Below are 229,757 nucleotides of genomic sequence, written 5' to 3' on the forward strand. Positions count from 1 at the left end.
GCAGCAGAGAAACGAGATTATGTAGCAGTTTGTTTATCGCGTCAACTACTTTTTTGCGATTCGTTTTAAATTTTTTCATCTCGCTTAACTGCCGCTTTGACTACTTCCAATTTAAAACGCCCTACAACCTGCTTCACACCTCTTTGCTTCGCCGACCTCCGTCGCTCTGTTTTTCAACTTCGCTTCGTGTGTCGCGTCAGCAGGGGGCGAACTATAGCAACGCCCTCCACACCACGCAAGCACTTTTTGAAAAATAATTGAAAATAATTTAGCAGGCAGGTCCTGGAACACGGGGCTACCCCTGCTCACAGTGCTTGGTGGTGATTGCCCGGCCTACGGTCCGCCTGTATTAGATGCGTGGCGCGGCGACATTAACGCCGCCTTCCCACGCCTGCGTGCCGTTCCACCTTACGACGCCGCCGGTATCGGTCGACGACGCGCTCAAGGCAACCGTCGAGGCCTATCGACGAACTTGAGCCTCATTCACGAGGGGGGCCAACAACGCCAGGCTACGCGCGGTCGCCCCCTGGTGACGTCGAGCAAAGGCGACAGCGGCGTCCGCCACTCGGGTCATGCGCTCCTCATCGGTCACCAGGGCCGTCCACTGACGCAACAAGGTGGCCGCATTCTCAATGCGCAAGGCCGCGCCGGCGTCGATGGCGTCCTCGGTGATGCGCTGGAAATTGAAGGTATGCACACCAATGAGGACCGGCCTGCCCAGTGACAGCGCCTCGATCAGGTTCTGTCCACCCAGCGGGAGGAGACTGCCGCCGATGAAGGCCACATCACACAAGGCGTAATAGGCGAACATTTCACCCATCGAGTCTCCCAGCACGACATCAACCTGACTCCAATCGTTGTGCTGCTCCAGCTCGGCGCGCCGACGCAGCCGCAAGCCATGCGCCAGAATCATTCCGGCCACCTCATCAAAGCGCTGCGGATGGCGCGGAACGATCACCGTCAGCCAGTCGGTCTGCCCCAGCTTGGCGAGCGCATCCAGAATCAAGGCTTCCTCGCCCTCACGGGTACTGGCGCACAGCAATACCTTGCGCCCGCCGAGCGCCCGCTTCCATGCCAACCCGCGCTCGACCATCTCGACCGGAGGCTGGACATCAAACTTGAGGCTACCGGTCACTTCCACATGGCCTGCACCAAAGGCACGCAAACGTTCGGCATCGGCGGCTGACTGGGCGGCGACCCTGTCGATGGCCTCGGCCGCCGGACGCAGCAACGCGGCAAAGCGCAATCCTCGCCGCAGCGAACGCTCCGACAGGCGGGCATTGGCCAGCATCACCGGCACGTGATGGCGGCGACACTGTTCGATCAGATTGGGCCAGACCTCGGTTTCCATCAGCACGCACACGACCGGACGGAAGTGGCGCAGGAAACGCGCGCACATCCACCCCGTGTCGTAGGGCAGGAAACTCTGCACCACGCGCGCCCCGTGCTTGCCATAGAGCTGAGCCCCCGTGGCGCGGCCGGTGGCCGTCATGCAGGTCAACAGAATGGAGTGTTGCGGATAGCGCTGCAGCAGGGCATCGATGAGCGGTTCGGCGGCACGGGTCTCCCCGACCGAGACAGCGTGTACCCAGATGAACCGAGCCTGCGGATCAGACAGGCGCGCATCGTGCGAATAAAAACCCAGGCGTTGCGCCACATGCGCCCGGTAACCGGGCTCCTTGCGGCCGCGCCGCCACAGGCGCAGCAGCACCAGAGGCAGCACCAGCCACCAGACGAGGGAATACAGCACCCGCATCTCAGACCAGAGGATGGCCGACCAGGCGCGTCAGGATGGCCAGCGGACTGGATTGCGGGTCGTATTGCTGTTCCGGTGCCAGGTGCAGGGTCTGCTCCATCATGTACTGGCCCGACATCACCGCGTGCGAGGCCTGGTCCGAGAAACAGATCCAGACTGAGCCCGCGGCAAAGGGCATGGTGACCTGCTGGGCGTCCTGCTGGTACTGCATGTCGCTCTTCATGCCGTCATGCAGTTGCAGCATGAGGTGATCGTATTGGCTACGCAAGGACTTGGTCACGTGCAGCGCCTTGAGCACACTGGCCTGCCAGCGCACATAAGGCTTGGCGCGTGGCAGAAAGCGCCGGGCCACCGTCTCGAAGGGCTCGCCCACGCGCCAGACGCGCGGCACGCCATCGGGGTTCACATTGGTGAAGACGCGCAGGATACGTTCACCGTAATTGGGACGCGAGGGAAAGGCGTCCACGTGCATGCGGCGGTCATCGGCACGCCAGGACTGGGCGCGTGTCTCCACCTGCATCGGACGATAGCTGGTCGGTGCAATGCGCAAGGCATCACGGTACTTGGGCAGCAGCGTGTGCACCAGCGACAGCGCCTGCTCGCGGAAGCGCCCGATCATCGCCGCCAGCGCCAGCTGCTGCTCGGCTCCACCGGCAGCCCCCTTGATGTGCCCCCGCGCGTCAAGGCTGATGTTGCGCGACTTGGGGGCGCGCACGGCCGGATCCAGCAGCTTGCGCTCGGATTCCATGAGCTGGAAAGCCAGCTGCGGGAAATACAGCACCTTCCCGGCTTCCAGTGCAGTGATCCAGTCCTCATTGGGATGCTCGACCTGCCATTCGGTCAGGCCAATCTCGATAATTTGCGATTCCATGGCGCGTATTATGCCCGCAAGCGCCCTGCCCGTGTGGCCGACAGCTTGGCCCTGGCACGTCTGGAAGGCAGGCCAGATGCGGCTTGTCACGCAAAATTGATGCTTTGCGCGGAGCGTTTGATCTGTTTCAACACATGCCCAAGTGACTCCCAAGGGGCGATAAAACTCAGGACAACAGCTCCAGCGCGGTGCGCAACACGTCTTCTTCACGTGGAGACGCCCCCAGATCACCCAGGTTGACGATAGCCGGGGACCAGTTGCCCTCGGTCTTCCAGCGCGGCGAGTCACAGTAGAGCTCGACTGTGGGCTTGCCGTAGGCGGCAGCGATATGAGTCAGTCCGGTATCGAGGCCGATCACCAGGCGCGCCTGCTGCACCAGGGCCACGGCTTGCATCATTGGCAGTGCAGGCAGCACGATCGCGCCGGGGATACCGGCGGCCAGCTGGCGGGCGGCCTCCTGCTCCCGGGCATTGCCCCAGGGCAGCAGAACCGGCAAGCCGCGCCCGGCCAGCGCCTGACCCAGCGCGATCCAACGGTCCTGCGGCCATTGCTTGGCGGCACGGGCGGTACCATGCAGGAACACGACATATGGCTGCTCCGGCATCCAGGCCCATCGCGACGGGTCCGGCGGCTGCAGGGCAAAGTCGGGCAGCCCCTCCAGCCGATAGCCCAGCGCGCCCGCCGCCACCAGCCTGGCACGCGTGACGGCATGGGTACGCAGGCCGACCGGGATGCTCTGGTCGTGGAAGATTCGGGAGAGAGCTTCATATCCAGAACCTTCGGTCGCATTGGCCAGGCCGATCCGACGGCCCTGCGGGGCCAGGCGGGCCATACGCATCACCACGCTGGTCTTGAGCAGGCCCTGGGTATCGAAGACGACGTCATAGCGCTCGGTCTGCAGTTGCCGACGGAAGGCCCCGATCTCGGCGCGAGTCGCTGTCGAGAAGAGGGTCTTGCGCCAGCGACGCAGGGCGATGGGGATGATCTGGTGCACATGGCGGTTGAGGCCGACCAGGCTGGTGTAGCCTTCTTCGACGACCCAATCGATCTGGGCACCGGGGAAATGACGATGGATGTCCGCCACCATCGGCATGTTGTGGACGACATCTCCCAGCGAGGAGACACGGACGATAAGAATTTTCAAGGCTGACCCACGTTGGCGTGACTTTAATGGTGGGCCAGCATCTTACCTCATCGGCTGGTCAGAACGGCAGTGTCACATCGGGACGGGCGGCCAGGATGACCTTGCGGAATTCTCCCTGGATACGCTCCAGAGCCTCCGGCGTCTCGGCCTCGAAGCGCAGCACCACCACCGGCGTGGTGTTGGATGAACGGGCCAGACCAAAGCCGTCCGGGTATTCCACGCGCAGACCGTCGATGGTGATGATGTCCTGGGCGCCATCGAACCTGGCATCGCTTTGCAGCTTGCCGATGAGGGCAAAGTTCTCGCCTTCCTGCAGCTTCAGTTGCAGTTCCGGGGTGCTGACCGATTGCGGCAGGGCATTGAGCACGGCCGAGGGGTCGCTCTGGCGGGCCATCAGTTCCAGCATGCGCACGCCGGCATAGAGGCCGTCGTCGAAGCCGAACCAGCGATCCTTGAAGAAGATATGGCCGCTCATCTCGCCGCCCAGCGGGGCCCCGGTTTCACGCAGCTTGGCCTTGACCAGGGAGTGGCCGGTCTTCCACATCAGCGGCTGGCCGCCGCGCGCGGTGATCCAGGGGGCCAGGTGGCGGGTGCACTTGACGTCGTAGAGGATTTCCTTGCCCGGGTTGCGGGTCAGCACGTCTTCAGCGAAGAGCATCAGCTGGCGGTCCGGATAGATGATCTGGCCGTCCTTGGTCACCAGGCCCAGGCGATCGCCGTCGCCATCGAAGGCCAGGCCGAGTTCGTTGTCGGATTCCTGCAGGCAGCGGATCAGATCCTGCAGGTTTTCCGGATGGGCCGGATCGGGGTGGTGGTTGGGGAAGTTGCCATCGACTTCGCAGAACAGTTCGGTGACATCACACCCCAGGGCGCGGTAGATTTCGCCGGCGAAGGCACCGGCCACGCCGTTGCCGCAGTCGACGGCGATCTTCAGCGGACGGGCCAGCTTCACATCCGAAATCATGCGGGCAATGTAGGTCGCCTTGATGTCGTGCGTGCTGTAGCTGCCGGCGCCCTGCGGGAATTCGCCCTTGACGATGGCGTGATACAGGGCCTGGATGGTCTCGCCGTGGATGGCCTCACCAGCCAGCACCATCTTGAAACCGTTGTAGTCCGGCGGATTGTGGCTGCCGGTAACCATGATGCCCGACTGCGTATCCAGCACGTGGGTACCGAAATAGACCATGGGGGTCGCGACCATGCCCAGATCGATCACGTCCACGCCGACTGCCTGCAGACCCTTGGCCAGCGCGGCCGAGAGCGAGGGGCCGGAGAGACGACCGTCACGACCGATCACGACTTTCTTCTGGCCCCGGGCCAGGGCGGCTGCACCGAAGGCCTGGCCGATCTGGAAGGCGACCTGGTCGTCCAGGGTTTTGTCGATGATGCCGCGGATGTCGTAGGCTTTGAAGATGGTGTTGGAAAGAAGGGTCATTGATGAGATCAATACGTCAGGAGTACATGAAGGAAGATGAAAACAAGTCAGGCAGGAAGGCTGGCGCTGCTCTCGCTCGATTGCAACTCGGCGTTGTTGATCCAATCCACGATCTCCCCAGCCGGCTCATATCCCGTCACCAGTGTTGCCAACAGACTGCGGATCGCATCGACATCATTGGTTTCCAGCAACGTCATGAGTTGCGCGAGATGGACCTTCAACTCCGGCCATCGCAGGTGCTCCTCGTGCGCGCGCAAGATACGGGGATGCGCGGTGCGTTTGGCATTCTCTCCGATGAGAAGTTCTTCGTAAAGCTTTTCCCCCGGCCTCAGGCCGGTCACCTGAATTTCGATATCACCCTGCGGATAGTGCTCGTCACGGACCGTCAACCCGGACAGTTGCACCATCCGGTAGGCCAGATCGATGATCTTGATCGGCTCGCCCATTTCCAGCAAGAAGACATCGCCGCCTTCGGCCATGGCGGCGGCCTGGATGACCAGTTGCGCCGCCTCGGGAATAGTCATGAAGTACCGCGTGACCTCACGGTCTGTCAGCGTGATCGGGCCGCCTGCGCTGATCTGCTGCCTGAACAGAGGTACCACCGACCCTGAGGAGTCCAGCACGTTGCCGAAACGCACCATGGAAAAGCGCGTCTGAACCTGGCAAGTTTCCTCCTGGCTGTCCTCCAGGCTGAGGCATACGGCAGGGTTGCTGGCCAACGCCTGCAGGATCATCTCGGCCACACGCTTGGTCGCACCCATGATATTGGTCGGACGCACCGCCTTGTCCGTGCTCACCAGCACGAAGTCCTGCACACCCCATACGATGGCTGCACGCGCCACATTGTAGGTACCCAGAACGTTGTTGCGAATACCCTCGGCGGGATTATGCTCCACCAGCGGCACGTGCTTGTAGGCGGCGGCATGATAGATGGTGCGTGGTCGCCAGGTACGGCAGATCTGTTCGATGCGATCGTAGTCCTTGATGCTGCCAAGCAAGGGAATCAACTGGATGTCAGCCCCGAGATTCACGACCTCCTTGTGCAGTTCCTGATGAATGCTGTACAGACTGAATTCGTTGTGATCCAGCAGCAGCAGATGACTGGGCTGAGCCGCGATGATCTGGCGGCAAAGTTCGCTTCCGATGCTACCCCCGGCACCAGTGACAAGGACAACCTTCTCGCTGATGTTTCGGCTGATGAGGGCCAGATTGGGCGCGACCGGCTCACGACCCAGCAGATCGATGATATCGAGTTCATGGATATCCGCTACCTTGATACGCCCCTTGGCAAGATCGGAAAGATCGGGCAATGAGCTCACATGCACGTGGAATTTGCGCAACTGCTCGATGATCTCGTTACGCCGCGCACGTGACGCCGACGGCACGGCAAGCAGCACATCCGTCACCGCGAACAAGCCAATGACGCGCTCAACCTCGGAGGCCGGGTAGACCTTGAGACTGTTGATCAGCTTTCCGGCCATTTCCGGCTGATCATCCAGGAAACCGATGACCTGGAACTGCCGACGTCGATGCAGCACGTCTGCAATCTGCGCGCCGGCGGAACCGGCGCCGTAGATGAGCATGCGCGAGGGCCGCTGCCCATTGAACTCACCATCAGCCTGACTGAGCCACAAGCGGGCGAAGGCGCGGGTCCCGCCCACCATCGAAAACATCAGCAAAGGTTGCAGGATGCCTACCGACCGCGGCACCCCAGGCAACCCCATCCAAACCAGGAACGTGAAATAGGCTGCACCGTAGACGGCCACTGCCTTGGCAATGGAGACCATGGCCGCGATCCCGGTGTAGCGGAATACCGCGCGATACAACCCGAAGCGCAAGAAGATAGGCAACGAGAACAATGGCGCAACCTGATAGGCGTGCCATTGATAACCTTCAGGAAAATGCAAAGTATCCAGACGCAGTGAAAAAGCGATCCAGGTCGAAAGGATACAAATGAAAATATCTACCGCGATGGCGATACCTTGCTTGGTAGTACGAGGCAGATGAATGATTTTTTGTCGCATGAGCCGGCTTAGTGAGATACGCCACTGCGGCTGATTACCTTGCGCGCAGTCTCCCAAATGATGTAAAGATCGAAGCTGAAGCTCTGTCTGGACAGATACTCCACGTCGTACTGGACCTTCACATCAATTGGCAACTCGTCCCGCCCATTGATCTGGGCCCAGCCCGTCAGCCCCGGAGTGAGCTCGGAAACGCCCGCGGCGGTGCGCATCCGGATCAGATCATCCTGATTGAACAAGGCAGGGCGCGGCCCGACAAAGCTCATTTCTCCCCGCAGAATGCACCATAGTTGCGGCAGCTCATCCAGGCTGGTCTTGCGCAGAAAGCCACCAATCGGAGTGAGGTGAGATGCCGGATCCGCGAGCAGGTGGGTCGCCACCGCCGGCGTATTGACGCGCATCGTGCGGAATTTGGGCATGCGAAAAATCTTGTTGTTGCGACCCACGCGATCAGACCAATAAATGGCGGGACCGGGGGATGTCATGATGACCAACAGATAGACAACAATGCAAGGAACAAGGAGCAGAACAGCAGCAACAACAGCAGCAACAACATCAAAAGATCGCTTCATGATTCCGTTCTCGTTAAAAACTTATTGTCGTGTAGCCGTGGCGGATATGCAAAAAGGAACAGGAAGCAAGATGTCCAACATATATCCAATATTGCATCGAAGCAAGCGATCGCTCATTGGGAAGACCCGTATGATACAATATAATGTTTAGCCAGCCTTCCCGGCAAATGAGTATTTGTGTGATGACTCAACGCGACTCCGTCGCACTTGTGCGCCGCGGAAATTATAAGCCGAGAGGTCGTACGGCGCGAATCGTGGCGGCCGGCGCCGTCATCAGGACGCTGGCACTCATGCGAGCCGGCATTTGCGAAAAATTACAGCAGACCGGGCGGCGCGATATGTATTTCCAGCGTATCGCAGCCGAGAATGTCGGGGGTAGATAATCTGCAAGAAAAGGCAAAGTGGCTGAAGGCATCAGATGAGCCCAACAGCCAGCATCGAACTCTAGTGCAACTGAATTGATCCGGGTCTGGACGCGAACGATTTGACTGCGTCCTCTTCCATCCAACGTTATGAGCACTTCTGCTATGACAGCCAGCAAAAAGATTTACGTAGCCGGGCACCGGGGCATGGTCGGCTCCGCCATCATTCGCCAGCTGCTTGCCGCCGGGCAAGCCAACATCGTCGTCCGCACCCATGCGGAACTGGACCTGACCAACCAGCAGGCCGTCAAGGATTTCTTCGATCAGCAACGTCCCGACGAGGTCTACCTCGCTGCGGCCAAGGTGGGCGGCATCTACGCCAACAATACATTTCCGGCTGAGTTCATTCACCAGAATCTCATGATCCAGGCCAATGTCATCGATTCAGCCTTCCGTGCCGGGGTCAAGAAGCTGCTGTTCCTCGGATCCAGCTGCATCTACCCCAAACTGGCGGCGCAGCCGATCAAGGAAGAAGCGTTGCTGACCGGCCAGCTGGAGCCAACCAACGAGCCCTATGCCATCGCCAAGATTGCCGGCATCAAGCTCTGCGAAAGCTACAACCGCCAGTACGGTGCCTCGCATCAGATCGACTACCGCAGCGTCATGCCGACCAACCTTTATGGCGAGGGGGACAATTATCATCCGGAGAATTCGCACGTGATCCCGGCCCTGATCCGTCGCTTCCATGAGGCCAAGCTGAACGACAGTCCGGAGGTGGTAGTGTGGGGCAGCGGGACACCGATGCGCGAATTCCTCTATGTTGATGACATGGCCGCGGCCTGCGTGCACGTCATGCAGCTGTCGGCGGAGCAATACCAGCGTCACACCAGCCCCATGCTCAGCCATATCAATGTGGGCTATGGAAGCGATGTCAGCATTCGTGAACTGGCAACACTGGTCGCGCAGACCGTGGGTTACACCGGCGAACTGAGGTTCGATGCCAGCAAGCCTGATGGCACGCCTCGCAAGCTGATGGACAGTTCCCGCCTCAGTTCACTGGGCTGGAACGCCAAGATCGATCTGCGGCAAGGACTCAACATTACCTATCGTGAATTTCTGAAAGTCTATTCGGCATGACAACCTCTTCCCAATCGATGCGCAAAGTTGCCCTGATCACGGGCGTCACAGGTCAGGATGGCTCGTACCTTGCAGAGTTCTTGCTTGAAAAGGGCTACATCGTCCATGGCATCAAGCGTCGCGCAAGTCTGTTCAACACGCAGCGCATCGATCACATTTATCAGGATCCGCATATTGAAAACAGCAATTTCAAATTGCACTATGGAGACCTGAGCGACACCAGCAATCTGATTCGCATCATCCAGGAAACGCAACCGGACGAGATCTACAATCTGGGAGCGCAAAGTCACGTGGCGGTCAGCTTCGAAAGCCCGGAATATACCGCCGATGTCGATGCCATTGGCACCTTGCGCATACTGGAGGCCATCCGCATCCTGGGTCTCGAGAAAAAAACCCGCTTTTATCAGGCCAGCACAAGTGAGCTCTATGGTCTGGTGCAGGAAACGCCACAACGCGAGACCACGCCATTCTATCCGCGCAGTCCCTATGCCGTGGCCAAGATGTACGCCTACTGGATCACGGTCAACTATCGCGAAGCCTATGGAATCTATGCCTGCAACGGCATTCTGTTCAACCACGAGAGCCCTCGTCGCGGCGAAACCTTCGTCACCCGCAAGATAACCCGTGGCTTGGCCAACATCAGCCAGGGTCTGGAAGAATGCCTGTACATGGGCAACATCGATGCTCTGCGCGACTGGGGCCATGCACGTGACTATGTGCGCATGCAGTGGCTCATGCTGCAGCAGGAGCAGCCGGAAGACTTCGTCATTGCGACCGGTGTGCAGATCAGTGTACGCGCGTTTATCGAGAAGACCGCCGCCGCGCTGGGCATGCAGCTGACCTGGAAAGGCCAGGGTGTCGATGAAGTCGGCTACTGGAATGATAGAGCGATTGTACGGATCGACCCGCGTTATTTCCGCCCGACGGAAGTCGAGACCCTGCTGGGAGACCCCACCAAGGCCAAGGAAAAGCTCGGATGGACGCCTGAAATCACCGTCGACCAGATGGTCGAGGAAATGGTGGCTTACGACCTCTCGCAAGCCAAACAACACGCGCTGCTCAAGCAGCACGGCTTCGAAATAACTGTCAGCACGGAATGAGATGAAAGCAGTCATCTTGGCCGGCGGGCTCGGCACGCGCATCTCGGAAGAGACCGATATCAAACCCAAGCCAATGGTAGAGGTAGGCGGCATGCCGATTCTTTGGCACATCATGAAGATCTATTCCCACTTCGGCGTGAATGACTTCATCATCTGCTGCGGCTACCGGGGTTACGTGATCAAGGAGTATTTCGCCAATTACTTCCTGCATATGTCGGATGTGACGCTGGATTTAAGCCAGAACAGCATGGAAGTGCTGCACCGCTATGCCGAGCCCTGGCGCATTACCTTGCTCAACACCGGCATCGACACGATGACCGGTGGACGCCTCAAACGCGCTGCGCCCTACCTGCAGGACGAGGAAGCCTTCTTCTTTACCTATGGCGATGGTGTGGGCAACGTCGACATAGCGCAGTTGCTGGCTTTCCATCGTGCACAGAATACGCTGGCGACACTGACAGCGACCTACCCCCCGGGACGCTTCGGCGCACTGGATCTTGCCGAAAACAAGGTCCGCAGTTTCAAGGAAAAGCCCAAGGGGGATGGCGGCATGATCAATGGCGGCTTCTTCGTGCTCTCGCCAAAGGTAATTGACCTGATCGAGGGAGACAGTACTGTCTGGGAAGCCGAACCGCTGGAAGCCCTGTCCACACAGGGCGAGCTGTCCGCATTCCGTCATGAGGGCTTTTGGCAGCCCATGGACACCCTGCGGGACAAAAATTTCCTTGAGAGCTTGTGGCGCAGTGGCAATGCCCCCTGGAAGGTATGGTCATGAACCGCCAATTCTGGGCCGGCCGCAGGGTGTTCCTGACCGGCCATACGGGCTTCAAGGGAAGCTGGCTGAGCCTGATGTTGCAGGAAGCAGAGGCCGAAGTGACCGGCTTTGCATTGCCGCCTCCGACCCAGCCCAGCTTGTTTGAAGAGGCGTCGGTCGCCACTGGCATGCGTTCGATCATCGGTGACATACGGGATCTGGCAAGCCTGCAGGACGCCATGCAGCAGTCGCGTCCGGAAATCGTGCTGCATTTGGCTGCGCAGCCCCTGGTCGGCTATTCGTACAGCAATCCCGTAGAAACCTACGCAACCAATGTCATGGGTACGGTGCATGTGCTGGAAGCAGTGCGGCAGTCAGGCGGCGTGCGTGCCGTGGTGAATGTCACCACTGACAAATGCTACGAGAACCGCGAGTGGTCCTGGCCCTATCGGGAAAATGAACGTTTGGGCGGTCATGACCCGTACAGCAACAGCAAGGCGTGCTCGGAGCTTGTCAGCGCCTGCTTCCGCGATTCGTTCTTCAGCACGGAAACGTTCGACCGTCACGGCGTTGCCGTCGCCACGGCACGCGCCGGCAATGTCATCGGTGGCGGCGACTGGGCCGACAACCGGCTGATCCCGGATATCGTGGCTGCCTTCACGCGTGGCGAAGCTGCGGGCATCCGGTCACCGTCGTCGGTGCGCCCCTGGCAGCATGTCCTGGAGCCCATCACGGGCTATCTCCGCTTGGCCGAACTGCTGCATGAGCAAGGCCCTCGCTTCGCCCAGCCCTGGAACTTCGGCCCTCGCGCAGAAGATGCGCGTCCCGTATCGTGGATTGCGGAAAAAATGACGGCGCTCTGGGGCGAAGGTGCCAGCTGGGTCAATACAGCCTCCCTGCAACACCATGAGGCTGGACAACTTCGTCTGGACAGTACCAACGCCATGCAGGCATTGAATTGGCAACCCCGACTGCGACTGGAAGACGCCTTGAAACTCACCGTAGAGTGGGCTAGACAACGTATGCAGGGCGCCGATGTCCGTGCGCTCACCTTGGACCAGATCCGCCATTACGGATCGCTTACCCACGCAGATTAAGTCATGCAACAAGCCAAAACTCTACTGATCCGCCAGCAGATCGCTGCTCTGGTCGACGAATACGCAGCCCTGGCGCTGGCACCCAAGTCATTTGAACCCGGGGTAACGGCGATTCCTCCATCCGGCAAGCTGATCGACGGCGCCGAGCTCAAGATGATGGTCGAGGCATCTCTGGATGGATGGCTGACGACCGGCCGCTTCAACGACCAGTTTGAAGCGGCGTTGGCGAAGTTCATCGGTGTCGACTACCTCATTACCGTCAATTCAGGCTCGTCGGCCAATCTGGTCGCTTTCTCGACGCTGACCTCTCCCAAACTTGGCGCCCGCGCCATCACACAGGGCGACGAGGTTATCGGCGTGGCTGCCGGCTTCCCCACCACGGTCAACCCGATCCTGCAATTTGGTGCGGTCCCGGTGTTCGTCGATGTGGAACTGGGAACATACAACATCGATGCCTCGAAGATCGAGGCCGCCATCACACCGCGTACCAAGGCCATCATGCTGGCGCATACGCTGGGTAATCCCTACAACCTGTCGGTGATCACTGCGTTGTGCAAGAAATACAAGCTGTGGCTGATCGAGGATTGCTGCGATGCGCTCGGGTCGACCTATGACGGCAAGATGGTGGGGACCTTTGGCGATATAGGTACGCTCAGTTTCTATCCCGCGCACCACATCACGATGGGTGAAGGCGGTGCCGTCTTTACCAACAATCCCGAGCTCAAGCAGATCGCCGAAAGTTTCCGTGACTGGGGACGGGATTGCTACTGCCCCCCGGGCAAGGACAATACCTGCGGCAAGCGCTTCTGCTGGAAAATGGGTCGTCTGCCCGAAGGCTACGACCACAAGTACACCTACAGTCATCTGGGGTACAACCTCAAGATCACCGATATGCAGGCTGCCTGCGGTCTTGCACAGTTGGCCAAGGCGCCTCTCTTCATCGAAAAGCGCAAGGCAAACTTCGCCCATCTGAAACAGCGCCTGCAAAGCTGCGCCGAGTTCCTGATTCTTCCGGAGGCGACCGAGAACAGTCAGCCCTCGTGGTTCGGATTTCCGATCACCTTGCGCGAAAATGCGCCGGTAAGCCGCGTGGACCTGCTGACCTACCTGGACCAGCAAAAAGTAGGAACCCGATTGCTGTTTGCCGGCAACCTGACACGCCAGCCCTACATGGAGGGCCGCCAGTATCGTGTCAGCGGCGAACTCACCAATACCGACATCGTGATGAACAATACCTTCTGGATCGGCGTTCAACCTGCGCTGGACCAGGCGATGCTGGACTATGCGGCGGACAGGATCGAGCAGTTCCTGGGCGTCAATTTCTGAAATATGGAAACAACCGTGAGCCCGAGTACCGCCACCTTCAACGCCTCTCAATTGAGGCGCACCGTGCTGGAGATGGCCTACGCGGGCTCTACCGTGCATATTGCCTGCGCGTTCTCGATCATTGAACTGCTGGCTGTGCTGTACCGTTCGCACCTGCGCTATCCCGATAACGATCCGGAGCACGCGGCACGTGACTTCCTGATTCTCAGCAAGGGACATGGTGTCATGGCGCAATACGCCTGCATGCTGGAAAGGCAGTGGCTGTCGCGTCATGATATCGAAAACTATTTCTCCGACGGATCGCTTCTCAAGGGATTGTCCGACTCACGCGTACCGGGCCTCGAGGTAACTTCCGGATCCTTGGGTCATGGCTTCTCCGTCGGCGTCGGACTTGCTCTGGCCGCCAAGCTGGACCAAACCGGTCAACGTACCTTTGTCTTGCTGGGTGACGGCGAACTCAACGAAGGCACGATCTGGGAAGCGGCCATGTTTGCGGCACATCACCAGCTCAAGGACTTGACCGTGCTCATCGACGCCAACGGTTTCCAGGCCATGGGCAAGACCGAGGAAGTCATTGACCTCGGATCGATCGAAAGCAAATTCATCAGCTTCGGGTTCGAAACCATGTCGGTCGACGGACACGACGAAGCACAGATCCACGCCCGCCTGGAAGCACTGAGGAACAGCACTTCCAGAGCGCCCAAGGCCCTGGTGGCCCGCACGGTCAAGGGGCGCGGCGTAAGCTTCATGGAACATGACAATCGCTGGCATTACACACGCCTGGATGCGGAAAGCTATGCCCGGGCGATCCAGCAGTTATCCGAAGGAAAAGCATGAGAGCTGCGTTCAGCGAAGCCCTGCTTGCATTGGCCAAGGCCGATCCCCGCGTACTTCTGCTGACGGGAGATCACGGGTATGCCCTGTTTGACAGCTTCCGTCGCGAATGTCCCGACCAGTACATCAACGCCGGGATCGCGGAGCAAAACATGGTGGGCATGGCAGCGGGGCTTGCCAAAGCAGGATTTCGTCCTTTTGTCTATGGCTTGAGCGCCTTCGTCCCGGTACGCGTACTGGAACAGATCAAGATCGATGTGGCGCACGACAAGCTCCCGGTCGTCTTCCTCGGGGATGGCGCTGGCTTCGTGTACAGCCATCTTGGCACGAGTCACCAGTCCACCGAGGACATCGCCTGCACCCGCGCCATTCCCAACCTGGCCATTTACTCCCCTGCCGACCGCTTCGAAATGAAGCTTTGCATGCAGATGGCCTATGCTGCGAGCGGGCCTGTCTATCTGCGCATGGGCAAGAGCGACCGCGGCGACGTCCACGACGCTCCCTTGTCAGACACCCACGCGGGCCGATGGCTTCCGCTCAAACAGGGCCACGCCGCAGCACCCGTGCTTGTAGCCACTGGATCCATGGTGGTCACGGCCCTGCGGCTGACACAGGAGGCCTTTCCGCAGTTTTCTGTCTGGAGCGCCCCTTGCCTCAAGCCGGCTCCAGCAGAGCAGATTGCCGCCCTGTGCAGGAACAGTACCTGTGTCGTCACGCTGGAAGAGCATTCGGTCATCGGAGGACTGGGGTCACTGGTCAGTGAAATCGCCTGTACCATGGCGCCGACCCGCGTAGTGCGCATAGGCGTGGAGGATCGTTTTTCCGAACACTGCGGCACGCACGCCTACCTGCTCAAGGAACACGGCATTGACGACGATTCCGTGCGCCATCGCCTTGAAGCATTGCTTCAAGGAGCCTGATCATGCGCATCGCTTTTCTAGGCGCATCCAGCCAGATTGCGCGCGATCTGGCGCCCTTGTTTGCAGCAACGTCCGGCGTGCAACTGGAGCGTTTCCTGCGCGACCTCGATACCGATGAAGCCTGGCGGCAGAAAACCGGACCGCATACGGTACCTGCTGCCCGCAGTCTCAGCGAATGGACGCAACGCCCCGCGTTCGATGTAGTCCTCAATTTCATCGGTGCCGGCAGTCCGGCACGCGCCGCAGCGTTGGGGGCAAACATCCTGGATCTGACGACACGATACGATGACATGGTGCTGGCCTACCTGCATCAGCATCCCGGTTGTCGCTACGTGTTTCTGAGCAGCGGCGCGGCCTATGGCTCCGACTTCGAACTTCCGGCTCGACACACCACCGTCGCCAGCTTCCCGATCAACGCACTGGACCAGCGCCATTGGTACGGACTGGCCAAGTTCCAGACCGAATGCCGACACCGTGCCAGACCGGACCTGGGCATCTGCGACATCAGGGTGTTCAGTTACGTCAGTCCCAGCCTGGACATGAACAGCCGCTTCCTGCTGGCTGACATCGTCCGTGCGCTGGCTCAGGGGCATCTCCTGGAAACCTCAAGCCAGGATATCTATCGAGATTACATCAGCCCTGCAGATCTCTTTGCGCTGATTTGCAGTGTGCTCCAGCATCCCGCCTGCAATATCGCCGTCGATGCCTACAGCCTCGCCCCCGTGGGCAAGATGCAGTTACTGGATCATCTGAGCAAGCGTTTCCAACTGCGCTATCGCTTGGTCGACCAGCCTGCGGGCATCAATGCAACGGGCATCAAACCCCATTATTTTTCAGAAAACCGGAAAGCCGCCGAGTTCGGATATCTGCCCCGGCTCGATTCGCTCTCAGCAGTCACCAACACTGTTGATCAACTCCTTTCCCAGACCTGATGTACAGATGAATACTCCTCATACCGACAACCGCTGGACTACCGTCATCGATGCCAACGCGAATCGTTCCATATCGCGCATGCGCGAGCTTTGGAAGGCGCGTGATCTGATCTATCTCTTCGTACGCCGCGATTTCGTAACGTTCTACAAGCAGACCATACTGGGTCCGCTGTGGTTCTTCATCCAGCCGCTGATGACGACCCTGGTCTTCACGGTGATTTTCGGACGCATTGCCAATATTCCGACCGATGGGATCCCGCCATTCCTGTTCTACATGTCAGGCATCATCCTGTGGACCTATCTGTCCTCCTGCATCGAAAAGACCTCGACGATCTTCGTGGAGCAACAGGCCGTCTTCTCCAAGGTCTACTTTCCGCGGCTGTCCGTTCCGGTGTCCATTGTCATCAGCAAGGTGTTTTCCTTCGGCATCCAGTTCGTCACCTTTCTCGGATTCCTCGCCTATTACGCCGCCACAGGCGCTACCATCCATTTCCATTGGTGGGCGATTCTGGCCGTACCATTGCTGCTGGCCTACGTGGCGACACTGGCGATCTCGATCGGTCTGACGGTATCGGCCCTGACCACCAAATACCGTGACCTGGCCTTCATGGTCACTTTCGGTGTACAGCTTTGGATGTATGCGACTCCGATTGTGTATCCGATGTCGCAGGCCCCTGAGCGACTCAAATGGGCGCTGGCATTGAACCCCATGTCGGCGCCGATTGAAATCTTCCGCTTCGCATTCCTCGGCAACGGCCAGATCTTCATTCCGGCCATCGTGGCCGGCCTGGTCATTACCAGCCTGCTTGCCGTCACCGGTGCCAAGCTGTTCAGCAATGCAGAAAAGACGTTCGTCGACACGATCTAAACCAAGGCAATACGTATGACCGACAAATCACAGATCGCTATCGAGATTGATCGCATTTCCAAGGAATATCGCTTGGGCACCATTGGTCACGGCACGCTGTACCGCGACTTGCAAAGCTGGTGGGCAAAGCTTCGTGGCCGACCAGATCCGAATGCCCTGGTCTTTGAAGAAGCCGCTTCAGGAAAACGGAATCTGAATCAACGATTCAAGGCACTCGACGAAATTTCGCTCACCATCAACAAAGGCGACATCATCGGTGTGATCGGTCGCAATGGCGCGGGAAAATCCACGCTGCTCAAGCTGCTCTCCCGCATCAGTGCGCCAAGCAGCGGCGAGATCCGCATCAATGGGCGAATTGCCAGTTTGCTGGAGGTCGGCACCGGTTTCCACGCCGAATTGACAGGCAGAGAAAATGTCTACCTGAATGGGACCATCCTCGGGATGACCAAGGAAGAAATCGACGGAAAATTTGACGAAATCGTCGCCTTTTCCGAGCTTGAGAAGTTCATTGATACACCAGTGAAGCGCTACTCTTCCGGCATGACGGTTCGGCTCGCCTTTTCGATCGCCGCCCATCTTGAACCGGAGATCCTGATCGTCGATGAAGTCCTGGCCGTAGGCGACACATCCTTCCGCAAGAAGTGCATCGGCAAGATGCAGGGCATCTCCCGCGACCATTCCCGGACCATTCTCTTCGTCAGCCATGATATGGGCGCCATCCGCAATCTCTGTACACGCGGCGTGGTCCTGGAGAAGGGACGTGTGATCTATGACGGGGACGTTGAGACAGCGGTCAAGACCTACAGCGATATCAACAAGGATGATGAACGCAAGGACGGCATCTTCGAATTTGACAATGGCAACAGCAAGTATCCGGTGCGCATTGCCAAAGCGATGCTCTACAACGGCAAAGGCGAGGTCACCTCGCGTATCGAATCCATGGATCGCATCGTACTGAGCGTCGATCTGGAGGGAGAGCCGCCGCAGGGAGGATTCAATCTGGAGTGGCGCCTCTTTTCCTATCGTGGCGAAGCCCTTGCCTATGGCTCCAGCTATGCGTTGGATGCCAAGGTCTATGCAGTCGACGACCGTCAGATTCACTGCCGGATAGACAGCTTGCCACTGGCCGCAGGCGAATATCACATGACCCTGATGTTGCGGGTGTGGGGACAGGAGGCATGGGATTACATCGAGCGTGCGGTGATCTTCGAAGTGCTCCCGCAACCTCATGCAGAAACGGGATTTGAATATGTACTGGAAAGCGCGGGCCCCTTCCGCATCTCGCAGCATTGGTATTGACGCAATCTGAAAGACGCCCTCTCGTGAAAAAATCATCCGATCAGCGCATCCATATCTCCATGATCATGTATGGTGGGCTCTCCTATGGTGGAGCTCATCGACAGACCATCCGCCTGGCATGCGCGCTGGATCCCGAACGCTTCGCGATCAATTATTTCTGGTGCAAACCCAATCCAGATCTGCATTCCGACTTTGTCTGGCCGGAGCTCGATTACAGCAATATCGAACTCATGCGCAGCCACGGGATCAATGTGATCGAATTCCAGACGCAGACACGAGATATCTCTCACCGATATCAGCCATGGATCAATACGACCTTTTTTGATGAGTACAACAAAGTAAAAACGGATCTGGTTTTCGCCAGCCGAGGTGGGTATCCGGAATATCCTTTTATCCTCTTGCGCGAACCGGTCATCGAATGGAACATCTTCGGATGTGCCGACCGGTCACCCAATCTCATCTATTCTGCGGCAATCAGCCACTGGGCTCATGACACCTGGAAGAAGGCATCTCTTCCCGTCGAGGCCGACATCATCTATCCCGCCGTACCCGCTCCGGCAGAGGTCAGCGACCTGCGCAAGGAGCTCGGCATTGATCCCCGGACAGTGGTGCTCGGGTTTCATCAGAGACAGGACGACCATATTTACGGCGAGCATGCCTTGCGTGCCTTCGCGAAAGCATTGCCGCATCTCGACAAGCCGACTTGCTTCATGATCGTCGGTGGCTCCCCGAAGTACCGCAAACTCGCCGAAGAGCTCGGGGTCGAGGTGGTTTTTCTTCCTATCGCGAAGAATTATGAAGCTGTCTCCAGCTTCCTCCATACCCTCGATATTTTTGCTCACTCTGGCGGTGCCGGCGAGGCGCATGGCACGGTCATCCAGGAAGCAATGATGCACGCCTTGCCTTCAATCACCATGCTGATCGAAGGCAAGGCGGATGGTCAAGTAGGTACCATGGCCGGTTCCGGCATCGTCACTCGCACGGTTGATGAATATGCCGGCGCCATCACCGAACTGGTCAACAACGAGACGCGACGCAAAGATCTTGGCGACAAAGCGCGGCAAATCGCTCATGAAAGGTATGCCGTCGCCCCTGTCGCGGCTCACTTTGAAAAGGTATTTATAGAAAAGGCTGCGGCTTATCGGCAGCGTCGCTTTTCGCGATTCAACAAGGTTGCCATCGACTACTTCATTGAAAGCACGCCTCTGCTCAAGCGCATCGTTGCGCGCTTCCCAGTCCTGAGGCGCTTTCTCTGATCGTCCAGCGCCATGTCAGCAAGCCGTCGCCCCGCCAATATTATCGACACCATGCGCTTGATTGGAGCGTACTGTGTGGTGTGGTATCACAATCCGTTTTATTGGAATCTGCATGAGCACATCCAATGGGTAGACGGCCTCAAGCTAGTCTTCCTCGGATGGTCCATGCCATTTTTTTACGGCATATCCGCCAGGTTCGCCTTTACAGGTAAAGACTTCAGCCGCCGATGGGAGCGAATAGTCCGCCTCGGAATCCTCGTGATTTTCTACACCTTGTTGTATGAGTTTTTTCACCGTCGCAACCCCGGCTCGCTGGCAATCCGATGCCTTGAAAATTCCGGTACGGAATGCTCCGCCAGCTTGATCTTTGACACTCTACGCAATGTAGGCAATACGCCAGGATACTACCTGTCAGACCTGATCGTGATTTACCTGCTGGCCATAGTGGTAACTGTTCGCCCATGGCTCATGATCGCCCTCGCATCCTTTGCATCGCTTTCGTTGTTCATGGGCTGGATCAGACTGGGCGGTCTCTTCCTTAACCCGCTGGGCCTGTTCGGGGTCTGCGCTGCACTAGGTTACCTGGTTCTGATACGCCCCTGTCTCGCCCAATACCGCAGCATCAACCTCAAGACGCTGTCGAGCTGCTCGGTGATCATGGGATTCATTCTGGTGTGGGGCTGTGCCAACCTTTTACTCGCACAAAACCAGTTCTGGAATGGGACCGGCAACATACTCCTCTTCCTGTCACTGTTGATGCTCTTCATGGGGTTGAGTGATCAGATCCAGCCAGAAGGGCGTTACATCGCCATGGTTTCAGAATGGGGCCGCAAATATGCTTTCGGTATTTTCATTTTCCACCAGCTCTGTTTTGACCTCCTTGCTCCCGGAATCGCGCGGATCATGTCGGCACTGACGCATAGCCAGGACATGCTGCCTCTGTTCGTGGTGACGGGACTGGTCGTTTCCTTGGCTGCCACTGTCATCACTGTCATCATCCGAAAAGCAGCTCCTGCATTGTTGACGCCATGATGTTCCATTCCATTGACCGCAACCGGATGAGCAAACGTAGGGGTAAGCTCCGTCAAGGAATGATCGCTATGGACCCGGCATGAAGGTAATATTCTCCCTATTGCGCGAATTACCTTGCCAAGTGGCAACAAGCAGTCTTCCTGACGGGCGAGCACCCTCAATATTTGCTTGCAAATGCCGCATAACATTACATTGAAAAGCACATGCGACACTTCTTACACTCGAACTTCAAGCGCCTCAAGAAGACCCTGACGGACCAGTATTATCGAGATGTTCTGGACATTCACGGGCAATATGGCGAAGACATCATTCTCGACCGGCTGATGGGAAATCCGGGTCACGGTTTCTACATTGACATCGGCGCCAATGATCCCAACAAGTTCAGCAACACCTTGCGCTTCTATCGTCGCGGCTGGACGGGTATCAATGTGGAACCCAACCCGGTCAAGTTTCGCGACATTTCTGCCTGCCGCCCGCGTGATATCAATCTCAATGTCGGCGTCGGCCCTGAACCGGCCGTCTTGCCGTTTTACGTGATCGATCCGGATACGCTCTCGACATTTGACCGGAAGGTGGCTGACATCGCCGTCAAGGATGGCTTCAAGTTGGCCCAGACAATCGACGTCGAAGTCATCAGGATGGCTGACATGATTGAAGCCCACGCCAAAGATCGTCCCATCGACTTCATGTCGGTGGACGTCGAAGGCTTTGAAATGCAGGTACTTTCCAGCAATGACTGGCAACGGTACCGTCCGCGCTTCGTCATGCTGGAAGTCAATCGCGCAGAGGCTGAAATAGAAACGTTCATGTCGGGAATTGGATATCTCGACGTTTTCAGCAATGGCACCAACAAGATCTATGCCGCGCGCAAAAACGGCGCATGATGAAACTCGCAGTCTGCAACGACATTGCTGAATTCGGTGGCAATCGCCTGGCCGACAAGCGATGGGCCGCACGCTTTCCAGGTGCGGGATGGGTGAGCGCGCTGTGTGATTTGGCCGCAAAACGCGGCTGGGAAGTCGCCTCGGGCGATGTCGCGCTGTCACATGTGCAATGTGGCTACTGGCGTGCCGACGATGTCATGGTGATACAAGAACTGGACTCCGCCTGGGGCACCCGGCTGCGGGCAGCAGGCGCGCGCCCGCTCTTGCTGACCTGTATGGAGTCGCCGCTTTATGCAAGCCTGTTCTTCGACCATTGGCGTACTCTGGCCGCCCCATTTCCGCATCACATGGTGCCGGATCCTGAAGCTAGGGGAAGTCACTCAGCAGGCTCCAGCACAGGCTGGCCGTTGCGCTTCCCCTGCTACTGGCAGCACCAGCGCATCCACGCCGATGACTGGCAAGCCCGAAAAGACGAAGTGATCCTGGTCGCCGCCAATAAATACTGGAGTCATGAAGACAAGGCCGTCATTCCGCCGTGGACAAGGCCACGCAGCTTCCTGCAATGGTACCGGCAGACACGTGCCATCAAACGCTCGCCCTCCCGTGAGTATGCGCTGCGCCAGCAATTGCACGACATCCGTCTCGAAGCCATCGTAGCGCTCACGCGCGCCGACCGGCTGGCCCTGTATGGCTCTGGCTGGGATCGCCTGTCGGTTCTGCCCCAACAATGGCAGACCAGGCTGGCGGGATTGAAGCTGCCTTATTGGGGGAAGATCGATGACAAGCTCGGCGCGCAATCCGCCTACCGCTTCGCACTCTGTTTCGAGAACATCGCCTCGCCCGGTTATGTCACCGAAAAGATCATCGAGGCCATGGTGGCACGCACGATTCCGATCTATCTGGGGGCGCCTGATATCAGCCATGTCATTCCATCGGCTGCTTTCATCGATGCACGCAAGCTGCAATCGATGGCGCAACTCCCGGACATGCTCAAGAGCCTCTCCAGCAAGGATGCCCAGCCCATGATCGAGGCAGGCCAACGCTTCCTCGACAGCGAGGAGGGACGATTACACAGTTACGAAGGATTCGCCCAGTGGGTGGAAGGTCTGGCAGTGGAGCACGCTCATGGCATTTGAGGCCAGCGACATCGATATTTTCGTCCTGACCTACAACCGGTCTTCGATGCTGCCGGCGACCTTGCGCAGCCTTCTGGCGCAAACTGCCCGGGGGGCGAGCATCACGGTGCTGGATAATGCCAGTGTGGACGATACCCGGGAAACGGTCCAGGCATTCGCTGCGGAGGGCGTAGCCTATGTGTGCGCCAGCAGCAATCTTGGTTGGGCCGGCAATCTTGCGCGGGCCCAGCAGCACGCTCGCCGGCACTGGACCCTGGTGTTCCATGACGACGATCTCCTGCACCCCGACTATCTACGCCATGCACTGGATGCCATCAACACGCAGCCCGGAGCAGGCATGGTCCTGAGCGCTATGAGCTTCGAGACCGCACCCGACGAAACCGAGTGGCCCGCTGCTGCGCCGCGCGGCGTGCTTTGCCGCAACGCCAGCGAACTGGCCGCACTTTGCTACGCGGGCGCCCCCCTTCACTTTGGATCGGCCCTCTACCGCACCGACATCTTCAAGACAATGCAGTGGGAGGGCAACCGCTTCGGCAAGATTGCCGACCGCCCCTTCCTGCTGTCTGCATGCGGCTCATCGTCGTGCCACGTGTTCCTCAGTCCGCTGGTCCGTTATCGAATACATGACCAGCAAGACAGCACAAGTTCCGATAGCGGTCCCTTTGCGCCTGAGCTGGCAGCCCTGCACAACTGCTACAGGTCTTATCTGGGCGAAAGCCCGTTGGAGGCTACCGGTCGCTGTTTCCTGAGGCACAACTATCGGGCGATCGCCGATGAATTCAAGCGCCTGGGACAGACTGATCGCGCCCGCTTTCCCACCTTGGCGGCGTACCAGGAGTTCCTGCGGGAGCAGGGTGCCTGCTCACGTTTCTCGCTGATCTCCGGCAAGCTGATCAGTCGGTGGCAATGCCTGGGGCAAGGCCTGTCCAGCTTGTTCCATGATCTTGCCCGCTGGTCCCGCCGCTGGAGAAAGCGATGATGACCCGGTCACGACAATCCCGCTCGCCTCTGAGCATATTGACGGAGCCGACGCCGTTCTTCAACGCACGCGGCTATGCCAGCAACTTCAACCGCGCCCTTCCGCGGCGACTGCGCAAATGGATCGCCGGCATGCGAGGGCGTAGCATTGGCGGGCATGTGGCCGTTACTCGCAGCCTGCTGCATGGCCTGACCGAGCTGGGCTGGCAGCACAATTACAACCCGCTGATGCAGCACTGCATCGCCGAGCATTGTCTGGTCCTTGCCAATGAAGAGGCATTGCGGCAGGCTATCCTGCTCAAGCGGGACGGCAAGATCAAGCGCCTGGTGGCCGGCCCCAACATAGTCGTCTTGCCAAGCGAAATGGATGCTCTGATGGCCAGCCCGGAGATCGATCTTTGTCTGGTGCCATCGGAATGGGTCAAGCAGGTCTATCTCGCCGAGACACCCGCGCTGGAAGGACGCATCGCTGTCTGGGCGGCCGGCGTCGATGTCACACAGTGGTGCGCCCCCCCGCCTGGCCCTGCCATGCCAGCACCTGTCGTATTGCTTTACGTCAAGAGCGGCATGACCGAGGATGAACTGACTTGCTTGCACGATCTCCTGGTCAGCCATGGCGCCACCGTCATACGCGTAGATTATGGTCAGTACGATGCGAGCCAGTTCCGTCAACACCTGGCGCGAGCAAGCTTGTGCATCTTTGTCAGCGCTTCCGAATCACAGGGTATTGCACTCCAGGAGGCCTGGTCCTGCGATCGCCCGACCTGGGTGTTCGATCCCGGCTACTGGTCCGCGCCCAACGGGCGGCGCTACCCCGCGTCATCAGCTCCTTACCTGAGTGCTGATTGCGGCCATGCGTTCAGCGCGCTCGACGCACTGGCAATACTCCTCAAACGCTGGGAAAATGGCGAATTACACTACGCTCCTCGCCACTGGGTCTCACAACACATGACAGACAAGACCAGTGCCGAGCGGCTGACAAGTCTCCTATTTGACTGACAAGGTCGACCATGAAATTACATTTGGGCTGTGGCCAGAACTATCTCGATGGCTATGTCAATATCGACTTCCCGCCGTCGGAACATACCGTCCAGGAAAAATCCATCGCGGACCGGCTGGCCGACATCACCAGTCTGCGCTTCCCGGCCAATTCGATTGAGGAAGTACGACTGCATCATGTGTTCGAACATTTCCGGCGTCCACAAATCACCGGCATGGTGGCTTGCTGGAACAGCTGGCTGAAACTGGGCGGCATCGTCCATGTCGAGGTACCCGACCTTGGCCGCATGGCGCGCGTCTTTGCCAACCCGTTTGCCAGCCTCAGTGCACGGGCGGTGGCCGAGCGGCACCTGTTCGGATCACACGAGGCAGGATGGGCTGCCCACTATGAAGGCTATGACGAGTCACTGTTGCGCCACATGTACAGTGCTCTTGGCCTGGAGGTGATTCAGGTCAAACGCCAACACTGGCGCGGCACCGACAATCTGCATGTACTTGGCAGGAAAGTCCGCCACCTGAACCCGGGTGAAGACGTCACGAGTGCTGGCCGCCGCTTCCTGTCGTCCTTCCTGGTCGACGACACGCCGGGGGAACTGCGCATGCTCGATATCTGGCTGGAAGGTTTTCATCAGCAGGTCCGCAACGGATGGGCGACGGATTGAAGAAGATCGAGTCCGGTCTGGTCAGTGTGATCATTCCGACCTGGAATCGCGCACAGGAGCTGCCAGAGGCGATTCGTTCCGCACTTGCGCAAAGCCACGGACAACTGGAAGTACTGGTCTGCGATGATGGCTCCTCGGACAGCTCGCAGGAAGTAGTGGCGGCGATGGGCGATACGCGTGTGCGCTGGATTGCCGGCCCGCGTGCCGGGCTCCCCGCCGCCCCGCGCAATCGCGGCCTCGACCATGCTCGAGGCGAATGGATCGCGTTCATGGATAGCGACGACTGCTGGCTGCCAGACAAACTCACCATGCAGCTGCAGCGTCTGCAGCGTTCCGGCGGGACCCTGCTTGCCTCGTGCGGCAATGCCCTGCGGCGATCCAGACAAGCCGACCAACTGCAAGACGGACTGCTGCTGGAAGGACGTACCGCCGATACCGTGCTGACGTTGGAACAATTGGTGCAGGATAATCAGGTGATTACCAGCACGGTCCTGCTGCATCATTCCCTGCTGGAGAGAATCGGTAAATTTCCTGTACAGACCGGCTTGAAGGTCGGAGAGGACTATGCCTACTGGCTCAGAGTAGCCAGCCTGACGCCGCTGGCATTTCATGGCACGGCACTGGCCAGCTACACCGACGATCCCGCAACCAGTGTGCGAGCTCACTCGCGCAATGAGATCCTGGTCAAATTGCGCATCTACCGCGACTACTTCGGCTGGCTGGCCGGATACGCGCCGCGGCGCCTGATCCGGGTGCTCCCGCTGTGCGTATTGCTGGCCATCCGGAATGCCACCATGCGCCAGTGGTGGCGCATGCGCGCAAGACTGGGGACTCTCAAACGCACTCTGCTGCGCAACAACGGGCAGGACACATGAAGCAAACCAAAACAGATATCAGCGTGAGCCACCCGCCTATCGTCAGCGTCATCATGCCGGTCTATAACGGCGAGCGCTATCTGCAACCAGCTATCCGAAGCATACTGGAACAAACCATGGGCGACTTCGAACTCATCGTCATCGATGACGCCTCCAGCGACGGTACCGCGAGCCTCCTGGCGCAATGTGATGACCCGCGCTTGCGCGTCATCCGGCATGACAGCAATCGCGGTATCGTCGATGCGCTCAATCATGGTCTCAGCCATGCCCGTGGACAATACATCGCGCGCATGGATGCGGACGATATCAGTCGTCCTGAGCGACTGGAAAAGCAGCTGGCTTTCCTGCAAGAGCATCCCGACGTCGGTCTGGTCGGAAGCTGGATCCTCGGTTTTGGTGAAGTGCGGCGCAAGTACGTTCATCGTTACCCGGTCACGCACGATGCCATCCGCGCACTGATGCTGTTCGAAAATGCTTTCGCTCATTCGACCGTCATGTTCAGCCATGCCGTGCTGAAGGAACACGGCCTTCGCTATTCGGAGCATTTCAAATACGTGGAAGACTGGGCATTGTGGTGGCAGATCGCCGGCGTTTCGCGCGTGGCCAACCTGCCCGAGGTCCTTCTGGACTACCGTATCAACAAGGCCGGCACCAGCTACACAGGCACCAGCATCCAGACGCGCTCACGCATAGATTTCGTCGAGGCCCGCCTGCAAGAAGCCGGCCTTCCCTTTCGTCAGGAACTGGCGGAAATGGCACCCTCTTCGCTGCATGAGCTAAAGATGCTCTCGGAAGCATTCGCGGCATTGTTGGCTGCTCATGCACGGCACCCGTACATGAACGACCAAGCCCTGCGGGAATGTGTGGAACAGTTATGGTTCCGTAGCTGCTACCGTGCCCGCCGTCGCGGCGTGGCGGTGGGAAGGCTGTATATATCGAACCCGCATGCAGGTTTGTCATGGACTGTACGGGCATGGCGATTTGCAGCTATTGTCGTCCGCTCCTATGGACGTCAGGCTTGGGACCTGATTAAAAAAATGAAAATGCCCAGAAGGGGAATCTGACAGTGAAAATCCTATTGTGCTGTGAGTTTTTCTATCCCAGTGTCGGGGGAGCGCAGGAAGTCGTACGGCAACTCGCTGGCCGACTGGCCCGGTGGGGACATGATGTGACCGTCGCCACCTCCTTTCTTGCCAACCGCACCTCCGACGTTCACGAGGGCGTCAAGATTCGCTCGTTCAATATCAGCGGCAACTGGGCCAACGGTCTGGCGGGCGACGTACAGTCCTACCGCCAGTTCATGCTGGAGGGAGAGTTCGATCTCATCTTCATCTACGCCGCACAGCAGTGGACGCTCGACGCCATCCTCGACGAACTGCCCCGGGTCAAGGCACGCAAGGTGCTGGTGCCTTGTGGCTACTCCGGCCTGCACGATCCTGGCTATGCCAGATACTTCGCACGCCTGCCCGCGTTGCTGCGCTGTTTCGACGCGTTGGTCTATCACGCCTATGACTACCGCGATCACCACTTTGCACAGCAGCACCAACTGGACAACTCCATTTTCATTCCCAACGCGGCCGACGATACCGAGTTTTCCGCTTCACCCGGCGCTGACGCCCGCCGGTCGCTGGGCCTGGCGCCCGACGAACTGGTCTTGCTGACGGTCGGTTCGCTCAATGGGGCCAAAGGCCATCTGGAAGTTGCCGAGGCTTTCTCCAGGGCGGTCCTGCCGCGCAAGGCAACGCTCATTCTCAACGGGAACGAGATGCCCCCCACTGGGGACAACATGATTTCAAACGTTCGCAAGCTGGTGAGTCAGCTGAAAAGCCGCGGGGTGCTGCACACCGCTCGCTTTGTCGCGGGACGCCTGCTGCATGCCATCGGTCTGCGCCCAGGCTACTTTGACCGGCTGGACCGGGTGATCAAGGAAGTCAATGGAAAACCTGCTGCGGGAAAGCGCATCATCAGAACCAACCTTCCGCGCAAGGAATTGATCGAGACCTTCCTCGCGTCGGACCTCTTTGTCTTCGCCTCGATCATCGAATACTCGCCCCTGGTGCTGTTCGAAGCCTGTGCGGCAGGTTTGCCGTTCCTGACCGTCCCGGTTGGCAACGCGCGTGAAATCGTCGAGTGGACCCAGGCGGGAGAACTCTGTCCGGCAACCGTCGATGCGCAGGGTTTTACCCGGGCTGACACCGCTGAACTGGCCCAGTGCATCGCACGACTGGCAGCTGACCCGGATCGGCTGGCCGTATTGGCTGCCAACGGCAAGAAGGCCTGGCTTGAACGCTACAACTGGGAAACCATTTCCAGGGAATACGAAGCATTGTTTGCCAGACTGACCGGTCTTCACTCCTCCACAGATTCAACCCATGAAAAATAACGTTTCCGTCGCCCTTCACGGCGGTCTGGGCAATCAGCTCTTCCAATTTGCCACCGGTCTGTCAGTGGCTCGCCAGCACCGTCTCCCGCTGACACTGGACCTTACCTGGTTCGACATGGCGCCGCATCTGCCCAACACGACCATACGGAAATACGCGCTGGAGCCGTTTGGTGTGGACTTCCCGACCTACCGCACCCCAACGCCGGAGGGCTCACCTGCACGCTTTCTGCTCTATCGCGTCATGCGCAAGCTCAAGCGCCATCTGGGCATCAGTGCACCAGGCGTGACCACCTTGAACGAAAAGAGCTTTCGCTTCGACCCCGGTGTTCTGAGTGCAACTCCGCCGCTCTACCTCTTTGGCTATTGGCAATCGCCCTTGTATTTCGATCGCATCCGACCGGAGCTCACGGCAATGCTGGGCAAGCCACGCCAGATGAATGAAGCGACTTCCCTGCTCCATGAACAGATCCGCAACGCCGATGCGATCTGCCTGCACGTGCGTCGCGGCGACTACGTCACCAACCAGCAGGCCGCTTCCACGCATGGCCTTTGCGACATGAGCTACTATCAAACCGGCCTGGCGCATGTCAGGCAGGGGCTTGCAGCGCCACATGCCTTCCTGTTTTCGGACGATCCCCAATGGGTTCGCGCCAATCTGAAACTGGATATCCCCATGACGGTAGTAGACGTCAACGGCCCGGACGATGCGCATCAGGATCTCTGGCTGATGGCCGCCTGCAAGCGCTTCGTCATCGCCAACAGTTCGTTGAGCTGGTGGGGAGCATGGTTATCGGATGCGCAGTCAAAAATCGTCGTGGCCCCTCGCAAATGGTTTGCCGATGACAAATTGGACACCACCGATCTGATCCCGCAAGACTGGCTGCGCGTGTAAATGGAATCGTCATGCACCGCAAGGATATGAACTCAAGCAAGCTGCCGCCCCCGCCTCGTCGGCTCTGCATCGTCTGTGCTACGCCGCTGATGATCCACTTCTTTCTCAAAGAACACATCCGTCTCTTGAGCGAGTTTGCAGAAATCACCATCGTTACCAACCTGCAGAACGATCCGCAAACCCCACCGTTGGACCTGCCAGCCCGAGTGATCTCCATTGGACTGCAGCGCCGCATCGTGTTGCGCAAGGACTTGAGCAGTCTGATGGCACTCTTCGCCCTGCTGCGCAGGGAGAAATTCGACCTCATCTGGGGCGCCGGTCCCAAGGCTGGTCTGTTGGCGATGTGTGCGGGATGGGCAGCTGGAATTCCCAAGCGACTGTTCATCTTTCAGGGTGAGGTATGGGCCAACAAAAGGGGATTGGGGCGATTCATCCTCAAATCAATGGACAGGATCATCGTACGGCTGGCCACTCACCTGCTGACCGTTGGCCATTCAGAGCGCGAGTTCCTCTGCCAACAAGGCGTTCTGCCGGAGGGGCAGGCTGCGCCTCTGGGGCGAGGTTCCATCGCCGGCGTGGACACCCGCAAATTCCATCCTGATCCTGCGTCTCGACATCAGATGCGCCACAACTGGGGCATACCTGAGGACGCCGTTGTCGTTCTTTTTCTCGGACGCCTGAATCCGGACAAGGGCATCGAAGATCTTGCACATGCGTTCCGGGCTGCAAGGAAGACCTGCCCGAGCTTGTGGCTGCTGATGGTCGGACCGGACGAAAACGGCATGACTGAACGCATCATCGACATTTTGGATGATGTGCACGAAAGACGGCATACGTTGATCGGGTTCACCGAACAACCCGCTGCCTGCTTCAATGCTGCGGATATCTTCTGTCTGCCCAGCTACCGCGAAGGTTTCCCGGTATCCCTGCTGGAAGCCGCTGCATCGGGCCTGCCAAGTATCGGCAGCGATATTTACGGAATCCGTGGTGCCCTGATCAATCAGGTCACCGGCCTGCTCTTTACGGCCGCTAACCGCGATCGCCTTGCCGAAGCTCTCGTGTGCCTCGGCAAGGATGAATCAGCCCGGGCCGAGATGGGCGCCAATGCCCGCCAGTACGTGTTGAAACATTTTGAGCAGAATGAGGTGCTGTGGCGCTACCGCAGCTTCTTCCATCAGTTGCTCATCGGCTCCTGAGCCGGTCGAGATCGGACGCGTTCAAGCAGTGCATGCCATGCCGCAAGCTGGTGTTCCCCGGCAGGGGCCAGACGATTGCGGGCGGCGCGCATCCCGCCGAACATGAACAGGAAGTCGGCCACCATCTTGGCCGGTTGGCGCAAGCTGACGATGAGGGCATCGCGATATCGCCTTTGGCGGCAAGCTTCGATCAGAAACACTTTCCAGAAACGCATGCGCCGCGACAGCAGCTTGCGGAAAGAGATTCGGTCGTCGCGATAGGCCAGGAGCACCTCAGCAATTCCGCGAAAGCAACTTTGAGCGTACGCGCGATAAAGCAGGTGCTGGTCCTCTGCACCGTCGGCCTGGCTGACATAGCGAAACTTCCTGAACCAGGAAGTCTTTCCCATCCATGAGGGGTGCGGAAAATGAAAACCGTTCCAAGGCCGGGCACAGATGAGCTCATGTTGACTGGCCACTTCGATGACGCCCGTGATATCGAGCTCGGAAGTGAAGGTCATCACCGACGAGGCCACCAGGTCGACCTGTGCATCGGCCTGCAGCGCACTTACCTGGACTTGCAGACGTTGCGGAAAGCTCATATCGTCGGCGTCCATCCGGCAGAAGAACTCGCCACCTGCGAGATCAAGCGCCTGATTGAGCCGATGGGAAATGCCGCGGTTCTGGCCGTCACTGATCCAGCGGATGCGCGTATCAGTGAAGCTGGTCACGATACGCGCGCTGTCATCGGTCGAACCATCATCCATGACCAGCAATTCCCAGTTCTGATAGGTCTGCCCGAGAATGGAGGAGATTGCCTCGGCGATCGTTCGCTGCGCGTTGTAGACGGGTAAGCCAATCGTCACTAAAGGCAGTAAGGGGGATACGGTCATTCCGATTGCCTGAGCAGTCCTAGTGTAGTTATGGCGAAAGTATAATTCTAAATCACCCATGCAATATTGCCCGAGGATTTCGATGCCCCCCTCATCTCACACGATTGTCGTAGGCGATCTTCAAGGATGCCTGTTGCCCTATCTCCAGCTTCAATCGCAGACCGATTCCCCGGACACGCATACGATCTTCGCCGGCGACCTCATCAACCGCGGCCCCCAATCCCTGCAAACCCTGCGCACCGTGATGCAGATGGGCGAGCGCGCCCGGGCTGTTCTGGGCAATCACGACCTGCACCTGCTGGCCGTGGCCTGCGGCATCCGACCCGCACATCGCGACGATACCCTGGATGACATCCTCAATGCCCCCGACCGCCAAGAGCTCATCGACTGGCTGCGCCACCGGCCCCTGGCCATCCACCAACAGGGCCACCTGATCGTCCACGCCGGCGTGCTGCCGCAATGGGATCTGCACCAGGCCCTGGCCCTGGCCAACGAAGTGGAAACCATGCTGCGCAGCGACCAGTGGATGGTCTTCCTGCGTCACATGTACGGCAACCAGCCCGAGCGCTGGTCCGATGAGCTCGTCGGCCACGACCGCCTGCGCTGCATCATCAATGCCTTCACCCGCCTGCGCTTCTGCCAGGCGGACGGGACCATGGATTTTTCGGTGAAGGAAGGTGCGGCAGCAGCGCCGGACGGCTTGATGCCCTGGTTCGAGGTGCCGGGACGACGTACCGAGGACGTGACCGTGGTCTTCGGGCACTGGTCCACGTTGGGACTACTGATGCGCCCCAACCTGATCGCTCTCGATACAGGCTGCGTCTGGGGCGGACAACTCAGTGCGGTGCGACTTGAGGATCGGGCGCTGTTCCAGGTGCCGTGCCCGCAGGCACGCCGACCGGGCTGAGCGACTCCAGAGAATAGCCCAAACCCGTGGCAATGACTTCGCGTGCCGTGCGCGCAAGGTCGCGCCGATGCGCACCCTCGGTGCTGATGAGCGGCAATTGCTTCAGTTCGGCCCTCATGCCGCGCGCCTTGAGGATGGTGACGATGCTCTCGGCAATGGACATCTCGCCGATGAAGTCAGCCGCACCATGCAGCTTGCCCCCGGCATCCACATAACGCAGCGCGTACGGCTGCACCGGTGCTCTCGCATCGATGGCAGCCTCGAACAGGTTCGCGTGGAAGGGCAAGAGCGTCCCTTGTGCTGCCGTCGTGCCTTCAGGAAAGAAGGCCACGTGTTCATCCTTTTCGATACTCTCGACCAGACCTTTGAAAATGCGCCGCACATCGCTGGCCTTGCCGCGCGAGATGAAGATGGTCCCGGTCTTGGCGCACAGCCAGCCGATGAGCGGCCAGCCGCGAATTTCCGACTTGGCCACGAAGCGACAAGGCTGCAGCGAATTGACCACGAAGATATCGAGCCAGCTCACGTGATTGGATACCAGCAGCGAACGCGGGATAGGCAACGGGCTGTCGATACGCACCTCGATACCGCAGATGCGCAACAGCTTGCGTGACCAGCGCCGGATATGCGCCTCCCGGCCCTTCTCGGAAGTGAACGGGAACAGGAAGGCGCACACCGCCATGCCCTTGAAGAGATGTGCGATCAGGCGCAGCAGACGAAAAACGAACATGGCGTAGTCGGATCGTGATCAGGTCGAGGTCGACGAAAAAACCGCTTAATCGAAAATCAAGAACGCACTTGCCCGAAGACAAGCATCGATCAAGTGAAAATCAAACGTCACAATATCAACGCTCGAAGGCAATGTGCCCCGACACGATGGTCGCCTTGACCACGCCAGGCAACTCGTAGCCCAGGAACGGAGTGTGCTTGCCCTGGCTGGCCAGGGCCGAACCCTGTACCTTCCACAGGATGTTCGGATCGAACAGGCAGAGGTCGGCCACGCTGCCCACGGCCAGATTGCCGGCCTTCAGGCCCGCCACCTTGGCGGCGCGGTGGGTGACCTTGGAGATGGCCTTGGACAGCACTTCCTTGCCCTCGCCTTCTGTCTCCAACGCCCACTTCAGCGACAGCGACAGCAGCAGCTCCAGGCCAGTGGCGCCCGGCGAGGCTTCGCCGAAGGGCAGCAGCTTCTCGTCGTCATCGACCGGGGTGTGGTCGGAGCAGACGGCATCGATGGTGCCATCCAGCAAGGCGGTACGAATCGCTTCACGGTCGCGCTGCGAGCGCAGTGGCGGCGTCATGCGAGCGTTGGAATCGAAGAAGCCGATGTCGAGGTCGCACAGATGGATATGGTGTACGCCCACGTCGCAGGTCACCGGCAGTCCTTCGCTCTTGGCCTGGCGCACCAGCTCCAGCCCCGCCGCCGAGGACATGCGGCAGAGGTGGACACGGGCGCCGGTGGCGCGCATCAGTTCAAAGAGGGTGTAGAGCGCAATCGTTTCCGACATCACCGGCACCCCCGACAAGCCCAGGCGCGAGGCGGCCGGACCGCTGTGGGCGATACCCGAGCGCCCCAGGTGCGGGTCCTGCGGACGCAGCCAGACGGTGTAGTTGAAGGTCTTGGCATACTGCAGCGCCGAGAGCAGCACCGTGGTATCGGTGATGGGCTCTTCGGCTTGCGAGAAGCCGATGCAGCCGGCGTCGGTCAGCTCGGCCATTTCGGTCAGCGCCTTTCCTTTCAGGCCGGCGGTGAGCGCGCCCAGCGGATAGACGTGGGCCTGGTTCAGCGAACGGGCGCGGTGCTTGAGCATTTCCACCAGGCCGGGTTCGTCCAGCACCGGATCGGTATCGGGCGGACAGACCAGGCTGGTCACGCCGCCCTGGATGGCGGCCTGCATCTCGGACTCCAGCGTGGCCTTGTACTCGTAGCCGGGCTCGCGCAGGCGCGCCGACAGGTCCACCAGGCCGGGGGCCACGATCAGGCCGGTGGCGTCGATGGTCTTGTTGGCCACGAAGTCGGCCGGGGCCTGGCCCACACCGACGATCTTGCCGGCGGCCACATACACATCCTGCTGGGCATCGATGCCGTTGGCCGGGTCGATCAGGCGGCCGTTCTTGATATGCAGTTTCATCAGTTCTTGTCTTCTTAACGGATCGTTCAAAACGTCGCGGGGATAGTCGTCGTCAGCCTGGGATTCAATTGCCGGCCACGATGCTCATGACCGCCATGCGCACGGCGATGCCGAAGGTCACCTGCGGCAGGATCACGGCCTGGGCACCATCGGCCACGGCTGAATCGATTTCCACACCACGGTTCATCGGGCCAGGGTGCATGACGATGGCATCCGGCTTGGCCAGGGCCAGACGTTCCGGTGTCAGGCCATAGCTCTTGAAGAACTCCTGCGCCGAGGGCAGCAAGGCCCCGCTCATGCGCTCGTTCTGCAGGCGCAGCATGATGATCACGTCCACATCCTTCAGGCCCTCTTCCATGTTGTGGAAAACGCGCACGCCCATCTGCTCCAGGCCGCTGGGCAGCAAGGTGCGCGGGCCGATGGCGCGCACTTCCGGCACACCCAGGGTGGTCAGCGCGTGGATATCCGAACGGGCCACGCGGCTGTGAAGGATATCGCCCACGATGGCCACACGCAGGTTGGTGAAGTCCTTCTTGTAGTGACGGATGGTGTACATGTCCAGCAGACCCTGAGTCGGGTGCGCGTGGCGGCCATCACCGGCGTTGACCACGTGGACGTGCGACTGCTTCGTATCGATCAGGTGCTTGGCGATCAGGAAGGGCGCGCCCGATTGCGCATGACGCACCACGAACATGTCGGCGTGCATGGCCGCCAGGTTGTCGATGGTGTCCAGGAGCGACTCGCCCTTGCTGGTGCTGGAAGCCTGGATGTTGAGATTGATCACGTCCGCCGACAGACGCTTGGAGGCGATCTCGAAGGTGGTGCGGGTGCGCGTGGAATTCTCGAAGAACAGGTTGAAGACGCTCTTGCCGCGCATCAACGGCACCTTCTTGACTTCGCGGTCACCGATGCTGACGAAGGACGATGCGGTATCGAGGATGTGCGTCAGGATCGAGCGCGGCAGACCCTCGATGGTCAGCAGGTGTTGCAGTTCGCCGTTTTTGTTGAGTTGGGGATTAAGCATGGACCACCGTGAGTGAGAAGCGGCCGTCGTCGGCGCGTTGCAGTTGCAGGTTTTCTTGTTTGGTGAGTTCAACCGAGGTCGCCACGAAATCGGCGGCAATGGGCAGCTCGCGACCACCGCGGTCTACCAGCGCCGCCAGCAGCACGCGCGCCGGGCGACCATAGTCGAACAGTTCGTTGATGGCCGCACGCGTGGTCCGACCGGTATAGAGCACGTCGTCGACCAGCAGGATGGTAGCCCCCTCGACATCGAAGGGAATCTGGCTGGGCTTCACATCGGCGCGCAAGCCCTTCTCGGAAAAGTCGTCGCGATAGAAGGACACATCGACGAAGCCCAGGCGTTCGCCCAGGCCCAGTTCAGCCGCCAGGCGTTCGGCCAGCCAGGCGCCGCCCGAGTGGATGCCCACCAGCGCAACCTCGGTTGCGCCCTGCAGGCCGGCTTGGATCTGCTGCACCAGGGTCTGGTACAGCGCTTCTGCATCAAGCTGGGAAGGTGTTGTGCTCATGAATGTGCGTCGTCAAAGTATTGCTGCAAAATGATGGCGGCAGCCTGGTCATCGATCTGCTCGCCGCGCTGGTGCTGGATCACTGCCGAACTGTAGCGTTCATCCACCAGCGTGACTTCAAGTCCGTAGCGGCCGTGCAACTGGTTGGCAAAGCGGCGGCAGCGCACGCTCATCTCATGCTCGGCGCCGTCCGGATGCAGGGGCAGGCCAACCACGCAGCGCGCCGGTTGCCACTCCGCGATCAGGCGCGCAATGGCCGCGAACTTGCCGTCGTTGGTCGCTTCGCTGATCACCGCCAGCGGCTGCGCCTGCTTCAGGCCCGTATTACCCACGGCCACGCCGATACGCTTCAAGCCGAAGTCGAAGGCCAGGATGGTGTCCAAGCGTTCCTGCTCCTCAGGCCCGTCCGGCATCGCCAGACAGCATCACCGGGTCGATGCCCAGCAGCGCCAGTGCCGCCGTGAAGCGTTCCTCCACAGGCAACTCGAAGATGATGGACGGGTCGGCCTTGACAGTGAGCCAGCCATTGCGACCGATCTCGCCTTCCAGCTGGCCGGGGCTCCATCCCGAGCAACCCAGCGTCACCAGCACGCGCTGCGGGCCGTCCCCATGGGCGACTGCTTCGAGCACGTCCTTGGAGGTGGTCAGCGCCACTTCATCGGTGACCTGCAAGGTCGAGGAATATTTCTCCGAGGTCGAATGCAGCACGAAACCGCGCTCCACCTGCACCGGACCGCCGAACATGACCGGGCGGCGATACAGCTCGGGCATGGCATCGGGGGTGTCGGGCCGGATTTCCAGCTTGAGGTTGATGCGGTCGAACAGCACGTCCATGGTCATGTCGGTGGGCTTGTTGATGACCACGCCCAGCGCGCCGTTATGGTTGTGTTCGCACAGATAGACCACGGTGCCGCCGAAGATCGGGTCCAGCATGGACGGCATGGCGATCAGGAAATGGTCGGTCAGGTCCAGCTCCAGAGGCGGACGAGCCTCCTCGGAGGCAGCGTCCTCCCCCTCCGCCTGCTTGCCGTCATCGGCGGAGGCGGCATCGCGGGAGCTGGAGTCGGAATGGAACGGGTCGAAGGCGCCAAAGGAATCCACGGATTCGTCGAAATCCTCGGCTGAGAAACTGAAGGGAGAATTGCGTCTCTTGATCATCCCGGCATTTTAGCAGTTTTGGCCGGGATCCCATGCGGCTCATGGGCAAGCGCCCGTAAAGGCGGCCGCAAGCAGCCGCCTTACACGGCCCTTAGTTGCTACAAAGCATCTTTCTGACGGCCTGCCGTGCTTGCGCTGCCAACTCGGTCAGATCCACGCCGGCAATGAGGTCATCGCTCACCACGGCGCGACCACCGACCCACATTGCCTTCAGGAAAGGTCGCCCACCCGAGACCACCGGCCCGATGGCCGGATCATGCAGGCCGAAATAGCGCGGATCATCCAGCCGGTACAGGGCGATGTCAGCCTGCTGACCGACCTGCAGCCCCTGCAGTCCGTCCAGCCCCAACACGCGCGCACCGCCGGTGCTCCCCCAGCGCACCACATCTTCCACCGTCGCCTCGTCGGCACCTCCTTCGAAATGGCCGCCGCGCACGGCCGGTATCGCCTCCTGTCCACGCCGCGCGCGCTGCATCAGCCAGGCGGCATGGGTTTCCGAGATCATGTCCGCAGCCTCGTTGGAGGCAGCACCATCCACGCCGATCGATACCGGCACGCCCGCCGCCTCCAGCGCGCGGATCGGGGCAATGCCACTGCCCAGCCGACCGTTGCTTTGCGGGCAATGCGCGATGCCCGTTCCGGTACTTCCCAGCAAGGCAATTTCCTCGGGATCGAGCTTGACCAGGTGCGCAAACCATACGTCCGGCCCCAGCCAGCCAATGCGTTCGCAGAATTCCACGGGACGGCAGCCGTGCATGGCTTGTGCGCTGTCCTGGTAGCCGACCGTCTCCGAGAGATGGCTGTGCAGGCGCAAACCCATTGCGCGGGCCGCCTTGGCGATCTCGCCCATTTCCTCGGGCGCCGCCGAATAGAGCGGCGTGGTCGGCGCCATCACCACGCGCCGCATTGATGCGGGCGCGGGATCATGGAAGCGCCGCGCCAGGCGCTGCATATCGGTGAGGAAAGCATCGAGGCTCTCCGGTCGCAGGGCACTGGGCAACTCCGCTTCCAGCTGCCGCGTGCGGGTCGCCGTCCCCCGACACAGCACGAAACGCAGGCCCAGTCGCTCGGCCTCCTCGAAGAGAATCTCCGAGGTATCGAAGGGCATGCCGGGGTAGTACAGGTAATTGTGATCGGCAATCGTGCCGCAACCCGAGCGCATCAATTCCACCATGCCGATGCGCGCGGCCAGCCGGAACAGCTCGGCATCGAACCTGGCCCGATAGCGATAGGGCGTGGCCGCCAGCCAGGGCGTGAGCGTGGCATTGATGCCCAGCGGATCCCCCTTCAACAGCGACTGGAACAAATGATGGTGGGTATTGATCCAGGCCGGATAGGCCACGCAATCGCTGGCATCGATCACGCTGTCACCCGGCAGCGCATCGAGCCGGCCGATGGCGGCAATGACGCCGTCGCTCACGCGGATGTCCGGACCGGCGTGGCGCGCAGCCTCACCGGGCAGGCCGGTCATGATGGCCTGCAGGTTCCTGATCAGGAAAGTGTTCATGAGGATTCGGCTCCTTGAGTTGGGATCATCATGCCATCTCGCTCTCATGCCAGCCAGCCAGCATGGCGCGGGAAAGCGCGCTCATGAGCCAGAACAGCAGGATGCCGGTCAGCGTGATCAGCAGCAAGGCGGCGAAGAGGCGCGGAATGTTGAGCTGGAAGCCCGCCTGCAGGATCTGATAGGCCAGCCCCGAACCAGTGCCGCCCGTGCCGGCCACGAACTCTGCCACCACGGCCCCGATCAGCGCCAGCCCGCTGGAAATGCGCAGGCCGCCGAAGAAGTAAGGCAGGGCGCTGGGAATGCGCAGACGCCGCAAGGTCTGCCAGCGCGTGGCCTTGTTCAGCCGGAACAGGTTGAGCAGGCCCGGATTGACGCTGCGCAGTCCCAGCGTAGTGTTGGAGATGATGGGAAAGAGCGCCATGATGGTAGCGCACACCGTCAGCGCTGCCGTGGTGTCCTTGACCCAGATGATGATCAGCGGCGCAATGGCGACGATGGGCGTGACCTGCAGGATGATCGCATAGGGGAACAGACTCACCTCGATGAAGCGGCTCTGCACGAACACGAAGGCAATCGCCACGCCCAGGATCACCGCCAGCACGAAGGCCAGGAAGGTAATCTTCAACGTCACCAGCAGCGAATCCATCAGCATGCTCCAATCGGCCACCAGTGTCTTGGCGATCAGCACCGGCGTGGGCACCAGGTAAGGCGGCACCTCCAGCAGCGTGCACACGATCTGCCAGGTCAGCAGCAGCGCGATACCGATGGACAGGGGCGCGGCCACGCGCCAGAAACCGGGACGATTGATCAGCGGATCAGTGTTGGGCTTCATGGCCGCCTCCCTGCTGGTTGGCCAGCGTCAGGTAATCCGAAAGCGTTTTGCAATACTGCATGAAGGGCGCCGAAATGCGAAAAGCTTCATCACGCGGACCAGGCGCATCGATGGCCACATCGGCAATCACCCGACCGGGGCGGGCCGCCATCACGATCACGCGCGAGGACAGGAACACTGCTTCATAGATGCTGTGGGTGACGAAGACCACGGTGAGATCCTGCCGGCTCCAGATATCACGCAGGTCGGCGTCGAGCTTGTTGCGGGTGAATTCATCGAGCGCACCGAAGGGCTCATCCATGAGCAGCAGGTTGGGCGATGTCGCCAGCGCACGGGCGATCGAGGCACGCATCTGCATGCCGCCCGAGAGTTCGCGCGGCAGCACCTTGTGGAATTTTTCCAGACCGACCAGCTTGAGCGCCTCGGCCACGCGCGCATCGGCCTGCGCGCGCGGCACCTGGCGCAAGTCCAGCGGCAGACGTGCATTCTGCTCCACCGTGGCCCAGGGCATCAGCGTGGCCTCCTGAAACACCATGGCCAGGGTACGCTCAGGAGTGCCGACCGTGGCCAGGTTGCCGCCCCACCAGCGGAGATGGCCGTGGGAGGGCTCTTCCAGCCCGGCAAACATCTTCAGCAAGGTGCTCTTGCCGCAGCCCGACGGGCCCAGCAGCGAGACGAACTCACCGCGCCCGATATCGAGCCTGACCTCATCGAGCGCACGGGTGCCATTGCGATAGGTCTTCTCGACCCGCTGCGCCGACAGCACCGGCGGTGCACCAGCAACTGCGGCCGCACTCTCCTGCTCCCATGCCGCGGCCTGCGACATGGCGTGTTCATCTCTGTCCATGGGATCTCCTGACGGGTTCATGCAGCGGGGTGGATGCGGAACACTTCGGATTCGCCGTGCTCTTCCAGCAATTGCAGCAACATGCGGCGCATGATGAGACCCGGACGGTCCGAGGCCATATGGAATTCCTGACGGCGACGCACGTCGATGCAGGCGTCGGGATCGGTGGCCTCCAGAATCTCCCGGTCCTCCACCAGGATGGGCGCATCCCAGGCGATCAGCTCGGCTTCGGAACACTCCTCTTCGGTATCGTTGCGATACAGCCATTGCGACAGCATGATGGCGCCGTCATCGATGGGCGTGGCGCAGTTGTAGATGATGTGGTGCCGGCCGCTCTCCGGATAAGTGCAGCCGAAGCGGCGCACGAAGGGCAGATACCAGCGGTTGAACATGTGGCGTACCGTGGTGTCGGCGCTGCTGCCGGTCACGCGATGGCTGGCCGGGACGTTCTTGATGGGCACACGGGTTTCGGCTTCGAAGCCGTAGTCTGTTTCATTGATCTCGTACTTCTCGGGCTTGGGCTGGTCGTACAGGCCGAAGGTGGCGCGGTGCACGTAGCTGAAGTGAGAATTGTCGAAGGAGTTTTCCATCATGCGCAACGGGCTGGTTTCCCAGCGCTCGTAGAACTGGAAGATGCGGCGGTAGCCCGGAGCGCCATCCTCGGGGAAATCGGGAATGTCGCGCAGCGGTTCTTCCAGTGCCACCCACACGTAGCCGTAACGTTCCTTGCAGAAATACGATTTCACGCACGCGCCCGAGGGCACGCTGCCATCCACGCTCTGCGGCACGCGCACGCAGGCGCCTTCCCCATTGAAGGTCCAACCGTGATAACCGCAGACGATGTTGCCGTTCTCCACGAAGCCTTTCGACAGCTTCGCCGTACGATGGCAACAGCGATCCTGCAGGGCGGCGGGCGTACGGTCCTCCTTGAGCCACACCACCAGCTTCTCGCCCAGCAGGGTGAAGGGCTGTGGACCGTCCTTCAATTGCGAGACGGGCATGAGCGCGTACCAGAACTTGCGCAAGACTTTTTGTTGGGTCACCAGCATGATGCTGCTCCTTCTGCTTGGACTGCGGACATCATGGTCCGCAGTGGTCCGGCCGGCGTGCCAACACGGTCGCCTTCGCCGGAAAATCTGTTCAGGCCACCACCGCTCCGAAGGTCTGCCGCACCTTCATTTCCAGGTACTCGCCGATGGTGCAGGGCGCATGGCGCGCCGGTCGTTCGGCGCTGCAACAGCTCGGCAGGCAGGCCACCACGGCGGCCTGGTCGCCATCCTGGAAGAACGGCAGGGAATAACGCGGCGCACTGCCGGCATTGAGAACGCGATGCGGATTGCTGTGATACAGGTCATTGCTCCACCGCTGCAGCAGGTCACCGATATTGACCACGAAGCTGCCATCGATGGGTGGCGCGCTCACCCACTGACCATCGGCATTGCAGATCTCCAGTCCGCCGATGGCATCCTGCGCGAGGATGGTGACCAGGCCCCAGTCGGTATGTGCGCCGGCGCCGATCTGGTTGTGCTGCGCCCCGGCCGGTTGCGGCGGATAGTGCAGCATGCGCTGGGTGGCAATGGGTGTCTGCAAGACCGGCTCGAAGAAATCCTCCGGCATCTCCAGTGACAGTGCGATCACGCCCAGCAGGCGATGGGACAGCGCGCGTACCGCTTCGTAATATCGCCGCGCATGCGCTTGGAAACCCGGCAAGTCGTGCGGCCACAGGTTATGGCCGTAGCGCAGCAAGCCGCGTTGCACGTAAGGATGATCGGGCGCGATGTCGAAGCCGAACTGGAAGCCTTCCTTCAGATCGACAGGAGAACCTTCATCCAGCGCCTGCGCCCCCATGCGCTCATAGCCATAGCCGGAGGGAGAGTGACGCATGTCGATGGCCGATTTGCTGGCCAGGGGCAGCGCAAAGAAACGCCTTGCCCAGTCGAACTGTCCCTCAATGAGCGCCTGCGGCACGCCGTGGTTGACGAGGTAGAAGAAACCGACATCACGCGAGATCTTGTGGATCTCCCAGGCCAGCGCCTCGCGGCGGGCCAGCTCGGGAGAAAACGCGTCAGCAAAATCGATCACCGGAATGTGGCGCGCGGTCATCGGTGGTGTATAGGGAATCATGGCGTCCTCACGCGAAGAAGGATGGCTGCCCCGGCCTGCGCAACATGGCAGCCATCCGGACCATCAGCAAGCTCAGGGCATGACCTTCATGTCCTTGACGAACTGGGTGGTGTAGGCCTTGTGATAATCGGTCCCGGCCTTGAGCAGGCCCGTGGCCACCATGACGTCATAGGTCTGCTTCCAGCGCTCGTCGGTCATCACGCCGATACCCATCTTGGCCGCATCGCCACCGGTGACCACCTTCAGTTCCTTCAGTTTGCCGACGGCATAGGCCAGCTGTTCGTCGCTCATGTTCTTGTTGTCCGCCTTGATGAGCGCATTGGCCGGTGCCGGGTCTTCCAGGTAGCTCTTCCAGCCCTCGGCAGTGGCCTTGACGAAGCGCTGCACCAGGTCGGGCTTGGTCGCCACCGTCTTCTGCAAGGTCACGATGGTGGTGCCATACGGTGGATAACCTGCGCTGGCAAAGAGGAAGAACTTGCTCTTCACGCCCGCCTTGTCGGCCTGGAACAGTTCGGATGACGGATAGGCCTGCTGCGCGATGTTGGGGTCGGCAAAGAAAGGCTGCAGGTTGAAGGTATAGGCCCTGGACTGGGCATCGGTATAGCCGTACTTGGCCTTGAGCCACGGCCACCAGCTCGACTGGCCGGAGCCGGCGACCAGAATGGTCTTGTTCTTCAGGTCCCCCAGGCTGGTGACATCCTCATGCGTCATCATGCCCTGCAGGTCGGACTGGAAGGAGGTGCCCACGGTCACCAGCGGCAGGCCCTGCTCGATCCCCTTCATCACGGTGAAGTCGTAGCCCATGCTGAAGTCCGCCTGCCCGGCCACCAGGATCTGCATGTTGTTGACCTGCGGGCCACCCATCTTGATGGTCACATCCATGCCATATTTTTTATAGATACCCTTGGCCACCGCCTGGTAGAAGCCGCCGTGCTCGGCCTGCGCGTACCAGTTCGACAGTAGCGTGACCTTGTCCTCGGCATGCGCCAAGCCCGGCATCGACAGGGCTGCTGCGCCCAGTCCCAGCCACACAGCGGCCACGTGCCGCAGGAATGTTCGCTTTTGCATCGTTTGCTTCTTCATCGCCTTCCTCTCCAGGTGGGTTGAACTTGCCTTGATCACTCGCCAATCACAGATCCAGTACCAGCCGCCGACCGACGCAACGCGACACGCACGGTAGGATGCGACGGCCACCGGCGCGCTCGGCGGCCGAGAGCACACTGTCGCGGTGCAGGGGCTGGCCTTCCAGTACGGTGCTCTCGCAGCTGCCGCAGAAACCCTCGCCACAGGACGTACCGATCACCACGCCCAGTCGCGCTGCCGCTGCCACGATGCTCTGACCGGGCGCGACCTCGCAGCGCAGGCCGGAGCGGTGCAGTACCAGCTCGAAAGCACGGTCGGCGACCTCGCTGAGCGGAGCTGCCTCTGCCTCTACATCTGCATTTGCGGACGGCTTCACGGGTGCGGCGAACAGTTCGAAGTGAATGTCCTGCTCGTGCCAGCCTGCCAGTCGGGCGTGGCGGCGTGCAGCCTCGATGAAGGGTGAAGGTCCGCACACGTAGAGCGGGGACGAAGGCGGCACGGCTGCCATGGATGCGGCCAAGGCGCGCTCGGTCTCGGCCCCGTCCAGGCCCAGGTGCAGCGACATGCCTTGCGAACAGGCCGCCAGTTCATGAAAGAAAGCGGCGTGTGCGAGGCTGCGTGCAAAGTAATGCAGACGATGCCGCCTGCCTTGCACGGCCAGCTCGGCGGCCATCGCATGCAGTGGCGTGATGCCGATGCCGGCGGCCAGCAGCAGCGGCGCGCGCGTATCGGCGATGAGGGGGAAGGCATTCACGGGAGGCGATGCACTGATCGTCGTGCCCTCCTGCACCTGCGCATGCAGGAAGGCGGAACCCCCGCGCGAAGCAGCCTCGCGCTTGACGGCAATCACGTAGCAGTCGCGCTGTTGCGCAGTATTGCAGAGCGAATAGGCGCGCACCAGTCCATCCCGCAGATGCAGGCGCACATGCGCGCCCGGCGTCCAGGGTGGCAGCGCCGCGCCCTCCAGCGACACCAGTTCAAACAGACGGATATCCTCGGCAGCCTGACGCACTGCCCTCACCCGCAACATCAAAGTGGTGGTGGCGCTGCCATCGAAACGATCGCGCACGGCATTCATCGCGCACCTCGACTGCGGGTACCACGAGAAAGGCTAATCGAAAAGCGAAGCAGCTGGGATGCCGCGCGAAGCGGCGAGGGAAAAAGAAAGGGCGCGCGGGCAATGTGCATGGTCTCGTGTCCTGTCGAAACAGAGGGACCATCGGAGCGTTCCGATGGCGTCACGAGCAATGCCCCGCAAGAAGGTAAGTGGATTCGTTACCGACTGCTAGCCGCTTCTACTCACTGCCTTATTTAGCAAACGGCGTGCCAAGGCCGGATATGCCGCAAACCCATGTGATTTTTCCGTGCATCAATGAAAAAGGGACGGAAAATACCGTCCCCTCACCTGCAAGCTGCACATCTTGGTGCGCCCTGCCTTGATCTGCATCAGAGGCGCACCAAGAAGAAGCCCGTCCGGTTTATGGCATCGGCATCAGGCCACGCCATGCTGCTTGAAGAAGGCCACCACCTTGCTCCACGCATCCTTGGCATCGGCTTCCACATAGCTGGGGCGGTAATCGGCGTTGAAGGCATGGCCGGAATTCATGTAGACGTGGAATTCCGACTTGTTGCCGGCCTTCTGCAGGGCTTCCTTCATCTGCTCCACGGTGGAGACCGGAATACCCTGGTCCTTGCCACCGTACAGGCCGATGACCGGCGTCTTGAGGGTGGCCGCGATATCGATGGGCTGCTGCGGGAACAGAGCGGTCCTGTCGCCCACCAGGCGACCGTACCAGGCGGCGCCGGCCTTGACCTTGGGATTGTGGGCGCTGTAGAGCCAGACGATGCGGCCACCCCAGCAGAAGCCGTTGATGCCCAGGCGCTTGAGGTCGCCGCCGTTTTCGCCGGCCCATTTGACGTAGGCATCGATATCCCCCATGACCTGGGCATCGGGCACCTTGGAAATGATTTCCTTCTGCAGTTCGGCAATGGAGGTATAGGCCATGGGATTACCCTGGCGCACGAAGAAATCCGGTGCGATGGCCAGATAACCCAGCTTGGCGAAACGGCGCGCGATATCGGCGATGTGCTCATGCACGCCGAAGATCTCGGAGACCACGATGATGACCGGCAGACCGGTCTTGCCCTCGGGCTGGGCACGATAGGCCGGCACGCGCTGGCCGTTGACCTCGATGGAGACCTCGCCGGCGGTGAGGCCCTGGGTATCGGTCTTGATCATGGTCTGCGCGCACACCGGCAGCACGGCGGCGGCAAAGCCGGTGCCCAGGGCGGTCTTGAGGAAAGTGCGGCGGTCAGCGTTGCCGCTCAGGGTACTCTGGCCCAGCAGGCTGTCGACATCATTGCGAAAGTCGTTCATCGGGTTCTCCATCTTGGTGGCACATGGCCTCGTTGTGGTGGAAGTGATGCGGGGCGAGAAGGCGCGCATGAAAAAGCGGCCCTTGCAGACCGCTTCCCTGGAACAGGACACCTGACGGGCCGGCACGCCGTGCGCGCCCGCTCAACCCTAGCCGGAGTCTAACCGCAATCGGCGCTACGCGTTGATGATGCCTCAGCCTTGCACGGCCAGCGCCGGGTTGCCGGGCGGCAGCTCGGGGGCAGCGGGAGTCACGTCGATGACGTGCTCGGTTGCAGCAGCCCGGGCGCGCGCGGAGGAAGCCACCTGCGCCTGCGCCGCATCGATGCGGAACACGCTCACCAGCTGCTGCAATCCGGCCGCCTGTTCCTGCAGCGAGCGGGCCGCCGCTGCAGCCTGCTCGACCAGGGCGGCATTCTGCTGCGTCATGTCGTCGATCTGGATGATGGCTTCGTTGACCTGCTCGATACCGCTGCTCTGCTCGCGGTTGGCGTGGGTGATCTCGGTCATCACGTCGGTCACGCGGCGAATGCTGGTGACGATCTCGGTCATGGTGCTGCCGGCCTGTTCGACCAGCTTGCTGCCATTTTCCACCTTGCCCACCGAATCGCCGATGAGCACCTTGATTTCCTTGGCCGCCGAGGCTGAGCGCTGCGCCAGCGAACGCACTTCGGACGCCACCACCGCAAAACCGCGTCCCTGCTCGCCTGCGCGCGCCGCTTCAACCGCGGCGTTGAGTGCGAGGATGTTGGTCTGGAAGGCGATGCCGTCGATCACGCTGACGATGTCGGCCACCTTCTGCGAAGACGCATTGATCGACTGCATGGTCTCCACCACCTGCGAGACGATGCTGCCGCCCTGCACCGCGACATCGGAAGCGGCCAGCGCCAGATCGTTGGCCTGGTGCGCGTTCTCGGCATTCTGCTTGACGGTGGAATTGAGCTGCTCCATCGAAGAGGCAGTCTCTTCCAGCGCCCCGGCCTGCTGCTCGGTACGGCCCGACAGGTCGAGGTTGCCGCGCGCGATTTCGGTGGAGGCGGTGGTGATGGTTTCCGAACCGCGCCGCACCTCGGCCACGATGGCTGCGAGCTTGTCGCGCATGACCCGCATGGCCACCAGCAGGCTGTCGTTGTCGCCGGCGCGGGTATCGATCACCACGGCCAGGTCGCCTTCGGCAATCTGTCCGGCGATCTGCACGGCGTAGTCCGGTTCGCCGCCCAGCTTGCGCAGGATCTGGCGCGTGATCCACAGCGCTGCCAGGATCGCGCTCACCACGCCAACGGCGCTGATGATCAGCATCAGCAAGCGCGCACGGGCATAGGCGGCGGCACTGCTGTCGGCGGCTTCGCGGTTGAGCTTGTCTTCCAGCGCGGCCAGGGCCTTGAGTTCAACCTGCCAGGATTTCTGCACCGGCAGGTATTGCTCCTTCAGGAATTGCGCCAGCTCATAGGCTTCGCGGCGCTTGCCGAACTCGACCGCCTCGTTGATGAGCTTTTCGGCCTTGGTGGCCTGCGCCTGGATCTTGGGCAGGGCCGCCTTTTCTTCTTCGCTGGTATCGGCCGAGTCGGCGAAGAACTGTTGCAGCTTCTGCGCGGCCATCCTGTACTTGAGCGTCTGGGCTTCGATGTATTGCGCCTCGATGTCCACGTCCTCAGGCGCGGCCGGCAGCATGAGGTTGCGCAGCGAGATGGAGCGCTCACCGACGGTTTCCAGCATGTCCTTGACCAGCGCGCTCTCGGGATTCTTGACCTCCACCACGTGGTTGAAGCGTCCCTGCACCTGGTGCATGTTGAAGATGCCAAAGCCGGTCACCAGCACCAGCAGCATGACTACCAACGCAAACCCGAGCCCCAGGCGCGTACCCACTTTCATTGCAGACTTCATGACGTCTCCTCCCATGTGTTCATCGGAGGCCGGACGGAAAGACGGAGATGACGAAAGCCACGAGCCGCATGCGGTCATGCTCAGGTGTGAATGTGTTTGTCCCCTGCCTGCCTGCCTCAGCCTCGGTTGCCCGGACCCGGTCCGGTTCCACCCAGCGCGTCATCCCGTCTTCGTCGGTCTGCGGTTGTGACGCGATCCTGCTTGTCTTGTGATTCAGGTGTCGACTTGGCCGGCGTTGCTGACGCCTGCTGACGTGTTCGACCGGTCGCGGCCCGGTCACGACGTCAGCTTGCCGTTCTGTCAATCTTGCTTTTTTGCCTAATCGTTCAGGTCCCCGCACTGTCGCGCGGGGGAAAACCGCTTGATCATGACACGGATGTGAAGATTAATGCGCTTCGTCCCAATTCTTACCGATTCCGACCTCGGCAAGCAAGGGAACTTTCAACTCCGCAACATTTTTCATCAATTCGGGCAGCTTTTCACGCACCCTGTCCAGCTCCTGTTGCGGCACTTCCAGCACCAGTTCATCGTGCACCTGCATGATCATGCGGCTGTGCATGCCGGTCGATTCCAGCCAGTCCTGCACGGCGACCATGGCCAGTTTGATGAGGTCGGCGGCAGTGCCCTGCATGGGGGCGTTGATCGCCGCGCGCTCGGCGCCCTGGCGGCGCGGACCGTTGGGGGAGTTGATCTCGGGCAGCCACAGACGACGCCCGAAGACGGTTTCCACGTAGCCGCGCGCCTTGGCCTGCAGGCGTGTTTCATCCATATAGCGCTTCACTCCCGAGAAGCGCATGAAGTACTTGTCGATGTACATCTGCGCCGCCGAACGTTCGATGCCCAGGTTGCCGGCCAGGCCAAAGGCGCTCATGCCGTAGATCAGGCCGAAGTTGATGACCTTGGCATAGCGGCGCTGCTCGGACTCGACCTGCTCGGGAGCGATGCCGAAGATTTCGGCGGCGGTGGCCTTGTGGATGTCTTCGTTGTTGGCGAAGGCCTTCAGCATGTTCTCGTCTTCCGAGATATGCGCCATGATGCGCAGCTCGATCTGCGAATAGTCGGCCGAGACGATCACGCTGCCTTCGGGCGCAACGAAGGCTTCGCGAATGCGACGACCTTCCGCGGTACGGATCGGGATGTTCTGCAGGTTGGGCTCGTTGGAGGACAGACGGCCGGTCACCGCCACGGCCTGCGCGTAATTGGTATGCACGCGACCGGTGGCCGGATTGATCATCTTGGGCAGCTTGTCGGTATAGGTGGACTTGAGCTTGGCCAGGCCGCGATAGTCCAGCAGCACCTTGGGCAGCGGATAATCCTCGGCCAGTTTCTGCAATACTTCTTCATCGGTGGATGGCGCGCCGGAGGCGGTCTTCTTGACCACCGGCAGTTCCAGCTTGCCGAACAGGATCTCGCCCAGTTGCTTGGGCGAATTCAGATTGAAGGGCTGACCGGCCAGATCGTAGGCCTGCTGTTCGATTTCCAGCATCCGCTTGCCAAGATCGTGCGATTGCTGGCCCAGACGGTCGCTGTCGATCAGCACGCCATTGCGCTCGATCTTCTGCAGTACCACCGAGGTCGGGACTTCGATCTTCTCGTAGATGAAGCGCAGCTTCTCATCATGCTCGATCTGCGGCCACATGGCCTGGTGCAGCGCCAGCGTGACCTCGGCATCTTCGGCGGCATATTCGGTGGCGCGCTCGATGGCCACTTCATTGAAGCCTATCTGGGAAGCGCCCTTGCCACATACCTCGGCATAGGTGATGGTCTTGCGCTCCAGGTGACGCGCGGCCAGGCTGTCCATGTCGTGCGGACGATGCGATTCGAAGACGTAGGATTCCAGCAGCGTATCGTGCTTGATGCCTGCAAGACGGATGCCGTAGTTGGCGAAGATGTGACTGTCGTATTTCAGATGCTGGCCGAGCTTGGGCTTGGTGGCGTCTTCCAGCCAGGGCTTGAGTTTTTGCAGCACGTGCTCGCGCGACAATTGCGCTGGCGCATCCTGGTAGTTGTGCGCTACCGGAATATAGGCGGCACGGCCCGCCTCGCAGCACAGCGAAATGCCGACCAGCTCGGCCTGCATCGCTTCCAGCGACGTGGTTTCGGTATCGACGGCGGTGAGTTCAGCGGCATTGATGCGTGCGATCCACTGGTCGAGCTGGGCATCGGTGAGCACGGTTTCATACTCGACCTTGGACGCGGCGGCGAACAGGCCACCTTGCGCGGGAGCCTCCAGCCCAGCAGCGGCCGATGCTCCCGCCATGGGAGCCTTCGATGCACCCGCCTCACCGCCATCGCCGAGCTCGCGCAGCCAGGTGCGGAAGTTGTAGCGCGTGAAAATGTCCTTGAGTACGTCCTTGTCCTGCGGCTGCATGGTCAGCGATTCGAGGATGGACTGCATGTGTTGCGACAGATCGCAATCGGTCTTGACCGTCACCAGCACGCGGCCTTGCGGCAGCCAGTCCAAGGCCTTGCGCAGATTTTCTCCCACCACGCCGGTGATCTTGTCGGCATTGGCCATGACGCCATCGAGCGAGCCATAGGCGGTGAGCCACTTCACGGCGGTCTTGGGGCCGCACTTTTCGACGCCGGGCACGTTGTCGACGGTGTCTCCGATGAGGCTCAGATAATCGACGATGCGCTCGGGCGGCACGCCGAATTTGGCGGTCACGCCGGCAATGTCGAGAACTTCATTGCTCATCGTGTTGACCAAGGTCACGTGTTCGTTGACCAGCTGGGCCATGTCCTTGTCGCCGGTGGAGACGATGGTATCGAGGCCGGCGGCGGTGGCTTGTACGGAGAGCGTACCGATGACGTCATCGGCCTCGATGCCCTCGACCATCAGGATCGGCCAGCCCAGGGCGCGCACGGCGGCGTGGATCGGTTCGATCTGCAATGCCAGGTCTTCCGGCATGGATTTGCGGGTGGCCTTGTAGTCGGGATAGAGATCATCACGGAAAGTCTTGCCCTTGGCATCGAACACACAGGCCACGTAACTTGCGGGATAATCGTTGCGCAGTCGGCGCAGCATATTGATGATGCCGTAGAGCGCACCGGTGGGCGCGCCTTCCGCGTTACGCATATCGGGCAGGGCATGGAATGCACGATAGAGGTAACTGGAACCATCAACTAACAACAAGGTTTTTTGCATATGGAACAGAGAGGAAAAAATGTCCCGCGTCTGCGGGAGGTGGGGGACATCGAACGCGCGACGGCCAAGAAGGCGCGCGAGTCGTGGCATGTACTCACGATTATGGCAGAATTCATCGAATCGACCGAACGTCTCTCCGAGCTGCGTCCTGCCGTTTCCATCTTCGGTTCTGCCCGGATCAAGCCCGACAATCCCCATTATCAACTGTGTGTGGAGATCGCCCGTCTGATCTCCGACGCCGGCTATGCCGTCATCTCCGGTGGCGGCCCCGGCATCATGGAGGCGGCCAACAAGGGCGCCTACGAAGGTGCCTCGCCCTCGGTGGGCCTGAACATCGAACTGCCGCACGAACAGCACGGCAATGCGTGGCAGGATATCTCACTGTCCTTCCGTCACTTCTTCGCGCGCAAGGTGGCGTTCGTCAAGTATGCCGATGCCTATGTGGTCTTGCCGGGCGGCTTCGGCACGCTCGATGAACTAACCGAAGCGCTGACCCTCATGCAGACCGGCAAGTCGCGCATGATGCCGGTGATCCTGGTGGGTAGCGAATTCTGGGCCGGTCTGGTGGACTGGATCAAGACCCGCCTGGTGGACGATGGCATGATCTCGCCCAAGGATGTCAACCTGCTGCAGGTGATCGACGAGCCTGCGGAAGTGCTGGCAGCGATCCAGAAATTCCACGCCGAGAAGGACAAGCCGGCGGAAACCCAGCAGGAAGCAGAGCGGCAGAGCGGGATGTATCTGTAAGCGGCTGCGGTTGTAGTCTTCCTCCATGCGGGCGGGACGTGAGAGCGTTTCGCCCGCTTGTTTTTTGAGCGTTTGCAGGAAGAAAGCAACAACCAGGGCCTGTTCTCGTCACTCTTTAAATGATCGCATCCGATATTTCGATGTCGACGACCCTGACTATGAGAAGACGCTCTTCATGCCTCCACCTTGGGGTGATCGCCTCAGCACGTCAATACCTCTGTTTACCTTTGTTGCGGTAAGCATTACCGCTGGCATGCAATACGACTTCTTTCAACTTCTTTCCAATCTGGGCGGGTGCAATCGTCAACATCGAAATGTCACTACACCGCTCGTCTGTAGCTGCGCCACCTCGCTGTCGGCACTCATCCTGAGATTGCCGGCGTCTTTGCACCACACTTCGCTCAATGCGCCCTGATTACTCGGAAACTCAATGGCAGCGGGCGGAAAAATGCCTGACATTTCACATCCCCCCTCATACGCCAATACCACCCCCGCCTAAACGTCACCTCCCACAAGCCGCTCACCCCCCATGAGTGCAAAAAGCTTCACTTCCCTCACCAACGTACGATTTGAAACGACCGCGTGAGAATTCATGATGCAAGGCAACTACGTGAAGATTCATTTCATTTTCCCCTTGTTCCATCATGCCGGTCGCCCGCGTCTACCTCACCCAGCTGCTCTTGAGTACGCTCTACGCCGGGCTGTTCCTGAGCCTGGCGCCGATCGCCGCGGGTGTGGCCATGCTGTTGCTGCCCCCGGCGACCCTGCAGGAATGGGGACTCCACCCCGGACGGGCCGCCCTACAGCAGCATCGGGAGGCGCTCTACTGGCTGACGGCCGGGCTCATGAGCATCACCCTGGCGGCCTTCTACTACGGTATGGGCCGCGTCATCGTGCTGGCCAAGCCGCGCTGGCGTCCGGCCTACCAGACCACCACCCTGCTCTACATGCTGTTGATGAGCTATGGCGTGGCCATCGCGCTGGTCACCACTACCCGCCCGCACTACCGGCAATGCGAGATGTACACCCAGAAGCTCAATGGCGGCCTGCGCGAGTACCGGGGCGAACAGTTTCGCATCGAATTGTGCGGCAGCGGCAGCGATGCCGACCGGCGCGACCACATCCGCCTGCGCATCTTCGATGAAAAGGGCGAATGGCGCGCAGTACGTTACTTCACCGTGCGATGGGGCGGCCCCTACCCCTTGCTGCTGGACTATGCACGCGACCACTTCGCCTACTTCGATGCCAGCGAAGGCGAAGATGAAGATTTCGTCAAGGTCGTCCCCATGCCGCCCACCCTGGCAGACTGGCTCAGTACCCGCATCCCGCTGCTGGACTAGCGTCGGCGGCAGGGTACTGTGCAAACCAGCGCACGTGCTCGCATCAGAACGTTGTCCAATTAACCATTCCTGTGAAGAAACGCGAGGGCCAGACCTTGATGGTTTGCTACAATGAAGAAAACGACACCCCCTTTTTCTTCACACGATCATGAAACCATCCCAACTCCGGTTCAAAGAGTCCTTGGCAGCGCTGCTGCTGTGCGCATCGGCTGGCCTGGCCGCGCCGCTGGCCCTGGCGCAAACCCCGCCCGCCGGCCTGGCTGCCCAGCCCGCTCCGCCGCCGCCCGAACTGGAGAAGCTGGAAGAAGGCGAACCGCCAGCCGTGACCATCCGCAAGCCCGGCGAAGACAGCCGCAATCAGGGCAACAGCATCAAGGAACGCCGTGACCACGGCCAGACCAAGGAAATCGAGGTCAAGTCCGGCCCCAGCACCTATTACATCCGCCCCAATCCGCAACTGGGCGGCTCCACCCCCGGCGATGCACAAAGCCCGCCACCCAGCTCGGCCCAGTGGAAGGTCGGCGAGTTCGACTGGGGCGTGAAAAAGCCCCAGCAAGGCGAAACCGACGACACCACCAAGAAGTGATCCCGTGATCGCGCCCTTGCCCCTGCGGTGAAGGGCGCATGCACTACCACGTTAGCCGGCCGCACTGCGCGGCCGGTCCAGGAACAGGAAGGTCGGCGTATCTGCCGCCTGCCTCGCGCAGCTGCCGGACCTGTCGGCAATGCGCCTCAGCCAGTACCCTCTTTTCATTTTCGTCATGGCAGTCTTTACACCGGTCAGTCTGGAACAACTCTCGGACTGGATTGAACAATTCCCGCTCGGCCGCGCCACCTCGATCAAGGGCATCTCCTCGGGCATCGAAAACAGCAATTTCTTCATCGGCACGGAGCGCGGTGAATACGTACTCACCCTGTTCGAGAAGCTGCACATCGAACAGCTGCCCTTCTACCTGGAACTGATGCGTCACCTGGCACAACGCGGCATTCCAGTACCCGCGCCGGTGCCCAACGACAAGGGCGCCATCGTCAGTCTGCTCAACGACAAGCCGGCGGCCATCGTCAGCAAGCTCGAAGGCCAGTCCCAGCTGGACCCGCAACCGGTGCACTGCGCCGCTCTGGGCGACATGCTGGCGCGCATGCACCTGGCAGCCAAGGATTTCAAGATCCTGCAGCCCAACCTGCGCGGCCTGGCCTGGTGGCTGGAGACCACCCCGGCCGTACTGCCCTTCCTGCCCACCGAACTGGGCCAGTTGCTCGCCAGCGAAGTGCAGTACCAGAAGGACTTCGCCGCCACCGCCGACTACCGCGCCCTGCCGCGCGGTCCGGTGCATGCCGACCTGTTCCGCAACAATGCGATGTTCGTGGGCGAGCAGCTCTCGGGCATCTTCGATTTCTATTTCGCCGGCTGCGATACCTGGCTCTTCGACCTGGCCGTGACCGTCAACGACTGGTGCGTGGAGCTGGACACGGGCGTACTTGACACCACCCGCAGCGATGCCATGCTGGCCGCCTATCGCGCCGTGCGTCCGTTCTCGGAGGCCGAGCGCATTGCCTGGCAGCCCATGCTGCGTGCCGCCGCCCTGCGCTTCTGGCTGTCGCGCCTGTACGATTTCTACCTGCCGCGCGAAGCCGAAATGCTCACGCCGCATGATCCCACGCACTTCGAACGCATCCTGCGCCTGCGCATCCAGGATGCGCCACCATCGCTGTAAGCACTGGAACCATGGAAAAGATCCCCGCACACACCGGCTGGTCCTGGGTCAAACAGGGCTTCGCCTTGTTCAGAAAACAACCGGCCGAGATCTCGACGCTGTTCTTCGCCTACATGTTCCTGATGCTGGCCCTGGGCATCATCCCGGTGCTCGGCCAGATGCTGCCGCTGATCCTCATCCCGCTGTTCTCGATGTCCTTCATGCAGGCCTGCGCCCAGATCGAGCGCGGTGAACGGGTCTTCCCCAACCTGCTGCTGGTGGGCTTTCGCAGCCCGGCGCGCAATACGCTGTTGAAACTCGGCCTGCTCTACCTGTTGGTGGCCACGCTGGTGGTGGCAGCCTCGGCACTGGCCGATGGCGGCACCTTCTGGAAAGCCATGATGGGTGGCGGGCTGTCGACCAAGGAACTGGAAAGCGCCGCCGGCAGCATGCGCATGGCCATGCTGGTGGCCGCCGCCCTCTATGTACCGGCCGCCATGGCCTTCTGGTACGCGGCGCCCCTGATCATGTGGCAGCAGATGCCGCTGGGCAAAGCCCTGTTCTATAGCTTCTTCACGGTACGCCGTGCCGGTGGCGCTTTCCTGCTCTACGGCCTGGCCTGGATCGTGATCGCCATCGTGGTCCCCACCGTCATCAGCATGGTCATCACGCTGCTGACCGGCAGCATCACGGTGGTGTTCTTCATTTTGCTGCCGATCTCGATAATATTGACGGTCATCATGTACTGCTCGTTCTATCCGACCTACACTAGCGTCTTCGGAAAGCCCCGCAGAGGGTCCGACAGCCCGCAATCCGGAGACAATCCTACCGCCTGACGCCTCATTCCCGTCAGACGGGACCTGCGCCAGGCTGTCGCTGCCTGGCGCGCCCGGCTCGAAGCGTTCGCAAGGGAAAGGCGAACGCTGCCTGCTCGACCGCCCCCCCGCCAGTTGGACTTTCCATCACCACACAGCTTCTTACACGGGGGTACCAGATGCGCATGAACATGCCGGTCACAGGACAGGAGCGCCTGCTCATCGATGGCCGGGCCATCGTTTCCAAGACCGATCTCCAGGGCAACATCACCTACGTCAATCCCTACTTCATCGAAATCAGCGGTTTCGAGGAAGAGGAATTGCTGGGCGCGCCGCAAAACCTGATCCGTCATCCCGACATGCCGTCCGAAGCCTTCGCCGACATGTGGGCCACGATCAAAGGTGGTACGCCCTGGACCGGGCTGGTCAAGAACCGCAGCAAGAACGGTGACCATTACTGGGTCCGTGCCAACGTCACGCCCATCCGCGAGAACGGCCAGGTGGTCGGCTACATGTCGGTGCGGACCAAGCCTGAACGCGCAGCCGTGGAGGGAGCCGAGCAACTTTACGCCCGCATCCGGCGCGGTCAGGCCAAGGGGATCGCCCTGCATCGCGGCGAGGTGGTGCGCACGGGACTGGCGGGATGGCTGGGAAAGCTCGGCCGCATGCAGTTGAATACGCGCCTCAATCTTTCCATGGGCGTGATGCTGGCCATCCAGATCGCGGTCGTGGTGGCCGGCATGATGACGCTGCACCAGTGGTGGATCAGCGCGCTGGCGGCGGCCGCGGCACTGCTGTCGGTGGTGCAGTGGATCGCCCTGCGCGCCGCGCTCATCAAGCCTTTGCAGCAGGCGCTGGACATTACGCATGCCATCACCGGTGGCGATCTCTCGGTGCGCATCGAGAGTGCCCGCCATGATGAGCTGGGGCGCCTGCTGGCCTCGCTGCGCCAGATGAATGTAAATCTGACCGCCATCATCGGCGACGTGCGCTCCAACGTCGAGACCATCAACCTGGCCACGCGCGAAATCGCTACCGGCAACATGGACCTGTCGCGCCGGACCGAACAGCAGGCGGCCAACCTCGAAGAAACCGCGTCGAGCATGCACCAGCTGGCCGGGACAGTGCGCCAGAATGCCGATCACGCGGGCCAGGCCAACGAGCTGGCCGGCACCGCATCGGCCATTGCCATGCGCGGTGGCGATGCCGTGGCCAGCACCGGCACGACGATGAACGAGATCAGCGAATCCTCCAACAAGATCGTCGACATCATTGGCCTCATCGACAGCATCGCCTTCCAGACCAACATTCTGGCGCTCAACGCCGCCGTGGAAGCAGCGCGTGCCGGCGAGCAGGGCCGCGGCTTTGCCGTGGTGGCCTCGGAAGTGCGCATGCTGGCGCAGCGCTCGGCGGCAGCGGCCAAGGAGATCAAGCAGTTGATCGACGACTCGGTAGCCAAGGTGGAAGTAGGCAACCGCCAGGTCGAGCAGGCCAGCAGCACCATGCGCGACATCGTGGCGTCGGTGCAGCGGGTCTCGGGCATCATGAGCGAGATCAACGAAGCGACCCAGCAGCAGAGCGCGGGCATCAACCAGGTGCACGAAGCCATCACGCAGATGGATGCCAGCACCCAGCAGAATGCCTCGCTGGTGGAAGAAGCGGCGGCCGCCGCCACCAGCCTGGAAGAGCAGACCATGCGTCTGCTTCAGGCGATTTCGGTGTTCAAGTTCCAGCGCAAGTAGGCGCTGCGCTCAAGCGCCCTCTCCCTGCAAGGGTGCAAACGGCGCATAAATGGCCCGATAGCGTTGCAAGCGCACCTGCAGGGCCGCATGCCTTGCCGCATCCGGCTGGTACAGCGCCTGCCGGGCCGGTTTGCGGCAGACCTCGGCTTCGTCACCCCCATCGGCCAGCCAGGCCAGCCGTGCCGCACCCAGCGCACCACCGGCTTCACTACCCACGTGCGTGACGATGCGGACCTCCAGCGCATCGGCGAGCAATTGTGCCCAATAGACGCTACGCGCTCCACCCCCTACCAGCGACAATTCGGCCACATCCGTGCCCGCTGCACGCAGTGCATCCAACCCATCCACCATGCCGAAGGCCACGCCCTCGAGTACCGCATAACCGAGGGCGGCACGCTGGTGTTCCGGGGTCAGCCCGTGGAAGACGCCGGTCGCATAGGGATCATTGTGGGGGGTGCGCTCGCCCGAGAGATACGGCAGGAACAATGGGGCATTGTTGCGCGCTTCTTTATCGAGTTGCTCGATCTCGGCCAGCAGGCTTTTCTCGTCCACCGAACACAGACGGCAGAACCAGCGCAGGCAACTGGCCGCCGAAAGCATCACGCTCATCTGGTGCCAGCGCTGCGGCAGCGTATGACAGAAGGCGTGAATCGCGCGTCCTGGATTCGGGCGGAAGCGGTCATTGACCACGAACAGCACGCCCGAGGTGCCCAGCGAGAGGAAGCCATCACCGGGCCTGACTGCACCGATCCCGACCGCACTGGCCGCACCATCGCCAGCACCACCAGCAACGATGACGTCCGCATCCAGCCCCCACGCCTGCGCCACTTCCGGCAACAACGTACCGGACACCGCACTGCCATCGACCAGCATGGGCATCTGGTCGCGCCGCATGCCCGAGGCGGCCAGCAATTCATCGGACCAGTTGCGTCCTTCCACATCCAGCCACAGCGTGCCCGCCGCATCCGACGGATCGGAGACCTTGCCACCGGTCATCATCAAACGCAGCCAATCCTTGGGCAGCAGCACGGTAGCGATGCGCGCAAACAGCTGCGGCTCATGCCGCGCCACCCATAGCAGCTTGGGCGCGGTGAAGCCCGGCATGGCCAGGTTACCGGCGATGCCATGCAGGCGCGGCGCGCGGCGTTCCAGCTCGGCGCATTCGGGAGCACTGCGCGAATCGCTCCAGAGGATGGCCGGACGCAGCACGGCATCCTGCGCATCCAGCAACACCGCTCCGTGCATCTGCCCCGACAGGCCAATGGCGCGGATGCTGCCAAAACGCTCACTGCCGAGCTGCTCGCGCAGCTTGTCCACGGTGGCACAGGTGGCCTGCCACCAATCGGCAGGGTTCTGCTCGGACCAGCGCGGATGCGGGCGCGAGACGCTCAGCGTACTTCCGGCCAATGCCAGCAGCGCGCCCGCGTCGTCAATCACCACCGCCTTGACCTCGGACGTACCCAGGTCGATCCCAAGATACATGGTGCTCCTCGTTATTCGTTATCCGTCACGGAACGGCAATTCTATGCTGCCTCGCCCACAAAGGGCAGCCTCAGCGCGCCTGCGTCAGCCACTGCTGCACGCGCTCATGGGCCGTACGTACCAGCGCCACCAGCCGCGCATCACCGGCCAGTTCGCCCCACAGCACGGCATCCTGACAGAAGGCCAGCACGACATCCTCGGCCTCCAGCATGCGGCGCGCAGCGGCTGCATCGAAGATGCCGTCCTGGTATTCGTAAGGCAGCTGGCCAGCCGCCCAGCGCTGCAGGAAGGCCAGGAACAGGGCTGGCAGCATGGCGGTGGCCTGCGGATGACGGCCCGCATCGAGGCTCTCCTGCAAGGTCGGACGGATGAAGCCGGGGATCTTGGAATAGCCATCGGCGGCCACGCGCTGGTTGGTGTCCTGGATGGCCGGGTTGGAGAAGCGCGCCAGCGTCGTATCGCGGTACGCCGCCAGGTCGATGGGGCTGGGCGTGAGACAGGGGATCACGTCCTGCGTTACGTAGTCATGCGCCATCTGGCCGATATCGTCGCGCAGCGTGCCCTCGTGGATGTATTGCAGCCCAACCAGCGTACCGGCCCAGGCAATGCAGCTATGGCTGGCATTGAGGATGCGGATCTTGGCTTCCTCATAGGGCAGCACCGACTGCACCATCTCCACGCCCGCCGCCTCCAGGCGTGGACGACCGGCCTTGAAGTCGTCTTCGATCACCCATTGGATGAAGGACTCGCCCATCAGGGCGCAGGGATCGTCGACACCTGTCTTTTCCTTCACACGGGCCGCAACCGCCGGTGTTGGGCGGGGTGTGATGCGGTCCACCATGGCGTTCGGGCTGCTGGTGTTGGCCTCCATCCAGGCCACCAGTGCGGTCTCGCCGCGCAGCCTCAGGAACTGGCGCAGACCATCACGAAAACGCTCGCCGTTGTGGCGCAGGTTGTCGCAGTTCAGGAGCGTCAGGGCCGCTTGCGGATGCACCTGGCTGCGCGCACGCAGGATCGCGGCAATCGTGCCGTAGATGGTGCGGGGCGTACCGCTGCCATCGAGGGCGCAACGCAGATCATCGGCCAGGTCGGGGTTGCCGGTGTCGAGCTGGTAGTGGTGGTCGAGGTAGTAGCCGCCTTCGGTCACGGTAAAGGAGATGATGCGAGTACGTTCTTCGACACCAGCGGCGATCAGTTGCTTGAGCTGCGCATCCCACGGCAGGATGCGGCCGATGGCGGCGATGCGCTGGTAGCTGCGCTCACCCTGGGGCGTGACGGTTTCCAGCGTGTACTGGCCCTGCTGGCGCGCCAGCGCCTCCAGCAGCGGGCTCATGTCGGCGCGGATATTGGCCAGCGCCAGTTGCCAGCGACGGTCGGCACCACTCTCGCGCAAGGCATTGAGGTAGACCGCCTGATGGGCGCGATGGAAGGAGCCGGCGCCGATGTGCAGCCAGGTGAGGCTGTCGGCGGCGTCCTGGTCGGGAGAGGTGGCGGTACGGGTCATGCCTGGTCCTTGTCGATGAAGTGAATGTACGGAGAGGTCAATGCTGGCGCTGCGCCGCCCCGCTCGATGCCAGGCGCGGCAAGGCCTGACCGTCGGCACCGAACAGGTGACAGCGCGCCGGATCAGCGGCCAGGTGCAAGAGGCTGCCATGCGGCGGATCGAGACTGTCGGGAACCCGCAGGATCAACGCATCTTCGCTGCCCTCATAGGCCGCATAGAGGTAAGAGAAATCGCCCAGCAGCTCCAGCGCCGTGCAGCGTGCCTGCAGCGCGGCCTGGCCTTCGGCGATGTTGAGATGTTCCGGACGCACGCCCAGCGTGACCTTCTGGCCCGCCTGCAGCGTGCTGCCGTCGACGGCTGCCCATTGCAGGCCGCCACCGGGCAACTGCACCTGTACACCCTCGGCCTGGATGGCGGCCACGCTGCCATCGATGAAGTTCATCTTGGGCGAACCGATGAAACCGGCCACGAAGCGATTGGCCGGATGGTGATAGAGCTGCTGGGGCGAGCCTACCTGTTCGATGCGGCCCTCGGAGAGCACCACGATCTTGTCGGCCAGGGTCATGGCTTCGATCTGGTCGTGGGTGACGTAGATCATGGTGGTCTTGAGTTCATCATGCAGCTTGGCGAATTCCAGGCGCATCTTCACGCGCAGGGCTGCATCCAGGTTCGACAGCGGTTCATCGAACAGGAACACGCTTGGCTGGCGCGTGATGGCACGACCGATGGCCACGCGCTGGCGTTGGCCGCCGGAGAGCGCACGGGGCTTGCGGTCCAGCAGGTGATCGATGTGCAGGATCTTCGCCGCATGCTGGACGGCGGCATCGATCTCGGCCTTGGACTTGCCGGCGATCTTGAGGCCGAAAGCCATATTGTCGTACAGGCTCATGTGCGGATACAGCGCATAGGACTGGAACACCATGGCCACGCCGCGCTTGGAGGCGGGTACGTCGTTCATGCGGCGGGTGCCGATGTCGAGGTCGCCATCGCTGATCTCTTCGAGTCCTGCGATCATGCGCAGCAAGGTCGACTTGCCGCAGCCCGAGGGACCGACGAAGACGACGAATTCGCCATCCTCGATATCCAGATTGATGTCGCGCATGACTTCGTTGTCGTCGTAGCGCTTGGCCAGATTTCTGATGCTCACGGCTGCCATGGGATTCTCCTCGTTCTCTTGTAGGGGGGACTGCGCGCTGCTTGTTGCTTGTTCAGCGCAGCCAGATCAATTCACTCACCAGTTGCGGAAACTGTTTCATGTCCTCGAAGACCTGATGCGCACCGGCCTCCTTCAGTTTGCGCGCCATCGCCTTGCGGTCATGCGCCACACCGGTGAAGCCCAGTACGTGCATGCCGGCGGCCACCGCCGCTCGCACGCCAGTGACGCTGTCATCGACCGCCACGCAACGCGCCGGTTCGACGCCGAATCCGGCGGCAGCGGCGAGATACACATCCGGCGCAGGCTTGGGATGGGCCACATCGTGACCGCTGTAGATTCGTCCGGCAAACTGCGGATACAAACCGCAGCGACGCAGGCCCGCCTCGATGCGTGGTGCGTCGCTGTTGCTGGCCACCGCGCGCGGCAGGCGGATCGCCTGCAAGGCCTCGACCACGCCCGGCACCGGCTGCGCTTCTTCGCCGCAGGCCAGCGCCACGCTCTGATGGATGCGCTCGGTGCGGATCGCATCCAGACCCAGCTCGAATTCCATATCGACTTCGCCCAGCAGGATGTCGGTGTACATGCCCAGACGATGAGCAATGGCGCTATGCAGGGCGGCACTGCGCTGTGCCTCGTGCTGCGCGTCGTCAGCCCCGCTGCAGGCCGGCAGCAGCGGCAGCAATTCACGATGCAGCACGCGCAGCGCGATGCTCTCGCTGTCGAGCAATACGCCGTCGCAGTCACAGATTAGATGGGTGATCGCCTGACGGACCATCATCATTTCACCGCGCCGAAGGTCAGGCCGCGTACCAACTGCTTCTGTGCCAGCCAGCCCAGCGCCATGATGGGAGCAATGGCCAGCAGCGACGCCGCCGACAGCTTGGCCCAGAACAATCCTTCCGGATTGGAATAGGAGGCAATGAAGACCGTCAACGGCGCCGCATCGATGCTGGTCAGGTTGAGGCTCCAGAAGGCTTCATTCCACGACAGGATGACCAGCAGCAGGGCCGTGGAGGCCAGCCCCGGCATGGCCGTCGGCAGGAGCAGGTAAATCATTTCCTGCCAGGCGTTGGCACCATCGATGCGGGCTGCCTCGAGAATTTCCTTGGGCACGTCATTGAAGTAGGTGAAGGCCATCCACACCGCGATGGGCAGGTTGATGAGCGTGTAGATGATGGTCAGGCCGGTCACCGTATCGAGCAGGCCGGTATTCTTGGCCAGCAGGTAGATCGGGATCAGCACCCCCACCGCCGGCATCATCTTGGTGGAGAGCATCCACAGCAGCAGCTTCTGCGTGCGACCGGTCGGGAAAAAGGCCATCGAGTAAGCAGCCGGTACCGCCAGCAGCAGCGACAGCAGGGTCGAGCCCAGCGAGACGATCAGCGAATTCTGCACATAGCCCAGGTAGTGGCTGCGACTGAAGACTTCGCGGAAGGTGTCCAGCGTTGGCAGGAAGATCAGCGAGGGTGTATAGGCCTGAGATTCGGTCTTGAAGGCCGTCACCGCCACCCAGAAGATGGGGAAGAACAGCACGATGGCGCAGGTCCAGCCCAGCAGCGTTACCCACAGGGGGCTTTTCTTTGGATCGCTCATTTTTCGTTGACTCCCTTGAGGTTCCTGGCCAGCATGCGCACCAGGAAGAACGAGACGATATTGGCCAGTACCACCGCGAAGATGCCGCCGGCCGAGGCGATACCGATATCGAACTGCTGCAGGCCGATCGAATAGACCAGGAAGGTCAGGTTGGTGGTGGCCGTACCGGGGCCGCCTGCGGTGGTGGTGAAGATTTCAGCGAAGATCGACAGCAGGAAGATGGTCTCGATCATGATCACCACGGTGATGGCGCGCTTCAAGTGCGGCAGCACGATGTAGAAGAAGATGCGCACCGGTCCCGCGCCATCCAGTTGGGCGGCTTCCTTCTGGTCGGTATCGAGCGACTGCAAGGCCGTCAGCAGGATCAGGAAGGCAAACGGAATCCACTGCCAGGCCACGATGATGATGACCGACAGCATGGGAAATTCGGCCAGCCAGTCGATGGGTTCCAGCCCCAGATGGCGCATCACGTAAGCCAGGATGCCGTAGACCGGGTGCATGATCATGTTCTTCCAGATCAGCGCGGCCACCGTGGGCATCACGAAGAAGGGGCCGATGACCAGCAGGCGCGCAATGCCGCGTCCGCGGAAAGGCTGGTCGAACAGCACCGCCAGCAAGGTGCCGCCGATCACGCTGATGGCCAGCACCGAACCGATCAGCAGGGCGGTATTGCCAATGGAGGGCCAGAAGGCCGGGTCCTGCAACAGGAAGACGTAATTCTCCAGGCCGACGAAACCGGTCTGGTCAGGTGCCAGGAGGTTGTAGCGATTGACCGAGAAATAGATGGTCATCGCCAGGGGCACGATCATCCAGGCCAGCAGGATCAGCACCGAGGGCATCTGCATCAGGCGGATGGGATTGAAGCGCTCCTTGCGCGGCGGACTGGTCTGCTGCCTGCGGGCAGCAGGCTGGGAAGAACTCTGCATCATCGGTGAGGTGGACGACACCTGGGTGGAGTGGATCGTGGACATGACGGCCTCGGCATTTCAATCCGGCTGCCCGCTCGCAAGCAGCGGGCAGCCGGGGGGAACGGCGCGGTGCCGGTCGGCATAGAGGCATGCCGCTCACACCGCGCGCGGGGCATGCAGCACGCTGCATGCCATCGGAAGGACCTGCGCGACGCCTTACTTGAGGTAGCGCCCCTGGCGCATCATCCGCACGGCCTGAGCCTGGGCTGCATCCAGTGCGGCGTCGGCACTGGTCTTGCCGGCCAGCGCACCGGCAATGGCCTGGCCGGTGACGGTTCCGATCGACTGGAACTCGGGGATGGTGGCGAACTGTACACCGGTATAGGGCACCGGCTTCAAGGTCGGCTTGTTGGCATCCGCCGTCTGGATCGCATCGAGCACGAAGTCGGAGAAGGGCGAGACCTTCTTGTACTCGGCCGAGGCATAGGTCGAGTTGCGCGTACCCGGCGGTACCAGGGCCCAACCGGAATCCTTGGCCACCAGGTTGATGTATTCCCTGGAGGTGGCCCATGCGGCAAACTTCCTGGCCGCGTCCTGCGATTTGGAGGACTTCGGTACGGCCAGCGACCAGATCCATAACCAGTGCGAACCCTTGTCGGTCACCTGCATCGGCGCCGGCGCAAAGGCGGTCTTGTCGGAGACCTTGGAATCCTTGCCGTGATAGAGCATGCCGGCGGCCACCGTGGCATCGACCCACATGCCGCACTTGCCGCTGGAGAACAGCACCAGGTTTTCATTGAAACCATTGGAGCTGGCGCCCGGCGGACCGTACTTGCGCATCAGGTCGACATAGAAATTGACCGACTTCTTCCACTCCGGCGAAGACAGCTGCGGCTGCCACTTCTCATCGAACCAGCGACCACCCCAGGCATTGGCCATGGTGGTGATGATGGCCATGTTCTCACCCCAGCCGGCGCGGCCGCGCAGGCAGATGCCATAGACCCCCTTGGCCGGATCATGCAGTTGCGCGGCCAGCTTGGCGATCTCGTCCCAGGTCGGACGCTGCGGCATGGTCAGCTTCTTTTGCTCGAACAGATCCTTGCGGTAATAGGTCATCGAGCTTTCGGCGTAGAACGGCAGCGCGTAGAGCTTGCCATCGACCGTCAGTCCTTCGCGCACCGGCTTGATCAGGTCGGCTTCATCGTAGTCCGCCGGCAGGCCGGTCATCGGCGCCAGCCAGCCTTTCTTGGCCCAGATCGGCGCTTCATATGCACCGATGGTCATCAGGTCGAACTGACCGCTGTTGGTGGCGATGTCAGTGGTCAAACGCTGGCGCAGCACGCTCTCTTCCATCGTGACCCAGCGCAGCTTGATGTCGGGATGGGCCTTCTCGAAGGCCGGTGCCAGCTTCTGCAGCTCGATCATGTCGGGGTTGTTGATGGACGCGATGTTCAGCGTCACCGGCTCGGCCTGCGCCAGCCCGGCAGCAAACAGAGTCGAGATGGCCGCAGCGGCCAGGGTGAAGCGAACGCGGGTGAAGCCGGACGCACGAGGGCGCACGAGTTTGGACATGCTGGTCTCCGAATGTTATGGGCCCTCCTGCACGTTCTTCCTGGGTGGCAGCGGCCGGTCAGGCCCATGCACGCATGCAGGGAAAGGCGATTTTTGCGAACGAGTTTTGAGCAAATATTATTTTTATGGGCAAATATTCATCGATTCTCGAATTCGTGTCAAGCATTTGCTTTTCGATTGAGCATTTGCCCAAGCTTCGCAATAATGGCGTGGTCAACTGGCCGTAAAATGGCGACCCAGCAGGGAATTCACCCCGATCAACATCACAGAGACAGTCCGCGCCCGCCTGCATGGTCATGGCGGGGCGGCTGGCGAGGAGAACATGTCTAGCAGCGCATCCAAACTGGACCTGGCGGCGCGCGCCGCGTGGATGTACTACGTGGCCGGCAACACCCAGAACGAAATTGCCGAGCGGCTCGGTATCTCGCGCCAGATGGCGCAGCGCATGGTGGCCTATGCGGCCGATGCCAACCTGGTGAGGGTGCAGATCACGCATCCGGTCTCCTCCTGCCTGGAGCTGGCGCAGGGCCTGCAAGAGCGCTACGGGCTGGAAGTCTGCCGGGTAGTGCCGGGGGCGGGCGGTGCGGACAATCCCAACGAATCGCAGGAAGTGCAGCAGATGCTGGCCGTGGCCGGGGCCGAGGTGATGGAGCAATATCTCAGTTCGCAGGCGCCACTGGTGGTCAATGTCGGCTCGGGGCGCACGCTCAAGGCGGCCATCGAGCGCCTGTCGGAACTGGAGCGCCCGCAGCACCAGATCGTCTCGATGATCGGCGCCTTTGCCTCCGACGGGTCGGCCAATCGCTACGACGTCGCCCTGCAAGCGGCAGAAAAACTGGGCGCGCGTTTCTACCTGCTGCCCGCGCCGCGCGTAGCCGAGAGCGAACGCGACCGTCAGCAGTGGTGCAACCACCGCGCCTACAAGATCGTGACCGGCCTGGCCGAACGCGCCGACGTGACCTTCCTTGGCATCGGCACCATCGCCCTGCAGGGCGCGATGCACGAAGACGGTTTCATCGACGACGAGGAAGTGGCCGACCTGCAGCGCCAGGGCGCGGTGGGCGAGATGATCTGCCACGCCTTCGATAGAGACGGCGCCATGCTGAGCTCCTCGCTGGCCGCACGGGTGACCACACCGCCGCTGGCGCAGGCCCCGCAACGGCCCGTGATCGCGCTGTCCGGCGGCAGCAAGAAAGCCGACGCCGTGCGTGCGGCCTTGCGCGGCGGCTGGCTCACGGGTCTCGTCACCGACGAGACCTGCGCGCGCCACGCATTGCAGGATTGAGCCAGCTACGCATTGACTACCTTACACAACGACAAGCCCACGGAGACCAGCATGACCCAGAGCGCCGCATTCGTCGTCTTCGGCGAAGCCCTGACCGATTTCATCCGCCAGCCTGACGGCCAGTGGCGCGCCATTCCTGGCGGTGCCTGCTGGAACGTGGCGCGCGCCGCCGCCCGCCTGGGCGTGGCCACCGGCTATGCCGGCAGTGTCAGCACCGATGTCTTCGGGGCCGAGCTGTATGCCTTGACGCAAGCGGCCGGACTGGACATGCGCTTCACCCAGCAGCACGCCAAGGCTCCCTTGCTGGCCATGGTGACCTCGACCACGCCGCCCGATTACTTCTTCATCGGCGACGACAGCGCCGACCTGCATTTCGACCCGCAGCGCCTGCCGGCCGGATGGCTGGACGAGGCGCGCGTACTGCACTTCGGCTGCATCAGCCTGACCCGCGAACCATTGGCCTCGCGGCTGTTGCAGATCGCCCAGGAAGCGGCGCTGCGCAACAAGAAGATCGCCTTCGATCCGAACTGGCGCAAGCTGATGGACAGCCCGTCGTATCGCATCCTGTTCCAGCAATTGCTGTCGCTGTCGCACTACGTGAAGGTTTCCGACGAAGACCTGGAGCGCCTCTTCCCCGGTGACACCAATGCACTGGCCACCCTGCAATCCCTGGCCCCGCAGGCGGAGATTCTGTACACCCTGGGCGCCAGGGGCATGCAGTGGATCAAGGGCGAGCAGGTCATCGACCAGCCGGCCTATCGTGTCGAGGTAATCGACACCGTGGGCTGCGGCGACGCCTCCATGGGCGGCTGGATTGCCAGCCAGTTGCGCCAGCCGGAGGCCCCCGCCCAGGTCCATCTGCAATGTGCGGCGGCCGGCGCGGCCATTGCGGCCTCGAAGGCGGGCGCATATGCCGCCACGTGGGACGAAGTACAAGCCATGATCGGTCACGGCTGACCGATTATTTGCGTTCCCCCTATACGGTTAGAATCCCTGCTTCTGAATTGCTCCCCCCTGACTTCCATGAATAAACCCCCTCTGCGCAGCGTCAGCATTGCCGATGCAAGCCAGGATGCGCCCCTCTCGCAAGCCCAGAAGAAGTTCAATGACCTGATCAAGCAGATCGGCAAGCGGCGCGCTGGTCTGCAGGAATGGGAGAGTGCCACGGCGGACTTCCAGAAAAAGTATCTTGCTCAATTCCTGCCGCTGGACCGGGAGTTGCAGGAGCTCAATGGCAGGCTGGTCCGGCGTCTGCATGAAGCATGGCCGCAGAAGGGCTTGACCAAGGGTGAGCGGGGCATGCTCTCGGAACTGATAGCCGACATGGCGCATCGCCTGCTTGTGAAGAATGATGACCCGGAACTCAAGCTCATCTACAACCAGCACAGTGCGTCCGACTATGATCTGGAGGCCGACGCGGATCTCAACGAGGTCAGGGAGGTAATCGAAGACATGCTGGACATTGATCTGGGTGACGACCTGGGCAGTGCAACGCCGGAAGAGATCATGCAGCGCATGGAAGCCCTGCTCGAGGAGCGGGAGCGGGAGCAGTTGGCAGCGGAGCAAGCACGCGAGGAGCGTCGCGCCAGCCGGAAGAAGTCGCCCCGCCAGCGCGCGGCGGAAGTCAAACGCGAGACTGAGCGTACCGAACTGAGCCAATCCATCCGCGCTGTCTACCGCAAGCTGGCCAGCGCCCTGCATCCCGACCGCGAACCTGACGCCACCGAGCGTGAACGCAAGACCTTGCTGATGCAGCAGGTCAACCAGGCGTATGAAAAGAACGATCTGCTCAGACTGCTTGAGCTCCAGCTGGAACTGGAACATATCGACCAGGCTGCATTGAACGACATCAGTGCGGAACGATTGAAGCATTACAACCAGATTCTCAAGGAACAGCTGGCCGAGCTGGATCAGGAAATTTTCCACGTCGAGCAGCATTTCAGGCAGACCTATGGACTGCCGCCGTTTGCGCGCGTGTCACCCAAGAGCGTCGTGCGCGATCTGAACAAGGAAATGACCTGGATGCGCGAAGACGGCAAGGCGCTGCGCTCGATGTTGGCGGATTTCGAGGATGTCCAGCAGATCAAGGTCTGGCTGAAGCAACAGAGACTAAGGGGAATGGGGGAGTTTTGAGGGGGTGTTCTCCCCGTTGTCCATTTCAACACAACGGGGCGTTTTCCTGTTCAACACCACCTCAACAGCGACAGTGGACCCTCAGATTTTCTCCAGCTTGGCCACCGACAGATCCAGCAGTTTCATGCCGAACTTGCCGAAGTTGATCTGCGCCCGCGCCGCGCCACCACCACCCTCGATGTTGACGATGACGCCCTCGCCAAACTTGGCATGCGACACGTTCTGTCCGATGCGCCAGCCGGAATCGGTCTGGCGCGAGAAGCTCTGGGCAATCTTGTTGTTGCCCGCCTCCGGCACTTCATCCCAGGCCGACTTGGGATTGGCGAACCAGTGATGCTGGGCGATCTTGGGCGAGAGCCACTTGATCGACTGCTCCGGCATTTCATCGAAGAAGCGTGAGCGCATGTTGTAGCGTGTCTGGCCGTGCAGCATACGGGTCTGCGAGAAGGTCATGAAGAGGCGCTTCCTCGCCCGCGTGATGGCCACGTACATCAGGCGGCGCTCTTCTTCCACGCCGCCCTCTTCCTTGGCACTGTTCTCGTGCGGGAACAATCCTTCTTCCATGCCGGTGATGAAGACCGCGTCGAATTCCAGTCCCTTGGCCGAGTGCACCGTCATCAGCTGCAAGGCATCCTGGCCGGCCTGGGCCTGGTTGTCGCCGGCCTCCAGCGAGGCATGCGAGAGGAAGGCCGACAGCGGCGACATGATGGTCACCAGCGGGGCATCGGCATCGAGCACTTCCACACCATCCGCGGTGGTGATGGCCGTGCCGGCCGCGGGTTGCGCCTGCGGGCCGAGGAAGGCCGGGGCGTCCAGGCCATAGCCTTCTTCCGAGACGAAGAGCGTAGCAGCACTGACCAATTGCTCCAGGTTCTCGATGCGGTCTGCGCCTTCCTTTTCGTTGCGGTAGTGGGTCATCAGGCCGGACAGGTCCAGCACCACCTTGACCATTTCGGGCAGGGGCAGATGCTGGGTTTCGAATCGCGCGCCTTCGATCAGCTTGATGAAGGCGTTCAGCGATGAGCCCGCCTTGCCCGCCACATAAGGCACGGCGGCATAGAGCGAGCAGCCATACTGGCGCGCCGCATCCTGCAAGGACTCCATGGCCTTGGCACCGATGCCGCGCGTGGGAAAGTTGACCACGCGCAGGAAGGCCGAGTCATTGTGCAGGTTGTCCATCAGCTGCAGGTAGGCAATCGCGTGCTTGATTTCGGCGCGCTCGAAGAAGCGCTGGCCGCCATAGACGCGATAGGGAATGGCCGAGCTGAAGAGCGCATGTTCCAGCACGCGCGACTGCGCATTGGAACGATAGAGGATGGCGATCTCGCTACGCGCCCAGCCTTCGGCGATCAGATCCTTGACCTGTTCGATGATCCACTGCGCTTCCTGCAGGTCGCTGGTGGCTTCATAGACGCGCACCTGCTCGCCGTGACCGGCATCGGTGCGCAGGTTCTTGCCCAGACGCTTGCTGTTGTTGGCGATCAGTTCGTTGGCGGTATCCAGGATGTGGCCGTGCGAGCGATAGTTCTGCTCCAGCTTGATCAGGTTTTCCACATGGAATTCCTGTTCGAAGGCCGACATGTTGCCAACGTTCGCCCCACGGAAAGCGTAGATGCTCTGATCATCGTCGCCCACCGCGAAGACCGCACCGTGCTGGCCGGCCATGAGTTTCAACCACTTGTATTGCAGGTCGTTGGTGTCCTGGAACTCGTCGACCAGGATGTGACGGAAGCGGCCCTGGTAGTGCTCGCGCAAGGGCTGGTTGCGCGAGAGCAATTCATAGGTGCGCAAGAGCAGCTCGGCAAAATCGACCACACCTTCGCGCTGACATTGCTGGTCGTAGAGCTCGTAGAGTTCGACGAACTTGCGGTTGTAGTCGTCGTAGGCATCCACATCCTTGGCGCGCAGGCCCTGGTCCTTGGCGCTGTTGATGAAGTACATCAGGTTGCGCGGCGGATACTTCTCGTCGTCCACGTTCATCTGCTTCAACAAACGCTTGATGGCCGAGAGCTGGTCCTGCGTATCGAGGATCTGGAAGGTCTGCGGCAGTCCGGCATCCTTGTGATGCGCGCGCAGCAGACGATTGCAGAGTCCATGGAATGTGCCGATCCACATGCCGCGCGTATTGATGGGCAGCATGCCCGACAGGCGCGCGGTCATTTCCTTGGCGGCCTTGTTGGTGAAGGTCACCGCCAAGATGCCCGAGGGCGAGACCTGCCCGGTCTGGATCAGCCAGGCGATGCGGGTGGTCAGCACCCGGGTCTTGCCGGAACCGGCACCGGCCAGGATCAGCGCCGATTGCGCGGGCAGCGTCACGGCGGCGAGCTGCTCGTCATTGAGGTTGTGGAGAAGATTTTGCATCCCGCGATTATAAAGGGCGCGTGCCATGACCGGGCGGGCAGGCGCAGCGCTATACTGCGGCCAGTTGATTTATCCACAGCCGTTTTCAACTCACCACGCTCCCGCTCATGCGCCGTCTGTCTTCCCGCCCCCTCTACGCCCTCCCCCTGTTGGCCGCCCTGCTGCTCACCGCCTGCGCCACGACGCCCCCACCGGCATCGCGCAGCGATGTCGAACAACTGCTGACACTGCAGAAGACCCGCCTGGATGTGGCCACGCCCGTGGCCCGCAGCAAGTGGAACTCGCACGCCCCCATCGACGACCCGGTGCGCGAAGCGGTGATTCTCGACGACGTCGCTGCCCGCGCGCAGAAACTGGGCCTGGATGCCGCCTGGACGCGGCGCTTCTTCCAGGACCAGTTCGAGGCCGGCAAGATCGTGCAGCGCGACCTGCATCGCCAGTGGCGCGTGGAGCAACGCCCGCCCTTCACCAATCCGCCTGACCTGGCGCTGCAGGTGCGCCCGGTCCTGGATCGCCTCACGCCTGACCTGCTGGCGGCCCTGGCACGCCTGAACGGCCACTGGTGCGAACCGGCCGTGCAGCGCGATCTGGCCGAGCTGGAACCGGAAATCCTCGGCGCCGACTATGCGCCGGCCGTGCGCGCGCGGGCCACCGAAGCGCTGCGCTGCCAGCATTGAGATGCGCCCGGGCGGCAACATGCCGTCGCACAAAAACGACTAAGTTGCTGAATTGACAGGAAAAAATCTTTTGCTGTCCTGCAGCATTTTTAGGGCGGGAGTAGAATTCGGGTTGCTGTTCACGCGCACACCGGCGCGCGCGGCCTTCTCTTCCGGCTTGTTGTTCCGGATTCACGTTCCGATTTTCCCGCCATGTCCGACGATTCCTGTAGTCCCAGTTCCACCGGCACGTCCGTGCCTGCCGCCGCGCCGCGTCCGCTGACGCCGGCCAGGGTCACGCGGCAGATCATTTCTACCGCCTTCTTCACCTTCCTGGTTTATCTGGCCATCGGTATCCCGATGGCGGTGCTGCCGGGCTACATCCACCTGGACCTGGGCTATAGCTCGGTGATCGCCGGGCTGGGCATCAGCGTGCAGTACTTCGCCACCTTCGTGAGCCGCGCCAATGCCGGTCGCATGATCGATACCATGGGCGCCAAGCACACCGTCATGCGCGGCATGCTGCTGTGCTCGGCCAGCGGCGGCTTGCTGCTGCTGTCGGCCCTGGCGCAGCCGCTGCCCTTCCTGTCGCTGGTACTGCTGTTTGCCAGCCGCGCTTTCCTGGGCCTGGGCGAGAGTCTGGTCGGCACCGGCGCCATCATGTGGGGCGTGGGGCGCGTGGGTGCGGAGAACACCGCCAAGATGATCTCCTGGAACGGCATTGCCACCTATGCCGCGCTGGCCATCGGCGCCCCGCTGGGCGTGGTGCTGGATCGCTCGCTGGGCTTTGCCGTGATCGGCCTGACGGGCATGCTGCTCACCGTGCTGGGCTATCTGCTGGCGCGCGGTGGTCCGGTCACGCCGGTGGTCCCGGGTGAACAGCTGTCCTTCAAACTGGTGCTGCGCAAGGTGTTTGCGTATGGCATGGGCCTGGCCTTCGGCACCATCGGCTTCGGTTCGATCGCCACCTTCATCACCCTCTATTACGCCGACCAGCACTGGAGCGGGGCGGCCTTTGCGCTGACCGCCTTCTCCTCCGCCTTCGTCGGTGCGCGCCTGCTGTTTGCCAATGTCATTACGCGCTTTGGTGGATATCGCGTGGCCGTGGTGTGCTTCCTGACCGAGTCCGTCGGACTGTTGCTGCTGTGGAGCGCCACCACGCCGGCACTGGCGCTGCTGGGCGCGGGCCTGGCCGGCTTCGGCTTTGCGCTGGTGTTCCCGTCGCTGGGGGTGGAAGCGGTCAGCCTGGTGTCGCCGGCCAATCGTGGCGCGGCACTGGCGGCATATTCGGTATTCCTCGATCTGGCATTGGGCGTGACCGGCCCGCTGGCCGGGGCCATCGCAGGACAGCTGGGGTATGCGCAGGTGTTCCTGTTTGCCGCCATCGCAGCCATTGGTGGCGTGGCCTTGTCGCTGTCCTTGTATCGCAGTGCGCAGCAGGGCGCGAAGACTTGATCTGATTGCGATTGCAGGCAGTGCACCTCGGGCTGATAGGTTTTGATCTATCGGCCCGATTGATTTATAGGCGTGCATTTATCTCTAAAATCGATTGAAATAGGGAACGTCGGCCCCACTGTCTCATCAATAGTTGCGTGGTCGCAGTTTGTCCGTCTGCGATTTGCAATAGAATCGCGGAGTGCGCAGTGTTATGTACCCGCTTACGAAAAACCGAACAGCTAAGGAGCGAATGATGGCAAAGAAGAATGTGGCAGCCCCCTCGATCAACATCGGCATCAACGACAAGGACCGCAAGAAGATTGCTGACGGCCTGTCCAAGCTGCTGGCCGACACCTACACGCTGTACCTGAAGACCCACAACTTCCACTGGAACGTGACCGGTCCGATGTTCAACACCCTGCATCTGATGTTCGAAGGCCAGTACAACGAACTGGCACTGGCAGTGGACCTGATCGCTGAACGCATCCGCGCGCTGGGTTATCCGGCACCGGGTTCGTACAAGGAATTCGCCAAGCTGTCTTCGATCCCCGAAGCCGAAGGCGTGCCCAATGCCCAGGAAATGATCGCCCAGCTGGTGGCCGGCCAGGAAGCCGTGACCCGCACCGCGCGTTCGATCTTCCCGACCGTCGATGCGGCCGCTGATGAACCGACCGCCGACCTGCTGACCCAGCGCATGCAGCTGCATGAAAAGAATGCGTGGATGCTGCGCAGCCTGCTGGAAGGCTGACGCAAGAGTTGGTTCTTTTGCGAGGCATGTAAAGCGCTCGCACGCTGTATCCTGCAGCCCCGGTCGTTCACTCGGCCGGGGCTGTTTTTTTATCGAGCGATAGCCTCGGCAGGCACGGTGTGAGTCAGTCGCGTCTTCAGCGCTTCATTGCCGAAGTCATCATCCGGGGGTTGCGGATTTCCGCAAGGAAACATTAGAATGCGGGCCAGTGTTGCATCAGGGAGGGATACTTGATGAGCACAGGATCTTCGCATGCCCAAAGCGCCCCCGGGTCTGGAACAGCTGCTTCGAGACTATCTCTACACCCGCATTCTGCGGCGGGTTTCCCCGTTTCACCCCCTCTCCCAAAATGAACCGTTAGTAAACCGGCTTGACGACGGCGAACGGTTGTCACGCGACTTTACGCTGGTACTCGAGCGCTTGGCCGATCACATCTGGTTTGAACTCGAAGACTTGCCCTGCCGCCCGGTCGACATGACGCGGAGTGCAGTGTCATGACGACCAAAGGTGTCATCCTCGAACAGGCTGACAGGTCGTTCACGCACATCGAGCCGCACGGTGGCGGTGCCAACGCGGCCATCAAGGCAGAGACTGCGGCCGAGAAAACGTTTTGGCAGAAGTCCAGTCCCTGGGTGCACGGTGTGCTGGGCGTGGCCAGTTTCGTTCCGGGGTTGTCGGTCATCACGGGGGCGATTGATGCAGCCATCTATACCGCCGAGGGCGACTACGTTGAAGCGGGGATTGCTGCGGCGAGCATGATCCCGGGTGGCAAGGTAGTCACGACGGCAGGCAAGGTGGCCAAGCGTGCGGTCAGTGCGACGAGAGTCGCCAAGGGCGCGCGCGACGCTGAAGAAACTAGCAAAGCCGTGAGGTCTGCAAGAGAAGCCGTAGAACGCGCCAAGGCCGCGAAGGACGCTAATCCCGGCAAAGCGACTCAGACAGGCGGTGGCAGCAAGAGGGGCGGCAAAGATACAACTATCAAGAAAAAGGAGAAAGGGCCTTGCGATCATTTACGACGGGGCAGTGGCAAAGGGCCTTATCGAGGAGGAGCACACAGCCAGACGAGCAAGCCTGTTAACGACGGAAAAGATTCGCATCATATGCCTGTTAGAGAGGTGAGCCCCTTAGATCCGAGGGATGGCCCCGCGATTCAAATGGCTCCCACAGATCACGGCAAGACAAAGAGTAACGGCAACAAGGGACTTCAAGGAGAATTGTATCGTGAGATGATTAAAGATCTGCTCAACAAAGGCGAATGGAGAAAAGCCATGGCCATCGAAATAAGGGATGTACGCCGGATATCAAGAGGTATTGATAGCCCGCGAAAATACAATGAAGCCATGCTTGAGATGCTCGAATATTTTAAGTGCCTCGAAAAACACGGATTACTAAAATAGTGCAAGGACTATGAATAGCCAATTTGAAATTCAGCCATATTCAGGCGTAGGTGATCTTCGCTTCGGCATGAACCGCGTAATGATTGAAAAGTTGATCGGTACGCCTATCGCGAAAGAAAAAGGCTTCTCTGGCGAGACCACAGAGTACCGGCGAGACAATGGATTACTGACGACTTACGATTTGAACAAGGACGCGCTTGTCGAAGTTGGATTTAGCCGGAACATACTTGAATTGGAGTTTGACGGCAGCAGGATCTTCACTGATCCACCAAAGGAAATATTTAGAAAGTTGGTCAATCTCGATGGCAATCCATACGAAAGCGTCGGGTTTATCGTTTTGCTCAATCTCGGTATCACGCTAACGGGATTTCATGACGATGATATCTACCAACGTGCAGTCACCGTGTTCACCCGAGGTCGTTGGGACGATCTGCTTCAAAAATTAAAGCCCTTCGATTTTGTGAATTTCTAGAACCCATTTCATAAATAGGCGTGAGTGCGGGCGAGTCCCGTTTGGGATGAAGTGCAAGGCGCGAATTTGGGTCAAGACTGGGCGTCTTGACCCAAATTCGTAACGCAGCAATTCGCCCAAACGGGCCGCTCCCTCCGGGTTCTGTCCAGAACGCATCTCACGCCTATTTATGAAATGGGTTCTAGAATCCGCCAAGTGATGCAAGACCTCCCGAATTGAAACCATTTTCTGCATGAGCATTGCGGCAGAAAACCACGCTGGACGGGATTCATCAGATATAAGGCGTCCTCGGTTGCGTTCATCAACGATACAGATCCGCCAACTGCCGCGTCTTGCGCTCCTCCACCGGCACCAGATAAACACTGCTGATGACGGCCACCATGTCAGCCCCCTGCGCCACCAGCGGCGGCGCGTTCTCCAGCGTGATGCCGCCGATCACCACCACCGGCAAGGGGATCTCGCGCTTGGATTGCGCAATGATCTCCGGCGCGGTGCGGAAATCGTATTTCTTGACGCGCGACGGATAGAAGCCGCCGAAGGCGACATAACTGGCACCATCGCGATACGCAGCATGGGCCAGCTCCAGCGTACCGTAACACGAGGCCCCAACGATGCGGTCGGGTCCCACGGCCTTGCGCACCTCGGCAATGGAGGCATCGGTGCCACCGACGTGAATGCCATCGGCATCGATCTCGAGGCACAGGTCCACATGATCATTGATGATGAGCGGCACATCGTACTGTCGGCACAGAGCCAGCAGAGCCGAGGCTTGTGCACGTCGCTGCTCGACGCACGCGGTCTTGTGACGGTACTGCACCAGCGCGGCACCATTCTGCAGCGCCAGTTCAGTAGCGGCCATCAATTGGGACAGATCGACCCAATCAGGCGTGACGATGTACAGCCCACGCAGATGCTTTGCATACTCGGGTTTCATGTCAGGCTCCTGCCGCAACGGCGGCGTCAATAATAGGTCCAAAGGCAGGCACGCGATTGGGGATGCGCTGCCCGTCAGCAATCGCATAGGACGTCGACAGCGCCTGCTGCGTGTACTGCTGCGCCAGATCGATGGCATCGCGCATGGGCAGGCCACGCGCCAGGCAGGCCGACAGGGCGGCGGCCAGCGTACAGCCGCTGCCGTGGAATTCATCAGGCAGCCGCGTCCAGCGCCAGCGCGCGCTTTCAATGGCCTCTTGCGCAAATTCGGAACGGAACAATTGTCCGTACCAGCGATTGATCACATCCTGCTCCTGCGGGCCATGCCCGCCCTTGAGCAGCACGTGCGCACAGCCCCGCTCCATCAGCAAGGCCGCCTGCCGCGCCGGTTCATCGTCGCCACAGAGACGCCGCGCCTCGTTGAGGTTGGGGGTAATCACGGTGGCCAGTTCGTAAAGCGGCTCGATCACGCGTGCGGCATCATCGCGCGAGAGCTGGTCTCCCTTGCCGTTGGCCAGTACCGGATCAAGCACCACCGGCAAGTGCGGATCGTGTACGCGCAGTTGGCGAATCAGGTCGGCGATTACTTCGGCATTTTCACGGCTACCGGCGATGCCGAGCTTGACCGCCGCGATGGCGAAGCGATCGATCAACACCTGCGCCTGATGCCGCACCAGCGCCGGATCGAGCGCATGCACTGCAAAGACGCTGACGTTGTCCTGCACCGTCAATGCGGTCGGCACCGACAAGGGATGCGCACCCAGTGCCGTGATGGCCGGGATATCGGCCTGCATGCCGGCCCCGCCGCTGGGGTCGGAGCCGGAGAAGACCAGCACGCAGGGTGGCGTGGAGCGATAAGCTGCCTGCATGCTCACGCCACGCGCCCGGCCATCGGCGAGGACGGCGAGGCGGAAAACTTGCGCGGGATGCGTCCGGAGAGGAAGGCCTCGCGGCCCGCTTCCACCGCCAGTTTCATCGCACGCGCCATGCGGATGGGATCGCGCGCACCGGCAATGGCGGTGTTCATCAACACGCCGTCACAGCCCAGCTCCATGGCGATGGCCGCATCGGACGCCGTACCGACACCGGCATCAACCAGCACCGGCACACGCGCCTGCTCGATGATGAGCGAGAGATTCCAGGGATTCAAAATGCCCATGCCCGAACCGATCAGCGAGGCCAGCGGCATGACGGCGGCCACGCCCAGGTCTTCCAGCATGCGCGCCTGGATCGGATCGTCGCTGCAATAGACCATCACGTCGAAGCCATCCTTGACCAGGGTCTCGGCAGCCTTCAGCGTTTCGGGCATGTTGGGGAAAAGCGTCTTCTCGTCGCCCAGCACTTCCAGCTTGACCAGCTTGTGGCCGCCCAGCAGTTCGCGCGCCAGTTGCAGGGTGTAGACCGCATCGGTGGCGTTGTAGCAGCCGGCGGTGTTGGGCAGGATGGTGAATTCGGAAGGCGGCACCGCGTCCAGCAGGCTGGGCGCATTCGGATCCTGGCCGATGTTGACGCGGCGGATCGCCACCGTGATGATCTCGGCACCGCTGGCGACAGTCGCCGCGCGGGTTTCGTCGAGGTCCTTGTACTTGCCGCTGCCGACCAAAAGGCGCGAGCGATAGGTCTTGCCGGCGATGGTCAGGCCCTTGTCCTCGGTGAGGTGGGGGGCGTCATTCATGTTCATGTCGATTCCTTGTCTGTGGGAGCTGCGTGCCACGGGAGGCGGCTGCTGACGGCACTCGCGCGCCGCCGCGGAACAATCGTTCATCCGCCCCCGATGGCGCGCACTACGTCTACCTTGTCGGCCTCGGCCAGCGCGCGCTCAGGCCATTGCGCGCTGGGCACCACCTGGCGGTTCACCGCCACCGCCACCGCCTTGCCGGCCAGGGAGAGGCCGGCAATGAGCTGGTCCAGCGTGGCGCCGTCAGGCAGCGGGTGCGGCTTGCCGTTCAGTTCGATCTGCATGGCGCTTACTGCTTCGAATAGATCTCGGCGCCCATCTTGACGAACTCGACCGATTTCACCTGCATGCCCTGCTTCAGGGCATCGATCTCGGAGATGCCTTCCTTGGCGGCGTAATCACGCACTTCCTGGGTGATTTTCATGGAGCAGAAATGCGGGCCGCACATGGAGCAGAAGTGCGCCACCTTGGCCGAATCCTTGGGCAGGGTTTCGTCGTGGAATTCGCGCGCCTTGTCGGGGTCCAGGCCGATGTTGAACTGATCTTCCCAGCGGAACTCGAAGCGCGCCTTGGACAGCGCGTTGTCGCGGATCTGCGCACCCGGATGGCCCTTGGCCAGATCAGCGGCGTGGGCGGCGATCTTGTAGGTGATGATGCCGTCCTTCACGTCGGTCTTGTTGGGCAGGCCCAGGTGTTCCTTGGGGGTGACGTAGCACAGCATGGCCGTGCCATACCAGCCGATCTGCGCGGCGCCGATGCCGGAGGTGATGTGATCGTAGCCGGGCGCGATGTCGGTGGTCAGGGGGCCGAGGGTGTAGAACGGCGCTTCGTGGCACTGCTCCAGCTGCAGATCCATGTTCTCCTTGATGAGGTGCATGGGCACGTGGCCGGGGCCTTCGATCATCACCTGCACGTCGTGCTTCCAGGCGATCTGGGTCAGTTCGCCCAGGGTGCGCAGCTCGCCCAGCTGGGCTTCGTCGTTGGCGTCGTAGATCGAGCCGGGACGCAGGCCATCACCCAGGCTGAAGCTGACGTCATAGGCTTTCACGATTTCGCAGATCTCTTCGAAGTGTTCGTAGAGGAAGGATTCGCGGTGATGCGCCAGGCACCACTTGGCCATGATGGAACCGCCGCGCGAGACGATGCCGGTCATGCGCTTGGCCGTCAGCGGCACGTATTGCAGGCGCACGCCGGCGTGGATGGTGAAGTAGTCCACGCCCTGCTCGGCTTGCTCGATCAAGGTGTCGCGGAAGATTTCCCAGGTCAGGTCTTCGGCCTTGCCGTTGACCTTTTCCAGGGCCTGGTAGATCGGCACGGTGCCAATGGGCACCGGCGAATTGCGGATGATCCATTCACGGGTCTCGTGGATGTTCTTGCCGGTGGAGAGGTCCATGACGTTGTCGCCGCCCCAGCGGATGGCCCAGGTCATTTTTTCCACTTCCTCGCCGATGGAGGAGGTGACGGCCGAGTTGCCGATGTTGGCGTTGATCTTCACCAGGAAATTGCGGCCGATGATCATCGGTTCGACTTCCGGGTGGTTGATGTTGGCGGGGATGATGGCGCGGCCGCGTGCGACTTCGTCGCGCACGAATTCCGGGGTGATCTCGGCGGGAATCGATGCACCGAAGGATTGGCCCGGATGCTGGCGGCCCATCAGGTCGGCCAGCTTGTTGCCCATGGGGCCGGAGGCTTTGAGCTGTTCCAGATACTCCTTGCGGCGCAGGTTTTCGCGGATGGCGATGAATTCCATCTCGGGGGTGATGATGCCGCGGCGGGCATAGTGCATCTGGGTGACGTTGGCGCCGGATTTGGCGCGGCGCGGCTTGCGGTGCAGGTTGAAGCGCAGCTCGGCCAGGGCCGGGTCGTTCAGGCGCTGCTGACCGTATTCGGAAGTCGGGCCGGGCAATTCTTCGGTATCGTTGCGCTCCAGGATCCACGGCAGGCGCGGGGTGGACAGGCCGGCGCGGATGTCGATCTTCACGTCCGGGTCGGTGTAGGGGCCGGAGGTGTCGTAGACATAGATCGGCGGATTCTTTTCCGAACCGAACATGGCGGGCGTGTCAGCCTGGCTGATCTCGCGCATGGGCACACGGATATCCGGGCGCGAGCCGGTCACGTAGATCTTGCGGGAATTCGGGAGAGGCTGGACGGCTGCCTCGTCGACGGTAGCCGTCGCGGACAGGAATTTCGGGTTGGCATTCATTTCGGCTCCTTTGCTTGATGACTCTTGGCTCGGAGCCAGCAAAGGAGGTTGCGGAAGAGGACGGACGGCGTGGAGGTGATACAGGGCCGTGGGTGCGTCATGCTGCCGGTTGCTTCCCTTCGCTGGCATTATCCAGATCAGGTTCAAGGGTATTTCTCACCCGGCTGCCAGAGCATGTGCTCCGGTGCCAGGACCCCTAGCGATGCGACGCGGGCTGCTTGCGCAATCCTTGTCGTGGGCCGGATTCTACTCCAATCGGCGTGAGGAACAAGGTTTCATTTCAGATGGGCTGGGTGTGCAGCGCAGCATTTTCACTCAGCCCAAGGATCGATCACTTGCAGACCCGGGAACTGAAAATCTTTGCGATTGCGGGTCACCATGGTCAGTCCGTGTACGAGTGCAGTGGCCGCCAACAGGCTGTCAACCGCTGCAACCGGACGCCCCGCTTCCGCCTGAATGCGCCCCCATCGGTCTGCCACGACAACATCAATCGGCAAGATCCTTCCGGCAAAATAGGCGGGCAACTCAGTTTCCAGCCAGTCCATCAAGCGCAACTTTGCAGGGCCCGGCGGCTTGTTATCGGCACCTTTTCGTATTTCGCCCATGGTGAGGACGCTCAGGTACAAGGTTGCCGGAGGTCTGCGCGCAAACCATTCCACGACCCGGGGATTGGGCTCACGGCGACGCAGTTCCGACAGGACATTGGTGTCGAGCAGATAACTCAAAGGTCAACCTCCCTCGTCAGGCTGGTATCACGCTCGAATTCAACATCATCTGCATCGTAAAGCGGCGAACGCCGCATAAATTCCACCAAGGTCAAATTTGCGCCGCTGAGCCGCTCATAGTCGGCTTTCGACATGACCACCGCTACTGAGCGACCGTGCCAGGTGATTTCCTGCGGACCCGAGCGCTCCGTATCCCGCACCAGTTCCGAAAACTGAGCCTTGGCTTCTTGTATTTGCCATGTACGCATGAATACCTCCAATCTGACCAGACAGGTCAGATCATAGCAGCATTCGTTTGCAAACACCGCTGGTACCGGAATTCTTCGCCGGCTCGCGGCGACGTTTTGGGGCTTTGTACTATCCGTCCCTTATAATGTTGGGTTTCGCAAAAACACACGTCAAATCATGGAATTAGCCAAGTCGTTCGAGCCCGCCGAGATTGAGAAATTCTGGCGCGAGGAATGGGAAAAGCGCGGTTACTTCGCCGCCACCACCGACGCGGAGAAGCCCTCGTTTTCCATCCAGCTGCCGCCGCCCAATGTGACCGGCACCCTGCACATGGGTCACGCGTTCAACCAGACCATCATGGATGGCCTGACGCGCTACCACCGCATGCGCGGCTACAACACCGCCTGGATCCCCGGTACCGACCACGCCGGCATCGCCACCCAGATCGTGGTGGAACGCCAGCTGGATGCGCAGAAGGTCTCGCGCCACGACCTGGGCCGTGAAAAATTCGTCGAGAAGGTGTGGGAGTGGAAGGAAAAATCCGGCTCCACCATCACCGGCCAGATGCGCCGCATGGGCGCCTCCACCGACTGGGCCCGTGAATACTTCACGATGGACCCGAAGATGTCCAAGGCCGTCACCGAAGTCTTCGTGCGCCTCTACGAGCAAGGCCTGATCTACCGTGGCAAACGCCTGGTGAACTGGGACCCGGTGCTGGGCACCGCCGTCTCCGACCTGGAAGTGGTGTCGGAGGAAGAAGACGGCTCCATGTGGCACATCAAGTACCCGCTGGCCGATGGCAGCGGCCATATCGTGGTGGCTACCACCCGTCCGGAAACCATGCTGGGCGACGTCGCCGTGGCGGTGGACCCGACTGACGAACGCTACGCCGCGCTGGTGGGCAAGATGATCAAGCTGCCGCTGGTGGGCCGCGAGATCCCCATCATCAAGGATGAATACGTCGACAAGGAATTCGGCACCGGCTGCGTGAAGATCACCCCGGCGCACGACTTCAACGACTACCAGGTCGGCGCACGCCACAACCTGGAAATGATCAGCGTCTTCACCCTGAAGGCCACCATCAACGAGAATTCGCCCGAGAAGTACCAGGGCCTGGACCGCTTCGAGGCGCGCAAGCAGATCGTGGCCGACCTCGACGCGCTGGGCCTCTTGGAACTGGTCAAGCCGCACAAGCTGATGGTGCCGCGTGGCGACCGTACGGGCGTAGTGATCGAGCCGATGCTGACCGACCAATGGTTCGTGGCCATGAGCAAGCCGGCACCGGAAGGGACCTTCTTCCCCGGCAAGTCGATTGCCGAAACGGCGCTGGAAAAAGTCTCCTCGGGCGAGATCAAGTTCGTGCCCGAGAACTGGACCAACACCTACAACCAGTGGCTCAACAACATCCAGGACTGGTGCATCTCGCGCCAACTGTGGTGGGGCCATCAGATCCCGGCCTGGTACGACGAGGACGGCGGCATCTACGTTGCCCGCACCGAAGAAGAAGCGAAGAAGCAAGCCGGCGGCAAGGCCGTCAAGCGCGATGAAGACGTGCTCGACACCTGGTTCTCCTCGGCGCTGGTGCCCTTCTCCACCCTGGGCTGGCCGGAAGAAACGCCGGACTACAAGCTGTTCCTGCCCTCCTCGGTGCTGGTGACGGGCTTTGACATCATCTTCTTCTGGGTGGCGCGCATGGTCATGATGACCACGCACTTCACCGGCAAGGTGCCTTTCGATACCGTCTACGTCCACGGCCTGGTGCGCGATGCCTCGGGCCAGAAGATGTCCAAGTCCAAGGGCAACACACTGGACCCGATCGACCTGATCGATGGCATCGGCGTGGACGAGCTGGTGGCCAAGCGTACGGTCGGCCTGATGAATCCCAAGCAGGCGGCCAGCATCGAGAAGGCCACCCGCAAGGAATTTGCCGATGGCATCCCGGCCTTCGGCACCGATGCGCTGCGCTTCACCTTCGCCTCGCTGGCGACCCTGGGCCGCAACATCAACTTCGACCTGAACCGCTGCGAAGGCTATCGCAACTTCTGCAACAAGCTGTGGAACGCCACCCGCTTCGTGCTGATGAATACCGAAGGCCAGGACTGCGGTTTCGACGGCCACGAGAAGGGTGTCTGCGACAAGGAGAAGCTGCAATTCTCCAAGGCTGACCGCTGGATCGTATCGCTGCTGCAACGTACCGAAGCAGAGGTTGAAAAGGGCTTTGCCGACTACCGCTTCGACAACATCGCCACCGCCATCTACAAGTTCGTCTGGGATGAGTACTGCGACTGGTACCTGGAAATGGCCAAGGCCCAGATCCAGAGCGGCAATGAAGCACAACAGCGCGCCACCCGCCGCACCCTCCTGCGCGTGCTGGAAAGCGTGCTGCGCCTGGCCCATCCGGTGCTGCCCTTCATCACCGAACAGCTGTGGCAAAGCGTGGCCCCGCTGACCGATCGCAAGCCTGATCCGGCCGGCGATTCCATCATGCGCCAGGCCTATCCGCATCCCGACCTGGAGAAGATCGATACCGATGCCGAAGCCTGGGTTGCCCAGTTCAAGGCCTACACCGATGCCTGCCGCAACCTGCGCGGCGAGATGCAACTGGCGCCTTCCCTGCGCGTGCCGCTGATCGTGGAAGCCGCCGATGCGTCGGCAGTGGAATCCTTCCTGCCTTATCTGCAAGGCCTGGTGCGCCTGTCGGAAGCCACGGTAGTGGCGCAACTGCCCGAGTCGCCGGCACCGGTGGCCATCGTCGGCGAAGTCAAGCTGATGCTGAAGGTGGAAATCGACGTGGCCGCCGAGCGCGAACGCCTGGGCAAGGAAGTCACCCGCCTGACCGGCGAGATCGCCAAGGCCAACGGCAAGCTGTCCAACGAAAGCTTCGTGGCCCGTGCGCCAGAGGCGGTGGTGGCGCAGGAGAAGGAACGCGTCGCCAACTTCAGCGCTACGCTGGAAAAGGTGAAGGAACAGCTGGCCAAGCTGAAGTAAGCCGGCCTGTTTCTTGATGAAGCCGTCGTCCCTCACGGGGCGGCGGCTTTTGTTTTTTGTGCTTGCCTTGCGCGGCGGGCTTGTCTAGACTGGATCGAATAAATTAGAACAACCGTGCTTTTTTATGGCATTCGACTTGATAACAGGAGACAAGCATGAACCGTATTTCCTCCCCTTCCCGCCTGGCCACGCTATCGCTGCTGGCCGCCACCCTGCTTTCCAGTGCAGCCGCCTGGGCCGATGGCTCGCCGGTGGGCTTGTGGAAGAGCATCGATGACGCCACCGGCAAGCCCAAAGCGCTCATCCGCATCAGCGAAAGCAACGGTGAACTGAGCGGCAAGATCGAAAAGCTCTTCCGTGCACCAGATGAAGACCAGAACCCGGTCTGCCAGAAGTGCGAGGGCGAGCTGAAGGACCAGCCGGTCATCGGCATGACCATCCTGTCGGGCCTGAAAAAGGATGGCGACGAGTACAACGGCGGCCAGATCATCGATCCGGCCAATGGCAAGGTCTACAAGAGCAAGTTGTCAGTGGTCGATGACGGGCAAAAGCTCAATGTGCGCGGTTATGTCGGTATGCCGATACTGGGCCGCACCCAGACCTGGCTGCGGGAGCAGTAAGGCCGTTGCACTCAGGCCGGACGTGAAGCTTTGAGCACGTAACGGTCCAGCTCGCGGGCGAAGGCGCGACCGTCGCTGGCGCTGAAGGCGGCCGGGCCGCCGGTCTCGACGCCGCTGCTGCGCAGCTCTTCCATGAAATTGCGGGTGCTGAGGTGATGGCCGATGTTCTGGGCCGTATAGAGCTCGCCGCGCGGATTGAGCGCCAGCGCTCCCTTGGCCACCACATCGGCGGCCAGCGGGATATCGGCGGTGATGACCAGGTCGCCGGGCTCCACCTGGCGGGCGATTTCCTTGTCGGCCACATCGAAACCGGCAGGGACCACCATGGATTTGATATAGCGCGAAGGAGGCGTACGCAATGGCCGGTTGGCCACCAGCGTCACGATGATCGTGGTGCGGTCGGCCACCCGGAACAGCATGTCCTTGATGACGCCCGGACAGGCGTCGGCATCGACCCAGATGGCCATCAGCGCGGCGTCGCCCGGTTCAGACGAAGGAAACGGTGAGGCCCGGCAGGGTCACGCCCGAGAAGGCCGTGGTCCAGGTCTGGCCCGGCTCGATGGGACAGGCGTCGGTCCAGGTGCCGGTCGTGATGATCTCGCCGGCCTGCAACTGGCGGAAGCGGCTCTGCTTCTGCAACAGCTGGTGCAGGTGCCACAGGGCATGCAGGGGACTATCCATCTCGTCATTGCAGAAACCGGCGGCGCGCAGCACGCTGGACGATTCCGTGTTGCAGGACAGGGAGACGCTGGCGCTGGCCAGGATCTGCGGCAGGTGGTGCCTGGTCGCCGAGGACAGCACATGCGGCTCGCCCACGATGAGCGTGCCATGCAGGCCGAAGGCGGCAATCGAATCGGCTACCGTGAATTCCCAGTTGGGGAAGGGACAGACCACAATCTCGAAACCATGCGCCATCCACTCCAGGCAATCGGCCAGCTCGATGAGCGAGGCCCCCGGTGCCGGGGTCTTGCCGAGCTTGAAGACGATCTCCGGTTCGATGCGCGGCTGCACCGCACCGGTCAGCGACTGCGCACCGTGGTTGTCTTCGGCAAAGCGTACCGTGGCGTCATACATCGGCGCCCAGGTCGGAATACGCGCTTCATCGATGATGCCGTAGCGCTCCCAGTTCTTGCGCACCACGAAACCGATCTTGCGGCCTATGGGCTGCTCGCCCTGGGCGACACGGATATTGCGGATGTTGTGGGCGATTTCGTAGGCGTCTTCCACCGACAAGGGTTCGGACTCGGAAATGCGCGGGATGATCCGGGACTGGGCGCGGGCATCCAGCAGCTGATGCGCGTATCGAAGGGCTTGGCTCGACATTAGCATGGAGGGCTCACATCGAAAGATAGTGAATAGCTATCCATTGTCGATGACGATTAATTTTTGCACAAGCAAAAACTCGCTTTTATACGAGATCTGACAAAAATTTCATCAGATCGTGCTGCTGCGCGTCATGCTGTTTTCCATTGGCTGCAACAGTCCTGTCCAGCTTGAGAATGGCCGAGCTCAGCCGCCCCAGAGCTCACCATTCGGACCGGTTTGCGGTGCGGTCACGCCGAAGTGCTGGTAAGCCGCGCCGGTAGCGATGCGCCCGCGCGGGGTGCGCTGCAGGTAGCCCTGCTGGATCAGGTAGGGTTCCAGCACGTCTTCGATGGTGTCGCGTTCCTCACCGATGGCGGCCGCCAGGTTGTCCAGCCCGACCGGGCCGCCGCCGAACTTGAACAGCACCGCCTCCAGCAGCTTGCGGTCCATCAGGTCGAACCCGACCGGGTCCACGTCCAGCATCACCAGGGCGGCATCGGCCATTTCGCGGGTGATGCGGCCTTCGCCCTTGACCTCGGCATAGTCGCGCACGCGGCGCAGCAGGCGGTTGGCGATACGCGGCGTACCACGGCTGCGGCGGGCGATTTCCAGCGCGCCTTCCTCGACGATGGGGGCGTTGAGCAAGCCGGCGCTGCGGGTCACGATGCGGGCCAGCTCGGGCGGGGTATAGAACTCCAGCCGGGCGACGATACCGAAGCGGTCACGCAGCGGATTGGTCAGCATGCCCGCACGGGTGGTAGCACCCACCAGCGTGAAAGGCTGCAGGTCCAGGCGCACCGAACGGGCGGCCGGGCCTTCGCCGATCATGATGTCGATCTGATAATCCTCCAGTGCCGGGTAGAGGATTTCCTCCACCACCGGCGACATGCGGTGGATCTCGTCGATGAAGAGCACGTCATTGGCTTCGAGATTGGTGAGCAGCGCGGCCAGGTCGCCGGCGCGCTCCAGCACGGGGCCTGAGGTCTGGCGCAGGTTCACGCCCATTTCGCGGGCGATGATGTGGGCCATGGTGGTCTTGCCCAGGCCGGGCGGGCCGAACAGCAGGGTGTGGTCGAGCGGCTCGCCGCGCTTGCGGGCGGCCGAGATGAAGATTTCGAGCTGGGCACGCACCTTTTCCTGGCCGACGTATTCGTCCAGCTGCTTGGGCCGCAGGGCGCGCTCGATGGCTTCCTCGTTGGCCGAAGCCGGAGTGGCGGAGATGATGCGCTGTTCGGAGAAATCGTCGGTCTGGATGCTCATGCTCTGATCCTTGTCTGCCTTTTGCCTGTGCATCAGCCCTTGGAGAGCGCCTTCAGGGCCAGCTTGATGCCGTCCGAGACGCTGCTGTCCTTGGGCACCTGCTTCATGGCCAGGGCCGCTTCCTTGTCCGAATAGCCCAGTGCCAGCAAGGCGTTGAGGATGTCGGCCGAGGCATCGCTGTGGACCACGCCGGCCACCGCGCCCAGATCGGCGCCGAGCTTGCCTTTCAGTTCCAGCAGCAATCGTTCGGCGGTCTTCTTGCCGATGCCGGGCACCCGGGTCAGGCGGCCGGCTTCCTGCAGGGTCACGGCCTGGGCCAAGTCGGCCACCGACATGCCGGAAAGGATGGACAGCGCCGTGCGCGCGCCCACGCCGGAAATCTTGATGAGCTCCTTGAACGTATTGCGTTCTTCGGCGGTCCCAAACCCGAACAGGATGTGCGCATCCTCGCGGATGGCCAGGTGGGTCAGCAGCGTGACCTTCTCGCCCAAGCCAGGCAGGTTGTAGTAGGTGCTCATGGGCACGGCCACTTCGTAACCGACGCCCTGGCAGTCGACCAGCAGGTTCGGGGGGACTTTTTCTAGAAGAATTCCGGAGAGGCGACCGATCATGGCGTCAGGGATGTGCGTGGGAGGCAGCTTCTGTGATAATCCCGCGATGATACAGCACTGTTCGGATAAACAGTATCCAAGCCTCCTCCCCTCAGATGAAGACAAAGGAAAAACATGGCCGGTAGCGCCTTCTTCGCATTGATTGACGACATCGCCACCGTGCTCGATGACGTTTCCCTGATGACCAAGGTGGCCGCCAAGAAGACGGCTGGCGTGCTGGGCGACGACCTGGCCCTCAACGCCCAGCAGGTCGCGGGCGTACGCGCCGAGCGGGAGCTGCCGGTGGTCTGGGCGGTCGCCAAGGGTTCGTTGAAGAACAAGGCCATCCTGGTACCGGCGGCGCTGGCCATCAGCGCCTTCATCCCCTGGGCGGTGACGCCGCTGCTGATGCTGGGCGGTGCCTTCCTCTGTTTCGAAGGCTTCGAGAAGCTGGCCCACAAGTATCTTCCGCATGATGACGAACATCATGAAGTCGCCGCCAGGACCGACGACGACATCGACCCGCTGGTCTACGAGCAGGAAAAGATCAAGGATGCCGTGCGCACCGACTTCATCCTTTCAGCCGAGATCATCGCCATCACACTGGGCACGGTCGCCGGTGCACCGCTACAGCAGCAGATCACGGTGCTGGTGGGCATCGCACTGATCATGACGGCGGGCGTGTATGGGCTGGTGGCCGGTATCGTCAAACTCGATGACGGTGGCCTGTACCTGGTGCAGCACGCAGGCGCGAGCGCCTGGGGACGCTTCAAGGCCGGTATCGGACGGGCCGTCCTGGCGGCCGCACCGAAGATGATGCGCAGCCTGTCGGTGATCGGCACGATTGCCATGTTCATGGTCGGCGGCGGCATCCTGACGCATGGCCTGCCCTTCGCGCATCACGCCATCGAGGCGGCGGCGCACGCCGTGAAGGGTATCGCGGTAGTCGGGCCGGCCCTCGGGGCGATCACTCCGGCGGTCTTGAATGCCGTCTTCGGCATAGTCGCCGGTGCAGTGGTGCTGGTAGTCGTGAAGCTGGTGCAGCGCGTGCTGTCCCTCTTCAAAAAGCAAGCCTAACCGACCAGACGCCCGCCGCGCATGCGGATGCCCTTGCGCGCCAGCGCCGGGGCCAGCGCGCCAAGGTCCGACAGGACCCCTCCCCCATGCGCATGGCAGATCGCCACGCCCAGCGCATCGGCGGCATCGGTACCCGGCAGGCCGGGCAGCTTCAGCAGCCGCGCCACCATCTCCTGCACCTGCGCTTTCTGGGCGCGTCCATGGCCGGCTACGGCTTGCTTGACCTGCAGGGCCGTATATTCAGCGACTGCCAGGTCGGCGGCCACCAGCGCGCAAATGGCCGCGCCGCGCGCCTGCCCCAGCAGCAAGGTAGATTGCGGATTGACGTTGACGAACACTTTTTCGATGGCGGCGCAGTCCGGCGCATAGGACCTCACCACTTCGCCAACACTGGCCAGGATCACCTTCAGGCGTGAAGGCAGGTCGCCGTCCGGGGTCTTGATGGTGCCGGATGCGATATAGGAGAGCGTGTTGCCCTGCTTGTGGATGACCCCGAAACCGGTGGTGCGCAAGCCAGGGTCGATACCGAGGATTTTCATGCCCGCCAGTCTAACCGATCAGGCGGGCATCTCGCGTCAGAACAAGACGCCCTGCCCCGGATCCGGCATTTTCTGGCGTGGCGGGCGCCGGGCGGTCGACGGCAGGCCGCTCTTGCGCGAACCGTGCCTGTCCTGGATGGCGTCGGCTTCCGCCCGCGCAGTACTGCTGCTGCGCTGGCCGTAGAGGGCGTCCTTGGCGTGCTTGAGCGCCGTCTTCTCATCCACGATGGGATCGGGATAAGCCGCCGTGCCGAATTCCGGCACCCAGCGCCGCACGTACTCGCCCAGCGGATCATGATCGCGCGCCTGCTTGGCCGGTGAATAAATGCGCAGCGTGTTGATGCCGGTGGTGCCGGACTGCATCTGCATCTGGCTCCAGTGGATGCCCGGTTCGAAATCCAGGAACTGCCGCGCCAGGAACAGCCCCGGCGCACGCCAGTGCAACCAAAGGTGGTAGGCGGCGAAGCTGACAAGCATGGCGCGCATGCGGAAGTTGAGCCAGCCGGTGGCGCACAGCTGGCGCATGCAGGCGTCGATCATGGGATAACCGGTTCGGCCTTCGCACCAGGCATCGAAACGCCCCTGCGCCTCCACGCCCCACGGACCGCCATCACCGGGGCGCAAGCCATCCAGCGAACGCGCGACGTTGCGCCATTCGATATCAGGCTGGTCTTCCAGCTTCTGCATGAAGTGGCAATGCCAGCGCAGGCGGCTGGAGAAGCCGCGCAGGCCGTAGGCCAGCTCGCGGTCGGCGGTGTGCTCGATGGCCAGCTCGGTGGCCTGATGCACGCTGCGCATGGAAATGGTACCGAAGGCCAGATGCGCGCTGAGTCGGCTGCAGGCGTCGGGTGCGGTCAGCGGACTGGACATGCCGCGCCGGTAATCTCGCCCGCCGCCGCCGAGGAAGGCGCGCAGCGTATCCCACGCTGCCGCCTCGCCGGCAGGCGGTTGCAGACGGACTTCGGGCAAACCCAGTTCGGTCAGCGTCGGCAGACGGTCCGGCTGCATGCCCGCTGGCGCGCGCAAGCCGACAGGATTGCCCACCTGCGGCGCCTCCATGCGCCGCACCCAGCGCGCAGCCCAGCCATCGCGGCTGCGCAGGCGCCGCACCACGCCGGTCTGCGGCCACTCCAGCCATTGCACGCCCTGGATACGGCACCAGCGATTGACCGAGATATCGCGCGCATAGCTCCACGCCGGGCCGGTTTCTTCATGGCTGAACAGATGGGTGACACTCCATGCACGGCGCAAGGACTCCAGCACCTGCACCGCCTCGCCCACCCGCACCAGCAGCGGCAGTCCGCACCGCTGCAATTCCCGCTGCAAGGGCGCCAGCGAACGCAGCAGGAAATCCACATGGCGCGGATCACATTCAACACTCTGCAACCACGCGGGCTCGATGATGAAGACCGCGAAGGCGCGCTCGCACTGCGCAGCCTCGGCCAGCGCCGCATGATCGCGCAAGCGCAGGTCGCGCTTGAACCAGACCAGGCCGACAGCCACGTCAGCCTCTTTCGCGGCGGCGCTCCAGGCGCACCACCAGCCGCTGCACGGCCGGGCGTACCTGCAGGAAAGCGCGATAGCTGCGTTCCATCAGCCACAACATGCCGGGCAGGCGCGCCAGCCCGGCCAGCCAGCGCCAGCCCGGCAAGCTCGCCCACAACTGGACGAAGGCCTCGGCACCGCTGAAGACCACACCATCGCTTCGACGCACATGAAAGCGCGCCAGTAGCTGCGCGCGCTTGAACCCTGCCGGAAGATCGGTCGGGGACACGTCGGTACGGCTGATATCGCAAAAGCGCAGGGGAGCCTCCTGCGCACCACGCTGGTAGAGGCTGATCTCGCGTCGGCACAGCGGACAGGCGCCATCGTAGAGCACGGTCAGTTCGTCCCGTGGCTTGGGATCGGCATCAGCCATCGCGCCGCTCCCTGCGCTCGGTGCGCGCCAGCAGCTCGGCAGCCGTCTGCAGACCTTGGGTACTGCGGCGCCACCATTGCGTGAACAGGTCACTGGGCTTGTCCACCACCGGGAACAGGTCCGGCGGCGCCACACATTGCGCCCACAGCGGCAGCCAGGGCGCAAGATGCGGATCGGCCAGGCAACGCACGCTGCGCGCCGCCTTGAGCGCGCGCCCGACGGTGGCGGCATCGCCATGCCAGCACAGCGGCGTGAGCTCACGCATGCGCGCTCCCACGAAGGCCCAGCGACGCTGGTCCCAGGGCCACAGCAGATGGAAGTCCGAGAGATAAAGACCGACCACTACCGTATCGGGCGACAGATCGGCGGGCAACTCGCCCAGGCTCCATGGATGAACCAGCCAGACATCCCGTCCGGCTACGGCGTCAGGCTCGGGCGCAATACTGCCCAAATATTCAGGTGGCATTGACAGCAGTGCCGGCTCCTTGCAGCGCTCCCGCATGCGCTGGGCCGGTTCGGCCGCCACCGGGTCGGGATGGAGAGCAATTTCGCCTAAAGCTTCATAGGAGGTATCTACCACCGTACCCGGGCTGTGCCATTCGGACGGTGCGTATTTGGCCACGTTCTCGGCATTGAAAAGATAGGGCTTGTGACTGCCGGTACCGGCCACCCACTGCCAGCTCAGGTGATTGCTGGCCAGGTCGCCATCCAGCAGATGGCCGACCATCCAGTCTGCACCGGCGCGCCAATGGACCTTGCGCAGATGCACCACGTAGCTGGCCAGCCACATGCGCGCGTGATTGTGCAGGGTCCCGGTGGCATACAGGGTGCGCACGGCCTGGTCGATGACGGGCAGGCCGGTGGCGGCTTCGCGGATGTCGGCTGGCAGCTCTCGGGCGTAAGCCGACTCCGGCAGTGGCCCGGCGTGCAGCGAATCGAAGATGCGCGCCCCGCGCCGCGCCCACACGTAGCGATAGAAGGCGCGCCAGCCCAGCTCGTAGACGAACTTGTGCTGCACATCCAGCGCCTGTCGGCGGCATACCCCGGCCAAGACCTCGCGCAGACTGACCAGGCCGTGCGTGAGATAGGGCGACAGCCCGGTCACGGCACCGTCCAGACTGTTGCGGGTGCGTGCGTAAGCCCCCGGTCGCACGGCGGCAATGCGTTCGCGCGCGGCGGCCAGGGTCGGCAGCAAGGGCAGCAAGGCCAGGGGCTGGGCCAGCCGGTCTACGGGGGCGGGGGAAGCAGCGGGACAGTCTTCCGGGGAAGGCATATCCAGGATCAGGTCGAATTGATGTTTGCGGTACATGGCTCGACTCCTCAAAGACCAGGATGGACGCGCTTGCGGCGACAGGCTTGGGAACAGTATCGGACCTCCCCCCAGTTCTTCGCCCAGGCGCGCCGCCAGGTCATGGGCAGGCCGCACACGGCGCAGGGCTTGCTGGGCAAGTGCGCCTTGTTGCCGCGATGTCCGCTGATCTGGCTTTTGGGTTTCATGACGCAGAATTGTACCGAATAAATGCGTCACACTTGACTCATGACGCAGATTTAGCATTTATAATCTGTGTCAAATATGATTCATAGGAGGAAGCCATGAGCCTTGCCAATTCGACCACGCCCGCCACGTCCCCTGCCGCGGCCGCGGACAAACCCGCCGGTGAAGCCTTGCGCCGCACGGGCGCGGTGGCCCGCATGCTGCGCATGCCGGTCGCCACACTGCGGGTGTGGGAGCGCCGCTATGCCCTGACCCAGGGCAAGCTCTCCCCCAGCGGTCAGCGACTGTATTCGGAAGCCGACGTACGGCGTCTGGCGCTGATCCGGCAGTTGACTGAACTGGGTCACGCCATCGGCAGTCTGGCGGGGCTGGACATGGATCAGCTCCAGCAGGTCGCCGCCACCCACGCCGAACTGCACGCCGCGCGCCCCACGCCGCCGGAGGCAGCGCAGGGCCAGTGGCGGCTGGCCGTGATCGGCTCTACCCTGGCGCAGCGCCTGGACAAACCGGGTCTGCTGCAACGCCTGGGGCGGCCGCTGCAATTGCTGGGCCCGTTCGAAAGCATCGAGCAGGCGGCCATGGCCTTGAAGCGGGAGGAAGTCGATGCCCTGCTGCTGCATGAGCCGCAATTGCACGCCGGCTGGCTGGGCGCGCTGGAGAGTTCGGCGCCGGCCCTGAGCGGGCTGCCGATGGCGGTACTGTACGGTTTTGCCAGCGAGGCCGTGTGCGAGACCCTGGCGGCGGTCGGCATCAGCCTGCTGCGCGCGCCCCAGCCGGATGTGGTGATCCTGCAATGGTTGCGCGGCCTGGCGGCGCTGTCTTCACCGGGGCGTGATGCCTCAGGCGAGGACAAGTCCCTGCCACCGCGCCGCTGGGATGACAACCAACTGATCGCCTTCGCCAACCAGTCCACCACGGTGGCCTGTGAATGCCCGCGCCACGTGGCCGAATTGCTGATGCAGCTGTCGCAGTTCGAGCGCTACAGCGCCCAGTGTGCCAACCGCAACGTGGCTGACGCGCAATTGCATCAATACCTGCAACAGCTGACCTCGGAATCACGCCAGCGTTTTGAAGCAGCCATGACGCGAATTGCCCTGCATGAAGGATTCATCACCGAGGACAGTTGAAACCGGCCTGGCACGGCGCACGCGGCACCAACAAAAACGCCCGGCATGAAGCCGGGCGTCGTTTTTGCAGCAAGCCGCAATCAGTGACGGAAGTGACGGGTGCCGGTCAGCAGCATGACGACATCGCGCTCATTGGCGGCATCGATGACTTCCTGGTCGCGCATGGAGCCGCCCGGATGGATGACGCAGGTTGCGCCGGCATCAACCACCACGTCCAGGCCATCGCGGAACGGGAAGAAGGCATCCGAGGCCACGGCCGAACCGGCCAGGGTCAGGCCGGCATTCTGCGCCTTGATGGAAGCGATGCGGGCCGAATCGATACGGCTCATCTGGCCGGCGCCGACACCCAGGGTCATGCCATTGCCGCAGAACACGATGGCATTGGACTTGACGAACTTGGCCACGCGCCAGGCGAACATCAGGTCCTGCAATTGCTGCTGGGTCGGCTGCTTCTTGCTGACCACCTTCACATCGGCCAGCAGGACGTTCTTGGCGTCCGGCGACTGCACCAGCAGGCCACCGCCGACGCGCTTGAAGTCATAGCCGTTCAGGCCCGTGCCCAGGGGGATTTCCAGCAGGCGCACGTTCTGCTTGGCCGCGAAGATCTGCCTGGCCTCGGCCGTGAAGGACGGGGCGATCAGCACTTCCAGGAATTGCTTGGCCACGGCTTCGGCCGCTGCGGCGTCCACTTCGCGGTTGAAGGCGATGATGCCGCCGAAGGCCGAGGTCGGGTCGGTCTGCAGGGCCTTGCTGTAGGCTTCCAGCGGGTTGGCGCCGATGGCCACGCCGCAGGGGTTGGCGTGCTTGATGATGACGCAGGCAGCTTCCGTGGCCGGGTCGAAGCTCTTGACGCATTCCCAGGCAGCATCGGCGTCGGCGATGTTGTTGAAGGACAGTTCCTTGCCTTGCAACTGGGTGTAGTTGGCCAGGGCGCCATCGACCTTCTTGATGTCGCGATAGAAGGCGGCGCTCTGGTGCGGGTTCTCTCCGTAGCGCATGTCCTGGACCTTCTCGAAGTGAAGATTCAGGGTGGCTGGGTAGGCGCTGCGCGTGCTGTGCTGCTTGTCTTCACCCAGCGAGGTGAAGTAATTGGTGATGGCGCCGTCGTATTGCGCGGTGTGGGCGAAGACCTTCTTGGCCAGCGCGAAACGCTTTTCGTAGGGCAGGTCGCCGCCGGACTTGAGCTCGGCCAGCACGCCTTCATAGTCGGTCGGATCGCAGATGACGATGACGTCCTTGTGGTTCTTGGCCGAAGAACGCAGCATGGCCGGGCCGCCGATGTCGATGTTCTCGATCGCGTCTTCCAGCGAGCACTCGTCCTTGGCCACGGTCTGCTGGAACGGGTACAGGTTCACCACCACCATGTCGATGGTGGGGATGCCGTGCTGTTCCAGGGCGGCGACGTGCTCGGGGAAATCGCGACGGGCCAGGATGCCGCCATGGACCTTGGGATGCAGCGTCTTCACGCGGCCATCCAGCATTTCCGGGAAACCGGTGTAGTCGGCCACCTCGGTGACCGGCACGCCATTGTCGGCCAGCAGCTTGGCGGTGCCGCCGGTGGACAGGATGTTGACGCCCATGGCAGACAGCGCGCGCGCAAAGTCGAGCACGCCTGCCTTGTCGGATACGGAAATGAGTGCTTGTTTGATCATGGTAGGCAAGACTGGTAAGGAAAAGGAAACCTGAAAAACCGTGGAAGGAAGCGGCATCCGCACCCCATCCCGACGCCCCCGATGCGGCGCCGGCATGGTCGGTGACGGCTACAGCAGGCCGTGTTGCTGCAGCTTCTTGCGCAGCGTGTTGCGGTTGATGCCGAGGATCTCGGCGGCCTGGGACTGGTTGCCCTCGGCGCGCGCCATCACGGTCTCGAAGACCGGTTTTTCGACCGTGGCCAGCACCATGTCGTAGACATTGGTCGGTAGCTGTTCACCCAGATCCCGGAAATATTTTTCCAGGCTCTTCTTGACGACATCCTCGATACTTTCTTTGCTCATTGCTTTGTTGCTTCTGTTCTTGTCGGCGCCGCCTCGCAGGCTTGAATGCGCCATTTCCCCTGGGCGCGATCGTGCGTGGCGATGCCGTGTTGTTGATCAATTGCGCCCGCCGTTGCCGCTCGCGCCGGCGCATCCGATACCCTGTTCCGTGGTGCTGTCCTGCCGTGTTGCTTCAGGCGGCCAGCGGCACCTCGTCGGCCAGTCCGTATTGCAGGCGATCGCCATGCACGGTCTGGTCGGCAAAGAATTGCCGTACTGCCTGCAACTGCTGGCCGCAGTCTTCGATGCGGTTCATGCTGCGGCGGAAAGTCTCACCGCCCGGCAGGTCGCGCACATACCAGCCGATGTGCTTGCGTGCCGTGCGCACGCCCAGGTAGTCGCCGTAGAAGGCGTAGTGGGCTTGCAGGTGCTCCTCCATCAGGTGCGCCACTTCGGTCACCAGCGGCGCCGGCAGGTGTTCGCCGGTACGCAGGAAGTGATCGATCTCGCGGAAGATCCAGGGGCGTCCCTGGGCGGCGCGACCAACCATGACGGCATCGGCCCCGGTGATGCGCAGGACCTCGCGCGCCTTCTCGGGGGTGGTGATGTCGCCATTGGCCACCACCGGGATCGTCACGGCGGCCTTCACGGCCGCGATGGTGTCGTACTCGGCTTCACCGCTGTAGCCGTCGGCCCGGGTGCGGCCGTGCAGGGTCAGCATGGCGATACCGGCGGCTTCGGCGCGGGCGGCGATCTTGAGGGCGTTCTTGTTGGCGCGGTCCCAGCCGGTGCGGAATTTCAGCGTCACCGGCACGTCCACCGCCGACACCACCGCGTCCAGGATGCGCGCCACCAGGTCCTCGTCCTGCAGCAGCGCCGAACCGCACCAGCTGTTGCAGACCTTCTTGACCGGGCAGCCCATGTTGATGTCGATGATCTGGGCACCGCGCTCAACGTTGTACTTGGCGCAATCGGCCAGCATGACCGGATCGGCCCCGGCGATCTGCACCGCCTTGGGTTCCATCTCGCCATCGTGGTTGATGCGACGCGAGGTCTTCTCGCTCTGCCACAGCCGCGGATCGGACGCCGCCATTTCGGACACGGCATACCCTGCCCCCAGCTGCTTGCACAGCTGACGGAACGGACGGTCGGTCACACCCGCCATGGGGGCGACGAACACGTTGTTGCGCAGGGAATAGGGCCCAATGTTCACGACGTGGATCAGGGGGAGGTTCGAGGAAGGGCGCTATTTTAGCGCGATTGCCAGCCTCGCCCAACAAGAATCGGGCGCGGTTACATCTTTGGGGCTGATTATTTATTGGGCAGGAGGGACTGTTGGCGAAATGCCAATGTCACGTATCAGCGGACAGGAAAACCAACAAACCGCCAAGATCAAACGACCGGAAAGATACCTCCCGGCAACAGTGCAGCTCAACGATCCACCTCATCCAGCGTCTCCCGCTGGAGATGCCCGATCTCGCCCCAGGAGCGGATGTGGGCGCGTTCGCCGTCCCAGTGCAGGCGGTTCACGCTGGCATTGAAGATGTCGAAGGTGCGCGGCTGGGCGAAGCAAGTCTGGCTGGCCCAGTGATGCACGCACTCCAGCACGCCGCCATGCGTGACGATGGCCACCTTGCGATAGCGGCCCGAGGCCAGCACGCGCTGCACCGCCGCGACAGAACGTTCATAGAACTCGCGCATGGTCTCGGCGATGCGCTCACCCGCGGGATAACGAAAGTCTGGTTCGCGAGCCTTCCACTGGCGATAAGCCTCGGGATAGCGCACCTCGATCTCGGTATGGCGCAGCCCCTCGAAGGCGCCATAGCAGCGTTCGCGCAGACCGGCATCGATCTGCACCGCCAATCCCGCCACCCCCGCCACGGCCTGGGCGGTATCGCGCGCACGCTGCAGGTCGCTGGCGAAGACGGCATCGATGCCCTCCCCCGCCAGCGCCTCGCCCAGCGCCAGCACCTGACGCTGGCCGGCCTCATTCAAGCCGATGTCGATATGCCCTTGCAGGCGCTTGTCCACGTTCCAGTCGGTTTCGCCGTGGCGGATCAGCAGGATCTCGGTCATGCTTCAGTTCAGCTGCGCGGGACCGCGTTGGGGTTGAGGGTGTACAGGCCGGTGATCGAAGCCTGCTCCAGCACGTGATCACGCAATGCGGTCAGGACCACCGATCCTTCCAGGTTGCCGGCTACCGGCAACTGTTCCACGTCCAGTGCATAGAGGGTGAAGATGTAGCGGTGCACCAGCGCATCGTTCCACGGCGGGCAGGGGCCGTCATAGCCGAAGTAGTCACCGCGCATGTCGCCGTCCCCGGCGAACCAGCCGGTGTAGTCGTTGATACCCTGGCGCGCCCCCGGCATGACCTCGCCCAGCACCGCCGGCCCCGGCTTGCCACGGGCGGTCACGCCGTTGCTGAACTGGCCGGCCTTGATCTGGCTGACATTGGCAGGAATGTCGACCAGCGTCCAGTGATAGAAATCAACGCGCGGCAGCTCCAGCGGCACGGTCTTGCCTTCCTGGTTCACGTCGTCGCCGCGCGAAGGCACGTCAGGATCGTGCACCACCAGCGCCAGCGACTTGGTGCCGGCAGGCAGATCACTCCACGCGAAGTGCGGATTGCGATTGGAAGACAACGCCACGTGTGTCTTGGGATCCATCACCGCAAAGGCGAATTCGCCGGGGATGTTGGCACCGTCCTTGAAAGAATCGCTCCAGAATTTCATATCACCTCCTAAAAGTAAGGCCACATTCAACACGCATTACGGATCCATTTGGGGACGCGCCGCCCGGCTTCAATGCCGGGCCTGGATTTATTGAGCAAGGTTCATATCGGCAGTCGGGGCCTTGGGCTTGACCTGCAGCCAGAAGGTCACCGGACCGTCGTTGGTGAGCGATACCTTCATATCGGCTCCGAAGCGCCCTGTTCCGACCCGCTCCTGACCATGCCGCACGCGCGCCTGCGCCACGAAGTGATCGAACAGCTGCCGCCCGAGTTCCGGCGCCGCAGCAGGCGTGAAGGAGGGGCGCGTGCCTGAATTGGTATCGGCCGCCAGCGTGAATTGCGGGATCAGCAGCAAGCCGCCTTGCACATCGGCCACACTGCGATTCATCTTGCCGGCCTCGTCGCTGAAGACGCGATAGGCCAGCAGCTTCTTCAGGAGGGCGTCAGCTTCGGCCGGGGTGTCGTGGCGCTCGGCGCAGACCAGCACCATGAGCCCGGTGCCGATGCTGCCCAGCGTCTGGCCATCCACCACCACCGCGGCCTGGCTGACCCGCTGCAAGAGAGCGATCATGCGCGCTCCAGCTTACGCCAGGGTGACGCGGGCAAACTTGCGCTTGCCCACTTGCACCACGCACTGGCCGGCCTCGACCTTCAAACCCTTGTCGCTGATGACGGTGCCGTCGATACGCACACCGCCCTGCTCCACCATGCGCAGCGCCTCCGAGGTGGAGGCGCACAGGTTGGCCTGCTTCAACAACTGGCCGATGCCCAGCGGTGCGCCCGACAGCGAGACTTCCGGGATATCGTCCGGGATGCCGCCCTTGGAACGATTGACAAAGTCGGCCAGCGCATCTTCGGCGGCCTGCTGCGAGTGGAAGCGGGCCACGATTTCCTGGGCCAGGGCCACCTTGATGTCACGCGGATTCTTGCCGGCTTCGACATCAGCCTTGAAGCCGGCGATCTCGGCCATGGAACGGAAAGACAGCAGCTCGTAGTAGCGCCACATCATCACGTCGGAAATGCTCATCACCTTGGCGAACATGGTGTTGGCCGGTTCGGTGATGCCGATGTAGTTGCCCTTGGACTTGGACATCTTTTCCACGCCGTCCAGGCCTTCCAGGAGCGGCATGGTCAGGATGCACTGGGGCTCCTGGCCGAAATCCTTCTGCAGCTCGCGGCCCACCAGCAGGTTGAATTTCTGGTCGGTGCCGCCCAGTTCCAGGTCGGACTTCAGGGCCACCGAGTCATAACCCTGCATCAACGGGTAGAGGAATTCATGCACCGAAATCGGCGTACCTTCCTTGAAGCGCTTGGTGAAGTCATCACGCTCCATCATGCGCGCCACGGTGTAACGCGAAGCCAGCTGGATCATGCCGCGGCTACCCAGGGCGTCGCACCATTCGGAGTTGTAGCGGATCTCGGTCTTGCTCGGATCCAGCACGAGACTGGCCTGGGCGAAATAGGTCTTGGCGTTGACCTCGATCTGCTCGCGCGACAGCGGCGGACGGGTGGCGTTGCGACCGGACGGGTCGCCGATCATGGAGGTGAAGTCACCGATCAGGAAGATCACCTGGTGGCCCAGGTTCTGCAGCTGGCGCATCTTGTTCAACACCACGGTGTGCCCCAGGTGCAGGTCGGGCGCAGTCGGATCCAGACCCAGCTTGATGCGCAGCGGCTGGCCGCTTTGCTCGGAACGCGCCAGCTTTTGCGCGAATTCGCTTTCGATGAGCAGCTCATCGATGCCGCGCTTGGTAATGGCCAGCGCCTCCTGCACCTTGTCGGTGAGGGGCAGGCGGGAAGGGGCTGCAGACGTGGCAGCAGAAGCAGCAGCGGAGGTGGACTGATCGGCGTTCATCGATATAACTAAAAAATAGGCTTTTGTAGGACAGGACCGCTAAACCGTGTTGCTATAATTCCGACTTTCGTTTTTTCTGCCCAGCGCCAGGACGCGGCCTCAGAAGCTCAGCAGCAGAAAAAGCGTATCGACCCGTAGGCGATGTTTCGCGGGCGCAACACGGTGGGGGACAGGAAACGCCGCATTGCAGCCATACCCGCCATCCGCCACGGAAACGCCAGATTTTAACGTATTCGGTTTGCATGTTCCCACAAGATAAACTCAAGCACCTCTCGTCCCTGTGCTTCTCCGTGTTGCAGTCCTGCCACCACAAAGTCGCCGCCTCCTCGCCCAAGACCCGCATCATTGGCGCCAGCGCCCTGTTCCTGGCCGCCTTCACCATCGGTGCCGCCGGTTTCGCCCCGGCCGAGCCGGACCTGCGCGATGCCCCGGTCAACCCGATCTCCAAGGAACTGGCCCTGCCCAATCTGCAACAGCAGATCAGCGCGCTGGAAGAACGCTCGCAGTATTACGTCAACGAAGAGAAGGTCCGCAGCGGCGACACCCTGGCCACCCTGCTCAACCGTCTGGGCGTGGATGACGACGAGGCCACCGCCTTCATCAAGTCCGATACCCTGGCGCGCACGGTGATGCAGTTGCGTCCCGGCAAGCGCGTGGTGGCACAGACCGATGACAACGGCGAGCTCGTCAAGCTCTCCGCCACCCTGGACGACGGCAGCGATACCCCCAAGAACCTGGTGATCTCGCGCCACGACGGCAAGCTCACCGCCCAAGCCCAGCCCGCCGTGCTGGAGCGCCGCGTGGAAATGCGCGCCGGCATCATCTTCTCTTCGCTCTTCGCCGCCACCGATGCGGCCCAGATCCCGGACGCCATCGCGATGCAGCTGGTGGACATGTTCGCCACCAACATCAACTTCGCCTCCGACCTGCGCCGTGGCGACCGTTTCAACGTGGTCTACGAGACCTACTACCAGAACGGTGACCTGGTGCGCACCGGCCGCGTGCTGGCCGGTGAATTCGACAATGCCGGCAACCGCTACCAGGCCGTCTGGTTCAGCGACCCGGCCAGCAAGACCGGCGGGGGCGGCTACTATGCCTTCGATGGCAAGTCGCTGAAAAAAGCCTTCCTGAAGTCGCCCCTGGCCTTCACGCGTATCTCTTCCGGTTTCTCGATGCGCCTGCATCCCATCCTCGGCAAGTGGAAGCAGCACACCGGCGTGGACTTTGCCGCGCCGACCGGCACCCCCATCCATGCCGCAGCCGACGGTGTGATCGATTTCGTCGGCCAGCAGAATGGCTACGGCAACATCGTCGTCATCAAGCACTGGGGCGGTTACTCCACCGCCTACGGTCACATGAGCCGTTTCGCGCCCAACATCAAGAAGGGCATGAAGGTCAGCCAGAATGACGTGATCGGCTTCGTCGGCATGACCGGCTGGGCCACCGGCCCGCACCTGCATTACGAGTTCCGCGTCAACAACCAGCCGCGCAATCCGCTGTCGGTGGACGTGCCCAACACCCAGGCCCTGACCGGACCACAATTGCAGCGTTTCCGTAGCGTGGCAGCCGACATGCAGCACCGTATGGCCATGCTGCGTGTGCCGGGTGCGCCCGATGTGAAGCTGGCGACCATCAAATAAGCCGGGGCTGTCCGATATCCCCTGCCGGGGCGGCGCTGTAGAATCAGCGGCCGCCCTTTTCTTTTTCTGCCCTTGCCCGCCATGAACGATTCTTCCCAGTTGTATATCGGCCTGATGTCCGGCACCAGTCTCGACGGTGTCGATGGCGTGCTGGCCGCCTTCGACGGCCAGGCCGTGTCGGCCACGCTGGCAGCAGCCTACGTACCCTTCCCCGCACATCTGCGCGCCGACCTGATGGCCCTGCAAGCCACCGGCCCCAACGAGATCGAGCGCGAAGCCCTGGCCGCCAATGCGCTGGCAGTGCATTACGCCGACTGCGTGGCGCAACTGCTGCTGCAGGCCGGCAAGTCGGCAGCCGATGTGCGCATGGTGGGGGTGCATGGACAGACCATCCGCCATCGTCCCGAACTGGGGTTCACGCGCCAGAGCAACAATGCCGCCCTGCTGGCCGAACTGTGCGCCATCGATGTGGTCGCCGATTTCCGCAGCCGCGACGTCGCCGCCGGTGGCCAGGGCGCACCGCTGGTACCAGCCTTCCATCGCGCCCTCTTCGGTGATGCGACCCAGTCGCGGGTAGTGGTCAACATCGGCGGTATCGCCAACATCAGCATCCTGCCGGCCGATGAAGAAGGGGCTTACGGTTTCGATACCGGTCCCGGCAATGCGCTCATGGATGGCTGGATCCATCTGCACCAGCAACGCCCCTACGACGCCAATGGTCACTGGGGTGCCTCCGGCCAGGTCCATGCGGGACTGCTGGCGCAATTGCGCGACGAAGCCTTCTTCCGCGCAGCACCGCCCAAGAGTTCCGGACGCGACCTGTTCCACCTGGACTGGCTGCAGGCAGCGCTGCTGCGCACCGGCGCAGCGCTCGCCCCGGAAGATGTGCAGGCCACCCTGGCCATGCTCACCGCCAGCACCATTGCCGAGGCCATCCTGGCCCATGCGCCTGCGGCCCGACAGGTCTATGTCTGCGGAGGCGGCGCCGAGAATGCCCTGCTGATGCGCTTGTTGCAGCAGCAGTTGCAGGACCGTGCGATCGTGCAGTCGACGGCAGTACTGGGCGTGGCCCCGCAACATGTGGAAGCGCTGGCTTTCGCCTGGCTGGCGCGCCGCTTCGACCTGCGACTGCCGGGCAATCTGCCGGCAGTGACCGGCGCGCGCGGCTTGCGGGTACTGGGTGCGCTCTACCCGGCCTGAACCGATATCGCAGAAACGACGAAGCCGTCCGGTGCAGCATCGGACGGCTTCGTTTTATTATTTATTCTATTTTTCATTTTTCATTTTATTTCGATACCGATCAGTTCGGTATCAAAATAAAAATCGCAATTTGCAATTTGCAATTAGTAACGGCTGATACGACCGTTATCCAGTCGCACGCGGTCGCCCACGCGGAAGTCGGTATTGTCTTCCTGCGCAAAGGTCTGCAAGGAACCGTCACTCATGCGCACGCGGATGTTGTAGACCGGATGAGCTGCAGCGCTGTTGCGTTGGACCTGGTTACCCGCATATGCGCCACCGGCTGCACCGGCTACGGTCGCCAGCACACGGCCGGTGCCGCCACCTACCGCGTTGCCCAGCAAACCACCCGCCACGCCGCCCACCACTGCACCGGCCACGCCGCTGCTTTCCTTGTGGGTGACTTCGATGGCTTCCACCACGCCGGTACCGGAATAGGCTGCCACCCGTTCATAGTTCTGCGAGGTGGGCGCAGCGCCGTAAGGCGCTTGCTGCGGACTGGCGCAGCCGATCAGCAGGCCGGCGAAACTGGCGCTGACCACGGCCAGCGAAACATAATGATGACGGATGGACATGCGATTCTCCTGTGCGGCAATGCGATGGATAGTGTGCACAGTGTGCCGCGCCTGGTGCGCGCGCGGAATCGGAGAAGCCCGGCAATGCGTGTCGGAAGAATGAGGACGTCGCCGTCAGCAGACAGTCAATTGAGCCAGCCGCGCCGACGGAAATACCAGAACGGCGCAATGGCCGACCCCACCATCAGAAGGATGGCCAGGGGATAACCGACCACCCAGTCGAGTTCGGGCATGACCCGGAAGTTCATGCCGTAGATGCTGGCAATCAGCGTGGGGGGCAGGAAGGCCACCGAGGCCACCGAGAAGATCTTGATGATCTTGTTCTGGTTGATGTTGATGAAGCCGACCGTGGCATCCATCAGGAAGTTGATCTTGTCGAAGAGGAAGGCGGTGTGACCATCCAGGGATTCGATGTCGCGCAGGATCTGACGCGCATCCTCGAACTGCTCCGAACTCAGCAGACGCCCGCGCATCAGGAAGCTGACCGCGCGGCGCGTATCCATCATGTTGCGGCGGATGCGGCCGTTCAAGTCTTCTTCGTGGGCGATGGTGTTGAGCACATCGGCGGCGGCCTGGTCGGAGAGGCTTTTCTTCAACACGCTGGTACTGACCGCTTCGAGCTTCTGGTAGATGCCTTCGAGGGCATCGGCGGAGTATTCGGCATCGGTCTCGTAGAGATCGAGCAGCACGTCGCGATAGTCGCCGATGGAACCGGGCCGCGAGCGCGCGCGCATGCGCACCAGGCGGAACACCGGCAGGTCTTCGGCGTGCACCGAGAAGAGGATGTTGCGCGCCAGGATAAAAGCCACCGTCATGGTGGAGGACGAATCATCATCCCCTTCGAAGAGGAAGTCGGTGCGCAGATGCAGGTCGCCGTTCTCGGCCTCGAAGTAACGGGCCGAGGCTTCGATGTCGCTGAATTCATCCTCGTCGGGCAGGGTCACGCCATAGATGCTCTTGACCCAGGCGCGCTCTTCGTCATTGGGTTCGGTCAGGTCCACCCAGACCGGCGCGGCCTGTTCCAGGTCGGTGCGGCTGTCGATGTTGACCTGACTCAGCCGTCCGTTTTGCAACACGAATACATTGATCATGGGTTCTCGCTCGGTGGAACGCGGGTGAAGTGCGGGCAGCCCGTGGCGACAGGCGCGAAACGTGCGCAAGTGTACGTTCAAGCCCCGCGCCAGGCAAGCGCCAATCCAGCGCCGACGACACGGCCGTGCTCGCCAGGGCGCACTGTCATACGGCGGTCATCTGGCTGCGGCAGCAGCGCGATCACTTCACTTGTGCGCAGGCGGCAGCGTGGCCGCATTCATGCGACGCAGGATCAGGCTGGTACGCACCGCCAGGTAGCCGGAGCCGCGATTGCGGTCGTAATAGCGCGGACGCGGCAACATCACCGCCAGCCGCGCAGCCTGCTCCGGGCCGAGACTGGCGGCACTGATGTGATAGTAATGCTGGGCCGCCGCCTCGGCGCCGAAGACACCGTTGCCCCATTCCACCACGTTGAGGTAGATCTCGAAGATGCGCTGCTTGTCCAGCAGGAATTCCAGCATGTAGGTGATGATGAATTCCTGGCCCTTGCGCAGGTAGCTGCGCTCGCCCGAGAGGAACAGGTTCTTGGCCAGCTGCTGGGTGATGGTCGACCCACCGGCCACCACGCGGCCTTTCTTCTCATTCTTTTCGTAGGCCCGTTGCAAGGCGTCCCAGTCGATACCGTCATGCTCGGAGAAATTGGAGTCCTCGGAAGCGATGATGGCGCGCTTGAGATTGTTGGAGATGCGCGCGTAAGGCACCCAGCGCAATTGCAACTGGGCTTTCGGATCCTTCTCGCGCAGCAGCGACAATTGCTGGCGCATGAAACTGGTGGACTCGGGATTGTGATCCTTCCACCACCAGATCTGCACGAAGAAGTACATCTGCAGCAGCAATACCAGTGCAATGGGCAGGACGATGATCCAGAAGAGCAGCTTGCGTAGCGATTTCATGTGCCTGTTGTTGTTCTGTTGCCGTGTTGCGTCGATCCGGGAAATTGTGTCATGGCAGGGTCATGCAGAGCTGCAATCCAGCAGTCCTGTGGTCCTGCAGTCTTCTACAGGAGCAGAGGACTATCCTGCCCTCATTGCGACAACTGCTGGCGCAGGCTGGCAAACACCTCGGCGGTGGCCGGTCGCACGCCGCGCCAGAGCTGGAAGGCTTCGGCTGCCTGCTCGACCAGCATGCCCAGGCCATCGCGCACACTGGCACCATGTTGCTGTGCGCTCTGCATGAATACCGTGGGCTGGCGACCATACATCATGTCGTAGGCCAGGGTCTCGCCACCATAGACCGACACCGGCAGCGGCGGCAGGTCATCGGACAGGCTGGCCGAGGTGGCATTGATGATGACATCGAACACGCCCTCCAGTTCGGCATAGGCGGCACTGGTGATGGGCCCGTATTCGGCAAACTGCTGCGCCAGCTCGTCGGCCCTTGATTGGGTGCGGTTGACGATCACCAGCTGCGCCGGTCGCTGCTGCAGCAGGGGCAGCAAGGCCCCGCGCGAGGCTCCCCCGGCGCCCAGCAAGAGCACACGACGCCCTGCCAGGGCCTGGCCGGCATTGACCATGATGTCGGTGACCAGGCCGGCACCATCGGTGTTGTCCCCGAGGATGCGTCCGCCCTCGAACTTGAGGGTATTGACCGCCCCCGCCAGGCGCGCGCGCTCGGTCAATTGATCGGCCAGGGCATGTGCCTCCAGCTTGAAGGGTACGGTGACGTTGGCGCCGCGCCCGCCGCGCCGCCGGAACACCTGCACCGCCACCGTGAAACCGTGCAGCGGCGCCAGCAGGCGCTCGTAGTGCAGCGACTGGCCGGTCTGGGCAGCGAACTGCGCATGGATCTCGGGCGACTTGCTGTGGGCAATCGGATTGCCGATGACGACGTATTCATCCATGGTGATGGACCTGCTCCCTCGTTGTATGTTGTTCGCTCTTCTTGGCCGGCATGGGCGGGTATTGGAGACTGCGGCCCCGGTCGGCTGCGTCGCCGACGATATCAGCCGGCACCCAGCTGTGCCTGCACACCCTCGTCGCGGGTGAAACGGAAGGTCACGATGACTTCCCACACGTCATCCTTGCCGTTGGTACGCATGTTGTCCGGAAAGCGGCCAAACGGTGCCGAACGCCGCACGATGGCCACTGCCGCCTGGTCCAGTGCGGCATTGCCGGAACTGGTGCGCACCAGCACGCCGCCATCGCGCTCGTAGATGCTGCCATCCTGGAAGACCGGGATCACCACCAGCAATTCACCGTAGAGCTTCTTGCCGTCGCGGGTCGGGAAGTTCAGGGTGCCGACCTTTTCTATCTTGTCCTGCAGGGCCTTGAAGTAGCGGGCATAGCCGACTTCACGGGTGCTGGGCGTGATCTGTGTCTTCTTCGGACGCTTGTTGTATTGCTCGATGTCCCTGGCCAGTTCCGCTTCCATGCGCGCCATGGCCCGGGCGGTCTCGGTCAGGTCGCGCGCCTCGGGCTGGGGCGCGGCCACCGGCTTGTGCTGCTCGGCGCTGGCCACGTGCTGCCTTGCCTCCCGCAACTGGGCCAGCATCTTGCGCTGCTCCTGTTCCAGTTCGGCCACCTTGCGCTGCGCGGCCTTGACGCTGTCACCGCTCTGCACGTGCTGCATGTCCGGCAGCGGCGACCTGGCACGGCCCTTCTCGGCATTGCCGCCGCCATCCAGATTGGCCTGCGCCAGCGCCTGGGCGTTGACCGGCTTCTTGTCATGCTTGGCGTTGACCAGGATGACTTCCAGTTCCGGGTCCGACGGTTTGAAGCGGAAGGCGTCGGGCGCGGCGAAGTGCACGGCCAGCAGCAGGCCATGCACCAGCAGCGAAATTCCGAGCGCCAGGCTCAGCAGACGGTGTTGGGCAAACAGATTCACAGCAGATGGGGAGCAACGACGATATTCACAGCGCCAATTCTACGCCAGCACCGCGTCATTGGGCCGCCTGGGCGGACGGGTTTTCGCCCGCGTCGGCCAGGTGATCGGGCTCATCCTCCTGCGCCGGATCGGGTTCGGCGGCAGCGTCTTCGTCCTGCGCTTCGCCGCCCATGGCGGCCATGCCTTCGAGCAACTCCTCGTCGTCTTCGCCCAGATCGTTGTCCAGGGTCTGGGCGGCGGCGGTCGGCACCTCCAGCAGGCGCGCTTCCACGGTCAGGTCGACTTCATCCCAGCGCAGCAGGTCCAGCTTGACCTGCAGGCCGCGCGCCAGCTGCGGCAGGCCGGGCATGCGCAGCACCAGCGGAATCTCGACCAGGCGCAGGATTTCATCCTTCAACACCACCGCTTCCACGGTACGGGCATTTTCCTGGGCCAGCCAGCGCAGACACCAGTAGCGTTCCATGGTGGACTGGAAATCGGCATAACCGGAATACGCCGCATCGAAGCCCGAGACGATGGCGAACAGATCGGCATCACGCGGCTTGAAGGGCGCCACCAGCGGCGCGGTCACGCCATGTTCGATGCAGGCCAGGATCTGCCACTGGTTGACCAGGTCGGTATAGCGGCGCAGGGGCGATGTGCTCCACGCATATTGGTCCACACCCAGCCCCTGGTGAGGCGCAGCGTGCGTGACCATGCGCACCTGCATCTTGGCCGCCCAGCCGCCTGCCCCGCCGCCTTGCGCGCGGTAGATGCCGGGGACGCCATGATCGGCCATGAGCTTGCCCCAGGTGCTGTTGGCAAAGATCATCAGCTCGGCCACGATCTTGTCGAGCGGCGCGCCACGGCGACGGCGCACGATGCTCACCACATCGTTCTCGACGTAGAAGTTGAAGTCGACGCGGTTGTTCTGTTCCGGACGCAGCCCGAAACTCTCGCGCTTGGCCATGCGCCCCTGTTCCAGCAACTGCACCCACTGCCACAGCAGGGCGATCTCGTCCTTGTGCGGATACTCGCCACGATTTTCGGCCAGGGCTTCCTCGGTGACCAGCTCGTCGAGGTCGTTGTGGCGCAGGTTGGCGGCGATCGGCACCCGCTCGGCGCGGGTCTCGGTGGCCAGCACTTCCCAGTTGGCCGCATCCAGCGTGGCGTACAGCGACAAGGCCGGACGGGCGGCGCCGGCATCGAGCGTATAGGCGGCCACCAGGTCGTCGGGCAGCATGGTGATCTTTTCGCCCGGCATGTAGACGGTGGACATGCGCGCGCGCGCAAGCGCATCGATGGCGTCGCCGCGCTTGATGGCCAGGCCGGGGGCGGCAATGTGGATGCCCACGCGCAGCTTGCCATCCGGCAGGCGGGTGACCGACAGCGCGTCATCGATTTCGGTAGTGGTCACGTCATCGATGGAGAAAGCCTGCACGTCAGCCAGTGGCAGATCGGTGGTAGCGGGGGGAATCTCGATGGCCGGAAAACCGGTGCCACGCGGGAAGAATTCGTAGAGGAAGCGCGCGTAATGCAGATCCTTGGGCGAGGCCACCCCACCGGCGGCCAGCATCAGGCGTTGCGGGGTGGTCTGCAATTCCTTGGCGGCGGCGTCCAGGGCCTTGAATTCGATGCCGTTCTTGTCCGGCTTGAAGAGCAGTTGCAGGGCGATGGGGCGGAAAGCTTCGGGTAGCTTGTGCGCCTTGAGTTCTTCCACATACACGGCTTGTGCGGCCAGTTGCTGCTTCTTCTTTTCCAGCCCGGCCAGCGCGGCCTGCAACGAGGCTTGCGGGGCGGCCTTGTAGCGGCCACGCCCCTTCTTGTAGAAATAGATCGGCGCGCGATGCAGGCACAGCAGCAAGCCGGCCGCTTCCGGCGGCAGCGGGGCATGACCAAAGTACTCGGCGGCCAGATCGGTGAAGCCGAACTCTTCTTCGCCGGCCACTTCCCAGAGGAAATCCAGGTCGACTTCCTCGGCGATGGCCTGGGCCTGCTGCATCAGCTCGGCCGGGGAAGGGGCAGCGAATTGCAGCAGTGCATCGCGCGACTTGACCTTGGCGCGCTTGCCGGAGGCCATCTCGACCTGGTAGGACTCGCCCTGCTGGGTCATGATGGAGCCGGCCTTGAAGTCGCCGGATTCTTCGAACAATAAATTCATCTGCTTCTATCGCTTTTCAATCGCTACGTGGGCCGGCCGAGGACGCATCAGCACTTCCAGGGCCGGCAGGAAAACATCGGTGACCATCAGTACGCCGCCGCGCCGGGTAAACAGGGAGCGGCGCGCGAGCAAGGTGGTCGGCAATTCGGTCTCGGGCAGGGCCTGCGCAATGCGACGCATCAGCGGATGGCCGGCGCACAGCCGAGCATACTGGATGGGACTGCGCCCGACCAGCGGATCAAAGAACAAGTTGGCGCCCAGCGGGGTGGTACCCAGCTTGCTGAAAAAAGGCCAGTCGGACTTGACCGAGCCGGTGGACAGGATCGTGTGCCCGAACACCAGCGGCTGCCCGTCACCCAGCAGGATCACATCGCGCTCCACCACGCGGCTGCGGGGCGATATGCACAAGGCTTCATGCTCATCGGCCAGGATGCGGCCCGGACGCTGACGCAGCAGGCGCACACTGAAGCTTTCTGTCCGTTTCCTGAGTTTCAGGGTCATGGAACCCGGGTCCGCCAACCAGGACCGGGTGCGCCGCATCAGCTCGCCATCGGCGGCCAACAGCCCCGCCAATGCCTGCGGATGCGCCATCCAGCGCGCCTTGCGCACGGCATGCGGCATCAACGCACCGCCTTGCCGGACACATCCACACCGCAGAAGGCCAGCACCTCGTCGAGATGGTCAGCAAACTCGGCCATGCCGTGATCGCTGCCCTCGATGACGGTCTGGCGGGCACCGGGGTAATGGGCCACCATCTCGCGCCAGTCCAGCACTTCGTCGCCGGTGGCCGCCAGCAGGAAATATCGCTGGGGACGGGTGATCGCCGGTACGGCCAGGGCCAGCAGCTCGGCGATGTACTCGCGCTTGAATTCGAAGGGCTCGTCGGAGTGATACTGCGTGCTCACGCCGACATAGGATTCCAGGTCGCGCGGCGGCTTGACCGCCGGGTTGACCAGCACCGCCCGGCAGCCGGTATGCTCGGCCAGCCAGGTGGCGTAATAGCCGCCCAGGGAAGAGCCGACCACGGTCAGCCGCGCCGGGTCCACGCCGGCCACCAGCGCGCCGGCCAGGGCGATGGCGCCGGCCGGTGACGCCGGCAGTTGCGGGCAGACGTAGTGGTCCTGCAATCCCAGCGCAGCCATGCGCTGCCCCATCACACGCGCCTTGAAGGACTGCGGCGAGGAACGAAAGCCGTGCAGGTACAGGATCATGCCAGCGCGTCCAGCAGTTTCTGGTGCACACCGCCGAAGCCGCCATTGCTCATCACCAGCACGTGGTCACCCGGCTGCGCGGCGGCCTTGACGGCTTGCACCAGCGCATCCAGATCGTCGAAGGCAGAGGCTTTCTGCCCCAGCGGCGCCAGCGCCTCGGCCAGATCCCAACCCAGCGCATCGCGCCCGGACCGGGCGCCGAAACCGAAGACCAGGTCAGCATCCACCAGGCTGCCCGGCAGGGCCTCTTTCATCGTGCCCAGCTTCATGGTGTTGGAACGCGGCTCCAGCACCGCCAGGATGCGGGCCGCGCCGACCTTCTTGCGCAGACCGGCCACGGTGGTGGCAATCGCGGTCGGATGATGGGCGAAATCGTCATACACGGCCACGCCATTGGCGCTGCCGCGCAACTCCATGCGCCGCTTGACACTCTGGAACGCGCCCAGGGCCGCGATGGCCTGGGCCGCCGGTACGCCCACGTGACGCGCGGCGGCAATGGCGGCCAGCGCATTCATGCGGTTGTGTTCACCGGTCAGGGTCCAGTCCACCGTTCCCTGTGAGTGGCCTTCGAAGAAGACCTCGAAACGGCCATCGTCGTGGGTCTGCAGCGACCAGCCGGGCTGGCCTGCGGCCACGCCAAAATCTTCACGTTCGCTCCAGCAGCCGCGCGCCAGCACGCGCTGCAACGCGGCTTCACGGCCATTGACGATGACCCGGCCGATCCCGGGCACGGTACGTACCAGATGGTGGAATTGCGTCTCGATGGCGGCCAGATCGGGGAAGATGTCGGCATGATCGTATTCCAGGTTGTTGAGCACGGCGGTGCGGCTGCGGTAGTGCACGAACTTGCTGCGCTTGTCGAAGAAGGCGGTGTCATACTCGTCGGCCTCGATGACGAAGAAGGGTGAAGGTCCACCGTGACCATCGCTGCCCAGGCGTGCCGAGATGCCGAAGTTCATCGGTACCCCGCCGATCAGGAAGCCGGGCTGGTAACCTGCGTGCTCCAGCACCCAGGCCAGCATGGCCGAGGTGGTGGTCTTGCCATGCGTGCCGGCCACCGACAGGACCCATTTGTTCTGCAGGATGTTCTCGCCCATCCATTGCGGCCCGGACACATAGGGCAGGCCGCGGTTGAGGATCTCTTCCATCAGCGGGTTGCCGCGCGAGACGACATTGCCGATCACGAACAGGTCCGGCTGGATGTCCACCTGGGACGGCTCGAAACCCTGGGTCAGGGTGATGCCCTGGGCTTCCAGTTGCGTGCTCATGGGGGGATAGACGTTGGCGTCGCAGCCGGTCACGGTATGGCCAGCCTCTTTGGCCAGCACGGCCAGGCCGCCCATGAAGGTGCCGCAGATGCCGAGGATGTGTATGTGCATAGCGAATCTTGGGGTGTAATCCCGCGATTTTACCTGAGGCGGCGGGTGCACCCGCTAACGAGTATGATGTCGGCCATGTCTGAATTCGAATTCACTTCCCCTACCGAGCAGCTGCGCGCCGAAATCGCCGCGGCCGCCGCTCGCATGATCGCCGAAGACGGTGCCGACTACGGCAGCGCCAAGCGCAAGGCCGCCAGACAGATCCTGGGCAACCAGAAGGTGCGCGGCGAGATCATGCCGGATAACGAACAGATCGAAGAAGAAGTGCGCATCTACAACGAACTCTTCTTTGCCGACACGCAACCGGCGCGCCTCTTGCACCTGCGCCAGGTGGCCCTGCAACTGATGCAGGACCTGCAACAGTTCAATCCTTATATTACCGGCGCGGTGTGGAATGGCACGGCAGGTGAACATTCTGACATCCACTTGCAGCTGTTCTCCCCCAGTGCCAAGGATGTCGAGATCTTCCTGCTGAACAAGAATGTGAACTTCGAGGTCGGGGAGACCAGCCACTTCCGCACCGGCCAGGCCGTGGAGACCCTGAGCTTCCTGCTGCCCCAGCGCGGCGCCGACCCCGAACTGGCCCATCTGGCCCTGTATGACCAAGACGATCTGCGTGGCAGCCTCCGTGCGGCGCCCGGCAAACGCCCCGAGCGCGGCGATGCGGCTGCGCTGGCCAATCTGATCGACGCCCCCTCCGAGGACTGACTCATGACGAAGCTGAAAAATATCATCCTGTTGGCCGTAGTTGCGGCCGTTTGCGTGGGCGTTGGCGTCTATGTCAGCCATCGCACCAACCCGCCCGTCTCGCCGGAGACCCAGGCGCTCAACACGCTGCTGTCACAATCGATGCCGGATGCCAGCGGGCAGACGCAGTCGCTGGCGCAGTACAAGGGCAAGCCCCTGATCGTGAACTTCTGGGCCACCTGGTGCGGCCCCTGCGTGGAAGAAATGCCGGAGCTGACGGCCTTGCAGCAGGAAATCGCGCCGGTGCAAATTCTCGGAATTGGCGTCGATAGTCAGGAAAATATCGCCAAGTTTGCGCAAAAGTACCAAATCCGCTATCCTCTCTTCGTTGCCGGAACCGGCGCCACCGATTTGCTGCGGCAATTCGGCAATCAGGCGGGCGGTCTTCCGTTCACCGCTCTGGTGGGCAAGGACGGCAACGTCAAGAAGGTCTACCTGGGCCGCATCAAGTTCGATGAACTGCGCGCCGACCTGGCACAGCTCTGATCCTGGAGTCACCTGCGAGGCCACCTGGCCGCCGTGCCAAACGCAAATCCGTGAAAAGAAAGTTTTTCTTGCCAAATGATGGTATTTGACGGCAAAATGCGCGCATCGTCGTCAAACGGAGCTTAATCTCCATGGCAAAACAGCTACTCCTGCTCAATGGTCCGAACCTCAATCTGCTCGGAACCCGGGAGCCGGAAGTCTACGGATCGACCACGCTGGCCGATATCGAACAGCGTGCACAAGAACAGGCCCGCGCCGCCGGGGCGCACCTGGCGAGCTTCCAGAGCAATCACGAAGGCGCCCTGATCGACCGCATCCACCAGGCGCGCCTGGAGGGGGTCGATGGCATCATCATCAACCCGGGCGGACTCACGCATACCAGCGTGGCCCTGCGCGATGCGCTGGCCGGCGTGGCCATTCCCTTCGTGGAACTGCATATCTCCAATGTGCACCAGCGCGAGGAGTTCCGGCATTTTTCCTACCTGTCCGGCATCGCCCGGGCAGTCCTGTGCGGCTTCGGGGTGGACGGTTATCGCATGGCCGTCGACTACTGGCTGCGTCAATCCTGACGGCGGGCTGTCCCCGCTTCGAACGGATCGCTTCACGTACTGCAAGACCCAGACTGAACCCGCCGGACGCGACAGAGCGCCGGCGCTTCGTTAACACTACTTATCTACATTCCGAGGGATTCAAATGGATTTACGAAAACTCAAGACGCTCATCGACCTGGTTGCTGAATCGGCCATCGAAGAGCTGGAAGTCACCGAAGGTGAAAGCAAGGTCCGCATCGTCAAGTCTTCCCCGAATGCCCAGAACCAGGTGGTGATGGTGCCGCAACAGCAGGCCTACGCGCCGGCCGCCGCCCCCGTGGCCGCTGCCGCGCCTGCTGCGGCCCCCGCTGCCGCACCGGCGGCCCCGGCCGTGCCGGAAGGCCATATCGTCAAGTCGCCCATGGTCGGCACCTTCTACCGTTCCTCGGCACCGGGCGCACCGGCTTTCGTCGAAGTGGGCAAGGAAGTCAAGGAAGGCGATACCCTGTGCATCATCGAAGCCATGAAGCTGCTCAACGAAATCGACGCCGACAAGGGTGGCGTGGTCAAGCAGATCCTGGTGGAAAACGGCCAGGCCGTCGAGTTCGGCCAACCGCTGTTCGTGCTGGGCTGATTCCCGCCACAGCAGTCCCTGGCCTGGCAGCAACGGCTGCCGCGGCCCGGCTCCGGAACCTATAACGCTTGAACCTGGCGACGCCTCATTCCTGTTATGTTTGAAAAAATCCTCATCGCCAACCGTGGCGAAATTGCCCTGCGTATCCAGCGCGCCTGCCGCGAACTGGGCATCAAGACCGTGGTCGTGCACTCCGAGGCCGACCGCGAGGCCAAGTACGTGAAGCTGGCCGATGAGTCGGTCTGCATCGGCCCGGCCCCGTCCACACTGTCCTACCTGAACATGCCGGCCATCATCAGCGCCGCTGAAGTCACGGACGCCCAGGCGATCCACCCCGGCTACGGCTTCCTGTCGGAAAATGCCGATTTCGCCGAGCGCGTGGAACAGTCCGGCTTCGTCTTCATCGGTCCGCGCGCGGAAAACATCCGCATGATGGGCGACAAGGTCTCGGCCAAGCAGGCCATGATCCGTGCCGGCGTACCCTGCGTGCCGGGTTCGGAAGGGGCACTGCCGGACAATCCCAAGGAAATCGTCCAGATCGCCCGCAAGATCGGCTATCCGGTCATCATCAAGGCTGCCGGCGGCGGCGGCGGTCGTGGCATGCGCGTGGTGCATACCGAAGCCGCGCTGATCAATGCCGTGACCATGACCAAGACCGAAGCCGGTGCCGCCTTCGGCAATCCGGAAGTCTATATGGAGAAGTATCTGGAAAATCCGCGCCACGTGGAAATCCAGATCCTGGCCGACGAGCACAAGCAGGCCATCTGGCTGGGCGAGCGCGACTGCTCCATGCAGCGCCGCCACCAGAAGGTGATCGAGGAGGCTCCGGCACCGGGCATCCCGCGCAAGATCATCGAGAAGATCGGCGAACGCTGCGCCGAAGCCTGCCGCAAGATGAACTATCGTGGCGCTGGTACCTTCGAGTTCCTGTATGAAAATGAAGAGTTCTACTTCATCGAGATGAACACCCGCGTGCAGGTGGAACACCCGGTGACCGAGATGATCACCGGTGTGGACATCGTGCAGGAACAGATCCGCATTGCCGCCGGCGAAAAACTGCGTTACCGCCAGCGCGAAATCGAACTGAAGGGGCATGCCATCGAGTGCCGCATCAACGCCGAGGATCCGTTCAAGTTCATCCCCTCGCCGGGCCGCATCACGGCGTGGCACGTGCCGGGTGGTCCTGGCATCCGCGTGGATTCGCATGCCTATTCAGGTTATTTCGTGCCGCCCAACTATGACTCCATGGTCGGCAAGGTGATCGCCTATGGCGCCACCCGCGAACAGGCCATCCGCCGCATGCAGATCGCGCTGTCGGAAATGGTGGTGGAAGGCATTTCGACCAACATCCCGCTGCACCGCGAACTGATGGTCGATGCGCGTTTCTTCGAAGGCGGAACCAATATCCATTATCTGGAACATAAGTTGTCGGAACGCCCGACGGCGCCGGAAGCGGACAAGTCCCTCAAGAAGTAAATCGCAGCACATCAGCAACAACGCAACGCAAGAGCAAAGGCAAAGGTAGAGGCAAGCATGGCTTGGGTAGAAATCGTCATCGAAGTGGCGCGCGAACAGGCGGAGGCATTGTCCGACGCCCTGATGGACTCTGGCGCCCTGTCGGTGTCGGTGGAAGATGCCGATGAAGGGACGGACGCCGAGCGTCCGCTCTTCGGCGAACCCGGCATGGAGCCGGAAACGGCCGCCTGGGATCGCAGCCGCGTGGTGGCCTTGGCCGGCAAGGATGCCGACCACGCCACCATCGTCATGGATGCGGCCAAGGCCATCGGCCTGGACTATGCCCTGCCCTTTGCCACCCGCAGCGTGGAAGAGCAGGACTGGGTGCGCCTGACGCAATCCCAGTTCGAGCCCATCCACATCGGCCAGCGTATCTGGGTCGTGCCCAGCTGGCACGAAGCCCCCGCCGATCCGGATGCCCTGGTGCTGGAACTGGATCCGGGCCTGGCCTTTGGCACCGGCAGCCATCCGACCACGCGGCTTTGCATGGAGTGGCTGGAAGCCAATGCCACGCAAGCCCGCACGCTGCTGGACTACGGCTGCGGCTCGGGCATCCTGGCGCTGGTCGCCGCCAAGATCGGCGTACCCCAGGTGATCGGGGTGGACATCGATCCGCAGGCGCTGGAGTCGGCCCAGCACAATACCGCCCGCAATCATTGCAGCGCCGCTTATTACCTGCCCGAACCCTTCGCCGAAGCCCATCCGGAAGGGGAACGCTTCGACGTGGTGGTGGCCAACATCCTGGCCGGTCCCCTGCAACTGATGGCGCCGATGCTGGCTGGCCGCGTGCGCGCCGGTGGCTCGCTGGTGCTGTCGGGCGTGCTGGATCGCCAGGCGCAGGAAGTCATCGCCACCTATGCTCCCTACATCGCCCTGACCGTGTGGGCTGAACATGAAGGCTGGGTGGCCCTGGCGGGCCGCCTGCCGGAGTAATCCATGGCGCTGGCGACCCAGTGTCCGCACTGCCTGACCATCTTCAGGGTCGCCAGCGACCAGCTCAAACTGCGCGGCGGACTGGTCCGCTGCGGCAACTGCCGCCAGGTCTTCAACGGTAACGAATTCCTGGTCGAGGCCAGCGTGGCCGACGGTCATTACCAGCCGGCGCCGGGCAGCAAGGCCCAGGCCGGCATGAGCACGCCGCCCCCATCGCCCCCCGCACCGGCGGCAGCCCCCAGTGGCCCCGCCAACAGCCCCTATGAACAATCTGGCGCGCCGCTTGCCGCGCAGCCGGTTCCTGTCGCGCCCGCCGCGCAGACGTCCGTTCCAGAGGTGAACGTTCCTGCTGCACAGCCCACTGCGCCCGTCGCTGCCTTGGCGGCCGCGCCTGCGGCCATCCCGGTCATCGCCGAGCCCAAGGTCTTCCGCTCGCCCGCCAGCCCTGGCTACCTTCCCGACCTCGGAGCAAGCTTCAAGCCTGCCGCGTCGGCCGCAGAGATCCCCGCGGATGACCAGACCGCCCGCCCGACGACACCGCCCGAGCCAGCCCCGGACAGCGGCGCCCTGCTGCGCCGCTCGTCTGCCGACGCCGAGGAGATTGTCGCGCCGCCCGAGGTGGCCGCCGTCTTCCGCATCGATGATGAACCCGTGTTGCACGAGGTGGCGCAGTCCGAGGAGGCATTCTCCGCCCTTGACGAACCGTCAGGGCAGGAACAGGACGACGCGCAAGACGACGAGCCCGCCGCCGAGCCCGGCTTCGTCAGGCGCGCTGAGCGCCGCGCGCGCATCAGCCAGGTCATGAAGATGGTGATGATGGTGCTGGCCGGCGTGATGGTGCCGGTGCTGCTGCTGCAATCGCTTTATTACTGGCGCAATCCGCTGGCCGCGGCGGTGCCGCAACTGCGCCCCATGCTCAACGGCATGTGCGTGGCCTTGCATTGCACCGTCGGCCTGCCCACCGAGATCGACCGGCTCTCGCTGGAATCCAACGAACTGCAGGTGGTGCCGCCCAACCAGAACGTGTATGCGCTCTCGCTGGTGATGCGCAATCGCGGTATCAGCGCCCAGGCCTGGCCGCATATCGAGCTCACGCTCAACAATGACGACGAGAAGGCCGTGGTGCGCCGCGTCTTCCGTCCGCGTGACTATCTGGCCGACCCGGGCCAGGCCGACAGCGGCATCGGCCCCGAGAGCGAACAGCAGATCAGGATCAACTTCGAGCTCAAGGATGCGCTGGTCTCGGGCTATCGCATCTATCTCTTCTATCCCTGATCGTCACCGCCCTGCCTGAACACGAAACGACTTGCGTCAGGTTCGGACTGCACGCCGCTTTTCTTCTACAATGCGGCATCATTCACTCACAAGTCCCGACCACCCCATGAGCTCCCTGATCTGCGGTTCCCTCGCTTACGACAACATCATGCAGTACGAGGGCCGCTTCGCCGAAGCCCTGCTGGCCGACCAGTTGCACAAGGTCAACGTCTCTTTCCTGGTGCCGACCATGCGCCGCGAATTCGGCGGCTGTGCCGGCAACATCGCCTACAACCTCAAGCTGCTGGGCGGTGAGCCCATCGTGATGGCCACTGTTGGCCTGGACAGCGCGCCCTACATGGAGCGCTTTGCGGCGCTGGGCATCTCCACGCAATGCGTGCGCCAGATCGAGTCTTCCTTCACGGCCCAGTGCTTCATCACCACCGATGCCGACAGCAACCAGATCACCGCCTTCCACCCCGGTGCCATGACCTGGTCGCACGAGAACAAGGTGGCCGATGCCGGCCCGGTCAAGTTCGCCATCGTCGCCCCGGATGGCCGCGACGGCATGCTGCAGCATGCCCAGCAGGCCGCCGAGCTGAACATCCCGCTGATCTTCGATCCGGGCCAGGGCATGCCGATGTTCGATGGCAACGACCTCAAGAACTTCATCGACCTGGCCACCCACGTGGCCGTCAACGATTACGAAGCCGAGCTGCTGACCGCGCGCACCGGACTGTCGCTGGCACAGATCGCCGAGCGCGTCACGGCCCTGGTGGTCACGCGCGGTGAACTGGGTGCGGACATCTTCGTGGACGGCAAGCAATATGCCATCCCCTGTGTACCGGCCGACCGGATCGCCGATCCGACCGGTTGCGGCGATGCCTTCCGCGCCGGCATGCTGTTCGGCCTGACCGAAGGCTACGACTGGGAAACCACGGGACGCCTGGCCAGCCTGATGGGCTCCATCAAGATCGCTTCGCAGGGACCGCAGAACCACGCACCGTCCAGGGCCGAGATCGAGGAGCGCTTCCACCAGGCCTTCGGTTATCGTTTCGGCTGATGTGCCTGCCTGCCGGCACGACACTGCGTGAGGCCGGCAGCATGACCCACCAAGGAGATCGACCATGCTGAGCCCTTCCTCGTTTGCCATGACTGCCGGTGCTGCCGCCCGCCTGCGCCGCTGGTGCGGTGCCTCCCTGCTGGTGGGGGCGGCCCTGTGTTCGCAGGCCGCGCTGGCGGCACTCAAACCCGGGGACAAGGCGCCCGAGTTCTCGGCCCCGAGTTCACTGGGCGGACAGGTCTCGACCTTCACGCTCGCGGAGGCGCTCAAGAAAGGTCCGGTGGTGCTGTACTTCTACCCGGCCGCCTTCACCTCCGGCTGCACCATCGAAGCCCATCTCTTCGCCGAGGCCGTGGACCGCTACAAGGCCCTGGGGGCAACCGTCATCGGCGTGTCGGGCGACAATATCGAGACCCTCAACAAGTTCTCCGTCAGTGAATGCCGCAGCAAGTTCGCCGTGGCTGCCGATGTCGACAAGAAGATCATGAAGGCTTATGACGCCCAGTTCCTCAAGGTGACCGGCTATGCCAGCCGCACCTCCTACGTCATCACGCCGGACCATGCGATCCTCTACGAGTACACCGACATGAATCCGGAGAAGCATGTGGAGAACACCATGCAGGCGCTGGAGCAATGGTCGGCCAGGCAGAAGCGCTGACCGCAGAAGAGCAGGCAGACAGCAAAAGAGCCGGACGATGTCCGGCTCTTTTTGCGTGTGGGGAGAAGCCCCGGCAGTGCGCTCAGAACATCCCGAAGAGCAGGCCGCTGACCACCCGCACCGCGATCTGCAACAGGATCAGCAGCACCAGGGGGGACAGATCGACGCCTCCGAGCGGCGGGATGATTCGGCGCAGCGGACGCAGCAGGGGATCGTTCAGGGCGCCCACGAAGGGCGCCAGCGGCGCGTGCGGGTTGACCCAGCTGAAGACGGCCTCGATGATCAGCGTGGCCATGAAGCCATAACAGATCCATTCAAAGAAGCGCTCCAGCGCTACCAGGAAGATGAGTTTGAAGTCGAAGCCCGACTGCAGGCCCAGGATGGCGATGATGGACAGCAGCACGATGAGGAAGGCCCCCACCAGGCTGGCCCAGTCGTAACCGCCGCCCGGCATCACCCGTCGCAGCGGACGCACCAGCCAGTCCGAGAGCTGGTAGACGAACTGTCCCACCGGTTGCGGCGGACGCACGCGCACCACCTGCATCCAGAAACGCAGCAGCATGACACCGGCCAGGATGCTGGCGACGGCGTTGACGATCATCGTGAAAATACTAAGCAGCACAGGGATCTCCATCAGTGAGAGGCAGGGCACATACTAGAGGGCAAGCAGCGGCGGCGCAATCGCCAGCGGCACCTTGCGTCACGCGCTGCCGTAGTGCGCAGACAAACCGGGGCGCCGCGTGCGAGCATACCCGAGCTTTCATATATTGTGCCATTGCGACGAATTGCCAGAGCAATCCAGCGCATCAAACCGCCATCACCGGCGCAGAGTGAGCGCCGTGGCAGCGGATCGGCCGGGCATAAAAAAAACCGCTGCATGGCGCAATGCCACACAGCGGCCTTCAGTCTGAGGGGATCAGACTAGACGCGCGCCGATCTTACGGACGGCCAGCGCCGGTCGGGAACGGCCATGCAGCGGCCGGGTTCAGCACGGTCTTGGCGGCCGGTGCTGCGGCTGCCGGCTTGGCGGCTGCCTTCTTCGGAGCGGCGGCCTTCTTGGCGGCTGCCTTCGGTGCTGCAGCTGCCTTGGGCGCTGCGGCCTTCGGAGCGGCTACCTTCTTGGCGGCTGCCTTGGGAGCGGCCTTCGGTGCTGCAACCTTCTTTGCGGCGGCTGCCTTCGGTGCTGCAACCTTCTTGGCGGCTGCCTTCGGCGCTGCAACCTTCTTGGCTGCCGCCTTCGGTGCTGCGACCTTCTTGGCTGCTGCCTTCGGTGCTGCAACCTTCTTGGCTGCTGCCTTCGGTGCTGCAACCTTCTTCGCTGCTGCCTTCGGTGCTGCGACCTTCTTGGCTGCTGCCTTCGGTGCTGCAACCTTCTTCGCTGCTGCCTTCGGTGCTGCAACCTTCTTCGCTGCTGCCTTCGGTGCTGCAACCTTCTTCGCTGCGGCTGCCTTCGGTGCTGCGGTCTTCTTCGCTGCTGCCTTCGGTGCTGCAACCTTCTTCGCTGCGGCTGCCTTCGGCGCTGCGGTCTTCTTTGCAGCTGCCTTCGGCGCTGCAACCTTCTTCGCTGCTGCCTTCGGAGCGGCTGCCTTCTTCACTGCTGCCGGCTTGGCGGCGGCCTTGGCCACGGTCTTCTTGGCGGCTGCGGCCTTGGGCGCGGCTACCTTCTTGGTGGTTTCCTTGGCGGCTGCCGCCTTCTTTGCCGCCGGCTTCTTCGCCGCGGTCTTCTTTGCTGCTGTTGCCATTTTGTTTCTCCTTCTTCACGTGAATGGAAAAAATCAAGCTTGATATAAGCAACCCGCACGCGACATCGCGATGACGCGGGCGAGCTATTCATCGGCACAAGCCGCCTGTGGCTTGCGCTAATGAATTCGGCACCAGCTGAACTGCTGCATCCCCTCACCTATGCAGCGCTTCAGCTATCTTGGCGACGCCCCTCCGGTAGTGCCCGCGCAATGGCGCAGGAAGATGCGACTACGGGAGCAGGCGCGACACCAAAAAAAACGCCAGCGTGTTCAAACGCTAGCGTCGGAATCGCGTTCCTGAAAAACCTTGGTGTTTTTCAAAGGAAAAGCCGCCTGACCCGACAAGATGGGGTTAAGCGGCGATAACAGAGAAGATTGATTCGGTCTCTGACTGTTCATTAATTTGGCGTAGGCCTTTTCCGTTTCAGCAGCCGGGTATCTTGCAAGCTACCCGACTGCTGTTGTGCATCATGTCTCGATGAAGAGAACTTCGAGACTGCACATCATTCCCAACTCAGTGCGCCCCCGGTTTGGTATTCGATGACGCGGGTCTCAAAGAAGTTGCGCTCCTTCTTCAAGTCGATCATCTCGCTCATCCACGGGAACGGATTTTCTTCTTGTGCGAACAGCGGGTCCAATCCGATTTGCTGTGCGCGGCGGTTTGCGATGAATCGCAGGTAGCCCTTGAACATGGTAGCGTTCAACCCGAGCACGCCTCGCGGCATTGTATCCTCTGCGTAACGATATTCCAACTCCACCGCGCGTAAAAACAACGATTTGATTTCGTCGCGGAACTCAGGCGTCCACAGGTGCGGGTTCTCCATCTTCACGGTGTTGATCAGGTCGATACCGAAGTTGCAGTGCATCGATTCGTCACGCAGGATGTACTGGTACTGCTCGGCCGCGCCCATCATCTTGTTCTGGCGACCCAGCGCCAGGATCTGCGTGAAGCCCACGTAGAAGAACAGTCCCTCCATGATGCAGGCGAAGACGATCAGGGACTTCAACAGCTTCTGGTCATTCTCCATCGTGCCGGTCTTGAACTCGGGATCGGTCAGCGTATCGATGAAGGGAATGAGGAACTCGTCCTTGTCGCGGATCGACGCGACCTCGTGATACGCATTGAAGATCTCGGCTTCATCCAGGCCCAGCGATTCAACGATGTACTGGTAGGCGTGGGTGTGGATCGCCTCTTCAAACGCCTGGCGCAGCAGGTACTGGCGGCACTCCGGCGCGGTGATGTGGCGATAGGTGCCCAGCACGATGTTGTTGGCCGCCAGCGAGTCGGCGGTGACGAAGAAGCCCAGGTTGCGCTTGACCAGACGGCGTTCGTCTTCGGTCAGGCCGTTGGGGTTCTTCCACAGCTCGATGTCGCGCTGCATGTTGATCTCTTGCGGCATCCAGTGGTTGGCGCAGCCGGCCAGGTACTTGTCCCAGGCCCACTTGTACTTGAAGGGCACCAGCTGGTTGACGTCGGTGTGGCCGTTGATGATGCGCTTGTCGGCGGCATTGACGCGACGGGTGGTGTCGACCTGCTCGCTGTTGCCGGCCATCAGCGCCGGGTTCAGCGCGGCGTTGGCCTGACCAAAGGCCGGTTGCAGTTGCGGCTGCAGGTTGGGGGTACGCGGCGCCTGGGGCGCTTGCTTGACTTCATCATCCCAAGAAAGCATCTGTGGTTCCTCTTTACTTTATCGGTCGCTGCCGGCGAGGTCGGATGACCGTGGCGCGGCGGGTATCTATCAGGTGACAACGGCGCATCCGGTGAAGTTCACCGCGATGCGCCGGCTAGGGTGGGTGGGACATCAGACAGTGGTGCTGCCGTCATCTTGGATGACCTTGATCATCCTCATCAGCAGGCCGCCCGGGCCCCACCCGGATTGCTTACTGGCAGGCTTCGCACTCTTCGAAGCCCGGATCGCCCGGACGCATGGTGCAGACCGGACCGTCGGCTTCGATGGAAGCACCCGGGTTCGGCATCACATAGGCAGCCGATGCCGCGGCGGCCGAGGCGATGGGCGCAGCGGGAACCGCATTGCCCGAGGCCGAGGCCATGCTGCCGGCACCGCCATCGACAGCCACTGCGTTCAGTGCGCCCGCACGGGAAGTGGACTTCTCGGTGTGGGTGGCGCCGATGGTGCGCAGGTAGTAGGTGGTCTTCAGACCGCGCAGCCATGCCAGCTTGTAGGTCTCGTCCAGGCGCTTGCCGGAGGCACCGGCCATGTAGATGTTCAGCGACTGGGCCTGGTCGATCCACTTCTGGCGACGCGAGGCGGCTTCCACCAGCCAGGACGGATCGACTTCGAAGGCGGTGGCGTAGATGTCGCGCAGGTCTTGCGGGATGCGGTCGATCTTGGCCAGGCTGCCGTCGAAATACTTGAGGTCGGCGACCATGACTTCGTCCCACAGGCCACGGGCCTTCAGGTCACGCACCAGGTACTCGTTGATTTCGGTGAACTCACCCGACAGGTTCGACTTCACGTACAGGTTCTGGTAAGTCGGCTCGATGCAGGCGGACACGCCGATGATGTTGGAGATGGTCGCCGTCGGCGCAATGGCCACGCAGTTCGAGTTGCGCATGCCGTGTTCGGCGATGCGCGCACGCAGGGCGGCCCAGTCCAGGGTCTCGGTGCTGTCGGTTTCCAGGTAGCCGCCGCGCTCTTGCGCCAGCAGCTTCAGGGAATCCTGCGGCAGGATGCCGCGATCCCACAGCGAACCGCGGTAGGAAGCGTAACGGCCGCGCTCTTCAGCCAGTTCGGTCGAGGCCATGTAGGCGTAGTAGCAGACGGCTTCCATGGAGCGGTCGGCGAATTCGACGGCGTCCATCGAGGCGTACGGCACGCGCTTGATGTGCAGGCAGTCCTGGAAGCCCATGATGCCCATGCCCACCGGACGGTGGCGCAGGTTGGAATCACGTGCCTTCTTGACGGCGTAGTAGTTGATGTCGATGACGTTGTCCAGCATGCGCATGGCGGTGCGGATGGTCTTTTGCAGCTTGGCATGGTCCAGCTCGCCATTGACCAGGTGCGCCGGCAGGTTCACCGAACCGAGGTTGCAGACCGCGATCTCGCTCTCGTTGGTGTTCAGGGTGATCTCGGTGCACAGGTTGGAGCTGTGCACCACGCCCACGTGTTGCTGGGGCGAGCGGATGTTGCAGGGATCCTTGAAGGTGATCCACGGGTGGCCGGTTTCGAACAGCATCGACAGCATCTTGCGCCACAGGTCGTTGGCTTGCACCTTCTTGAAGAGCTTCAGCTCGCCACGGGCAGCCTTGGCTTCATAGGCGGTGTAGGCTTCTTCGAAGGCACGGCCGAACTTGTCGTGCAGGTCCGGGGTGTCGGAGGGCGAGAACAGGGTCCACTCGCCCTTTTCCATCACGCGCTTCATGAACAGGTCGGGAATCCAGTTCGCGGTGTTCATGTCGTGGGTGCGGCGGCGGTCGTCGCCGGTGTTCTTGCGCAGTTCGAGGAATTCCTCGATGTCCATGTGCCAGGTTTCCAGGTAGGCGCACACTGCGCCCTTGCGCTTGCCGCCCTGGTTGACCGCCACGGCGGTATCGTTGACCACCTTCAGGAAGGGGACCACGCCTTGCGACTTGCCGTTGGTGCCCTTGATGTGGGCGCCCAGGGCGCGCACCGGGGTCCAGTCATTGCCCAGGCCGCCGGCGAACTTGGCCAGCAGGGCGTTTTCCTTGATGGCTTCGTAGATGCCGTCGAGGTCGTCGGCTACCGTGGTCAGGTAGCAGGAGGACAGCTGCGAACGCTGGGTACCCGAGTTGAACAGGGTCGGGGTCGAGCTCATGAAGTCGAACGACGACAGCAGGTCGTAGAACTCGATGGCGCGCGCTTCGCGGTCGATTTCGTTCAGTGCCAGGCCCATCGCCACGCGCATGTAGAACGCCTGGGGCATCTCGATGCGGGTGCCGCCGATGTGCAGGAAATAACGGTCATACAGGGTCTGCAGGCCGATGTAGCCGAACTGCAGGTCGCGCTCGGGCTTGAGCGCAGCAGCCAGCTTGGCCAGGTCGAACTGGGCCAGCTTGGTGTCGAGCAGCTCGGCGTCGATCCCCTTCTTGATGTATTGCGGGAAGTATTCCAGGTATTCGGCGGGCGCATCGGCCTGAGCCACTTCCTTGCCGAAGACTTCCTTGCGGATGGTGTGCATCAGCAGGCGCGAAGTCACCTGGCTATACGCAGGGTCCTTCTCCATCAGCGCGCGGGCAGCCAGGATGGCGGACTTGTACAGCTCTTCGACGGGCACACCGTCGTACAGGTTCTTGACGGTCTCGGCCAGGATGGCTTCGGCGTCCACGTGCGCGTCCAGACCGACGCAGGCGGCGGCGATCAGGGAGCGCACTTCATTGATGTCCAGCGGACGGCTCTGGCCATCTTCAGTCACGTGCAGCTGCGGTGCGGCCACTTCGGTCTTGGTGGCGGCACCTTGCTGGGCGCGCTCTTCCATGCGCTTGGCACGGTAGAGCACGTAGGCACGGGCGACGTCATGCTCGCCCGAACGCATCAGGGCCAGCTCGACCTGGTCCTGGATGTCTTCGATATGGAAGGTGCCACCGGTGGGCTGACGACGCACCAGCGCCGACACCACGTTGGTGGTCAGTTGCTCGACCATCTCGCGCACGCGCGCCGAGGCGGCACCCTGGCCACCGTTGACGGCCAGGAAGGCCTTGGTCACGGCGATGGAAATCTTGGAGGGCTCGAAACCGACCACGGCGCCATTGCGGCGGATGATACGGTACTCGCCCAGGCCTGCGGTCTGGGACACGATGGACTGGCCTTCGGCGGAGCCTTCCAGCTCGGCGGACGTGCCAAACGGGGCGGGCGATTTGACGGACATTTCTTGGGTTGAGCGCACTTAGCCTCCTGGGGTACATGGGACAGGCGGCCGGGGGTTGCCGCCTGCGTTGCTAATAACTACATCGGAACCGTACTGCACGGACCGGCGAACGACAGAAGCGCCCCACAATGACTGTCCCTTGCGTGGACATTCATGCTGACGCAAAACTGCTTGAAACTGATGTGTGGAACGGATTTAAAAGAAGGAGAACCGGGGGCGTTGTCGTACTTGGTTACTGCCTCGCGGGTCTGGTACCTTCTGAAGCACTGCCTGGAACGGGCCTGCTGTGGGTGCAGACCCGAATACAACAATAAGTTCAACTGAGCACTACATCTAGTATCAAAACATCGATTGGGACTAATTCTAGTAGCGGGTCCGGGCAGATGCAACCGCTATTTCGAGAATTTTTCTGCCGTTCAAGCTTGACTTTTGTGAAGGCCAAGAGGGAAGCGCAATTGCGCCGTATTCATTATTTCCGCCATTTTGTTGTGATAGCCTGCCCAGTCGAAGAAGGGGCCCGGATCGGTCTTGCGCACCGGCGCGATGTGCTCGTGACCGGTCACGGCGCTCAGGCCGTAGCGTCTTGCCAGCGCCTGGGAGAGTGCCACCAGGGCCGTATACTGGGCCTCGGTGAAGGGCTCGAAGTCGGTCCCTTCCAGTTCGATGCCGATGGAAAAGTCATTGCAGCGCTCGCGCCCCTCGAAGCTGGACACGCCCGCGTGCCAGGCACGACGATGCGCGGCGACGAACTGCACCACCTCGCCATCGCGACGGATCAGGAAGTGGGCCGAGACCCGCAACGGGCGCAACTGGTCGAAATACGGATGGGCGTCGAAGTCAAGGCGATTGCAGAACAGATCGGCGATGTAGGGGCCACCGAACTCACCGGGCGGCAGGCTGATGTTGTGGATCACCAGCAGCTCGGCGGCCACGCCCTCGGGACGCTCGTCGCAGTTGGGCGAGGCTTCGCGGCGGGCGTGATCGCACCAGCCGTCGCCATCGATGATCCAGGCGTCGCGCTCGGACGGGGTGGTGTCCATGCTCAGAAGGAAGCCAGGCGGCGATGCTCTTCGCAGCAGTAGTGCGCGCCGGAGGCATGGACCACCGCCTCGGAGGACGGGAAATGGATGCCGCAATGGGCGCACTGCACCATGGTCTCGACATTGCTGTCGCCACGGCGGCGGAAACGCGAAGGTTTGGGGCGCGGCATGCCAGGCTCGGGCTCGCCTGCGTTGGCATTGCGCTCGGCGGCAGGGTCGCTGCCGGCCAGCATGGATTTCTTGGCGCGCTGGAGCCACACCACCACGGCCAGCAGCACGACCAGCCAGATCAGATATTTCATGTCAGAACCCGATGCAGCACGACTTCAAGCACGAACCGGCTGCCCACATAAGCCAATAAAAGAATGGCGAAACCGGCCAGCGTAAAGCTCAGCGCGGTCCGCCCCCGCCATCCCTGCCAGCGACGGCCGGCCAGGAGCAGGCCGAACAGCAGCCAGGACAACATGGTGAAGATCGTCTTGTGGTCCCACTTCAATGGTGTCCCGAACAACTGCTCGGAAAAGACGACACCCGACAATACCGTCAGCGTCAGCAAGCTGAAGCCGAAGGCGATCAGGCGAAACAGCAGTTTTTCCATGGTCAAGAGCGCCGGCAGGCGATCCAGCGCCAGTCCGAACCAGCTGGACTGCGCCGCCGGACCGGGGCGGGTATGCAGGCGCGACTCCTGCAGCACCATCAGCACGGCATGGAAGGCGGCGATGGTGAGCGTGCTGTAGGCCAGGATGGAGACGGCGATATGCGCCAGGAACCAGTCGGACTTGCCGGCCAGCGCCACCATGTTGCCGGGGAAGATGCTGGGCAGCACCACCGCCACGGCGGCCACCGGCAGCACCAGCACGCGCATGCTGTCTAGCGAGAAATTGCGATTTTCCAGCCAGTAGGCCGCCACCGAAATCCACAGCGTGGACGACAGCATGACCGCAAAGCCCACCCGCAGCGCTTCCGGCGCGAACATGTCCGACAGCAGCGCCCCGCCATGCAGCACCCAGCCGACCACGATGCCCGCCGAAATCGGCACGCGCCGCTGCGAAGGCATGAAGGCGCAGCCCAGATAGAGCAGCGCAGCCAGGATGAAAAAATAAGTTTGCATCACCCGAGTTTACACCATCTCGGCGCCCCGCCCGCTTGCGCCGGGTCAGCCCGCAGGCGAATCGTCCCCGCCAAAAGCGACACGGCAGGGCGTGCCTGCCGTGTCGGTAGCGGCATTGCCGCAGAACGAAACCGCCTCAGTCGACGGCGGCCGACTTCATCTCCGCGTTGTGATGGCGCTGCTGCTCCTCCATCACCAGCTGACCCAGTTCGCGCTTCAAGGCATTGAACTCGGGATCGGCCGGATCGCGCAGGCGCGGCAGGTTCACCAGCATGTCGCGCTTGACCGTCCCGGGCCGGTAGGTCATGACCACGATGCGGTCGGCCAGGTAGATGGCTTCCTCGATGCTGTGGGTGACGAAGACGATGGTCTTCCTGAACTCGTCCCAGATGCGCAGCAACTCGTCCTGCAGGTTGCGGCGGGTCAGGGCATCGAGGGCGCCAAAGGGCTCGTCCATGAGCATGATGGGCGAATCCAGCGCCAGCACCCGGGCAATGGCCACGCGCTGGCGCATGCCGCCCGAGAGGTCCTTGGGGAAGCGGGTGCGGAAGTCGATCAGGCCCAGCTTGTCCAGCAGTTGCGTGACGCGCTGGTGGATCTCGGCCTTGGGCCGGCCCTTGATCTCCAGCCCGAAGGCCACGTTCTGCTCCACCGTCATCCAGGGGAAGAGCGCATATTCCTGAAACACCATGCCACGGTCCGGCCCCGGCTCGCTGACCACCTTGTCGTCGGTGAGGATCTGGCCCGACGACGGCAGGGCGAAGCCGGCGATGGCGTTCAACAGCGTCGACTTGCCGCAACCGGAGGGGCCGAGCAGGCAGACGAACTGGCCATCGGGGATGTCCAGGTTGATGTCCTTGAGGGCCACGACCTCGCGGTCATCGGTCTTGAAGACCTTCTGCACGCCCTGTATACGAATACGGGGCAAGGCATTGGCCTGATTGATTGCCTGGTTCATCTCAGTTCTCCAGTCCGCGATGCCAGCGCAGCATGTAATTGTTGAGGCGGCTCATGCCCAGGTCGATCGCCAGGCCCAAGAGGCCGATGGTGATCATGCCGGCGATGATCTTGTCCGACCAGAAATACTCGCGCGCCTCCATGATGCGAAAGCCCAGGCCATTGCTCACTGCAATCATCTCGGCCACGATCACCACGATGAAGGCGGTCCCGATGCCGATGCGCACCCCCGAGAGGATGTAGGGCACCGCCGCCGGCAGCATCACCCGCAGAAACAGCGTGGACTGGCTCGCCCCCAGGTTGCGGGCGGCGCGCAGGTAGATGCTGTCGACCTGGCGCACCCCGGCGATGGTGTTCATCAGCACCGGGAAGAAGGCCCCCAGCGCAATCAGGAACAGCGCCGGCGGATTGCCCAGCCCGAACCAGAGGATGGCCAGCGGAATGTAGGCAATCGGCGGAATCGGACGGATCACCTGGACGGTCAGATTCATCAGCCCGTAAATGCGCTGACTGGAACCCATCAGCAAGCCCAGCGGCAGGGCCAGCCCGGCACCGATCAGGAAACCGGCCACCACCCGGTACAGGCTGCCGATGGCATCCATGATCAGTTCGCCCGAGAAGGCCCAGGCCAGCCAGCTGCCCTCCTGCGGGTCATAGGGTTTCAGGGGGGTGGCGTATTCCACCCATTTCTTGAGCACCGCCCAGGGCGAAGGCAGGATCTGCGGATTGATCCAGCCTGCCCGTGACGCCCCCTCCCACAGGGCGATCACGAGGATCGGCACCAGCAGCCCCTGCAGGAAGCTGCCCTTGTTTTGCTTTGCCATGCGAGATTCCCCCGGCTTACTTCAGGTTCATGCTCTTCTTGGCCTGCTCCAGCAGATCGGTCCTGACCCAATCCTTGGCCACGGGCGGCTTGGCCATCTTGCCGGTGCCATACTTGGCCATGGTGTCGGTCGTCACCTGGATGTGCTCGGGGGTGATGTCGTAGGCGTAGGGGGAATTGCCGATGGCGTCATAGAAGTCTTCCTTGGTGATCTGGTTCTTGAAGATCACTTCCCGCACGTACTTCTCGGCCACTTCCGGCTTGTCGATGAAGGTCTTGGTCGCCTCCAGGAAGCAGCGCATGAACTTCTCGGCCAGTGGACGCTTCTCGGTATAGAACTTTTCCGTCATCACCATGGTGCGGTAGGGCTCGCCGATGGGGGTGTCGTAGGGCTTCATCACTTCCACCCCGAAGCCCTTGTTGATGGCCTGCGAGGATTGCGGCTCGCTCTGCATCATGGCGTCGATGTTCTTGCCCAGCAGGGCCTGGTTCAGGTCGGCAAAGGCCAGGTAGACGATGGTCACATCCTTGGGCGACAGGCCGTTCTGGCCCAGTTCCGCGTCCAGCAGCACTTCATGGATGCCGCCACGGGTCACGCCGACCTTCTTGCCCTTGAGGTCCTTGACCGACTTGATGCCCGAATCCTTGCCCGCCACCAGGCGCGCGCCGCCCTTGGCGAAACCGGCCACCACATAGATCGGCGCACCGTTGGCGCGTCCCGAGATGGCAGCTTCCGACGCGGTCGTGCCCACATCCAGCTCCCCGGCCAGAATGCCCTGCATCACGTCCGGCCCCTTGGCGAAGACCTTCTCGTCGACCTTGATGCCGCATTTGGGAGCGATCTCCTTGATATAGGACACCGCGCCATAGTGGGCGAACTTCAGGTTGCCCAGACGAATCACGTCATCGGCGGCATGGCTGGCGGCCGAGAAGCCGGCACTTGCCAGCAGGGCCAGGGCGATCCATTGCTTTTGCTTTTGCATTTCCACTCTCCTCTTGTGTGTATCGTTGTTGATACGGCGCGCCGGCGCCAGCAGTGCGGGGCCGGCAGTCTCTCTGGCGTTGGCCCCTGCTGCGTGGCAGGGGACCTTGGTTGTTCTGTGCGCTTGGAAATTCAGCGCCCATGTATACACAAAGAGCGCGGGCTGTACAAGCTGTTAATTTTACGTATCCCCCCCATCTGGGCCGCACGCGCCGGCGGGGGCGCAGCAGGTCTGATCGGTTAGAATGCAGGATTGCCCGCCGCCGCGCCTGCCCGTTTCGTCCCGGCCTGCGGCCATCCACCTATTTGCAGATATCACCATGCTAGACAACCTGACCCAACGCCTCGCCAAAGTCGTCAAAACCATGCGCGGCGAGGCGCGACTGACCGAATCCAATACCGCCGAGATGCTGCGCGAAGTGCGCCTGGCCCTGCTGGAGGCCGACGTGGCCCTGCCGGCCGTGCGCGAGTTCATCGCCAAGGTGAAGGAAAAAGCCATGGGCGAAGAGGTCATCGGCTCGCTCACCCCCGGCCAGGCGCTGGTGGGCGTGGTCCAGCGCGAACTGGCCAGCCTGATGGGGGCCGACCTCGGGGCCGAAGCCTCGCAACTGAACTTTGCGACCCAGCCGCCCGCCATCATCCTGATGGCCGGCCTGCAGGGTGCCGGTAAAACCACCACCGTCGGCAAGCTCGCCAAGTACCTGCGCGAGAACAAGAAGAAAAAGGTGCTGACCGTCTCCGCCGACGTCTACCGCCCGGCCGCCATCGGCCAGCTGCAGACCGTGACCGGCCAGGCCGGTGCCGACTTCTTCCCCAGCCAGCCGACCGACAAGCCGGTCGACATCGCCCTGGCCGCACTGGATTACGCCAGGAAGCACCACCACGAAGTCCTGATCGTCGACACCGCCGGCCGTCTGGGCATCGACCAGGCCATGATGGATGAAATCCGCGCCGTGCACGCCGCCATCAAGCCCATCGAAACCCTGTTCGTGGTCGACGCCATGCTGGGCCAGGACGCCATCAACACCGCCAAGGCCTTCAACGATGCCCTGCCGCTGACCGGCGTGGTGCTCACCAAGCTGGACGGCGACTCGCGCGGCGGTGCGGCGCTGTCGGTGCGCCACATCACCGGCAAGCCCATCAAGTTCGCCGGTGTGGCCGAAAAGCTCGATGGCCTGGAAGCCTTCGATCCCTCGCGCATGGCCAACCGCATCCTCGGCATGGGCGACATCCTGGCGCTGGTGGAAGAGGCGCGCAAGGGTGTGGACATGGAAGCCGCGCAGGATCTGGCGCACAAGATCAAGGGCGGCGGCAAGTTCGACCTCAATGACTTCAAGGCGCAGCTGTCGCAGATGAAGAAGATGGGCGGCCTCACCAGCCTGCTGGACAAGCTGCCGGCCCAGATGCAGGCCGCTGCCGGCAACGCCAACATGGACCAGGCCGAAAAGCAGGTGCGCCGCATGGAAGGCATCATCAACGCCATGACCCCGCAGGAACGCGCCAAGCCGGAACTGATCAAGGCCACCCGCAAGCGCCGCATCGCCGCCGGTGCCGGGGTGCAAGTGCAGGAAGTCAACCGCATGCTGTCCCAGTTCGAGCAGATGCAATCGATGATGAAAAAGCTCAAGGGCGGCGGCATGATGAAGATGATGCGCGGCATGAAGGGCATGCTGCCCGGCGGCATGCGCTGACGGCATCGGCCGCAAAGCCTTGCTGGGAAAGGCTTTGCGCATCTGCCACAAGATTTCCGGCGGCACCTCTGCCGCCGCAGTCCCGCCCCCCCTTCGCTATTACCCCCCCCGTTTTCCTGGCCTGGCCCGGCGCTCGCGGATGCGATTTTCTGCCCGCTTGCGACTCATGAAAACATGCCCTTCTTTCATCGCTTTTGCATCGCCTTCGCAGTCCCGAAAGCGGCCCTTTCCCGGACGCCGGTGATCCGCCGCGATCCCTTTACCGGCGCGGCTTGACGGCGGATCGGGGCGGCTCGTTGTTTCCTGGCGCATTCGCAGGAAAATCCACTAAAAAATACTTGCGTGGCCGTGCAAACAGCACCACTATTAGCGGTGCGTAAATGACGCATTCATCTCATTCTTGTGAGGAGTCTTTCCGATGGCCACAGCAAAAAAAGCAGCAGCCGCAGTAAAGAAGCCAGCAGCAAAACCCGCCGCCAAGCCGGCCGCCAAAGCAGCCGCCAAGCCTGCTGCCAAGGCAGCCCCCAAGGCCGCAGCGAAACCGGCCGCCAAGGCAGCGCCGAAAGCCGCACCGAAGGCAGCCCCCAAGGCAGCCGCTCCCAAGAAAGCCGCAGCAAAGCCCGCCGCCAAGCCCGCAGCAAAACGTACTCCCAATGCCGCCTTCATGAAGCCGCTGACCCCATCGGCAGCCCTGGGCGAAGTGGTCGGCGCCAAGCCGCTGCCGCGCACCGAGGTGACCAAGAAGGTGTGGGAATACATCAAGAAGCACAAGCTGCAAAACGCCGAAAACAAGCGCAACATCGATGCCGATGACAAGCTCAAGGCAATCTTCGGCGGCAAGAAGCAAGTCACGATGTTCGAAATGACCAAGCTGATCTCGGCTCACCTGAGCTGATCGACGCCCGCGGTTTGCAAGCGACTTGCAAACAAAAACGCCCGCAGAAGCCATGCGGGCGTTTTTGTTTCCGGATGTTTCAGGCGCAGTCGGGTTTTCCTCTTGTCTGACGGTCCTTGCGGCGCTTCTCTGATGGCGGCCCGGCCTGCAAGCGCCTATCATGGCGGTTCTGCGTGATGGGGCAGAGGCCGCAAAGCCTGGTAACAAACTTTCCCGATCATATGGCTTCCCGCAGAACTGAATAAAAGAACCGAAAACCGTCAACCGGGTCTACCCCTGTGCCATCCACTGATGAGCCTGGACGCTCATGACCAAGAGAAAGGAAATGACCATGCCAAACCAAACCGCGCCCAACGCATCCCTGCGCCACCAACTGCTGCGCTCGGCCAGCGCCCTCGTGATCGGCCTGGCGGCGCTGGGCGGCGCCTCGCACGTATTTGCCGCCGGCAAGGCCGGCAATTCGGAATACCAGCAACAGATCGCCGCCTGCAAGAGCGGTGCTTCCACCGAGGACCGCGCCACCTGCCTGCGTGAAGCCGGCGCCGCCCAGCAAGCCGCCGCACGCGGCACGCTGACCGACCCGAGCCCGGCGCAACTGAAGGAAAACGCCCTGCGTCGCTGCGAAGGCCTGCCGCAGTCGGATCGCATCGATTGCGAAAAACGCGTCAATGGCCAGGGCAGCAGCGAAGGTAGCGTCGCCTCGGGCGGTATCCTGCGCGAGACCGTGACCATCGTACCGGCCAGGTAAGCCGATCCCTCCCCAAAAACAAAGGCGGACGCCCATGGCGCCCGCCTTTGTCATTGCTACCTGTGGAAAGATCAGGCGGCCAGCTTGCCCCGGATGAAGGCCAGCGCCTCGGCCAGCGGCACTTGGGTCGCTTCGGTATCACGGCGCCCCTGGTATTCGATGTTGCCATCCTTGAGGCCACGGTCGCCCACCACGATGCGATGCGGCACGCCGATCAGCTCCCAGTCTGCAAACATGGCGCCCGGACGTTCGCCTCGGTCGTCCAGCACCACGTCCACACCGGCTTCGCTCAACTGCGCATAGAGCTTGTCGATCTCGGTCTTGACAGCTTCGCTGCGGTCATAGCCCATGGGGCAGAGCACCACTTCGAAGGGCGCAATCGAGGTCGGCCAGATGATGCCGCGATCATCGAAGTTTTGCTCGATGGCCGCGCCCAGGATACGGGTGACGCCAATGCCGTAGCAGCCCATCACCAGCGGTTGCGGCTTGCCGGATTCATCCAGGTAGGTCGCCTTCATCGCTTCCGAATACGTGGTGCCCAGCTGGAACACGTGGCCCACTTCGATGCCGCGCTGGATCGCCAGCACACCACGGCCGTCCGGCGAGGCATCGCCTTCGACGACGTTGCGGATGTCGGCCACCAGCGGCTCGGGCAGGTCGCGGCCCCAGTTGGCGCCGGTATAGTGGAAATCGGCTTCGTTGGCACCGCAGACGAAATCGGCCATGTTGGCGACCGTGCGGTCAGCGACGACCTTGACCGGCTTCTTGGTCCCGATCGGACCCAGGTAGCCCGGCGGCGTGCCGAACCATTCGACGATCTCGGCTTCGTTGGCGAAGCGGTAGGTGGACAGACCCGGGATCTTGCTGGCCTTCACTTCGTTGAGCTCATGGTCGCCACGCAAGAGCAGCAGCCAGATTTCCTTCTTGGCCGGGTCTTCGTTGTCCACCGCCAGCACGATGGACTTGACGGTACGCGCCAGCGGCAGGCCCAGCAGCTCGGCCACGGCTTCGCATTTGGACTTGCCTGGTGTGGCGGTCTTTTCCAGCGCCTGGGTAGCGGCACCACGGGAGCCGTCCACCGGCAGCGCTTCGGCCGCTTCCATGTTGGCGGCGTAGTCGGAGGTGGGGCAGTAGACCAGCGCGTCTTCACCGGTGGCGGCGATGACGTGGAATTCGTGCGAACCGGAACCGCCGATGGCACCGTTGTCGGCTGCCACGGCGCGGAACTCCAGGCCGAAGCGGGTGAAGATGCGCACGTAGGCGTCATACATGGCCTGGTAGGACTTCTTCAGGCCATCGAGATCGCGGTCGAAGGAGTAGGCATCCTTCATCGTGAATTCACGGCCGCGCATGAGGCCGAAACGCGGACGACGCTCGTCGCGGAACTTGGTCTGGATGTGATAGAAGTTGACCGGCAATTGCTTGTAGCTGCGCAGCTCGGTGCGGGCCACATCGGTGACCACTTCTTCCGAGGTCGGCTGGATGGCGAAGTCGCGGCCATGGCGATCCTTCACGCGCATGAGCTCGGCGCCCATCTTGTTCCAGCGGCCGGTTTCCTGCCACAGCTCGGCTGGCTGCACCACCGGCATCAGGAGCTCGACGGCACCGGCGCGGTTCATTTCCTCGCGCACGATGGCCTCGACCTTGCGGATCACGCGCAGCCCCATCGGCATGTAGGTGTAGATGCCGGCGCCCAGACGCTTGATCATGCCGGCGCGCATCATCAGCTTGTGGCTCACGATTTCAGCGTCGGAAGGGGCTTCTTTCAGGGTGGAAATAAAAAAACGTGAGGCGCGCATGACGGTCGGTTCTTTTTAAAAAGAGGAGGGTTATAATCATTCCAATTTTAAAGGATTAGCTGGCTGATGCGCCCTTTCTTTGCAGATTTGCTCCCAGTTTCAATGACATCCGTGCATCGATGTGATTGCTCCTGACCCGCCTGGCGTACCGGTTTTCCGTGTATGCCCGCAGTCGCACGAGCCTGCCTGAAAGGGACTTCCAGCCGCAGAAAGTTTGAGGATCACCATGCTGGATCGAGAAGGCTTCCGCCCGAACGTCGGCATCATCCTGCTCAACGCCAATAACGAGGTGTGGTGGGGCAAGCGCGTACGCGAGCACTCCTGGCAATTCCCGCAAGGCGGCATCAAGCACGGCGAGACCCCCGAACAGGCGATGTTCCGGGAACTGGAAGAAGAGATCGGCCTGCGTGCCGAGCACGTCAAGATCATCGGCCGCACCCGTGACTGGCTGCGCTACGAAGTCCCCGACCATTTCATCAAGCGCGAAGTGCGCGGCCATTACCGCGGCCAGAAACAGATCTGGTTCCTGCTGCGCATGGTCGGGCGCGATTGCGATGTCAACCTGCGCGGTACCTCGCATCCGGAGTTCGATGCCTGGCGGTGGCATGACTACTGGGTGCCGCTGGACGTGGTCATCGAATTCAAACGCGAGGTCTACCAACAGGCACTGCAGGAATTGTCGCGCTTCCTGAACCGGCCAGCGCACGGCCAGCGCCGCGCCGAGCAAGCCGGACGCCTTGCGCATCCCCACAAAAATCCGGGCCAGGCCGCCACAGGCCAGTCCTGCAACGGCGCGAGCACGCCCGAAACCAAGTGAGTTCCATGCCCTCTTCCCAGCACGCTGACACCCAACGTTCCCCGTTCACCCTGCGCAGCCTGCGCCGCGCCGTCCTCGCCTGCTCGCTGCTGGCGGTCTGCGCCAGCACGCTGGCGCAGAGCTTCGATGAAGAATTCGACGACGAGGAGAAGCCCTGGCAGGAAATCGCCGTGCATCTGCCTCCCACACCGCAGGAGAAGAACCTGGCCGAGTTCTACCTCAGCCCGCAAGCCACCATGAAGGCCTATGTCGACCTGAACTCGGTCTCCATCGGTACCGACAAGGTGGTGCGCTATACGGTCGTGACCAAGACCGAAGGCGGTGCGGTGAACGTGATCTACGAAGGCATGCGCTGCGAGACCTGGGAAAAGAAGACCTACGCCTTCGGCCACACGGATGGCACATGGTCACGCTCGCGCCGCGACAAATGGCAGCCGATTCGCGATATTGGCGTCAATCGCATCGACGGTGCGCTGTTCAGGGATTATTTCTGCGAAGGCAAGATGATTGCCGACAACGAGAACCTCAGCAGCATCCTCAGCCGCCTGAAGTCCCAGACCCGCCTCGATCCGGTGCGTCGCTGATTGCCTCAAGGAGCCCGGACCGGGCAACAAAAAACGCGGCCTCGGCCGCGTTTTTCTTTACATCATTTACATCATTTATATCGTATAAATGATTTATACGATAGGCGATGAATCATCCATCCGGCGCAGGTCGGCGCGGCGCCGTCACAGCAACACCAGGTTGTCCCGATGCACCAGTTCCGGTTCCTCGACGAAGCCCAGGATGGCCTGGATCTCGGCAGATGGATGGCGGATGATGCGGCGCGCATCCGAGCTGTTGTAGTTGCTCATGCCACGGGCGATGGCGCGACCGCTCTCGTCCACGCAGGTGATCACATCGCCCCGGCCAAATTCGCCCGACACTTCCACCACACCAATGGGCAGCAGGGACTTGCCCTCCAGGCTCAGCTTCTGCACCGCACCGGCATCGAGCACCACACGACCGGCGGTCTTGAGGTGGTCAGCCATCCATTGCTTGCGCGCGGTCAGTTGCGCGGTCTCGGCATTGAGCTGGGTGCCGATGGCTTCACCGGCCGCCAGGCGCGTCAAGACCTGCTCTTCACGGCCCCAGGCGATCACGGTATGGGCGCCGGAGGTGGCGGCGCGCTTGGCCGCCAGAATCTTGGTCAGCATGCCGCCACGGCCGATGCCGGTACCGGTACCGCCTGCGATCAGCTCCAGCGACGGATCGCCGGCACGCGCTTCGGAAATGAGGGTAGCCGTCGGATCCTTGCGCGGATCGGCGGTGAACAGGCCCGGCTGGTCGGTGAGGATGATGAGCGCTTCGGCTTCGATCAGGTTGGCCACCAGCGCACCCAGGGTGTCGTTGTCGCCGAACTTGATTTCATCGGTGACCACCGTGTCATTCTCGTTGATGACCGGCACCACCCCCAGTTGCAACAGGGCGAACAGGGTGGAGCGGGCATTGAGGTAGCGTTCGCGGTCGGCCAGGTCGGCGTGGGTCAGCAGCACCTGAGCAGTGTGCAGGTCATGCTTGCGGAAACTCGTTTCGTAGATCTGCGCCAGGCCCATCTGCCCGACGGCGGCGCAAGCCTGCAGGTGATGGATGCCGGTCGGGCGCTTGTCGAAGCCCAGACGCTGCATACCTTCGGCGACCGCGCCGGAGCTGACCAGCACCACTTCCTTGCCGAGCGCGCGCAGTTGCGCGATCTGTTCGGCCCAGCGGGCGATGGCGTTGGCGTCCAGGCCCTTGCCATCATTGGTGACCAGGGAAGAGCCCACCTTGATGATGAGTCGCTTGGCGCGTTGAATGACCGATTGCATAGTGTTCCGGGTTCTGATTCTTCTGGGAGCGGGAGGAAATTCCGACAGGCAGAGATGATAGCCCGAACCGCCCCCGCGCGCAGCCCCGGCAGGGGCTACGCAAGAGAGGAATCAGTCCAGGACCTTGAAACGCGGATCGTCCGGATCGATGCTGGAGATGGCGCGGGCTTCCTCGGTCATCTGCGTTTCTTCCGAACGGTGCTCTTCGGCACGCTTGGTTTCCAGGTACTTGTAGATCTCGTTGATGAGTTCTTCGCAGCCATCGCGGTTCAGGGCCGAGATCTCGAAGACCGGGCCCTTCCAGCCGAAGCGCTTGACGAAATCCTTCACCCGCTTGGCGCGCTCGGCCTCGGGCACCACGTCCAGCTTGTTCAGGACCAGCCAGCGCGGCTTGTCGAACAGGGACTGGTCGTATTTCTTCAGTTCCTGGACGATGGCCTTGGCTTCCTTGACCGGATCGACTTCATCATTGAAGGGCGCCAGGTCGACGATGTGCAGCAGCAGACCGGTACGCTGGAGGTGGCGCAGGAACTGCACGCCCAGACCGGCACCATCGGCAGCCCCTTCGATCAAGCCGGGAATGTCGGCGATCACGAAGCTCTTCTCGTGGCTCACGCGCACCACACCCAGATTGGGGTGCAGCGTCGTGAAGGGATAGTCGGCGATCTTGGGACGCGCGTTGGAGACAGCCGTGATGAAAGTCGACTTGCCCGCATTGGGCATGCCCAACAGACCCACATCGGCCAGCACCTTCAGTTCCAGACGCAGTTCGCGGCGCTCGCCTTCCTTGCCTTCGGTCTTTTGACGCGGGGCGCGGTTGGTGGAGGTCTTGAAGTGGATGTTGCCCCAGCCGCCCTCACCGCCCTTGGCCAGCATCACGGTCTGGCCGTGGAAGGTCAGGTCGGCGATGTGCTCGCCGGTGTTGATGTCGACGATGAGCGTACCCACCGGCATGCGCAGGTAGACGTCATCGGCACCCTTGCCGTAGCAGTCCGAGCCACGACCGTTCTCGCCGCGACCGGCACGGTGCAGCTTGGCGTAGCGGTAGTCGATCAGGGTGTTGACGTTGCGGTCGGCCACGGCCCAGATGGTGCCGCCCTTGCCGCCGTCGCCGCCGTCGGGACCGCCGAAGGGGCGGAATTTCTCGCGGCAGAAGCTGGCGACGCCGTTGCCGCCATCGCCTGCCACGACTTCAATACGTGCTTCGTCGATGAATTTCATGATTTGGACGCCTCATGGGACATGGGAGCCGCTAACAAAACGTCGATACCTGCCCGGTCAGGGTCAGGCCCCACCCCTGCACTTGCCATGCAAGCCGAGGCTCGGCGCTTTGTTGACGGCTCTTCAAAAATCAAAAAGGCTCCACCACCGGCAGAGCCTTTTTTATGCCTGGTTCCGGGCGAACCCGGATGACAGGAACGCTTACGCCGGAACGACGGTAGCGTATTGACGCTGTTGCAGGCCCTTGACAACGAACTTGACCTTGCCGTCCTTCAGGGCGAACAGAGTGTGGTCCTTGCCGACGCCGACGTTTTCGCCAGCGTGGACGCGGGTGCCGCGTTGACGGACGATGATGCCGCCAGCGTTGATCACTTGGCCGCCATAAACCTTGACGCCCAGGCGTTTCGATTCTGAGTCACGGCCGTTGCGCGTAGTGCCGCCGCCTTTTTTGTGTGCCATTTAAAACTCCTTGATGACTTTGGATGAGCAGTTCGTTCAGTGCAACGCTTAAGCGTTGATCGAGACGATTTGCAGTTCGGTGTAGTTCTGACGATGGCCTTGACGCTTTTGGTAGTGCTTGCGACGACGCATCTTGAAGATGCGGACCTTGTCATGGCGACCTTGTGCTACCACAGTAGCCAGCACCGTAGCACCTGCGACCAGCGGCGCACCGAACTTCACGGTTTCGCCTGCGCCCACTGCGAGCACTTGATCCAAAGTGATTTCGGAGCCAATGTCAGCCGGTATCTGTTCTACTTTGAGTTTTTCGCCAGCAGCAACTTTGTATTGTTTGCCGCCGGTTTTTATGACCGCGTACATGTGAAACCTCACGAATGAATGAATAAGAACGATTTTTCCCTTGCCGCGCCCGTCAAAAACCCATGGCGAAACAGGAAAACCGCAAATTATACAGGCACTTAGCTGCACGGTCAAAAGACTTGACACTTTGCCGGGCCTCTGTACAACAGAGTTTCCGGGCGGACAAGGAACAGGGGCGCCCCTGTCAGCCACCCCGCTCGGGACGCATGTTTTCATTTCGACAAGGCAAAAGCGGCATCATCTGGCCTGAGGCACTTTGGCGTGGCACTGCCTTGTCGTCGTATAATCCGGGCAATAACCATTTCCCACAGGTTCCGCCTTGTCTGCCGCCGTACAAACCGCTTCGCAACAAACCATCCTGCATCCGATCGTCGCCGACATGGAGGCGGTCAACGCAGTCATCCGTCGGCAGCTGTATTCGGAAGTGCCGCTGGTCAACCAGGTCGCCGAATACATCATCAGTGCGGGCGGCAAGCGCCTGCGCCCGGTGCTGGTCGTGCTCATTGCCAATGCCTTCGGCTACAAGGGCGAGCATCATCATGCGCTGGCGGCGGTGATCGAATTCATTCATACCGCCACCCTGCTGCATGACGATGTGGTCGACGAATCGTCGTTGCGTCGTGGCAAGCAGACCGCCAATGCGATGTTTGGCAATGCGGCCTCGGTGCTGGTGGGTGACTTCCTGTATTCGCGCGCCTTCCAGATGATGGTGGCGGTGGGCAATCCGCGCGTGATGGAAATCGTGGCCGATGCCACCAACGTCATCGCCGAGGGCGAGGTGTTGCAGCTGCTCAACATGCACAATCCGGATGTGGACGAGGCGGGCTACCTGCAGGTGATCCGTTCAAAGACCGCCAAGCTGTTCGAGGCGGCCAGCCAGATTGGTGCGCTCATTGCCGGCGCCGACGAGGCGGGCATTGAAGCCGCTGGCGAATATGGCCGTTCCATCGGCACCGCCTTCCAGCTGATCGACGACGTGTTGGATTATTCCGGCAACAGCGCCGAGATCGGCAAGAACGTCGGTGACGACCTGCGCGAAGGCAAGCCCACGCTGCCGCTGATCTGGCTGATGCAGCATGGTACGCCGCAGCAACGCGAGCTGGTGCGCACCTGCATCGAGAATGGTGACGAGCAGCATTTCGACGAAGTGCTGTCGGCCATCACCCATTCCGGCGCCCTGGCCTATACGCGCGAACAGGCGGAAATCGCTGCGCGACGGGCTGCGGACGCAATTATTTCACTTCCGGATAGCCAATTCAAAAAATCCCTGTTAGAATTATCGGCTTTCGCAGTAGATCGAAATCACTGACTTAGATCTCACTCGACGGGGTGTAGCTTAGCCTGGTAGAGCGCTACGTTCGGGACGTAGAGGCCGGAGGTTCGAATCCTCTCACCCCGACCAGAATTACCCAAGCAAAAACAGCGAGTTATTGAACTCGCTGTTTTTCTTTGTGCGTCCCGCCTGCATCCTCTGTGTCCAGCCCCATCAGGGGCCAGACCGATTTCTGCCTGTTTTTTCACATCCACCACCGACAATTTCCTGCCCCGCCCGAGGTACCAGCCTGAGCGCCCGGAACACGGCCCTTTCCTTCATATCGGCGCAGGACCAGGCTTGCCCGCCAGCCGGCGCCGCACACTGTCGCGGATCGGCACTTCGCAATACCGATAGGACACATACGCCAGGATCACTGCCAGCCCCATCGCCGCCAGAATATGGAGCAATGGTCCCTCGCCGTTCCTGGTGACCAGTTGCAGCAAAGGGATATGCCACAGGTAGATGCCATAGGAGAGGATGCCGGTGCGCACCATCAGCTTTGCCGACAGCAGTTGCTGCATCACGGCCCTGCGCTCGCAGTCGAGCGCCGCAATCAGCAAGGCGCCACCCGCACCGATCAGAGTCGGACCGAATACGCTGCTCAAGGGCGCCAGCCACACGATGCTGGCAGCAACCGCGGCAACCCCAGCCAGCACCGCACCGATGCCCGGACGCCAGCCGCGACGCACGGCAACCGCCGCGGCACATCCATAGAGCAGGGAATCGAGTCGCTCCAGGCTGCCTGCATAGAGCATGAGCCTGACCTGCTCGCCGAAGAACACGAACAGCAAGGCGCGCCAGCACAGCACCGCCACGCAGAGTGCCAGCACCGCCTTGATGAAGCCGGGCGCCTGCAGGCGTCGGAGCAACAGCAGCATCAGCGGTGGCCAGACCAGATAGAAATGCTCCTCCACCGCCAGCGACCAGGTATGTCCGAATCCGGCCAGATGGTGGCCACTGAAGATGGCGGCGTAATTGGCCGTATAAGTCACGGCAAACAAGCCATTGAAAGCAGCGCGCCGCTGCCCCTCCGCCAGAAACGCCACGCCCGCGACCACCACCACGATCACCAGCGCCGGTGCCAGGCGCGCGAAGCGCCGCAGGTAGAACGGCACCAGCGCCAGTCGCCCTTCCCGGGCAAACTCATCCCATAACAAACCGGTAATCAGATAACCCGACAGCGCAAAGAAGATGCCAACGCCAACACCGCCCAGATTGAATTGCTTGAACAGATTGGTATGTTCCAGCAACACCAGCAAGATGGCCACCGCCCTGACACCATCGAGCCACGGCCGATAGCCGGTGAAACGCGCGGCGCCTGCCCCACTCTCCGACATGACCGGGATACTCATGCCACACCTCCATGGTTGACCAGGGTCGCAGCACGGCGCTGCAAGCCCGTCGATGCGCAAGACTGCGCGACCACGGGGTGGCCTGCGCTACCGGACGCATCATGTGCGCATGGGCTGAAATGAATGTGCATGGCGTTTATGGCGCAATTCGTCCGCGCTCTTGAGCAGATCTGCCGATCTGACACAGGTGGAAGGAAATTCGGGATAGGGACCGATATCTCGACGACGCATTGCCACAGAAAAACATTGCCGCATGGCCTTCAGCCGGCACCCGAATACTTAACAAAAATGAATGAGTCGCGGCGCTATTCTATGTTGCGAAGCACGCCGACCACAAGCGACGCTGACAGGGTCGAGGCGATAGCCTCGCAATCCCGTCGACAGCGCCTGTTGCGATAATCCACTGAAAGTCGGCGCGGCAACTAGTTCCGCAGAAAATGCAGGAGCGAAGCGCCAGCAGGCTGGCCGGAGAGGAGAACAAGCCCCAGGAAGATGTTCACGTCGAACATCAATGCGGTGTGTAGATGAAGATGGCCGATCCGGCCAGAGATGCGCTTGATGAGAGAGCCGCAGCCAGCTCAGCTGGCCGTCCACTCTCCATCGAGCGCCGGGTCAAGATTGTCGATCACCGCCCTGGCCCAGCCCATGCCGCGCTCGATGGCCAGTCCGGCGCTCTCGAAACGCCCCGGCAACTGGCGGCGCGGAAAGAGGGCCGGCGCCATTGCACTGCCGTGGACAATGTGCACGTCACTCACCTCCCACAGACCTTGTGCGCCGCTACAGCGCAGCGAAATGTGGAAGCCCTTGTACTGCTCCTGATGGTGGACCGGAGCTTGCATATTTTTTTTCTTTCGCAAAACCGATCATGTGAGCGCAGGCCAGCGCCTTGGGCGTGCCGCAGGGCATCAGGCGACGCGACGCCACAGCATCACGCCGCTCCAAGCTCAGCGGCGGCGGAAGCCCGGACGCGGGCCGCTGGGGCCGCGCTGTTCCAGGTGACGGAAGATGATGCGCCCCTTGTTCAGGTCATAGGGGGACAGTTCCAGCGTAACCTTGTCGCCCGCCAGGATCTTGATGAAATTCTTCTTCATGCGACCAGCCGTGTAGGCGATCAGCGAGTGGCCGTTGTCCAGCGCCACGCGGAAACGGGAGTCAGGGAGGACTTCGGAGACTTGTCCTTGCATTTCGATCAGTTCTTCTTTTGCCATTTTCTCTTTCTTGTGCGTGAGCGCGCGACCTCCAGCGAGGAAGGGCTCGGGGATTTGCATTCTCTGGCTTTGACGACTGGCCACGCCAAGTGGAGGCCGGGAGCGTTAAGGTCGGAGGACAGTTGACCGCGCACGCGGCGAAGCCGGCAGCGCTGGTGCTTTACTCGGGGAAGCGGATGAAGATGCGAATCACGCGGATTGCAGGGTGCTGGTACGACAAGGCGCGTGGGGATCAGGATTTCCGCTCGGTTCTTGAGCGATCCGTGCATTATACGCGATTTTTGCCCCTCCCGCCAATGCACCTCACTGCCCGCCCTGCTGCGGCTTATCTACGCCATTGCACAATCGATATCGATTCATCGATGCCGCAGATAAACAAAACCGCGCCGCACGCCTTCGTCGAAAAAAAACGCCACCGCAAAGGTGGCGCAAAAAACTGCCAGAGATTCTGCAAAACCAGATAAATCATTTATATCATTTCTGCATTTCACGCCGTGGAGCGGCAGTCATCAGCGTTCGATGGTGCGGCTCCAGCGGGTATTCCACACCGCGCGATTCTTGTTGATCTCATCCCAATCCACCGCCCGGGCCGCCTTGACGAAAGCGTTCATGCGGGTCTGCTCGGCGGCTGCCGCGCCACTGACCTGGACCTTGGTATTGGTCGGGTTGTAGTTGCCATTTTCCAGCGCCAGCGCCTGGGCCTGCGGCGAGAGCAGATAGGCCGCCAACTCCTGTGACAGTTGCGGCTCGCTGTTGTTGGCGATCACGCACTGCGCCACCATCAGCACGATGGCACCTTCCTTGGGCTGCACGTATTCCACGGGCACGCCCTTGCTCTTGAGGAGCGTGGAGAGTGTGGGCGTATAGGGGAACAGCGCGGCTTCGCCGGTCTGTGCCATCTCGGAAATCTTGGCCGAATTGGCGATGTACTCCAGCACATTGGGACCGATGGTCTTGGGCCAGGCCTTGAAGCCCGGATCGACATTGGCATCGGTGCCGCCCTTGATCTGGTTGAAGGCGAGGAAGGCATGCAGCCCGAAGGTGGACGAGGGCAGCGACTGAAACACCACGCGCCCCTTCAACTTGGGATCGGCCAGATCCAGCCAAGAGGTCGGCGGCGCCCAGCCCTTCTCGGCATAGACCTTGGTGTTGTAGGCCAGGCCGGTGACGCTGATGGTCACACCGGTGGCCATGTCATCCTTGATGTGCGCCACCGGCAGCAGGTCGGCCAGGTTGGGATTGGGCTTCTGCTTCTCGCACAGCCCCATGCCGACGGCGCGGGCCATCACGCCATCGTCCAGAAACATTAGGTGCATCTGCGGCTTGTCCCTGGCGGCCTGGGCCTTGGCCAGGATGTCGGCCGAACCGCCCGGCACCACGGCGATCTTGACGTTGTATTTCTGCTCGAAGGGACCGAACACCGCCTGCGTAAAGGTCTTCTCCATGTTGCCGCCATTCATGCCGACATACAGCGTACGGGTCTGTGCCTGCACCTGTAATCCGGCGCTGGCGGTGGCCAGCAGGAGTCCGAGGGCAGCGGTGCGGGAGAGCGACATCATGAGATCTTCCTTTCAGGGTGGGAGGACAACAGGTCGACGACAGCGGCACGCGCCGGGAGGAAGCGGCCGATCGAGAAAGCATCCAGCGCAATGGTGCTGCGTCCGTGCAGCACCAGTTCGGCCAGCGCTTCGCCGGCTGCCGGACCGATCTGGAAACCGGCACCGCAGAAGCCGAAGCCATGCAGCAGGCCCAGTTGCGTAGTGCTGGGGCCGATCACCGGATGCTGGTCCGGCAGGTAGCCTTCCACACCGCTCCAGGTCCGGATGATGTGTACATGGCGCAGTGCCGGCAGCAGGGCCGCCGCCTGCGGCAGCAGACCGAGGATGGAATCATGCGAGGCGCGGGCGCGCTGCTCATCGAGCACATAGCCACGTCCGCCGCCCAGCACCACGTTGCCGCGCGCCACCTGGCGGCAATAGATGGAGCCTCCCTCCACACCCAGGCTCCAGGGCAGGAAGTGCGCAATCGGTTCGGTGACCACCATGCTGGGGTGGCCGCTGGTCAGTGGCACGGTTTCGCCAAAGGCTTGCGCCACGCGGTTGGCCCAGGCCCCGGCACAGTTGATGAGGACTTCCGCGCGGACCTGCAGGGTACTTTCCCCATGTCGCGCTTCGGCCACGAAGTCGCGACCATCATGGCCGACCTGCAGCACTTCGCAGCGCTCGACGATGGTCGCACCGGCGGCCTCGGCAGCGCGTGCGAAGGCCGGTGAGATCAGGCGCGGATTGGCCTGGCCATCTTCCGGACACAGCGAGCCACCGACTGCCGCGCCGCCCAGCCAGGGACATTGTTGGCGCAGGCGCTCACCGCTGATGAGTTCGATGCCCAGGCCATAAGGACGGCTCAGTTCGGCATAGCGCGCCAGTGACTGCATGTCGGCCTCGCTGCGGGCCAGCTTGAAGTGACCGCTGCGTTCGTATTCGCCGGTGGTGCCGATCAGGTCCTGGAGCTGGCCCCAGATCTCATGCGCCCGCTGCGACAGCGGCAGTTGCACTTCGGGCCGCCCCTGGCGCCGTACGCCGCCATAGTTGATACCGCTGGAGCGTGCACCACACAGGTCGCGCTCCAGCACGGTCACGCGACGTCCGGCCTTGGCCAGCACCAGCGCAGCGGAGGCGCCGACGATGCCGCCGCCGATGATGAGGACTTCGGTGGCAAGAGTTTTCATGAGGCATCTTCCTGGACAGGCAGCGCGATCACCCGCGCCGGGACAGGCTCGGGAGCGGGCACGTGCATGCCCAGGGGAATCGGCTTGATCGGCGCCTGCCCGCGCAGGCGTCCCACTTGCGACACCGGCAGGCCGGCCGCGTGAGCCAGGATTTCGGTCGCAGCCGCGCCGCACATGCGGCCCTGGCAACGGCCCATCCCCACCCGCGTGAGCGCCTTGAGCCGGTTCATTTCCGTGGCCCCCTGCTGACGCACGGCGGCGCGCAATTCACCGGCCCGGATGTTCTCGCACCGGCACACCACCAGATCATCCGGCGCAGTGGCCGCCCAACGTTCGGGGAAGGGAAATGCGCGTTCCAGCCCGAGACGGAACGCACCGATACGCGCCAGCTCCGCCTCGATCTGCGCCACCCGTGCTGCATCGACTGCGACGCCACGATCCTGCAACAGCGCCAGCGCGGCACGTTCGCCGGCCAGTTCAGCCGCATCCGCGCCCATGATGCCGGCACCGTCACCGGCCAGGTAGACGCCGGGCACGCTGCTGCGGGTGCTGGCGTCGCGCACCGGCAGATGCGCGCGCTGCAGGGCATCGAACTGGAAGCGGCAACCCAGCAGGTCGGCCAGTTGCGTTTCCGACCGCAGTGCATAGCCGAAGCCCACGGCATCGCATGCGATGCGCTGCTCGGGGCCGGGCTTGCCGCCCGCGCCTGCCAGATGCTCGCGACGCCAGGCCAGTGCCTGCACACGTGTATCGCCTTCCACGCGCAACACTCGCGCGTGCGAATGCACCGGCACGCCATGCAGGCGGAGCCAGGCAAGGTAGTAGATGCCCTTGGCCAGCAACGCGGGCTGCCCCAGCATGGCCGGCAGTGCGGCGATGCGGTCGGTCAGGCTGCTGCTGTCGAGTACCGCCGCCACATGCGCGCCGGCCTTGGCATATTGATAGGCCACCAGATAGAGCAGCGGGCCATTGCCGGCCAGTACCACCGAGCGGCCGATGGCACAGCCCTGGAACTTCAACGCGACCTGCGCACCACCCAGCGTGTAGACGCCCGGCGTGGTCCAGCCAGGGAATGGCAGCACGCGATCAGTGGCCCCGGTGGCCACGATGATGTCTTCCCAGACCAGGGTGGAGGCCGATTGTGCGCCGCCATCCATCAGATCCAGCAAACCCGGCTGGGCATTCCAGACCAGGGTGTCGGGCCGGTAATCGACGGCCTCGCGCAAGGTGTCGAAGGTATCGTGGACCGATTGCGCGCGGCTGGCCTCGAAGCCATACAGCGTCTTGCGGCTGCGCAGGAATCCGCGCGGTGGCTGGCGATAGATCTGGCCGCCTGCGCGCGCGGCTTCATCGATGACGACCGGACGCAGGCCGTGTGCCAACAGCGTCTGGGCCGCGCGCACACCGGCCGGACCGGCACCGACGATGACGGGAGCACGGCGGCTCATGCGGTCTCCCCCTGCCCGCTCAGCAACTGCATGCCGGCGCGGATGAAAGTGGAACAGGCGCGCAAGCGCTCACCGTTATCGGTGGCGATCCAGCAATCCTGGCAAGCGCCCATCATGCAGAATCCGGCCCGCGGCTGGCCGCTGAATTCATTGCGACGCAGGCTGCCCGCGTTGGTCAGCACGGCGGTCAGCACGGTGTCGCCTTCGAGCGCGGTGGCCGGACGGCCGTCCAGGGTGAAGCTGACCGTGGCGCGATCACGCTCGGCCAGCCGCACCAGCTGGGCCTGTGACGGGGAGGAGGTCGGCGTCATGAACGTCCCACCAGCACGCGGTCCAGGCCATAGACCCGGTCCAGGATGATCATCGCCACCGCCGTGATGCCCACCATCAGCGCCGACACCGCCGCCATCATCGGATCAATCGATTCGGTGGCATACATGTACATGCGCACCGGCAGCGTCACCGTCGAGGGCGCCGTCACGAAGATGGACATGGTGACTTCATCGAAACTGTTGATGAAGGCCAGCAGCCAGCCACCGGTGATGCCGGGCAGGATCATCGGCAGCGTGATGCGCAACAATACCTTCGTGCGCGAAGCGCCCAGCGACAGCGCCGCCTGCTCGGCACTGCGATCAAAACCGATCAGGGCGGCCATGATGAGGCGCATGGTATAGGGCGTCACCACCAGCGAGTGCGCCAGCACCAGCCAGCCGAAGTTGCCGGCGCCGCCCACCACCGAGAACAGCTGCAGCAGCGCCACGCCCAGCACCAGGTGCGGAATGATGAGCGGTGACAGGAACAGCCCCTGCAACATGCCCGACCAGCGATGCGGATAGCGCACCAGCGCCATGGCCGCCGGTATGGCCAGCCCGGTGGAGATGGTGGCGGCGGCCAGGGCCAGCCACAGGCTGTTCCAGAAGGAAGTCACGAAATCGGGGAATTCAAACACTGCCTTGAACCAGCGCAGCGAGAATTCCGGTCCGTTCATGGTCAGGGTGTTTTCGGGGGTGAAGGCGATCACGCACACCACCAGGATCGGCGCCAGCGTGAAGAGGATCACCAGCGCATTGAAGCACAATGCAATCGGTCCGTTCTTGTTCATGGTTCAGCCCAGCGCTTTCTTGTAGCGGCGTTCGATCATGCGGTTCCAGCCCAGCATGATGACCAGGTTGGCCACCAGCAGCAGCAGCGCGATGGCTGCGCCCAGTGGCCAGTTCAGTTCGTGCAGGTATTCGTCGTAGATGATGGTGGCCATCATCTTCAGACGCCGTCCGCCCAGGAGGCCCGGAATGGCAAAGGAACTGGCCGAGAGGCCAAAGACGATCAGGCTGCCCGATAAGATGCCGGGCATGATCTGCGGCAGCACGATACGACGCAGCACGGTCATGGGCGAGGCGCCCAGCGACAGCGCGGCATTGGCCACGCCTGCGTCGAGCTTCTGCAGCGAGGTCCACACCGGGATCACCATGAAGGGCAACATCACATGCACCAGCGCAATGACAATGGCCGTCTCCGTATAGAGCAGCTTGACCCGGGCAAAGCCCAGTGCGGCCAGCGTGCCGTTGATGAGTCCTTCGGGACCGAGCAGCATGCTCCAGCCGAAGGCGCGCACCACCACCGAGATCATCAGCGGGGCCAGCACCACCAGCAGCATGACGGAGCGCCATGGCTTGCGCATGCGGTTGAGGATGTAGGCTTCGGGCGCGCCCACCACGATGCAGATCAGCGTGACCAGGCCCGAGATCCACAGCGTGCGCCAAAAGATGCCGTAGTAGTACGGATCGGTCAGCACCGCATAGTAGTGCTCCAGCGTGAAGGTGCCGGCCTTGGGGCCGGTCTCGGCATCATAGGCGTTGAAGGACAGCACCAGGGTCAGCACCAGCGGCACCAGCAGCATCACCGTGCACAGCAGGATGGCCGGGGCCGACATCAGCCAGGGCAGGCTGCGCTGGCCGGGGACCTTGCTGCTGTCGCCGGGGGCCACCGCGGGTGGCGCCACGGAAGTCGTGCCGGCCGCGCTCATGCCGTCACCTGTTCATCGCTGCGGGCGGTGGAGACCAGGCGCAGACTGTAGTCGCTCCACGCCAGGCCGACGGCAGCGCCCTGCTCCAGCGCCTCGGCGCCATCGTTGGCCGACAGCACCGACAGCAGACCCAGCGGCGTCTGCACTTCATACATCCACTGGCTGCCGAGGAAGAAACGGCGCACCACGTCGCCATTGCAGCGGCCCTGGCCGGGCGCGGTACAGCGGATCTTTTCCGGACGCAGGCCGAGCACCACGCGGCCACCGCCGCGCAGGCCGGTATCGCTACTCTCCAGGGACAGCATCATGCCACCCACGGCGATATCGGCGCGCTCGCCGGCCGCACCGACCACCTGACCCTCGAGCAGATTGGCCTTGCCCACGAAGGTGGAAATGAAGCGATTGGCCGGATGCTCATACACGTTCAGAGGACGCCCGACCTGGGTGATGTGACCGGCCTCCATCACCACCACGCGATCACTGATGGACATGGCTTCGCTCTGGTCGTGCGTGACCATGATGGTGGTGGTGCCGACCTTGCGCTGGATGTCGCGCAGCTCGAACTGCATTTCTTCACGCAGCTTGGCGTCGAGGTTGGACAAGGGTTCGTCCAGCAGCAGCACGGGCGGTGCGATCACCAGCGCACGCGCCAGGGCCACCCGCTGGCGCTGGCCGCCGGACAGTTCGCGCGGATAGCGGGCACCGTGTTTTTCGAGATGCACCAGGGCCAGGGCCTGCGCTACGCGGTCACGTTTTTCCGCCCGGCCGCACTTGCGCATCTCCAGGCCAAAGGCCACGTTCTGCTCCACCGTCATGTGCGGGAACAGCGCATAGGTCTGGAACACGATACCCAGGCCACGGCTGTTGGGCCTGGCGTGCGTGATGTCGCGTCCGTCCAGTTCGATGCGGCCGCCGCTGACGGCTTCGAAACCGGCAATCATCTGCAGGGTGGTGGTCTTGCCGCAGCCCGAGGGCCCCAGCAGGGAGATGAACTCGCCCTTTTCCACCGTGAGGTTGAAACCCGATACCGCCTGGGTATCACCATAGAACTTACTGACATTGGTCAGCGTAAGAAATGACATTGCAAGCTCCCTGTCGCAAGGTTCGGGCGCTGCACGGCTGGCGGGCTTGTCGGCCGGCGGGCGCTCCGATGCATTCTTTCAAGTACGCCACCGCGGCGCTGAGCGAGGTGGGTGGCGCGTCTCCTGTTTCGTTATTGATGCAATTTCGGTGCCAATTCTGCTATCGTATTTCGACTGTCAGGAAATTTTTTATATTTATTCCGTTCAACGAAATACATCGGCGGACCGACCACCACCGATTCCACCCAGCAGACAAAGTCCCCTCATGAGCGAGCACAACGACCAGGCCGCAGCGGCCAGCGCCCCAGCCTCCCTACCGGTCAACGGCATCCAGCGCACCTTCGCGGTGTTGCGTGCCTTGGCCGATGCACCACCACAAGGCATGCGCGTGACCCAGGTGGCCAAGGCCATCGGTCTGACCCAGGGCACCACGCACCGGCTGCTGCAATCGCTGGCCGTCGAAGGCGTGGTGGAGCAGGATGAGCGCAGCAAGCTGTACCGCCTGGGCATGGACCTGTTCGCCCTGGCCGCGCGTGCCGGCAATGCCTCGGATGTGCGCAGCCTGTGCCGTCCGGCCCTGCTGCGGCTGTGCGGCAGCCTGGGCGATACGGTCTTCCTGCTGCTGCGCTCGCGCTTCGATGCGGTGTGCGTGGACCGCGTCGATGGCCCTTTCCCGATCCGCGCCTTCACCGGCGACATCGGCGGACGCGTGGCGCTGGGTGTGGGACAGGGAGCACTGGCCATCCTCGCCTTCCTGCCGGAAGAAGAACGCGAGGAAGTGATCCGCTACAACGTGCCGCGCCTGCGCGAGTTCGGTGTCTATGACGAGGTCTACCTGCGTACCGAGATCGAACGGGTGCGGGAAACCGGCTACGCGGCACGCCAGGCCGGTTTGCTCGATGGCATGGCGGGCCTGGGCGTGCCGCTGTTCGATGCTGCCGGCGGCATCGTCGGCGCCTTGAGCGTGGGCACGCTGACCTCGCGTCTGACCGAGGAACGGCTACCCACCGTGGTGCAGATGCTGCAGCGGGAAGCGGCAGCCCTGTCGCGCCGGATCAATCCCTTCGATCCTGCCTTGCGCCGGCCCATGCACCAGGCCAATCCGGGGGAGCCGCAAGCATGACCTCGCCCGCCTCTGCCCTTGCCCCCGTGCTGCTGATCAAGTCAGGCGGTGCTGCCGCGCTGGCCGAGTGGCGCGCCAGCTTTGATGAATTCGCGCCCGGGCTGGGCCTCGAAGTGCGCGCCTGGGACGATCCGGAAGTCGATCCGGCGCGTGTGCAGTTCGTGCTGGTGTGGCAGCCCGAAGCGGGAAGACTGGCGCAGTTTCCCAATCTGAAGGCCATCCTCAGTGCGGCAGCCGGCGTGGATCACATCCTCGCCGACCCGCACCTGCCGGAGCTGCCCATCGTGCGCATGGTCACCCCCGAAACCCAGCAGCGCATGGCCGAATTCACGCTCATGAGCAGCCTGATGCTGTTGAAGGACATGCCACGCATCATCGCCCAGCAGGCGCGCGCCGAGTGGCGCGAATTCTCCACCCCGCGCACCGCGCGCGAAACCCGGGTGGGCGTACTGGGTCTGGGTGCGCTGGGCCTGTCGGCGGCACGCATACATGCGGCGGTCGGTTTCGAGACGGCCGGCTGGGCGCGCTCGCCGCGCAGCGAAGAGGGTCTGGCCTGCTTTGCCGGCGCCGAGGCGCTGCCGGCCTTCCTGGCCCGAACCGACCTCCTGATCTGCCTGCTGCCCGAGACCGCCGACACCCGCCACATCATCGATGCCGGGCTGCTAAGCCAGTTACCCAAGGGGGCGGCGGTCATCAACGTCGGACGCGGCAGCCACGTCTGCCTGCCCGACCTGCTGGCCGCGCTCGACAGCGCTCACTTGTCGGCTGCGGTGCTGGACGTATTCGAGGAAGAACCGCTGCCTGCCGGGGCCGCCGTGTGGCGGCATCCGCGCGTACTGGTCACACCCCATGCAGCGGCCACCCCCTCGCGGCGCGAGCGCGCACGACAGGCGGCGGTGGCGATGGCGGCCGTGCTCAACGGCCTGCCGCCACCGCATCTCTACGATCGCGCACGGGGTTACTGAGGAGCAAGTCGGGACCGCACGGCTTGCGGGATACGCCCCCATCGTCTAGACTTTGGCGCTTGCTGGCCGCCCTGGCTTGCCTGTCGTGATGACAGGTGAACAGGCCCGCCGACTCCCTCCCATGCGTGAGGGCAACCCACTGACGGCAACGTTTGGATACCGTACCCATATGGGTGCAAGCTCTTGCACTCCTGCTCCTGATCCTGCTCTCGGCCTTCTTTTCCATGACCGAGACGGCGCTGATGGCCGCCAATCGCCATCGCCTGCGGCACCTGGCCAAACAAGGCAACCGTGCCGCCATCACCATCCTGTGGCTGCTGGACCGCACTGAACGGCTGCTCTCGCTGATCCTCATCGCCAATACCGTCATCAATGCACTGGCCACGGCCCTGGTGACGGCGCTGGCCATTGCTGCCTTCGGCAACCACCAGCGCGTCATCACGGCGGCCACCGCCTTCGTGGCGGCGCTCTTGATCGTCTTCGCCGAGATCGTGCCCAAGGTGATCGGCGCCACCCATCCGGAACGCATTGCGCTGTTTACCAGCTTCGTGCTCAAGCCGCTGATGCGGGTGGCCAAGCCGCTGGTGTGGTTCGTCAACATCTTCGTATCGGCCATCCTCAAGGTGCTGCGCATCAAGACCGGTTCCCGCGCGGCCGAGCAGCGCATCTCGCCGGAAGAGCTGCGCTCCATCGTGCTGGAGGGCGGCAGCTTCATTCCGCAGAAACACAAGAGCATCCTGCTGAACCTGTTCGACCTGGAAAAAATCTCGGTGGAAGACGTCATGACCCCGCGCGCCCAGGTCGAGGCCCTGAACCTGGCCGCGCCGGTGGAAGACATCCTGCACCAGCTGGCCACCTGCTATCACAACAAGTTGCCGGTGTTCGAGGGCGAGATCAACCATATCGCCGGCATCCTGCATGTGCGCAAGACGGTCGCGCTGTTCCGCCAGGAAGACGACATCACCCACGACGACATCCGCGCCCTGCTCTCGACCCCCTACTACGTGCCGGTGGAGACCGATGTCTTCACCCAGCTGCAATATTTCCAGGAAAACCACGAGCGCCTGGGCATCGTGGTCGATGAATACGGCGAAGTGCAGGGGCTGGTGACGCTGGAAGACATCATCGAGGAAATGATCGGCGAATTCACCACCTCCTCGCCCGGTTCCTCGGGGGAAGGCTTTGGCTGGGACAAGGACGGCAGCTGCCTGCTCGAAGGCAGCACCACCCTGCGCGACATCAACAAGCGCCTGGGCCTGCAGCTGCCGCTGGATGGCCCCAAGACCATCAACGGCCTGCTGCTGGAAACCCTGCAGGACATCCCCGAAGCCAGCGTGGCCGTCAAGATCGATGGCTGCGTGATCGAGATCGTGCAGGTACAGAACCAGGCCATCCGCATGGTCAAGCTCATTGCCATGCCGGCTGACGGGAAGACACCGGACTGATTCGCCCCTCGCCGGACCGTATCGAAGTCCTCCGAATTTGTCCCACGCAAATCGCCGCTCCGCTTTCCGGGCAGCGGCAACGCGTGGGAGACTTCCCCTCCCTGTGCGTTGCCCTGCGGCAGCGCCCCTGCGCGCGAGGTCTCCCATGCAATCCGCTCCCGACACGGCCGTGGCCGACGACGATGTCCCCGTGGTGCGCCTGCTGCACAAGCTGCTGGCCGATGCGGTCGGCATGGGCGCCTCCGACCTGCATTTCGAACCCTTCGAACATCTCTTCCGCGTACGCCTGCGCCTGGACGGCGTACTGCACGAACTGGCGCAGCCGCCGCTGACGCTGCGCGACAAGCTGGCCACCCGGCTCAAGATCCTGGCGCGGCTGGATATCGCCGAAAAGCGCCTGCCCCAGGATGGCAAGATGCGCCTGGCGCTGGACCAGCGCACGGTGGACTTCCGCGTCTCGACGCTGCCCACGCAGTTCGGCGAGAAGATCGTGCTGCGCATCCTCGATACCACCCAGGCCACCCTGTCCATTGCCCAGCTCGGCTATGAACCGGCCCAGCAGGAAGCCCTGCTGCAGGCCATCGCCAAGCCGCACGGCCTGGTGCTGATGACCGGTCCGACCGGCTCGGGCAAGACCGTCTCGCTATACGCCTGCCTGCAACGGCTGAACCAGCCGGGCATCAACATCGCCACTGCCGAGGACCCGGTGGAGATCAACCTGCCCGGCATCAACCAGGTCAGCATCAACGAGCGGGCCGGTCTGGACTTCGCCCCGGCGTTGCGCGCCTTCCTGCGCCAGGACCCGGATGTACTGATGGTGGGCGAGATACGCGATCTGGAGACCGCCGACATCGCGGTCAAGGCGTCGCAGACCGGGCATCTGGTGCTCTCCACCCTGCACACCAACGACGCTCCCGCCACGCTCACGCGCCTGCTCAACATGGGGGTGCCGGCCTACAACATCGCGGCTTCCGTCAGCCTGATCGTGGCCCAGCGGCTGGTGCGCAAGCTGTGCCGCTGCCGCCGTCCGGCCGGCGGCACGCCCGCCACCTTCCTGCCGCAGGGCTGCCCGGCCTGCAATCAGACCGGGTTTCGCGGACGCACCGGGATCTACCAGGTCATGCCGGTCAGCGCGGCCATGCAGTCGCTGATCCTGGCCCAGGCCGGCACGCTGGAGCTGGGACGGCAGGCGCAGGCCGAAGGCGTCATCGACCTGCGCCGGGCCGGGCTGCTGAAGGTCTTGCGGGGCGAAACCAGCATGGGAGAAATCCTTGCCTGCACCTGATCGCCTGCCTTCCGGCCTCCCCTTCCGCTGGGAAGGACTGGACCGCCACGGCCGCCCGCAGCGCGGCGTCCTTACCGCCGCCGATGAAGCCCAGGCACGCGCCCGGCTGCGTCAACAGGGCCTGCGCGTGGCACGGCTGCGGCGCGATGACGGCGCGCGCACCGCCGACCTCACGCAGGACGGCAGTAGCACCCCGATCATGCGCGGACGCATCACCGCCAAACAGGTCGCCCTCTTCACACGCCAGCTCGCCACCATGCTGCAAGCCGGACTGCCGCTGCTGCAATCGCTGGACATCGCCATCCGGGGCGCGACCAGGACTGCGCTGGCCGCGCTGCTGGCCGACGTGCGGCAAGCCGTGGCGCGCGGCGACAGCCTGCATGCCGCATTGGCGCGCCATCCACGCCAGTTCGATGCGCTCTTCTGCAACCTGGTGCGCGCCGCCGAGGAAGCCGGGATGCTGGATAGCATGCTGGAGCGCATCGCCCTCTATCGTGAGAAATCGCTGGCCTTGCGCGGCAAGGTGCGCGCGGCACTGGCCTATCCCTGCGCGGTGGTGCTGGTCGCGGTCGCGGTGACGGTGGTCATCATGCTGTGGGTCGTACCGGCCTTCGAGCAGATGTTCCAGCAGTTCGGTGCCGAACTGCCACTGCCCACGCGCATCGTGATGGGCATGGCGCATCTGCTGGGTCGCCATGGCCTCCTGTTGCTGCTGGGCTTGCTGATCTCGGGCGTAACGGCAACGCTGGCGTGGCGGCGTTATCCCGCGCTGCGACGGGCCGCGCAACGCCTGAGCCTGTCGCTGCCGCTGTTCGGAAAACTGCTGCGACAGGCCGCCCTGGCGCGCTGGAGCCGCACCTTCGGCACCCTCTTCGGGGCCGGTATCGCCCTGGTGGAGGCGCTGGAGACGGTGGCCGGAGCCGCGGGCAACGTGGTCTATGCCGAGGCCTCGCTGGTCGTGCGCGATGCCGTGCGCAACGGCGCCTCGCTGCATGGGGCCATGCAGGCCACGGGCGTCTTCCCGGACCTGGCGGTGCAGATGACGGCCGTGGGCGAAGAGGCCGGTGCACTCGATGCCATGCTGGCGAAGATCGCCGAGCTCAACGAACGCGAGGTCGACGAGGCCGTCACGGCCCTCACCAGCCTGATGGAACCCGTTATCATGGCGGTGCTGGGCGTGGTCATCGGCGGCCTGGTGGTGGCGATGTACCTGCCGGTGTTCCGCATGGGTGCGGTGGTATGAAACGACAGGCCGCCTTCCCGCTTCCTTCTCGATCGACACGGACTTGAACGCGACGATGTTTTTCCCCGATGCCCTCGCCCTCCCCCGCCATGCGGCCACAGCGGCCGTGGCGGCGCTGCTGGGCCTGCTGGTGGGCAGTTTCCTGAACGTGGTGATCCATCGCCTGCCGCGCATGATGCTGCGCGAGACTGCCAACTTCGTCGCCCAGGAACGTGGCGAGACCATGCCGCATACCGATCGCTACAACCTCTGGCTGCCCGCCTCCGCCTGTCCCCATTGCACCAGACCACTGGCGCTGCATCACAAGATTCCGCTCCTGAGCTGGCTGCTGCTGCGCGGACGCTGCGGCTTCTGCGCGGCCCCCATCGGCGCGGCCTATCCCCTGGTGGAACTGCTGAGCGCGCTGCTGTTCGCCCTGCTGGGCTGGCGCTTCGGCCTGGGCCTGCACGGGGTGGCGCTGATGGTATGCGCCGCCTTTCTCATTGCGCTGGCCGTCATCGATGCGCACACCATGCTGCTGCCCGACGACCTCACCCTGCCACTGATGTGGCTGGGGCTGCTGGTCAATCTGGTGCATCCCCTGGTGCCGTTGCAGGATGCGGTGCTGGGCGCAATGGCCGGCTATGTCCTGCTGTGGCTGATCTTCTGGATCTTCAAGCTGGCCACCGGCAAGGAGGGCCTGGGCTATGGCGACTTCAAGCTGATGGCGGCGCTGGGCGCCTGGCTGGGCTGGCAAGCCCTGCCGCTGGTCCTGCTGCTGGCCTCGGCGCTGGGTGCGCTGCTGGGCCTGCTCCTGATGGGCCTGGGCCGCCACCAGCGCGGCCAGGCGATTCCCTTCGGCCCCTGCCTGGCCCTCGCCGGCATGCTGACCTTGCTGATGGGCCATGGCTGGCTCACCCGGCTTCTCTACGATTTCTGATCCCATGACCTCACTGACTGAACGCTTCACCATCGGCCTGACCGGCGGCATCGGCAGCGGCAAGACCACGGTGGCCAATCTGTTCGGCGCGCTGGGCGCTGCGCTGGTGGATACCGATGCCATCGCCCATGCCCTGACCGCACCGCAGGGCCTGGCCATTGCGCCCATTCGCGCGCATTTCGGCGACCAGTTCATCGATGCCCACGGCGCCATGGACCGCACCCGCATGCGCCAGCACGTGTTCGGCAATCCGAGCGCGCGTCATGCGCTGGAAGCCATCCTGCATCCGCTGATCCGCAGCGAGACCGTGCGCGAGGCCGAGCTCGCCACCGGCCCCTACGTCATCTTCGTGGTGCCGCTGCTGGTGGAGTCCGGCACCTGGGTCGGTCGCGCCAGCCGTATCCTGGTGGTGGATTGCCCGGAAGAGGTCCAGATCGAGCGCGTCATGCAGCGCAATGGCCTGCAGCGTGAAGAAGTGGAAGCCATCATGGCCGCCCAGGCCAGCCGCCAGGCCCGCCTGGCCGTGGCGCAGGATATCATCGACAACGGTGGCAGCAATGCCGCGCTGCCGGACCAGGTCCGTGCGCTGCATGCGCGTTACCTGGCGCTGGCGGGGGCGTCCTGAAGCACGGGCAGGCATCCCCTGATGAGGCGGCAATGCACACGGGCAGCCGGGCAAAGGCGAACCGGCAAAGCAGCTTCATTTGATGCCGACTGCATTTGTAATTTTCTTCTGCATGGGTCAGAATCACAGACATTGCACATGTTGACGAGGTTATTGCACCCACGCGGCCTGTCAGCGGCCTAACAAGTCCGGTTCAACCAATAAAGGGATCATGCTTTGATCGTCTACGAATACCCTTTCAACGAGCGTATTCGCACGCTGTTGCGACTGGAAGACCTCTACGAGAAATTCGTCTTCTTCCTGCACCAGGAAAGCCCGCATCAGCATCACATCGCCCTTGCCACCATTTTCGAAATGCTGGAGGTCGCCGGACGCGCCGACCTCAAGTCCGACCTGCTGCAAGAGCTGGAACGGCAGAAGCAGATCCTGCTGGCCTACCAGTCCAACCCCAATGTCGAGCCCGAGATGCTCAGCGCCATCCTGGCCGAAGTCGACCAGGCCAGCAGCGCCCTCGCAGCCGCCCAGGGCAAGACCGGGCAGAACATCCGCGACAATGAATGGTTGATGAGCATCCGCGGACGCACCATCATCCCGGGCGGGGCCTGCGAATTCGACCTGCCGGCCTATTACGCCTGGCAACAGCATCCCTTCGACCGCCGTTTCCAGGACATCTCCAACTGGTTCGCCCCGCTGATCCCGCTGTTCGATGCCATCGGCATCGTCATGCGGCTGCTGCGCGAATCGGGACATGCCGTCAAGATCAACGCCGAAGGCGGCAGTTACCAGCAGATGCTGCAGGGAAAGGTCTACCAGATGCTGCGCCTGTCGCTCGACATCGAACTCGGCGCAATTCCCGAGATCTCGGCCAACAAATACATGCTGTGGGTGCGCTTCACCCAGCAGGATGGCGACGAAAAGCCGCGTGCCTTCGATGGCGAAGTGCCCTTCGAGCTGGCGCTATGCGGCTTTTGACCTGTAATCTGAATGAAATGAAGTGAAGTAAAACGTATGGCAACGATCGTAGACTGCCCGACCTGTGGCACCAAAGTGGAATGGAACGAGAAGAACAAGTACCGCCCCTTCTGTTCCGAACGCTGCAAGCAGATCGACCTGGGTGCCTGGGCGGAAGAAAAGTACACCATCCCCGCAGTGAACCTGCCCCTGGAAGACGAAGGCGACAAGCCCGTGCAGTGATCACGGGCTTTTTCCTTCATATCGCCTCAAACCCGCCTATTTTCAGCCTTTGTCGCCGTACCTGAGCTGATCCAGCCATTGGATCAGCGGGATGGTGGCCGGCAGCAGTGGCGCCACATCCACACCGCCCTGCCAGGCAAAGGCCTGGCCTTCCAGGCTCTGCGGCTGGCCGCGCCACTGGCGGCTGATGTAGAAATGCAGACGCACATGGGCATGCGGATAGACATGCTCGACGCCGCACCAGGGTTCGCCATCGAGCACCTCGATACCCAGTTCTTCCTTGAACTCGCGCTGCAAGGCCGCGAAGATGCTTTCCCCCTGCTCCACCTTGCCGCCGGGGAATTCCCAGTAGCCTGCATAGGGCTTGCCTTCCGGACGCTGGCCCAGCAGCACGTCGCCGTTGGGCTGCATCAGGATGCCCACGGCCACGTCGATGGGCCTGGATGGCGTCGCCGCCATCAGCCTTGCGCCTTGCCGGCGTAGTCGCGCGCAAACTGCCAGGCCACGCGGCCCGAGCGCGAGCTGCGTTGCAGGGCCCAGCGCAGGGCATCGGCGCGGGCGTCGGCGATCTGGGCGTCGTTGCAACCGAAGTGGCGCAGCCAGTGCGCCACGATGTCCAGGAAATCATCCTGCTTGAAGGGGTAGAAGGTCACCCACAGGCCAAAGCGCTCGGAGAGCGAAATCTTTTCTTCCACCGTCTCGCCGGGATGCAGGTCGCCGTCCTCGGTGTGGGTATAGGTGCTGTTGTCGGAGAGGCGCTCCGGCATCAGGTGGCGACGGTTGGAGGTGGCGTAGATCAGCACGTTGTCCGACTGTGCGGCGATGCTGCCGTCCAGCGCCACCTTCAGGGCCTTGTAACCACCCTCGCCTTCCTCGAAGGAAAGATCGTCGCAAAAGACGATGAAGCGCTCCGGGCGCGAGGCCACCAGCTCGACGATGTCCTGCAGGTCGTGCAGGTCATCCTTGTCCACCTCGATCAAGCGCAGGCCACGGTCGGCGTACTGGTTCAGGCAAGCCTTGATGAGCGAGGACTTGCCGGTACCGCGCGCACCGGTCAGCAGTACGTTGTTGGCCGGGCGGCCTTCGACGAACTGGCGGGTGTTCTGGTCAATCTGTTCCTTTTGCGGACCGATATTGTGCAGGTCCGACAGGCCGATCCTGGAGATGTGGCCCACCGCCTGCAGGTAACCGGCACGCTGCGCGGTGGCGCCGCGCCAGCGGAAGGCGACGGCGGCGTTCCAGTCGGGTTCACGGGCGGCGGCGTTGGGCAGGATGGCTTCGACGCGCGCCAGCAAGGCTTCGGCACGCTGCAGGAATTGATCTAGCTGGGTCATGGCGATGCTCAGGAACGATAGTCGGCGTTGATCGACACGTAGTCATGCGACAGGTCGCAGGTCCAGATGGAGGCCTTGGCGGTGCCACGCGCCAGCTTCACGCGCACCACGATCTCGGCCTTCTTCATGACGCGCTGGCCGTCTTCTTCGCGGTAATCCGGGTTGCGGCCACCATCCTTGGCGACCCACACGTCGTCCAGCCACAGGTTGATCTTCGACACATCCAGATCATCGATACCGGCATAGCCGATGGCGGCCAGGATGCGGCCCAGGTTCGGGTCGGAGGCGAAGAAGGCAGTCTTGACCAGCGGCGAATGGCCGATGGAATAGGCGATCTGGCGGCATTCATCGATGCTCTTGCCGTCTTCCACGGCCACTTCGATGAACTTGGTCGCGCCTTCACCATCGCGCACGATCTGGTGCGCCAGATGCTGCGACAGGTCGGTGACGGCTGCGGCCAGTTGCTTGTATTCCTCGCTGTCGGCGCTGGTGATCTCCAGTTCGCCGGCCCCAGTGGCCATCAGGATGAAGGAATCGTTGGTCGAGGTATCGCCATCGATGGTGATGCAGTTGAAGGAATGGTCAGCGGCGTCCTTGACCAGCTGGTTCAGCAGCGCCTGCGGCAGCTTGGCGTCGAAGGCCAGGAAACCCAGCATGGTGGCCATGTTGGGCTTGATCATGCCAGCGCCCTTGCTGATGCCGGTCATCACCACCTGCTTGCCGCCGATGGTGAGCGTACGCGAAGCGGCCTTGGGCTGGGTGTCGGTGGTCATGATGGACTCGGCCGCGTTGAACCAGTTGTCGGCCTTGAGGTTGGCTATGGCTTGCGGCAGGCCGGCGATGATGCGGTCGGCCGGCAGCGGCTCCAGGATCACGCCAGTGGAGAACGGCAGGATCTGCTGCGGCTCCACACCCATCTCCCGGGCCAGCGCGGCGCAGACCGACTTGGCGCGCTGCAGGCCTTCTTCACCGGTGCCGGCGTTGGCGTTGCCGGTGTTGATCACCAGGGCGCGGATGGGCTTGCTGGCGCTCAGCTGCGCCAGGTTGGCCTGGCAGATCTGCACCGGGGCGGCGCAGAAGCGGTTCTTGGTGAAGACGCCCGCCACGGTAGCCGTCTCGGCCAGCTTCATGACCAGCACGTCCTTGCGATTGGCCTTGCGCACGCCCGCTTCGGCATGGCCGAGTTCGATGCCGGCAACGGCTTTCAGGTCGGAAGGAACGGGAATCGGGGAATTGACGGCCATGGCGAGCTTTCAGCGTAAAAATCGGAACGCGTATTTTAAACACTTTCCGTCACCGGCTGATGACGCAGGAACTCGCTTTCGATGATCTCGGCACTCATCCTGGCCCATTCTGCATATTGGCCATGGCCAGGGTGGAAGCGGTCGATGGCCATCTCATGCGGCAGCGCCCATTGCAGCGAGCAGTAGCGCAGCGCGGCGTCGGCGCCGATCCAGTCGCGCAGCGCCCGGTCCAGCTTGCGCGCATAGCGGCCCAGGTACCAGCGCAGCGGCTGCGGCGCCACCGGCAACAGGTGCATGGGCGGCAAGCCCGAAAAGACGATGTGCTCCACCCCGGCCTGCGCCATCAGACGCTCGCACAGCAGGCGCAGGTTGGCCACGTAGCGCTGCGGACTCATCTGCGAGGTGACATCGTTCACTCCCAGCGCCACCACCAGCACGGTGGCCGGGCCGATCTCGTGGCGTCCCAGCAGATCCAGCGCTTCCAGCGAATTGACACCGCTCTGCGCCACCAACTGCCAGGCCACCGGATGGCCGGTGCGCACGGCCAGCTGGCGTGCCAGCGGCTGGGCCAGGGCTTGCTCCTGATGCTCGACGCCGACGCCCGCTGCGGAAGAGTCGCCCACCACCAGCACGCGCAAAGGTTCAGCCACCAGCGTCCCGCGCAGGGGGGCGAACTCCACGCCGCTGCGCGGACCGGCCGCTTCCGGCAGCCGCAGCGCGGTCTTGCGCAGGCGTCTGGCCTGCGCCAGCAACAGCGGACCCAAGAGCAGCTTGGCCAGTATCAGCATGGCAGCCTGCGCATCAGGGCAGCAGATTCTTGACCACCACCAGCCAGGGACGCGCCGCAATCGGCTGGGCGCGGCCCTGCTCATCCACCGGGATCAGGGATTCGGACACCGAATTGAAGACATTGCCGCCGATCACCCCGGCCCAGCCATCATCGGCATGCACCTCCACCACCATATCGCAGTGGCCCGCCAGACCGGGACGGATCTCGTCAATGGAGGTGATGTTGTTGTTGCCGCGCGGGGCGCAGAGCAGGTCACCAGGAGCAATTGGCTCGCTCTCGGGGGGGCGCAACACGAATTGCGGCGAGGGGCGCGACTGGCGGTCCTTGAGGAAGCTCAGGTAATTGAAATGGGTTTCGCTGGGCGCAAAATCCTGCGGCGGCACATTGGTGCTCACCATCAGCCAGGAAATGAAGGCGGCCGACCAGGCTTGCTGGCAGTCCGCTCCGGTCAGGTTCTTGCCGACCGCGTGCCAGTATTCGGCCACCCGCTGCACGGCCTCGCCCTCGTCTTCCAGCAAGCCCAGGCGCGGGGCGCTGAAGGGCTCATGGCGCATGTCGATCTGCTGGTTGCCGAAGAAATCCCACTCGGCCTTGGCCGCTTCCACCAGTGCCGCACGCGTGGGCGCAGCCGTGCTGATGGCCACGGCGGGCACGCCGGTATTGGTCACCGGGATGGAGGGAGTGATGGGCGCGTAGCCCGGATTATCGCTGTCGCGCCATTGCGGTAGCGGCGAGGAAGCGCAGCCGGCCAGCAGGACGGCGATGGCGGTGGCAGTGAAGCCGGAACGGGACGCACGAAACATCTTGGCGAGGGACATCTTCTTGTTCTCCTGGGCGGCAGGCGTTGGCTGCCGGAGCGCTCATCATAAGGGGAGCCGGGACAATTTTGCAGAAGCCTTCACCTGCAGGATGTAAAAAAGGCCGCCCACCCGCTTGGGTGGACAGCCTCTTCACATCGGGCCAGTTTGCGGCCGAACCGGGGATACTCTGGTTCAGGCCAGCTTGCCGTGGCACTGCTTGTACTTCTTGCCGCTGCCGCAGGGGCAGGGATCGTTGCGGCCGACCTTGGGGTATTCCGAACCATCGTCCTCGGACCCGGCCTGCGCGGTCGGTGCCAGCAGTTCTTCCGGTGCGGCTTCGGGGTCGAAGTCGGCGTGCTGGTAGTTGACGTTGATGGGCGAGCCACCGGACATGCTTTCCTCGGCCGCTTCGATTTCTTCGCGGCTCTGGATGCGCACGGTCATGACCACCTTGATCACTTCGTTCTTGATCAGGTCCAGCATCTGGGCGAACAGCTCAAACGCTTCGCGCTTGTATTCCTGCTTCGGGTTCTTCTGCGCATAGCCGCGCAGGTGGATGCCCTGGCGCAGGTGATCCAGCGCGGCCAGGTGTTCGCGCCAGTGGTTGTCGATGCTCTGCAGCATGACGCTGCGCTCGAAGCCGGCGAAGGCCTCCACGCCAACCACGGCCACCTTGGATTCGTAGGCATCCTTGGCGGCGGTGAGCAGGCGTTCCAGCAGCTCGTCGTCGGCCATGTCGGGCTCGTCCTTGAGCAGGGCTTCCAGATCGACCTCGAGCTGCCATTCGTTGTTGAGCACGGCTTGCAGGCCGGGGATATCCCACTGCTCTTCCATCGACTCGGCCGGCACGTACTGGCGGAACAGGTCGGTGAAGACACCTTCGCGCAGGGAGGCGATCATCTCGGCCATCTCGACCGACTCCAGCAACTCGTTGCGCTGCTGGTAAATGACCTTGCGCTGGTCGTTGGCGACGTCGTCGTATTCCAGCAATTGCTTGCGGATGTCGAAGTTGCGGGCTTCCACCTTGCGCTGGGCCGACTCGATGGAGCGGCTCACGATGCCGGCTTCGATCGGTTCACCTTCGGGCATCTTGAGGCGGTCCATGATGGCGCGCACGCGGTCGCCGGCGAAGATACGCAGCAGCGCATCGTCCAGCGACAGGTAGAAGCGCGAGGAACCCGGATCGCCCTGGCGGCCCGAACGGCCACGCAGCTGGTTGTCCACGCGGCGCGATTCGTGACGCTCGGTGCCGATGATGTGCAGGCCGCCGGCATTGACCACGTGGTCGTGCAGGGACTGCCATTCATCGCGCAGCTGCTGCGACTTGGCGGCCTTGTCGGCGTCCGACAGGGACTCGTCGGCTTCGATCAGCTGGATCTGCTTGCCCACGTTGCCGCCCAGCACGATGTCGGTACCGCGACCGGCCATGTTGGTGGCAATGGTGATCATCTTGGGACGGCCGGCCTGCGCCACGATCTCCGCTTCACGCGCGTGCTGCTTGGCGTTCAGGACATTGTGCGGCAGCTTGGACTTGGTCAGGATGCCCGAGAGCAGTTCCGAATTCTCGATCGAGGTGGTGCCCACCAGCACGGGCTGGCCGCGCTCGTAGCAGTCCTGGATATCCTTGACCATGGCCATGTACTTCTCTTGCGCGGTCTTGTAGACCTGGTCCTGGCGGTCCTTGCGGGCATTGGGACGGTTGGGCGGGATCACCACGGTTTCCAGGTGATAGATTTCCTGGAATTCGTAGGCTTCGGTATCAGCCGTACCGGTCATGCCGGACAGCTTGGCATACATGCGGAAGTAGTTCTGGAAGGTGATCGAGGCCAGGGTCTGGTTCTCGTTCTGGATCTTCACGCCTTCCTTGGCTTCGACGGCCTGGTGCAGGCCGTCGGACCAGCGACGGCCCGTCATCAGGCGGCCGGTGAATTCGTCGACGATCACCACTTCACCGTTCTGCACCACGTAGTGCTGGTCGCGGTGATACAGGGTGTGTGCACGCAGGGCGGCATACAGATGGTGGATCAGGGTGATGTTGGCGGCATCATAAAGCGAGGCGCCTTCGGGCAGCAGGCCCATCTGGGTGAGGATTTCCTCGGCCTTGTCGTGACCGGCTTCGGTCAGCAGCACCTGGTGGCTCTTCTCGTCCTTGGTGTAGTCGCCGGGGACTTCGATCTTGCCCTTGCCGTCCGGGGTTTCCTCACCGATCTGCAGGGTCAGCAGCGGCGGTACGGCGTTGATCTTGTGATACAGCTCGGTGTGGTTCTCGGCCTGGCCGGAGATGATCAGCGGGGTACGCGCTTCGTCGATCAGGATCGAGTCCACTTCGTCGACGATGGCGAAGTTCAGGGCGCGCTGCACGCGGTCGTCGGCGTCGAAGACCATGTTGTCGCGCAGGTAGTCGAAACCGAACTCGTTGTTGGTACCGTAGGTGATGTCGGCGGCGTAGGCTTCCTGCTTGACGTCGTGTTCCATCTGCGACAGGTTCACGCCGGTGGTCAGGCCCAGCCAGCTGTAGAGGCGGCCCATGTCTTCGGCATCGCGCTGGGCCAGGTAGTCGTTGACGGTCACCACGTGGACACCCTTGCCGGCCAGGGCATTGAGGTAGGCCGGCAGGGTTGCCATCAGGGTCTTGCCTTCACCGGTGCGCATTTCGGCGATCTTGCCGAAGTGCAGCGCCATGCCGCCGATGAGCTGAACGTCGAAGTGGCGCATCTTGAGTACGCGACGGGAGGCTTCCCGGCAGACCGCGAAGGCTTCCGGCAGGATCGCGTCCAGCGTCTCGCCGCCGGCGATGCGTTGCTTGAATTCGGGCGTCTTGGCTTGCAGTTCGGCGTCGCTCAGCTTCTCGACCGACGGCTCCAGCGCATTAATCTGGCGGACGATTTTTTGATATTGTTTGAGCAGTCGCTGGTTACGGCTGCCGAAAATCTTGGTCAGGAATGACATGCTTGGATTCTATAAAAGCGCCGATGAACGATCCGGCAGAATGACGTTGGGCTCCCGGCTCGCGGGATTCCAGCCGATAACGCCCGAAAATAAACCATGGATTCTAGCACGCAGGCCGAAGGCATTGGCTCGCCGGGGCGGCCACGCGCAGCATTCGCTTTAGATCGGGCGTGTTTGCAAGGTTTCAATGGGGGGACGCAATTTGGCAGAAATCGCCATATTGCGCTTGCCCGGCATGCAGCAATTTGCCGGGAATGCGGCCTGCAGACGGCTCGCCTGGCCGGAAACACCCGTCCGGCCTAGCGCCCCGCCACGAAGACCGGCAACTGCTTGGGCTGGTTGCCGCCGGTGGCGCCCAAGGCCAGGAACTTGCGCGGATCCTGGGCCACGCCCCGGATACGTACCTCGAAATGCAGGTGCGCCCCGGTCGAACGCCCGGTCGAACCCACATCGGCCACGCGCTGACCGCGCTTGACGATGTCGCCCACCTTCACGTACAGCCGCGAGGCGTGGGCGTAGCGGGTGATGATGTTGTTGCCGTGGTCGATTTCCAGCATGTTGCCAAACTGGTAATGATATTCGGAGGCGATCACCACCCCGGCGGCGGCGGCCACGATGGGGGTGCCCACCGGGGCCGGGAAGTCCAGGCCCTCGTGGAAGGCGTTGTGGCCGGTGAAGGGATCCAGACGCCAGCCGAAACTCGACGAGTTGTAGGCCACGTTGACCGGTTGATTGGTCGGCAACAGGCGCGACTTGATCTTGTCGCCCATCAGGGTGGATTCGACGGCGTTGAGGTAGTCGGTGCGGTGACCGGCGTCCACGGCCAGGGTGTCGAGCATGCGGCGCAGCTCGTCCATGCCGACGTCGCGGCCGGGTCCGGCCAGGCTGGAGACTTCGGCGCCGCCGCGACCGGGTGACTCCTTGAAGTTGAATTCCTCGGGGCGGATGCCGGCCAGGCCCTGCACCCGCTCGCCCAGGGCATCCAGACGCATCATCTGGGCCTGCATCTCGCCGACCTTCACGGCCATCATGGCGAGGTTTTCCTTGAGGAATTTCTCGTTGCGGCCATCTTCTTCCTGGCTCATCGAGACGGCCAGCTTGTGCAGCATGGGCGCGGCATCCGGATCGGTGGCCTTGTTGATCAGGAAGTAGGTGATCCCCAGCGAGGAAGCGGCGATCAGCACCACCAGCAGCAACATCATCAGCAGCAGGTGCCGGGTCCCGAGGGTGACGGACCGGGCTTTGGTAAAGCGAGGGTGCAGCAGGATAATTTGCATCTTTGCTCCTTGGTCTCCGGCCGGTCAGACACCGGATGTGATAAGGTTTAAAGATGAAGGTCCCATCTACGTTTACCCCTTATCGGCCCGCTCCCACGAGCGCCCAACGCATGGCGAAGAGCACGAAGGGAGCCGCGGATTTCTTGCGGTCGAATTCGACGATGGCGGCGCTCTTGCCCGCCCTGGCTCGCATGGGCACGCTGCAGCAGTCGGTCGCCGCGAGCTTGCCGGCGATGTTTGCCGCGTGTCAGATCTTGCAGTTTGAAGCTGGCGTGCTGGTCATGAGCGCGCCCAATGCAGCGCTGGCGGCACGGTTGAAGCAGCAAACCCCGAAGCTGCAGGACCGCCTGCTGAAGGACGGATGGCAGGTTAATTCAATCCGAATCAAAGTGCAAGTTGGCCGGACGGCCCCTCCCCCAGCGCCCAAACGGGTGCTGGAACTGACCGAAAACGCCCTCTCCTCCTTTGCCGAACTCAGCAGTACGCTGGCGCGCGACCCGCGCAGCCAAGGCTTGAAGGAAGCCATCGACGCCATGATACGCCGCCGCGACCAGCGCATATTGGCCAAACAGACAGGCGAAGATCCGCCATTTCCCGAGGGAAAATAGCCGCTTGACGAAATCCTTATAAAAAATTTACGAGATTTCTCTCGTCAGATCGCCAGAAAACCAAACGCCCCGGTCCAGGCCGGGGCGTTCGTTCATGGGGTCGATGCGGGGATCGGTCAGTTCAGTGCCCACTCCTGCTGGGCCTGCATCACATAGGTCTGCGGTGCCTGGTCGAGCTGGTCGAAGCTGACGATTTCATAGGCATCCGGTTGCGAGAGCAGTTCACGCAACAGCAGATTGTTCAGGCCGTGGCCGGACTTGTGGGCATCGTAGCTGGCCAGCAGCGGATGGCCGATGATGTACAGGTCGCCGATGGCATCCAGGATCTTGTGGCGCACGAACTCGTTGTCGTAGCGCAGGCCGTCGGCATTGAGGATGCGGTACTCATCCATGACGATGGCGTTCTCGAAGGAACCGCCACGGGCCAGGCCCATGCCGCGCAGGGTTTCCACATCCTGCATGAAACCGAAGGTGCGCGCGCGGGCGATTTCCTTGACGTAGGAGTCGATGCCGAAATCGACCTCGGCCACCTGCCCGGTGCCGTCCACGGCCGGGTGATTGAATTCGATGAAGAACTTCAGGCGGAAACCGTCGTACGGTTCAAGACGCGCCCATTTTTCCTTGTCGCCGCTGCCTTCACGCACTTCCACGGGCTTTTTCACGCGGATGAATTTCTTGGGCGCGTTCTGCTCCTGCAGGCCAGCCTGCTGCAGCAGGAAGACAAAGGACGAAGCCGAACCATCCATGATGGGGATTTCTTCGGCGGTCAGGTCGATGATGAGATTGTCGATGCCCAGCCCGGCGCAGGCCGACAGCAGGTGTTCGACGGTGGACACCTTGGCGCCATCCTTGGTCAGGGTCGATGCCATGCGGGTATCGCCCACGCCGGTGGCGATCATCGGCAGCTCGACCACCGGGTCCAGATCCACGCGGCGAAACAGGATGCCGGTATCGGCTGCCGCCGGACGCAGGGTCAGCTCGACCTTGGTGCCGGAGTGCAGGCCCACGCCCGTGGTCTTGACTAGATTCTTGATTGTGCGCTGTTTCAACATCCGGTCATTATAGCCAAGATGCCCCGGCCCCGCCCCGTATGGTACGGCTTTGTTGCAAATCGTTCCTATCTGTAAAACAGGCGACGGCGGGGGGATTGAGCAATCAGATCGATGAATACCTTTCCCCCAGGAAAAACGGCATGCCGCAGCATGCCGTCTTGCCCTCACTGCCTGGCCGGGGAGTTCCCCGGACGCATCAGCCCAGCTGGGCCAGCAGGGTTTCGGCGTTGGAGACTTCGAACTTGCCCGGGGCTTCCAGGTTCAGTTGCTTGACTACGCCGTCGTCGAGCAGCATGGAATAGCGCTGCGAGCGCACCCCCATGTTGCGTTCGGTCAGGTCGAATTCCATGCCCAGGGCCTTGGTGAAGGTGGCGCTGCCGTCACCGAACATGCGCACGATGCCGGTGGCCTTCTGGTCGCGGCCCCAGGCGCCCATGACGAAGGCGTCGTTGACCGAGAGGCACCAGATCTCATCCACACCCTTGGCCTTGAACTGGTCGGCCAGGGCGATGTAGCCCGGCACGTGCTTGGCTGAACAGGTCGGGGTGAAGGCGCCGGGCAGTGCGAACAGGGCGATCTTCTTGCCCTTGACCAGGTCCGACACCTTGAAGGCATTGGGCCCCAGGCTGCAGCCTTCGGTTTCGGTCTCGATGAATTCGGTCAGGGTGCCTTCGGGCAGGCGGTCGCCGATCTTGATGGTCATGGTGTTTCCTCGTCTGGTTGTAGGACTGTGAATTAAGTGGTGAAACAGATGCCTCTGCCGCGATTGATCGATTCAGCAGATGAATTGCCGGCACGCTGCGCACGAAAAAACGCCGCGCACGTGGCGCGGCGTTAGTATGCCTTGGAACTGGCCGGCCTGCTTTGAAGCCGCCGACCGCTCCCGGCCAACGACGATCAGTCCGCCTGCTTGCGCAGGAAGGCCGGGATGTCGTAGGTTTCCATGCCGTTCTTTTCCAGGGCGCGTACGGTGTCCGAAGCCGACTCGCGACGCCACACGGCCGGGGCCTTCAGACCACCGAAAGTGGCACCGGCCGGTTGCGCCGTACCTTGCGGCATGGCGCCACCGACGGCCATCATCGGCTCGTTGTGGGTACCGGTGCGCATGACCGGGGTCTGCACCAGCTGCACGGCCTTGCGGGCACGGCCCAGGCCGGTGGCCACGACGGTCACGCGGATCTCGTCACCCATGCTGTCATCGTAGGCGATGCCCTGGGCAATCGAGGCGTCCGGTGCGGCGAAGGCGCGCACGGTGGCCATGACTTCCTTGATTTCCTTGCCCTTGAGGCCGCGGCTGGCAGTGACGTTGACCAGCACGCCGCGCGCGCCGGACAAATCGATGCCATCGAGCAGCGGCGAAGCCACGGCCTGCTCGGCGGCCACGCGGGCGCGGTCGACACCGGCAGCGGTAGCGGTGCCCATCATGGCCTTGCCCTGCTCGCCCATGATGGTCTTGACGTCGTTGAAGTCGACGTTGATGTGGCCGGGCACATTGATGATTTCGGCGATACCGGCCACCGCATTGTTCAACACGTCATCGGCGTGAGACAGCCATTCGATCATGCTGTCGTCTTCGTAGATCTCTTCCAGTTTTTCATTGAGGATGATGATCAGCGAATCGACGTGCTGGGTCAGCTCTTCCAGTCCGGCATCGGCGATGTCCATGCACTTCTGGCCTTCGTAGGAGAAGGGCTTGGAGACCACGGCTACCGTCAGTGCGCCCAGCGACTTGGCCACCTGCGCCACCACCGGAGCAGCGCCGGTGCCGGTGCCGCCGCCCATGCCGGCGGCGATGAAGACCATGTGCGCGCCGCGCAGGGAGTCTTCGATGCGGGCCCGGGTTTCCTCGGCCAGCCGACGACCGACGTCGGGCTGCATGCCGGCGCCCAGACCGGTGTCGCCGATCTGGATGACGTTGTGCGCCTTGGATTGCTTCAGTGCCTGGGCATCCGTGTTGGCGGCGATGAATTCGACGCCGGACACACCCTTGTTAATCATGTGCTGCACGGCATTGCCGCCAGCACCGCCAACGCCCACGACCTTGATGATCGTACCCAGCGTCGCATTGTCGACCATATCGATTTCCATGATGACTCCTTAAAATATATGTGTCCTGCAGCTGGCAGTTGATAGGCATCACGCGGTGTGACGACTAGCAACTGATCACTGCTGTCTATGTACTTGATTCCCTGTTGTTTCTTCTAATGCCGTACTGCCAATGCTGCGAATACTGCGAATGATGCCTTGATACCGCTATTCCAAGAAAACCCTGCTGCAAATTTGCTGCGGTCTTCATCATTTTTTTACTGCCAGAACCCTACAACTGAACCGCCAGCAACAACCAATGCATTTACATCCTGAAGCAATCATCGACGGCCGCACGCGACGGCCTTCGCGAAGGGTTCAGAAATTGCCGAGGAACCACTCCTTCATGCGCTGCCAGACCGCCTTGACCGAACCTTCCTGGCGGGTCACGATGTAGCCGCGCAGATACTGTTTCTTGGCTTCCTGCAGCAGGCCCAATACGGTCGAGTAGCGCGGGCTGCGTACCACGTCAGCCAGCTGGCCGCTGTATTCGGGCGTGCCCAGGCGCGCCGGTTTCAGGAAGATGTCTTCGGCCAGTTCGGTCATGCCGGGCATCATTGCCGAGCCACCGGTGAGCACGATGCCTGAGGACAGCACCTCTTCATAACCCGACTCGCGCACCACCTGATGCACCAGCGCAAACAGCTCTTCGACGCGCGGCTCGATGACGGCGGCCAGCGCCTGGCGCGACAGGGTGCGCGGATTGCGGTCGCCCAGGCCGGGCACTTCCAGCGTCTCGGTCGGATCGGCCAGGATCTGCTTGGCCACGCCATAGCGCAGCTTGATCTCTTCGGCTTCCAGCGTGGGGGTGCGCAGGGCCATGGCGATGTCGTTGGTGATCTGGTCACCGGCAATCGGGATCACGGCGGTATGACGGATCGCGCCTTCGGTGAAGACCGCCACATCGGTGGTGCCGCCACCGATGTCGACCAGCACCACGCCCAGTTCGCGCTCATCCGTGGTCAGCACCGAATCGGCCGAGGCCATCGGTTGCAGGATCAGGTCGGAGACTTCCAGACCGCAACGGCGCACGCACTTGACGATGTTCTGCACGGCAGAAACCGCACCGGTGACGATGTGCACCTTCACTTCCAGGCGGATACCGCTCATGCCGATGGGCTCGCGCACGTCTTCCTGGTTGTCGACGATGAATTCCTGCGGGACCGTGTGCAGCAGTTGCTGGTCGGTCGGGATGTTGACGGCCTTGGCGGTCTCGATCACGCGCGAGACGTCGGCGGCGGTCACTTCCTTGTCCTTGATGGCGACCATGCCGCTGGAATTGAAGCTGCGGATGTGACTGCCGGCGATGCCCGTGTAGACATTGCGGATCTTGCAGTCGGCCATCAGCTCGGCTTCTTCCAGGGCGCGCTGTATCGATTCGACGGTGGCCTCGATGTTGACGACCACGCCCTTCTTGAGCCCCTTGGATTCGGACTGCCCCAGCCCGATCACTTCATGGCGGCCATCGGGCAGCACCTCGGCCACCACCGCCACCACTTTCGAGGTGCCGATGTCCAGACCGACGATCAGATTTTTTGCGTCTTTTGTCATAGCGTTCCGCTTATTTCTTTTTCCCGTTCATTGCCGCCAGCACCAGGCCATCCGCCTTCAAGGCCATCCCGTTGGGATAGCGCAGGTCGACGCTTTCTATCTTTCCCTGCAATCGTTCCATCAGCTGCGGATAGGCCGCCACCAGCCGCGCCACCCTTTCCTTCAATATCGCATCGCCCTGCTCGCGGCCCAGCTCGACCGTCATGCCATTGTCCAGCCGTACGGTCCAGGCATAGCGGTTCGACAGCACCACCGACTCCGGCTCCAGCTTGATGGGCGCGAACCACTGACGGAACAAGGCCAGTCGCGCCACCACCTGCTTCTCGCTGCCGGGGGGGCCATCGAACTCCAGCAGCTCACCGTCATCCTCGGCCTCGGCCAGGTTGGCGGTGAACACGTCACCCTTCTGCGACAACAACTTGCCATCTTCGCCCCAGGTACCCAGGGCCTTGTGTTCCTCGATCTTCACCACCAGCCGGTCCGGCCATTCACGCCGCACCATGGCCTTGCGCACCCAGGGCACGGCTTCGAAGGCCGCGCGCACCGCCGTCAGGTCGGCCGTGAAGAAATTGCCATGGATGCGCGGCACCGCAGTGGCCCGCACCGTCAAGGCATTGACCTTCTCCAGCGGCATATCGCTGGCTGATTCGATGCGTATCGTGTGCAGCGTAAACATCGGCCGCTGCGCCACCCACCACAAACCCGATGCCACCAGGGCCAGCAGCACCAGCGCAAAAAGCGCACTGCTGATGGCGTTGAGCATCTTGACGTCCTGCCACATCGACGCGTTCTTCCTTAAACCCGGACCATCACGGCTGGCCCGCCTGCGGCGTCCAGTCCTTCGATGGCCTCATGTCCAGCGCGGCCATCGCCAAAATCTCGCAGCACAGGTCTTCATAGCTCATGCCCACCGCCTTGGCCGCCATCGGTACCAGCGAATGGCCGGTCATGCCGGGCGAGGTGTTGATTTCGATCAGGTAAGGCTCAGCCTTTCCATCCGCCTCGCGCAGCATGAAGTCCACGCGGCTCCAGCCACGGCAACCCAACGCATTGAAAGCCCGTACCGCCAGATCCTGGATATGGCGCGTCAGTTCCGCATCCAGCGGGGCGGGGCAGTAATATTTCGTGTCGTCGGTGAAATACTTGTTCTGGTAGTCGTAGTTGCCATCCGGCGCGCAGATCTCGATGACCGGCAAGGCCCGCGCATCGCGTCCCTGCCCCAGTACCGGCACCGTCAGTTCACGGCCACGGATGAATTCCTCGGCCAGCACCACGCTGTCATAGCGGGCGCACATCTCGAAGCTCACCTGCATGTCGGAATAACCGTTGACCTTGGCAATGCCGATGGTCGAGCCTTCATGCGGCGCCTTGAGCATCAGCGGCAAACCCAGCTCGTCGGGCACCACGCGCAATTGCTCGCGCGAGGTGGCCTTGGCATCCAGGCTCAGGAAGCGCGGCGTGGGCAGAGCATGCGAGAGCCAGATGCGCTTGGTCATGATCTTGTCCATGGCGATGCTGGAGGCCATCACGCCCGGGCCGGTATAGGGCAAGCCCATCTGTTCCAGCGCACCTTGCAGCGTGCCGTCTTCGCCATAGCGGCCATGCAGGGCGATGAAGACGCGGTCGAATTTCTCGGCCTGCAATTCACCCAGGCTGCGCTCAGCCGGATCGAAGGGATGCGCATCCACCCCCTTGCTGCGCAGGGCCTGCAAGACGCCATTGCCCGACATCATCGACACTTCGCGCTCGGCGGAACGACCACCGAAGAGCACGCCGACGCGGCCAAAGGCCTTGATCTGGTCCTGGCTGATCATGCGGCCCCCTGTTCATTCTTGCCACCGGCGTGCGCGACCAAACGCCCCGGCACGGCGGAAATCGATCCAGCCCCCATGGTCATGACGACGTCGCCGTCGCGCACCACATTGCGGATGGTCTCGGGCATGTCGCCGATGTCGTCCACGAAAACCGGCTCCACCTTGCCGGCCGCGCGCAGCGCATGCGCCAGCGAACGGCCATCGGCGGCCACGATGGGGGCTTCACCGGCGGAATACACTTCACCCAGCACCAGCACATCGGGTGAGGACAATACCTTCACGAAATCCTCGAACAGATCGCGCGTACGGGTGTAGCGGTGCGGCTGGAAGGCCAGCACCAGGCGGCGGCCCGGATAGGCGCCACGGGCGGCGGCGATGGTGGCGGCGGTCTCGACCGGGTGATGGCCGTAATCGTCCACCAGCGTGAAGTGGCCAGCGGGATTGCCCTGCGCATCGGTGATCGGCACCTCGCCATAGCGGGTAAAGCGGCGGCCCACACCGTTGAATTCGGTCAGCGCCTTCTGGGTGGCGGCATCATCCACATCCAGTTCACGGGCGATGGCGATGGCGGCGCAGGCATTCTGCACGTTGTGCATGCCGGGCTGGTTCAGGCTCACCTGCATGGGGGCGTAGCCGTCCTGGATCACGGTGAATTCCATCTTGCCCTCCACGGCGCGGGCCTCGATGGCGCGCACGTCGGCGTCGTCATGGAAGCCGTAGGTCAGAATGGGCTTGGAGACCATGGGCATGATCTCGCGCACGTGCGGATCATCCAGGCACAGCACGGCCACACCGTAGAACGGCAGGCGCTGGGTGAACTCGACGAAGGCTTGCTTCAGACGCGCGAAGTCATGGTTGTAGGTTTCCATGTGATCGGCATCGATGTTGGTGATGACTTCGATCACGGGCGTCAGGTTGAGGAAGGACGCATCCGACTCATCGGCTTCGGCCACGATGAATTCACCGGTGCCCAGCTTGGCATTGGCGCCGGCGCTGGTGAGCCGGCCACCGATGACGAAGGTCGGGTCCAGTCCGCCTTGGGCCAGCACGCTGGCCACCAGGCTGGTGGTGGTGGTCTTGCCGTGGGTGCCGGCAATGGCAATGCCCTTCTTCAGGCGCATCAGTTCACCCAGCATCACCGCGCGCGGCACGATGGGGATGTGCTTCTTGCGCGCGGCCAGCACTTCCGGGTTGTCGCCCCTGACGGCGGTGGAGGTGACGATGGCGTCAGCGCCTTCGATGTTCTCGGCCGCATGGCCATAGCGGATGTTGGCGCCCAGCTGCGCCAGGCGCTGGGTGGCGGCATTGCTGCCCAGGTCGGAGCCTGAGACGCCATAGCCGAGGTTGAGCAGCACTTCGGCGATACCGCTCATGCCTGAGCCGCCGATGCCCACGAAATGAATGTTCTTGACGCGATGCTTCATGGTGTTACCAGTCCTTCCAGCACGCGCGCGATTGCCTCGTTGGCGTCGCGCCGGCCTTGTTCGTATGCCGCCTGTGCCATGTCATGGCATGCAGCGCGGTCCAGTTTCTGCAGCAAACCGGCCAGGTGATCCGGCGTCAGTTCGCGTTGCGGCAAGTGAATCGCCGCCTTGTTCCGTGCCATCCACTTCGCATTGTCGATCTGGTGCGAGGTGGTCGATACCGCCAGCGGCACCAACACGCTGGCCACGCCCGCAGCCGTCAGCTCGGAGACCGTGATGGCCCCAGCGCGGCAGATCACCAGATCGGCCTCGGCATAGCGGCGCGGCATGTCGTCGATGAAATCGACCACTTCGGCCTGCACGCCTGCGGCCTCGTAGGCTGCGCGCAAGGCGGCGATATGCTGCTTGCCCGACTGGTGCGTCACTTGCGGACGCAACCGGGCAGGCAGCTTCGCCAGCGCGGCGGGCACGTTGTCGTTCAAGACCTTGGCGCCCAGGCTGCCGCCCACCACCAGAATCTTCAGCGGGCCGCTGCGGCCGGCGTAACGTTGGGCCGGCTGCGGCAGCGCGATGATTTCCTTGCGCACCGGATTGCCGGTGACCTCGGCCTTGCCCGCCGCACGGCCGAAATCGGCCGGGAAGCCAAAGAGAAGCTTGGTCGCCATCGGCGCCAGGGTCTTGTTCGACAGCAGCAGTGCCGCATCCGCATTGACCAGCACCAGCGGCTTGCCGCGCAGGCGCGCCATCACGCCGCCCGGTACGGTGACGTAACCGCCCATGCCCAGCACCACATCGGGACGACGACGGCCGAGGATGGCATGGCAATGCAGGAAGCTTGCCAGCAGACGCCACATCCCCTTGACCGTATGCAGCAGCCCCTTGCCGCGCAGGCCGGCGAAGACAATGCTGTCCATCTCCACGCCATGGCGCGGCACCAGCTCGCGCTCCATGCCGTGCGTGGTGCCCAGCCAGCTCACTTGCCAGCCGCGCGCGCGCATGGTGTCGGCGATCGCCAGACCCGGGAAGATGTGGCCGCCGGTACCGGCGGCCATGATCAGCAACTTGCGCGGCGCGCTCATGGACGGCCTCCGCGCATGAGTACCCGGTTTTCGTAATCGATGCGCAGCAGGATGGCCAGGCCCACGCAATTCAACAGCACACCCGAACCGCCATAACTCATCAGCGGCAGCGTCAGGCCCTTGGTCGGCAGCAGGCCGAGGTTCACGCCCATGTTGATGAAGGCCTGCACGCCCAGCCAGATACCGATGCCCTTGGCCACCAGGCCGGCAAAGGTGAGGTCCAGCGCGATGGCCTGGCGACCGATCTCGAAGGAATGCTTGACCAGCCAGTAGAACAGCAACACCACCACCAGCACCCCGACGAAACCGAGCTCCTCGCCGATGACGGCGAGCAGGAAGTCGGTATGCGCTTCGGGCAGGTAATGCAGCTTTTCCACGCTGCCGCCCAGCCCGACGCCGAACAGTTCGCCGCGCCCGAAGGCGATCAGCGAATGCGACAACTGATAGGCCTTGCCCAGCGCGTTTTCTTCCTCCCAGGGATTCAGATAGGCAAAAATGCGCTCGCGCCGCCACGGCGAGGTGACGATGACCAGCGAGAACACCCCCACCAGGGTAGCCCCGATACCGCCGAACCAGACGCCGTTGATGCCGCCCAGGAACAGGATGCCCATGGCGATGCAGACAATCACGCCGAAAGCACCCAGGTCAGGCTCCAGCAGCAACAGCAGGCCGACCAGGCCGACGGCGGCGGCCATGGGGAAGAAGCCCTTGACCAGCTTGTGCATCACCGCCTGCTTGCGCACCGTGTAGTCGGCGGCATACAGGACGATGAAGAGCTTCATCAGTTCGGAGGGCTGCAGGTTGATGATCTTCAGCGAGAGCCAGCGCTTGGCACCATTGACCCCCTTGCCCACGCCCGGAATGAGCACCATCAGCAGCAGGATCAGCGTGATGGCAAAGAGATAGGGCGCCCACTTCTGCCAGGTCTCGATGGGCACGCGGAAGACCACCGCACCGGCCACGATGGAGAGCACGATGAAGATCGCCTGGCGGATCAGGAAGTGGTAATTCGAATAGGACGCGTACTTGGGCGAGTCCGGCAGTGCCACCGAGGCCGAATACACCATCACCATGCCGAACAGCATCAACAGCAGGACCACCCAGATCAGCGGCTGGTCGTATTCCATCATGCGCGAGCGCTGCTCGAAGCCGATGCTGCCCGATGCGCTGCCACGGCTGCTGCGGGCGCGACCGGCGGCCACCGGCGCGGCCTGTTTCAAGCCGCCCAGCCAGTTGCGCACCGAGGACAGGCCCAGTTTCATGCCAGCACCTCACCGCGCGAGAGCGCCAGTTCGCGCACCGCGTCCACGAAGACCTCGGCGCGATGGGCATAGTTGCGGAACATGTCCAGGCTGGCGCAGGCCGGCGAGAGCAGCACGATATCGCCGGCGGCGGCGAGTTCACCGGCCTTTTCCACGGCCGCTTCCAGGCTGGCACAATCGATGAGTTCGACACCGCTGTCGGCCAGGGCCGCGCGCACGGCGGGGCCGTCGCGACCGATCAGCAAGACGGCGCGGGCATATTTCTGCACCGGCAGATCCAGCGGCGAAAAGTCCTGACCCTTGCCATCACCACCGGCGATCAGCACGATGCGGTTGGGACGGCCACCCAAACCCAGTCCATTGAGCGCAGCCACGGTGGCGCCAACATTGGTGCCCTTGCTGTCGTCGTAGTACTCGACGTCCTGGATCACGCCGACCAGTTCCACCCGGTGCGGTTCGCCCGTGTAGTCGCGCAGACCGTGCAGCAGCGGCGCCATCGGCAGATCGACGGCGCGGCACAAGGCCAGCGCGGCCAGCGCATTCATGGCGTTGTGGGCGCCACGGATGCGCAGGGCATCGGCAGGCATGAGGCGTTTGACGGTCACCGGCGGCGGCAGCATGTCCTTCTGCTTGCGGCGACGCTTGCCTTCCGGAACTTCATCGTCTTCATGCACGAAGGCGTTGGCCAGCCACAGCATGCCATTGTCATTGACCAGGCCGAAGCTGTTGGGGGTGGACGGTTCGTCCAGGCCGAAGGTGGACAGCGGCGCAGCGGCGGCGCTCATCTCCATCACCAGTGCGTCATCGCGGTTGAGCACGCGTACGGTGTCCTGGCCGAAGATGCGGGCCTTGTCGGCAGCGTAGTTGTCCATGCTGCCGTGCCAGTCGAGGTGGTCCTGGGTCAGATTCAGGACGGTGGCGGCATGCGGCTGCAGGCTGTGCGTGGTGTGCAGCTGGAAGCTGGAGAGCTCCAGCACCCAGGCCTGCGGCAGGGAACCGCGATAGCTCGGCTCCGGTGGCGGCGGCGGAGGCACTTCCACCAGCGCATCTTCCTCGGCCTTGCGCGAGACTTCCATGAAGTCGCCCAGGTTCATGGCTTCGCCCGTGGTGGCGGGGGCCGCCATATCGGCTTGCGGCACCACGTCGGAGGCCACGTCCAGGGTGGCCTCGGAGGGCTGCCCGGTATCCGGTACCGTGTGCTCGGCAGCTTCGTGCGGGGGTTCCTCGCTGGCCAGCAGTTCTCCCTGCGGCGCCGGTTCAGGCGCTGGCGCGGCCACCTCGGGCTGCGCCTGCAGGACCGGCACGGCAATCGCGGCGGCCTGCTCGATGCTGGCCGCAGCACGGCGATGCTTCTCGGCCTCGGCGGCCTGGCGGGCGTCCAGCACGGCCTGTTGGGCCGCTTGTGCCTCGGCTTCGGCTGCGGCCTGAGCCGCGTCGCGGGCATCCTGCTCGGCCAGTTCGGCCAGGAAGATCTTGTCCTTGATCACGGCTTCACGCAGCACATCCAGGGCAGCCGGGCTGATGTTGCCTGCCACCTGCACCGACAGCCCGGCACGCTCGCATAAAAGACCGGTCAGGCGGGTCACGGTGGTCTTGCCGTTGGTGCCGGTGATGGCCAGCACCTTGGGTTGATACAGGGTCTCTTCGCGCAGGGCGGCCAGGGCCTGGGCGAACAGTTCGATCTCGCCCCACAGCGGCAGGCCGCGCTCGGCCATGGCCGGCATCAGCGGGGCCAGCTCGCCTGCGGGGGCCAGGCCGGGACTGACGGCGACGAAATCGATTCCCTCCAGCAACGAGGGGGCCAGTGCCTGGCCCAGCACGGCCTCGGCCTCGGGCGCGTCGGCGCGCAAGGCTGCCAGGCGCTCGGCCAGCGCCGCTTCGCTACGGGTATCGGCCACGCGCACGCCGGCGCCGCAGTAGACCAGCCACCGCGCCATTGCCAGGCCGGACTCGCCGAGTCCGAGCACCAGAACGTGTTTGCCCGAGTAATTCATCTTGTTTTCCGACTCACTTCTTCATCAAGGTCTTGCCATGCAGGGCCCAGCCCTGCCAACCACGAAGGCGCCTCCTGCATTTCGTCACAAGGGGCGCCGTTTTTCTTCATATCGCCTGTTTACCGAAGCTTCAGGGTCGACAGGCCGACCAGTACCAGCATCATGGTGATGATCCAGAACCGCACCACCACCTGGGTTTCCTTCCAGCCCTTCTGTTCGTAGTGGTGATGCAGGGGTGCCATCAACAGCACGCGACGGCCAGTGCCGAAGCGCTTCTTCGTGTACTTGAAATAGGCCACCTGGATCATCACCGAGAGCGTCTCCACCACGAAGATGCCGCCCATGATGAAGAGCACGATTTCCTGGCGCACGATGACGGCGATGGTGCCCAGCGCGCCACCCAGTGCCAGCGCGCCGACGTCGCCCATGAACACCTGCGCCGGGTAGGCGTTGTACCAGAGGAAGGCCAGGCCCGCACCGCCCATGGCGCCGCAGAAGATGAGCAGTTCGCCGGCACCCGGGATGTGCGGGATGAACAGGTACTTGGCGTAGGCCGCGTTGCCGGTCAGGTAGGCGAACAGGCCCAGGGCCGCCCCCACCAGCACGGTGGGCATGATGGCCAGGCCATCCAGACCATCGGTCAGGTTGACCGCATTGCTGGTGCCGACGATGACGAAATAGGTCAGCGCGATGAAGCCCCACACGCCCAGCGGATAGGTCACGGTCTTGAAGAAGGGCACGATCAGGTCGGCCTTGGGCGGCAGGTCCAGGCTGAAGCCGGAACGCACCCAGGCGACGAAGAGGTCGAAGACCTTCAGGTTGCTCACTTCGGAAACCGAGAAGGCCAGGTAGAACGCCGCCACCAGTCCGATCAGCGATTGCCAGAAATATTTTTCGCGCGAGCGCATGCCTTCCGGATCGCGATAGACCACCTTGCGGTAGTCATCGACCCAACCGACGGCGCCGAACCCGAGCGTGACGATCAGCACGATCCACACGAAACGGTTGGACAGGTCCGCCCACAGCAGGGTGGAAACGCCGATGCCGATCAGGATCAGCACGCCACCCATGGTGGGGGTGCCGGACTTGATCAGGTGGGTCTGCGGTCCATCGGTGCGCACGGCCTGGCCGACCTTCATGCGGGTGAGCATGCGGATCACGGCAGGGCCGGCGATCATGCCGATCAACAGCGCCGTCAGCGTGGCGAAGACCGCGCGGAAGGTGATGAAGTTGAACAGGCGCAGAAAGCCGAAATCCTGTTGAAAATTCTGTGCAAGCCAGAGCAGCATGCTAATGGGTCTCCTGTTGATGTTGCGAGAGTGATTCAACGTTGACCAGATGCTGTACAACTCGCTCCATCTTCATGAAGCGTGAACCTTTTACCAAAATGGTCGCCCCCTGCGGGGCAGCCTTTTCCACCGCGGCATTGAGTGCGGCGATATCGTCGAAATGCGTAGCCTGCGCTACACCTTGCAGCGCCGGACCATACGAACTGACGACGTGTTTCGTCAATTCGCCCAGTCCGAGCAAGAGCGGAATGCCACGGCTGCGGGCATAGGCGCCGATCTCGGCATGGAACTGCGGGCCCTGGTCGCCGACTTCACCCATGTCGCCCAGCACCAGCACGCGCGGACCGTCGATGGCGGCCAGCACGTCGATGGCCGCGCGCACGGAGTCGGGGTTGGCGTTGTAGGTGTCGTCGATCACCAGCGCGCCGCTGCGGGCTTGCTTGCGCTGCAGGCGGCCACTGACCGGGGCAAAGCTCTGCAGGCCGCGTACCACGGCCTCAACCGTGATGCCGGCACCCAGTGCGCAGGCGGCAGCAGCCAGGGCATTGCGCACGTTGTGCTCACCGACGGCGGCCAGTTCCACCTTGAACTGCGCGGGCGGGACGGCCAGACCTTTCACGGTCACCTGCAGGGTACTGCCGAAGGCACTGGCCTGATAGCTGGCGCTGACATCGGCTTGCGCAGTCAGGCCGAAAGTCAGCACGCGGCGGGCACCGGCCTCTTCACGCCAGAGCGCGGTGAAATCATCATCGGACGGGAACACGGCCACGCCGTCAGCAGGCAGGTGGCGGATCACGGCGCCGTTTTCGCGCGCCACCGCTTCCACGCTGGCCATGAATTCCTGATGCTCGCGCTGGGCATTGTTGACCAGGCCCAGCGTCGGCGCGGCGATGCGCGAGAGCACGGCGATCTCGCCCGGATGGTTCATGCCCATCTCGATGACGGCAGCCTGATGTTGCGCGCGCAGACGGAACAAGGTCAGCGGGACGCCGATCTCGTTGTTGAAATTGCCGCGCGTACCCAGGTAGCCGTCTTCACCGAAGGCGGCCGCGAGGATGGCGGCGATCATTTCCTTGACGGTGGTCTTGCCGTTGCTGCCGGTCACGCCGATCACCGGGATCTGATGCCGGACACGCCAGCCATGGGCGATCTGGCCCAGTGCGGCGCGGGTGTCGGGCACCACGATGGCCGGCACGCCAAGGCCTGGCGGTACGCGTTCGACCACCACGGCGGCAGCACCCTGAGCGGCTACCGTATCGAGGAAATCATGTGCATCGAAGCGCTCGCCGCGCAGGGCGACGAAGACATTGCCAGGCTTGACCGCACGGCTGTCGGTGACGACGTCATTGAGTTCGAGTACGCCTGCCGGCGCATTGACCACGCCCGGCACGGTGCGTGCGGAGGCGGCTTGCTCGGCGGTGCGGATCCACTCCAGCAACTGGCGGAAATCGAATCGCATCATGCGCCTCCCATCATCGTCGAGCGCGCGGCAAGCGCCAGCGCGACATGGTCGGCGTCGAGGAAGGGCAATTTCTTGCCGGCGATTTCCTGGTAAGGCTCATGTCCCTTGCCGGCCAGCAGGACCACATCGGCCTTGGTGGCATGGCGGATCGCCCACAGAATGGCGCCGGCGCGGTCGGGCAGCACCACCGGTTCGACGCGGCTCATGCCTACACGGATCTGCTCGATGATGGCCTGCGGATCTTCACTGCGCGGATTGTCGCTGGTCAGCACGACCTGGTCGGCCTGCTCGGCGATCTGGCCCATCTGCGGGCGCTTGCCCGGATCGCGATCACCACCGCAGCCGAATACGCACCACAGCTGGCCGCCACGCTGGGTGGCGACCTGGCGCAGGGTGGACAGGGTCTTGTCGAGGGCGTCGGGGGTATGGGCGTAATCGATCACGATCAGCGGCACATCAGGACCGCCGAACTGCTGCATGCGGCCCGGTGCCGGGGTCAGTGCGGCCGCTGCGGCGACCACGGCATCCCAGGCCACGCCCTGCGTGAGCAGTACGCCCATGATGCCCAGCACGTTGCTGACATTGAAGCGTCCCACCAGCTGGGTCTTGACCTGGCCGCTGCCGAAAGGGGAATCGACGTGGAAGGCGGTGCCGGTATGGCTGCTGCGCAGTTGGCTGGCGCGCAAGGTCGGTACGCCGTGCGTGTCGCCGCCCTGCTCGTCGGCGATGGCGTAACCGATCACCGGCAGCTTGCGCTCGGCCAGCAGCGGCAGCAGGCGCTGGCCCATGCCGTCGTCCAGGTTGACCACGGCGTGCTTCAGGCCCGGCCACTGGAACAGCTTGCGCTTGGCGTCTTCGTAGGTCTGCATGTCACCGTGGAAATCCAGGTGATCGCGGGTGAAATTGGTCAGCAGGGCGACATCGACGTGCATGCCGTTCATGCGCCCCTGGGCCAGTCCGATGGAGGAGGCCTCGATGGCCAGCGCACCGACGCGGCCCTGCGACAACTTGAACAGGCTGCGTTGCAGCAGTACGGCGTCCGGTGTGGTGTAGCCGGTGACCTCGAAGCCTTGCGGCTTGCCGTTGACAAAGCTACCCACGCCGAGCGTACCGATCACGCCGGCGGCGCTGGCGCCGGGCAGACGCGACAATGCGGTACCCAGCCAGTAGGCGCAGGAAGTCTTGCCATTGGTGCCGGTGACGGCCACCGTCAACATGGCCTGGTCAGGCTGGCCGTACCAGGCGGCGGCGATCTCGCCGGCGCGCGCCTTCAGGTCGGACAGGGGCAGGTGCGGCACGTCGATCTGGGACGGCCAGGTATAACCGTCGGCTTCGTAGAGCACGGCGGCCGCGCCCCGCTCGACGGCATCGGCAATATAGGAGCGGCCATCGGCGTCGCCCACGTAGGCGAAGAACACGTCGCCGGCCGCCACGCGGCGGGAATCCGAGGTGAGTTGCGCAGACGGCGACGCCTGGCGCAGCCAGGCGAGGATGTCTTGAAGGCTGGGAACGCGCTCGGACATTACATGCTCTCCTCAAGCGGTTCTTTGGGAATGATGATGTTGGTCACGCTGGAATCCGGCGGTACGTTCAATGCGCGCAAGGCATTGGCGGCGACGTTGGCAAATACCGGGCCGGCCACCGGGCCGCCGAAGTGCTGGCCTTGCGGCTCGTCGATCATCACCGAGATGATCAGGCGCGGATCCGACATCGGGGCGATGCCCGTGAACGAGGCCACGTACTTGCGCACGTACTTGCCGTTTTCGATCTTGTAGGCGGTACCGGTCTTGCCGCCGACGCGATAGCCCGGCACCTGGGCCTGCGGTGCCGTACCGCCCGGAGCGACCACGGTTTCCAGCATGCGACGCATCTGCAGGGCGGTATCGGCCGAGATGACACGCTGGCCGATGGGCGAATCGGTGACCTTGGTGAAGGACAAAGGAATGATGTCGCCATTGCGGGCGAAGATCAGATAGGCGTGGGCCAGCTGGATCAACGACACCGAAATGCCGTGGCCGTAGCTCATGGTGGCCTGCTCGATCGGGCGCCACGACTTGTAGGGACGCACGCGACCGGCCACCGCCCCCGGGAAGCCGAACTTGGGCTGCTGACCGAAACCGACCGTGGTGAACATTTCCCACATCTCTTCGGCCGGCATGCCCAGCGCGATCTTGGCAGTGCCGATGTTGGAAGACTTCTCGATGATCTGCGCCACCGTCAGCGGACCGTGGGGATGCGAATCGCCGATGGTGGCGGTGCCGATGGTCATCTTGCCGGGCGCGGTCTGGAACACCGTGGACGGAGTCACGCGATGCGTGTCCAGCGCCAGGGCCACGGTGAAGGGCTTGAGGGTCGAGCCCGGTTCGAAGGTATCGGTCACCACGCGATTGCGCAGCTGCGCCCCGGTCAGCACCGAACGGTCGTTGGGATTGTAGGAGGGCAGATTGGCCATGGCCAGCACTTCGCCGGTCTTGGCATCGACCACGATGATGCCGCCGGCCTTGGCCTTGTATTTTTCTACCGCTTCCTTCAGTTGCGTGAAGGCGATGTACTGAATCTTGCTGTCGATGGACAAGGTCAGGTCACGGCCATCGTGCGGCTCGCGGATCGATTCGATATCTTCCACCACACGGCCCAGGCGGTCCTTGATGACGCGGCGGCTGCCGGTCACGCCGGCCAGCGTCTTCTGCGCGGACAGCTCCATGCCGTCCTGGCCGGCATCCTCGATGTTGGTGAAGCCGACCACGTGCGCCATCACCTCGCCTTCGGGATAGAAGCGCTTGTATTCCTTGCGGGTCTGGATGCCGGGGATGCCCAGCTTGACGATCTTGTCGGCGGTATCCTGCTCGACCTGGCGCTTGAGGTAGACGAAGCTGCGGTCGGAATCGAGCTTCTTGCGCAGCTCGGCATCGCTCATGTCCAGCAGCTTGGCCAGCTGCACCAGCTTGTCCTTGGGTGCGCCCTGCACATCGTCGGGGATGGCCCAGATCGCCTTGACCGGCACCGAGGAAGCCAGCACCTGGCCGTTGCGGTCAAGGATCTTGCCGCGCGTGGCGGGCATTTCCAGGGTGCGGGCGTAGCGCGAGGCGCCCTGCTTCTGCAGGAAATCGGTCGATACGCCCTGCAGCCACAGCGCGCGCAGCACCAGCGCCACGAAGGCGGCAAACAGCACGAACAGCACGAAGCGCGAGCGCCAGGCCGGCAGCTTGACCTGCAGGATGGGATTGGACGAAAACGCCACGCCCTTGGAGGCAGCCACGCGAGCGCCGGTCAGGTTGGTACGCGGGGGCATCTTGGTCATGGCACCCCCACGGTGAGGTATTGGGTACGGGCGGCGGTGACCGGGACCATGCCCAGATCACGCCGTGCCAGCTCCTCGATGCGGGCATTCTTGCCCAGCGTGGACTGGTCCAGCTGCAACTGCGCCCAATCGACGTCGAGCTGGCGCGCCGCGCTCTGGGCGCGTTCCAGCTCGATGAAGAGGCTGCGGGCCTTGTACTGGGCGCTCACCACGGACAGCGCGCAACCCACCAGCATGATGGTCAGCAGGATGCACAGACGCCCGGTCATGCAGGCGCCCCTTCGGTGGTGCGGGTGGACACCGGCATCACGCGCTCCAGGCCGCGCATGACCGCCGAGCGGGCACGCGGGTTGGATTCGACTTCGGCACTGCTGGGCATGACGCGCGGCAGCAGGCGGGCCGGGGCTTGCGGCAGGTCCACGGCACGGATCGGCAGGCGACGGTCAGGCTGCGGCGCATGGGCTTTGGAGGCCATGAACTGCTTGACGATGCGATCTTCCAGCGAGTGAAAGCTGATCACGACCAATCTCCCGTGCTGCGCCATCTGGGCAAATGCCTTGTCCAGTCCTACTTCGAGTTCTTCAAGCTCTTGATTGACGAAAATCCGTACAGCCTGAAAGGTACGAGTGGCCGGGTCTTTGCCTTTCTCGCGGGTTTTGACGGCTTGTGCCACGAGCGCGGCAAGCTGTCGTGTGCTTGAAATTGGCTCGATTGCCCGGCCAGCAACAATCTTCTTTGCAATCTGAAGAGCAAACCGTTCTTCCCCATAATCTCGTATCACCTTTGCAATCTGCTGTTCATCTGCCGTTGCCAGCCATTCCGCTGCCGACACGCCACGGGTGGTATCCATGCGCATGTCCAGCGGGCCATCAAGACGGAAACTGAAGCCGCGCGCGGCGTCATCCACCTGCGGCGACGAGATGCCCAAATCCATCAATACCCCGTCGACCTGCGCGATGCCGCGTGCGGCCAGCGCCTCGTCCATGGTCGCGAAGCTGTCGTGCACGATCTCGAAGCGGGCATCGTCAATCTTCTGCGCCGTGGCGATGGCCAACGGGTCCTTGTCAAATGCGATCAGGCGCCCTTGCGGGCCCAGCCTGGAAAGGATGGCGCGGCTATGACCGCCACGGCCGAAGGTTCCGTCCAGGTAAATGCCATTGGCGCGCTCACCACTGATGGCCAGCGCGTCCACGGCTTCTTCCAACAGCACGGTGCGGTGCTGCAGCTCGGGCACCGGTTGCAGATTCATCTTGTCCGGCCGTCAGAAGGAAAAGTTGCTCAACACATCCGGCATGCCACCCGCCACGGCCTCGGCTTCACTCTCGGCCAGCTTGACGGCATCCCAGATTTCGAAATGACTACCCATGCCCAACAACATCACATCACGCTGCAAGCCCACGGCCGCGCGCAGTTCGGGCGCAATCAGGATGCGGCCGGCACTGTCGAGCTCCACGTCCTGGGCATTGCCCAGGAAGATGCGCTGCCAGGCACGGGCCGACATCGGCCAGTTGGCGATCTGCTCACGATGCGTCTCCCAGGTCGGGCGCGGAAAGAACAACAGGCAGCCATGCGGATGGCGCGTCACGGTGGCGCGTCCTTCGCACTGCACAATCAGGGCGTCACGATGCTTGGCCGGAATGGTCATCCGTCCTTTGGCATCGAGATTGAGTGCTGACGCGCCCTGGAACACTGTGTTTTTCCTTCGCCTGCGGCGAGTGAGATTGCTGATCGGGTGCCGTGTCGTGCCGGGCAAATGCAAATGACACCACAAATGCCCCACAAAAAAACACTTTTTGACACTGCCGCCCACTTTAGTGGATGCACTATTGCAGGTCAAGCGGTATACGTTGCGAAAAACCGCGATTTTGCTAATAAAGTCAAAGACTTAGCGCACTTCCTTAAAACACCCTCTTCATAACATTTGTGAAGAAAATGAAGGACTTAGCATTTACATTGAAGGTGCAACCTGAGCTATACACATGTGTTTCGCGCCAGAATTGCGCAACGGCGCGGATTTGCGGCGCATGGACGCGGCGGTCTGCCCGATTTCGGGGCAGCAGGGAGAGGGAAAACGACGGGAGCAGGAAAGCGCAGGATTTGCGAGTGAACTGAACCAAAGGACATGGATTTTGCAGTGCAACTTAAGTTCACCGGATGGCGCGAAAATGGACAAGAAATATCCGTTTGGGGCAGTCCGGAGCATGCCTCGCCCTGCATCGTCACCCTGACAACGAGGGCATTGCCCTGCGGGGCAAGCGCCTCAGCAGATGAGGCAAGAACGCTTGTGATCCCGAAACTTCATGAAATTCTTCGTCAAATGAATGGCAGGAAGCGTTTTTGTTTTGACTTCGGCGGCGAGCACCTTTTACTATCCGTGTCTTTGGGAAGATCGATACGCAAAAACGCGGCCGGCATGGCCCGTTTGCGGGTGTTGAAAAGCACGTCGATTTTTTTCAATCAAGGCTGGTTCCGCCCAGGCCCTATCGGCTGAAAACGCAGATAGGGCTTGCGGATCCGGCTCATTCCAGTGCTAAAATCTGGGCACCTTAACAGTGAAAGGAATTTAAAAGTGAACAAATCTGAATTGGTTGACGTTATCGCCGCCGACACCGAGATCTCCAAGGCAGCAGCCCAGCGCGCGCTGGACTCCGTCATCGAGAACATCATCAAGGCCGTGACCAAGGGCGATACCGTGCAATTGGTTGGCTTCGGTTCCTTCTCGACCGGCAAGCGCGCTGCCCGCACCGGCCGCAACCCGCAAACCGGCGAAGAAATCAAGATCGCCGCTGCGACCACCGTGAAGTTCTCGGCTGGCAAGGCTTTCAAGGAAGCCGTCAACAAGAAGAAGAAATAATTTCACGCTTCACGCATTTGAATGCCCTCAACCAGGTTCAGGGCATTCAAATCGAGGCCGATTCGACAGGATCGGCCGTCCCTCCCCCCTCCTCGCCTTCCCGCTCGTTTCTTCTTCCTCATCGCTTCTCTTGAGGGCCACACCGCAGAGCGATGTCCCTCCAGCACAGTTGCCCGTTGGCGCGCAACGCACAGCAATGACGGTCTCCCGCACAGGCCGGCTTTGTTTGCCAAGGTCCGGCGCAGCGCCTAGAATTTTTTCGATCCATCGCTCCATACAGCCGCATTCCCGCTTGCCGTCCCGTCGTAGACCATGAACAGCCGGCCCATCCGGCACACCCAAGGAGACTGTCGATGAATAGCCCCGCCCAGCGTCCACCGCTGCCCCCGTTCACCCGTGAGACGGCCGCCATGAAGGCGCGCGCTGCCGAAGATGCCTGGAATTCCTGCGATCCGCAGCGCGTCTCGCTGGCCTATACCGAAGACAGCCGCTGGCGCAACCGCGCCGACTTCGTCCACGGACGCGCCGAGATCGTCGCCTTCCTCACCCGCAAATGGGCGCGCGAGCTGGATTACCGACTCATCAAGGAAGTCTGGGCGCACGAAGACAACCGCATCGCCGTGCGCTTCGCCTACGAATGGCACGACGATTCGGGGAGCTGGTTCCGCTCCTATGGCAACGAGAACTGGGAATTCGACGAGCATGGACTGATGCGCCTGCGCCATGCTTCCATCAATGATCTGCCGATCAGGCAAGCGGAACGCAAATTCCACTGGGACCGCTCAGGCCCGCGTCCGGCCGACCATCCCGGCCTGTCCGAACTGGGGCTGTAAGCACGGGCCGTCCGTCGACCCGACCGGGGTCGACCTGAAGCGATTCAGGCGCCCAGGTCGGCCAGCGGATGCGCCTGGCGCGACCAGGGATCGGCAAAGAATCCCTCTACCCATGCCGGCGTGGCTGCGGCCAGAGAGGCCGGATTCCATTGTGGTTTCTGGTCCTTCTCGATGATCAGCGCGCGGATGCCCTCGACGAAATCGGGGCGTGCCGCGCAATGCAGCGACACCACGAATTCCAGCCGGAACACCTCCGCCAGCGACAGCGGACGCACACGCTTCTGCAGGGCATAGCCCAGCCAGGCCGAACCGGGTGAGCCGGCCCGCAGGGTAGCCTGGGCTTTGCTCAGCCAGGCATCCTCGGTCTGCAAGCTCAGAATGCCCTCGACGATTTCCGGCAAGGTGGGCCGACGGCAGAGGGACTCGATCAGGTCGAAATGCGTACGCAGGCTGGAGGCCGCAAACGATGCCGTGCCTTGCGACGAGGAAGAAGCCTGCGCCGCACCCAGTACACGATCCAGCAGCTCGGCATCCTTGCCCTCTCCCCACGGCTGCATCAGCAGGGCATCGATCACCGATGCCTTGGCGGCATGGGCCACGCGATAGTCCGCCAGGCCGGCGAAGAGGGCGTCGTTGGCATTGAGGTTGGCACCGGTGAGCGCCAGGAAGACGCCGCTCTTGCCCGGCATGCGGGACAGGAACCAGCTTCCGCCCACATCCGGATAGAGCCCGATGGTGATTTCCGGCATGGCCAGACGCGATTTTTCGGTGACCACGCGATGGCTGCAACCGGCCATCAGGCCGATACCACCGCCCATGACGATGCCATGCCCCCAGCACAGGATGGGCTTGGCGAAGCTGTGGACAAGATAATCCAGGCGATATTCCTGCTCGAAGAATTCCGCTGCGTAGGAATTGGCGCCAATGTCCTCGCGCGCGGGCGAGGCGTGATGTTCGCGCATGGAGCGATAGAGCTGCTGCAAGTCGCCACCGGCACAAAAGGCCTTGTCGCCCTGCGCCTGCAGCATCACCATGGCCACGCCCGGATCGGCCTGCCACTGCTGCAGTTGGGGCGTGAGCAGCCTGACCATCTCCAGCGAGATGGCATGCAGGGTCTTTTCGGAAGCGAGGGTGGCGATGCCGATGCGTTGGCCGTTGACGGCCGTCAGTTCTTCGAATGCCACGGGGGCGGCGGCTTGGTTCATGGGTCTCCTGGGGTCTCTGGCGAGCCCGCAGTGCCCACGGGCCGCAGTGTTGTTATGAAGAATGAAGAAAAAATCGAATTCAATGAAGCAGGCCGGTAGGCCGGATTCTGTTACGGCGGGAAACCCGCTATGACAGCCATTCCTCTAGGCGACGGATCGCTCCGCCGCTCAAGCTTTCTACCCGCACGCTCCGCGAGCCACATCAACGCGTGCCTATTTGAAATTGCTCCGGGTGGAGGTTACCGCGTTTCACCGTAACTTAATACGCTCGTCTCTGTGGCCCTGTTCCTCGCCTTATACCGGCTTGCGCCGGCTTTCAGCGGACGGCCGTTAACCGTCACCCTGCTCTGTGGAGTCCGGACCTTCCTCCCGCCGCCTCCTTGCGAAGACGGCCAGCGGCTGTCTGGCCTGCATCGGGCGCTATTGTAGCGCAGCATGGGCCGACACCGGCTATCGTCCATCGCAAAACGCTTTTGCGCCCACGCAAAAAGATCATGCCGATTCGGCATGTGACACCCGAGCGGCTCTTCGGTAGTCTGCTGCTGATCCGCTACAGGCCCTGCGCCGCGCGGTTCCTGACTGACTTCAACGAAACACCATGCAAATCTGCGTACTGGGCGCCGGCGTGATCGGCGTGACCACTGCCTACCGTCTCCTGCAGGATGGCCATCAGGTCAGCCTCATCGATGCCCGCGACCAACCCGGCGAGGGCACCAGCCAGGGCAATGGTGCCCAGCTCAGCTATTCCTACGTGGCCCCCCTGGCCGATCCCTCAGTGTGGACCAAATGGGCATACTACCTGTTCAGCAAGGATTCGCCGCTGACCATCAAGCCGACCGCCGATAGCGCCCAATATCGCTGGCTGCTGCAGTTCCTGCGCTGCTGCAATGCGCAGCGCGTACGCCAGACCACCATCGACCTGCTGCAACTGGCCTTCTACAGTCGCGACCAGCTCACCCAATGGAATGCCGGCCTGCAGCTGTCCTTCGATCATCAGCGTTCCGGCAAGCTGGTCATGTTTACCGATGCACAAGGGCTGGAGGCGGCTGCGCAGCAGGTGCAATTCCAGGCGCAGCATGGCTGCCGGCAAGAGGTACTCAGCGCGGCCGAGTGCATCCGCATCGAACCGGCCCTGGGCCACTCACAGCGCGACTGGGTTGGCGGGGTTTACACGCCCAGTGAAGAGGCGGGCGATTGTCCGCAATTCTGCCGCGCCCTGGTCGAAACCATGCAGGCGCATCCGGATTTCCGTTTCATCGGCGCTGCCCGCGTTGATGCCGTACGCCGCGAAGGGCGTGCCCTGCGCGCGGTGCAGGCCGGTGGCCAATGGATTGCTGCCGACCGTTTCGTGCTGGCACTGGGTGCCGATAGCGCGGACTTCGCGCGCCTGGTGGATCTGCGCCTGCCGCTCTATCCACTCAAGGGCTACAGCATCACCGTGCCGCTGGAGGATGAGGCCAGCCGCGCCGCGGCGCCTCAGGTATCCATCACCGACATCGCCAGGAAGATCGTTTATGCACGCCTCGGCCAACGGCTGCGCGTGGCGGGCCGCATCGAGCTGGTGGGTCGCGACGCCCGCATCCCGCCCTCGGCCATCGAGGAACTGAAGAATGGCCTGCGCGAGCTCTTCCCCGGCTGCGCGCTGGGCGAGGATGCGACGCTGTCGCCGTGGACGGGATTTCGGCCGGCCACGCCGAGCGGCGTGCCCATCGTCGGCGCATCGCCGGTGGAGAACCTGCATCTCAACATTGGCCAGGGTGCGCTGGGCTGGACGCTGGCCTGTGGCAGTGCGGCGCTGGTGGCCGACCAGATCGCCGGCCGCCGGCGCGCCATCGACGATGCGCCCTTCCGGTACCGCGCCTGAAGAAGTTTCATCTCAGGCGCCCGCATTCGGACTTAACATGGCACATCGCCAGCATCTGCGCTGGCCTATCCACGGGAGACGAACGATGCGGGAAAACCGGCTGCGCACCCTCTTCGCGCAACAGCAACTGGCCCTCTCGGGCTGGGTATCGATGGGCAATTCGCTGCTGGGCGAGGTGCTGGGGCACAGCGGCTACGATGCGGTGACGGTGGATCTGCAGCACGGTCCCTTCTCGATCGAATCGGCGCTGCCGATGCTGCAGGCCATCTCCGGCACGCCCGCCATACCGCTGGTGCGCTGCTCCGAAAACAGCCTGGGAGAAATCAACAAGCTGCTCGACGCCGGTGCCTATGGTGTGATCTGTCCGCTCATCAACACGGCGGCCGACGCCGAGCGTTTTGTGCGGGCCTGCCATTATTCCCCGCGCGGCGGACGCAGCTATGGCCCGGCGCGCGGCTTCCTGTATGGCGGAGCGGACTACTTTGCGCACGCCAACGCCACCATTCTGACCCTGGCCATGATCGAGACCCGCGAAGGCTATGCCAACGCTGAAGCGATCCTGCAGACCCCTGACCTGGACGGCATCTTCATCGGCCCCAGCGACCTGGCCATCGAACTGGGCCTGGCGCCGGATGCCTACGACGACGTGCGCCTCAATGACGCCATCGACCATCTGCTGGCGCTGGCGCGCAGGCTGGGCAAATACGTGGGGATCTTCGCCGGGACCATGGAGATGGCCCAGCGCATGAAGCATATCGGGATGGATCTGGTGGTACCGGGGACGGATATTCAGCAGATCAAGGCGGAAGGGGCGCGGCGGATCGGGGCATTGCGCTGATCCGCTCGCGTGATGCCAGAATCGTTGCGTGGCTTCAGCGGGTCACCACCCGTCCAAAGAACGGATAATTCGGATCGTTATACCCATGCGTGGAAGCATGCCCGGGCGTCACCAGGCTATCCACCAGCGCTTCCTCCTCGGCAGTGATCTTCAGGTCCGCCGCATCGTAGTAATCCTCCATCTGCGCCAGCGTGCGCGGCCCCGCGATCACGCTGCTGATGGCCGAATTGGCCAGCACCCAGGCGGTGGCGAACTGGCCCAGTTTGATGCCGCGCGCTTCGCAGTGCTGCTGCAGCCGCTGCGCGATCAGCAGCGATTCCTCGCGAAACTCGGTCTCCATCATGCGCTTGTCGCCCCGACCGGCGCGCGTGTTTTCGGGCGGCTTCTGACCGGGCTGGTACTTGCCGGTCAGCACCCCGCGTGCAATCGGGCTGTAAGGCACCACGCCCAAACCGTAATGCGCGCAAGCCGGCAGGATTTCCACTTCCGGCTGACGATTGAGCAGGTTGTAATACGGCTGGCACACCAGCGGCAACGGCACATTGTTTTTCTCGCACAGCCGCACGATCTCGGCAATGCGCCAGCCACGGAAATTGGAGACGCCAAAACCGCGAATCTTGCCCGCACGGATCAGATCGCCCAGCGCCTGCACGGCTTCCTCCAGGTTCTCGTCCTGGTAATCGCGGTGCATGTAGAGAATGTCGAGGTAATCGGTATCCAGGCGCTTGAGGATGTTCTCGGTCTCGCGCACGATCCAGCTGCGCGAGTAGTTCGACTCATTGGGCTTGCCGCTCATGGCATTGCCCAGCTTGCTGGCCAGCACCCACTCATGGCGCTGTCCGGCCAGCAGCTTGCCGACGATTTCCTCGGACTTGCCCTTGGTGTAGACGTCGGCAGTATCGATGAAATTGACGCCATGCTCACGGGCCGAGGCCACGATGCGGCCGGACTCCTGCAGATCGGTCTGGTCCCCGAACATCATCGACCCCAGACACAGGGCCGATACCTTCAGATTGCTCTTGCCAAGGCGACGATAGTGCATGCTCTCTCCAAATCGAAAAAAGGGTGTGGATAAATCAACTGCCCGATTGCATACCTCACAGGCTCACAAGACCGGCGCTTCCTCTTCCTGCCAGCGCCGCTTGTCGCGCAGGGGCGGGGCGCCGAACAGGCGGCTGTATTCACGGCTGAACTGGGATGAACTTTCATACCCGACGCGATGCGCAGCGGTGGCCACGCTGGCGTCGGCGGTGAGGATCAGCTTGCGCGCTTCCTGCAGACGCAGGTTCTTCTGGTATTGCAGCGGACTCATGGCCGTCACCAGCTTGAAGTGATGATGCAGCGAAGATACGCTCATGTGCACCTCGCGTGCCACATCCTCGATGCGCAGCGCCTGGTCATAACCCTCCTTGATGAGCCGGATCGCCTTGGCCACGCGGTTCATCTGGCTATCCTGCAAGACGGTCTGGCGCAGCAGCGCGCCCTGCCCGTTCATCAACAGCCGGTACAGGATCTCGCGCCGTATCATGGGCGCCATGATCGGCACATCGCGCGGCGTTTCATGCAGGCGCAACAGGCGCAGCACCGCGTCGAGCAGGTCGACGTCGAGCCGGTTCACGTACAGCCCGCGTGCCGCCCCCTCCCCCAGGCTGGCGGCGGCGGGCAGGTTTTCATCGCCGATGAGCTCACCGATTTCCTGGGTATCCAGCTCCAGCCGCAAACCCAGATAGGGCTCGTCAGGACTGGTGACCATGACCTTGCCAACCACCGGCAGATCGACCGAGGCCACCAGGTAGTGCATGGGATCGTATTCGTAGATCTCGTCGCCCACGAAGATGCGCTTGGAACCCTGCGCAATCACCGCAAAAACCGGCTTCTGCACCGCGTGCTTGGGGCCGGTCGGGCAGGTGATGCGATAGATTTCCATGTTGGGAATGGCCGTGGCCAGCATGCCCTCGGCACCTGTCGTATAGCGCTCCAGCAACTGCAACAGTTCCTGCTGCATGGCCTGGAAACGCGGATCATCCCTCTCCTGGTCCGCGGCGCCCGGCGCCGCATCAGGCAGCAGCAAGGGCCCGGCATCCTGCAGGGAATGCAGATCGAGGTCCATAAGCTCCTCTCATTGAAAGACAGACACGACTGTAGCGCGGACTGACATTTGCCTGATCCTCCATGATGCAAGACCGGAGAATCAGGCAAGAAGTTTGCAGAATCAGGTATGCCGCAACAGAAATGGGTCCGACCAAAATTCCAACAACGCAGCATACAAAAGGACGCGGCGCTGCCCCACCTGAAAACCCAAGCACGACACACAGAGAATCGGGCAGAAAATCTGCAACTTAAGGCACGCGCAAAGCGGTGCCACCACTGCATAATCCTCGCCGAACCCAAAGCGATACAGAATCGGTCAGAACACGCTCTCCGCGATGTTGTACTGCTCTACCACCGTACGCACCGTCGTGGATTCGGGCTTGTTGACGAAGTGGCACTCGCTGTCTTCCATGCCCATGGTGCAGGCCTTGTTCAGCGGGCAGGTAGCGAACAGCTCGGCCACCCAGTCCACGAAGGCGCGCACCTTGGGCGAGAGATGACGGTTGTGCAGGTACACCACCGAGATTGGCAGCGGTGCCGGTTTCCATTGCGACAGCACCTCCACCAGCCGGCCTTCGTCGATGTGGCGCGTGACCATGTAGAGCGGCGCCTGCACCATGCCGAAGCCCTGCAGTGCGCATTCCACGTAGGCATCGGCATCGTTGACGGAAAGACGTCCGTTCATCTTCACCTCGCGGGTGACGCCATCGACCACGAAATCCCAGTCGATGGTACGCCCGGTACGGCTGGAGAAGTAATGCACCGACTGGTGCTGCTGCAGATCTTCCAGGGTGTGCGGTACGCCATGGCGCTCCAGGTAGGAAGGCGCGGCGCAGGTCACGGTCTGGAAGGTGCCGATGCGGCGCGCCACCATCGAGGAATCCTGCAGCTCGCCCACGCGGATGACGCAGTCCACTGCCTCCTGCACCAGATCCACCGGACGGTCGCCCATGCCCATGACCAGTTCGATGTCCGGGTACTTGCCGTAGAAATCGCACAGGTTGGGCAGCAACATCAGGCGGCCGATCGAGCCGGGCACGTCGATGCGCAGTCGTCCCTGCGGGCCGCGCGTGACATTGCGGAAGGACTGCTCGGTCTCGTCGATGTCAGCCAGGATGCGCACGCAGCGCTCGTAATAGGCCGCGCCATCAGGTGTGAGGCTGATGCGGCGCGTGGTGCGGTTCAGCAGGCGCACTTGCAGCATGCTCTCCAGCCCCTGGATCAGGGTGGTGACGGTGGTGCGCGGCAGGTTCAGGTTGTCGGCAGCGCGCGTGAAGCTGTTGGCATCCACCACAGCGGTAAAGACCTGCATGGCCTGGAAACGGTCCATCGCTCTCTCCTTTGAGGCCGCCACCGGGGTCAACACCGGCGCGGCAAACGGGGGCCAAGACAGATCCACGCAAGGCCAGGCACCGCCCCCGGCGCGCCGTCTTGCCATGACGGGATGCAGCAACAAGCCTCATCCCAATTTAAACCAAATAACGCCAAAAGCCAGCCAACTTAGTGCATCGGCAGCCAATCTTGCCGATGCCACCTCAGCAAGCCTGCCCGGCCGGGGCGGCTGAACTGGTTTTTTCTTCACTAAAAAGGATAGCAAAGTGAATGAATTGATTCTCCCGATTGTTCAGGGTTGCCGAACAGTGTTGTTGGATTATAGGTGTTTATTCGAGACCCTGCTGTGCCGCACAATTCGCCTCATTCTTGGACAAGTGGCTTCGGCCCGGGCGCTCATCATGCACGCTTCCTCTTCGCTGGACATCCGCAATTTCTTCGTTCCAGGCCCGCTGGGACGTATCCCCGTGCGTCTGTACCAGCCCGCCGAGGCGCTGCCCAAGGGCGAGAAACGCCCGCTGGTGCTGTATTTCCACGGTGGCGGTTTCACCAGTGGTTCACTGGACGACGCCGATACCCCGGCCAGTTTCCTGGCACGGCACAACCAGGCCGTGGTGCTCTCGGTGGGCTACGCGCTGGCCCCGGCCAAGCCCTTCCCGGCCGCGCCCGAAGACGCCTTTGCCGCCGCCACCTGGGCCTGCAAGAACGCGGCCGAACTGAAGGTGGACCTGGAGCGCATGGTGGTGGCCGGTGACGACGCCGGTGGCAGCCTGGCCGCCAGCCTGACCATGATGACGCGCGACCGCTGCGGCAAGCCGCTGGCGGCCCAGGTGCTGATCAGCCCGATGCTGGATCCGAGCATGCGCCTGCTGGGCGACGCCGCCCGCCTGCAATCGGACCTCACCGCCGAGACCTGTGCGGCCAGCTATCGCCAGTACCTGCCGCAGACCATGCAGCGCCTGCATCCCTATGCCGCACCGCTGGAAGTGAGCCGCCTGGCCGGTCTGCCGCCGGCCTTCATCGCCACCGCCGAGCGCGACGTGTTGTGTCCGGAGGCGGAAAAATACGCCTCCAGCCTGATCCGCGCCGGTGTGCCGACCCAGGTCTCGCGCTTTGCCGGTATCACGCATGGCGCGCTGCGTACGCACCTGCCGCTGCTGACCGAGATCGTCAATTTCCTGCGCTGTCGCTTCGCCAGCTTGCGACGCGATGCCGCGCCCGCTGAATTCCTGCCGTATCCGCTTCACCCCTCCACTTCACTTTGAGGACAAGAAAATGAACACTCCCGCTCCACTGCGCAAACGCTTCGCTCTCACCGCTACGGTCCTGGCCGTCATCGCCCTCGCTATCGGTGGCGCCATTTCGGTGGTGGGCCTCTCGGCCAACGCCACCACCGCCCCGACCGCCGCCGCCGCTGGTGCCCCGGTCGATGTGGCCGAAGTGGTCCAGCGCCGGATCATCGACTGGCAATCCTATTCGGGCCGCATCGAAGCCGTCGATCGTGTCGAAATCCGTCCCCTGGTTGGCGGCACCCTGACCGCCGTCCACTTCAAGGATGGCGCGCTGGTCAAGAAGGGCGATCTGCTCTTCACCATCGATCCGCGCCCTTATGAGGCCGAAGTCGCCCGTGCCGAGGCCCAGCTGGCCGGTGCCGAAGCCCGCGCCGGCTACACCGCCTCCGATCTGGCCCGTGGTCAGCGCCTGCTGGGCGACAACGCCATCGCCAAGCGCGACTTCGAAGAGAAGCAGAACGCCTCGCGCGAAGCCTCGGCCAACGTCGCCGCCGCCCGCGCCGCCCTGCGTGCAGCACGCCTGAACCTGGAATACACCCGCATCACGGCACCGGTCTCCGGACGTATTTCCCGCGCCGAAGTCACGGTCGGGAACGTAGTGAACCCCGGTGCAGCCAATGCGCCCCTCACCACGCTGGTATCCGTGGCCAAGGTCTATGCCTCCTTCGACGTAGATGAACAAAGTTTCCTGAAATACGTCAACCCGGCCCGCGCCGCAGGCACCACCGTCCCCGTGGAACTGGGCCTGGCCAATGAAGACGGCTACTCCCGCAAGGGCCGGGTCGGGTCGGTGGACAACCGTCTCGACACCGCCTCCGGCACCATCCGCGTGCGCGCCATCTTCGACAATGCCGACGGCCAGCTGGTCCCGGGGCTGTATGCCCGCGTGCGCCTGGGTGGCGGCGAGCCGCACCAGGCCGTGCTGATCGATGAAAAGGCCATCGGCACCGACCAGGACAAGCGCTTCGTGATGGTGGCCGACAAGGACAACCACGCCAACTACCGCCAGGTGGTGGTCGGCGCCGGGCATGACGGCCTGGTAGTGATCGAAAAGGGTCTGCAGCCGGGTGAACGCATCGTGGTCAATGGCCTGCAGCGCATCCGTCCGGGTGACGCCATCACCCCGACCGTGGTGCCGATGCAGGTACAGACCGCGACGGCGGCATCGGTACCTGCTGCCGGCAAGGCCTGATCCGACACAGACCTCTCTCGCATTCAAGGAAGAACAAGTCGCAGGGGCGCAAACCGCCCGCTGCCCGGGCGTTTGCATCCTGACGACTGACAAGGAACCTACATGAATATCTCCAAATTCTTCATCGACCGCCCGATCTTTGCGGGTGTGCTGTCGGTACTGCTCTTGCTGGGCGGCGTGCTGGCCATGCTGCAGCTGCCCATCTCCGAATATCCGGAAGTGGTGCCGCCCTCGGTGGTGGTGCGCGCGCAGTATCCTGGTGCCAATCCCAAGGTGATCGCCGAGACGGTAGCCTCGCCGCTGGAAGAGCAGATCAACGGTGTGGAAAACATGCTCTACATGCAGTCGCAGGCCAACAGCGACGGCAACCTCACCATCACCGTCAACTTCCGCCTGGGGGTCGATCCCGACAAGGCCCAGCAACTGGTGCAGAACCGCGTCTCGCAAGCCCTGCCGCGCCTGCCGGAAGACGTGCAGCGCCTGGGCGTGACCACGCTCAAGTCCTCCCCCACGCTGACCATGGTGGTGCACCTGACCTCGCCCGACAACCGCTATGACACCACCTACCTGCGCAACTATGCGGTCCTCAACGTCAAGGACCGCCTGGCGCGTATCCAGGGTGTTGGTGAAGTGGGCCTGTTCGGTTCTGGCAACTACGCCATGCGCGTCTGGCTCGATCCCAACAAGGTAGCGCAGCGCGGCCTGACGGCTTCGGACGTGGTGCGCGCCATCCGCGAGCAGAACGTGCAGGTGGCCGCCGGTGTGATCGGCGCCTCGCCCAGTTCGCCGGACACGCCGCTGCAGTTGTCGGTGAACGCGCAAGGCCGCCTGAAGACCGAAGCCGAATTCCGCGACATCATCCTGAAAGCCTCGCCGGATGGCGCCACCACCCGCCTGGGTGACGTGGCCCGGGTGGAACTGGCCGCTTCCGAATACGGCCTGCGCTCGCTGCTGGACAACAAGCCGGCCGTGGCCATCCCCATCTTCCAGGCGCCCGGCGCCAATGCGCTGGAAGTCTCGACCCAGGTGCGCGCGGCGATGAAGGAATTGTCGGCCGACTTCCCCAGCTCGGTCAGCTACAGCATCGTCTATGACCCGACCCAGTTCGTGCGTGCTTCCATCGAAGCGGTGGTGCATACGCTGCTGGAAGCCATTGCGCTGGTGGTGATCGTGGTGATCATCTTCCTGCAGACCTGGCGCGCCTCCATCATTCCGCTCCTGGCGGTGCCGGTGTCCATCATCGGTACCTTCTCGCTGATGCTGGGATTCGGCTACACCATCAATGCGCTGTCGCTGTTCGGGATGGTGCTGGCCATCGGTATCGTGGTCGACGATGCCATCGTGGTGGTGGAAAACGTCGAGCGCAACATCGGCGCCGGGCTCTCGCCGCGGGACGCCACCTATCGCGCCATGCAGGAGGTCTCCGGCCCCATCATCGCCATTGCCCTGACGCTGGTGGCGGTGTTCGTGCCGCTGGCCTTCATGACCGGCCTGACCGGCCAGTTCTACAAGCAGTTCGCGATGACCATTGCGATTTCCACCGTCATCTCGGCCTTCAATTCGTTGACGCTCTCGCCGGCCCTGGCCGCCCTGCTGCTCAAGGGCCACGGTGACAAGCCGGACTGGCTGACGCGCCAGATGGACCGCTTCCTCGGTGGTTTCTTCGTCCGCTTCAACCGCTTCTTCAATCGCGCCTCCAACAACTACGGCGGCGGCGTGACCGGCGTGATCAAGCGCAAGGGCGCCACCATGGGCGTGTATGTGGTGCTGCTGGCCGCGACCCTGGGGGTGTCCTACATCGTCCCCGGCGGTTTCGTGCCGGGGCAGGACAAGCAATACCTGGTGGCGTTCGCGCAGTTGCCCAATGGCGCCTCCATCGACCGCAGCGAAGAAGTGATGCGCAAGATGAGCGACATCATGTTGAAGGAACCCGGTGTGGCCAGTGCGATTGCCTTCCCCGGCCTGTCCATCAACGGTTTCACCAACAGCTCCTCGGCCGGTATCGTCTTCGTGGGTCTGAAGCCCTTCGAGGAACGCAAGAGCAAGGAATTGTCGGGCAATGCCATCGCCGCTTCGCTGAACAAGAAATTCGGCAGCATCAAGGAAGCCTTCACCGCCGTCTTCCCGCCACCGCCAGTCATAGGGCTGGGCACGCTGGGTGGCTTCAAGATGCAGATCGAAGACCGCGGTGCACTGGGTTATGCCGAACTGGACAAGGCCGCACAAGCCTTCATGAAGGCGGCAGCCAAGGAACCGGCGCTGGGTCCGATGTTCTCCAGCTACCAGATCAACGTGCCGCAACTGGATGTGGAACTGGATCGTGTGAAGGCCAAGCAGCTCGGCATCCCTGTCACCGATGTGTTCAACACCATGCAGATCTACCTCGGCTCGCTGTATGTGAACGACTTCAACCGCTTCGGCCGCGTCTACCAGGTGCGTGCCCAGGCTGACGCGCCCTTCCGCGCCAAGGCCGAGGACATCGCGCAACTGAAGACCCGCAACGATGCCGGCGAGATGGTGCCGCTGTCTTCGGTGGTGAAGGTCAAGCAGACCTTCGGTCCGGAAATGGTGGTGCGCTACAACGGTTATACCGCCGCCGACATCAACGGCGGCCCGGCACCCGGCTATTCGTCGGACCAGGCCCAGGCTGCTGCCGAACGCGTGGCCGCTGCCACCCTGCCACGCGGCATCAAGTTCGAATGGACCGACCTGACCTATCAGAAGATCCTGGCCGGCAATGCGGGCGTGTGGGTGTTCCCGATCAGCGTGCTGCTGGTGTTCCTGGTGCTGGCCGCGCTCTATGAAAGCCTGACCCTGCCGCTGGCCGTGATCCTGATCGTGCCGATGAGCATCCTGGCGGCCTTGACCGGTGTCTGGCTGACCCGTGGCGACAACAACATCTTCACCCAGATCGGCCTGATGGTACTGGTGGGACTTTCGGCCAAGAACGCCATCCTGATCGTGGAATTCGCCCGCGAACTGGAGATGCAGGGCCGCAGCGCCGTACAAGCCGCCATCGAAGCCAGCCGCCTGCGTCTGCGTCCGATCCTGATGACCTCCATCGCCTTCATCATGGGTGTGGTGCCGCTGGTGACGTCCTCCGGCGCGGGTTCGGAAATGCGTCATGCGATGGGGATCGCGGTGTTCTTCGGCATGCTGGGCGTGACCCTGTTCGGCCTGTTCCTGACCCCGGTGTTCTATGTCCTGCTGCGCACCATCGACCGCCGCGCACTGCACTCGGCCTCGCATCACGAAGCCCCGATGACCGCCGGCACCCACATCGCCCATGCTGCACCGGGCGCACAGGATGATCGCTGATCTGCGGATCAGCCCATGAATGGAGCAAGAAAAATGATGACCCAATCTCTATCGATGAGCCGCCTGCTGCGCCCCGTGCGCATCGGCTCGGCCCTGCTGGCAGCGCTGCTGGTACTGGCCGGCTGCTCGGTGGCCCCGACCTATGAACGTCCTTCGGTGGACACCCCGGCCGCCTTCAAGGAAGCCGCCCCGACCGCGCAGACCGGCGAAAACGGCAGCCAGTGGAAGACCGCCCGGCCCGCCGAAGACATCGCCCGCGGCGAGTGGTGGAAGATCTTCGGTGACGACAAGCTGAACGCCCTCGAAGACACCGCCCGGCAAGCCAACCAGGACCTCAAGGCCGCCGCCGCGCGCCTCGGCCAGGCGCGCGCCCTGACCCGCGATGCACGCTCGGGCTACTTCCCGCAGGTGGATGCAGGGGTCGGCGCGACCCGCCAGCGCCCTTCGCCCGCCTCACAAGGGTTAGCGGCCGATGCCAATACACAACCGTTCACTCTGTATCGCGCACAAGTGAATGTTTCTTACGAAGTTGACCTGTTCGGCCGGGTCGCCTCCACGGTCGATGCCGCTACCGCCGATGCCCAGCGCAGCGAGGCATTGTTCCACTCGGTGCTGCTGGCCTTGCAGGCCGACGTGGCGCAGCAGTATTTCCAGGTGCGCGAACTGGATGCCGCCGCCGAGCTGTACCGCGGCACTGTGGACCTGCGCCAGGAATCGCTGCGCCTGGTGCAGCGCCGCTTCGATGAGGGTGATATCAGCGAGGTCGACGTCGCCCGTGCCCGCTCCGAACTGGCCTCGGCCCAATCGGAGGCGCTGGGCATTGCGCGCCAGCGCGCCAGTGCCGAACATGCGCTGGCGATCCTGCTGGGCCGCACCCCGGCCGAGTTCTCGCTGCCGCCACAACCGCTGACGCGCCTGAACGTATCGGTGCCGGCCGGGCTGCCCTCGGCGCTGCTGGAACGCCGTCCCGACATCGCCGCCGCCGAGCGCGCCATGGCTGCCGCCAATGCCCGCGTGGGCGTGGCCAAGTCGGCCTTCTTCCCGGCGCTGAACCTGACCGGTGGCCTGGGGTATGAGTCGGCGCAACTGGGCGATCTCTTCAACTGGTCCAGCCGCACTTTCCTGCTGGGACCGCTGGTAGGCACGGCCTTGTCGATGCCGCTCTTCGATGGCGGCCGCCGTCAGGCCGGTGTGGATCGTGCGCGCGCCAGCTATGAAGAACAGGTGGCCACCTATCGCGGCACGGTCTTGAATGCCTTCCGCGAAGTGGAAGACAACCTGGCCAATCTGCGCATCCTGGATGACCAGAACCGCGCCCAGGATGAAGCCGTGGCCGCCTCCTCGCGCGCAGCCAAACTCTCGCACACGCAGTACCGCGAGGGTGCGGTGAGCTACTTCAGCGTCATCGATGCCGATCGCACCGTGCTGCAGACCAGGCGCGCCTCGGTCACGCTCGATGGCGAACGCGCCCGTTCCACCGTCAACCTGATCCGCGCACTGGGCGGCGGCTGGGGCGGACCGGCGACGCAGCTGTCTTCCTCGAAGTAGGAGCGCCCGCAGCGACAAGCAACAAACAAAAACCAGCAATACGAAAAACCGGCCCGCATCCTTCGATGCGGGCCGGTCATGCAGCAGAATTTCCCGTGGTACTTCAGCCCGCCCCGCACCCAGCGACGGCGGGCATTTTTTTACGCCACCTGCGGCAAGCCCGCCCGCTGCAACAACTGGCTGCAGCGCTGCGACAAGGTCACCACGCGCAGGTCCTTGCCAAGTCGGGCATAGCGCTCGGCCAGGGTCTGCACGGCGGCAATGGCGGAATGATCGGCCAGGCGCAGATGGCGGCAATCCAGGGTGACCTGCTGCGGATCATTGACGGTATCGAACAATTCGAGGAAATGCGTGGTGGAGGCAAAGAACAGCGTGCCATGCGGCAGGTAGGTGCGGCTGCCGTCGTCTTCATCGCGCACATCCGAGCGCACTTCGCGCGCATGCTGCCAGGCGAAGTTGAGCGCGGCGATCACGATGCCGCACAACACAGCCACGGCCAGATCGGTCAGCACCGTAATGACCGTCACCGCGATGATGACCAGCGCGTCGTTCCGCGGCACCTTGCCCAGCACCCGCAGCGAGCCCCAGGCGAAGGTCTCCTGCGCCACCACCAGCATGACCCCGGCCAGCGCGGCCAGAGGAATACGCTCGATGGCCGGCGAAAGGAACAGGATGAACAGCAGGATCATGCCACCGGCCACCACTCCGGAGAGCCGCGACCGGCCGCCGGAGCCGAGGTTGATCATGGTCTGGCCGATCATGGCGCAACCGCCCATGCCACCGAACAGGCCCGAGACGATGTTGGCCGCGCCCAGGGCCAGGCATTCGCGGTTGGGCTGGCCCCGGCTGGAGGTGATCTCATCGGTGAGATTGAAGGTCAGCAGGGTTTCAAGCAGGCCGACGATGGCCATGAGTACCGCGTAGGGACCGATGATGCGCAGCGTCTCCAGGTTCATCGGCACGCTCGGCCAGTGCAGTGGCGGCAGGCCGCCGGCGATGTGGGCCATGTCGGCCAGCGTACGGGTATGCAGGCCGCTGGCCCAGGTCACCAGTCCCACCCCCAGAATGGCCGCCAGCGCCGGTGGAACCGCCTTGGTCACGCGCGGCAGCAGCCACACGATCAGCATGGTCGCCAGGGTCAGGCCGATCATGATGGCCAGCGCCGAGCCCTGCAGCCATTGCGGACCGGCAGCAGTATCGACACGGAAATGCTCCAGCTGCGACATGGCGATCACGATGGCCAGGCCATTGACGAAACCCAGCATCACCGGATGCGGCACCATGCGCACCAGCTTGCCCAGCCTGAGCGCACCGAAGAGCAGCATGATCACGCCCGAGAGCACCACCGTCGCCAGGAAATACTGTGCACCATGCTGCACCACCAGCGCCACGATGACCACGGCCATCGAGCCGGCAGCCCCGGAAATCATGCCCGGGCGGCCACCGAAAAGAGCCGTGATGGTACAGATGAAGAAAGCACCATATAGCCCCATGAGCGGGTTCAACTGGGCCACCAGCGCAAAGGCGATACATTCGGGCACCAGTGCAAAGGAAGTGGTGAGGCCGGCCAGTACGTTCTGGCGCAGATCGCGCAGGCGCGAAGTCGGGGTGGCGATGGTCGTCATGGGCAAGATCAGCGGGAAAACAGCAGGAAAGCAGCAGCCGCAGACGTCAGGATCGCGGCAGGAATGGAACAGCAAGCAATGACATGTACGATGTCGTGCCGACAACTCACGTGCGGCATGCCGCACGGCGGGCAGGAAAGGAAGTCCTTATTTTACCGCATTGCAGCATAAGCTGCCCGGACGCTGCCTGTCCGCCTCATTCGCGGGAATACAACACTCGCAAGGCGACGCGTTTTTCGGCTGGGGGCAACTGATTGACAGCCAGCAGGTAGGCGATGGAGGCATCGCAGGTCGCCACCGGATCGGCCTGGCGCCGCAATGGCGAGGACAGCAGTTTCAATTGTTCCTGGGTCAGCGGGGCCAGCGCCTTGCGCATGACGCGGGTCCGCTCGGCCAGGCTGTAGCGCCCGGCGTTGGCCGGGTCGGCATCGCGCAGCAGGCGCTGGGTCATCTGTTGCTCGCGGTTGGCGAATTCCTGTGGCAGCGCCGCTTGCGGGGCTTCCCGGCCGGCCGCGGCATCGGCGCGCGAACGGGGATAGATCAGTTCGGTACAGGCCGACACGCTGATGCCGCGCAGCGCCACGGCCTCATCCAGCAGCAATTGCTGGAACTCGGCCAGCGATTCATCGGAGGCGATGGGCAGCAGCCGCCGACTCAGCAGTCCGACCTGCTCGCGTCCCACGGCCAGGATCTCGGCATCCGAGGCATGCGCCTGCACCTTGGCCCAGGCCAGGTCGATGGTCCGTGCGAAGGCGGCCGGGTGATAGCGCGCCATGATGTCGAAGAGCGCGCCCTTCTTGAACTCGGCCTCCAGCACATCGCGCGACGTGGCGATGGTGGCGATCTGGGCGGTCTCGCCGCCCGGTGCCAGGCGCGTGAGCACGCCGGCCTGCAACAGTTGGCCCAGCTCGGGATACCAGCTCTGCGCTGCCGGCGTATCGGCAATGCGTTCGATGAAGTCATGCGGCAGGCCCAGCTTGCCGTAGGTCTCGAAGGTCAGCTTGCGGTCGAAGCTCTTGTTGATGCGGTCATCGCCACCGACGGTATAGAGGGTGTGGAAACCGATGTGCGCGCGCGGGTCCATGGCGCGGTCACGGCCGGCCAGGAAGGCCAGCGTGCAGGAGGACGAGCACTCCTGCTCCACATAGGTGTTGAGCCGGTGACGACGGATCACCTCGCCCACCAGCTTGCCCTCGCGCACCCAGCCACCGGCCGAATACAGCACTACGGTGCGCACCGAGGGGTGCTGTTGCAGGACCGCATCGAGGCCATCGGCTGCACCATCGTTCATGCCACCTTGCAGCAGGACCGACTTGCCATCCACCCGCACCTGATACACCACGGGCGGCCCCAGTTGCTTGCCCAGCGCGATCTCCAGCTGTTCACGTACCGAGTGCGCCGCCCGCCAAGTGCTGGTGACCATGCTGATGACACCACAGAGGATGAGGAACTTGACCACGACCTCGGCCCAGCGCCGTCCGCCGCGCCCCACATGCTTGCTGGCCGAGCGCCAGCAGCCGCATACGCCCCAGGTCCACGCCAGATAGCTGAAGGCGGCGATGCCCAGCACCCCGGCCATGCCGTAGCGCGCCGGCATGTCGTTGGTCAGCCGCGCCAGCACCGAGATGGCCAGCGCCGGCACCAGCGAGGTCAGCAGGACGGTATGCAGCCAGTAGGAGCGGCCCAGCCCATAATCGCCGCGCCAGTGACGACGCACGAAACCGGTGGACGGACGGGTGGGAACGGGAGATCGGGTTACTACCTCGGACACGTGGTGCTTTTCCTCGATGCGCTGCGGCCAGGCACACAGCGTCTTCAATGAAAGGTGACTTTATGAAGACCTCAGCATAACCCAGCTTGGCGATGCCGTCGCGCTTTCAGCCGCCGTGGCCGGGAATGCGCGACAGGTCGACCTGGTCGATCTGGCTGGGGTGCATGAATTGTTGGGCATACTTCTCGTAGATGCGTTCCCGCACGAACAGATCGAACAGATCCGGATCGATATGGTTGCGTTGCTTGAACCCGGCCAGGATCTCGACTGCCTCGTTGAGCGTATTGCCACGCTTGTAGGGCCGGTCGGCGGCGGTCACCGCCTCGAAGATGTCGGCCACCGCCATGATGCGGGCCTGCACCGACATCTGCTCGCGCGTGAGGCCCTTGGGATAGCCCTTGCCATCGATGCGCTCGTGGTGGCCGCCGGCAAACTCCGTGACCCGCGCCAGCTGCCTGGGCCACGGCAAGGATTCCAGCATCTTGATGGTGATGACGATGTGGTTGTTGATGATGGCGCGTTCGGCATCATTGAGGGTGCCGGCACGGATGCGCAGGTTGCCTGCTTCCTCGTCATCGAGCAGTTTGCGCAGTTGGCCATCGGGGCCGCGCCAGCTGCGCTCGGCGATGTCCAGCACGCGCTGCTGGTCTTCGGCGCGCATGCCTTCGGTGCCGTAGTTGATCTTGCGCAGGAAAGCCCGCTCCTCCTCCAAGGTCAGCAACTCGGCCTGCAGCCCGGCCTCCAGTTCGGCCACGCGTTGCGGGGTCAGCGCGGCGCCCAGCGCCAGTTTCTCCTGCAAGACGCGGATCTCGGCATCGCGCTTGAGGACTTCGAAACGCGTGTCGATCAGGTGAATGCGATCGAAAATGGTCTCCAGCTTGGTCGCCTTTTCGACGATGTGACTGGGCGTGCCGATCTTGCCGCAATCATGCAGCAGACCGGCCAGCCACAGTTCGCGGCGGTCGGCCTCGCTCATGCGGAAATCGGCCAGCGGTCCTTCGGTCGTATTGTGCGCAGCCTCGGCCAGCATCATGGCCAGTTGCGGTACCTGCTCGCAATGGCGTCCGGTGTGCGGGGATTTTTCACCGATGCCGATGTTGATGAGCTTGATCAGGCTTTCGAACAGGTTTTCCAGACGTGCGATCAACTGCTGGTTGGTCATCGTCATGGCGGCTTGCGCGGCCAGGGCCTCAATGAAGCGCTGGTCGGTTTCCGAGAAGGGAACCGCCTCGCCACTGTCGGCATCGATGGCGTTGATGAGCTGCAACACCCCCACCAGCTCGCCCTCGTGATCCTGCATCGGCACCGTCAGGATGGACTTGGAATGGTAGCCATACTTCTCGTCGAAGAGCCGCATGCCATTGAAATTGAATCCGCTGGCCTGGTAGACATCGGCGATGTTGACCGATTCCCGGGTATTGGCGGCATAGGCCGCCACCGCCGTCAGATTGGGCTTGCCGTCGGGCAAGCTCAGGGCGATGTCGGCAATCGAGATGTCCTGGCCGCTGCTGCCACCCTGGTGCATCTTGAGGGTCTGGTTGACGGAAATGTCGAAGCGCAGCGCCTCGCCATTGTCGGTGGTGCGGTAGAGGGTGCCGCCATCGGCACGAGTGATGTCGCGCGCGGTCAGCAGGATGCGTTCCAGCAACAGGGGAATGTCGCGCTGGCTGCCCAGCTCGCGGCACAGGTCGGTGAGGCGCTCCAGCCGATAGGCGATGTCGCGGTGCTCGCCGGCAGTGGGCGCGAGATCGTGCATGCTGGCCGGGACGTTCATGCTTCCATCTCCCGCGCGCCACAGTGCGAACACTGGACGCGATGGCGGGTGTGAGTTGCTGGATGGACGACTGGCAACATGCGGCTCCCTGAAGCGTTGGCATACGGACATGGCGCGATCATTGCCAGAGGACAATGTCGGCGCACTTTTGGCGGATGCTTTTTCGGCATCATCGCGATTTTAGAACGACTGCGCACGCCGTCTTGCAGCGAGCTTGGGGGGAATTGACCGCCAATTCTGCGCTTGCCCGACGCGCTCGCCAAGGTCGAGCTCAGGGATATCCCGATTGCGCAGCACCGCCGAATCCCTTACCATCACAATATGTTGCATAATTTGCTACATCGTCCGCAAAGCCAGTCCGGGCAAGGGTTTCCGGACTGCAACAAGGTTCCGAATCAGTCCGAGCGGTGGGGCCGGAACCCATAACCTATGAGCGGCAATCACAATGCGTGTAGAAATCCTGGGGTGCAGCGGGGGCATCGGTGGCAATGGCATGCGCACCACCTCTCTGCTCATCGATGACGATATCCTGATCGACGCCGGCACCGGTGTCGGCGACCTGTCGCTGGCGCGGCTGGTGAAGATCGATCACGTCTTCATCACCCATGCGCACCTGGATCACATTGCCTGCCTGCCACTGATGATCGACAGCGTGGGCGACATGCGCAGCACCCCGCTGACCATGCACGCCAGCGCGGCGACCATGGAGATCATCCGCAAGCACATCTTCAACTGGCACATCTGGCCCGACTTCAGCGTCATCCCCGATGCCCAGCGCCCCTTCCTGCGCTTCGCCACGGTTGAGCCGGGCCAACCTGTGCAGCTGGGCCAGCGCAGCATCACGCCGCTGCCCGCAGCGCACACCGTGCCGGCCGTCGGTTACCAGGTCCGCAATCATGCCAGCGGTGCCTCGCTGGCCTTCAGCGGCGACACCTGTCGCTGTGCACCACTGTGGGAGGCGGTCAATCGCATCGACCAGTTGCGCTATCTGATCATCGAGGCCGCCTTCGCCAACCGCGACCGCGAGCTGGCACTGCTGTCCAAGCACCTGTGCCCCAGCCTGCTGCTGGAGGAACTGCAACACCTGCAGGGCCATCCGGAGGTCCTGATCACCCACGCCAAACCCGGACAACTTGAGGAGATCGCCGCAGAAATCGCGGCCGGGTCCGGCCCGCATCATCCGCGCATGCTGGCCACGGGAACCATACTGGAATTCTGACGGGCTGCCTGGCCAACGACAAAGGCGCCGCACATCCGTGCCGGCGCCTTTTTTCATGTCTGCGCCAGGCGCGGCCGGGCGCTTACTGGGTCACGCAGGCATCCAGCTTGGCCGCACCGATCTTTTGCGTCCCGGTATTGGCATTGCTGCTGATGGTCGGCGGCATCGTCACCGCCACGCCTTGCGTCGGCGGCACGATCACCGGCGGCTGCGAGATCGAGGGGACGAAACCGAACTGGCCCGCGCTGTAGAGTTGCGTGCCACTGGGGTTGGTGACCTGAATGGCACCGCTGACCACATCCACGTGCAGGCCGTTGGCCGGCGGCTGACCGTTGGGGGTCGGCACACCGCCGCAATCGTTCTGGCAGTACAGGGCGCCGAAGTGGGTGCCGCGGATACCGATGGTGGCCGTGGGCGTATCGAAATTGACGGCATCGTGGTTGCGCTTGCCAACCAGCCCGGTGACCGCCCGCAGTCCGCCCTTGACCAGACTGATGGCGACCGAGTCATTCTTCGGATCTTTATCGTCGTAGAGGTATTTGCTCACAGCCACCTCGGACCCCGGACGCAGCACGATCTCGCCGTTGTCGACGAACTTGACGCGGGCATAGGTCTCGCGCTCGGTGATGAGCGTGTCGCCCTGCAGGATCGCCGACTTGACCGACAGCACCACGCGCGTACCGTCGGCATGGCGCACACTGAGTACGCCCGACAGATGGGTGACCTGCCCGACCACCGGCTGCGCCTGGGCGAAGGCGCAGGTCACCGCCAGCAGAAGCAGCAGTGCCATCACCAGCCCGATCAGTGGACGCCGGAACGAGGCCGGCGGATTTTGCTTGAAGAAATTCATGAAGATCACATCATCCGGTTATTACGGGTCATCCGCCGTGCATCCCGTATCACATCAGGTACACATCGGCAGCGGTTTCTTGGCCTGCTTGCGGTCCTCGCCCTCGTCACCGAAGTGGTCCGTCGTGCCACCCACGGTCTGGGTGGCATTGCCGGTCTGCTGCACCACACTGCCGTTGACGGGAGCCACCTCCGTGCCGGGCTGGGCGTTGTTCAGACTGGTCTGCAGGTCCTGGCTCTGCTGGTTCTGTTGTTGCTGCACGGCCTGCGCAGTCTGGCTGTTGGTCGAGCTGCTGGTAGTGCCCGTCACCGGAGTGCGGGTGCCGTTGGCGTCAACGATGGTCACGCCCTGGGCATAACCGATGACCTGACCAGACGCCACCGACAGCAGTGCCACGCCCGGGGGCGAGGTCGAGATATTGGCGTTGATGGTCATCGAATCACCCGCCGACAGCGTGATGTTGCCCCCCGTGGAGACCAGAACCCCGTTGATCAGCAGTGTGTCATTGCTGCCCGAGGAGGCGCTGGCGGTCAGGGTAATGGTCCCGGTGGCGCTGACGCCGCCGGAACCGATCGTCAGCGGGCTGTGCGTCACGACGCTGACGGTACCGTTGCTGGTCTTGATCTGGCCACTGCTGTTGATGCCCAGGGTGGTGAGCCTGCTGCTGGTACTGATGGTCGCGCCGCTGGCCTCGGCGGGCAGGCTGCCGAGGAAGTTGGCCTTGGCGCCGATGGCCGAGGTCACCACGCCGCCGGTGTTGTCGATGCTGATATTGCCGCGCGTGGTCGTGACGCCATTGATGCTGACCGCACTGGCATCGCTGGTGTTGAGGTTGTTCTTCAAGGTGATGTCACCGGTGCCGCTGTTGTTGGCGGCAAAGCCTGCAATCTGGTTGCCGGTGTTGTTGAAGGTGATGCCGTTGCTGGCCGAGGCGATCAACTGCGACTTCACGTGCATCGCGGTTCCGGTGTTCTGGCTGAGATTGCCGCTGGCTGCCTCCAGCACCAGATTGTTGGCGGTGATGTTGCCAACGGCCAGCGAACCGTCAGCCTGCGACAGGGCCGCATCGGCCAGGGTCAGGTTGCCGCCGCTCTGGCTGAAGGAGTCGGTCACCACCAGGCGCGAACCGACGTTGCCTGTGACGGTACCATTGGAGACCGTCAGGTTGGACAGGCGCACATCCCCTCCCAGGGTCAGGTCGCCTGCCGTCAGCACCGCCGTCATGCCGGACTGGGCGGCGCTGGCCACGGTGACGGTGCCGTTGAGCAGGACTGTCTGCCCCTCTCTGTAGTCCGTGCCGCCGATATTGAGGGTCCCGTTGCCGCTGGTGGTGCCATTGAGCACCAGGGCGGCAACGCTGCCCTCACTGGCGTCGCTGGCGACATTGACGCTGATGGTCCCGTTGTTGCTGGTACTGTTGCGCACCGTGAGCGTACCGCCTTGCTGATTGAGCTGGGCATCGGCCCCGATCTGAAGATTGGCGACGGTATCGTCACCACTGCCATGCCTGACGCTCTGATCGCCCGTGATGACCACCGTATCGATCTGCGTCGGCATGTAGGTAGACACATTGCCTACCGTGGCGTTGCTGCTCCAGTTGGAGCGGTCTTCCCAGCCCCCCTCGGAATAGGAGGACTGCTGGTAGGTGAAGGTCTCGGCCCCGCGCAAGGACAGATTGGCCAGGCCATTCTCATCGTAGACCGCCTTGAACATCTTCTCTTGCTGCCCCGAGCCGACGATATCGCCCGTCACGGTGCCGAAGTAGTCGCTCAATTGCTGACCCTGACCGAGGTTGAAAGGATTGATGCTCACCTCACCGGTAGGCGCATAGCCGCCCAGCAGGCGGGTCTTGAGCGTACCGCCCAGCCTGGCTGAGGACCACCCCATCAGGTCGATCTGGTCGTAGCTGTCGGCGCTGGCGATATCGATGAGCATCTTCCCGGTATCACCCTGACTGAAGCGGGGCTCGGTGGATTCGCCAAAGCCTCTGAGGATGAGATGGCCCACAGTCCCATCGCTGCCCGGCGCCAGAACACCGTCATTGGTGAATGACCCGCTGACCGCAACGGTGCCGTTGCCCGCGATGGTGCCATTGGCCTCATTGCTGATGGCGGCGGCACTGATGTTGCCACCGGCCAGCGTCAGCAGACCGTAGTTGGTCAGACTGGCATTGCCCGTCACGTTCAGGGAAGCGGCGTCGCCGTTGAGGGTGAGCGTGGCATTGGCATTGTTGGTCACATCACCGCTGGAAGCGACGTTGCCGCTGATGTTGAACGTACCGTTGTTGGTGATGCCATCACTACCAACGGACAGGCTGTTGTTGCCGCTCGTGGCCACGTTGACGGTACCGTTGTTGTTGAGCGAAGTGATGTTGCCCTGGCCGCCGTTCAGTGTCAGGGTACCGGCACTGTTGACGGTCACCGCGGCCGCGCTCAGGTTGCCGCTGCCCAGGTTGACCGTGCCATTGTTGATGAGCAGATCGCCGCTGGCCGAACCGTCGTTGACGCTCAGGGAGCCGCCATTGAGCAGAATGCGCGCGCCATTGTCGACGGTACTCAGATGACTCGTCTTGCCCTCGTCCAGGACACGGGCTTCCGAGACGACCTGCGTCCCCGGCCCGCTGTAACCGCTGTTGAGGATCAGATCCAGTGCGCCCCCCTGGCTGGTGATGTCAGCCGTGATGCTGATGTTGTTGGCGGCATTGAGCGTGAGCGAACTGTTGGCCGATCCGGTCTTGCTGATATTGGCCGTGACGTTGATGTTGCCGCCCAGTCCTTCGCCATCGCCCGTCACCAGCTGGACGTTGGTTCCGTTGTTGAGCTGGCTGGTGATGGTCTCTGCGGTGATCCTTGATCCGCTGCCGGTGGAGGTGATGGCGTAATCGCTCGAACAGGCAGGAATGCTGATGTTCACATTCTGCGAACCGGTGGATACCACATCCAGGTTGAGCGGATCGATGAGCCAGGTGCCGCCCGCTCCCACCCTGGGAACCTTCACCACTTCCAGCTGCTTCAGACCGGAGGTATCGACAAAGCCGCCCGCACCTGACGTGCCCAGTGCCGACACGTCGCCATCAATGAAGGCCGTATTGGCGGCATACAAGGTGACGTTACCTCCCTGAGTGCCATCGGCATTGATGCTGGAGCTGGCAGTGGTGGTCAGGTTGCCCGATGCGCGCAGGAAGATGCGGCCACCTTCACGCACCACGCTGGAGGCATTGATGACGCCACTGTTGGTAATGAGACCGGCCGCCACGCCGATCCGCCCGGCCTCGGCGGTGATCGTGCCCAGGTTGGTGACGTTGCCGGCACTGCCGGTGACGTTGACGGTCACGCCCGGTGTGGCCGTATCGGCCAGGGTCACGGTCTGACCTGCGGCCAGGATGACCTCGCCCTGCGGGCTGGTGATGATGCCGCTGTTGGACGCACTGCCGCCGATCAGGTAAACGCTGCCACCGGTGGCGGAGGTGATCTTGCCCTGGTTGTCCACCAGTCCGGCAGTGCCATCCTTGACGAAGTTGAGCCGGCCGGCCAGGAAGTCGCTGTCGCTCACGGCCAGCGAAGTGGCGATGAAGCGCGCTGCATCGACCGTACCGCTGGGGCCGATCACCACGCCATTGGGGTTGTACAGCACCACCGTGCCATTGGCCGAGAGCTTGCCGTAGATCTGCGAGATATCGGCTCCGGTCACCTTGGCCAGCAAGGCGGCCGAGGCACCCGGCTGGAGCACGTTGACGGTCGCATCCGCACCGATGCTGAAGGACGCGAAAGCGGCGATGGCCTGCGGCGAGAGCTGGTTGATGTTGAGCGTGTTGCCGTTCTGGCTGAAGCTGAGATTGCCGTTGACCACGCTCCACCCGGTGGGCAGGGTGCCAGGTGCCGGGGCTGCTGCCAGCGCCGTTGCCTGCCAGGCAGCGCACACGGCGGCCGCCGCCAGTGACAGGCGCAGGCCCGGCGCCAGCACGCGCACCCAGGCGCGTCGCAACAGACGCGACAGCAGCATCGGCAGGGGCTTGCGTACGCGCCAGGTCAAGCTCAGGCGGCGCTTGCCCACGCGCACCGTGATCGATGGCGGCAGCAGTTCGATGGCCGGACGGGCCGGTACTTGCACGGCAGTGGATGGTGATGTCATGTCAGAACCCCAGGATGGCACTCAGGTGGGCGTTGAGATCGCCCCGCTGTTCGGTCACGGAATTGCCGTTGAGCAGCACCCGCGCCACATCCAGGCGCAGGCTGAAGTCACGCCCGAGCGTATAGCGCAGGCCGGCGCCGATGCTGGCCAGCGTGACCGTGGAGGGCACGGTGGAGGCGGAGGTGACGTTGTTGTTGGCTCCGCGTCCGGCATCGACAAAGCCCAACAGGCGCAGGTTGCCGCGCATCTCGGTCTTGACCAGCAGATCCGGAGTATAGAGTTCGGTATTGAGGACCGCACCGCTGTCGGCCGCTACGGCGCGCTCGGTGAAACCGCGCACCGCATTGGCACCGGCCAGACCGAACTGCTCCACCGCCGGCAGGGCATGCGGCGACACCTGCAAGGCAGCGGCCAGACGTACCTGCCAGTCATTCTGGAAGACCCTGAACCAGCTCGCGCCACCACGGATGGCGATGAAGTTGTCCATCGACCGGCGCGATCCGGTAAACAGCGAGTAGCGGTCCGTCACCTGCAGGGTATCGTTGCGGCGCGCCTGACCGGTGGCCATGTTGCGCGCAATGCCCAGGTTGTAATCGACGATCTGGCCCACGCCCTGCCGCTGCGCGCTGTAGCTCACCGACAATGGCAAGGTGGAATAAGGCAGGCAGGTATTGAGGGTGGCGCCATTGAGCAGGCCGCCATTGATGCTGCAGGAGGAATCGACCTTCTTGTAATCGGCGCCGAAGACCAGCTTGCTGCTCCACTCGCCGCTGCGGGCAAAGTAGTGGTTCCAGCGCAGCGCATAGATTTCACCGCGACCGGTGATGTTGAGCGTGGAATTGACCGCCAGCGTCTGACCTGAACTGACGTTGGATTTGCCGTAGATGAAGTCCAGGCTGTCGCCCAGTCCATACAGGGGCAGACGATAGCCCAGCGAGTACAGATCGACCTTGGCCCCCGAGGGACTGTCGGGCGAGGTGGTATAGGCCACCGTGGCGACGTGGTCGCGGTTGAACAGATTGGAATGCTGCACGGCCACGCCGGTGCGCCACTGACCAGTATCGCGACTGCCGCTGTTGTCGAGGTTGAGCATCACGCGCAGGGGATTCTCATCCTTGACGGAGATGGCCGCATCGATCTGGTTGGTGGCTTCGGAGGCCGTCAGGGTGACGTTGACCTGCTTGGCCGGATTGTCATTGGCCAGTTGTACCGATTCGGAAATGCGCCGCAGGTTGGGCGCACTGCCCTCCACCAGCTGCGGGATGCTGGCGCGGATGTTCTGCTCGCTGAAATGGCGGTTGTCGCTCACCACCACCTTGCCCACCACCGTCTCGACCACCTGCAGCCGCACCACGCCGCCGGTGAGTTCCTGCTCCGGCACGCTCACTTGCACGGCCGTGTAACCGGCGCTGCGGTAGGCGTTTTCCAGGGACTCCAGCGCTTGCTGGATATCGCCATAGACACGCCCGCGACCGAGGAACGGCGCCACCGCCTGATCCACCCTGGCCTGCGTGAGCAAGGTATTGCCCTCGACCGCAAAGCGGGTGATGTCGAAACGCTCGTCCTGATGGACCTGGGCACTGTCGCCCGCGCGCGTGGCGCCAGGTGCCATGCCCGCCGGCTGCGCAAGCGCGGCCACGGCACTGCCCAGCAGCGCCATCCCCATCAGAGAATGCTGAAAGCATCGATTCATTGTCTCTGTGACCCGCCCCCGGCGAGCCCTCCCAGTTTTCTTCTCGTGCAACGCGGCACCGGCCACGCTCACACTGCCACCTCTGCATCCAGTCGCACGCTGCCCCGGCGAGCGCCCGTGAAGGACGCGCACGCAAGGCCCGGTCCGCCACACAAGCGGCGAACGGACCACGACAGCCAACGACAAGACGAAAAGGAACCCCTGAAGCAGACCTGCCCGGACATCGATATGCCCCTTCTTGGAGGAGGGATGATCGTCTCCGGCAGTGAGGCCACCTTGCCAGGCGACATCACTCTTGACACTTGCAAAGTATACTGACTAGGTCTGACCGCGTCGACAAGAATCGGCGAAAAACCGCTTGCAGTGGGCGTTTGCGCCAGATTGCGCGACGCTTGATTGCCATGCGGAAATGATTTGCACCTTCAACATGCAAAGAAATTCAGGCAATGCCAGTGGCTGAGAAATTTTGCACAGGGGGCTGTACGTTTTTCATCAGCCGCATGATTTCCGCACGGCAATTGCGTGCCATGCGCCACGCCATTGCGTTCACTTGGTCTCGAAGGTGGTCACGCCATCCCAATGCGCCGCAGGCGGCGTCTGGCGGAAATGCGCGATGCGCTCCAGGTAGAGCGTGTAGAGGCCGCGTGCCTGCGTCGCCTGCAGGCGTTCAATGGCGTGCTGCGCCTCATCCCAGCGCTGCGCGCGCACCAGCGCCAGCGCCGCATGCCACTGTTGGACTTCGGCGCGCAAGTCGGCATCGAGTTCGCTCTCCAGGGCCAGTGGCTCGAAGATCGGTACCGGCTCGTTCTTGCCCTTCACGCGCACCCGGTCCAGCTCGCGGTAGGCGAACTGCGGCGCAGCCTGGCGGGTGGCCTCCCCCACCAGCACACCCACGCCATAGACCTTGGTGATCGACTCCAGCCGCGAGGACAGGTTGACCGCATCACCCATCACCGTATAGGCCTTGCGGATGCGCGAGCCCATGTCGCCCACGCGCATCTGGCCGCTGTTGACGCCAATGCCGATCTTCAGAGGCGGCCAGTTGCGGCGCGTGAATTCCTCGTTGAGCAGCAGCGTGGTCTGCTGCATCTTCAATGCCGTGGCTACTGCCCGGGCGGCGTGATCGGGCACATCCAGCGGCGCACCCCAGAAGGCCATCACGGCGTCACCGATGTACTTGTCGAGCGTGCCGCGATTGCCGCGAATGTCTTCGGACATCGCCGTCAGATAGAGGTTGATGTATTCACGCAGCTCATTGGGTTGCAGGCTCTCCGAGATGGTGGTGAATCCGCGCACGTCGGAGAACATCACGGTCAGCTCGCGGATCTCGCCTTCCATGTTGTAGCTGGCCGGATTGGCCGCCATTTCGGCCACCAGTTCCGGCGCCACGTATTCACCGAACAGATTGACGATGGCCTTGCGGTTGCGGTACTCGAACAGATAGCCCCAGCCCAGGTTGCTGATGAACAGCAGCGCCACCAGCAACAGCACCGAGGCCAGCGGCAGCACCATGCCGGCGCTGTCGTAGAGCCAGTAGTTGAGCCAGGCCAGTGCACCGGCCGTACTCAGCGACAGGAGCATCGAGGCCAGCGGTCCCAGCATGGGCAGCAGCAGGCCCAGCAGCAGGCCGGCCAGCACCACCTGCACCCCGTCATAGCCGGCGGCGAAATCGGGCCGGGTCTTGAAGTCGTCATCGATGATGGAGGCGATCAGGTTGGCATGGATCTCCACTCCCGGATAGACCGGGTTCACGGGCGTAGCCCGCAGATCGTTCAGACCGGGCACGGTGGTGCCCACCAGCATGATGCGGCCATCGAGCTGGTCATGCGGGTAGGTGCCACGGATCACGTCGATCGCCGGCACGTAACGATAGGCGCCGCCCTGCGGCCCGCCATGCCCGCGGTAGGTCACCAGGGTCGTGAGCCGCCGCTCCACCGGAATGATCAGCGGTTGCGGACGCGCCTCCACGGCGATGGCGGCCAGGGCGTCGTAATTCTCCTTCTGGCTCCCCAGCAAGCCATCGGCGCTGGTCAGGAAGACCGGTTTGATGCGCTTGCCGCCCACGGCCACCCGTGCGGTGGCCAGGGCCAGCGACTCGTAGAAATTGTCGCCATGCCGCGCCAGCAGCGAGACGGTGCGGATGAGTCCGTCCTCATCGGGGACCGGATTGAAGAAACCGCCGGCACGCGCCGCCGATTGCAGCTGCGGCAGATTGGCACCATAGGCGCGCCAGCGCACCACGTCCACATCGCGCCCGCCCAGGTCGGCCACGGTAAAGGCCGGCGGCGGCAACTCGCCCTTGACCACGGCGCCGCTCTCATTGGAGAACGCATAGCCCATCACCACCGGCTGCCCCTTCAGGGCTGCCGCCAGGCGACCGTCGTAATCCATCTGCGGCTTGAGCATGCGCAGCTGCTGCGCCAGTTGCGGCACATCCTTGAGCGGACCGTGCGCGAGATCTTCCAGGCGACCGTAGCCCGACGTGGTGTCGGGCTCGGCAAAGACGACGTCGAAACCGACCGCCTGGGCCTGATAGGTTTGCGTCATCTGCTGGACCAGCTTGGCCACCAGGTCGCGGCTCCAGGGCCAGCGCCCGAGTTCGTCGATGCTGCGTTCATCGATATCGACGATGACGATGCGCGGGTCCAGCGCGGGCTTGGCCACCCGCATGCGCAAGTCATAGAAGAACAGGTCCATGCGCTCGACCACCGGATTGGGCAACAGCCCTGACACCATTGCCTCGGCCAGACCGATGAGCAACAGTGCCAGCAGCCAGCGCGCCCAATACTTGGCCAAGGCGGTACGCAAACGACGCAACATGGACTTTCCCCCGATTCCCTTTTTGATTGGCTGCGATCATGCCACCAGTTGCCTGTGCCCACAATCGGCAGGGACTTGCGGAAGTTACCCACCGGCATCATTCCCATGCTGACGAGAGCGCGGGGTGCGGTGAACCGATGCGCAAAATGGGTTCTAATGTTTTCCCGTCCATGATGAAGGAGTCCTGCATGAAGCCGATTGCCTCGCTCACCCTGCGCGATGGAACACCAGTCCCGATCCTGGGCCAAGGCACCTGGAACATGGGTGAGTCGTCCGCTGCCGCCAGCGCCGAAGTGCGCGCCCTGCAGGCCGGCATCGACCTGGGCATGACCCTGATCGACACCGCCGAGATGTATGCAGATGGCCAATCCGAGCGCATCGTCGCCCGCGCCATCGCGGGCCGGCGCGAGCAGGTCTACCTGGTCAGCAAGGTGTTGCCGCACAACGCCAGCGAGCGCGGCACCATTGCCGCCTGCGAGGCCAGCCTCAAGCGCCTGGGCACCGACCATCTGGACCTCTACCTGCTGCACTGGCGCGGATCGCATCGGCTGGCGGCCACCATCGCGGGCATGCAGACGCTGATGGCGCAGGGAAAAATTCGCGGATGGGGCGTGAGCAATTTCGATACCGACGACATGGACGAGCTGATCGCTCAACCCGGCGGCGATCAGGTCCTGTGCAATCAGGTGCTGTACAACCTCTCGCGCCGGGGCATCGAATACGACCTGCTGCCGCAGGCCGCAGACAGTGGCGTGGCCGTCATGGCCTATTCGCCCATCGAGCAGGGACGCATCCTCAAGCAGCCAGCCTTGAAGGCGGTGGCGCAGCGCCACGGCGTGACACCGGCACAGGTGGCGCTGGCGTGGGTATTGCGGCGCACGGGCGTGATCGCCATCCCCAAGGCTGCCGAGCTGGCGCACGTGCAGGCCAACCGGGCCTGCCTGGAACTGCAACTGAATGAAAATGACATCAGCGAGCTGGACGCGGCCTTCCCGCCGCCGCGACGCAAGCAGCCGCTGGCGATGTTGTGAAGAAATGGACCAGAAGCCGTCAGGCTGCCGCGTCCAGGGCCCGCAGGGCCTTGAGCAAATAGCGTACGGCTGCCGGAATCGGCGCAATCACCGGCACGGAAAAACGCTGCGCCAGGGCCGTCGCCGCCTGCCCCAAGGGTCCACCGCCGATCACCACCGCCTCGGCCCCATCGCGCTCCACGCAAGCGCGCACGGCCTGCGCCAGCGCTTGCTCCAATGCCTGCGGATCAGCCGCCAGCGTACGCGGATCTCCGGCAGTCAGGCTGATACCGGTATAGAGCGCGGCAACGCCGGCCTGCTGCGCCTTTTCCCCAATCACCTCGGCCAGCTCCGGGGTGACGGTGGCCACACCGAAACGCCGGCCACCCTCGGCCGCCTCCAGCATCGACGCTTCACACAGTCCGGCGACCGGACGCCCGTCGAGCCCGCGCAGACGCTCGATGCCAGGATCGCCGAAGGCGCTGATGATGGCACCTGCGCTGTGCCGTCCGCCTTCGCACCAGTTGCGCTGGACTTCCTCACCCGCCGCTGCCAGCTCCACGGCATTGACGATCATCTCCGGCCCCCGGCGCGCACTCACGCCCGTGAGCGAATACCCCGATGGCAGCCAGGCGCGGGCAATGGCCACCATCATCTCGGTGGTGGCCTGGGAAGAATTGGGATTGATCAACAGGATATGCGGCATGCCAGACTCATGAAAAAGACCATCAACTACGCGCCACCGCTGCCTGCACCACCGCTTGCGAAGCGGTTTCTTCCAGCGGTGCATCGGGTGACTTGCCATAAGTCTCCGGCATGGTACGGATGGCCACGGTGAAGATGCCGTACATGACGGCGATCATGCCGAAGACGCCGGCCAGGCCGAAGGCATCGAACAGGCGTCCGGCCGCCAGCGGCATGAATGCCCCGGCCGCCGTGCCGGTGGCAAGGATGAAGGCGGTGCCGAAGGCGCGTACGCGGGTCGGATACAGTTCGGGCGCGAAGATCCAGATGGTGGTGTTGAGCAACAGCACGAAGAACTGGAATACCGCACCGGCCGCCAGAATCAGTACGATGCTCTTGGCCAGGAAACCAATGGCCAGCGCCGCCAGACAAGCGCAGATGGCGCCCACCGTCAGCACGCGCTTGCGTGGCAGGTGGAAACCGAACACCGAGGCGGCAATCGCCCCCAGCAGGCTGCCGCTCTGCATGACCATGGTGAACAGAAGACTCTTGGAAATGGTATAGCCCAGGCTCACCAGGATGGTCGGCATGAGGGTCAGCACCGAAATCTGCGCGCCATAGGTCATCCAGATGGCGATACACAGCGGCAGGGTGCGGCGAGCCAGCGGACCCTGGAAGATTTCCATGGAGCGCACCTTGACCGAGGCGGCATGCTCGTGGCGACCATCGTCGCTGATCCAGTCACGGCCCTGTGGCGCCGGACCAGAGAGTTTGCCGCTGGCCAGTCGTGCCAGCACCGCATTGGCTTGCGCGACCTGGTTGCGCGAGAGCAGGAAACGCGGCGTCTCCGGGATGTAGCGGCGATAAAAGGCGCCCAGCAGCGCTGGCAGCATCAGGCAGAAGAACAGCCAGCGCCAGCTGTTCTCACCGGGAAAGAGCGTGAACACCAAGAGACCAAAGGCCGGCGCCAGGAAATTGCCCATGCCGCCCGCCCCCACGTTGACCAGCCCCACGGCCGTTCCACGGAACTTGCTGGAACAGAATTCGGCCAGCATCGTGACCGCAATGGCGATCTCGCCCCCGAGACCGAAGCCGACAATGGCGCGCCCCACGGCCATTACCGTCAGGTCCGGCGCCAGCGCGCAGATGCCCGCGCCCAGCGTGAAGAGCAGCAGATCCAGGCTCAGCATGACGCGCCGGCCATAGCGGTCAGCCACCAGACCGGAGACGATGCGGCCGATGGCGGCGCTGGCAAAGGTGACCGTATTGAGCAGGCCGATGTCGGTCGCGCTCAACCCCCACTGCTGCTTGAGCAGCGGGCCGACCAGGCCGATGGCATTCTGTTCGAAGGCGTCGAACAGACAGCCGATCAGGATCAGGAAGATGATGGTGTGATGCGAACGGGTCACCCCGATCTTGTCCAGCGCGCCGTCCAGTTCGGCCACGCGCGATGAGTGCGGCAGGTCGGGCGACGAAAGTGTGGGTCCAGCCATGGTCTGCTCCTCTTGCGTTGAAAGGTCCAATGAGTGCTGCTCGGTGTGCACATCGGATGATGCGAGGCTGTGGAACCACGCCGCCCTGCTTCGGTGGCCGCGAAAGTACTGTAGTCCAGCATGCCCGTGAATGAAAGTACAATTTCAATTTATATGATTTATTGAAATTATTATTTCAGACATGCGGTGCACCAGCAATCTTCGTGCCAGACTGCTGCACTGGATGAAATCCGGATTTCAGAAGAAAGTGGTCGCCCGGGAGGCGCCGGCGTGCGCCGCAAGAGGGCAGTCAGCCAGCTCGGCGCACCGCGACGGGGCGGCACGCATGAAAATTGGGAGTCAGAATAAAGGCAGGGATGAAATCGGGATTTCAATATCTTCCCGATGGCGAACATGCGCCATTTCAGTCAAGCAACTCAATCGAAGTCGCCCAGTTCCTCGTGTTCCTGCTCCACCGCCGCCAGCCGCTTGCGCCCGGCGGCACCGCTGGCCTCGATCACCAGGGTGGCCAGCAGATCGCACAGGGCCATCACGCCAACGTGGTTGTCCAGAGAACCGGGGCCACGGCAATGCGCCTGCAACGACCAGGTCGCAGGGGCATAGTCGGCCGACGCCTGGTCGCTGATGTAGAGCAGATCAGCACCAGTGCGCGTGGCCGCCTCCAGGAGGCGCTGCATCTGCCCGGTCTGGCGACGGGTGCCGAAGACGATCACGCAATCGCGCTCGGACAAACCGGCGGTGTATTCCCCCAGCGTCTCGCCCGGCCCCGGCAGGCAGGTCACGCGCGGCAAGACCTGGATGATCTGCCAGCGCAGATAGAGCGCAAAGGCCTGGCTGCTGCGGCTGCCGAAGATGAGCACTTGCGGCGCGGCGACGATGGCACGGGCGATCTCGGCCAGGGTCGCATCCGAGAGACGCTCGAAGGTTGCTGCCAGGTTCTGTTGGGATTGCTGGAAGTGCGCCGCCACCGAACGCACCTGGCGCGCGGCAGCGGGGCTGCTGGCGTGGAACAGCGGGGAGCCGGTCTCCTGTTCCTCACGCACGTGGCGCCGCGCCTCCTCGTAGCTGTCGTAACCGACGCGGCGGATGAAACGGCTCACGGTCGAGGGCGAGACACCGGCCAGTTGCGCCAGTTCATTGCCGGCATAGCTGGCCAGCTCGCCCGGAAACTCCAGCAGGAACTCTGCCAGCTGGCGCTCGGTACTGGAGAGCTCGTCGAGTTTGCTGCGCACGCGGCGCACGAAGGATTCGGCAGAAGGTTTCATGTCGGTACGGGGATCAATCCGCGATGCGGTTCAATGCAGGCCCAGGCGATGCCGTCTGTGACGATTTGCTTCATATCGCCCCAAACCCACGCGATCCGGACCGGGTCGCCGCATTGTATAGCAGCAGGACCGCGCTGCGGCCTCAGCCGAACTTGCGCGCGGCGTCGATGGCCAGGCCGCTGCCGATGCTGCCGAACAGATCGCCTTCCACATGACGCGCCTGCGGGGCGAGCGCACCGATGCGTTCGCGCAGCAGGCGCACCCCGCTGGAACCACCGGTGAAGAAGACACTGTCGATGTCGTCGGCGCGCAAACCGGCCTGCTGCAGCAGTGCCAGAACGGTCTGCTCGACCGATTGCACCAGGTGATCGACGGCTCCGTTGAAGTCGCTGCGCAAGATCGGCAACTGCTCGGGCTGGCGCAGGCGATCCAGCTCCAGCAGGGTCTGGTCGGCGGTGGAAAGGGCAATCTTGCCCGCTTCCACCTGCAGCGCCAGCCAGTGGCCGCAGCGCTGCTCGACCACGTCCAGCAGGCGCGCAAAACGCTCGCGGTCGACCACTTCACGCGCCACGTCCTGCAGTTGCTGCCAGGCCTTGCGGGTGTAGAGCTGGTTGATGGTGTGCCAGGTGGCCAGGTTGAAATAGTAGCTCGACGGGATCTCGGCATTGCCCAGCAGGCGCCCGCCCAGGCCCAGCAGCGGCATCACGCAGGCCAGGCTGAAGTACTTGTCGAAGTCGGTACCCCCGATGTGCACGCCGCCATTGGCCAGGATATCGTCGCGCCGCTCGCTGCGCGCGGCGCGCCGGGGCGACAGACGCACCAGCGAGAAGTCGGAGGTGCCGCCGCCGATGTCGACGATGAGCACCAGCTCTTCCCGGTCGATGCGCGATTCGTAATCAAAGGCGGCCGCGATGGGTTCGAACTGGAAGGCGATGTCCTTGAAACCGACATCGCGCGCAATCTGCTCCAGCGTATCCTGGGCCAGCTGGTCGGCGGCAGCATCCTCATCGACGAAGTGCACCGGGCGCCCCAGCACCACCTGGGAAAACGCGGTCCCGGCGGTACGCTCGGCGCGCTGCTTGAGCTCACCGATGAACTGCGAGAGCAGCCCCCGATAGGGC

The 229,757-nt window shown here is 62.8% G+C and carries 208 protein-coding genes, 1 tRNA gene, 1 other RNA gene, 1 pseudogene and 1 riboswitch (1 of these 212 running past the window's edge); of the genes and pseudogenes, 83 read left to right on the forward strand and 128 right to left on the reverse strand.

Annotation, left to right across the window (positions count from 1 at the left end):
- Positions 1-257 (forward strand): hypothetical protein (locus tag HWE01_RS06470; protein WP_241821357.1); only part of this gene is annotated, 257 nt, incomplete at its 5' end.
- Between the two features lie 203 nt (positions 258-460).
- Here HWE01_RS06470 and waaA read toward each other — a convergent pair.
- The 6 genes from waaA to HWE01_RS06500 form a co-directional block, all read right to left on the reverse strand.
- Positions 461-1,756 carry a lipid IV(A) 3-deoxy-D-manno-octulosonic acid transferase gene (gene waaA, locus HWE01_RS06475; RefSeq protein WP_241821358.1) on the reverse strand — a complete coding sequence of 432 codons (1,296 nt, stop codon included), beginning with the start codon at positions 1,754-1,756 and terminating at the stop codon, positions 461-463.
- Between the two features lies 1 nt (position 1,757).
- On the reverse strand, positions 1,758-2,627 hold the full coding sequence (gene kdoO, locus HWE01_RS06480) for a Kdo hydroxylase KdoO (protein WP_241821359.1): 870 nt from the start codon (positions 2,625-2,627) through the stop codon (positions 1,758-1,760).
- 166 nt (positions 2,628-2,793) lie between these two features.
- Entirely contained in the window at positions 2,794-3,771 is a 978-nt protein-coding gene (gene waaC, locus HWE01_RS06485) for a lipopolysaccharide heptosyltransferase I (RefSeq protein ID WP_241821360.1), read from the reverse strand.
- A 58-nt stretch (positions 3,772-3,829) separates the two neighbouring features.
- Entirely contained in the window at positions 3,830-5,206 is a 1,377-nt protein-coding gene (locus HWE01_RS06490) for a phosphomannomutase/phosphoglucomutase (RefSeq protein WP_241821361.1), read from the reverse strand.
- Positions 5,207-5,253: 47 nt separating this feature from the next.
- Positions 5,254-7,230: a polysaccharide biosynthesis protein gene (locus HWE01_RS06495; RefSeq protein ID WP_241821362.1), complete on the reverse strand. Its 1,977-nt coding sequence runs from the start codon at positions 7,228-7,230 to the stop codon at positions 5,254-5,256.
- 8 nt (positions 7,231-7,238) lie between these two features.
- The gene (locus HWE01_RS06500) at positions 7,239-7,799 is read right to left on the reverse strand and encodes a sugar transferase (RefSeq protein WP_241821363.1); all 561 of its coding nucleotides are present in this window, start codon (positions 7,797-7,799) and stop codon (positions 7,239-7,241) included.
- Positions 7,800-8,326: 527 nt separating this feature from the next.
- Between HWE01_RS06500 and fcl the strand changes: the two genes are divergently transcribed.
- The 22 genes from fcl to HWE01_RS06610 all read left to right on the forward strand — a co-directional run bounded on the left by fcl (position 8,327) and on the right by HWE01_RS06610 (position 30,721).
- Entirely contained in the window at positions 8,327-9,298 is a 972-nt protein-coding gene (fcl, locus tag HWE01_RS06505; protein ID WP_241821364.1) for a GDP-L-fucose synthase, read from the forward strand.
- A complete protein-coding gene (gene gmd / locus HWE01_RS06510) occupies positions 9,295-10,398 on the forward strand; it encodes a GDP-mannose 4,6-dehydratase (RefSeq protein ID WP_241821365.1) in 1,104 nt (367 codons plus the stop codon). Before fcl ends, gmd begins: the two co-directional genes overlap by 4 nt.
- Position 10,399: 1 nt before the next feature.
- Positions 10,400-11,173 carry a glucose-1-phosphate cytidylyltransferase gene (gene rfbF, locus HWE01_RS06515; RefSeq protein ID WP_241821366.1) on the forward strand — a complete coding sequence of 258 codons (774 nt, stop codon included), beginning with the start codon at positions 10,400-10,402 and terminating at the stop codon, positions 11,171-11,173.
- Positions 11,170-12,249 (forward strand): CDP-glucose 4,6-dehydratase, encoded by a 1,080-nt coding sequence (gene rfbG / locus HWE01_RS06520; RefSeq protein ID WP_241821367.1) that lies wholly within the window; start codon positions 11,170-11,172, stop codon positions 12,247-12,249. The genes rfbF and rfbG overlap by 4 nt, the downstream gene beginning before the upstream one ends.
- A gap of 3 nt (positions 12,250-12,252) precedes the next feature.
- A complete protein-coding gene (gene rfbH, locus HWE01_RS06525) occupies positions 12,253-13,575 on the forward strand; it encodes a lipopolysaccharide biosynthesis protein RfbH (RefSeq protein ID WP_241821368.1) in 1,323 nt (440 codons plus the stop codon).
- A 15-nt stretch (positions 13,576-13,590) separates the two neighbouring features.
- Positions 13,591-14,412 carry a transketolase gene (locus HWE01_RS06530; protein ID WP_241821369.1) on the forward strand — a complete coding sequence of 274 codons (822 nt, stop codon included), beginning with the start codon at positions 13,591-13,593 and terminating at the stop codon, positions 14,410-14,412.
- Positions 14,409-15,329, forward strand: coding sequence for a transketolase family protein (locus HWE01_RS06535; RefSeq protein ID WP_241821370.1), 921 nt, complete (start codon positions 14,409-14,411; stop codon positions 15,327-15,329). The genes HWE01_RS06530 and HWE01_RS06535 overlap by 4 nt, the downstream gene beginning before the upstream one ends.
- A gap of 2 nt (positions 15,330-15,331) precedes the next feature.
- Positions 15,332-16,261 carry an NAD-dependent epimerase/dehydratase family protein gene (locus tag HWE01_RS06540; RefSeq protein WP_241821371.1) on the forward strand — a complete coding sequence of 310 codons (930 nt, stop codon included), beginning with the start codon at positions 15,332-15,334 and terminating at the stop codon, positions 16,259-16,261.
- 7 nt (positions 16,262-16,268) lie between these two features.
- Positions 16,269-17,129 carry an ABC transporter permease gene (locus HWE01_RS06545; RefSeq protein WP_241821372.1) on the forward strand — a complete coding sequence of 287 codons (861 nt, stop codon included), beginning with the start codon at positions 16,269-16,271 and terminating at the stop codon, positions 17,127-17,129.
- A gap of 15 nt (positions 17,130-17,144) precedes the next feature.
- Positions 17,145-18,428 carry an ABC transporter ATP-binding protein gene (locus HWE01_RS06550; protein WP_241821373.1) on the forward strand — a complete coding sequence of 428 codons (1,284 nt, stop codon included), beginning with the start codon at positions 17,145-17,147 and terminating at the stop codon, positions 18,426-18,428.
- 23 nt (positions 18,429-18,451) lie between these two features.
- Complete coding sequence (locus tag HWE01_RS06555; RefSeq protein ID WP_241821374.1) at positions 18,452-19,684, forward strand: glycosyltransferase family 4 protein; 1,233 nt, start codon at positions 18,452-18,454, stop codon at positions 19,682-19,684.
- 12 nt (positions 19,685-19,696) lie between these two features.
- Complete coding sequence (locus tag HWE01_RS06560) at positions 19,697-20,716, forward strand: acyltransferase family protein (RefSeq protein ID WP_241821375.1); 1,020 nt, start codon at positions 19,697-19,699, stop codon at positions 20,714-20,716.
- Positions 20,717-20,919: 203 nt separating this feature from the next.
- The gene (locus HWE01_RS06565) at positions 20,920-21,600 is read left to right on the forward strand and encodes an FkbM family methyltransferase (RefSeq protein WP_241821376.1); all 681 of its coding nucleotides are present in this window, start codon (positions 20,920-20,922) and stop codon (positions 21,598-21,600) included.
- Positions 21,597-22,736, forward strand: coding sequence for a glycosyltransferase family 10 domain-containing protein (locus HWE01_RS06570; protein WP_241821377.1), 1,140 nt, complete (start codon positions 21,597-21,599; stop codon positions 22,734-22,736). Before HWE01_RS06565 ends, HWE01_RS06570 begins: the two co-directional genes overlap by 4 nt.
- Positions 22,726-23,715, forward strand: a complete 990-nt coding sequence (locus HWE01_RS06575; RefSeq protein ID WP_241821378.1) for a glycosyltransferase family 2 protein — start codon at positions 22,726-22,728, stop codon at positions 23,713-23,715. The genes HWE01_RS06570 and HWE01_RS06575 overlap by 11 nt, the downstream gene beginning before the upstream one ends.
- Complete coding sequence (locus HWE01_RS06580; protein ID WP_241821379.1) at positions 23,712-24,713, forward strand: hypothetical protein; 1,002 nt, start codon at positions 23,712-23,714, stop codon at positions 24,711-24,713. The genes HWE01_RS06575 and HWE01_RS06580 overlap by 4 nt, the downstream gene beginning before the upstream one ends.
- An 11-nt stretch (positions 24,714-24,724) precedes the next feature.
- Positions 24,725-25,375 (forward strand): class I SAM-dependent methyltransferase, encoded by a 651-nt coding sequence (locus HWE01_RS06585; protein ID WP_241821380.1) that lies wholly within the window; start codon positions 24,725-24,727, stop codon positions 25,373-25,375.
- Positions 25,372-26,250: a glycosyltransferase family 2 protein gene (locus HWE01_RS06590; protein WP_241821381.1), complete on the forward strand. Its 879-nt coding sequence runs from the start codon at positions 25,372-25,374 to the stop codon at positions 26,248-26,250. Before HWE01_RS06585 ends, HWE01_RS06590 begins: the two co-directional genes overlap by 4 nt.
- Complete coding sequence (locus HWE01_RS06595; RefSeq protein WP_241821382.1) at positions 26,247-27,314, forward strand: glycosyltransferase family 2 protein; 1,068 nt, start codon at positions 26,247-26,249, stop codon at positions 27,312-27,314. The genes HWE01_RS06590 and HWE01_RS06595 overlap by 4 nt, the downstream gene beginning before the upstream one ends.
- A 104-nt stretch (positions 27,315-27,418) precedes the next feature.
- Positions 27,419-28,633 carry a glycosyltransferase family 4 protein gene (locus HWE01_RS06600; RefSeq protein WP_299532970.1) on the forward strand — a complete coding sequence of 405 codons (1,215 nt, stop codon included), beginning with the start codon at positions 27,419-27,421 and terminating at the stop codon, positions 28,631-28,633.
- Positions 28,623-29,525 carry an alpha-1,2-fucosyltransferase gene (locus tag HWE01_RS06605; RefSeq protein WP_241821384.1) on the forward strand — a complete coding sequence of 301 codons (903 nt, stop codon included), beginning with the start codon at positions 28,623-28,625 and terminating at the stop codon, positions 29,523-29,525. The genes HWE01_RS06600 and HWE01_RS06605 overlap by 11 nt, the downstream gene beginning before the upstream one ends.
- Before the next feature lie 11 nt (positions 29,526-29,536).
- Positions 29,537-30,721 carry a glycosyltransferase gene (locus HWE01_RS06610; protein WP_241821385.1) on the forward strand — a complete coding sequence of 395 codons (1,185 nt, stop codon included), beginning with the start codon at positions 29,537-29,539 and terminating at the stop codon, positions 30,719-30,721.
- Here HWE01_RS06610 and HWE01_RS06615 read toward each other — a convergent pair.
- Entirely contained in the window at positions 30,700-31,593 is an 894-nt protein-coding gene (locus tag HWE01_RS06615; RefSeq protein ID WP_241821386.1) for a glycosyltransferase family 2 protein, read from the reverse strand. The two genes, HWE01_RS06610 and HWE01_RS06615, sit on opposite strands and share 22 nt — an antisense overlap.
- An 82-nt stretch (positions 31,594-31,675) precedes the next feature.
- On the opposite strand from HWE01_RS06615, the gene HWE01_RS06620 reads away from it, so the two are divergent.
- Positions 31,676-32,500 (forward strand): symmetrical bis(5'-nucleosyl)-tetraphosphatase, encoded by an 825-nt coding sequence (locus tag HWE01_RS06620; RefSeq protein WP_241821387.1) that lies wholly within the window; start codon positions 31,676-31,678, stop codon positions 32,498-32,500.
- Here the strand turns inward: HWE01_RS06620 and HWE01_RS06625 are convergent.
- From HWE01_RS06625 to polA, 16 genes are all read right to left on the reverse strand, one after another.
- On the reverse strand, positions 32,430-33,230 hold the full coding sequence (locus HWE01_RS06625) for a lysophospholipid acyltransferase family protein (protein ID WP_175342848.1): 801 nt from the start codon (positions 33,228-33,230) through the stop codon (positions 32,430-32,432). The two genes, HWE01_RS06620 and HWE01_RS06625, sit on opposite strands and share 71 nt — an antisense overlap.
- A gap of 115 nt (positions 33,231-33,345) precedes the next feature.
- Positions 33,346-34,632, reverse strand: a complete 1,287-nt coding sequence (locus tag HWE01_RS06630; RefSeq protein ID WP_008334863.1) for a dihydroorotase — start codon at positions 34,630-34,632, stop codon at positions 33,346-33,348.
- A gap of 64 nt (positions 34,633-34,696) precedes the next feature.
- Positions 34,697-35,656 carry an aspartate carbamoyltransferase catalytic subunit gene (locus HWE01_RS06635; protein ID WP_008334861.1) on the reverse strand — a complete coding sequence of 320 codons (960 nt, stop codon included), beginning with the start codon at positions 35,654-35,656 and terminating at the stop codon, positions 34,697-34,699.
- Positions 35,649-36,161, reverse strand: coding sequence for a bifunctional pyr operon transcriptional regulator/uracil phosphoribosyltransferase PyrR (gene pyrR, locus HWE01_RS06640; RefSeq protein WP_008334859.1), 513 nt, complete (start codon positions 36,159-36,161; stop codon positions 35,649-35,651). The genes HWE01_RS06635 and pyrR overlap by 8 nt, the downstream gene beginning before the upstream one ends.
- Entirely contained in the window at positions 36,158-36,544 is a 387-nt protein-coding gene (ruvX, locus tag HWE01_RS06645; protein ID WP_008334858.1) for a Holliday junction resolvase RuvX, read from the reverse strand. The genes pyrR and ruvX overlap by 4 nt, the downstream gene beginning before the upstream one ends.
- 13 nt (positions 36,545-36,557) lie before the next feature.
- Complete coding sequence (locus HWE01_RS06650; protein ID WP_008334855.1) at positions 36,558-37,319, reverse strand: YqgE/AlgH family protein; 762 nt, start codon at positions 37,317-37,319, stop codon at positions 36,558-36,560.
- Between the two features lie 91 nt (positions 37,320-37,410).
- Entirely contained in the window at positions 37,411-38,826 is a 1,416-nt protein-coding gene (locus tag HWE01_RS06655; RefSeq protein WP_241821388.1) for an amidohydrolase family protein, read from the reverse strand.
- A gap of 28 nt (positions 38,827-38,854) precedes the next feature.
- Positions 38,855-39,658 (reverse strand): ABC transporter permease, encoded by an 804-nt coding sequence (locus HWE01_RS06660; protein WP_008334848.1) that lies wholly within the window; start codon positions 39,656-39,658, stop codon positions 38,855-38,857.
- Positions 39,642-40,505: an ABC transporter ATP-binding protein gene (locus HWE01_RS06665; RefSeq protein ID WP_008334846.1), complete on the reverse strand. Its 864-nt coding sequence runs from the start codon at positions 40,503-40,505 to the stop codon at positions 39,642-39,644. Before HWE01_RS06665 ends, HWE01_RS06660 begins: the two co-directional genes overlap by 17 nt.
- Positions 40,506-40,522: 17 nt before the next feature.
- Positions 40,523-41,554, reverse strand: coding sequence for an aromatic ring-hydroxylating dioxygenase subunit alpha (locus tag HWE01_RS06670; RefSeq protein ID WP_241821389.1), 1,032 nt, complete (start codon positions 41,552-41,554; stop codon positions 40,523-40,525).
- Between the two features lie 91 nt (positions 41,555-41,645).
- The gene (locus HWE01_RS06675) at positions 41,646-42,629 is read right to left on the reverse strand and encodes an isopenicillin N synthase family dioxygenase (RefSeq protein WP_241821390.1); all 984 of its coding nucleotides are present in this window, start codon (positions 42,627-42,629) and stop codon (positions 41,646-41,648) included.
- Positions 42,630-42,701: 72 nt separating this feature from the next.
- Positions 42,702-43,697: an ABC transporter substrate-binding protein gene (locus HWE01_RS06680; RefSeq protein WP_034351783.1), complete on the reverse strand. Its 996-nt coding sequence runs from the start codon at positions 43,695-43,697 to the stop codon at positions 42,702-42,704.
- Positions 43,698-43,758: 61 nt separating this feature from the next.
- Positions 43,759-44,790 (reverse strand): PDR/VanB family oxidoreductase, encoded by a 1,032-nt coding sequence (locus tag HWE01_RS06685; protein ID WP_241821391.1) that lies wholly within the window; start codon positions 44,788-44,790, stop codon positions 43,759-43,761.
- Positions 44,791-45,204: 414 nt separating this feature from the next.
- The gene (locus HWE01_RS06690) at positions 45,205-46,089 is read right to left on the reverse strand and encodes a dienelactone hydrolase family protein (RefSeq protein WP_008334835.1); all 885 of its coding nucleotides are present in this window, start codon (positions 46,087-46,089) and stop codon (positions 45,205-45,207) included.
- A 192-nt stretch (positions 46,090-46,281) separates the two neighbouring features.
- Positions 46,282-47,970: a methyl-accepting chemotaxis protein gene (locus HWE01_RS06695; RefSeq protein WP_008334833.1), complete on the reverse strand. Its 1,689-nt coding sequence runs from the start codon at positions 47,968-47,970 to the stop codon at positions 46,282-46,284.
- A 385-nt stretch (positions 47,971-48,355) separates the two neighbouring features.
- Positions 48,356-51,118, reverse strand: a complete 2,763-nt coding sequence (gene polA / locus HWE01_RS06700) for a DNA polymerase I (protein ID WP_241821392.1) — start codon at positions 51,116-51,118, stop codon at positions 48,356-48,358.
- On the opposite strand from polA, the gene HWE01_RS06705 reads away from it, so the two are divergent.
- The 6 genes from HWE01_RS06705 (at position 51,119) to HWE01_RS06730 (ending at position 57,456) form a co-directional block, all read left to right on the forward strand.
- A complete protein-coding gene (locus tag HWE01_RS06705; protein ID WP_008334829.1) occupies positions 51,119-51,865 on the forward strand; it encodes an LOG family protein in 747 nt (248 codons plus the stop codon).
- A gap of 644 nt (positions 51,866-52,509) precedes the next feature.
- On the forward strand, positions 52,510-53,205 hold the full coding sequence (locus HWE01_RS06710) for a hypothetical protein (RefSeq protein WP_241821393.1): 696 nt from the start codon (positions 52,510-52,512) through the stop codon (positions 53,203-53,205).
- A 148-nt stretch (positions 53,206-53,353) separates the two neighbouring features.
- The gene (locus HWE01_RS06715; protein ID WP_008334824.1) at positions 53,354-53,791 is read left to right on the forward strand and encodes a hypothetical protein; all 438 of its coding nucleotides are present in this window, start codon (positions 53,354-53,356) and stop codon (positions 53,789-53,791) included.
- 175 nt (positions 53,792-53,966) lie between these two features.
- Positions 53,967-54,920 (forward strand): homoserine kinase, encoded by a 954-nt coding sequence (locus tag HWE01_RS06720; protein ID WP_241821394.1) that lies wholly within the window; start codon positions 53,967-53,969, stop codon positions 54,918-54,920.
- An 11-nt stretch (positions 54,921-54,931) separates the two neighbouring features.
- Positions 54,932-55,735 (forward strand): BPSS1780 family membrane protein, encoded by an 804-nt coding sequence (locus tag HWE01_RS06725; RefSeq protein ID WP_008334820.1) that lies wholly within the window; start codon positions 54,932-54,934, stop codon positions 55,733-55,735.
- A gap of 158 nt (positions 55,736-55,893) precedes the next feature.
- Positions 55,894-57,456 carry a methyl-accepting chemotaxis protein gene (locus HWE01_RS06730; protein WP_241821395.1) on the forward strand — a complete coding sequence of 521 codons (1,563 nt, stop codon included), beginning with the start codon at positions 55,894-55,896 and terminating at the stop codon, positions 57,454-57,456.
- Positions 57,457-57,465: 9 nt separating this feature from the next.
- Here HWE01_RS06730 and xylB read toward each other — a convergent pair whose 3' ends face one another.
- The 7 genes and pseudogenes from xylB to HWE01_RS06765 all read right to left on the reverse strand — a co-directional run bounded on the left by xylB (position 57,466) and on the right by HWE01_RS06765 (position 65,671).
- On the reverse strand, positions 57,466-58,938 hold the full coding sequence (gene xylB / locus HWE01_RS06735) for a xylulokinase (RefSeq protein ID WP_241821396.1): 1,473 nt from the start codon (positions 58,936-58,938) through the stop codon (positions 57,466-57,468).
- A gap of 70 nt (positions 58,939-59,008) precedes the next feature.
- The gene (gene dalD, locus HWE01_RS06740; RefSeq protein WP_241821397.1) at positions 59,009-60,442 is read right to left on the reverse strand and encodes a D-arabinitol 4-dehydrogenase; all 1,434 of its coding nucleotides are present in this window, start codon (positions 60,440-60,442) and stop codon (positions 59,009-59,011) included.
- A 37-nt stretch (positions 60,443-60,479) separates the two neighbouring features.
- Positions 60,480-61,598: an ABC transporter ATP-binding protein gene (locus HWE01_RS06745; RefSeq protein WP_008334806.1), complete on the reverse strand. Its 1,119-nt coding sequence runs from the start codon at positions 61,596-61,598 to the stop codon at positions 60,480-60,482.
- A 52-nt stretch (positions 61,599-61,650) separates the two neighbouring features.
- The gene (locus tag HWE01_RS06750; protein WP_241821485.1) at positions 61,651-62,376 is read right to left on the reverse strand and encodes an HAD family hydrolase; all 726 of its coding nucleotides are present in this window, start codon (positions 62,374-62,376) and stop codon (positions 61,651-61,653) included.
- Positions 62,376-63,155, reverse strand: a pseudogene (locus tag HWE01_RS06755) (carbohydrate ABC transporter permease); the annotation flags it as partial. The pseudogene HWE01_RS06755 and the gene HWE01_RS06750, both read right to left, overlap by 1 nt.
- Before the next feature lie 32 nt (positions 63,156-63,187).
- Positions 63,188-64,162 (reverse strand): carbohydrate ABC transporter permease, encoded by a 975-nt coding sequence (locus HWE01_RS06760; RefSeq protein ID WP_241821398.1) that lies wholly within the window; start codon positions 64,160-64,162, stop codon positions 63,188-63,190.
- Between the two features lie 153 nt (positions 64,163-64,315).
- A complete protein-coding gene (locus tag HWE01_RS06765; protein WP_008334797.1) occupies positions 64,316-65,671 on the reverse strand; it encodes an ABC transporter substrate-binding protein in 1,356 nt (451 codons plus the stop codon).
- A 322-nt stretch (positions 65,672-65,993) separates the two neighbouring features.
- On the opposite strand from HWE01_RS06765, the gene HWE01_RS06770 reads away from it, so the two are divergent.
- The 3 genes from HWE01_RS06770 (at position 65,994) to HWE01_RS06780 (ending at position 69,089) form a co-directional block, all read left to right on the forward strand.
- Positions 65,994-66,956, forward strand: coding sequence for a sugar-binding transcriptional regulator (locus HWE01_RS06770; protein ID WP_008334792.1), 963 nt, complete (start codon positions 65,994-65,996; stop codon positions 66,954-66,956).
- Between the two features lie 51 nt (positions 66,957-67,007).
- Positions 67,008-67,913: a carbohydrate kinase family protein gene (locus HWE01_RS06775; protein WP_008334791.1), complete on the forward strand. Its 906-nt coding sequence runs from the start codon at positions 67,008-67,010 to the stop codon at positions 67,911-67,913.
- A 66-nt stretch (positions 67,914-67,979) separates the two neighbouring features.
- Entirely contained in the window at positions 67,980-69,089 is a 1,110-nt protein-coding gene (locus HWE01_RS06780) for a J domain-containing protein (RefSeq protein WP_008334789.1), read from the forward strand.
- An 81-nt stretch (positions 69,090-69,170) separates the two neighbouring features.
- On the opposite strand, the gene HWE01_RS06785 is transcribed toward HWE01_RS06780, so the two are convergent.
- Positions 69,171-71,450, reverse strand: coding sequence for a UvrD-helicase domain-containing protein (locus HWE01_RS06785; RefSeq protein ID WP_241821399.1), 2,280 nt, complete (start codon positions 71,448-71,450; stop codon positions 69,171-69,173).
- Positions 71,451-71,557: 107 nt separating this feature from the next.
- On the opposite strand from HWE01_RS06785, the gene aroQ (HWE01_RS06790) reads away from it, so the two are divergent.
- The 6 genes from aroQ (HWE01_RS06790) (at position 71,558) to HWE01_RS06815 (ending at position 76,160) form a co-directional block, all read left to right on the forward strand.
- Positions 71,558-72,127 carry a gamma subclass chorismate mutase AroQ gene (gene aroQ, locus HWE01_RS06790; RefSeq protein WP_034351626.1) on the forward strand — a complete coding sequence of 190 codons (570 nt, stop codon included), beginning with the start codon at positions 71,558-71,560 and terminating at the stop codon, positions 72,125-72,127.
- A gap of 192 nt (positions 72,128-72,319) precedes the next feature.
- Positions 72,320-73,561, forward strand: a complete 1,242-nt coding sequence (locus HWE01_RS06795; RefSeq protein WP_034351625.1) for an MFS transporter — start codon at positions 72,320-72,322, stop codon at positions 73,559-73,561.
- Between the two features lie 235 nt (positions 73,562-73,796).
- A complete protein-coding gene (locus HWE01_RS06800; protein WP_008334773.1) occupies positions 73,797-74,291 on the forward strand; it encodes a Dps family protein in 495 nt (164 codons plus the stop codon).
- Between the two features lie 252 nt (positions 74,292-74,543).
- Positions 74,544-74,789: a hypothetical protein gene (locus HWE01_RS06805; RefSeq protein WP_241821400.1), complete on the forward strand. Its 246-nt coding sequence runs from the start codon at positions 74,544-74,546 to the stop codon at positions 74,787-74,789.
- Positions 74,786-75,688, forward strand: a complete 903-nt coding sequence (locus HWE01_RS06810; protein WP_241821401.1) for a hypothetical protein — start codon at positions 74,786-74,788, stop codon at positions 75,686-75,688. The genes HWE01_RS06805 and HWE01_RS06810 overlap by 4 nt, the downstream gene beginning before the upstream one ends.
- Before the next feature lie 10 nt (positions 75,689-75,698).
- Complete coding sequence (locus HWE01_RS06815) at positions 75,699-76,160, forward strand: hypothetical protein (protein WP_157174309.1); 462 nt, start codon at positions 75,699-75,701, stop codon at positions 76,158-76,160.
- A 301-nt stretch (positions 76,161-76,461) separates the two neighbouring features.
- Here the strand turns inward: HWE01_RS06815 and thiE are convergent, their stop codons facing one another.
- The 7 genes from thiE to HWE01_RS06850 form a co-directional block, all read right to left on the reverse strand.
- Complete coding sequence (gene thiE / locus HWE01_RS06820; protein WP_241821402.1) at positions 76,462-77,094, reverse strand: thiamine phosphate synthase; 633 nt, start codon at positions 77,092-77,094, stop codon at positions 76,462-76,464.
- A 1-nt stretch (position 77,095) separates the two neighbouring features.
- Complete coding sequence (thiD, locus tag HWE01_RS06825) at positions 77,096-77,962, reverse strand: bifunctional hydroxymethylpyrimidine kinase/phosphomethylpyrimidine kinase (RefSeq protein ID WP_241821403.1); 867 nt, start codon at positions 77,960-77,962, stop codon at positions 77,096-77,098.
- A 2-nt stretch (positions 77,963-77,964) separates the two neighbouring features.
- Positions 77,965-78,774, reverse strand: a complete 810-nt coding sequence (locus tag HWE01_RS06830; protein ID WP_241821404.1) for a thiazole synthase — start codon at positions 78,772-78,774, stop codon at positions 77,965-77,967.
- An 80-nt stretch (positions 78,775-78,854) separates the two neighbouring features.
- Positions 78,855-79,055, reverse strand: a complete 201-nt coding sequence (gene thiS / locus HWE01_RS06835; protein ID WP_008334753.1) for a sulfur carrier protein ThiS — start codon at positions 79,053-79,055, stop codon at positions 78,855-78,857.
- A 5-nt stretch (positions 79,056-79,060) separates the two neighbouring features.
- Positions 79,061-80,974, reverse strand: coding sequence for a phosphomethylpyrimidine synthase ThiC (gene thiC, locus HWE01_RS06840; RefSeq protein ID WP_241821405.1), 1,914 nt, complete (start codon positions 80,972-80,974; stop codon positions 79,061-79,063).
- Positions 80,975-81,071: 97 nt separating this feature from the next.
- Positions 81,072-81,182, reverse strand: a riboswitch (TPP riboswitch).
- Positions 81,183-81,285: 103 nt separating this feature from the next.
- Entirely contained in the window at positions 81,286-81,699 is a 414-nt protein-coding gene (locus HWE01_RS06845) for a type II toxin-antitoxin system VapC family toxin (RefSeq protein ID WP_034351622.1), read from the reverse strand.
- Complete coding sequence (locus HWE01_RS06850; RefSeq protein ID WP_034351621.1) at positions 81,696-81,947, reverse strand: type II toxin-antitoxin system Phd/YefM family antitoxin; 252 nt, start codon at positions 81,945-81,947, stop codon at positions 81,696-81,698. The genes HWE01_RS06845 and HWE01_RS06850 overlap by 4 nt, the downstream gene beginning before the upstream one ends.
- 157 nt (positions 81,948-82,104) lie before the next feature.
- Between HWE01_RS06850 and HWE01_RS06855 the strand changes: the two genes are divergently transcribed.
- Together HWE01_RS06855 and HWE01_RS06860 are read left to right on the forward strand one after the other, a co-directional pair.
- Positions 82,105-84,915, forward strand: a complete 2,811-nt coding sequence (locus HWE01_RS06855; RefSeq protein ID WP_241821406.1) for a valine--tRNA ligase — start codon at positions 82,105-82,107, stop codon at positions 84,913-84,915.
- A gap of 155 nt (positions 84,916-85,070) precedes the next feature.
- Positions 85,071-85,535, forward strand: a complete 465-nt coding sequence (locus tag HWE01_RS06860) for a DUF2147 domain-containing protein (RefSeq protein ID WP_008334746.1) — start codon at positions 85,071-85,073, stop codon at positions 85,533-85,535.
- A gap of 11 nt (positions 85,536-85,546) precedes the next feature.
- Here HWE01_RS06860 and HWE01_RS06865 read toward each other — a convergent pair whose 3' ends face one another.
- From HWE01_RS06865 to ruvA, 4 genes are all read right to left on the reverse strand, one after another.
- On the reverse strand, positions 85,547-86,002 hold the full coding sequence (locus tag HWE01_RS06865; protein WP_241821407.1) for a YaiI/YqxD family protein: 456 nt from the start codon (positions 86,000-86,002) through the stop codon (positions 85,547-85,549).
- Positions 86,003-86,021: 19 nt separating this feature from the next.
- Complete coding sequence (locus tag HWE01_RS06870) at positions 86,022-86,864, reverse strand: 2-keto-4-pentenoate hydratase (RefSeq protein WP_034351620.1); 843 nt, start codon at positions 86,862-86,864, stop codon at positions 86,022-86,024.
- Between the two features lie 180 nt (positions 86,865-87,044).
- Positions 87,045-88,100, reverse strand: a complete 1,056-nt coding sequence (gene ruvB / locus HWE01_RS06875; protein WP_008334738.1) for a Holliday junction branch migration DNA helicase RuvB — start codon at positions 88,098-88,100, stop codon at positions 87,045-87,047.
- A 32-nt stretch (positions 88,101-88,132) separates the two neighbouring features.
- Entirely contained in the window at positions 88,133-88,711 is a 579-nt protein-coding gene (gene ruvA, locus HWE01_RS06880) for a Holliday junction branch migration protein RuvA (RefSeq protein ID WP_241821408.1), read from the reverse strand.
- Positions 88,712-88,825: 114 nt separating this feature from the next.
- Between ruvA and HWE01_RS06885 the strand changes: the two genes are divergently transcribed.
- Complete coding sequence (locus HWE01_RS06885; protein WP_241821409.1) at positions 88,826-89,767, forward strand: DUF808 domain-containing protein; 942 nt, start codon at positions 88,826-88,828, stop codon at positions 89,765-89,767.
- On the opposite strand, the gene ruvC is transcribed toward HWE01_RS06885, so the two are convergent.
- The 5 genes from ruvC to HWE01_RS06910 are packed head-to-tail and all read right to left on the reverse strand — an operon-like array spanning position 89,764 to position 93,721.
- Positions 89,764-90,306: a crossover junction endodeoxyribonuclease RuvC gene (ruvC, locus tag HWE01_RS06890; RefSeq protein WP_008334734.1), complete on the reverse strand. Its 543-nt coding sequence runs from the start codon at positions 90,304-90,306 to the stop codon at positions 89,764-89,766. The two genes, HWE01_RS06885 and ruvC, sit on opposite strands and share 4 nt — an antisense overlap.
- Before the next feature lie 36 nt (positions 90,307-90,342).
- Entirely contained in the window at positions 90,343-91,809 is a 1,467-nt protein-coding gene (locus HWE01_RS06895; RefSeq protein ID WP_241821410.1) for an FAD-binding domain-containing protein, read from the reverse strand.
- Between the two features lies 1 nt (position 91,810).
- Positions 91,811-92,224, reverse strand: coding sequence for a thiol-disulfide oxidoreductase DCC family protein (locus HWE01_RS06900; protein WP_241821411.1), 414 nt, complete (start codon positions 92,222-92,224; stop codon positions 91,811-91,813).
- Positions 92,217-93,533, reverse strand: coding sequence for an FAD-binding domain-containing protein (locus tag HWE01_RS06905; protein ID WP_008334731.1), 1,317 nt, complete (start codon positions 93,531-93,533; stop codon positions 92,217-92,219). Before HWE01_RS06905 ends, HWE01_RS06900 begins: the two co-directional genes overlap by 8 nt.
- Positions 93,534-93,544: 11 nt before the next feature.
- On the reverse strand, positions 93,545-93,721 hold the full coding sequence (locus HWE01_RS06910) for a DUF2256 domain-containing protein (RefSeq protein WP_241821412.1): 177 nt from the start codon (positions 93,719-93,721) through the stop codon (positions 93,545-93,547).
- A gap of 96 nt (positions 93,722-93,817) precedes the next feature.
- Between HWE01_RS06910 and HWE01_RS06915 the strand changes: the two genes are divergently transcribed.
- Positions 93,818-94,846 carry a MerR family transcriptional regulator gene (locus tag HWE01_RS06915; protein ID WP_008334726.1) on the forward strand — a complete coding sequence of 343 codons (1,029 nt, stop codon included), beginning with the start codon at positions 93,818-93,820 and terminating at the stop codon, positions 94,844-94,846.
- Positions 94,847-94,926: 80 nt separating this feature from the next.
- On the opposite strand, the gene purH is transcribed toward HWE01_RS06915, so the two are convergent.
- From purH to tyrS, 7 genes are all read right to left on the reverse strand, one after another.
- Positions 94,927-96,498: a bifunctional phosphoribosylaminoimidazolecarboxamide formyltransferase/IMP cyclohydrolase gene (gene purH / locus HWE01_RS06920; protein ID WP_241821413.1), complete on the reverse strand. Its 1,572-nt coding sequence runs from the start codon at positions 96,496-96,498 to the stop codon at positions 94,927-94,929.
- 108 nt (positions 96,499-96,606) lie between these two features.
- A complete protein-coding gene (locus tag HWE01_RS06925; RefSeq protein WP_006463627.1) occupies positions 96,607-96,840 on the reverse strand; it encodes a Fis family transcriptional regulator in 234 nt (77 codons plus the stop codon).
- Between the two features lie 172 nt (positions 96,841-97,012).
- Positions 97,013-98,032 carry a tRNA dihydrouridine synthase DusB gene (dusB, locus tag HWE01_RS06930; RefSeq protein WP_008334716.1) on the reverse strand — a complete coding sequence of 340 codons (1,020 nt, stop codon included), beginning with the start codon at positions 98,030-98,032 and terminating at the stop codon, positions 97,013-97,015.
- Positions 98,033-98,250: 218 nt separating this feature from the next.
- Positions 98,251-98,895 (reverse strand): histidine phosphatase family protein, encoded by a 645-nt coding sequence (locus HWE01_RS06935; protein WP_008334715.1) that lies wholly within the window; start codon positions 98,893-98,895, stop codon positions 98,251-98,253.
- Positions 98,896-98,903: 8 nt separating this feature from the next.
- A complete protein-coding gene (locus HWE01_RS06940; RefSeq protein ID WP_008334713.1) occupies positions 98,904-99,551 on the reverse strand; it encodes a YbhB/YbcL family Raf kinase inhibitor-like protein in 648 nt (215 codons plus the stop codon).
- An 87-nt stretch (positions 99,552-99,638) separates the two neighbouring features.
- A complete protein-coding gene (dtd, locus tag HWE01_RS06945; RefSeq protein ID WP_241821414.1) occupies positions 99,639-100,121 on the reverse strand; it encodes a D-aminoacyl-tRNA deacylase in 483 nt (160 codons plus the stop codon).
- A gap of 12 nt (positions 100,122-100,133) precedes the next feature.
- Positions 100,134-101,405 (reverse strand): tyrosine--tRNA ligase, encoded by a 1,272-nt coding sequence (gene tyrS, locus HWE01_RS06950; protein ID WP_008334706.1) that lies wholly within the window; start codon positions 101,403-101,405, stop codon positions 100,134-100,136.
- A 242-nt stretch (positions 101,406-101,647) separates the two neighbouring features.
- On the opposite strand from tyrS, the gene HWE01_RS06955 reads away from it, so the two are divergent.
- Together HWE01_RS06955 and HWE01_RS06960 are read left to right on the forward strand one after the other, a co-directional pair.
- Positions 101,648-103,045 carry a M23 family metallopeptidase gene (locus HWE01_RS06955; RefSeq protein ID WP_241821415.1) on the forward strand — a complete coding sequence of 466 codons (1,398 nt, stop codon included), beginning with the start codon at positions 101,648-101,650 and terminating at the stop codon, positions 103,043-103,045.
- 81 nt (positions 103,046-103,126) lie between these two features.
- Entirely contained in the window at positions 103,127-104,245 is a 1,119-nt protein-coding gene (locus HWE01_RS06960) for an anhydro-N-acetylmuramic acid kinase (RefSeq protein ID WP_241821416.1), read from the forward strand.
- Positions 104,246-104,388: 143 nt separating this feature from the next.
- On the opposite strand, the gene HWE01_RS06965 is transcribed toward HWE01_RS06960, so the two are convergent.
- The 9 genes from HWE01_RS06965 to mpl all read right to left on the reverse strand — a co-directional run bounded on the left by HWE01_RS06965 (position 104,389) and on the right by mpl (position 113,504).
- Positions 104,389-104,859 carry a glycine zipper 2TM domain-containing protein gene (locus tag HWE01_RS06965; protein ID WP_008334695.1) on the reverse strand — a complete coding sequence of 157 codons (471 nt, stop codon included), beginning with the start codon at positions 104,857-104,859 and terminating at the stop codon, positions 104,389-104,391.
- A 125-nt stretch (positions 104,860-104,984) separates the two neighbouring features.
- Complete coding sequence (gene corA, locus HWE01_RS06970) at positions 104,985-105,950, reverse strand: magnesium/cobalt transporter CorA (RefSeq protein ID WP_008334694.1); 966 nt, start codon at positions 105,948-105,950, stop codon at positions 104,985-104,987.
- A 186-nt stretch (positions 105,951-106,136) separates the two neighbouring features.
- On the reverse strand, positions 106,137-106,844 hold the full coding sequence (gene mtgA, locus HWE01_RS06975; RefSeq protein ID WP_008334693.1) for a monofunctional biosynthetic peptidoglycan transglycosylase: 708 nt from the start codon (positions 106,842-106,844) through the stop codon (positions 106,137-106,139).
- Positions 106,845-106,975: 131 nt separating this feature from the next.
- Positions 106,976-107,791 carry a shikimate dehydrogenase gene (gene aroE / locus HWE01_RS06980; RefSeq protein ID WP_175342886.1) on the reverse strand — a complete coding sequence of 272 codons (816 nt, stop codon included), beginning with the start codon at positions 107,789-107,791 and terminating at the stop codon, positions 106,976-106,978.
- Between the two features lie 101 nt (positions 107,792-107,892).
- Positions 107,893-108,774 (reverse strand): cell envelope integrity protein TolA, encoded by an 882-nt coding sequence (tolA, locus tag HWE01_RS06985; RefSeq protein WP_008334683.1) that lies wholly within the window; start codon positions 108,772-108,774, stop codon positions 107,893-107,895.
- Between the two features lie 55 nt (positions 108,775-108,829).
- Positions 108,830-110,914 (reverse strand): RNB domain-containing ribonuclease, encoded by a 2,085-nt coding sequence (locus HWE01_RS06990; protein WP_175342888.1) that lies wholly within the window; start codon positions 110,912-110,914, stop codon positions 108,830-108,832.
- A gap of 6 nt (positions 110,915-110,920) precedes the next feature.
- Positions 110,921-111,535 (reverse strand): chorismate--pyruvate lyase family protein, encoded by a 615-nt coding sequence (locus HWE01_RS06995; RefSeq protein ID WP_175342889.1) that lies wholly within the window; start codon positions 111,533-111,535, stop codon positions 110,921-110,923.
- The gene (locus tag HWE01_RS07000; RefSeq protein ID WP_175342890.1) at positions 111,535-112,125 is read right to left on the reverse strand and encodes a YqiA/YcfP family alpha/beta fold hydrolase; all 591 of its coding nucleotides are present in this window, start codon (positions 112,123-112,125) and stop codon (positions 111,535-111,537) included. The genes HWE01_RS06995 and HWE01_RS07000 overlap by 1 nt, the downstream gene beginning before the upstream one ends.
- Positions 112,122-113,504, reverse strand: coding sequence for a UDP-N-acetylmuramate:L-alanyl-gamma-D-glutamyl-meso-diaminopimelate ligase (gene mpl, locus HWE01_RS07005; RefSeq protein ID WP_241821417.1), 1,383 nt, complete (start codon positions 113,502-113,504; stop codon positions 112,122-112,124). The genes HWE01_RS07000 and mpl overlap by 4 nt, the downstream gene beginning before the upstream one ends.
- Before the next feature lie 66 nt (positions 113,505-113,570).
- On the opposite strand from mpl, the gene HWE01_RS07010 reads away from it, so the two are divergent.
- The 9 genes from HWE01_RS07010 (at position 113,571) to HWE01_RS07050 (ending at position 121,324) form a co-directional block, all read left to right on the forward strand.
- Positions 113,571-114,212, forward strand: a complete 642-nt coding sequence (locus HWE01_RS07010; RefSeq protein ID WP_008334675.1) for a hypothetical protein — start codon at positions 113,571-113,573, stop codon at positions 114,210-114,212.
- 3 nt (positions 114,213-114,215) lie between these two features.
- A complete protein-coding gene (locus tag HWE01_RS07015; protein ID WP_175342892.1) occupies positions 114,216-114,737 on the forward strand; it encodes a TlpA family protein disulfide reductase in 522 nt (173 codons plus the stop codon).
- Between the two features lie 131 nt (positions 114,738-114,868).
- Positions 114,869-115,306 (forward strand): type II 3-dehydroquinate dehydratase, encoded by a 438-nt coding sequence (gene aroQ, locus HWE01_RS07020; protein WP_008334673.1) that lies wholly within the window; start codon positions 114,869-114,871, stop codon positions 115,304-115,306.
- A gap of 124 nt (positions 115,307-115,430) precedes the next feature.
- Positions 115,431-115,901 carry an acetyl-CoA carboxylase biotin carboxyl carrier protein gene (gene accB, locus HWE01_RS07025; protein ID WP_008334672.1) on the forward strand — a complete coding sequence of 157 codons (471 nt, stop codon included), beginning with the start codon at positions 115,431-115,433 and terminating at the stop codon, positions 115,899-115,901.
- Between the two features lie 96 nt (positions 115,902-115,997).
- Positions 115,998-117,377 carry an acetyl-CoA carboxylase biotin carboxylase subunit gene (gene accC, locus HWE01_RS07030; protein WP_008334670.1) on the forward strand — a complete coding sequence of 460 codons (1,380 nt, stop codon included), beginning with the start codon at positions 115,998-116,000 and terminating at the stop codon, positions 117,375-117,377.
- A gap of 57 nt (positions 117,378-117,434) precedes the next feature.
- Positions 117,435-118,349: a 50S ribosomal protein L11 methyltransferase gene (gene prmA / locus HWE01_RS07035; RefSeq protein ID WP_008334669.1), complete on the forward strand. Its 915-nt coding sequence runs from the start codon at positions 117,435-117,437 to the stop codon at positions 118,347-118,349.
- A gap of 3 nt (positions 118,350-118,352) precedes the next feature.
- Positions 118,353-119,624 carry a DUF3426 domain-containing protein gene (locus HWE01_RS07040; protein ID WP_241821418.1) on the forward strand — a complete coding sequence of 424 codons (1,272 nt, stop codon included), beginning with the start codon at positions 118,353-118,355 and terminating at the stop codon, positions 119,622-119,624.
- 106 nt (positions 119,625-119,730) lie between these two features.
- Positions 119,731-120,666: a carbohydrate kinase family protein gene (locus tag HWE01_RS07045; protein WP_008334666.1), complete on the forward strand. Its 936-nt coding sequence runs from the start codon at positions 119,731-119,733 to the stop codon at positions 120,664-120,666.
- Between the two features lie 64 nt (positions 120,667-120,730).
- Complete coding sequence (locus HWE01_RS07050) at positions 120,731-121,324, forward strand: peroxiredoxin (protein ID WP_241821419.1); 594 nt, start codon at positions 120,731-120,733, stop codon at positions 121,322-121,324.
- An 82-nt stretch (positions 121,325-121,406) separates the two neighbouring features.
- Here the strand turns inward: HWE01_RS07050 and HWE01_RS07055 are convergent, their stop codons facing one another.
- The 10 genes from HWE01_RS07055 to HWE01_RS07100 form a co-directional block, all read right to left on the reverse strand.
- Positions 121,407-121,946, reverse strand: coding sequence for a YggT family protein (locus tag HWE01_RS07055; protein WP_034351619.1), 540 nt, complete (start codon positions 121,944-121,946; stop codon positions 121,407-121,409).
- Between the two features lie 316 nt (positions 121,947-122,262).
- Positions 122,263-122,949 (reverse strand): histone H1-like DNA-binding protein, encoded by a 687-nt coding sequence (locus tag HWE01_RS07060; RefSeq protein WP_502798429.1) that lies wholly within the window; start codon positions 122,947-122,949, stop codon positions 122,263-122,265.
- Between the two features lie 620 nt (positions 122,950-123,569).
- Positions 123,570-124,736 (reverse strand): ribonucleotide-diphosphate reductase subunit beta, encoded by a 1,167-nt coding sequence (locus HWE01_RS07065; RefSeq protein WP_008334654.1) that lies wholly within the window; start codon positions 124,734-124,736, stop codon positions 123,570-123,572.
- Between the two features lie 211 nt (positions 124,737-124,947).
- A complete protein-coding gene (locus HWE01_RS07070; RefSeq protein WP_241821421.1) occupies positions 124,948-127,932 on the reverse strand; it encodes a ribonucleoside-diphosphate reductase subunit alpha in 2,985 nt (994 codons plus the stop codon).
- A gap of 398 nt (positions 127,933-128,330) precedes the next feature.
- The gene (ampD, locus tag HWE01_RS07075; protein WP_241821422.1) at positions 128,331-128,954 is read right to left on the reverse strand and encodes a 1,6-anhydro-N-acetylmuramyl-L-alanine amidase AmpD; all 624 of its coding nucleotides are present in this window, start codon (positions 128,952-128,954) and stop codon (positions 128,331-128,333) included.
- Between the two features lie 2 nt (positions 128,955-128,956).
- Positions 128,957-129,256 carry a PP0621 family protein gene (locus HWE01_RS07080; protein ID WP_008334650.1) on the reverse strand — a complete coding sequence of 100 codons (300 nt, stop codon included), beginning with the start codon at positions 129,254-129,256 and terminating at the stop codon, positions 128,957-128,959.
- Complete coding sequence (locus HWE01_RS07085; protein ID WP_008334647.1) at positions 129,253-130,065, reverse strand: cytochrome C assembly family protein; 813 nt, start codon at positions 130,063-130,065, stop codon at positions 129,253-129,255. Before HWE01_RS07085 ends, HWE01_RS07080 begins: the two co-directional genes overlap by 4 nt.
- A gap of 136 nt (positions 130,066-130,201) precedes the next feature.
- On the reverse strand, positions 130,202-131,023 hold the full coding sequence (locus HWE01_RS07090) for an ABC transporter ATP-binding protein (RefSeq protein WP_175342900.1): 822 nt from the start codon (positions 131,021-131,023) through the stop codon (positions 130,202-130,204).
- A 1-nt stretch (position 131,024) separates the two neighbouring features.
- A complete protein-coding gene (locus tag HWE01_RS07095; protein WP_008334639.1) occupies positions 131,025-131,846 on the reverse strand; it encodes an ABC transporter permease in 822 nt (273 codons plus the stop codon).
- A gap of 16 nt (positions 131,847-131,862) precedes the next feature.
- Positions 131,863-132,828, reverse strand: coding sequence for an ABC transporter substrate-binding protein (locus HWE01_RS07100; protein ID WP_008334633.1), 966 nt, complete (start codon positions 132,826-132,828; stop codon positions 131,863-131,865).
- Between the two features lie 319 nt (positions 132,829-133,147).
- Here HWE01_RS07100 and ffh point away from each other — a divergent pair, with 319 nt between their 5' ends.
- From ffh to HWE01_RS07115, 3 genes are all read left to right on the forward strand, one after another.
- Positions 133,148-134,518: a signal recognition particle protein gene (gene ffh / locus HWE01_RS07105; RefSeq protein ID WP_008334631.1), complete on the forward strand. Its 1,371-nt coding sequence runs from the start codon at positions 133,148-133,150 to the stop codon at positions 134,516-134,518.
- 418 nt (positions 134,519-134,936) lie between these two features.
- Positions 134,937-135,413, forward strand: a complete 477-nt coding sequence (locus HWE01_RS07110; RefSeq protein WP_008334630.1) for an SWIB/MDM2 domain-containing protein — start codon at positions 134,937-134,939, stop codon at positions 135,411-135,413.
- Positions 135,414-135,744: 331 nt separating this feature from the next.
- Entirely contained in the window at positions 135,745-136,161 is a 417-nt protein-coding gene (locus tag HWE01_RS07115) for a hypothetical protein (protein ID WP_175342903.1), read from the forward strand.
- Positions 136,162-136,232: 71 nt separating this feature from the next.
- On the opposite strand, the gene HWE01_RS07120 is transcribed toward HWE01_RS07115, so the two are convergent.
- Positions 136,233-137,960, reverse strand: a complete 1,728-nt coding sequence (locus HWE01_RS07120; RefSeq protein WP_241821423.1) for a proline--tRNA ligase — start codon at positions 137,958-137,960, stop codon at positions 136,233-136,235.
- A gap of 226 nt (positions 137,961-138,186) precedes the next feature.
- Here HWE01_RS07120 and HWE01_RS07125 point away from each other — a divergent pair, with 226 nt between their 5' ends.
- Together HWE01_RS07125 and HWE01_RS07130 are read left to right on the forward strand one after the other, a co-directional pair.
- Positions 138,187-138,777 carry an RNA pyrophosphohydrolase gene (locus HWE01_RS07125; protein ID WP_008334627.1) on the forward strand — a complete coding sequence of 197 codons (591 nt, stop codon included), beginning with the start codon at positions 138,187-138,189 and terminating at the stop codon, positions 138,775-138,777.
- A 5-nt stretch (positions 138,778-138,782) separates the two neighbouring features.
- Positions 138,783-139,361 carry a CNP1-like family protein gene (locus tag HWE01_RS07130; RefSeq protein ID WP_241821424.1) on the forward strand — a complete coding sequence of 193 codons (579 nt, stop codon included), beginning with the start codon at positions 138,783-138,785 and terminating at the stop codon, positions 139,359-139,361.
- Positions 139,362-139,505: 144 nt separating this feature from the next.
- Here HWE01_RS07130 and proB read toward each other — a convergent pair whose 3' ends face one another.
- The 4 genes from proB to rplU all read right to left on the reverse strand — a co-directional run bounded on the left by proB (position 139,506) and on the right by rplU (position 142,664).
- Positions 139,506-140,624: a glutamate 5-kinase gene (gene proB / locus HWE01_RS07135; protein WP_008334624.1), complete on the reverse strand. Its 1,119-nt coding sequence runs from the start codon at positions 140,622-140,624 to the stop codon at positions 139,506-139,508.
- A 111-nt stretch (positions 140,625-140,735) separates the two neighbouring features.
- Positions 140,736-141,845 carry a GTPase ObgE gene (obgE, locus tag HWE01_RS07140; RefSeq protein ID WP_008334622.1) on the reverse strand — a complete coding sequence of 370 codons (1,110 nt, stop codon included), beginning with the start codon at positions 141,843-141,845 and terminating at the stop codon, positions 140,736-140,738.
- A 201-nt stretch (positions 141,846-142,046) separates the two neighbouring features.
- The gene (gene rpmA / locus HWE01_RS07145) at positions 142,047-142,304 is read right to left on the reverse strand and encodes a 50S ribosomal protein L27 (protein WP_013232410.1); all 258 of its coding nucleotides are present in this window, start codon (positions 142,302-142,304) and stop codon (positions 142,047-142,049) included.
- A 48-nt stretch (positions 142,305-142,352) separates the two neighbouring features.
- Positions 142,353-142,664: a 50S ribosomal protein L21 gene (gene rplU / locus HWE01_RS07150; RefSeq protein ID WP_006713215.1), complete on the reverse strand. Its 312-nt coding sequence runs from the start codon at positions 142,662-142,664 to the stop codon at positions 142,353-142,355.
- A gap of 379 nt (positions 142,665-143,043) precedes the next feature.
- Here rplU and ispB point away from each other — a divergent pair, with 379 nt between their 5' ends.
- Both ispB and HWE01_RS07160 read left to right on the forward strand, forming a co-directional pair.
- A complete protein-coding gene (gene ispB, locus HWE01_RS07155) occupies positions 143,044-143,973 on the forward strand; it encodes an octaprenyl diphosphate synthase (protein ID WP_175342997.1) in 930 nt (309 codons plus the stop codon).
- Between the two features lie 16 nt (positions 143,974-143,989).
- Positions 143,990-144,066, forward strand: a tRNA-Pro gene (locus HWE01_RS07160).
- Between the two features lie 188 nt (positions 144,067-144,254).
- Here the strand turns inward: HWE01_RS07160 and HWE01_RS07165 are convergent.
- The 3 genes from HWE01_RS07165 to infA form a co-directional block, all read right to left on the reverse strand.
- Positions 144,255-145,331: an acyltransferase family protein gene (locus HWE01_RS07165; RefSeq protein WP_241821425.1), complete on the reverse strand. Its 1,077-nt coding sequence runs from the start codon at positions 145,329-145,331 to the stop codon at positions 144,255-144,257.
- A 578-nt stretch (positions 145,332-145,909) separates the two neighbouring features.
- Positions 145,910-146,170 carry a hypothetical protein gene (locus tag HWE01_RS07170; protein ID WP_034351615.1) on the reverse strand — a complete coding sequence of 87 codons (261 nt, stop codon included), beginning with the start codon at positions 146,168-146,170 and terminating at the stop codon, positions 145,910-145,912.
- Positions 146,171-146,275: 105 nt separating this feature from the next.
- Entirely contained in the window at positions 146,276-146,539 is a 264-nt protein-coding gene (gene infA, locus HWE01_RS07175; RefSeq protein WP_006713209.1) for a translation initiation factor IF-1, read from the reverse strand.
- Positions 146,540-146,661: 122 nt separating this feature from the next.
- On the opposite strand from infA, the gene HWE01_RS07180 reads away from it, so the two are divergent.
- The gene (locus HWE01_RS07180) at positions 146,662-147,003 is read left to right on the forward strand and encodes a hypothetical protein (protein ID WP_241821426.1); all 342 of its coding nucleotides are present in this window, start codon (positions 146,662-146,664) and stop codon (positions 147,001-147,003) included.
- Positions 147,004-147,048: 45 nt separating this feature from the next.
- Here the strand turns inward: HWE01_RS07180 and HWE01_RS07185 are convergent, their stop codons facing one another.
- The 7 genes from HWE01_RS07185 to HWE01_RS07215 are packed head-to-tail and all read right to left on the reverse strand — an operon-like array spanning position 147,049 to position 153,820.
- Positions 147,049-148,098, reverse strand: a complete 1,050-nt coding sequence (locus HWE01_RS07185; RefSeq protein WP_241821427.1) for an ABC transporter substrate-binding protein — start codon at positions 148,096-148,098, stop codon at positions 147,049-147,051.
- On the reverse strand, positions 148,095-149,267 hold the full coding sequence (locus HWE01_RS07190) for an NAD(P)/FAD-dependent oxidoreductase (protein WP_008334608.1): 1,173 nt from the start codon (positions 149,265-149,267) through the stop codon (positions 148,095-148,097). Before HWE01_RS07190 ends, HWE01_RS07185 begins: the two co-directional genes overlap by 4 nt.
- Positions 149,264-150,715 carry an NAD(P)/FAD-dependent oxidoreductase gene (locus HWE01_RS07195; protein WP_241821428.1) on the reverse strand — a complete coding sequence of 484 codons (1,452 nt, stop codon included), beginning with the start codon at positions 150,713-150,715 and terminating at the stop codon, positions 149,264-149,266. Before HWE01_RS07195 ends, HWE01_RS07190 begins: the two co-directional genes overlap by 4 nt.
- The gene (locus HWE01_RS07200; RefSeq protein ID WP_008334604.1) at positions 150,712-151,026 is read right to left on the reverse strand and encodes a (2Fe-2S)-binding protein; all 315 of its coding nucleotides are present in this window, start codon (positions 151,024-151,026) and stop codon (positions 150,712-150,714) included. The genes HWE01_RS07195 and HWE01_RS07200 overlap by 4 nt, the downstream gene beginning before the upstream one ends.
- The gene (locus tag HWE01_RS07205) at positions 151,023-151,817 is read right to left on the reverse strand and encodes an ABC transporter permease (protein ID WP_008334602.1); all 795 of its coding nucleotides are present in this window, start codon (positions 151,815-151,817) and stop codon (positions 151,023-151,025) included. Before HWE01_RS07205 ends, HWE01_RS07200 begins: the two co-directional genes overlap by 4 nt.
- Before the next feature lie 3 nt (positions 151,818-151,820).
- The gene (locus HWE01_RS07210) at positions 151,821-152,738 is read right to left on the reverse strand and encodes an ABC transporter permease (protein WP_502798424.1); all 918 of its coding nucleotides are present in this window, start codon (positions 152,736-152,738) and stop codon (positions 151,821-151,823) included.
- On the reverse strand, positions 152,735-153,820 hold the full coding sequence (locus HWE01_RS07215) for an ABC transporter ATP-binding protein (protein ID WP_008334600.1): 1,086 nt from the start codon (positions 153,818-153,820) through the stop codon (positions 152,735-152,737). Before HWE01_RS07215 ends, HWE01_RS07210 begins: the two co-directional genes overlap by 4 nt.
- A gap of 265 nt (positions 153,821-154,085) precedes the next feature.
- Here HWE01_RS07215 and HWE01_RS07220 point away from each other — a divergent pair, with 265 nt between their 5' ends.
- The 9 genes from HWE01_RS07220 to yacG all read left to right on the forward strand — a co-directional run bounded on the left by HWE01_RS07220 (position 154,086) and on the right by yacG (position 162,619).
- Complete coding sequence (locus HWE01_RS07220) at positions 154,086-154,943, forward strand: IclR family transcriptional regulator (protein WP_008334598.1); 858 nt, start codon at positions 154,086-154,088, stop codon at positions 154,941-154,943.
- Positions 154,940-155,908, forward strand: a complete 969-nt coding sequence (locus HWE01_RS07225) for a 2-hydroxyacid dehydrogenase (RefSeq protein ID WP_008334596.1) — start codon at positions 154,940-154,942, stop codon at positions 155,906-155,908. The genes HWE01_RS07220 and HWE01_RS07225 overlap by 4 nt, the downstream gene beginning before the upstream one ends.
- A gap of 152 nt (positions 155,909-156,060) precedes the next feature.
- Complete coding sequence (locus HWE01_RS07230; protein ID WP_034351614.1) at positions 156,061-157,353, forward strand: HlyC/CorC family transporter; 1,293 nt, start codon at positions 156,061-156,063, stop codon at positions 157,351-157,353.
- Between the two features lie 145 nt (positions 157,354-157,498).
- Complete coding sequence (locus tag HWE01_RS07235; protein WP_241821429.1) at positions 157,499-158,638, forward strand: GspE/PulE family protein; 1,140 nt, start codon at positions 157,499-157,501, stop codon at positions 158,636-158,638.
- On the forward strand, positions 158,625-159,881 hold the full coding sequence (locus HWE01_RS07240; RefSeq protein WP_008334585.1) for a type II secretion system F family protein: 1,257 nt from the start codon (positions 158,625-158,627) through the stop codon (positions 159,879-159,881). The genes HWE01_RS07235 and HWE01_RS07240 overlap by 14 nt, the downstream gene beginning before the upstream one ends.
- Positions 159,882-159,936: 55 nt before the next feature.
- Positions 159,937-160,800: a prepilin peptidase gene (locus HWE01_RS07245; protein ID WP_241821430.1), complete on the forward strand. Its 864-nt coding sequence runs from the start codon at positions 159,937-159,939 to the stop codon at positions 160,798-160,800.
- 4 nt (positions 160,801-160,804) lie between these two features.
- The gene (coaE, locus tag HWE01_RS07250) at positions 160,805-161,425 is read left to right on the forward strand and encodes a dephospho-CoA kinase (RefSeq protein WP_241821431.1); all 621 of its coding nucleotides are present in this window, start codon (positions 160,805-160,807) and stop codon (positions 161,423-161,425) included.
- A 216-nt stretch (positions 161,426-161,641) separates the two neighbouring features.
- On the forward strand, positions 161,642-162,397 hold the full coding sequence (gene zapD / locus HWE01_RS07255) for a cell division protein ZapD (protein ID WP_008334573.1): 756 nt from the start codon (positions 161,642-161,644) through the stop codon (positions 162,395-162,397).
- A 36-nt stretch (positions 162,398-162,433) separates the two neighbouring features.
- Positions 162,434-162,619 (forward strand): DNA gyrase inhibitor YacG, encoded by a 186-nt coding sequence (gene yacG / locus HWE01_RS07260; protein WP_034351612.1) that lies wholly within the window; start codon positions 162,434-162,436, stop codon positions 162,617-162,619.
- 42 nt (positions 162,620-162,661) lie between these two features.
- On the opposite strand, the gene HWE01_RS07265 is transcribed toward yacG, so the two are convergent.
- The 7 genes from HWE01_RS07265 to HWE01_RS07295 form a co-directional block, all read right to left on the reverse strand.
- The gene (locus HWE01_RS07265; protein WP_175342916.1) at positions 162,662-163,078 is read right to left on the reverse strand and encodes an NUDIX domain-containing protein; all 417 of its coding nucleotides are present in this window, start codon (positions 163,076-163,078) and stop codon (positions 162,662-162,664) included.
- A complete protein-coding gene (locus tag HWE01_RS07270; RefSeq protein WP_008334570.1) occupies positions 163,078-163,953 on the reverse strand; it encodes an ATP-binding protein in 876 nt (291 codons plus the stop codon). The genes HWE01_RS07265 and HWE01_RS07270 overlap by 1 nt, the downstream gene beginning before the upstream one ends.
- A gap of 8 nt (positions 163,954-163,961) precedes the next feature.
- Positions 163,962-165,197 (reverse strand): bifunctional glutamate N-acetyltransferase/amino-acid acetyltransferase ArgJ, encoded by a 1,236-nt coding sequence (gene argJ / locus HWE01_RS07275; RefSeq protein WP_241821432.1) that lies wholly within the window; start codon positions 165,195-165,197, stop codon positions 163,962-163,964.
- Positions 165,198-165,232: 35 nt separating this feature from the next.
- Entirely contained in the window at positions 165,233-165,985 is a 753-nt protein-coding gene (locus HWE01_RS07280; protein ID WP_175342918.1) for an SGNH/GDSL hydrolase family protein, read from the reverse strand.
- Between the two features lie 13 nt (positions 165,986-165,998).
- Positions 165,999-166,805 (reverse strand): DUF2272 domain-containing protein, encoded by an 807-nt coding sequence (locus tag HWE01_RS07285; protein ID WP_008334567.1) that lies wholly within the window; start codon positions 166,803-166,805, stop codon positions 165,999-166,001.
- A 174-nt stretch (positions 166,806-166,979) separates the two neighbouring features.
- A complete protein-coding gene (secA, locus tag HWE01_RS07290; RefSeq protein WP_241821433.1) occupies positions 166,980-169,736 on the reverse strand; it encodes a preprotein translocase subunit SecA in 2,757 nt (918 codons plus the stop codon).
- Positions 169,737-170,035: 299 nt separating this feature from the next.
- Complete coding sequence (locus HWE01_RS07295; protein WP_008334553.1) at positions 170,036-171,013, reverse strand: M23 family metallopeptidase; 978 nt, start codon at positions 171,011-171,013, stop codon at positions 170,036-170,038.
- A gap of 53 nt (positions 171,014-171,066) precedes the next feature.
- On the opposite strand from HWE01_RS07295, the gene HWE01_RS07300 reads away from it, so the two are divergent.
- The gene (locus tag HWE01_RS07300; protein WP_034351610.1) at positions 171,067-171,621 is read left to right on the forward strand and encodes a DciA family protein; all 555 of its coding nucleotides are present in this window, start codon (positions 171,067-171,069) and stop codon (positions 171,619-171,621) included.
- A gap of 116 nt (positions 171,622-171,737) precedes the next feature.
- On the opposite strand, the gene lpxC is transcribed toward HWE01_RS07300, so the two are convergent.
- From lpxC to mraZ, 17 genes are all read right to left on the reverse strand, one after another.
- Positions 171,738-172,673 (reverse strand): UDP-3-O-acyl-N-acetylglucosamine deacetylase, encoded by a 936-nt coding sequence (lpxC, locus tag HWE01_RS07305; protein WP_008334548.1) that lies wholly within the window; start codon positions 172,671-172,673, stop codon positions 171,738-171,740.
- A gap of 196 nt (positions 172,674-172,869) precedes the next feature.
- Entirely contained in the window at positions 172,870-173,376 is a 507-nt protein-coding gene (locus tag HWE01_RS07310; RefSeq protein WP_175342922.1) for a peroxiredoxin, read from the reverse strand.
- Positions 173,377-173,570: 194 nt separating this feature from the next.
- The gene (gene ftsZ / locus HWE01_RS07315; RefSeq protein ID WP_008334544.1) at positions 173,571-174,761 is read right to left on the reverse strand and encodes a cell division protein FtsZ; all 1,191 of its coding nucleotides are present in this window, start codon (positions 174,759-174,761) and stop codon (positions 173,571-173,573) included.
- A gap of 315 nt (positions 174,762-175,076) precedes the next feature.
- Complete coding sequence (ftsA, locus tag HWE01_RS07320; protein ID WP_008334543.1) at positions 175,077-176,309, reverse strand: cell division protein FtsA; 1,233 nt, start codon at positions 176,307-176,309, stop codon at positions 175,077-175,079.
- Between the two features lie 10 nt (positions 176,310-176,319).
- A complete protein-coding gene (locus HWE01_RS07325) occupies positions 176,320-177,090 on the reverse strand; it encodes a cell division protein FtsQ/DivIB (protein ID WP_008334542.1) in 771 nt (256 codons plus the stop codon).
- A gap of 28 nt (positions 177,091-177,118) precedes the next feature.
- Positions 177,119-178,123: a D-alanine--D-alanine ligase gene (locus HWE01_RS07330; protein WP_008334541.1), complete on the reverse strand. Its 1,005-nt coding sequence runs from the start codon at positions 178,121-178,123 to the stop codon at positions 177,119-177,121.
- Positions 178,120-179,547: a UDP-N-acetylmuramate--L-alanine ligase gene (murC, locus tag HWE01_RS07335; RefSeq protein WP_241821434.1), complete on the reverse strand. Its 1,428-nt coding sequence runs from the start codon at positions 179,545-179,547 to the stop codon at positions 178,120-178,122. Before murC ends, HWE01_RS07330 begins: the two co-directional genes overlap by 4 nt.
- Complete coding sequence (murG, locus tag HWE01_RS07340) at positions 179,544-180,626, reverse strand: undecaprenyldiphospho-muramoylpentapeptide beta-N-acetylglucosaminyltransferase (RefSeq protein WP_241821435.1); 1,083 nt, start codon at positions 180,624-180,626, stop codon at positions 179,544-179,546. The genes murC and murG overlap by 4 nt, the downstream gene beginning before the upstream one ends.
- Positions 180,623-181,888: a putative lipid II flippase FtsW gene (gene ftsW / locus HWE01_RS07345; protein WP_008334530.1), complete on the reverse strand. Its 1,266-nt coding sequence runs from the start codon at positions 181,886-181,888 to the stop codon at positions 180,623-180,625. Before ftsW ends, murG begins: the two co-directional genes overlap by 4 nt.
- A complete protein-coding gene (murD, locus tag HWE01_RS07350) occupies positions 181,885-183,882 on the reverse strand; it encodes a UDP-N-acetylmuramoyl-L-alanine--D-glutamate ligase (protein WP_241821436.1) in 1,998 nt (665 codons plus the stop codon). Before murD ends, ftsW begins: the two co-directional genes overlap by 4 nt.
- Positions 183,883-184,001: 119 nt before the next feature.
- Complete coding sequence (mraY, locus tag HWE01_RS07355; protein WP_008334527.1) at positions 184,002-185,171, reverse strand: phospho-N-acetylmuramoyl-pentapeptide-transferase; 1,170 nt, start codon at positions 185,169-185,171, stop codon at positions 184,002-184,004.
- A gap of 1 nt (position 185,172) precedes the next feature.
- Positions 185,173-186,633: a UDP-N-acetylmuramoyl-tripeptide--D-alanyl-D-alanine ligase gene (locus HWE01_RS07360; RefSeq protein WP_241821437.1), complete on the reverse strand. Its 1,461-nt coding sequence runs from the start codon at positions 186,631-186,633 to the stop codon at positions 185,173-185,175.
- On the reverse strand, positions 186,630-188,156 hold the full coding sequence (locus HWE01_RS07365) for a UDP-N-acetylmuramoyl-L-alanyl-D-glutamate--2,6-diaminopimelate ligase (RefSeq protein ID WP_241821438.1): 1,527 nt from the start codon (positions 188,154-188,156) through the stop codon (positions 186,630-186,632). The genes HWE01_RS07360 and HWE01_RS07365 overlap by 4 nt, the downstream gene beginning before the upstream one ends.
- Positions 188,156-189,934: a peptidoglycan D,D-transpeptidase FtsI family protein gene (locus HWE01_RS07370; RefSeq protein ID WP_008334521.1), complete on the reverse strand. Its 1,779-nt coding sequence runs from the start codon at positions 189,932-189,934 to the stop codon at positions 188,156-188,158. Before HWE01_RS07370 ends, HWE01_RS07365 begins: the two co-directional genes overlap by 1 nt.
- A complete protein-coding gene (gene ftsL / locus HWE01_RS07375; protein ID WP_008334519.1) occupies positions 189,931-190,203 on the reverse strand; it encodes a cell division protein FtsL in 273 nt (90 codons plus the stop codon). The genes HWE01_RS07370 and ftsL overlap by 4 nt, the downstream gene beginning before the upstream one ends.
- The gene (gene rsmH, locus HWE01_RS07380; protein ID WP_008334517.1) at positions 190,200-191,183 is read right to left on the reverse strand and encodes a 16S rRNA (cytosine(1402)-N(4))-methyltransferase RsmH; all 984 of its coding nucleotides are present in this window, start codon (positions 191,181-191,183) and stop codon (positions 190,200-190,202) included. Before rsmH ends, ftsL begins: the two co-directional genes overlap by 4 nt.
- Positions 191,184-191,195: 12 nt before the next feature.
- Positions 191,196-191,624 carry a division/cell wall cluster transcriptional repressor MraZ gene (gene mraZ, locus HWE01_RS07385; RefSeq protein ID WP_006465511.1) on the reverse strand — a complete coding sequence of 143 codons (429 nt, stop codon included), beginning with the start codon at positions 191,622-191,624 and terminating at the stop codon, positions 191,196-191,198.
- 432 nt (positions 191,625-192,056) lie between these two features.
- On the opposite strand from mraZ, the gene HWE01_RS07390 reads away from it, so the two are divergent.
- The 3 genes from HWE01_RS07390 (at position 192,057) to HWE01_RS07400 (ending at position 193,621) form a co-directional block, all read left to right on the forward strand.
- Entirely contained in the window at positions 192,057-192,425 is a 369-nt protein-coding gene (locus HWE01_RS07390; protein ID WP_157174308.1) for a hypothetical protein, read from the forward strand.
- A gap of 78 nt (positions 192,426-192,503) precedes the next feature.
- Positions 192,504-192,788 carry an HU family DNA-binding protein gene (locus HWE01_RS07395; protein WP_006465510.1) on the forward strand — a complete coding sequence of 95 codons (285 nt, stop codon included), beginning with the start codon at positions 192,504-192,506 and terminating at the stop codon, positions 192,786-192,788.
- 353 nt (positions 192,789-193,141) lie between these two features.
- The gene (locus HWE01_RS07400) at positions 193,142-193,621 is read left to right on the forward strand and encodes a nuclear transport factor 2 family protein (protein WP_241821439.1); all 480 of its coding nucleotides are present in this window, start codon (positions 193,142-193,144) and stop codon (positions 193,619-193,621) included.
- Between the two features lie 44 nt (positions 193,622-193,665).
- Here HWE01_RS07400 and HWE01_RS07405 read toward each other — a convergent pair whose 3' ends face one another.
- Positions 193,666-194,826 carry an enoyl-CoA hydratase/isomerase family protein gene (locus HWE01_RS07405; RefSeq protein ID WP_241821440.1) on the reverse strand — a complete coding sequence of 387 codons (1,161 nt, stop codon included), beginning with the start codon at positions 194,824-194,826 and terminating at the stop codon, positions 193,666-193,668.
- 80 nt (positions 194,827-194,906) lie between these two features.
- An RNA gene (gene rnpB, locus HWE01_RS07410) (RNase P RNA component class A) lies at positions 194,907-195,241 on the reverse strand.
- A gap of 183 nt (positions 195,242-195,424) precedes the next feature.
- On the opposite strand from rnpB, the gene HWE01_RS07415 reads away from it, so the two are divergent.
- Positions 195,425-196,690: a D-amino acid dehydrogenase gene (locus HWE01_RS07415; protein ID WP_008334508.1), complete on the forward strand. Its 1,266-nt coding sequence runs from the start codon at positions 195,425-195,427 to the stop codon at positions 196,688-196,690.
- An 85-nt stretch (positions 196,691-196,775) separates the two neighbouring features.
- Positions 196,776-197,528, forward strand: coding sequence for an HpcH/HpaI aldolase family protein (locus HWE01_RS07420; protein ID WP_349640994.1), 753 nt, complete (start codon positions 196,776-196,778; stop codon positions 197,526-197,528).
- A gap of 34 nt (positions 197,529-197,562) precedes the next feature.
- Here HWE01_RS07420 and HWE01_RS07425 read toward each other — a convergent pair whose 3' ends face one another.
- The 3 genes from HWE01_RS07425 to HWE01_RS07435 form a co-directional block, all read right to left on the reverse strand.
- Entirely contained in the window at positions 197,563-198,570 is a 1,008-nt protein-coding gene (locus tag HWE01_RS07425) for an aldo/keto reductase (RefSeq protein ID WP_241821442.1), read from the reverse strand.
- Between the two features lie 63 nt (positions 198,571-198,633).
- Positions 198,634-199,638: an AraC family transcriptional regulator gene (locus tag HWE01_RS07430; RefSeq protein WP_008334494.1), complete on the reverse strand. Its 1,005-nt coding sequence runs from the start codon at positions 199,636-199,638 to the stop codon at positions 198,634-198,636.
- A 297-nt stretch (positions 199,639-199,935) separates the two neighbouring features.
- Complete coding sequence (locus HWE01_RS07435; RefSeq protein WP_008334492.1) at positions 199,936-200,949, reverse strand: LysR family transcriptional regulator; 1,014 nt, start codon at positions 200,947-200,949, stop codon at positions 199,936-199,938.
- Positions 200,950-201,352: 403 nt separating this feature from the next.
- On the opposite strand from HWE01_RS07435, the gene HWE01_RS07440 reads away from it, so the two are divergent.
- The 4 genes from HWE01_RS07440 to HWE01_RS07455 all read left to right on the forward strand — a co-directional run bounded on the left by HWE01_RS07440 (position 201,353) and on the right by HWE01_RS07455 (position 208,301).
- Entirely contained in the window at positions 201,353-202,216 is an 864-nt protein-coding gene (locus HWE01_RS07440; RefSeq protein ID WP_175342936.1) for an alpha/beta hydrolase fold domain-containing protein, read from the forward strand.
- Between the two features lie 10 nt (positions 202,217-202,226).
- Entirely contained in the window at positions 202,227-203,435 is a 1,209-nt protein-coding gene (locus HWE01_RS07445) for an efflux RND transporter periplasmic adaptor subunit (protein ID WP_241821443.1), read from the forward strand.
- Between the two features lie 102 nt (positions 203,436-203,537).
- Positions 203,538-206,753 (forward strand): efflux RND transporter permease subunit, encoded by a 3,216-nt coding sequence (locus tag HWE01_RS07450; protein WP_241821444.1) that lies wholly within the window; start codon positions 203,538-203,540, stop codon positions 206,751-206,753.
- A 33-nt stretch (positions 206,754-206,786) separates the two neighbouring features.
- Positions 206,787-208,301 carry an efflux transporter outer membrane subunit gene (locus tag HWE01_RS07455; RefSeq protein ID WP_008334480.1) on the forward strand — a complete coding sequence of 505 codons (1,515 nt, stop codon included), beginning with the start codon at positions 206,787-206,789 and terminating at the stop codon, positions 208,299-208,301.
- Positions 208,302-208,441: 140 nt separating this feature from the next.
- On the opposite strand, the gene HWE01_RS07460 is transcribed toward HWE01_RS07455, so the two are convergent.
- From HWE01_RS07460 to HWE01_RS07470, 3 genes are all read right to left on the reverse strand, one after another.
- Positions 208,442-209,926: a SulP family inorganic anion transporter gene (locus HWE01_RS07460; protein WP_008334478.1), complete on the reverse strand. Its 1,485-nt coding sequence runs from the start codon at positions 209,924-209,926 to the stop codon at positions 208,442-208,444.
- A gap of 196 nt (positions 209,927-210,122) precedes the next feature.
- Complete coding sequence (locus tag HWE01_RS07465; RefSeq protein WP_241821445.1) at positions 210,123-211,697, reverse strand: COG3904 family protein; 1,575 nt, start codon at positions 211,695-211,697, stop codon at positions 210,123-210,125.
- A gap of 106 nt (positions 211,698-211,803) precedes the next feature.
- Positions 211,804-213,471: an HD family phosphohydrolase gene (locus HWE01_RS07470; protein WP_241821446.1), complete on the reverse strand. Its 1,668-nt coding sequence runs from the start codon at positions 213,469-213,471 to the stop codon at positions 211,804-211,806.
- 445 nt (positions 213,472-213,916) lie between these two features.
- On the opposite strand from HWE01_RS07470, the gene HWE01_RS07475 reads away from it, so the two are divergent.
- Positions 213,917-214,690 (forward strand): 3',5'-cyclic-nucleotide phosphodiesterase, encoded by a 774-nt coding sequence (locus HWE01_RS07475; protein ID WP_241821447.1) that lies wholly within the window; start codon positions 213,917-213,919, stop codon positions 214,688-214,690.
- Positions 214,691-214,772: 82 nt separating this feature from the next.
- On the opposite strand, the gene HWE01_RS07480 is transcribed toward HWE01_RS07475, so the two are convergent.
- From HWE01_RS07480 to HWE01_RS07495, 4 genes are all read right to left on the reverse strand, one after another.
- Positions 214,773-215,540: a FecR family protein gene (locus tag HWE01_RS07480; protein WP_241821448.1), complete on the reverse strand. Its 768-nt coding sequence runs from the start codon at positions 215,538-215,540 to the stop codon at positions 214,773-214,775.
- Positions 215,541-215,594: 54 nt separating this feature from the next.
- Positions 215,595-219,671 (reverse strand): beta strand repeat-containing protein, encoded by a 4,077-nt coding sequence (locus tag HWE01_RS07485; RefSeq protein ID WP_241821449.1) that lies wholly within the window; start codon positions 219,669-219,671, stop codon positions 215,595-215,597.
- Position 219,672: 1 nt separating this feature from the next.
- The gene (locus tag HWE01_RS07490) at positions 219,673-221,337 is read right to left on the reverse strand and encodes a ShlB/FhaC/HecB family hemolysin secretion/activation protein (protein WP_034351600.1); all 1,665 of its coding nucleotides are present in this window, start codon (positions 221,335-221,337) and stop codon (positions 219,673-219,675) included.
- A gap of 573 nt (positions 221,338-221,910) precedes the next feature.
- Entirely contained in the window at positions 221,911-224,184 is a 2,274-nt protein-coding gene (locus tag HWE01_RS07495; RefSeq protein ID WP_241821450.1) for a CHASE2 domain-containing protein, read from the reverse strand.
- Positions 224,185-224,372: 188 nt separating this feature from the next.
- On the opposite strand from HWE01_RS07495, the gene HWE01_RS07500 reads away from it, so the two are divergent.
- A complete protein-coding gene (locus tag HWE01_RS07500) occupies positions 224,373-225,215 on the forward strand; it encodes an aldo/keto reductase (RefSeq protein ID WP_008334461.1) in 843 nt (280 codons plus the stop codon).
- A 19-nt stretch (positions 225,216-225,234) separates the two neighbouring features.
- Here the strand turns inward: HWE01_RS07500 and HWE01_RS07505 are convergent, their stop codons facing one another.
- From HWE01_RS07505 to HWE01_RS07520, 4 genes are all read right to left on the reverse strand, one after another.
- On the reverse strand, positions 225,235-225,900 hold the full coding sequence (locus tag HWE01_RS07505) for an aspartate/glutamate racemase family protein (RefSeq protein WP_008334460.1): 666 nt from the start codon (positions 225,898-225,900) through the stop codon (positions 225,235-225,237).
- 22 nt (positions 225,901-225,922) lie between these two features.
- Positions 225,923-227,371 (reverse strand): MFS transporter, encoded by a 1,449-nt coding sequence (locus HWE01_RS07510; RefSeq protein ID WP_008334453.1) that lies wholly within the window; start codon positions 227,369-227,371, stop codon positions 225,923-225,925.
- Between the two features lie 416 nt (positions 227,372-227,787).
- Positions 227,788-228,636 (reverse strand): MurR/RpiR family transcriptional regulator, encoded by an 849-nt coding sequence (locus HWE01_RS07515; protein ID WP_241821451.1) that lies wholly within the window; start codon positions 228,634-228,636, stop codon positions 227,788-227,790.
- Positions 228,637-228,778: 142 nt separating this feature from the next.
- Positions 228,779-229,757, reverse strand: the 3' portion of a protein-coding gene (locus HWE01_RS07520) for an Hsp70 family protein (protein WP_008334449.1). 278 nt of this gene lie beyond the right edge of the window; only the last 979 of its 1,257 coding nucleotides appear in the window; its start codon lies off the right edge, out of view; it ends in the stop codon at positions 228,779-228,781.

Origin of the sequence: Herbaspirillum sp. C7C8 (assembly GCF_022627875.1) — a bacterium.
Taxonomy (GTDB): Bacteria; Pseudomonadota; Gammaproteobacteria; order Burkholderiales; family Burkholderiaceae_D; genus Herbaspirillum.

Excerpts from the sequence above, each read along its gene's own strand:
- waaA (WP_241821358.1), bottom strand. The coding sequence starts at position 1,756 with ATGCGGGTGCTGTATTCCCTCGTCTGGTGGCTGGTGCTGCCTCTGGTG.
- kdoO (WP_241821359.1), bottom strand. The coding sequence starts at position 2,627 with ATGGAATCGCAAATTATCGAGATTGGCCTGACCGAATGGCAGGTCGAG.
- HWE01_RS06490 (WP_241821361.1), bottom strand. The coding sequence starts at position 5,206 with ATGACCCTTCTTTCCAACACCATCTTCAAAGCCTACGACATCCGCGGC.
- HWE01_RS06495 (WP_241821362.1), bottom strand. The coding sequence starts at position 7,230 with ATGCGACAAAAAATCATTCATCTGCCTCGTACTACCAAGCAAGGTATC.
- HWE01_RS06500 (WP_241821363.1), bottom strand. The coding sequence starts at position 7,799 with ATGAAGCGATCTTTTGATGTTGTTGCTGCTGTTGTTGCTGCTGTTCTG.
- fcl (WP_241821364.1), top strand. The coding sequence starts at position 8,327 with ATGACAGCCAGCAAAAAGATTTACGTAGCCGGGCACCGGGGCATGGTC.
- gmd (WP_241821365.1), top strand. The coding sequence starts at position 9,295 with ATGACAACCTCTTCCCAATCGATGCGCAAAGTTGCCCTGATCACGGGC.
- rfbF (WP_241821366.1), top strand. The coding sequence starts at position 10,400 with ATGAAAGCAGTCATCTTGGCCGGCGGGCTCGGCACGCGCATCTCGGAA.
- rfbG (WP_241821367.1), top strand. The coding sequence starts at position 11,170 with ATGAACCGCCAATTCTGGGCCGGCCGCAGGGTGTTCCTGACCGGCCAT.
- rfbH (WP_241821368.1), top strand. The coding sequence starts at position 12,253 with ATGCAACAAGCCAAAACTCTACTGATCCGCCAGCAGATCGCTGCTCTG.
- HWE01_RS06535 (WP_241821370.1), top strand. The coding sequence starts at position 14,409 with ATGAGAGCTGCGTTCAGCGAAGCCCTGCTTGCATTGGCCAAGGCCGAT.
- HWE01_RS06540 (WP_241821371.1), top strand. The coding sequence starts at position 15,332 with ATGCGCATCGCTTTTCTAGGCGCATCCAGCCAGATTGCGCGCGATCTG.
- HWE01_RS06545 (WP_241821372.1), top strand. The coding sequence starts at position 16,269 with ATGAATACTCCTCATACCGACAACCGCTGGACTACCGTCATCGATGCC.
- HWE01_RS06550 (WP_241821373.1), top strand. The coding sequence starts at position 17,145 with ATGACCGACAAATCACAGATCGCTATCGAGATTGATCGCATTTCCAAG.
- HWE01_RS06560 (WP_241821375.1), top strand. The coding sequence starts at position 19,697 with ATGTCAGCAAGCCGTCGCCCCGCCAATATTATCGACACCATGCGCTTG.
- HWE01_RS06565 (WP_241821376.1), top strand. The coding sequence starts at position 20,920 with ATGCGACACTTCTTACACTCGAACTTCAAGCGCCTCAAGAAGACCCTG.
- HWE01_RS06570 (WP_241821377.1), top strand. The coding sequence starts at position 21,597 with ATGATGAAACTCGCAGTCTGCAACGACATTGCTGAATTCGGTGGCAAT.
- HWE01_RS06575 (WP_241821378.1), top strand. The coding sequence starts at position 22,726 with ATGGCATTTGAGGCCAGCGACATCGATATTTTCGTCCTGACCTACAAC.
- HWE01_RS06580 (WP_241821379.1), top strand. The coding sequence starts at position 23,712 with ATGATGACCCGGTCACGACAATCCCGCTCGCCTCTGAGCATATTGACG.
- HWE01_RS06585 (WP_241821380.1), top strand. The coding sequence starts at position 24,725 with ATGAAATTACATTTGGGCTGTGGCCAGAACTATCTCGATGGCTATGTC.
- HWE01_RS06595 (WP_241821382.1), top strand. The coding sequence starts at position 26,247 with ATGAAGCAAACCAAAACAGATATCAGCGTGAGCCACCCGCCTATCGTC.
- HWE01_RS06605 (WP_241821384.1), top strand. The coding sequence starts at position 28,623 with ATGAAAAATAACGTTTCCGTCGCCCTTCACGGCGGTCTGGGCAATCAG.
- HWE01_RS06610 (WP_241821385.1), top strand. The coding sequence starts at position 29,537 with ATGCACCGCAAGGATATGAACTCAAGCAAGCTGCCGCCCCCGCCTCGT.
- HWE01_RS06615 (WP_241821386.1), bottom strand. The coding sequence starts at position 31,593 with ATGACCGTATCCCCCTTACTGCCTTTAGTGACGATTGGCTTACCCGTC.
- HWE01_RS06620 (WP_241821387.1), top strand. The coding sequence starts at position 31,676 with ATGCCCCCCTCATCTCACACGATTGTCGTAGGCGATCTTCAAGGATGC.
- HWE01_RS06625 (WP_175342848.1), bottom strand. The coding sequence starts at position 33,230 with ATGTTCGTTTTTCGTCTGCTGCGCCTGATCGCACATCTCTTCAAGGGC.
- HWE01_RS06630 (WP_008334863.1), bottom strand. The coding sequence starts at position 34,632 with ATGAAACTGCATATCAAGAACGGCCGCCTGATCGACCCGGCCAACGGC.
- HWE01_RS06635 (WP_008334861.1), bottom strand. The coding sequence starts at position 35,656 with ATGCTTAATCCCCAACTCAACAAAAACGGCGAACTGCAACACCTGCTG.
- pyrR (WP_008334859.1), bottom strand. The coding sequence starts at position 36,161 with ATGAGCACAACACCTTCCCAGCTTGATGCAGAAGCGCTGTACCAGACC.
- HWE01_RS06650 (WP_008334855.1), bottom strand. The coding sequence starts at position 37,319 with ATGATCAAGAGACGCAATTCTCCCTTCAGTTTCTCAGCCGAGGATTTC.
- HWE01_RS06655 (WP_241821388.1), bottom strand. The coding sequence starts at position 38,826 with ATGAACACTTTCCTGATCAGGAACCTGCAGGCCATCATGACCGGCCTG.
- HWE01_RS06660 (WP_008334848.1), bottom strand. The coding sequence starts at position 39,658 with ATGAAGCCCAACACTGATCCGCTGATCAATCGTCCCGGTTTCTGGCGC.
- HWE01_RS06665 (WP_008334846.1), bottom strand. The coding sequence starts at position 40,505 with ATGGACAGAGATGAACACGCCATGTCGCAGGCCGCGGCATGGGAGCAG.
- HWE01_RS06670 (WP_241821389.1), bottom strand. The coding sequence starts at position 41,554 with ATGCTGGTGACCCAACAAAAAGTCTTGCGCAAGTTCTGGTACGCGCTC.
- HWE01_RS06675 (WP_241821390.1), bottom strand. The coding sequence starts at position 42,629 with ATGATTCCCTATACACCACCGATGACCGCGCGCCACATTCCGGTGATC.
- HWE01_RS06680 (WP_034351783.1), bottom strand. The coding sequence starts at position 43,697 with ATGCAAAAGCGAACATTCCTGCGGCACGTGGCCGCTGTGTGGCTGGGA.
- HWE01_RS06685 (WP_241821391.1), bottom strand. The coding sequence starts at position 44,790 with ATGAATGCCGTGCGCGATCGTTTCGATGGCAGCGCCACCACCACTTTG.
- HWE01_RS06690 (WP_008334835.1), bottom strand. The coding sequence starts at position 46,089 with ATGAACGACTTTCGCAATGATGTCGACAGCCTGCTGGGCCAGAGTACC.
- HWE01_RS06695 (WP_008334833.1), bottom strand. The coding sequence starts at position 47,970 with ATGAAGTCTGCAATGAAAGTGGGTACGCGCCTGGGGCTCGGGTTTGCG.
- polA (WP_241821392.1), bottom strand. The coding sequence starts at position 51,118 with ATGCAAAAAACCTTGTTGTTAGTTGATGGTTCCAGTTACCTCTATCGT.
- HWE01_RS06705 (WP_008334829.1), top strand. The coding sequence starts at position 51,119 with ATGGAACAGAGAGGAAAAAATGTCCCGCGTCTGCGGGAGGTGGGGGAC.
- HWE01_RS06710 (WP_241821393.1), top strand. The coding sequence starts at position 52,510 with ATGCCGGTCGCCCGCGTCTACCTCACCCAGCTGCTCTTGAGTACGCTC.
- HWE01_RS06715 (WP_008334824.1), top strand. The coding sequence starts at position 53,354 with ATGAAACCATCCCAACTCCGGTTCAAAGAGTCCTTGGCAGCGCTGCTG.
- HWE01_RS06720 (WP_241821394.1), top strand. The coding sequence starts at position 53,967 with ATGGCAGTCTTTACACCGGTCAGTCTGGAACAACTCTCGGACTGGATT.
- HWE01_RS06725 (WP_008334820.1), top strand. The coding sequence starts at position 54,932 with ATGGAAAAGATCCCCGCACACACCGGCTGGTCCTGGGTCAAACAGGGC.
- HWE01_RS06730 (WP_241821395.1), top strand. The coding sequence starts at position 55,894 with ATGCGCATGAACATGCCGGTCACAGGACAGGAGCGCCTGCTCATCGAT.
- xylB (WP_241821396.1), bottom strand. The coding sequence starts at position 58,938 with ATGTATCTTGGGATCGACCTGGGTACGTCCGAGGTCAAGGCGGTGGTG.
- dalD (WP_241821397.1), bottom strand. The coding sequence starts at position 60,442 with ATGACCCGTACCGCCACCTCTCCCGACCAGGACGCCGCCGACAGCCTC.
- HWE01_RS06745 (WP_008334806.1), bottom strand. The coding sequence starts at position 61,598 with ATGGCAGCCGTGAGCATCAGAAATCTGGCCAAGCGCTACGACGACAAC.
- HWE01_RS06750 (WP_241821485.1), bottom strand. The coding sequence starts at position 62,376 with ATGATGGTCCGTCAGGCGATCACCCATCTAATCTGTGACTGCGACGGC.
- HWE01_RS06760 (WP_241821398.1), bottom strand. The coding sequence starts at position 64,162 with ATGTCCACGATCCACTCCACCCAGGTGTCGTCCACCTCACCGATGATG.
- HWE01_RS06765 (WP_008334797.1), bottom strand. The coding sequence starts at position 65,671 with ATGTCCAAACTCGTGCGCCCTCGTGCGTCCGGCTTCACCCGCGTTCGC.
- HWE01_RS06770 (WP_008334792.1), top strand. The coding sequence starts at position 65,994 with ATGTCTAGCAGCGCATCCAAACTGGACCTGGCGGCGCGCGCCGCGTGG.
- HWE01_RS06775 (WP_008334791.1), top strand. The coding sequence starts at position 67,008 with ATGACCCAGAGCGCCGCATTCGTCGTCTTCGGCGAAGCCCTGACCGAT.
- HWE01_RS06780 (WP_008334789.1), top strand. The coding sequence starts at position 67,980 with ATGAATAAACCCCCTCTGCGCAGCGTCAGCATTGCCGATGCAAGCCAG.
- HWE01_RS06785 (WP_241821399.1), bottom strand. The coding sequence starts at position 71,450 with ATGCAAAATCTTCTCCACAACCTCAATGACGAGCAGCTCGCCGCCGTG.
- aroQ (WP_034351626.1), top strand. The coding sequence starts at position 71,558 with ATGCGCCGTCTGTCTTCCCGCCCCCTCTACGCCCTCCCCCTGTTGGCC.
- HWE01_RS06795 (WP_034351625.1), top strand. The coding sequence starts at position 72,320 with ATGTCCGACGATTCCTGTAGTCCCAGTTCCACCGGCACGTCCGTGCCT.
- HWE01_RS06800 (WP_008334773.1), top strand. The coding sequence starts at position 73,797 with ATGGCAAAGAAGAATGTGGCAGCCCCCTCGATCAACATCGGCATCAAC.
- HWE01_RS06805 (WP_241821400.1), top strand. The coding sequence starts at position 74,544 with ATGCCCAAAGCGCCCCCGGGTCTGGAACAGCTGCTTCGAGACTATCTC.
- HWE01_RS06810 (WP_241821401.1), top strand. The coding sequence starts at position 74,786 with ATGACGACCAAAGGTGTCATCCTCGAACAGGCTGACAGGTCGTTCACG.
- HWE01_RS06815 (WP_157174309.1), top strand. The coding sequence starts at position 75,699 with ATGAATAGCCAATTTGAAATTCAGCCATATTCAGGCGTAGGTGATCTT.
- thiE (WP_241821402.1), bottom strand. The coding sequence starts at position 77,094 with ATGAAACCCGAGTATGCAAAGCATCTGCGTGGGCTGTACATCGTCACG.
- thiD (WP_241821403.1), bottom strand. The coding sequence starts at position 77,962 with ATGCAGGCAGCTTATCGCTCCACGCCACCCTGCGTGCTGGTCTTCTCC.
- HWE01_RS06830 (WP_241821404.1), bottom strand. The coding sequence starts at position 78,774 with ATGAACATGAATGACGCCCCCCACCTCACCGAGGACAAGGGCCTGACC.
- thiS (WP_008334753.1), bottom strand. The coding sequence starts at position 79,055 with ATGCAGATCGAACTGAACGGCAAGCCGCACCCGCTGCCTGACGGCGCC.
- thiC (WP_241821405.1), bottom strand. The coding sequence starts at position 80,974 with ATGAATGCCAACCCGAAATTCCTGTCCGCGACGGCTACCGTCGACGAG.
- HWE01_RS06850 (WP_034351621.1), bottom strand. The coding sequence starts at position 81,947 with ATGCGTACATGGCAAATACAAGAAGCCAAGGCTCAGTTTTCGGAACTG.
- HWE01_RS06855 (WP_241821406.1), top strand. The coding sequence starts at position 82,105 with ATGGAATTAGCCAAGTCGTTCGAGCCCGCCGAGATTGAGAAATTCTGG.
- HWE01_RS06860 (WP_008334746.1), top strand. The coding sequence starts at position 85,071 with ATGAACCGTATTTCCTCCCCTTCCCGCCTGGCCACGCTATCGCTGCTG.
- HWE01_RS06865 (WP_241821407.1), bottom strand. The coding sequence starts at position 86,002 with ATGGCCATCTGGGTCGATGCCGACGCCTGTCCGGGCGTCATCAAGGAC.
- HWE01_RS06870 (WP_034351620.1), bottom strand. The coding sequence starts at position 86,864 with ATGCTAATGTCGAGCCAAGCCCTTCGATACGCGCATCAGCTGCTGGAT.
- ruvB (WP_008334738.1), bottom strand. The coding sequence starts at position 88,100 with ATGAGCATCCAGACCGACGATTTCTCCGAACAGCGCATCATCTCCGCC.
- ruvA (WP_241821408.1), bottom strand. The coding sequence starts at position 88,711 with ATGATCGGTCGCCTCTCCGGAATTCTTCTAGAAAAAGTCCCCCCGAAC.
- HWE01_RS06885 (WP_241821409.1), top strand. The coding sequence starts at position 88,826 with ATGGCCGGTAGCGCCTTCTTCGCATTGATTGACGACATCGCCACCGTG.
- ruvC (WP_008334734.1), bottom strand. The coding sequence starts at position 90,306 with ATGAAAATCCTCGGTATCGACCCTGGCTTGCGCACCACCGGTTTCGGG.
- HWE01_RS06900 (WP_241821411.1), bottom strand. The coding sequence starts at position 92,224 with ATGGCTGATGCCGATCCCAAGCCACGGGACGAACTGACCGTGCTCTAC.
- HWE01_RS06905 (WP_008334731.1), bottom strand. The coding sequence starts at position 93,533 with ATGTACCGCAAACATCAATTCGACCTGATCCTGGATATGCCTTCCCCG.
- HWE01_RS06910 (WP_241821412.1), bottom strand. The coding sequence starts at position 93,721 with ATGAAACCCAAAAGCCAGATCAGCGGACATCGCGGCAACAAGGCGCAC.
- HWE01_RS06915 (WP_008334726.1), top strand. The coding sequence starts at position 93,818 with ATGAGCCTTGCCAATTCGACCACGCCCGCCACGTCCCCTGCCGCGGCC.
- purH (WP_241821413.1), bottom strand. The coding sequence starts at position 96,498 with ATGATCAAACAAGCACTCATTTCCGTATCCGACAAGGCAGGCGTGCTC.
- HWE01_RS06925 (WP_006463627.1), bottom strand. The coding sequence starts at position 96,840 with ATGAGCAAAGAAAGTATCGAGGATGTCGTCAAGAAGAGCCTGGAAAAA.
- HWE01_RS06935 (WP_008334715.1), bottom strand. The coding sequence starts at position 98,895 with ATGACCGAGATCCTGCTGATCCGCCACGGCGAAACCGACTGGAACGTG.
- HWE01_RS06940 (WP_008334713.1), bottom strand. The coding sequence starts at position 99,551 with ATGAAATTCTGGAGCGATTCTTTCAAGGACGGTGCCAACATCCCCGGC.
- dtd (WP_241821414.1), bottom strand. The coding sequence starts at position 100,121 with ATGATCGCTCTCTTGCAGCGGGTCAGCCAGGCCGCGGTGGTGGTGGAT.
- tyrS (WP_008334706.1), bottom strand. The coding sequence starts at position 101,405 with ATGAACGCCGATCAGTCCACCTCCGCTGCTGCTTCTGCTGCCACGTCT.
- HWE01_RS06955 (WP_241821415.1), top strand. The coding sequence starts at position 101,648 with ATGTTCCCACAAGATAAACTCAAGCACCTCTCGTCCCTGTGCTTCTCC.
- HWE01_RS06960 (WP_241821416.1), top strand. The coding sequence starts at position 103,127 with ATGAACGATTCTTCCCAGTTGTATATCGGCCTGATGTCCGGCACCAGT.
- HWE01_RS06965 (WP_008334695.1), bottom strand. The coding sequence starts at position 104,859 with ATGTCCATCCGTCATCATTATGTTTCGCTGGCCGTGGTCAGCGCCAGT.
- corA (WP_008334694.1), bottom strand. The coding sequence starts at position 105,950 with ATGATCAATGTATTCGTGTTGCAAAACGGACGGCTGAGTCAGGTCAAC.
- mtgA (WP_008334693.1), bottom strand. The coding sequence starts at position 106,844 with ATGAAATCGCTACGCAAGCTGCTCTTCTGGATCATCGTCCTGCCCATT.
- aroE (WP_175342886.1), bottom strand. The coding sequence starts at position 107,791 with ATGGATGAATACGTCGTCATCGGCAATCCGATTGCCCACAGCAAGTCG.
- HWE01_RS06990 (WP_175342888.1), bottom strand. The coding sequence starts at position 110,914 with ATGAATTTATTGTTCGAAGAATCCGGCGACTTCAAGGCCGGCTCCATC.
- HWE01_RS06995 (WP_175342889.1), bottom strand. The coding sequence starts at position 111,535 with ATGCCGCATGCCGTGCGCAAGGCGCGCTGGATGGCGCATCCGCAGGCA.
- HWE01_RS07000 (WP_175342890.1), bottom strand. The coding sequence starts at position 112,125 with ATGATCCTGTACCTGCACGGCTTTCGTTCCTCGCCGCAGTCCTTCAAG.
- mpl (WP_241821417.1), bottom strand. The coding sequence starts at position 113,504 with ATGCACATACACATCCTCGGCATCTGCGGCACCTTCATGGGCGGCCTG.
- HWE01_RS07010 (WP_008334675.1), top strand. The coding sequence starts at position 113,571 with ATGTCGGCCATGTCTGAATTCGAATTCACTTCCCCTACCGAGCAGCTG.
- HWE01_RS07015 (WP_175342892.1), top strand. The coding sequence starts at position 114,216 with ATGACGAAGCTGAAAAATATCATCCTGTTGGCCGTAGTTGCGGCCGTT.
- aroQ (WP_008334673.1), top strand. The coding sequence starts at position 114,869 with ATGGCAAAACAGCTACTCCTGCTCAATGGTCCGAACCTCAATCTGCTC.
- accB (WP_008334672.1), top strand. The coding sequence starts at position 115,431 with ATGGATTTACGAAAACTCAAGACGCTCATCGACCTGGTTGCTGAATCG.
- accC (WP_008334670.1), top strand. The coding sequence starts at position 115,998 with ATGTTTGAAAAAATCCTCATCGCCAACCGTGGCGAAATTGCCCTGCGT.
- prmA (WP_008334669.1), top strand. The coding sequence starts at position 117,435 with ATGGCTTGGGTAGAAATCGTCATCGAAGTGGCGCGCGAACAGGCGGAG.
- HWE01_RS07040 (WP_241821418.1), top strand. The coding sequence starts at position 118,353 with ATGGCGCTGGCGACCCAGTGTCCGCACTGCCTGACCATCTTCAGGGTC.
- HWE01_RS07045 (WP_008334666.1), top strand. The coding sequence starts at position 119,731 with ATGAGCTCCCTGATCTGCGGTTCCCTCGCTTACGACAACATCATGCAG.
- HWE01_RS07050 (WP_241821419.1), top strand. The coding sequence starts at position 120,731 with ATGCTGAGCCCTTCCTCGTTTGCCATGACTGCCGGTGCTGCCGCCCGC.
- HWE01_RS07065 (WP_008334654.1), bottom strand. The coding sequence starts at position 124,736 with ATGCTTTCTTGGGATGATGAAGTCAAGCAAGCGCCCCAGGCGCCGCGT.
- ampD (WP_241821422.1), bottom strand. The coding sequence starts at position 128,954 with ATGGACACCACCCCGTCCGAGCGCGACGCCTGGATCATCGATGGCGAC.
- HWE01_RS07080 (WP_008334650.1), bottom strand. The coding sequence starts at position 129,256 with ATGAAATATCTGATCTGGCTGGTCGTGCTGCTGGCCGTGGTGGTGTGG.
- HWE01_RS07085 (WP_008334647.1), bottom strand. The coding sequence starts at position 130,065 with ATGCAAACTTATTTTTTCATCCTGGCTGCGCTGCTCTATCTGGGCTGC.
- HWE01_RS07090 (WP_175342900.1), bottom strand. The coding sequence starts at position 131,023 with ATGAACCAGGCAATCAATCAGGCCAATGCCTTGCCCCGTATTCGTATA.
- HWE01_RS07095 (WP_008334639.1), bottom strand. The coding sequence starts at position 131,846 with ATGGCAAAGCAAAACAAGGGCAGCTTCCTGCAGGGGCTGCTGGTGCCG.
- HWE01_RS07100 (WP_008334633.1), bottom strand. The coding sequence starts at position 132,828 with ATGCAAAAGCAAAAGCAATGGATCGCCCTGGCCCTGCTGGCAAGTGCC.
- ffh (WP_008334631.1), top strand. The coding sequence starts at position 133,148 with ATGCTAGACAACCTGACCCAACGCCTCGCCAAAGTCGTCAAAACCATG.
- HWE01_RS07110 (WP_008334630.1), top strand. The coding sequence starts at position 134,937 with ATGGCCACAGCAAAAAAAGCAGCAGCCGCAGTAAAGAAGCCAGCAGCA.
- HWE01_RS07115 (WP_175342903.1), top strand. The coding sequence starts at position 135,745 with ATGCCAAACCAAACCGCGCCCAACGCATCCCTGCGCCACCAACTGCTG.
- HWE01_RS07120 (WP_241821423.1), bottom strand. The coding sequence starts at position 137,960 with ATGCGCGCCTCACGTTTTTTTATTTCCACCCTGAAAGAAGCCCCTTCC.
- HWE01_RS07125 (WP_008334627.1), top strand. The coding sequence starts at position 138,187 with ATGCTGGATCGAGAAGGCTTCCGCCCGAACGTCGGCATCATCCTGCTC.
- HWE01_RS07130 (WP_241821424.1), top strand. The coding sequence starts at position 138,783 with ATGCCCTCTTCCCAGCACGCTGACACCCAACGTTCCCCGTTCACCCTG.
- proB (WP_008334624.1), bottom strand. The coding sequence starts at position 140,624 with ATGCAATCGGTCATTCAACGCGCCAAGCGACTCATCATCAAGGTGGGC.
- obgE (WP_008334622.1), bottom strand. The coding sequence starts at position 141,845 with ATGAAATTCATCGACGAAGCACGTATTGAAGTCGTGGCAGGCGATGGC.
- rpmA (WP_013232410.1), bottom strand. The coding sequence starts at position 142,304 with ATGGCACACAAAAAAGGCGGCGGCACTACGCGCAACGGCCGTGACTCA.
- rplU (WP_006713215.1), bottom strand. The coding sequence starts at position 142,664 with ATGTACGCGGTCATAAAAACCGGCGGCAAACAATACAAAGTTGCTGCT.
- ispB (WP_175342997.1), top strand. The coding sequence starts at position 143,044 with ATGGAGGCGGTCAACGCAGTCATCCGTCGGCAGCTGTATTCGGAAGTG.
- HWE01_RS07165 (WP_241821425.1), bottom strand. The coding sequence starts at position 145,331 with ATGAGTATCCCGGTCATGTCGGAGAGTGGGGCAGGCGCCGCGCGTTTC.
- HWE01_RS07170 (WP_034351615.1), bottom strand. The coding sequence starts at position 146,170 with ATGCAAGCTCCGGTCCACCATCAGGAGCAGTACAAGGGCTTCCACATT.
- infA (WP_006713209.1), bottom strand. The coding sequence starts at position 146,539 with ATGGCAAAAGAAGAACTGATCGAAATGCAAGGACAAGTCTCCGAAGTC.
- HWE01_RS07185 (WP_241821427.1), bottom strand. The coding sequence starts at position 148,098 with ATGATGTCGCTCTCCCGCACCGCTGCCCTCGGACTCCTGCTGGCCACC.
- HWE01_RS07190 (WP_008334608.1), bottom strand. The coding sequence starts at position 149,267 with ATGAAAACTCTTGCCACCGAAGTCCTCATCATCGGCGGCGGCATCGTC.
- HWE01_RS07195 (WP_241821428.1), bottom strand. The coding sequence starts at position 150,715 with ATGAGCCGCCGTGCTCCCGTCATCGTCGGTGCCGGTCCGGCCGGTGTG.
- HWE01_RS07200 (WP_008334604.1), bottom strand. The coding sequence starts at position 151,026 with ATGACGCCGACCTCCTCCCCGTCACAGGCCCAGCTGGTGCGGCTGGCC.
- HWE01_RS07205 (WP_008334602.1), bottom strand. The coding sequence starts at position 151,817 with ATGAACAAGAACGGACCGATTGCATTGTGCTTCAATGCGCTGGTGATC.
- HWE01_RS07210 (WP_502798424.1), bottom strand. The coding sequence starts at position 152,738 with ATGAGCGCGGCCGGCACGACTTCCGTGGCGCCACCCGCGGTGGCCCCC.
- HWE01_RS07215 (WP_008334600.1), bottom strand. The coding sequence starts at position 153,820 with ATGTCATTTCTTACGCTGACCAATGTCAGTAAGTTCTATGGTGATACC.
- HWE01_RS07220 (WP_008334598.1), top strand. The coding sequence starts at position 154,086 with ATGAGCGAGCACAACGACCAGGCCGCAGCGGCCAGCGCCCCAGCCTCC.
- HWE01_RS07225 (WP_008334596.1), top strand. The coding sequence starts at position 154,940 with ATGACCTCGCCCGCCTCTGCCCTTGCCCCCGTGCTGCTGATCAAGTCA.
- HWE01_RS07235 (WP_241821429.1), top strand. The coding sequence starts at position 157,499 with ATGCAATCCGCTCCCGACACGGCCGTGGCCGACGACGATGTCCCCGTG.
- HWE01_RS07245 (WP_241821430.1), top strand. The coding sequence starts at position 159,937 with ATGTTTTTCCCCGATGCCCTCGCCCTCCCCCGCCATGCGGCCACAGCG.
- coaE (WP_241821431.1), top strand. The coding sequence starts at position 160,805 with ATGACCTCACTGACTGAACGCTTCACCATCGGCCTGACCGGCGGCATC.
- yacG (WP_034351612.1), top strand. The coding sequence starts at position 162,434 with ATGGCAACGATCGTAGACTGCCCGACCTGTGGCACCAAAGTGGAATGG.
- HWE01_RS07265 (WP_175342916.1), bottom strand. The coding sequence starts at position 163,078 with ATGGCGGCGACGCCATCCAGGCCCATCGACGTGGCCGTGGGCATCCTG.
- HWE01_RS07270 (WP_008334570.1), bottom strand. The coding sequence starts at position 163,953 with ATGACCCAGCTAGATCAATTCCTGCAGCGTGCCGAAGCCTTGCTGGCG.
- argJ (WP_241821432.1), bottom strand. The coding sequence starts at position 165,197 with ATGGCCGTCAATTCCCCGATTCCCGTTCCTTCCGACCTGAAAGCCGTT.
- HWE01_RS07280 (WP_175342918.1), bottom strand. The coding sequence starts at position 165,985 with ATGCTGATACTGGCCAAGCTGCTCTTGGGTCCGCTGTTGCTGGCGCAG.
- HWE01_RS07285 (WP_008334567.1), bottom strand. The coding sequence starts at position 166,805 with ATGTCCCTCGCCAAGATGTTTCGTGCGTCCCGTTCCGGCTTCACTGCC.
- secA (WP_241821433.1), bottom strand. The coding sequence starts at position 169,736 with ATGTCATTCCTGACCAAGATTTTCGGCAGCCGTAACCAGCGACTGCTC.
- HWE01_RS07295 (WP_008334553.1), bottom strand. The coding sequence starts at position 171,013 with ATGCAAATTATCCTGCTGCACCCTCGCTTTACCAAAGCCCGGTCCGTC.
- HWE01_RS07300 (WP_034351610.1), top strand. The coding sequence starts at position 171,067 with ATGAAGGTCCCATCTACGTTTACCCCTTATCGGCCCGCTCCCACGAGC.
- lpxC (WP_008334548.1), bottom strand. The coding sequence starts at position 172,673 with ATGTTGAAACAGCGCACAATCAAGAATCTAGTCAAGACCACGGGCGTG.
- HWE01_RS07310 (WP_175342922.1), bottom strand. The coding sequence starts at position 173,376 with ATGACCATCAAGATCGGCGACCGCCTGCCCGAAGGCACCCTGACCGAA.
- ftsZ (WP_008334544.1), bottom strand. The coding sequence starts at position 174,761 with ATGGAAATCGATATGGTCGACAATGCGACGCTGGGTACGATCATCAAG.
- ftsA (WP_008334543.1), bottom strand. The coding sequence starts at position 176,309 with ATGACAAAAGACGCAAAAAATCTGATCGTCGGTCTGGACATCGGCACC.
- HWE01_RS07325 (WP_008334542.1), bottom strand. The coding sequence starts at position 177,090 with ATGTGGCAGGACGTCAAGATGCTCAACGCCATCAGCAGTGCGCTTTTT.
- HWE01_RS07330 (WP_008334541.1), bottom strand. The coding sequence starts at position 178,123 with ATGATCAGCCAGGACCAGATCAAGGCCTTTGGCCGCGTCGGCGTGCTC.
- murC (WP_241821434.1), bottom strand. The coding sequence starts at position 179,547 with ATGAAGCATCGCGTCAAGAACATTCATTTCGTGGGCATCGGCGGCTCA.
- murG (WP_241821435.1), bottom strand. The coding sequence starts at position 180,626 with ATGAGCGCGCCGCGCAAGTTGCTGATCATGGCCGCCGGTACCGGCGGC.
- ftsW (WP_008334530.1), bottom strand. The coding sequence starts at position 181,888 with ATGAAACTGGGCCTGTCCTCGGTGCGCAACTGGCTGGGCGGCTTGAAA.
- murD (WP_241821436.1), bottom strand. The coding sequence starts at position 183,882 with ATGAATTACTCGGGCAAACACGTTCTGGTGCTCGGACTCGGCGAGTCC.
- mraY (WP_008334527.1), bottom strand. The coding sequence starts at position 185,171 with ATGCTGCTCTGGCTTGCACAGAATTTTCAACAGGATTTCGGCTTTCTG.
- HWE01_RS07360 (WP_241821437.1), bottom strand. The coding sequence starts at position 186,633 with ATGATGCGATTCGATTTCCGCCAGTTGCTGGAGTGGATCCGCACCGCC.
- HWE01_RS07365 (WP_241821438.1), bottom strand. The coding sequence starts at position 188,156 with ATGTCCGAGCGCGTTCCCAGCCTTCAAGACATCCTCGCCTGGCTGCGC.
- HWE01_RS07370 (WP_008334521.1), bottom strand. The coding sequence starts at position 189,934 with ATGACCAAGATGCCCCCGCGTACCAACCTGACCGGCGCTCGCGTGGCT.
- ftsL (WP_008334519.1), bottom strand. The coding sequence starts at position 190,203 with ATGACCGGGCGTCTGTGCATCCTGCTGACCATCATGCTGGTGGGTTGC.
- rsmH (WP_008334517.1), bottom strand. The coding sequence starts at position 191,183 with ATGAATCTGCAACCGGTGCCCGAGCTGCAGCACCGCACCGTGCTGTTG.
- HWE01_RS07390 (WP_157174308.1), top strand. The coding sequence starts at position 192,057 with ATGGATTTTGCAGTGCAACTTAAGTTCACCGGATGGCGCGAAAATGGA.
- HWE01_RS07400 (WP_241821439.1), top strand. The coding sequence starts at position 193,142 with ATGAATAGCCCCGCCCAGCGTCCACCGCTGCCCCCGTTCACCCGTGAG.
- HWE01_RS07405 (WP_241821440.1), bottom strand. The coding sequence starts at position 194,826 with ATGAACCAAGCCGCCGCCCCCGTGGCATTCGAAGAACTGACGGCCGTC.
- HWE01_RS07415 (WP_008334508.1), top strand. The coding sequence starts at position 195,425 with ATGCAAATCTGCGTACTGGGCGCCGGCGTGATCGGCGTGACCACTGCC.
- HWE01_RS07420 (WP_349640994.1), top strand. The coding sequence starts at position 196,776 with ATGCGGGAAAACCGGCTGCGCACCCTCTTCGCGCAACAGCAACTGGCC.
- HWE01_RS07425 (WP_241821442.1), bottom strand. The coding sequence starts at position 198,570 with ATGCACTATCGTCGCCTTGGCAAGAGCAATCTGAAGGTATCGGCCCTG.
- HWE01_RS07430 (WP_008334494.1), bottom strand. The coding sequence starts at position 199,638 with ATGGACCTCGATCTGCATTCCCTGCAGGATGCCGGGCCCTTGCTGCTG.
- HWE01_RS07435 (WP_008334492.1), bottom strand. The coding sequence starts at position 200,949 with ATGGACCGTTTCCAGGCCATGCAGGTCTTTACCGCTGTGGTGGATGCC.
- HWE01_RS07440 (WP_175342936.1), top strand. The coding sequence starts at position 201,353 with ATGCACGCTTCCTCTTCGCTGGACATCCGCAATTTCTTCGTTCCAGGC.
- HWE01_RS07445 (WP_241821443.1), top strand. The coding sequence starts at position 202,227 with ATGAACACTCCCGCTCCACTGCGCAAACGCTTCGCTCTCACCGCTACG.
- HWE01_RS07450 (WP_241821444.1), top strand. The coding sequence starts at position 203,538 with ATGAATATCTCCAAATTCTTCATCGACCGCCCGATCTTTGCGGGTGTG.
- HWE01_RS07455 (WP_008334480.1), top strand. The coding sequence starts at position 206,787 with ATGATGACCCAATCTCTATCGATGAGCCGCCTGCTGCGCCCCGTGCGC.
- HWE01_RS07460 (WP_008334478.1), bottom strand. The coding sequence starts at position 209,926 with ATGACGACCATCGCCACCCCGACTTCGCGCCTGCGCGATCTGCGCCAG.
- HWE01_RS07470 (WP_241821446.1), bottom strand. The coding sequence starts at position 213,471 with ATGAACGTCCCGGCCAGCATGCACGATCTCGCGCCCACTGCCGGCGAG.
- HWE01_RS07475 (WP_241821447.1), top strand. The coding sequence starts at position 213,917 with ATGCGTGTAGAAATCCTGGGGTGCAGCGGGGGCATCGGTGGCAATGGC.
- HWE01_RS07480 (WP_241821448.1), bottom strand. The coding sequence starts at position 215,540 with ATGAATTTCTTCAAGCAAAATCCGCCGGCCTCGTTCCGGCGTCCACTG.
- HWE01_RS07485 (WP_241821449.1), bottom strand. The coding sequence starts at position 219,671 with ATGACATCACCATCCACTGCCGTGCAAGTACCGGCCCGTCCGGCCATC.
- HWE01_RS07490 (WP_034351600.1), bottom strand. The coding sequence starts at position 221,337 with ATGGGGATGGCGCTGCTGGGCAGTGCCGTGGCCGCGCTTGCGCAGCCG.
- HWE01_RS07495 (WP_241821450.1), bottom strand. The coding sequence starts at position 224,184 with ATGTTGCGTCGTTTGCGTACCGCCTTGGCCAAGTATTGGGCGCGCTGG.
- HWE01_RS07500 (WP_008334461.1), top strand. The coding sequence starts at position 224,373 with ATGAAGCCGATTGCCTCGCTCACCCTGCGCGATGGAACACCAGTCCCG.
- HWE01_RS07505 (WP_008334460.1), bottom strand. The coding sequence starts at position 225,900 with ATGCCGCATATCCTGTTGATCAATCCCAATTCTTCCCAGGCCACCACC.
- HWE01_RS07510 (WP_008334453.1), bottom strand. The coding sequence starts at position 227,371 with ATGGCTGGACCCACACTTTCGTCGCCCGACCTGCCGCACTCATCGCGC.
- HWE01_RS07515 (WP_241821451.1), bottom strand. The coding sequence starts at position 228,636 with ATGAAACCTTCTGCCGAATCCTTCGTGCGCCGCGTGCGCAGCAAACTC.